204 protein-coding genes and 1 pseudogene are annotated in these 230,686 nt (G+C 64.8%); 78 read left to right on the top strand and 127 right to left on the bottom strand.

The features are described from left to right. Positions 1-21: 21 nt before the first annotated feature. The 15 genes from QRQ56_RS18880 to QRQ56_RS18810 form a co-directional block, all read right to left on the bottom strand. On the bottom strand, positions 22-1,026 hold the full coding sequence (locus tag QRQ56_RS18880) for a quinone oxidoreductase family protein (RefSeq protein WP_438742138.1): 1,005 nt from the start codon (positions 1,024-1,026) through the stop codon (positions 22-24). Positions 1,027-1,112: 86 nt separating this feature from the next. Next, positions 1,113-2,441, bottom strand: coding sequence for a phenylacetate--CoA ligase PaaK (gene paaK, locus QRQ56_RS18875; protein WP_438742136.1), 1,329 nt, complete (start codon positions 2,439-2,441; stop codon positions 1,113-1,115). A gap of 42 nt (positions 2,442-2,483) precedes the next feature. Continuing rightward, a complete protein-coding gene (gene paaI, locus QRQ56_RS18870; RefSeq protein WP_438742135.1) occupies positions 2,484-2,933 on the bottom strand; it encodes a hydroxyphenylacetyl-CoA thioesterase PaaI in 450 nt (149 codons plus the stop codon). A gap of 98 nt (positions 2,934-3,031) precedes the next feature. Then, positions 3,032-4,114: a 1,2-phenylacetyl-CoA epoxidase subunit PaaE gene (gene paaE, locus QRQ56_RS18865; protein ID WP_438742134.1), complete on the bottom strand. Its 1,083-nt coding sequence runs from the start codon at positions 4,112-4,114 to the stop codon at positions 3,032-3,034. 127 nt (positions 4,115-4,241) lie between these two features. Further along, positions 4,242-4,745, bottom strand: coding sequence for a 1,2-phenylacetyl-CoA epoxidase subunit PaaD (gene paaD / locus QRQ56_RS18860; RefSeq protein WP_438742132.1), 504 nt, complete (start codon positions 4,743-4,745; stop codon positions 4,242-4,244). Then, positions 4,739-5,515 (bottom strand): 1,2-phenylacetyl-CoA epoxidase subunit PaaC, encoded by a 777-nt coding sequence (gene paaC, locus QRQ56_RS18855; protein ID WP_438742131.1) that lies wholly within the window; start codon positions 5,513-5,515, stop codon positions 4,739-4,741. The genes paaD and paaC overlap by 7 nt, the downstream gene beginning before the upstream one ends. Then, on the bottom strand, positions 5,515-5,802 hold the full coding sequence (gene paaB, locus QRQ56_RS18850; protein ID WP_097659450.1) for a 1,2-phenylacetyl-CoA epoxidase subunit PaaB: 288 nt from the start codon (positions 5,800-5,802) through the stop codon (positions 5,515-5,517). The genes paaC and paaB overlap by 1 nt, the downstream gene beginning before the upstream one ends. Positions 5,803-5,812: 10 nt before the next feature. Next, the gene (gene paaA, locus QRQ56_RS18845) at positions 5,813-6,805 is read right to left on the bottom strand and encodes a 1,2-phenylacetyl-CoA epoxidase subunit PaaA (protein WP_438742129.1); all 993 of its coding nucleotides are present in this window, start codon (positions 6,803-6,805) and stop codon (positions 5,813-5,815) included. A gap of 77 nt (positions 6,806-6,882) precedes the next feature. Beyond that, entirely contained in the window at positions 6,883-7,749 is an 867-nt protein-coding gene (gene paaX / locus QRQ56_RS18840) for a phenylacetic acid degradation operon negative regulatory protein PaaX (RefSeq protein WP_438742127.1), read from the bottom strand. A gap of 210 nt (positions 7,750-7,959) precedes the next feature. After that, the gene (locus tag QRQ56_RS18835; RefSeq protein ID WP_438742124.1) at positions 7,960-8,730 is read right to left on the bottom strand and encodes an esterase/lipase family protein; all 771 of its coding nucleotides are present in this window, start codon (positions 8,728-8,730) and stop codon (positions 7,960-7,962) included. Between the two features lie 190 nt (positions 8,731-8,920). Then, positions 8,921-10,207, bottom strand: coding sequence for a DUF445 domain-containing protein (locus tag QRQ56_RS18830; protein WP_438742122.1), 1,287 nt, complete (start codon positions 10,205-10,207; stop codon positions 8,921-8,923). A gap of 189 nt (positions 10,208-10,396) precedes the next feature. After that, entirely contained in the window at positions 10,397-10,852 is a 456-nt protein-coding gene (locus QRQ56_RS18825) for a phasin (protein WP_438742120.1), read from the bottom strand. 226 nt (positions 10,853-11,078) lie between these two features. Continuing rightward, a complete protein-coding gene (locus QRQ56_RS18820; RefSeq protein WP_438742119.1) occupies positions 11,079-11,672 on the bottom strand; it encodes a GNAT family N-acetyltransferase in 594 nt (197 codons plus the stop codon). Further along, the gene (locus tag QRQ56_RS18815) at positions 11,669-12,751 is read right to left on the bottom strand and encodes a PHA/PHB synthase family protein (RefSeq protein ID WP_438742117.1); all 1,083 of its coding nucleotides are present in this window, start codon (positions 12,749-12,751) and stop codon (positions 11,669-11,671) included. Before QRQ56_RS18815 ends, QRQ56_RS18820 begins: the two co-directional genes overlap by 4 nt. Beyond that, complete coding sequence (locus QRQ56_RS18810; RefSeq protein ID WP_438742116.1) at positions 12,748-13,131, bottom strand: hypothetical protein; 384 nt, start codon at positions 13,129-13,131, stop codon at positions 12,748-12,750. The genes QRQ56_RS18815 and QRQ56_RS18810 overlap by 4 nt, the downstream gene beginning before the upstream one ends. Positions 13,132-13,299: 168 nt before the next feature. On the opposite strand from QRQ56_RS18810, the gene QRQ56_RS18805 reads away from it, so the two are divergent. Continuing rightward, positions 13,300-14,214 (top strand): alpha/beta fold hydrolase, encoded by a 915-nt coding sequence (locus tag QRQ56_RS18805; protein ID WP_438742114.1) that lies wholly within the window; start codon positions 13,300-13,302, stop codon positions 14,212-14,214. A gap of 9 nt (positions 14,215-14,223) precedes the next feature. On the opposite strand, the gene QRQ56_RS18800 is transcribed toward QRQ56_RS18805, so the two are convergent. From QRQ56_RS18800 to QRQ56_RS18775, 6 genes are all read right to left on the bottom strand, one after another. Then, a complete protein-coding gene (locus QRQ56_RS18800) occupies positions 14,224-14,898 on the bottom strand; it encodes a spermidine synthase (RefSeq protein ID WP_438742113.1) in 675 nt (224 codons plus the stop codon). A 120-nt stretch (positions 14,899-15,018) separates the two neighbouring features. Continuing rightward, complete coding sequence (locus QRQ56_RS18795; RefSeq protein ID WP_438742111.1) at positions 15,019-18,255, bottom strand: bifunctional cytochrome P450/NADPH--P450 reductase; 3,237 nt, start codon at positions 18,253-18,255, stop codon at positions 15,019-15,021. Between the two features lie 131 nt (positions 18,256-18,386). Then, complete coding sequence (locus QRQ56_RS18790) at positions 18,387-19,382, bottom strand: alpha/beta fold hydrolase (RefSeq protein ID WP_438742109.1); 996 nt, start codon at positions 19,380-19,382, stop codon at positions 18,387-18,389. Between the two features lie 10 nt (positions 19,383-19,392). Then, entirely contained in the window at positions 19,393-20,943 is a 1,551-nt protein-coding gene (locus QRQ56_RS18785) for a wax ester/triacylglycerol synthase family O-acyltransferase (RefSeq protein WP_438742107.1), read from the bottom strand. 48 nt (positions 20,944-20,991) lie between these two features. Continuing rightward, entirely contained in the window at positions 20,992-21,792 is an 801-nt protein-coding gene (locus tag QRQ56_RS18780) for an esterase/lipase family protein (RefSeq protein WP_438742106.1), read from the bottom strand. Positions 21,793-21,794: 2 nt separating this feature from the next. After that, positions 21,795-22,052, bottom strand: a complete 258-nt coding sequence (locus tag QRQ56_RS18775; RefSeq protein WP_028135213.1) for a DUF6489 family protein — start codon at positions 22,050-22,052, stop codon at positions 21,795-21,797. Positions 22,053-22,355: 303 nt separating this feature from the next. On the opposite strand from QRQ56_RS18775, the gene QRQ56_RS18770 reads away from it, so the two are divergent. The 12 genes from QRQ56_RS18770 (at position 22,356) to QRQ56_RS18715 (ending at position 36,430) form a co-directional block, all read left to right on the top strand. Then, positions 22,356-23,951, top strand: a complete 1,596-nt coding sequence (locus QRQ56_RS18770) for an ABC transporter substrate-binding protein (RefSeq protein WP_438742103.1) — start codon at positions 22,356-22,358, stop codon at positions 23,949-23,951. A 105-nt stretch (positions 23,952-24,056) separates the two neighbouring features. Continuing rightward, on the top strand, positions 24,057-25,037 hold the full coding sequence (locus QRQ56_RS18765) for an ABC transporter permease (protein WP_438742101.1): 981 nt from the start codon (positions 24,057-24,059) through the stop codon (positions 25,035-25,037). A gap of 11 nt (positions 25,038-25,048) precedes the next feature. After that, positions 25,049-26,020 carry an ABC transporter permease gene (locus QRQ56_RS18760; RefSeq protein WP_438742100.1) on the top strand — a complete coding sequence of 324 codons (972 nt, stop codon included), beginning with the start codon at positions 25,049-25,051 and terminating at the stop codon, positions 26,018-26,020. Positions 26,021-26,063: 43 nt separating this feature from the next. Then, positions 26,064-27,050: an ABC transporter ATP-binding protein gene (locus QRQ56_RS18755; protein ID WP_438742098.1), complete on the top strand. Its 987-nt coding sequence runs from the start codon at positions 26,064-26,066 to the stop codon at positions 27,048-27,050. Continuing rightward, a complete protein-coding gene (locus QRQ56_RS18750) occupies positions 27,047-28,036 on the top strand; it encodes an ABC transporter ATP-binding protein (protein ID WP_438742096.1) in 990 nt (329 codons plus the stop codon). Before QRQ56_RS18755 ends, QRQ56_RS18750 begins: the two co-directional genes overlap by 4 nt. Before the next feature lie 81 nt (positions 28,037-28,117). Continuing rightward, on the top strand, positions 28,118-29,923 hold the full coding sequence (locus tag QRQ56_RS18745) for a gamma-glutamyltransferase family protein (protein ID WP_438742094.1): 1,806 nt from the start codon (positions 28,118-28,120) through the stop codon (positions 29,921-29,923). A 10-nt stretch (positions 29,924-29,933) separates the two neighbouring features. After that, a complete protein-coding gene (locus QRQ56_RS18740) occupies positions 29,934-30,644 on the top strand; it encodes a DUF1028 domain-containing protein (RefSeq protein WP_438742093.1) in 711 nt (236 codons plus the stop codon). Further along, positions 30,641-31,630 (top strand): ABC transporter ATP-binding protein, encoded by a 990-nt coding sequence (locus QRQ56_RS18735; RefSeq protein ID WP_438742092.1) that lies wholly within the window; start codon positions 30,641-30,643, stop codon positions 31,628-31,630. The genes QRQ56_RS18740 and QRQ56_RS18735 overlap by 4 nt, the downstream gene beginning before the upstream one ends. Positions 31,631-31,805: 175 nt before the next feature. Beyond that, the gene (locus QRQ56_RS18730; RefSeq protein WP_438742090.1) at positions 31,806-32,915 is read left to right on the top strand and encodes an ABC transporter ATP-binding protein; all 1,110 of its coding nucleotides are present in this window, start codon (positions 31,806-31,808) and stop codon (positions 32,913-32,915) included. Between the two features lie 22 nt (positions 32,916-32,937). After that, positions 32,938-34,446, top strand: coding sequence for an ABC transporter substrate-binding protein (locus QRQ56_RS18725; RefSeq protein WP_438742089.1), 1,509 nt, complete (start codon positions 32,938-32,940; stop codon positions 34,444-34,446). Between the two features lie 154 nt (positions 34,447-34,600). Beyond that, a complete protein-coding gene (locus tag QRQ56_RS18720; RefSeq protein ID WP_438742087.1) occupies positions 34,601-35,542 on the top strand; it encodes an ABC transporter permease in 942 nt (313 codons plus the stop codon). Between the two features lie 3 nt (positions 35,543-35,545). After that, entirely contained in the window at positions 35,546-36,430 is an 885-nt protein-coding gene (locus QRQ56_RS18715; RefSeq protein ID WP_438742085.1) for an ABC transporter permease, read from the top strand. A gap of 57 nt (positions 36,431-36,487) precedes the next feature. Here QRQ56_RS18715 and cnbZ read toward each other — a convergent pair whose 3' ends face one another. The 6 genes from cnbZ to QRQ56_RS18685 form a co-directional block, all read right to left on the bottom strand. Then, positions 36,488-37,234, bottom strand: a complete 747-nt coding sequence (cnbZ, locus tag QRQ56_RS18710; protein WP_438742084.1) for a 2-amino-5-chloromuconate deaminase CnbZ — start codon at positions 37,232-37,234, stop codon at positions 36,488-36,490. A gap of 353 nt (positions 37,235-37,587) precedes the next feature. Next, entirely contained in the window at positions 37,588-40,683 is a 3,096-nt protein-coding gene (locus QRQ56_RS18705) for a MexW/MexI family multidrug efflux RND transporter permease subunit (protein ID WP_438742083.1), read from the bottom strand. A 70-nt stretch (positions 40,684-40,753) separates the two neighbouring features. Next, positions 40,754-41,947: an efflux RND transporter periplasmic adaptor subunit gene (locus QRQ56_RS18700; RefSeq protein ID WP_438742081.1), complete on the bottom strand. Its 1,194-nt coding sequence runs from the start codon at positions 41,945-41,947 to the stop codon at positions 40,754-40,756. Between the two features lies 1 nt (position 41,948). Beyond that, a complete protein-coding gene (locus QRQ56_RS18695) occupies positions 41,949-42,650 on the bottom strand; it encodes a TetR/AcrR family transcriptional regulator (protein ID WP_438742362.1) in 702 nt (233 codons plus the stop codon). A 147-nt stretch (positions 42,651-42,797) separates the two neighbouring features. Further along, a complete protein-coding gene (locus QRQ56_RS18690; protein WP_438742080.1) occupies positions 42,798-43,388 on the bottom strand; it encodes a thiamine pyrophosphate-dependent enzyme in 591 nt (196 codons plus the stop codon). Further along, positions 43,385-43,927 carry a phosphonopyruvate decarboxylase gene (locus tag QRQ56_RS18685; protein ID WP_438742078.1) on the bottom strand — a complete coding sequence of 181 codons (543 nt, stop codon included), beginning with the start codon at positions 43,925-43,927 and terminating at the stop codon, positions 43,385-43,387. The genes QRQ56_RS18690 and QRQ56_RS18685 overlap by 4 nt, the downstream gene beginning before the upstream one ends. A gap of 120 nt (positions 43,928-44,047) precedes the next feature. Here QRQ56_RS18685 and QRQ56_RS18680 point away from each other — a divergent pair, with 120 nt between their 5' ends. After that, positions 44,048-45,268 carry a cytochrome P450 gene (locus QRQ56_RS18680; protein ID WP_438742077.1) on the top strand — a complete coding sequence of 407 codons (1,221 nt, stop codon included), beginning with the start codon at positions 44,048-44,050 and terminating at the stop codon, positions 45,266-45,268. Between the two features lie 100 nt (positions 45,269-45,368). On the opposite strand, the gene QRQ56_RS18675 is transcribed toward QRQ56_RS18680, so the two are convergent. The 9 genes from QRQ56_RS18675 to QRQ56_RS18635 form a co-directional block, all read right to left on the bottom strand. Then, entirely contained in the window at positions 45,369-46,232 is an 864-nt protein-coding gene (locus QRQ56_RS18675) for a sugar phosphate isomerase/epimerase family protein (RefSeq protein WP_438742075.1), read from the bottom strand. Next, positions 46,232-47,422, bottom strand: a complete 1,191-nt coding sequence (locus QRQ56_RS18670; RefSeq protein WP_438742072.1) for a dihydrodipicolinate synthase family protein — start codon at positions 47,420-47,422, stop codon at positions 46,232-46,234. Before QRQ56_RS18670 ends, QRQ56_RS18675 begins: the two co-directional genes overlap by 1 nt. A gap of 136 nt (positions 47,423-47,558) precedes the next feature. Then, the gene (locus QRQ56_RS18665; RefSeq protein WP_438742071.1) at positions 47,559-48,710 is read right to left on the bottom strand and encodes a Gfo/Idh/MocA family protein; all 1,152 of its coding nucleotides are present in this window, start codon (positions 48,708-48,710) and stop codon (positions 47,559-47,561) included. A 5-nt stretch (positions 48,711-48,715) separates the two neighbouring features. Then, complete coding sequence (locus tag QRQ56_RS18660) at positions 48,716-50,104, bottom strand: hypothetical protein (protein ID WP_438742070.1); 1,389 nt, start codon at positions 50,102-50,104, stop codon at positions 48,716-48,718. A gap of 4 nt (positions 50,105-50,108) precedes the next feature. After that, a complete protein-coding gene (locus tag QRQ56_RS18655) occupies positions 50,109-50,954 on the bottom strand; it encodes an ABC transporter ATP-binding protein (RefSeq protein WP_438742068.1) in 846 nt (281 codons plus the stop codon). Positions 50,955-51,123: 169 nt separating this feature from the next. Continuing rightward, complete coding sequence (locus QRQ56_RS18650; RefSeq protein WP_438742066.1) at positions 51,124-52,116, bottom strand: ABC transporter substrate-binding protein; 993 nt, start codon at positions 52,114-52,116, stop codon at positions 51,124-51,126. Positions 52,117-52,168: 52 nt separating this feature from the next. Beyond that, complete coding sequence (locus QRQ56_RS18645; protein ID WP_438742064.1) at positions 52,169-52,978, bottom strand: ABC transporter permease; 810 nt, start codon at positions 52,976-52,978, stop codon at positions 52,169-52,171. A 425-nt stretch (positions 52,979-53,403) separates the two neighbouring features. Further along, entirely contained in the window at positions 53,404-54,111 is a 708-nt protein-coding gene (locus tag QRQ56_RS18640) for a TetR family transcriptional regulator (RefSeq protein ID WP_438742062.1), read from the bottom strand. 177 nt (positions 54,112-54,288) lie between these two features. After that, positions 54,289-55,137: a VOC family protein gene (locus tag QRQ56_RS18635; RefSeq protein WP_438742060.1), complete on the bottom strand. Its 849-nt coding sequence runs from the start codon at positions 55,135-55,137 to the stop codon at positions 54,289-54,291. 221 nt (positions 55,138-55,358) lie between these two features. Here QRQ56_RS18635 and QRQ56_RS18630 point away from each other — a divergent pair, with 221 nt between their 5' ends. Next, complete coding sequence (locus tag QRQ56_RS18630; protein ID WP_438742058.1) at positions 55,359-56,252, top strand: sugar kinase; 894 nt, start codon at positions 55,359-55,361, stop codon at positions 56,250-56,252. Positions 56,253-56,258: 6 nt separating this feature from the next. Then, positions 56,259-57,164 carry a ribokinase gene (gene rbsK, locus QRQ56_RS18625; RefSeq protein ID WP_438742056.1) on the top strand — a complete coding sequence of 302 codons (906 nt, stop codon included), beginning with the start codon at positions 56,259-56,261 and terminating at the stop codon, positions 57,162-57,164. A 47-nt stretch (positions 57,165-57,211) separates the two neighbouring features. Here the strand turns inward: rbsK and QRQ56_RS18620 are convergent, their stop codons facing one another. Continuing rightward, positions 57,212-58,429, bottom strand: coding sequence for an NAD(P)/FAD-dependent oxidoreductase (locus tag QRQ56_RS18620; RefSeq protein ID WP_438742053.1), 1,218 nt, complete (start codon positions 58,427-58,429; stop codon positions 57,212-57,214). Positions 58,430-58,657: 228 nt separating this feature from the next. Here QRQ56_RS18620 and QRQ56_RS18615 point away from each other — a divergent pair, with 228 nt between their 5' ends. Then, complete coding sequence (locus QRQ56_RS18615; RefSeq protein ID WP_438742051.1) at positions 58,658-59,452, top strand: enoyl-CoA hydratase/isomerase family protein; 795 nt, start codon at positions 58,658-58,660, stop codon at positions 59,450-59,452. Then, positions 59,449-60,021, top strand: coding sequence for a histidine phosphatase family protein (locus QRQ56_RS18610; RefSeq protein WP_438742048.1), 573 nt, complete (start codon positions 59,449-59,451; stop codon positions 60,019-60,021). The genes QRQ56_RS18615 and QRQ56_RS18610 overlap by 4 nt, the downstream gene beginning before the upstream one ends. Here the strand turns inward: QRQ56_RS18610 and QRQ56_RS18605 are convergent. From QRQ56_RS18605 to QRQ56_RS18590, 4 genes are all read right to left on the bottom strand, one after another. Beyond that, positions 60,014-61,354: a TRAP transporter large permease gene (locus QRQ56_RS18605; RefSeq protein WP_438742046.1), complete on the bottom strand. Its 1,341-nt coding sequence runs from the start codon at positions 61,352-61,354 to the stop codon at positions 60,014-60,016. The genes QRQ56_RS18610 and QRQ56_RS18605 overlap by 8 nt on opposite strands. Next, entirely contained in the window at positions 61,351-61,929 is a 579-nt protein-coding gene (locus QRQ56_RS18600) for a TRAP transporter small permease (protein WP_438742045.1), read from the bottom strand. Before QRQ56_RS18600 ends, QRQ56_RS18605 begins: the two co-directional genes overlap by 4 nt. Before the next feature lie 157 nt (positions 61,930-62,086). Beyond that, positions 62,087-63,082, bottom strand: a complete 996-nt coding sequence (locus QRQ56_RS18595; protein WP_438742044.1) for a TRAP transporter substrate-binding protein — start codon at positions 63,080-63,082, stop codon at positions 62,087-62,089. 59 nt (positions 63,083-63,141) lie between these two features. Next, entirely contained in the window at positions 63,142-64,857 is a 1,716-nt protein-coding gene (locus QRQ56_RS18590) for an IlvD/Edd family dehydratase (RefSeq protein ID WP_438742361.1), read from the bottom strand. 173 nt (positions 64,858-65,030) lie between these two features. On the opposite strand from QRQ56_RS18590, the gene QRQ56_RS18585 reads away from it, so the two are divergent. Together QRQ56_RS18585 and QRQ56_RS18580 are read left to right on the top strand one after the other, a co-directional pair. After that, on the top strand, positions 65,031-65,711 hold the full coding sequence (locus tag QRQ56_RS18585) for a GntR family transcriptional regulator (RefSeq protein ID WP_438742042.1): 681 nt from the start codon (positions 65,031-65,033) through the stop codon (positions 65,709-65,711). Positions 65,712-65,815: 104 nt separating this feature from the next. Then, a complete protein-coding gene (locus tag QRQ56_RS18580) occupies positions 65,816-66,505 on the top strand; it encodes a nitroreductase (protein ID WP_438742041.1) in 690 nt (229 codons plus the stop codon). Positions 66,506-66,528: 23 nt separating this feature from the next. On the opposite strand, the gene QRQ56_RS18575 is transcribed toward QRQ56_RS18580, so the two are convergent. Both QRQ56_RS18575 and QRQ56_RS18570 read right to left on the bottom strand, forming a co-directional pair. Continuing rightward, positions 66,529-66,942, bottom strand: a complete 414-nt coding sequence (locus QRQ56_RS18575; protein WP_438742039.1) for a hypothetical protein — start codon at positions 66,940-66,942, stop codon at positions 66,529-66,531. A gap of 159 nt (positions 66,943-67,101) precedes the next feature. Beyond that, positions 67,102-67,926, bottom strand: coding sequence for an NAD-dependent epimerase/dehydratase family protein (locus QRQ56_RS18570; RefSeq protein WP_438742037.1), 825 nt, complete (start codon positions 67,924-67,926; stop codon positions 67,102-67,104). A gap of 89 nt (positions 67,927-68,015) precedes the next feature. Here QRQ56_RS18570 and QRQ56_RS18565 point away from each other — a divergent pair, with 89 nt between their 5' ends. Continuing rightward, complete coding sequence (locus QRQ56_RS18565; RefSeq protein WP_438742036.1) at positions 68,016-68,993, top strand: SMP-30/gluconolactonase/LRE family protein; 978 nt, start codon at positions 68,016-68,018, stop codon at positions 68,991-68,993. A 192-nt stretch (positions 68,994-69,185) separates the two neighbouring features. Here QRQ56_RS18565 and QRQ56_RS18560 read toward each other — a convergent pair whose 3' ends face one another. After that, positions 69,186-70,616, bottom strand: a complete 1,431-nt coding sequence (locus tag QRQ56_RS18560) for an aldehyde dehydrogenase family protein (protein ID WP_438742035.1) — start codon at positions 70,614-70,616, stop codon at positions 69,186-69,188. 208 nt (positions 70,617-70,824) lie between these two features. Next, positions 70,825-73,188, bottom strand: coding sequence for a transketolase (locus tag QRQ56_RS18555; RefSeq protein ID WP_438742033.1), 2,364 nt, complete (start codon positions 73,186-73,188; stop codon positions 70,825-70,827). Positions 73,189-73,320: 132 nt separating this feature from the next. Between QRQ56_RS18555 and QRQ56_RS18550 the strand changes: the two genes are divergently transcribed. Continuing rightward, positions 73,321-73,782: an Lrp/AsnC family transcriptional regulator gene (locus QRQ56_RS18550; RefSeq protein WP_438742032.1), complete on the top strand. Its 462-nt coding sequence runs from the start codon at positions 73,321-73,323 to the stop codon at positions 73,780-73,782. Positions 73,783-73,860: 78 nt separating this feature from the next. Here the strand turns inward: QRQ56_RS18550 and QRQ56_RS18545 are convergent, their stop codons facing one another. The 13 genes from QRQ56_RS18545 to QRQ56_RS18485 all read right to left on the bottom strand — a co-directional run bounded on the left by QRQ56_RS18545 (position 73,861) and on the right by QRQ56_RS18485 (position 91,953). Continuing rightward, positions 73,861-75,438: a metallophosphoesterase gene (locus QRQ56_RS18545; RefSeq protein ID WP_438742031.1), complete on the bottom strand. Its 1,578-nt coding sequence runs from the start codon at positions 75,436-75,438 to the stop codon at positions 73,861-73,863. Between the two features lie 15 nt (positions 75,439-75,453). After that, complete coding sequence (locus QRQ56_RS18540; protein ID WP_438742030.1) at positions 75,454-77,298, bottom strand: hypothetical protein; 1,845 nt, start codon at positions 77,296-77,298, stop codon at positions 75,454-75,456. Positions 77,299-78,404: 1,106 nt separating this feature from the next. Continuing rightward, complete coding sequence (locus tag QRQ56_RS18535; protein ID WP_438742029.1) at positions 78,405-79,484, bottom strand: zinc-binding dehydrogenase; 1,080 nt, start codon at positions 79,482-79,484, stop codon at positions 78,405-78,407. A gap of 61 nt (positions 79,485-79,545) precedes the next feature. Further along, a complete protein-coding gene (locus QRQ56_RS18530) occupies positions 79,546-80,487 on the bottom strand; it encodes a DMT family transporter (protein WP_438742359.1) in 942 nt (313 codons plus the stop codon). 187 nt (positions 80,488-80,674) lie between these two features. After that, positions 80,675-81,514, bottom strand: a complete 840-nt coding sequence (locus QRQ56_RS18525) for an aldo/keto reductase (RefSeq protein ID WP_438742028.1) — start codon at positions 81,512-81,514, stop codon at positions 80,675-80,677. A gap of 7 nt (positions 81,515-81,521) precedes the next feature. Continuing rightward, on the bottom strand, positions 81,522-82,418 hold the full coding sequence (locus QRQ56_RS18520) for an SMP-30/gluconolactonase/LRE family protein (protein WP_438742357.1): 897 nt from the start codon (positions 82,416-82,418) through the stop codon (positions 81,522-81,524). A 229-nt stretch (positions 82,419-82,647) separates the two neighbouring features. Further along, positions 82,648-85,350, bottom strand: coding sequence for a nitrate reductase (locus tag QRQ56_RS18515; protein ID WP_438742027.1), 2,703 nt, complete (start codon positions 85,348-85,350; stop codon positions 82,648-82,650). Between the two features lies 1 nt (position 85,351). Then, positions 85,352-86,569, bottom strand: a complete 1,218-nt coding sequence (locus tag QRQ56_RS18510; protein ID WP_438742026.1) for an NAD(P)/FAD-dependent oxidoreductase — start codon at positions 86,567-86,569, stop codon at positions 85,352-85,354. Positions 86,570-86,579: 10 nt separating this feature from the next. After that, the gene (locus QRQ56_RS18505) at positions 86,580-87,008 is read right to left on the bottom strand and encodes a globin family protein (RefSeq protein ID WP_142252769.1); all 429 of its coding nucleotides are present in this window, start codon (positions 87,006-87,008) and stop codon (positions 86,580-86,582) included. 122 nt (positions 87,009-87,130) lie between these two features. Then, positions 87,131-88,522, bottom strand: coding sequence for an MFS transporter (locus QRQ56_RS18500; RefSeq protein WP_438742024.1), 1,392 nt, complete (start codon positions 88,520-88,522; stop codon positions 87,131-87,133). A 339-nt stretch (positions 88,523-88,861) separates the two neighbouring features. Next, positions 88,862-89,656 (bottom strand): ABC transporter ATP-binding protein, encoded by a 795-nt coding sequence (locus QRQ56_RS18495; protein WP_438742022.1) that lies wholly within the window; start codon positions 89,654-89,656, stop codon positions 88,862-88,864. Between the two features lie 14 nt (positions 89,657-89,670). After that, the gene (ntrB, locus tag QRQ56_RS18490; RefSeq protein ID WP_438742021.1) at positions 89,671-90,567 is read right to left on the bottom strand and encodes a nitrate ABC transporter permease; all 897 of its coding nucleotides are present in this window, start codon (positions 90,565-90,567) and stop codon (positions 89,671-89,673) included. 66 nt (positions 90,568-90,633) lie between these two features. Next, a complete protein-coding gene (locus QRQ56_RS18485) occupies positions 90,634-91,953 on the bottom strand; it encodes a CmpA/NrtA family ABC transporter substrate-binding protein (protein WP_438742019.1) in 1,320 nt (439 codons plus the stop codon). A gap of 670 nt (positions 91,954-92,623) precedes the next feature. Between QRQ56_RS18485 and QRQ56_RS18480 the strand changes: the two genes are divergently transcribed. Both QRQ56_RS18480 and QRQ56_RS18475 read left to right on the top strand, forming a co-directional pair. After that, entirely contained in the window at positions 92,624-93,463 is an 840-nt protein-coding gene (locus QRQ56_RS18480) for a formate/nitrite transporter family protein (RefSeq protein WP_438742018.1), read from the top strand. 59 nt (positions 93,464-93,522) lie between these two features. After that, positions 93,523-95,259, top strand: coding sequence for a protein kinase domain-containing protein (locus tag QRQ56_RS18475; RefSeq protein WP_438742016.1), 1,737 nt, complete (start codon positions 93,523-93,525; stop codon positions 95,257-95,259). 67 nt (positions 95,260-95,326) lie between these two features. Here QRQ56_RS18475 and QRQ56_RS18470 read toward each other — a convergent pair whose 3' ends face one another. Then, complete coding sequence (locus QRQ56_RS18470; protein WP_438742013.1) at positions 95,327-96,196, bottom strand: NmrA/HSCARG family protein; 870 nt, start codon at positions 96,194-96,196, stop codon at positions 95,327-95,329. A 101-nt stretch (positions 96,197-96,297) separates the two neighbouring features. Here QRQ56_RS18470 and QRQ56_RS18465 point away from each other — a divergent pair, with 101 nt between their 5' ends. After that, on the top strand, positions 96,298-97,185 hold the full coding sequence (locus QRQ56_RS18465) for a LysR family transcriptional regulator (RefSeq protein WP_438742012.1): 888 nt from the start codon (positions 96,298-96,300) through the stop codon (positions 97,183-97,185). Positions 97,186-97,200: 15 nt separating this feature from the next. Here QRQ56_RS18465 and QRQ56_RS18460 read toward each other — a convergent pair whose 3' ends face one another. Next, positions 97,201-98,118: an intradiol ring-cleavage dioxygenase gene (locus QRQ56_RS18460; RefSeq protein WP_438742010.1), complete on the bottom strand. Its 918-nt coding sequence runs from the start codon at positions 98,116-98,118 to the stop codon at positions 97,201-97,203. Between the two features lie 163 nt (positions 98,119-98,281). On the opposite strand from QRQ56_RS18460, the gene QRQ56_RS18455 reads away from it, so the two are divergent. Then, the gene (locus QRQ56_RS18455) at positions 98,282-99,556 is read left to right on the top strand and encodes a serine hydrolase domain-containing protein (protein ID WP_438742009.1); all 1,275 of its coding nucleotides are present in this window, start codon (positions 98,282-98,284) and stop codon (positions 99,554-99,556) included. Between the two features lie 52 nt (positions 99,557-99,608). Here QRQ56_RS18455 and QRQ56_RS18450 read toward each other — a convergent pair whose 3' ends face one another. The 3 genes from QRQ56_RS18450 to QRQ56_RS18440 all read right to left on the bottom strand — a co-directional run bounded on the left by QRQ56_RS18450 (position 99,609) and on the right by QRQ56_RS18440 (position 102,523). Then, the gene (locus tag QRQ56_RS18450; RefSeq protein ID WP_438742008.1) at positions 99,609-100,928 is read right to left on the bottom strand and encodes a TRAP transporter large permease; all 1,320 of its coding nucleotides are present in this window, start codon (positions 100,926-100,928) and stop codon (positions 99,609-99,611) included. After that, positions 100,925-101,440 (bottom strand): TRAP transporter small permease, encoded by a 516-nt coding sequence (locus QRQ56_RS18445; protein WP_438742355.1) that lies wholly within the window; start codon positions 101,438-101,440, stop codon positions 100,925-100,927. The genes QRQ56_RS18450 and QRQ56_RS18445 overlap by 4 nt, the downstream gene beginning before the upstream one ends. 84 nt (positions 101,441-101,524) lie before the next feature. Continuing rightward, entirely contained in the window at positions 101,525-102,523 is a 999-nt protein-coding gene (locus QRQ56_RS18440; protein ID WP_438742005.1) for a TRAP transporter substrate-binding protein, read from the bottom strand. 528 nt (positions 102,524-103,051) lie between these two features. On the opposite strand from QRQ56_RS18440, the gene QRQ56_RS18435 reads away from it, so the two are divergent. Then, complete coding sequence (locus QRQ56_RS18435) at positions 103,052-104,509, top strand: sensor histidine kinase (RefSeq protein ID WP_438742353.1); 1,458 nt, start codon at positions 103,052-103,054, stop codon at positions 104,507-104,509. A gap of 11 nt (positions 104,510-104,520) precedes the next feature. On the opposite strand, the gene QRQ56_RS18430 is transcribed toward QRQ56_RS18435, so the two are convergent. Beyond that, entirely contained in the window at positions 104,521-105,252 is a 732-nt protein-coding gene (locus tag QRQ56_RS18430) for a cytochrome c biogenesis CcdA family protein (RefSeq protein WP_438742004.1), read from the bottom strand. A gap of 206 nt (positions 105,253-105,458) precedes the next feature. Then, complete coding sequence (locus QRQ56_RS18425) at positions 105,459-105,725, bottom strand: hypothetical protein (protein WP_438742003.1); 267 nt, start codon at positions 105,723-105,725, stop codon at positions 105,459-105,461. 484 nt (positions 105,726-106,209) lie between these two features. On the opposite strand from QRQ56_RS18425, the gene QRQ56_RS18420 reads away from it, so the two are divergent. The 5 genes from QRQ56_RS18420 to QRQ56_RS18400 all read left to right on the top strand — a co-directional run bounded on the left by QRQ56_RS18420 (position 106,210) and on the right by QRQ56_RS18400 (position 110,950). After that, on the top strand, positions 106,210-107,259 hold the full coding sequence (locus QRQ56_RS18420) for a LysR family transcriptional regulator (RefSeq protein WP_438742002.1): 1,050 nt from the start codon (positions 106,210-106,212) through the stop codon (positions 107,257-107,259). Positions 107,260-107,288: 29 nt separating this feature from the next. Then, on the top strand, positions 107,289-107,660 hold the full coding sequence (locus QRQ56_RS18415; protein ID WP_020608151.1) for a helix-turn-helix domain-containing protein: 372 nt from the start codon (positions 107,289-107,291) through the stop codon (positions 107,658-107,660). A 463-nt stretch (positions 107,661-108,123) separates the two neighbouring features. After that, positions 108,124-109,473: a L,D-transpeptidase family protein gene (locus tag QRQ56_RS18410; protein ID WP_438742000.1), complete on the top strand. Its 1,350-nt coding sequence runs from the start codon at positions 108,124-108,126 to the stop codon at positions 109,471-109,473. 120 nt (positions 109,474-109,593) lie between these two features. After that, positions 109,594-110,409 carry an enoyl-CoA hydratase gene (locus QRQ56_RS18405; protein ID WP_438741999.1) on the top strand — a complete coding sequence of 272 codons (816 nt, stop codon included), beginning with the start codon at positions 109,594-109,596 and terminating at the stop codon, positions 110,407-110,409. 253 nt (positions 110,410-110,662) lie between these two features. Beyond that, a complete protein-coding gene (locus QRQ56_RS18400) occupies positions 110,663-110,950 on the top strand; it encodes a hypothetical protein (protein ID WP_438741998.1) in 288 nt (95 codons plus the stop codon). Positions 110,951-110,993: 43 nt separating this feature from the next. Here QRQ56_RS18400 and QRQ56_RS18395 read toward each other — a convergent pair whose 3' ends face one another. From QRQ56_RS18395 to QRQ56_RS18360, 8 genes are all read right to left on the bottom strand, one after another. Further along, complete coding sequence (locus tag QRQ56_RS18395) at positions 110,994-112,073, bottom strand: isocitrate/isopropylmalate dehydrogenase family protein (RefSeq protein ID WP_438741997.1); 1,080 nt, start codon at positions 112,071-112,073, stop codon at positions 110,994-110,996. Between the two features lie 133 nt (positions 112,074-112,206). Further along, positions 112,207-113,274 carry an alcohol dehydrogenase gene (locus QRQ56_RS18390; protein WP_438741996.1) on the bottom strand — a complete coding sequence of 356 codons (1,068 nt, stop codon included), beginning with the start codon at positions 113,272-113,274 and terminating at the stop codon, positions 112,207-112,209. A gap of 75 nt (positions 113,275-113,349) precedes the next feature. Next, positions 113,350-114,321, bottom strand: a complete 972-nt coding sequence (locus tag QRQ56_RS18385) for an ABC transporter ATP-binding protein (protein ID WP_438741994.1) — start codon at positions 114,319-114,321, stop codon at positions 113,350-113,352. Continuing rightward, complete coding sequence (locus QRQ56_RS18380) at positions 114,318-115,310, bottom strand: ABC transporter ATP-binding protein (RefSeq protein ID WP_438741992.1); 993 nt, start codon at positions 115,308-115,310, stop codon at positions 114,318-114,320. The genes QRQ56_RS18385 and QRQ56_RS18380 overlap by 4 nt, the downstream gene beginning before the upstream one ends. Next, positions 115,307-116,179: an ABC transporter permease gene (locus QRQ56_RS18375; protein ID WP_438741990.1), complete on the bottom strand. Its 873-nt coding sequence runs from the start codon at positions 116,177-116,179 to the stop codon at positions 115,307-115,309. Before QRQ56_RS18375 ends, QRQ56_RS18380 begins: the two co-directional genes overlap by 4 nt. Beyond that, on the bottom strand, positions 116,166-117,116 hold the full coding sequence (locus QRQ56_RS18370; protein ID WP_438741989.1) for an ABC transporter permease: 951 nt from the start codon (positions 117,114-117,116) through the stop codon (positions 116,166-116,168). Before QRQ56_RS18370 ends, QRQ56_RS18375 begins: the two co-directional genes overlap by 14 nt. 7 nt (positions 117,117-117,123) lie before the next feature. Next, positions 117,124-118,668 carry an ABC transporter substrate-binding protein gene (locus QRQ56_RS18365; protein WP_438741987.1) on the bottom strand — a complete coding sequence of 515 codons (1,545 nt, stop codon included), beginning with the start codon at positions 118,666-118,668 and terminating at the stop codon, positions 117,124-117,126. A 131-nt stretch (positions 118,669-118,799) separates the two neighbouring features. After that, a complete protein-coding gene (locus tag QRQ56_RS18360) occupies positions 118,800-119,996 on the bottom strand; it encodes a CaiB/BaiF CoA transferase family protein (RefSeq protein WP_438741985.1) in 1,197 nt (398 codons plus the stop codon). A gap of 191 nt (positions 119,997-120,187) precedes the next feature. Here QRQ56_RS18360 and glgA point away from each other — a divergent pair, with 191 nt between their 5' ends. After that, complete coding sequence (gene glgA, locus QRQ56_RS18355; protein WP_438741984.1) at positions 120,188-121,603, top strand: glycogen synthase GlgA; 1,416 nt, start codon at positions 120,188-120,190, stop codon at positions 121,601-121,603. Positions 121,604-121,937: 334 nt separating this feature from the next. On the opposite strand, the gene QRQ56_RS18350 is transcribed toward glgA, so the two are convergent. From QRQ56_RS18350 to QRQ56_RS18340, 3 genes are all read right to left on the bottom strand, one after another. Beyond that, positions 121,938-122,888: an oxygenase MpaB family protein gene (locus QRQ56_RS18350; protein WP_438742351.1), complete on the bottom strand. Its 951-nt coding sequence runs from the start codon at positions 122,886-122,888 to the stop codon at positions 121,938-121,940. A 74-nt stretch (positions 122,889-122,962) separates the two neighbouring features. Further along, positions 122,963-124,111, bottom strand: a complete 1,149-nt coding sequence (locus QRQ56_RS18345; protein ID WP_438741983.1) for a DUF3734 domain-containing protein — start codon at positions 124,109-124,111, stop codon at positions 122,963-122,965. 49 nt (positions 124,112-124,160) lie between these two features. Then, the gene (locus tag QRQ56_RS18340) at positions 124,161-124,985 is read right to left on the bottom strand and encodes a 3-hydroxybutyrate dehydrogenase (protein ID WP_438741981.1); all 825 of its coding nucleotides are present in this window, start codon (positions 124,983-124,985) and stop codon (positions 124,161-124,163) included. A 177-nt stretch (positions 124,986-125,162) separates the two neighbouring features. Between QRQ56_RS18340 and QRQ56_RS18335 the strand changes: the two genes are divergently transcribed. Next, the gene (locus tag QRQ56_RS18335) at positions 125,163-126,044 is read left to right on the top strand and encodes a LysR family transcriptional regulator (RefSeq protein ID WP_438741979.1); all 882 of its coding nucleotides are present in this window, start codon (positions 125,163-125,165) and stop codon (positions 126,042-126,044) included. 172 nt (positions 126,045-126,216) lie between these two features. Here the strand turns inward: QRQ56_RS18335 and QRQ56_RS18330 are convergent, their stop codons facing one another. Together QRQ56_RS18330 and QRQ56_RS18325 are read right to left on the bottom strand one after the other, a co-directional pair. Beyond that, positions 126,217-126,933, bottom strand: a complete 717-nt coding sequence (locus QRQ56_RS18330; RefSeq protein WP_438741977.1) for a peroxiredoxin-like family protein — start codon at positions 126,931-126,933, stop codon at positions 126,217-126,219. Between the two features lie 82 nt (positions 126,934-127,015). Then, positions 127,016-127,300, bottom strand: coding sequence for a hypothetical protein (locus tag QRQ56_RS18325; RefSeq protein ID WP_438741975.1), 285 nt, complete (start codon positions 127,298-127,300; stop codon positions 127,016-127,018). Positions 127,301-127,538: 238 nt separating this feature from the next. Between QRQ56_RS18325 and QRQ56_RS18320 the strand changes: the two genes are divergently transcribed. Together QRQ56_RS18320 and QRQ56_RS18315 are read left to right on the top strand one after the other, a co-directional pair. Then, entirely contained in the window at positions 127,539-128,033 is a 495-nt protein-coding gene (locus QRQ56_RS18320; protein WP_438741974.1) for a cupin domain-containing protein, read from the top strand. Positions 128,034-128,215: 182 nt separating this feature from the next. After that, on the top strand, positions 128,216-129,415 hold the full coding sequence (locus tag QRQ56_RS18315; RefSeq protein WP_438741972.1) for an MFS transporter: 1,200 nt from the start codon (positions 128,216-128,218) through the stop codon (positions 129,413-129,415). On the opposite strand, the gene ccoS is transcribed toward QRQ56_RS18315, so the two are convergent. The 10 genes from ccoS to QRQ56_RS18265 all read right to left on the bottom strand — a co-directional run bounded on the left by ccoS (position 129,412) and on the right by QRQ56_RS18265 (position 138,875). Then, on the bottom strand, positions 129,412-129,579 hold the full coding sequence (gene ccoS / locus QRQ56_RS18310) for a cbb3-type cytochrome oxidase assembly protein CcoS (protein WP_438741971.1): 168 nt from the start codon (positions 129,577-129,579) through the stop codon (positions 129,412-129,414). The two genes, QRQ56_RS18315 and ccoS, sit on opposite strands and share 4 nt — an antisense overlap. Further along, positions 129,579-131,768 carry a cation-translocating P-type ATPase gene (locus QRQ56_RS18305; protein ID WP_438741969.1) on the bottom strand — a complete coding sequence of 730 codons (2,190 nt, stop codon included), beginning with the start codon at positions 131,766-131,768 and terminating at the stop codon, positions 129,579-129,581. The genes ccoS and QRQ56_RS18305 overlap by 1 nt, the downstream gene beginning before the upstream one ends. Positions 131,769-131,779: 11 nt before the next feature. Next, complete coding sequence (locus tag QRQ56_RS18300; RefSeq protein ID WP_438741967.1) at positions 131,780-132,265, bottom strand: FixH family protein; 486 nt, start codon at positions 132,263-132,265, stop codon at positions 131,780-131,782. 15 nt (positions 132,266-132,280) lie between these two features. Beyond that, the gene (gene ccoG / locus QRQ56_RS18295) at positions 132,281-133,747 is read right to left on the bottom strand and encodes a cytochrome c oxidase accessory protein CcoG (protein ID WP_438741966.1); all 1,467 of its coding nucleotides are present in this window, start codon (positions 133,745-133,747) and stop codon (positions 132,281-132,283) included. A gap of 123 nt (positions 133,748-133,870) precedes the next feature. Then, positions 133,871-134,746 carry a cytochrome-c oxidase, cbb3-type subunit III gene (ccoP, locus tag QRQ56_RS18290; protein WP_438741965.1) on the bottom strand — a complete coding sequence of 292 codons (876 nt, stop codon included), beginning with the start codon at positions 134,744-134,746 and terminating at the stop codon, positions 133,871-133,873. A gap of 6 nt (positions 134,747-134,752) precedes the next feature. Next, on the bottom strand, positions 134,753-134,917 hold the full coding sequence (locus QRQ56_RS18285) for a CcoQ/FixQ family Cbb3-type cytochrome c oxidase assembly chaperone (RefSeq protein ID WP_015687703.1): 165 nt from the start codon (positions 134,915-134,917) through the stop codon (positions 134,753-134,755). A 13-nt stretch (positions 134,918-134,930) separates the two neighbouring features. Next, entirely contained in the window at positions 134,931-135,665 is a 735-nt protein-coding gene (gene ccoO / locus QRQ56_RS18280; RefSeq protein ID WP_438741963.1) for a cytochrome-c oxidase, cbb3-type subunit II, read from the bottom strand. 10 nt (positions 135,666-135,675) lie between these two features. After that, complete coding sequence (gene ccoN / locus QRQ56_RS18275) at positions 135,676-137,325, bottom strand: cytochrome-c oxidase, cbb3-type subunit I (protein ID WP_438741961.1); 1,650 nt, start codon at positions 137,323-137,325, stop codon at positions 135,676-135,678. 256 nt (positions 137,326-137,581) lie between these two features. Further along, positions 137,582-138,007, bottom strand: a complete 426-nt coding sequence (locus QRQ56_RS18270) for a CBS domain-containing protein (protein WP_438741960.1) — start codon at positions 138,005-138,007, stop codon at positions 137,582-137,584. Positions 138,008-138,041: 34 nt separating this feature from the next. Further along, complete coding sequence (locus tag QRQ56_RS18265) at positions 138,042-138,875, bottom strand: universal stress protein (RefSeq protein ID WP_438741959.1); 834 nt, start codon at positions 138,873-138,875, stop codon at positions 138,042-138,044. A 198-nt stretch (positions 138,876-139,073) separates the two neighbouring features. On the opposite strand from QRQ56_RS18265, the gene fixL reads away from it, so the two are divergent. From fixL to QRQ56_RS18245, 4 genes are all read left to right on the top strand, one after another. Beyond that, positions 139,074-140,591 carry a sensor protein FixL gene (gene fixL, locus QRQ56_RS18260; RefSeq protein ID WP_438741958.1) on the top strand — a complete coding sequence of 506 codons (1,518 nt, stop codon included), beginning with the start codon at positions 139,074-139,076 and terminating at the stop codon, positions 140,589-140,591. 17 nt (positions 140,592-140,608) lie between these two features. Further along, positions 140,609-141,223: a response regulator FixJ gene (fixJ, locus tag QRQ56_RS18255; protein WP_438741956.1), complete on the top strand. Its 615-nt coding sequence runs from the start codon at positions 140,609-140,611 to the stop codon at positions 141,221-141,223. A gap of 73 nt (positions 141,224-141,296) precedes the next feature. After that, on the top strand, positions 141,297-141,710 hold the full coding sequence (locus QRQ56_RS18250) for a response regulator (RefSeq protein ID WP_438741955.1): 414 nt from the start codon (positions 141,297-141,299) through the stop codon (positions 141,708-141,710). Positions 141,711-141,884: 174 nt separating this feature from the next. Continuing rightward, a complete protein-coding gene (locus QRQ56_RS18245; protein WP_438741954.1) occupies positions 141,885-142,583 on the top strand; it encodes a helix-turn-helix domain-containing protein in 699 nt (232 codons plus the stop codon). Positions 142,584-142,660: 77 nt separating this feature from the next. On the opposite strand, the gene QRQ56_RS18240 is transcribed toward QRQ56_RS18245, so the two are convergent. Genes QRQ56_RS18240 through QRQ56_RS18225 form a run of 4 tightly spaced genes read right to left on the bottom strand, consistent with a single transcriptional unit; the run spans position 142,661 to position 148,539 of the window. After that, positions 142,661-143,947, bottom strand: a complete 1,287-nt coding sequence (locus tag QRQ56_RS18240; protein ID WP_438741953.1) for an MFS transporter — start codon at positions 143,945-143,947, stop codon at positions 142,661-142,663. 23 nt (positions 143,948-143,970) lie between these two features. Then, a complete protein-coding gene (locus QRQ56_RS18235; RefSeq protein WP_438741950.1) occupies positions 143,971-144,492 on the bottom strand; it encodes a PRC-barrel domain-containing protein in 522 nt (173 codons plus the stop codon). Between the two features lie 20 nt (positions 144,493-144,512). Continuing rightward, positions 144,513-146,717 (bottom strand): amylo-alpha-1,6-glucosidase, encoded by a 2,205-nt coding sequence (locus QRQ56_RS18230; RefSeq protein WP_438741949.1) that lies wholly within the window; start codon positions 146,715-146,717, stop codon positions 144,513-144,515. A 58-nt stretch (positions 146,718-146,775) separates the two neighbouring features. Beyond that, positions 146,776-148,539: an ABC transporter ATP-binding protein gene (locus tag QRQ56_RS18225; RefSeq protein ID WP_438741947.1), complete on the bottom strand. Its 1,764-nt coding sequence runs from the start codon at positions 148,537-148,539 to the stop codon at positions 146,776-146,778. A gap of 275 nt (positions 148,540-148,814) precedes the next feature. On the opposite strand from QRQ56_RS18225, the gene QRQ56_RS18220 reads away from it, so the two are divergent. Beyond that, positions 148,815-149,885 carry a glycosyltransferase family 4 protein gene (locus QRQ56_RS18220; protein WP_438741946.1) on the top strand — a complete coding sequence of 357 codons (1,071 nt, stop codon included), beginning with the start codon at positions 148,815-148,817 and terminating at the stop codon, positions 149,883-149,885. A 153-nt stretch (positions 149,886-150,038) separates the two neighbouring features. On the opposite strand, the gene QRQ56_RS18215 is transcribed toward QRQ56_RS18220, so the two are convergent. The 6 genes and pseudogenes from QRQ56_RS18215 to QRQ56_RS18190 all read right to left on the bottom strand — a co-directional run bounded on the left by QRQ56_RS18215 (position 150,039) and on the right by QRQ56_RS18190 (position 157,480). Beyond that, complete coding sequence (locus tag QRQ56_RS18215; RefSeq protein WP_438741944.1) at positions 150,039-151,997, bottom strand: alkyl/aryl-sulfatase; 1,959 nt, start codon at positions 151,995-151,997, stop codon at positions 150,039-150,041. 105 nt (positions 151,998-152,102) lie between these two features. Continuing rightward, a complete protein-coding gene (locus QRQ56_RS18210; protein WP_438741942.1) occupies positions 152,103-153,251 on the bottom strand; it encodes a diguanylate cyclase domain-containing protein in 1,149 nt (382 codons plus the stop codon). Between the two features lie 127 nt (positions 153,252-153,378). Beyond that, positions 153,379-154,671, bottom strand: a complete 1,293-nt coding sequence (locus tag QRQ56_RS18205; protein ID WP_438742349.1) for a TRAP transporter large permease — start codon at positions 154,669-154,671, stop codon at positions 153,379-153,381. 207 nt (positions 154,672-154,878) lie between these two features. Next, positions 154,879-155,355 (bottom strand): annotated as a pseudogene (locus tag QRQ56_RS18200) (TRAP transporter small permease); the annotation flags it as partial. A 154-nt stretch (positions 155,356-155,509) separates the two neighbouring features. Then, on the bottom strand, positions 155,510-156,511 hold the full coding sequence (locus tag QRQ56_RS18195; RefSeq protein WP_438741941.1) for a DctP family TRAP transporter solute-binding subunit: 1,002 nt from the start codon (positions 156,509-156,511) through the stop codon (positions 155,510-155,512). Between the two features lie 198 nt (positions 156,512-156,709). Further along, positions 156,710-157,480, bottom strand: coding sequence for a methyltransferase domain-containing protein (locus QRQ56_RS18190; RefSeq protein WP_438741939.1), 771 nt, complete (start codon positions 157,478-157,480; stop codon positions 156,710-156,712). A 162-nt stretch (positions 157,481-157,642) separates the two neighbouring features. Here QRQ56_RS18190 and QRQ56_RS18185 point away from each other — a divergent pair, with 162 nt between their 5' ends. Next, positions 157,643-158,386 carry an SDR family NAD(P)-dependent oxidoreductase gene (locus QRQ56_RS18185; RefSeq protein WP_438741938.1) on the top strand — a complete coding sequence of 248 codons (744 nt, stop codon included), beginning with the start codon at positions 157,643-157,645 and terminating at the stop codon, positions 158,384-158,386. Between the two features lie 12 nt (positions 158,387-158,398). On the opposite strand, the gene QRQ56_RS18180 is transcribed toward QRQ56_RS18185, so the two are convergent. Then, entirely contained in the window at positions 158,399-159,328 is a 930-nt protein-coding gene (locus tag QRQ56_RS18180) for a helix-turn-helix domain-containing protein (RefSeq protein ID WP_438742347.1), read from the bottom strand. A 470-nt stretch (positions 159,329-159,798) separates the two neighbouring features. On the opposite strand from QRQ56_RS18180, the gene QRQ56_RS18175 reads away from it, so the two are divergent. The 7 genes from QRQ56_RS18175 to QRQ56_RS18145 all read left to right on the top strand — a co-directional run bounded on the left by QRQ56_RS18175 (position 159,799) and on the right by QRQ56_RS18145 (position 165,364). Continuing rightward, positions 159,799-160,749 (top strand): helix-turn-helix domain-containing protein, encoded by a 951-nt coding sequence (locus QRQ56_RS18175; RefSeq protein WP_438741937.1) that lies wholly within the window; start codon positions 159,799-159,801, stop codon positions 160,747-160,749. Between the two features lie 99 nt (positions 160,750-160,848). Continuing rightward, positions 160,849-161,838, top strand: a complete 990-nt coding sequence (locus QRQ56_RS18170; protein ID WP_438741934.1) for an alpha/beta fold hydrolase — start codon at positions 160,849-160,851, stop codon at positions 161,836-161,838. Between the two features lie 42 nt (positions 161,839-161,880). Then, positions 161,881-163,086: an NAD(P)/FAD-dependent oxidoreductase gene (locus QRQ56_RS18165; RefSeq protein WP_438741933.1), complete on the top strand. Its 1,206-nt coding sequence runs from the start codon at positions 161,881-161,883 to the stop codon at positions 163,084-163,086. Positions 163,087-163,126: 40 nt separating this feature from the next. After that, positions 163,127-164,038: an MBL fold metallo-hydrolase gene (locus tag QRQ56_RS18160; protein WP_438741931.1), complete on the top strand. Its 912-nt coding sequence runs from the start codon at positions 163,127-163,129 to the stop codon at positions 164,036-164,038. A gap of 233 nt (positions 164,039-164,271) precedes the next feature. Continuing rightward, positions 164,272-164,448, top strand: a complete 177-nt coding sequence (locus QRQ56_RS18155; RefSeq protein ID WP_018322718.1) for a hypothetical protein — start codon at positions 164,272-164,274, stop codon at positions 164,446-164,448. A gap of 194 nt (positions 164,449-164,642) precedes the next feature. Then, positions 164,643-165,074 carry a pyridoxamine 5'-phosphate oxidase family protein gene (locus tag QRQ56_RS18150; protein WP_438741929.1) on the top strand — a complete coding sequence of 144 codons (432 nt, stop codon included), beginning with the start codon at positions 164,643-164,645 and terminating at the stop codon, positions 165,072-165,074. 5 nt (positions 165,075-165,079) lie between these two features. Next, the gene (locus QRQ56_RS18145) at positions 165,080-165,364 is read left to right on the top strand and encodes a hypothetical protein (protein ID WP_438742346.1); all 285 of its coding nucleotides are present in this window, start codon (positions 165,080-165,082) and stop codon (positions 165,362-165,364) included. A gap of 40 nt (positions 165,365-165,404) precedes the next feature. On the opposite strand, the gene QRQ56_RS18140 is transcribed toward QRQ56_RS18145, so the two are convergent. Further along, positions 165,405-166,160, bottom strand: coding sequence for an SDR family oxidoreductase (locus tag QRQ56_RS18140; protein WP_438741928.1), 756 nt, complete (start codon positions 166,158-166,160; stop codon positions 165,405-165,407). A gap of 144 nt (positions 166,161-166,304) precedes the next feature. On the opposite strand from QRQ56_RS18140, the gene QRQ56_RS18135 reads away from it, so the two are divergent. Continuing rightward, the gene (locus QRQ56_RS18135; protein ID WP_438741926.1) at positions 166,305-167,645 is read left to right on the top strand and encodes a hypothetical protein; all 1,341 of its coding nucleotides are present in this window, start codon (positions 166,305-166,307) and stop codon (positions 167,643-167,645) included. 401 nt (positions 167,646-168,046) lie between these two features. Here the strand turns inward: QRQ56_RS18135 and cax are convergent, their stop codons facing one another. Continuing rightward, positions 168,047-169,150: a calcium/proton exchanger gene (cax, locus tag QRQ56_RS18130; RefSeq protein WP_438742343.1), complete on the bottom strand. Its 1,104-nt coding sequence runs from the start codon at positions 169,148-169,150 to the stop codon at positions 168,047-168,049. 320 nt (positions 169,151-169,470) lie between these two features. Continuing rightward, positions 169,471-170,532 (bottom strand): isocitrate/isopropylmalate dehydrogenase family protein, encoded by a 1,062-nt coding sequence (locus QRQ56_RS18125; RefSeq protein WP_438741925.1) that lies wholly within the window; start codon positions 170,530-170,532, stop codon positions 169,471-169,473. Positions 170,533-170,706: 174 nt separating this feature from the next. Between QRQ56_RS18125 and QRQ56_RS18120 the strand changes: the two genes are divergently transcribed. Next, positions 170,707-172,095: an MFS transporter gene (locus QRQ56_RS18120; RefSeq protein WP_438741924.1), complete on the top strand. Its 1,389-nt coding sequence runs from the start codon at positions 170,707-170,709 to the stop codon at positions 172,093-172,095. 5 nt (positions 172,096-172,100) lie between these two features. Here QRQ56_RS18120 and QRQ56_RS18115 read toward each other — a convergent pair whose 3' ends face one another. After that, on the bottom strand, positions 172,101-173,720 hold the full coding sequence (locus tag QRQ56_RS18115) for a B12-binding domain-containing radical SAM protein (RefSeq protein WP_438741922.1): 1,620 nt from the start codon (positions 173,718-173,720) through the stop codon (positions 172,101-172,103). A 313-nt stretch (positions 173,721-174,033) separates the two neighbouring features. On the opposite strand from QRQ56_RS18115, the gene QRQ56_RS18110 reads away from it, so the two are divergent. The 7 genes from QRQ56_RS18110 (at position 174,034) to soxA (ending at position 180,213) form a co-directional block, all read left to right on the top strand. Continuing rightward, the gene (locus tag QRQ56_RS18110) at positions 174,034-174,483 is read left to right on the top strand and encodes a (2Fe-2S)-binding protein (protein WP_438741921.1); all 450 of its coding nucleotides are present in this window, start codon (positions 174,034-174,036) and stop codon (positions 174,481-174,483) included. A 12-nt stretch (positions 174,484-174,495) separates the two neighbouring features. Next, positions 174,496-176,682: a molybdopterin cofactor-binding domain-containing protein gene (locus QRQ56_RS18105; RefSeq protein ID WP_438741920.1), complete on the top strand. Its 2,187-nt coding sequence runs from the start codon at positions 174,496-174,498 to the stop codon at positions 176,680-176,682. 46 nt (positions 176,683-176,728) lie between these two features. Next, positions 176,729-178,012: an FCSD flavin-binding domain-containing protein gene (locus QRQ56_RS18100; protein ID WP_438741919.1), complete on the top strand. Its 1,284-nt coding sequence runs from the start codon at positions 176,729-176,731 to the stop codon at positions 178,010-178,012. 192 nt (positions 178,013-178,204) lie between these two features. Beyond that, on the top strand, positions 178,205-178,648 hold the full coding sequence (gene soxX, locus QRQ56_RS18095; RefSeq protein ID WP_438742342.1) for a sulfur oxidation c-type cytochrome SoxX: 444 nt from the start codon (positions 178,205-178,207) through the stop codon (positions 178,646-178,648). 4 nt (positions 178,649-178,652) lie between these two features. After that, positions 178,653-179,120: a SoxY-related AACIE arm protein gene (locus tag QRQ56_RS18090; RefSeq protein ID WP_438741918.1), complete on the top strand. Its 468-nt coding sequence runs from the start codon at positions 178,653-178,655 to the stop codon at positions 179,118-179,120. Further along, entirely contained in the window at positions 179,120-179,437 is a 318-nt protein-coding gene (gene soxZ / locus QRQ56_RS18085; protein ID WP_438741917.1) for a thiosulfate oxidation carrier complex protein SoxZ, read from the top strand. The genes QRQ56_RS18090 and soxZ overlap by 1 nt, the downstream gene beginning before the upstream one ends. Next, a complete protein-coding gene (soxA, locus tag QRQ56_RS18080; RefSeq protein WP_438741916.1) occupies positions 179,434-180,213 on the top strand; it encodes a sulfur oxidation c-type cytochrome SoxA in 780 nt (259 codons plus the stop codon). Before soxZ ends, soxA begins: the two co-directional genes overlap by 4 nt. Positions 180,214-180,265: 52 nt before the next feature. Here soxA and QRQ56_RS18075 read toward each other — a convergent pair whose 3' ends face one another. The 3 genes from QRQ56_RS18075 to QRQ56_RS18065 all read right to left on the bottom strand — a co-directional run bounded on the left by QRQ56_RS18075 (position 180,266) and on the right by QRQ56_RS18065 (position 183,925). Further along, positions 180,266-181,918: a regulator gene (locus tag QRQ56_RS18075; RefSeq protein WP_438741915.1), complete on the bottom strand. Its 1,653-nt coding sequence runs from the start codon at positions 181,916-181,918 to the stop codon at positions 180,266-180,268. Beyond that, entirely contained in the window at positions 181,915-182,628 is a 714-nt protein-coding gene (locus QRQ56_RS18070) for a cysteine hydrolase family protein (RefSeq protein ID WP_438741914.1), read from the bottom strand. The genes QRQ56_RS18075 and QRQ56_RS18070 overlap by 4 nt, the downstream gene beginning before the upstream one ends. 349 nt (positions 182,629-182,977) lie before the next feature. After that, positions 182,978-183,925, bottom strand: a complete 948-nt coding sequence (locus QRQ56_RS18065) for a hypothetical protein (protein ID WP_438741913.1) — start codon at positions 183,923-183,925, stop codon at positions 182,978-182,980. Positions 183,926-184,087: 162 nt separating this feature from the next. Between QRQ56_RS18065 and QRQ56_RS18060 the strand changes: the two genes are divergently transcribed. Next, positions 184,088-187,564 (top strand): indolepyruvate ferredoxin oxidoreductase family protein, encoded by a 3,477-nt coding sequence (locus tag QRQ56_RS18060; RefSeq protein ID WP_438741911.1) that lies wholly within the window; start codon positions 184,088-184,090, stop codon positions 187,562-187,564. Positions 187,565-188,174: 610 nt separating this feature from the next. Here QRQ56_RS18060 and QRQ56_RS18055 read toward each other — a convergent pair. The 4 genes from QRQ56_RS18055 to QRQ56_RS18040 all read right to left on the bottom strand — a co-directional run bounded on the left by QRQ56_RS18055 (position 188,175) and on the right by QRQ56_RS18040 (position 193,133). After that, positions 188,175-189,908 (bottom strand): FAD-dependent oxidoreductase, encoded by a 1,734-nt coding sequence (locus QRQ56_RS18055; RefSeq protein WP_438741909.1) that lies wholly within the window; start codon positions 189,906-189,908, stop codon positions 188,175-188,177. 58 nt (positions 189,909-189,966) lie between these two features. Next, positions 189,967-190,986 carry a S1C family serine protease gene (locus QRQ56_RS18050; protein WP_438741907.1) on the bottom strand — a complete coding sequence of 340 codons (1,020 nt, stop codon included), beginning with the start codon at positions 190,984-190,986 and terminating at the stop codon, positions 189,967-189,969. Between the two features lie 93 nt (positions 190,987-191,079). Further along, on the bottom strand, positions 191,080-191,526 hold the full coding sequence (locus QRQ56_RS18045) for a hypothetical protein (protein WP_438741906.1): 447 nt from the start codon (positions 191,524-191,526) through the stop codon (positions 191,080-191,082). Between the two features lie 8 nt (positions 191,527-191,534). Next, positions 191,535-193,133: a GMC family oxidoreductase gene (locus tag QRQ56_RS18040; RefSeq protein ID WP_438741905.1), complete on the bottom strand. Its 1,599-nt coding sequence runs from the start codon at positions 193,131-193,133 to the stop codon at positions 191,535-191,537. A gap of 200 nt (positions 193,134-193,333) precedes the next feature. Between QRQ56_RS18040 and QRQ56_RS18035 the strand changes: the two genes are divergently transcribed. After that, on the top strand, positions 193,334-194,122 hold the full coding sequence (locus QRQ56_RS18035; RefSeq protein ID WP_438741904.1) for a thermonuclease family protein: 789 nt from the start codon (positions 193,334-193,336) through the stop codon (positions 194,120-194,122). 284 nt (positions 194,123-194,406) lie between these two features. Here the strand turns inward: QRQ56_RS18035 and cyoD are convergent, their stop codons facing one another. From cyoD to QRQ56_RS18015, 4 genes are read right to left on the bottom strand one after another with little or no spacing between them, the layout of a single operon-like run. After that, the gene (cyoD, locus tag QRQ56_RS18030; protein WP_438741903.1) at positions 194,407-194,787 is read right to left on the bottom strand and encodes a cytochrome o ubiquinol oxidase subunit IV; all 381 of its coding nucleotides are present in this window, start codon (positions 194,785-194,787) and stop codon (positions 194,407-194,409) included. Then, positions 194,784-195,425 carry a cytochrome (ubi)quinol oxidase subunit III gene (locus tag QRQ56_RS18025; RefSeq protein WP_438741902.1) on the bottom strand — a complete coding sequence of 214 codons (642 nt, stop codon included), beginning with the start codon at positions 195,423-195,425 and terminating at the stop codon, positions 194,784-194,786. The genes cyoD and QRQ56_RS18025 overlap by 4 nt, the downstream gene beginning before the upstream one ends. Beyond that, positions 195,425-197,425, bottom strand: a complete 2,001-nt coding sequence (gene cyoB / locus QRQ56_RS18020) for a cytochrome o ubiquinol oxidase subunit I (protein WP_438741901.1) — start codon at positions 197,423-197,425, stop codon at positions 195,425-195,427. Before cyoB ends, QRQ56_RS18025 begins: the two co-directional genes overlap by 1 nt. Further along, the gene (locus tag QRQ56_RS18015; protein ID WP_438741900.1) at positions 197,415-198,248 is read right to left on the bottom strand and encodes a cytochrome ubiquinol oxidase subunit II; all 834 of its coding nucleotides are present in this window, start codon (positions 198,246-198,248) and stop codon (positions 197,415-197,417) included. The genes cyoB and QRQ56_RS18015 overlap by 11 nt, the downstream gene beginning before the upstream one ends. 233 nt (positions 198,249-198,481) lie before the next feature. On the opposite strand from QRQ56_RS18015, the gene QRQ56_RS18010 reads away from it, so the two are divergent. Genes QRQ56_RS18010 through QRQ56_RS18000 form a run of 3 tightly spaced genes read left to right on the top strand, consistent with a single transcriptional unit; the run spans position 198,482 to position 200,664 of the window. Continuing rightward, positions 198,482-199,294 carry an SDR family NAD(P)-dependent oxidoreductase gene (locus QRQ56_RS18010; RefSeq protein WP_438741898.1) on the top strand — a complete coding sequence of 271 codons (813 nt, stop codon included), beginning with the start codon at positions 198,482-198,484 and terminating at the stop codon, positions 199,292-199,294. Positions 199,295-199,307: 13 nt separating this feature from the next. Beyond that, on the top strand, positions 199,308-199,862 hold the full coding sequence (locus QRQ56_RS18005; protein ID WP_438741897.1) for a carboxymuconolactone decarboxylase family protein: 555 nt from the start codon (positions 199,308-199,310) through the stop codon (positions 199,860-199,862). Between the two features lies 1 nt (position 199,863). Continuing rightward, on the top strand, positions 199,864-200,664 hold the full coding sequence (locus QRQ56_RS18000) for an SDR family NAD(P)-dependent oxidoreductase (RefSeq protein WP_438741896.1): 801 nt from the start codon (positions 199,864-199,866) through the stop codon (positions 200,662-200,664). A 176-nt stretch (positions 200,665-200,840) separates the two neighbouring features. Here the strand turns inward: QRQ56_RS18000 and QRQ56_RS17995 are convergent, their stop codons facing one another. Further along, entirely contained in the window at positions 200,841-202,175 is a 1,335-nt protein-coding gene (locus QRQ56_RS17995; protein WP_438741895.1) for a PQQ-dependent sugar dehydrogenase, read from the bottom strand. Between the two features lie 160 nt (positions 202,176-202,335). On the opposite strand from QRQ56_RS17995, the gene QRQ56_RS17990 reads away from it, so the two are divergent. The 3 genes from QRQ56_RS17990 (at position 202,336) to QRQ56_RS17980 (ending at position 204,875) form a co-directional block, all read left to right on the top strand. Then, a complete protein-coding gene (locus QRQ56_RS17990; RefSeq protein ID WP_438741893.1) occupies positions 202,336-203,526 on the top strand; it encodes a urate hydroxylase PuuD in 1,191 nt (396 codons plus the stop codon). 138 nt (positions 203,527-203,664) lie between these two features. Further along, positions 203,665-204,522 carry a VOC family protein gene (locus QRQ56_RS17985; protein ID WP_438741892.1) on the top strand — a complete coding sequence of 286 codons (858 nt, stop codon included), beginning with the start codon at positions 203,665-203,667 and terminating at the stop codon, positions 204,520-204,522. Positions 204,523-204,599: 77 nt separating this feature from the next. Further along, positions 204,600-204,875, top strand: coding sequence for a hypothetical protein (locus tag QRQ56_RS17980; RefSeq protein ID WP_438741891.1), 276 nt, complete (start codon positions 204,600-204,602; stop codon positions 204,873-204,875). 21 nt (positions 204,876-204,896) lie between these two features. Here QRQ56_RS17980 and QRQ56_RS17975 read toward each other — a convergent pair whose 3' ends face one another. Beyond that, complete coding sequence (locus QRQ56_RS17975; protein WP_438741890.1) at positions 204,897-205,931, bottom strand: L,D-transpeptidase family protein; 1,035 nt, start codon at positions 205,929-205,931, stop codon at positions 204,897-204,899. Between the two features lie 180 nt (positions 205,932-206,111). Between QRQ56_RS17975 and QRQ56_RS17970 the strand changes: the two genes are divergently transcribed. After that, positions 206,112-207,074 (top strand): lytic transglycosylase domain-containing protein, encoded by a 963-nt coding sequence (locus tag QRQ56_RS17970; protein ID WP_438741889.1) that lies wholly within the window; start codon positions 206,112-206,114, stop codon positions 207,072-207,074. Positions 207,075-207,136: 62 nt separating this feature from the next. Continuing rightward, positions 207,137-207,598 carry an NUDIX domain-containing protein gene (locus QRQ56_RS17965; protein WP_438741888.1) on the top strand — a complete coding sequence of 154 codons (462 nt, stop codon included), beginning with the start codon at positions 207,137-207,139 and terminating at the stop codon, positions 207,596-207,598. A gap of 19 nt (positions 207,599-207,617) precedes the next feature. Here the strand turns inward: QRQ56_RS17965 and QRQ56_RS17960 are convergent, their stop codons facing one another. Genes QRQ56_RS17960 through QRQ56_RS17950 form a run of 3 tightly spaced genes read right to left on the bottom strand, consistent with a single transcriptional unit; the run spans position 207,618 to position 210,574 of the window. Then, a complete protein-coding gene (locus QRQ56_RS17960; RefSeq protein WP_438741886.1) occupies positions 207,618-207,998 on the bottom strand; it encodes a cupin domain-containing protein in 381 nt (126 codons plus the stop codon). Between the two features lie 20 nt (positions 207,999-208,018). Beyond that, positions 208,019-208,723 carry an SDR family oxidoreductase gene (locus QRQ56_RS17955; protein ID WP_438741885.1) on the bottom strand — a complete coding sequence of 235 codons (705 nt, stop codon included), beginning with the start codon at positions 208,721-208,723 and terminating at the stop codon, positions 208,019-208,021. Positions 208,724-208,774: 51 nt separating this feature from the next. Next, positions 208,775-210,574: a thiamine pyrophosphate-binding protein gene (locus QRQ56_RS17950; RefSeq protein ID WP_438741884.1), complete on the bottom strand. Its 1,800-nt coding sequence runs from the start codon at positions 210,572-210,574 to the stop codon at positions 208,775-208,777. A 225-nt stretch (positions 210,575-210,799) separates the two neighbouring features. Here QRQ56_RS17950 and QRQ56_RS17945 point away from each other — a divergent pair, with 225 nt between their 5' ends. The 4 genes from QRQ56_RS17945 to QRQ56_RS17930 all read left to right on the top strand — a co-directional run bounded on the left by QRQ56_RS17945 (position 210,800) and on the right by QRQ56_RS17930 (position 216,528). Then, positions 210,800-211,711, top strand: coding sequence for an IclR family transcriptional regulator (locus QRQ56_RS17945; protein WP_438741882.1), 912 nt, complete (start codon positions 210,800-210,802; stop codon positions 211,709-211,711). Positions 211,712-211,851: 140 nt separating this feature from the next. Continuing rightward, complete coding sequence (locus tag QRQ56_RS17940) at positions 211,852-213,096, top strand: ABC transporter substrate-binding protein (protein WP_438741880.1); 1,245 nt, start codon at positions 211,852-211,854, stop codon at positions 213,094-213,096. 19 nt (positions 213,097-213,115) lie between these two features. Next, positions 213,116-213,991 carry a branched-chain amino acid ABC transporter permease gene (locus tag QRQ56_RS17935; RefSeq protein ID WP_438741879.1) on the top strand — a complete coding sequence of 292 codons (876 nt, stop codon included), beginning with the start codon at positions 213,116-213,118 and terminating at the stop codon, positions 213,989-213,991. Next, positions 213,988-216,528 (top strand): branched-chain amino acid ABC transporter ATP-binding protein/permease, encoded by a 2,541-nt coding sequence (locus tag QRQ56_RS17930; protein WP_438741877.1) that lies wholly within the window; start codon positions 213,988-213,990, stop codon positions 216,526-216,528. The genes QRQ56_RS17935 and QRQ56_RS17930 overlap by 4 nt, the downstream gene beginning before the upstream one ends. A gap of 99 nt (positions 216,529-216,627) precedes the next feature. Here the strand turns inward: QRQ56_RS17930 and QRQ56_RS17925 are convergent, their stop codons facing one another. After that, a complete protein-coding gene (locus QRQ56_RS17925; RefSeq protein ID WP_438741876.1) occupies positions 216,628-217,611 on the bottom strand; it encodes a Bug family tripartite tricarboxylate transporter substrate binding protein in 984 nt (327 codons plus the stop codon). Positions 217,612-218,061: 450 nt separating this feature from the next. Between QRQ56_RS17925 and QRQ56_RS17920 the strand changes: the two genes are divergently transcribed. After that, a complete protein-coding gene (locus tag QRQ56_RS17920; RefSeq protein WP_438741875.1) occupies positions 218,062-218,718 on the top strand; it encodes a hypothetical protein in 657 nt (218 codons plus the stop codon). Between the two features lie 29 nt (positions 218,719-218,747). Next, the gene (locus tag QRQ56_RS17915; protein ID WP_438742339.1) at positions 218,748-219,017 is read left to right on the top strand and encodes an HGGxSTG domain-containing protein; all 270 of its coding nucleotides are present in this window, start codon (positions 218,748-218,750) and stop codon (positions 219,015-219,017) included. Positions 219,018-219,061: 44 nt separating this feature from the next. Here QRQ56_RS17915 and QRQ56_RS17910 read toward each other — a convergent pair whose 3' ends face one another. Genes QRQ56_RS17910 through QRQ56_RS17895 form a run of 4 tightly spaced genes read right to left on the bottom strand, consistent with a single transcriptional unit; the run spans position 219,062 to position 221,380 of the window. Beyond that, entirely contained in the window at positions 219,062-219,793 is a 732-nt protein-coding gene (locus QRQ56_RS17910) for a hypothetical protein (RefSeq protein WP_438741874.1), read from the bottom strand. Further along, positions 219,790-220,287 (bottom strand): hypothetical protein, encoded by a 498-nt coding sequence (locus QRQ56_RS17905; RefSeq protein ID WP_438741873.1) that lies wholly within the window; start codon positions 220,285-220,287, stop codon positions 219,790-219,792. Before QRQ56_RS17905 ends, QRQ56_RS17910 begins: the two co-directional genes overlap by 4 nt. Positions 220,288-220,306: 19 nt before the next feature. Then, positions 220,307-220,636 carry a hypothetical protein gene (locus QRQ56_RS17900; RefSeq protein WP_438741872.1) on the bottom strand — a complete coding sequence of 110 codons (330 nt, stop codon included), beginning with the start codon at positions 220,634-220,636 and terminating at the stop codon, positions 220,307-220,309. Between the two features lie 15 nt (positions 220,637-220,651). Next, on the bottom strand, positions 220,652-221,380 hold the full coding sequence (locus tag QRQ56_RS17895) for a hypothetical protein (protein WP_438741871.1): 729 nt from the start codon (positions 221,378-221,380) through the stop codon (positions 220,652-220,654). Positions 221,381-221,688: 308 nt separating this feature from the next. On the opposite strand from QRQ56_RS17895, the gene QRQ56_RS17890 reads away from it, so the two are divergent. After that, on the top strand, positions 221,689-222,945 hold the full coding sequence (locus QRQ56_RS17890) for an MFS transporter (RefSeq protein WP_438741870.1): 1,257 nt from the start codon (positions 221,689-221,691) through the stop codon (positions 222,943-222,945). A 44-nt stretch (positions 222,946-222,989) separates the two neighbouring features. Here the strand turns inward: QRQ56_RS17890 and QRQ56_RS17885 are convergent, their stop codons facing one another. Continuing rightward, entirely contained in the window at positions 222,990-223,865 is an 876-nt protein-coding gene (locus QRQ56_RS17885) for an outer membrane protein (protein WP_438741869.1), read from the bottom strand. A gap of 294 nt (positions 223,866-224,159) precedes the next feature. On the opposite strand from QRQ56_RS17885, the gene QRQ56_RS17880 reads away from it, so the two are divergent. The 3 genes from QRQ56_RS17880 to QRQ56_RS17870 all read left to right on the top strand — a co-directional run bounded on the left by QRQ56_RS17880 (position 224,160) and on the right by QRQ56_RS17870 (position 227,854). Next, entirely contained in the window at positions 224,160-225,365 is a 1,206-nt protein-coding gene (locus QRQ56_RS17880) for a M20/M25/M40 family metallo-hydrolase (RefSeq protein WP_438741868.1), read from the top strand. A 128-nt stretch (positions 225,366-225,493) separates the two neighbouring features. Next, positions 225,494-226,582, top strand: coding sequence for a mandelate racemase/muconate lactonizing enzyme family protein (locus tag QRQ56_RS17875; protein ID WP_438741867.1), 1,089 nt, complete (start codon positions 225,494-225,496; stop codon positions 226,580-226,582). Between the two features lie 123 nt (positions 226,583-226,705). Continuing rightward, positions 226,706-227,854 carry an amidohydrolase gene (locus QRQ56_RS17870; protein ID WP_438742337.1) on the top strand — a complete coding sequence of 383 codons (1,149 nt, stop codon included), beginning with the start codon at positions 226,706-226,708 and terminating at the stop codon, positions 227,852-227,854. Here QRQ56_RS17870 and QRQ56_RS17865 read toward each other — a convergent pair. Both QRQ56_RS17865 and QRQ56_RS17860 read right to left on the bottom strand, forming a co-directional pair. Then, the gene (locus tag QRQ56_RS17865) at positions 227,851-229,038 is read right to left on the bottom strand and encodes a CaiB/BaiF CoA transferase family protein (protein ID WP_438741866.1); all 1,188 of its coding nucleotides are present in this window, start codon (positions 229,036-229,038) and stop codon (positions 227,851-227,853) included. The genes QRQ56_RS17870 and QRQ56_RS17865 overlap by 4 nt on opposite strands. A 73-nt stretch (positions 229,039-229,111) precedes the next feature. Then, the gene (locus QRQ56_RS17860) at positions 229,112-230,461 is read right to left on the bottom strand and encodes a ferredoxin reductase family protein (protein WP_438741865.1); all 1,350 of its coding nucleotides are present in this window, start codon (positions 230,459-230,461) and stop codon (positions 229,112-229,114) included. Between the last annotated feature and the right edge of the window lie 225 nt (positions 230,462-230,686).

The raw sequence follows: 230,686 nt of genomic DNA, 5'->3' as shown, positions 1-230,686 counted from the left end.
TACGCTCGCAATGACGGTGTGTTACGGCTTCAAGATCACCCGATCGCGCGAGGAGCCGGCGACCGCGACATAGGCTTCCTTCGCGCGCTCGAGCGAGTAGATGGCGTTCGCCTTGATCGGGAATGGTTTCAGGTGTCCGCTCGCAAAGCCCGGGCCGAGGTCGCGCAGCACCGCGCCTGTCGCCGTCGAGGACAGGCCGAGCGTGTCGATGCCGACATAGGTGTGCTGTCCCCGGTAGAACTCGAGGATGTTGAACTGCACGATGCGGTCGATCGCGGCAATCAGGATCTGGCGTCCGCGCAAGGCGAGCGACTTGTGCGCGGCCTGGAAATAGGGATCCCCCACGGTGTTGAAGACGATGTCGGCGCCCTTGCCGGCGGTCACTTCGCGCACGCGGGTAGCAACGTCCGTGGCGGAGGCGTCGATCACCTCGATCGGCGCGTTGCTGTGGCCTTCATAGGCTTCCGCCTTGCGCACCACGCCGATGACGCGCGCGCCCTGCCATGTCGCGATCTGCACCGCGGCCTGGCCGACCTTGCCGTTGACGCCGAACACCAGCACGGTGTCGCCGGCCTTCGGCAAACCCGCGCGGCGAAAGCCTTCCATCGCGGTGACGAAGGGCACGCCGATGCCGGCAGCCTCCTCCCACGACACCGTGTTCGGCTTCTCCACCACCGCATCGGCCTCGACCACGAGATGGCTGGCGTGGGTGCCGTCGCGGCGGATGCCGAGATCCCCGGAGGAGCCGAACACCTCGCGGCAGACCGTGCCGGCCGGCCCGTCGATGACGATGCCGGCGTAATCACGGCCCGGCGTGCGCGGGAACACGGCATAGGGCATCAGCCCGGTCGCGGCCTTGACGTCGGAAGGGTTGACGGCCGCGGCCCTCACCTCGATCAGGAGATCGTTCGGACCGCGCGCCAGCGTATGACGCTCGACCACCGGCGCAAGCGCGGCGGCGTTTTCGGCCTTGGCGTTGAGGCGCACGCAGCGCGCTTCGACGGATTTGGCATCGGCTGGCGACATGAAAAGACCCGCGATTTCTCGCGGGCCTTGTCGCCTCTGGGGCCGGTCAAGTCAACCGCCTCGCCCCCTCACCATGGGGCTAAAGGCTAATCCTTGGGCCGCTTGTCGTACAGCCGCTTGGCCTTGCCGAGCGAGCGTTCCAGCGTGTCGGGGGGCACGATCTGAACCTTCGAGCTGATCCCGATCGTGTTCTTGACGTGGGTTGAGATCCGGTCGGCATGGTCGATCAGGCCCCTGCCGTCCCAGCTCTCCGATCGCGCCTCGGCGATGATGGTCAGCTCGTCCATGCGGCCTTCGCGGGTCAGCTCCAGGATGAAGTGCCCGCCGCACCATTCGGTCGCGAGCAGCACCTCCTCGATCTGGGTCGGGAACAGGTTGACGCCGCGCAGGATGATCATGTCGTCCGAGCGGCCCGTCACCTTCTCCATACGACGCATGCCCGGCCGGGCCGTGCCCGGCAACAGCCGCGTCAGGTCGCGGGTGCGATAGCGGATCACCGGAAAGGCTTCCTTGGTCAGCGAGGTGAAGACCAGCTCGCCCTTCTCGCCATCCGGCAGCACCGCGCCGGTCTCGGGGTCGATCACTTCAGGATAGAAATGGTCCTCCCAGATGTGCAGGCCGTCCTTGGTCTCGATGCATTCCTGTGCGACACCAGGGCCGATCACCTCAGACAGGCCGTAGATGTCGGTCGCATCCATGTCGAAGGCGTCCTCGATCTCGCCGCGCATCGCATTGGTCCAGGGCTCGGCGCCGAAGATGCCGACCTTGAGCGAGCACTGGCGGGGATCGAGCCTCTGGCGCCTGAACTCGTCGAGGATCGCCAGCATGTAGCTCGGCGTCACCGTGATGATATCGGGGCGGAAATCGTTGATGAGCTGGACCTGCCGCTCGGTCATGCCGCCGGAGATCGGGACCACCGTGCAGCCCAGCTTCTCGGCGCCGTAGTGCACCCCCAGGCCGCCCGTGAAAAGGCCATAGCCGTAAGCGTTATGGATGATCATGCCGGTGCGGCCGCCGGCGGCGCGGATCGAGCGCGCCATCACCTCGGACCAGGTGTCGATGTCGGCTCGTGTGTACCCGACGACGATCGGCTTGCCGGTCGTGCCGGAGGAGGCATGCACGCGCACCAGCTTTTCGCGCGGCACCGCGAACATGTTGAAGGGATAGTTGTCGCGCAGATCCGTCTTCACGGTGAACGGAAATCTCGCAAGATCGGACAAGTCGCGAAAGTCGGACGGATGCACGCCGGCCTTGTCGAACGCCTTGCGATAATGCGCGACATTGTCATAGGCATGCTTCAGCGACCAGGCCAGCCGCTGCTTCTGCAGCGTCATGATCTCGTCGCGCGAGGCGCGCTCATGCGCGTCCATCTCGGCGCTATAGCCGCTGCCTTCCTTGAGCCTCGTCAAAGCCATCCTCGCTTCCCCACAACATTGATTTGTTCTTTTCCTGGTTCGTTATTCGTCTTGCGTCGGCAGCCAGGTGCCGGGAATGACGCGTGAGTGCCCGCGGAATTCCGCGATCACGACATCGCCCGCGGTGACGCGCACGTCATAGATGCCGGAGCGTCCGCCGCGCGTGATCTCGCGCGCCTTCGCAACGAGGCGGTCTCCGAGCTTGCCCGGCTTGATGAAGGTGATCTGGCCCTGCGCGGCAACGACGCGGTCATTGTGCGAGTTGCACGCGAACGCGAAAGCGGAATCGGCCAGCGTGAAGATGAAGCCGCCATGAGCGATGCGCTGGCCGTTGACCATGTCGGGCCGCACCGTCATCGCAAGCGTCGCATAGCCCGGGCCGATCTCGACGATCTCCATGCCGAGCCCCTTGGACGCATCGTCCTCCGCCCACATCGCGTCAGCGCAGGCGCGGGCAATCGTCTCAGGCGACAAAGCGGCTTTGAGGTTCACGCGCCTCTCCCGGTCAAATGCTTCATGATGTTCTGCTGGTTGGCCAAGACTGTCAAATAATGCGACGCATTCGCATGTTCGGGCACTGATACGCCCGATCAGACATGGTCATAATCGACCACGACACGCTCCGACGACGGCTTGGCCTGGCAGGTCAGGACGAAGCCCGCCTTCAGCTCCCACGGCTCCAGCGAGTAGTTGATGTCCATGGGCGCTTCGCCCTCGACCAGCTTGGCGCGACAGGTCGAGCACATGCCGCCCTTGCAGGCGAAGGGCAGATCGACGCCGGCGCGCAGCGCGGCATCGAGGATGGCTTCGTCCTCGGCGACCGGAACGTCGCGGCGCTTGCCGTCGATGATCAACGAGGCGATCGCTTTCGGCGGCGCATCGGGCGCAACCGCCTTCTTCGGCCGCGGCTTGCCGCCGAATTCGGAGACGAAACGTTCGACATGGATGCGGTCTTCCGCGATGCCGAGCCCGCGGCAGGTGGTCTCGATATCCTCGCTCATGCCGAGCGGGCCGCAGATGTAGAGATGATCGACGCTTCCCGCTGGAACCAGCGAGCGCAGCAGCACCTTCACCTTGTCGCCGTCCAGCCGGCCATAGAGGATCGGGATGTCCTGGTCCTCGCCGGAGATGACGTGGAAGATCGAGAGTCGATCGATGAAGCGGTCCTTGAGCTCCTCAAGCGCTTCGAGGAACATGATGTTGTCGGTGGTGCGGTTGCCGTAGAACAGGAAGAAACGGCTGTCGGGCTCGCGCGCGAGCACGCCCTTCACGATCGACAGGATCGGCGTGATGCCGGAGCCGGCGGCAAAGCCGACATGAATGCGGGCGCGCTCGTCCGGCGGGACCACGCCGAACCGGCCGGTCGGCGTCATCACGTCGAGCTCGTCGCCGCATTTGAGATCTTCCGCTGCCCAGCTCGAAAATGCGCCGCCGTCGACCTTCTTCACGGCGATGCGGATCTCGCCATCGTCGGGACCGGAACAGATCGAATAGGAGCGTCGCACCTCCTCTCCGTCCAGCGTGGTGCGGAGCGTGAGGTACTGGCCGGGCGTGAAGGCGTAATCGCGCGCGAGCTCGCCGGGAATGGCGAAAGTCATCGACACGGCGTCGGACGCCTCGCGGCGGAGATCGTTGACGGCCAGGCGATGGAAGCGCGGTGTAGCTGCGGACATTTGGAAAGACCCTACGTCGCCGTCATTGCGAGGAGCGAAGCGACGAAGCGATCCAGACTGTCTCCGCGGAGGCAGTCTGGATTGCTTCGCTTCGCTCGCAATGACGATGGGGTTGGCATTTCTGCGCTCAATGACACTTGAAATAATCGAAGGGTTCGCGGCAGGACTTGCACCGCCACAGCGCCTTGCAGGAGGTCGAGCCAAATTCGGAGAGCAGCTCGGTGTTTTCGGAGCCGCATTGCGGGCACGCCACGGCCTGTTCGCCAAACAGCGCACGGCGCGAGTTTGATGCCTGCGGCGGCGCGATGCCGTACGCGCGCAGCTTTTGCCGGCCCTCATCGCTCATCCAGTCCGTGGTCCAGGCCGGCGACAGCACCGTGCGCACCTTGGGCTGGCGGAAACCGGCGCGCTCCAGCGCCAGCTCGATCTCGAGCGCGATCATGTTCATCGCCGGGCAGCCGGAATAGGTCGGCGTGATCGCGACCTCGACGTGGTCGCCGTCGAGGGCAACGTCTCGGAGCACGCCGAGATCGGCGATGGTCAGGACCGGTATCTCCGGATCGACGACGCTCGCCGCGGCGTCCCAGGCACGCTGGCGCAACTCACTGTCGCGACCCGGCGCCATTACCATGCCTGCCCCGGAAAGGTGCGCTGCATCGATTGCAGCTCGGACAGGAGATGGCCGAGATGCTCGCTGTGCCGGCCCGAGCGGCCGCCCTGCTGCATCCAGTCGTTCTCAGGCAGAACCAGCGTGGCTTCACGGGCGACATCGGAAAGCGTCTGCAACCAGCGACCGCGCAAGGGGCCGGGATCGACGGCGATGCCGGCATGGATCAGCGCGCGCTCGCCATCGTCGACGGCAAACATCTCGCCGGTGAAGGCCCAGAGATGATCGATCGCGGCTTGTGCGCGCATATGGCTCTCATCGGTGCCGTCGCCGAGCCGGATCAGCCACTCCGAGGCGTGGCGCAGATGATAGGCGCTCTCCTTCTCCGACTTGGCGGCGATCGCCGCCAGCGTCGCATCGCGCGAAGTCATCATCGCGCGCCAGTAGAGGTCGGCGAAGGCGGAATAGAAGAACTGCCGCACCAGGGTCTGGGCGAAATCGCCGTTGGGCTGCTCGACCAAGAGCAGATTGCGGTACTGCCTGACGTCGCGCAAATAGGCTAGCTTGTCCTCGTCGTTATCCCGGCCTTCGGCCTTGGCGGCATAGCTATAGAGCTCACGCGCCTGGCCGATCAGGTCGAGCGCGATGTTGGAGAGCGCCATGTCCTCTTCGAGCATCGGCGCATGACCGCACCATTCCGACAGCCTGTGGCCGAGGATCAGCGCGTCGTCGGCACGGCGCAGCGCGTACAGCACCAGCGGCGTTTCGGAGACCTCGATATTCGCGGTCGCCATCACATGTGCCCCACTTCCTCGGGGACTTCGTAGAACGTCGGATGCCGGTAGATCTTCGATTCCGCCGGCTCGAACATCATGGCCTTCTCGGCGGGATCGCTCGCCGTGATGGCGCTGGACGGCACGACCCAGATCGACAGGCCCTCGCCGCGGCGGGTGTAGATGTCGCGGGCGGCTTGCAGGGCCATGGTGGCGTCGCTGGCATGCAGCGATCCCACATGCTTGTGCGCAAGCCCGTTACGGCTGCGAATGAAGACTTCCCACAGCGGCGTGTTCGGCGTCGACATGCTCATCTCCCTATTCCGCGGCTTGGGCGGTCTGGCGCTGCGCGCGCTTCGCCGCATAGGCTGCGGCCGCCTCGCGCACCCAGGCACCCTCATCATGGGCCTTGCGGCGCGCCGCCATGCGCTCGCGGTTGCACGGGCCGTTGCCGGCGAGCACCTGCTTGAACTCGGTCCAGTCGATTTCGCTGTAGCGCCAGTGCCCGTCCTGATCCTGCGTCATGCCGGGATCGGGAATGGTGAGGCCAAGATATTGCGCCTGCGGCACGGTGGCATCGACGAACTTCTGGCGCAGCTCGTCGTTGGAGAAGCGCTTGATCTTCCACCTCGTCGACGTGTCGCTGTGCTGACTGGTCGCATCGGGGGGACCGAACATCATCAGCACCGGCCACCACCAGCGGTTCAGCGCGTCCTGCGCCATCGCCTTCTGCTCCTCGGAGCCGCGGCACAGCATCAGCATGATCTCGTAGCCCTGACGCTGGTGGAACGACTCTTCCTTGCAGACGCGGATCATCGCGCGCGCATAGGGACCATAGGAGCAGCGGCACAGCGGGATCTGGTTCATGATCGCAGCGCCATCGACCAGCCAGCCGATGGTGCCGATATCGGCCCAGGTCAGCGTCGGATAATTGAAGATCGAGGAATACTTCGCCTTGCCTGCAAGCATGGCATCGACCAGCTCCTCGCGCGAGGAGCCGAGAGTCTCGGCGGCGGCGTAGAGATAGAGGCCATGGCCGCACTCGTCCTGCACCTTGGCGAGCAGCGCGGCCTTGCGGCGCAGCGTCGGCGCGCGCGTGATCCAGTTGCCTTCGGGCAGCATGCCGACGATTTCCGAATGGGCGTGCTGGGAGATCTGGCGCGTGAGCGTCTTGCGATAGGCCGCCGGCATCCAATCATTCGGCTCGATGCGCTCCTCGGCATCGATACGGGCCTGGAACTGCGCAGCCTTGGCGGCATCCTCGAGACCGCGATCGTCGGTCTCGGCCGTATTCAGCGCCTGGGTATACATGCGCATCCCTCCCGATTTATTGGGAGGCAATATATAACAAAAATTACTTCATGCAAGATATTTCTGTAACATAAAGATCAGGCGCCGAACCTCCGTTCCAGCAGCTTCCGCGCGGGCGGCAACGGCCCTTTCTCATTGGTTCCGTGACCATCGAGCCATTGCTCGGACGGAGCGAGCAGCGCGCGATAGATTTCGCCGCAAAGCTCACGGGCCGCCCTGCCCGGCCAGTCCGCCGGCAACAGGCCTTCGGGCAGCAACGGATCGCGCAGTACGACGCGGCGGTAGTGATGGATCAGGAGGATGCGCGCGGTGAAGGCGTCGGCCTCGGACAGATTCGCGCCACGCGCGATCGCGGCGCGCAGCGGCTCGAACGTCTTCATGAATTTGAGATAGGCATCCGCGGTGCGCTGCAGCGGCCAGCTTGCGCTGAGCAAACGGCGGCCGCTGTCGTCTTCCGCCGAGACTTCGAGACGGATCGCGCCTGCGGCTTCATCCGGCACCGGCACCCCCGACGGCGCGACCCAGACGCCCGGCAGCGGACTGCCGAAGCCGGCATTGCGCAGCGCCTCGCGCGAGGCATCGCGGTCCTCGCCGTTACCGATCAGGAGCAGCTCGAAGCGCCCTGTCCAGTCGGACGGCGGCGGATCGTAAATGTGGCGCGTCGCGGCCTCGAAGGTCTGACGCCCCTTGTCGGCGAGCCGATAGAAACTGTTGCGGCCGACTTTCTCACGCGTCAGCCAGCCGTCGGCGGCAAGGCGCGACATCGCGGTGCGCACCACGCCGCTGTCGATCGCGAGGCTTTCGAAGAATTCCAGCAGCGTGCCGAGCCACACCACGCCGCCGCGCGGCACGATGGCGTCACCGAACACGGTGATGACGATGGAGCCGGTTCGCGAGGGCTCGCGCTTGAGCTGGTCGATGATGCGGGAGAGCGGGTGCGCCATGCGGCATGGCTTAGCGCGTTTGGTGCGGGCGCGACAATGGACGGGAACGACGGTCGTCTCTTCTCCTTCTCCCCGCTTGCGGGGAGAAGGCCGGGATGAGGGGGAGCCTCCGCGCATTCGGTGAGAGTTGGACTCGCGGAGAGCCCCCCTCACCCGCCACGCTTCGCGTGTCGGCCTCTCCCCGCACGCGGGGAGAGGCGAAGGAAGAGCTTACCGATGCGGATCGGGGTACACCACGCTGCGCCAGCCGCTGCGATCGAACGGACGCCACTGGCCTTCCTTCTGCGCGAGGCGATCGGCGACCGCATAGACCACGGCGGGATGATGACCCATGCCGCAATGGCTGCTCTCGACCTCGATGCTCTCGGTCTCGGCGCCGGTCTTTTCCATGCAGCCCTGCCAGGCGCAGACGCCGTCGGTGCGGCTGAAGACGGCGGTGGTCGGCACCGGCGGCGGAGCGGCGAGATCACCGCCGAACTGAGGATCGACCTCGTCGGACTTCCGTCCGCTCGCCCATTCATAGACGCGCCAGGCATTGGTCGAATGGGGATCGCCGGCAAAAGGGCTGCCGAGCGTGATCACCTGCCGCACGCGCTCGGGCATCATCTTGGCGAGCTGCCGGGCGTAGAGGCCACCCAAGCTCCAGCCCACCAGGCTTATCTTGCGACTGTGGGCGTCGCTGAGCTCCTGAACCAAATCGACCATCGCATGCTGCACGCCGTCGCGCAGGCCGTAATTGCGGCCCTGGCGCCAGCCGCTCACCGCATAGCCCTTGCTGGTCAGGAACGTGCGCAACGCGCGCGTGGACGCATCGGAGGCCACGAGACCCGGCAGCACCAGCACCGGATGCCCGTCGCCGCGCGGCGCGAGGCTCAGCAGCGGCAGCGCGCCGAGGAAGGCACCGAACTCATGGATCGCGCGCCCTTCCAGAAACATCAGGGTACGGGACGGCGGACGCAGCGTCTGGGCAGTAGCGGTCATCAATTTTTCCCCTGGGAAGAAGACACCGGCGGCGATGCCGGAAACGGGTATGAATTCCAATACGCCGGCTTCGTGATCGTTCCGCAGCGCAACATGAATCAGCTAGGCGGCCGGTTCCCGACATTCAAGCGGGAGAGTTGCCGGGCGACAATAGGCCCGCGCGTTAATGCTAAAGGCCGTGACGCAAAAGTCACAGCAATCGGAGCAGGAATTCTACGGAGTAGAGCGCGAGCCCGGCGAGCCCGCCGATCAACGAGCCGTTGAATCGGATGTATTGCAGGTCGCGTCCGATGTTGATTTCGATCAGCGAAATCAGCTGCGCCATGTCCCACGCCTTGACCTGGTCGGAGATGAAGATCGAAACCCCGCTCTTCTGGTCGGCGACGAAGCTGCGCAGCACCGCGACGAGGCCCTTGTTGATCTCACCGCGCAGCTCGGCATCGCCGGCGAGCGCTTCCCCCGCCGCAACGAACATGCCGGCGAGATGATGCTGCAGCACCTGCGTCTCGCCGCTCGCGCTGCGCTCGATGAACGAGCGTGTGTTGGCCCAGACGGTGCGGGCGAGATCGGCAAGCTCGGGCCGCGCCAGCAGATCGCGCTTCAAGCCGTCGATGCGATCGATATAGGCCTGATCGGTGCCGAGCCGATCGACGAAGCTCAGCACCATGCGATCGAACTCGCCGCGAAACGGATGCTTGGGATCGCTGCGCACTTCGTTGAAGAAGGCGGTCGCGGACGCCACGATCTTGTTCACCAGAAACTTGTCGGCCCGGTAGAGCCGCAGCAGGGTCGGCAATTCCGCGCGCACCTTCTCGCGGATCATGCCCATCGTCTCCTGCTGGTTCAGCGTCTCGTGCATCACGCGCAGGAGATCGTCGAACAGGATCTGGTGACGCCCCTCCGCCACGAAGCCGCGCAAGGTGCCGGCCGCGAGCGGCGCAAGGTCGATCGCCTGGAGCTGCGAGGACATGCGGCGGATGATGAAGGTCATCAGGCCCGAGCTTTCCGTTGCGGAGACGGCCTCCGGCAACAGCCGCAGCGCGAAGCGCGCGAGATCGTCGCTGCGCTTGCGGTCGCGCAGCCAGTCGGCGACGAAAGAGCCGAAATCGATCTCTCTCAGCTTGGCCTCGACGGGACCGGCCTCGAGGAAATGCACCTGTATGAACTCGCCGAGCTTGTCGGCGATGCGGGCCTGGTTACTCTGGATGATCGCGGTGTGCGGGATCGGCAGGCCGAGCGGCCGCTTGAATAGCGCAACCACGGCATACCAGTCGGCGAGCCCACCGATGGTCGCGGCTTCCGCGAAGGCGGCGATGAAGCCGAACACGGGGTGCACTGGCAGCAGCCATTTCGCGACGACGAACAGCGCCAGCGTGGAAGCCAACACCAGCGTCGCCAGCGCTTTCACGCGGCGCAGCTCGGCCGCGCGTTCGGCATCGCCGGGGGTATCGAAGGAGAAGGTGGCTGATGAGTCCATGACTGCATCACAGTACTCGTCATTGCGAGCGAAGCGAAGCAATCCAGAATCTTTCCGCGGAGGGATTCTGGATTGCTTCGTCGCGAGGGCTCCTCGCAATGACGGCGGAGTCGGTGGCGGCTGCGGCGCAAAAACAAAAGGCCCGCCGAAGCGGGCCTCAAATTTCAGTTTGAACTCAGGATCGCCGGATCAGGCGGTCTTGTTGTAGACCTTGGCGAAGTTGTCCTGAGCGGACTTGGCACCGTTGGCGGCGAGCTGGCCGAAATAGTCCGCGGTCGCCTTGGCGCGCGAGACGAACACTTCGCCGCGGGCGCGGAGCAGGCTCGACTGGATCTCGACGGCTTCGCTGACCGACTTGGCGGAGGCGAGCTTGTCGATACCGGCGAAGAACGCCTGGGCGTCGTCGTAAATCGCCTGCTGGATGTTGCGGCTGATCTTGCCGGCTTCAGTGACGGACTCGGTCACCGCGTTTTCGACGGCGGCGGTCACGCGCTCGGAACCAGCGAACACCTCGGCAGCACGGTCCTTGGCGGTGTTGGCGGACTTCTTGACGAACTCGCGGGCAGCTTCGGGAACTTCCAGGTTCTGGATGTTCTTGAATGCGTCCTTGAAGCCTTCGAAAGCGGTGTTGGTTTCGGTGGTCATGGGGTTCTCTCCATCCTCATTGTTTTGAGCTATGGGCTCACCCCGTCCGCATTGGCCCGGGGCACGTCTTATATGGCATAGTTAATGGTGCGATGCAATATTCATATTGCACTGCGATATCACGAAATCGTGAGGATGGTTAAAAGACAGCCACCCGGTGCCTTATTACCCCCTCGCCTACTGTGCATGGGGTTGAGTTCCATTTTTTGAAATTCGCGGGGCGCCGCTAGTGCTGCACCGCCCCCGGCAGCCCATAGGCCTCCATCTGGGCCTGGACTTGCGCGATGTTGTGGCCGAGCACGACGATGTCATGGGTCTTGCCATCGACGTCGCGGACATGATCCCGCAACAGCGCCTCAGCCTTGAAACCGAGGCTCTCGAACAGGGCGATGGCCGATTGCTGGTCGACCGTCATCTGCACCGAGAGCTTTTCCAAGCCCGCGCCCAGCGCGAGCGCGAAGGTCTCCTGCGACAGCGCCCGCCCCACCCCCTTCCCGCGGACATCCAGCGAGACCACCATGCGGATCTCGCCGACATGGGGTGACCAGGAGTGGGGATCGCGCACCAGCGTGCCACAGCCCACGACCTTGCCGTCCCTGACCGCGAGCAGGCTCGTGATCGCGCCGCGCTCGATTTCCTTGACCCAGGCCGACAGCACTTTGGGCTCGCTGATATTGCGCGGCAGGAACAGCAAATCGTGGGTCGGCAGGCCCTTGCCGAAGGCGAGCACCGCGGCTTCGTCCGCGGGGGCCATCACGCGGATCTCGATGTCGCCGGCGTCGGTCTTGACGTGACGCGGATAGGAACGCTGCTCGCTCATGTCGATCTCTTCCCCAGCCAGGAATCCAGTTTCGGCCACAGCCGCTTGACGGCATTGGCGCCGGCGACCAGCGAGACGTGACCGCCCTTCAGCATCACTTCTTCCTTGTCCGTGGACCCGATCTTCGCGATCAGGTGCTTGGCGGCTTCATACGGCACGATGTGGTCGTGCTCGGCGACCGCATGCAGGATCGGCACCTTGATGTCCTCGAGCCTGGCCGCACGGCCGCCGACCGACATGGTGTCGTTGAACAGCTTGTTGTCCCACATCAGGTCCTTGGTGATACCGCGGAAATATTCGCCCGCGAGCGGCAGCGTGTCGGTCGCCCAGCGGTCGAACATCCGGTAGGACTTGACGAACTCGTCGTTCCAGATGTTTTCCCAGAGCTGGATCTGGCTCGCCGTGCGCGAGGCCGGGCGCAGCATCTCGAACGAGGACAGGATCATCTCCGGCGGCACGTTGCCGACGCTGTCGACGAGACGGTCGACGTCGAAATAACGGCGGTCGGAGAAATTCGAAAACAGTTTCATCTCGCGGAAGTCGATCGGCGTGGTGAAGCAGATCAGGTTCTTCATCGGCCCGTCCTTGTGGATCGAGCCATAGAGCAGCGACAGCACGCCCCCGAAGCAATAGCCGATGACGGAGACGTCCTGCTCGCCGGAATCGGCCTGCACGCGGCGGACGCAATCCGGAATGAAGTCGAGGACGTAGTCCTCCATCCGCAGACTCTTCTCCTCCGGCCGCGGCGCGCTCCAGTCGAGCATGTAGACGTCGTAACCGCGCTTGAGCAGGAACTCGATGAAGCTCTGGCCAGGGACGAGATCGAGGATGTAGCCGCGATTGGTGGTCGCCATCACGATCAGCACCGGCACGCGGTAGATCTCGTCCGACATCGGCCGGTAATGATAGAGACTCATCGTGCCGCGCGAATGCAGCACGTCCTTCGGCGTCGAGCCGAGCGAAGGACCCGAGGTCGAGAAATACTCGACACCCTTGATGCTACGCTGGATGGCGCGCTGCACCTCGGTCTGGATGCGCTCCGGAATGGAGGCGAGATCAAGTCCTGCCGGCGCGTTCATGTCTGCCCGCCGTTCTCGGAGGGCGGCTGCTTGGTCCGTGGCGGCCGCGGCGTCCCGTCGAAACCCTGCGAGATGCCTGAATGCGCCGCCATCTGGCTCAGCATCGACTTCATCTCGCCGATCTGGGCTTCGATCGACTGCAACCGCTCGGCCAGACTTGTGATCTGCTCGCGGCTCGGCAGGTTCATGGAGACCAGATACTTCTCCATGAGTTCGCCGAGCTGCTTCTGAGCACCTGCAGCAACTCCGCCCGCGCGGTTCATCGCTTGCGAAAACTGGGGCGACGACATCGCCTGGTTGGCGAAGGAGTTGAACCCCTTCTCCATCTCGCCCACCATCTTCTGCCACATGGCGACGGGGTCGTTGATCTTGTCGGTCATCGGCGTCCTCCTGCTATCGAGAGCTTCGATGCCCATTCTTTTCCCTCATACGACACCGTTGCGAGGGAGCGGTCAACCGGGAAGCGGCGGCTCGGTCTCGCGCACGGTTTCATTGCGAGGGGAAACCGTGCGATACAGTCTTCAGCCAAACGCTCAGGGAACACATCCGTGACCACCCATCAGCCGCCCCAGACCATCCGCGCCAACGGCATCGACATCTGCTACGAGATCTTCGGCAACGACAACGCCGAGCCGCTGCTGCTGATCATGGGGCTCGGGGCGCAGATGATCCACTGGGACGATGCGTTCTGCGAGCAGCTTGCCGCGCGCGGCTTCCGCGTGATCCGCTTCGACAACCGCGACATCGGCAAGTCCAGCCATCTGACAGGCGGCAAGCGCCTGACGCCGCTCGAGCTGCTGAAGTTGCGCTTCTTCAGGATTCCGGTCGCTGCGACCTACAAGCTGATCGACATGGCCAAGGACACGGTCGGGCTGATGGATGCGCTCGGCATCAAGTCGGCGCATCTCGTCGGGGCGTCCATGGGCGGCATGATCGCGCAGGAGGTGACGCTGTCGTTTCCGCACCGCGTCCGTTCGCTGACATCGATCATGTCGACCACAGGCAATCCGCGCGTTCCGCCGCCGACCCGCGAGGCCGCTGCGATGCTGATGGCCCCGCCGCCGCGCAGCAAAGAGGAGTACATCGTCCGTTACGGCCAGACCTGGAAGGTGCTGCGCGCCGGACATTTTCCGGAGGAAGAAGCGCTCGATCCCGAGCGCGCCGAGCGGGTGTTCGCGCGCGGCCTCAATCCCGCCGGCGTCGGCCGCCAGCTTCGCGCCGTGCTGGCCTCCGGCAGCCGCAAGGAGCGGCTGCACGCCGTGAAGGCGCCGACACTGGTCATACACGGCACCGTCGATCCGCTGGTGCGCCCCGAAGGCGGCAAGGACACGGCAGCGTCGATCCCGAACGCGAAGCTAATGATGATCGAGGGCATGGGCCACGCACTGCCGATGCGCTTCTGGCCGGAGATCATCGACGCCATCGATAAGCACGCGCATGGCGCGGCGGCCAAGGCCGCTTAAGAGTGCGGCCTAGGCCTTCTTCGCGAGCCAGATCACATGGCGCGCGCCGCCGCCTCTGCCGGTAGCGCGCACCGCGACTTCATTGACGTTGAGACCGGTGCGCTTGAGGCGCTTGGTGAAGGCATCATTAGGTCCCGATGACCAGACCGCAAGCACCCCGCCCGCCCGCAGCGCCGTCTTCGCTGCCTGCAACCCGCTCGCGCTGTAGAGCGCATCATTGCCCTTGCGGGTCAGCCCTTCCGGCCCATTGTCGACATCGAGGAGAATGGCGTCGAAGGCCGAGCTCTTGGCACGGATGACCTCGCCGACATCGACTTCCCGGATCTTCACCCTGACATCATCGAGGCTGTCGCCGAAAACCTCGGCCATCGGCCCGCGCGCCCAGGCGACCACGGCGGGCACCAATTCAGACACCACGATCTTCGCCTTGGGCCCCAGCACCGTGAGCGCAGCACGCAACGTAAAGCCCATGCCGAGGCCGCCGATCAGCATGATAGGCTTTGCAACCTTTTCGATCTGCTTCGCCGCCAGCGTCGCAAGCGCGGCCTCCGAGCCCGACAGGCGGTTGTTCATCAGCTCGTTGGTGCCGAGCTTGATGGAAAACTCCTTGCCCCGCCGCATCAGGCGGAGCTCTTCATCGGAGCCGGGTATCTTGGCGGTGTCGAGCTTTTCCCAGGGAATCATGGGGGGACGTTTAGCACGAATAATTCGTAGCCCGGGTGAGCGCAGCGACACCCGGGGCCCCTCGTACCGCGAATCCCGGATGTCGCTGCGCTCATCCGGGCTACGGGCGCGCGCCTTCGTCTACCCACCCGCCCAGACGTCGAGCACGTAGCGGTTCGTCGTGCCCATCTCCTCGATCCACCGCGCGCTGGCGGCGGCATCGCTGCCGCTTTTCTCGCGGTGGATGGCAACCAGCGCCGCCTTCACGTCTGGCTCCATCTTGCCGCCGTCGCCGCAGACATAGACGATCGCGCCCTGCTCGATCAGCGGCCAGACCTTGTCCTTCTGCGCGGCGAGGACGTGCTGCACGTAGGTCTTTGGTCCGTCGGCGCGCGAGAACGCCGTGAACAGCTCGGTGATGCCGCTTGCCGCCAGCGCCTTCAGCTCCTCCGCATAGAGAAAATCCTGGTCGGGATGGCGGCAGCCGAAAAACAGCATGGCCGGGCCGAGCGCGGCGCCCTTCGCCTTGCGTGCGGCGCGCTCCTGCAGGAAGCCGCGGAACGGGGCGAGGCCCGTGCCCGGGCCGATCATGATGATCGGCACCGAGGGATCGTCGGGAAGCCGGAAGCCGGCCTTGGTCTCGCGCACGGTGGCATAGACCGCATCGCCCACGCGCCGGTTGGCGAGATAATTCGAGCAGATGCCCTTGTAGGTGCCACGTCCGGAAGCGGCCGGCCCTTCGACCACGCCGACCGTGATGCTGCAGCGTGCAGGATCGACCGACGGCGAAGACGAGATCGAGTAATAGCGCGGTGCCAGCAGCGAGAGCATCTCCAGATAGACATGGAACGGCAGTTCGCAGGCGGGATATTCGAGCAGCAGGTCGAACACCGATTTGCGTCTGGCGAGAATCTCGCTGCGGTAACGTTCGAGCGGCTCCGTCTCCTCGCCGACATAGGCCAGCAGCTTCGGCTTGGTGACGGGGCAGCGAGTGTGCTCGGCCATGATCTGGATCTGCTTGCGCGTCGCGACCTGCTGCAGCTCGACGAACTCGCTGAGCAGACGGCCGACCGAGACGGCATCTCCCACCGGCAATTGCGCGCGGCGGCCTTCCGTGACCCGAAGCCTGATCTGGTCAGCCGGCAGGAAGCCGAAGCGGCGGGCGACCGAATCCACCAGCGTCGGATCGTTGCGTGGAACGACGCTGAGGTGATCGCCGACGCGATAGCTGACATTGGCCGGCAGCTGCACCTCGATATGGCGCGTCGAGCGGTCCGACGGATTGGGTCCCGCCTTGTTCTGGAGCTCGTCGTTGGCCAGCACCTTCATCGCCACCGCGCCGCCCTGGGCCACGATGGTGTTGACCGCGGTCACCGCGACCGGCTCGATCGCGTAGAGCGGATCGTCCTCGGCGGTGCGGGTGAAATTCCAGTCGACACCGAATTCCTTGGTCGCGACTTGCGCTGCGGCCGGGAACCATTTCTGGAACTGGCCGTCGAGATCGCTGCGCGCATCGCCCTCGCCGCGCGGATAAACCGCGCGCGCGCCATGGGCCGACAATTGCTCGTCGATCAGGCGCGGCACCGATTGATAGGTCGCGGCCCAGTCGCTGTTGCCGCAGCCGAACACGGCATAGCGCACCCCGGCAAAGGCATCCTTCGGCAACTCGCCGCCGAGCCATTTGACGAACTGCGTCGCGTTGTCGGGCGGCGCGCCGTTATAGGAGGCGCAGATGATCAGCACGCCGCCCTCCTGCGGCAGCTTGCCGACGTAATCGTCGAGCGGGCCGAGATGCACGGCAAAGCCGTTGATCTCTGCAAGGTCCGCCATGCGCGTCGCGAGCTCTTCCGCCGTGCCGAGATTGGAGCCGTACAGCACCAGCATCGGCGTGTTGTGGCCGGGCCGCGCCGTCGGTTGGCGCGGCGCCTTCGGCGACGAAGCCACGGCCGCGGTCGGGCCGCCATAGGCACCCCGCTCGCGATCGGCGCGCGGACGCACCCTGATCTTGAAGCCCTCCGGCTTCATCGTCAGCGTCTCCTTCAGGTGCATCTGGTAGCGCTGGTGGTCGATCAGCTTGAAGCGCTGCAGGATCATGCCGAGCGCGAGCGCGGCCTCATGCATGGCAAAGCCGCGGCCGATGCAGGCGCGCTGGCCGTTGCCGAACGGCTTCCAGGCATTGATCGGCCGCTTGGCCTCGGCTTCCTTGCTGAAATTCTCGGGATCGAACGCGTCGGGGTTAGGTCCCCACACCGAGGGATCGCGGTGCAGCGCCGTCACCAGGATGGTGATGAAGGTGCCCTTCCGGAGCTTGTACTTGCCGCCACCGATGGTCTCGTCGGCAAGCGGCGAGATGCCATAGGCCGGCGCCGGCGGCCACAGCCGCAGCGCCTCTTTCAAGATCTGCGTGATGTAGGTGAGCTGCGTCACCTGCTGGTAGGTCGGCTTGGCGTTGACGTCGGGCCCGAAGACGCGATCGACCTCCTCATAGGCCTTCTTCAGGATCTCCGGGTGCTTGAGCAGCGCATAAAGCGTGTAGGACAACAGGCCGCTGGTGGTCTCGTGGCCCGCGATCAGGAAGGTGTTGATCTGGTAACGGATGTTGACGTCGTCGAGCTGCTCGCCTGTCGAGCGGTCGACGCCGGTCATCATCGCGGCCAGCATGTCCTTCTTGTCGTCGATCGCGTCCGCATTCTTGCGGCGCTCGGCGATGATCTCGTCGACCATCTTGTTCATGAAGGCGACGTCTTCGCCCATGGTCTTGCGCCGCTTCTGCATCCAGACCTGCTCGAACGGCAGGCCGCGCGTCATCATGATGGTTTCGAGCGAGCGCACCAGCGACTCGACGAAGGGATGGTAGTCGCGCCGGTAGAACGAATTGAAGCGGTATTCGAAGCCGCACAGGCCGATCGTGTCCAGCGTCAGCGCGGTCATGTCATGGACGACGTCGATCTCGTCGTCGGCGTTGAGCCGCTCCCATTTCTGGACGAGCTGCTCGGCGATGTCGACCATGCTCGGATGGTAGGACTGCATCGCGCGGTTGCCGAACGGCTGCAGCAGGATGTTGTGCGCCTTGCTCCAGTTCGGCTCGCGTGTGTCAGCCGTGAACAGCCCGTCGCCGCCGACCGCACGCACGCGCCGCAGCGCGCCGCGCACCGTCTTGTCGAAGCGCTTCTCGTCGGACAGCTCGTCGACGAGGTCGTGGCCGGAAACGACCACGATCGGCGAACCCATCATGTCGAGCCAGAAGATCGGACCGAGCTCCTTGGCAAGCCGCGTCAGATGCTGCACGGGAGCGGCCGAATCCAGCGATAGCATGTTGCCGACCACAGGCTTGGTCGGCGGTTGCGGGATCGGGTCCAGTCGGTTCTTGGATGACATCGAAAGTGCTTCCCCCTGATCGCGTCATTCCGGGGCGATGCGCAGCATCGAACCCGGAATCTCGAGGTTCCGGGTCTGGTCCTTTGGACCATCCCGGAACGACGTCTAAACTCACATCGCCGACTGAGCCGTCAGCCAAACCGCCTTCTACGCCATTCGATCAGCTTGGCGCTGACCTCTTCCGGCTTCTCCTGCTGCGTCCAATGGCCGCTATCCTTCACCAGGTATTTCTCGAGATCTTCGATCAGCTTCTCCATGCCGTCGGCCGCCGAGGGCGGCAGCACCGCATCGTTCTCCGCCATGATCATCAGCGACGGCACATGGATGTGATGATCCAGCCCCTTCGCGCGCTCCCAATTGCGGGTGAAGTTGCGGTACCAGTTGATGCCGCCGGTGAAGCCGGTCTTGCTGAACGTGTCGACGAACACTTTCTTCTCGTCGGCCGACAGGATCGGCGTGCGCGGATCGACCTTGGCATCGTAGGCCGCGATCATCTGCGGGAACGCCAGATTGGTTTTCGACGAAGCGCCGACACCTGCGATCGGCGGCTCCTCCGCCTTTGCCGGCGGCCGCGCCAGCGGCTTGCGCATGAAGGCATCAAATGTCTGCTCGACCCGGCTGCCGAATATCCTGTCGGGCTCGCGCGCGGGATCCTGGAACTGGACGATGTACATCTGGTCGCCGTAGCGCTGGCGGAACAGCGCGATGGGGTCAATCGGCGCGCGGTCCCAATGCGGGGTGTTGACGCCAACAACGCCGGCGACGCGCGTGGGATGCCGCAGCGGCATCTGCCAGACGACGAAACCACCCCAATCGTGACCGACGAAGATCGCCTTGTCGATTTTCAGATGATCGAGCAGACCGACGAGATCACCGGTCAGATGCTCCATGTCGTAGGCTTCGACCGGCTCCGGCCGGTCGGTTGCGCCATAGCCGCGCTGGTCCGGGGCAATGACCCGGATGCCGGCCTCGCTCAGCGCCTTGATCTGATGGCGCCAGGAGAAGGCGAGCTCCGGCCAGCCATGGCACAGCACCACCGGCGGCTTGTCGGTGACCGGGCCCGCCTCGTAATAGCCCATGCGGATTCCGTTCGTCTGCGCGAACTCGAGCGGCGGCATTTCAATCATTGCAATAGTCCTATTCGGCGGCGCCCTTGATGTCGGCCGCCGGTGGCGCATAGGCCGCTTCCAGTGCGGCGAACTCTTCCGGCAGCATGTCGCACATCACCTGCACATGCGGAATGATGTTGGCGCCGACGATGAAGCCGAAATCGAGCTGGTCGCGATAGCTCTGCACGGTGATATTGAGCGCCTGCCCGTGCGTCGAGATCGAGACCGGGAAGATGTGCAACAATTCGGCACCGGCGGCGTAGAGCGTCTGCCGCGGCCCGGGCACGTTGGACACCGTGATGTTCGCGGCCGGAGGCAGCACGTCCGAGAGGTTCGAGCGGCTGTAGAGCAAGGCCAGGATCTGCACCATGATCGGCGCGCCCAGCATCGAGATGTTGGAGACCTGGGGCATCAGCGCGCGCAAGGGATGCGACATCTCCTTGGACTTGGTCGATTGCGCGATGATGGCCTCCAGCCGCGCCTTGGGATCGTCGATGTTGGTCGCGATCGCGCAGATCATGCCGAACACCTGGTTGTTGGCCTCGGTGTTGCCTTCCTCGCGAAGCGAGATCGGCACGGCCGCAGTCAGCGATTTCGCCGGCAGCGTGCTATATTGCTGCAGGTAGCGCCGAACCACGCCGGAGGCGAGCGCCAGCACGACGTCGTTGAGCTTGCCGCCGGCGAGCTTCGCCAGCGCCTTCGCGCGCGACAGCGAGATCGACACGCCGGCGAAGCTGCGTTCCGACGATATGGTCTTGTTGAGCATGGTCGGCGGCGACACCATGCTGGCGAGGCTCTCGCGCGACTTGGGATCGGAGACCTTGCCGAGCACCTCCGACACGCTCTTGACCATGGTCGGGATATTGCCCGCGAAGCGCACCGCACTCTCGATCTGGTACATCGCGTTGTCGAACAGGATCGAGCCGATGTCGCTCTTGCCGGTGCGCGGCAGCTGCAGGTTCTGCGCGGCCTTGCCGGCGTCGAGCGGCTGGTTGAACAGCTGCTGGTAGGAATCCAGCAGGTTCGCGGCGATGTCGCGCGGCTCCTGTCCGGGCTTGCTGCCTGCCGCCGGCGGATCGACCTTCCGCGGGATCGGCGAGATATCGTAGATCATGTTGGTCAGCGCCGCGCCGGCACCGCCGTCGATGGCGGCATGGTGCATCTTGGAATAGAGCCCGACCTCGTTGTCCTTCATGCCCTCGAACACGTAGAATTCCCAGAGCGGGCGGGCGCGGTTCAACAGCTTGGCGTGCATCCAGCCGACGATGCGCTCGAGCGTGGCGCGGTCGCGCGGCTGCGGCAGGCTGGCGCGGAAGATGTGGCGGTCGATGTCGAACTGATCGTCCTCGACCCAGGAGGGATGATCGATGTCGAGCGGCGCCTTCTCCAGCCGCGCTTTCAGGATCGGCGCGATATGCAGGCGCGAGACGATCATCGCCTTGAAGTCTTCGAAGAAGTCGCCCTTGTAGTCGTCGGGCAGGCGAAAGATCGCCATGCTGCCGACATGCATCGGCATCTCCGGCGTTTCCAGATAGAGAAATGATGCGTCCAGCGACGACAGCTTCTTACCGTCAGCCATAGTTCCCTCCGCTACTTATTTGACGGGCGCCTTTGCCGGCGCTTCTCGTCAGGCCGATATTGCCTGCTCCGGCGGGGCATATGCAATGGCAAACGGCCCTGCCCGGTCAAATGGCGAGAACTCCCCTTCCGGTTGCGCCAGCCGGTCCGCAACGGCCCATAGCGCCGCGGGGTTCACCCCGAGCCCGATATGGCTCGCCAGGAGCACCTCGATGTTCTCGGCCCGATCGGAGGGACGGAGCAGGCAGGTCCGCCAGTTCACGACGCCGTCGGCACGCGAGTAGATCGACGTCGCCGGCACGGGCAGATCGCCGGCGATTGCCTCGCGCGCCTCTGCGAGATCCTCGACCCGCTCGCCGGACAGCGCCTCGTAGAGCCGCGTGGCGTTGGTCGCTCGCACGTCGTTGGCAAACGGGCTGCCGAGCGTGATGACATAGCGAACCATATCGGGCGCCCAAAGCGCGAGATCGCGGGCATAGACGCCGCCGAGGCTCCATCCGACGAGGCTGACCTTGCGCCCGCTTGCGCGATGGATCTCGGCAAGACGGGTGCGCAGGGCGTCCCGCATCCGCCCAAGCCCGCCGAGATTGCGGCCCATCCGCCAGGCCTGCGCCTCATAACCGAGTTCGCTGAGATAGCGGCGCATCGGCGCCATCGAGAGGTCGCTGGCGAGGAAGCCCGGCAGCGCAAGTACCGGATGGCCGTCGCCCCTCGGCGCCCGCATCAGGATAGGCGATAGCAGCAGGCTCGCATTGAGCTCGAACAAGCCGCGGGCCTCGGCGAGCAGCATGCCGAGCCCCGGCGGACGAAGCCGGCCTGCCTCCTCGGTGCCATCCGGCCCGGGCGACACTGTTATTTCTTCTTGTCGCTGCTGCGTGTGCCGCCGAGGCCGGCCATGGTGACGAACATGTCCTGGAAGCGCTCGGCGATCTTCGGGTCGAAGGTAAACCAGCTCTGGATCAACGATTCCGGCGAGACCTTCTCGATGTTGCTCAGCACCTGCTGCTGCAACTTGTCCATCACCGCCGTTTGCATCGGTCCCACGTCGGGCAGACCGAAGAACTGGCGGGCCTCGAGAGGGGTGCAGTCGATTTCGATATTAACTTTCATGTCCCCTCCGGATGAGATTCGAGCGGCCCGGCTGAGTATCGCCGCGAGTTGTGGTGCGACGCAAGCGACCTGATGCGGGCGCGATGCGGGCCGTCCCGCAATCGGCCGATATGGTCAACCAAAGTCGAAAGGGGCGTTCTTCCCATGCCGGGCGGCACGGTCAGCATTGCTGCACAGCGGCGCAACTTGGCGCGTTCCTTGCTGGAATGGCGCTTGCACCGGTCGAGAACTCTGGGCAACATGGATCAATCAGCTCGCCGAACAAGCAAAAATCATCGGCAGGGCACGTGGAGAGGGTCAAGAATGTCAGTCGGTCGAAGTCTGTTTGCGGCGACGCTCGCCGGTACGCTTGCGTTGACGATCACGCCGGCGTCCAGCCAGACGCTACGTTATGCCAACCAGGGTGACCTTAAGTCCCTCGACCCCTATACGCTCAACGAGAGCACGACCCACGCCCATCTCGGTCACGTCTATCAAGGCCTCACCGCGCGCGACAAGGACCTCAAGATCATTCCGGCGCTGGCAGAAAGCTGGGAAACTCCGGAGCCGACGCGCTGGCGCTTCCATTTGCGCAAGGGCGTGAAATTCCACAACGGCGACCCCTTCACCGCGGACGACGTGCTGTTTTCGGCCGATCGCGTCCGCAAGAAGGGGTCCAATATGCAGACCCGCCTCGCGCCCGACATCAAGGTCGTAAAGGTCGACGACTACACCGTCGACTTCGTGCTGCCCTCGCCTAATCCCATCCTGCATAACTCGTGGGATGTCTGGTACATCATGGACAAGAAGTGGGCCGAGGCGAACAACGTCGTCGATCCGACGCCGGTTGCGGCGACAACGCCGAGCTATGCCTCGCTCCACGAGAACGGCACCGGTCCCTTCATCATCGAAAGCCATCAGCCTGGCGTGAAGACGGTGTTCAAGGCCAACCCCGATTACTGGGGCAAGATGGAAGGCAATCTGAAGGAGATCGTGTTCACCCCGATCGCCTCCGACGCCACCCGCGTCGCCGCGCTGCTTTCGGGCGAAGTCGATGTCATCGAGCCGGTGCCGATCCAGGACATCTCCCGCGTCGATTCCAGCCCGAACGCCCAGGTGCTGAAGGGGGCGGAGCTGCGCACCATCTTCATCGGCTTCGACCAGACCCGCGACGAGCTGCTCTATTCCAACATCAAGGGCAAGAACCCGTTCAAGGACGCCCGTGTCCGCGAGGCCTTCTACAAGGCGATCGACATCGAGCTGATCAAGACGCGCGTGATGCGCGGGCTGTCGACGCCCTCCGCCCTGATGATCGCGCCGGAACTGTTCGCCCTCTCCAAGGAGTTCACGCGGCCGAAATTCGATCCTGACGGCGCCAAGAAGCTGCTGACCGAGGCGGGCTACCCCGAAGGCTTCGAAGTCACGATGGATTGCCCGAACGATCGTTACGTCAACGACGCCGCGATCTGCCAGGCTGTCGTCGGCATGCTTGCCCGCATCGGCGTCAAGATCAATCTTCTGGCGCAGCCGAAGGCGCAGTACTTCGCCAAGGTGCTCAAGCAAGGCGGCTACCAGACCTCGTTCTACCTCCTGGGCTGGACGCCGAGCACGATGGACTCCCACAACGTGCTCTATGACATCATGGGCTGCCGCGACGATGCGAAATCCTCACGCGGCGAAGCCAATCTCGGCGGCTATTGCAACAAGGAGTTCGACGCCATCACCGACAAGGTGCTGGTCGAAACCGACACCGCCAAGCGCAACCAGCTGATCAAGCAGGCTTACGACGTCAGCATCAAGGACTGGGCCTACATTCCGCTGCACCAGCAGGCGCTGGCCTGGGGCGTATCGAAGAAGGTCAACCTGCCGCAGCGCGCGGACAACCTGGTCATGTTCCACTGGGCGACCAAGAAGGAATAGCGTCAGTTGAACACGAGGTCCCGGCAGCGTAAGGCTTCCGGGACCTTTCCTTTTTCCGGCTGACAAAGTCGTCGGCCGCACGCACACCCAAGGATAGTGGAAGGCATGCTCGCTTTCACTCTTCGCCGCGCCGTTCAGGCCATCGGCGTCATGTTCGCCGTCGGCATCATCGCCTTCTCGATGTTCCGTTTCGCCGGCGATCCCGTCAATCAGATCGTCTCGATCGACACGTCGGCGGCCGAGCGCGAAATCGTGCGCAAGTCGCTCGGCCTCGACGACCCCGTGCCGGTGCAGTTCATGCGCTATTTCGCCGATGCCGCGCAGTTCAAGTTCGGCGTCTCCTACCAGTTCCGCCAGCCGGTCTCGACGCTGTTGATGGAGCGCATGCCCGCCACGCTGGAGCTGGCGATCTGCGCCACCGTATTCGCGATGGTGTTCGGCATCCTGATGGGCGTCTATTCGGCGCTCAGGCGCGACACCATGCTGACCAAGTTATTGCAAGCGGTATCTCTTGTCGGCATCTCGCTGCCGACTTTCCTGATCGGCATCCTGCTGATCTATCTGTTCGCCGTGACCCTGGGCTGGTTGCCCTCGTTCGGCCGTGGCGAGGTCGTCAAGCTCGGCTGGTGGAGCACCGGCCTGCTCACGCTGTCGGGACTGAAGGCGTTGATCATGCCCTCGATCACGCTCGGCCTGTTCCAGATGACCCTGATCATGCGGCTGGTGCGCGCCGAGATGCTGGAAGTGCTGCGAACCGACTACATCCGCTTTGCCCGGGCCCGCGGGCTCACCACGCGCGCCATCCATTTCGGGCACGCACTGAAGAACACCTTGATTCCCGTCATTACGGTGGCCGGACTGCAGTTTGGCTCGGTTATTGCATTTTCGATCATCACCGAGACCGTGTTCCAATGGCCGGGCATGGGACTTCTGTTCGTGCAGGCGGTGCAAAACGTCGATATCCCGATCATGGCCGCCTATTTGCTGATGGTTTCGCTGATCTTCGTCACCATCAATCTGGTGGTCGACATCCTCTACACCGTGGTCGATCCGCGCCTGCGCGCGACCGTCGGCCGCGCCACATAAGGCAATTCTGCATGTCCGACGCAGTCGCCTCCAATCCCGAGAAGCCGAGCACGCCGCCCGCGCATGCCGGCCGCAGCTGGCTGAGCCGCGCGCTCGACAGCGACATCTTCTATTCGTTCCGCCGCTCCAAGCTGACCATGGTGGCGGCGGCCATCACTGTGCTGTTCTTCCTGCTCGCGATCTTTGCGTCCGCGCTCGCGGTGCAGAACCCGTTCGATCCCGCACAGCTGCAGTTGATGAACTCGCGCATCTCGCCGCTATGGACCGCCGACGGCCAGAGCCCGTTCCTGCTCGGCACCGACGAGCAGGGCCGCGATGTGTTCTCCGCCATCCTCTACGGCATGCGCATCTCGCTCGCCGTCGGCGTCGCGGGCGTGATCTTCGCCGGTGCGCTCGGCATCGCACTCGGCCTGATCGCCGGCTATTTCGGCGGCGCGGTCGATGGCGTCATCATGCGGATCGCCGACGTCCAGCTCACCTTCCCCGCCATTCTGATCGCGCTGCTGGTCAACGGCATCGCCAAGTCGATCTTCGGCAACCGGCTGGACGCCACCAGCATGCTGGTGGTGCTGGTGATCTCGATCGGCCTGAGTTTCTGGGTCGGCTATGCCCGCACGGTGCGCGGCTCCGTGATGGTCGAGAAGAACAAGGACTACGTGGCCGCCGCCCAGTTGATCGGCCTGCCCGCGCCCAAGATCATGCTGCGGCACGTGCTGCCCAACACGATGGGTCCGATCCTGGTGATCGCCACCATCAACCTTGCGCTCGCCATCATCACCGAGGCGACGCTGTCCTTCCTCGGCGTCGGCCTGCCCGACACGATGCCCTCGCTGGGCACCTTGATCCGCATCGGCAACAACTATCTGTTCGCCGGCGAATGGTGGATCGTCGCCTTCCCCGGCTTGGCGCTCGCCGGCTTGATCCTGTCGATCAATCTGCTCGGCGACTGGCTGCGCGACGCGCTCAACCCGAAACTCCGATAAGCAGCATTTCGATGAGCAATCCCTTGATGAATACGCCTCGCTCATGACCGACCCCATCCTCTCCGTTCGCAACCTTCAGGTGGAGTTCGCCTCCCGCCGCGGCACGCTGCGCGCCATCGACGGCGTCTCGTTCGACATCGCCAAGGGCGAGGTGCTGGGTGTGGTCGGCGAATCCGGCGCCGGCAAGTCCGTCACCGGCCTTGCCGTGATCGGCCTGATTGATCCGCCCGGCCGCATCGCCGGTGGCGAGATCCGTCTCGCCGGCCAGCGCATCGACAATCTGCCGCCCGAGGAGATGCGCCGCATCCGTGGCAAGCGCATCGGAATGATCTTCCAGGACCCTCTCACCTCGCTCAATCCGCTCTATCGGGTCGGCGACCAGATCGTCGAGACCATCAGGACCCACCTGGACCTCTCCGAATCCGCCGCCCGCCGCCGTGCCATCGACCTGCTCGCCGAGGTCGGCATTCCCGCACCGGAAAAGCGCATCGACGGCTATCCGCACGAGTTCTCCGGCGGCATGCGCCAGCGCGTCGTGATCGCGCTCGCGATCTGCGCCGAACCCGAGCTGATCATCGCGGACGAGCCGACCACCGCGCTCGACGTCTCCGTGCAGGCGCAGATCATCTCGCTGATCAAGCGGCTCGGCCGCGACCATGGCACCGCCGTGATGCTGGTGACGCACGACATGGGCGTGATCGCGGAGACCTCGGACCGGGTCGCGGTGATGTATGCCGGCCGTGTCGCCGAGATCGGTCCGGTCCAGGATGTCGTCAGAAATCCGCTGCATCCCTACGCCAAGGGCCTGATGGGCGCGATCCCGACTCTGGCCGGCGAGGACAAGCGCCTCCAGCAGATTCCCGGCTCCATGCCGCGTCTCTCGGCGATCCCGCGCGGCTGCTCGTTCAATCCGCGCTGCGCTCTCGCCTTCGACCGCTGCCGGGTCGAGCGGCCGGAGCCCCTGCCCCGCGGCGCACAATCGGTCGCCTGCCATCTCTATGACAACGTGACGGCGGAGAGTGCGGCATGAGCACGCCCTTCGTCCAGGCGACCAATCTGCGCCGCGTGTTCGACGTCTCGAAGCCCTGGCTGAACCGTGTGCTCGAGGGCGGGCACCTCGAATATCTCAAGGCCGTCGACCACGTTACGTTCGACATCAGGAAGGGCGAGACGTTCGCGCTCGTCGGAGAGTCCGGCTCCGGCAAGACCACGGTCGCGCGAATGGTCGTGGGGCTGCTGCCGCCGAGCGCCGGCGACGTCTTGATCGACGGCGTCTCGATGACCGATCCGCGGCAGGCGCCGGCGCGCCGCAGACTGCGCCGCCGCATCCAGATGATCTTCCAGGATCCCTATGCGAGCCTGAACCCGCGCTTCCGCGTCGATGCCATCATCTCCGAGCCGATCCGCGCGTTCGACCTGATCCAGGGTGAACGCGACATCCAGGCCCGCGTCGGCGAGCTGCTCAGCCTGGTCGGCCTGCATCCTGACGACCGCCTGAAGTTTCCGCACGAATTCTCGGGCGGCCAGCGCCAGCGCATCGCGATCGCCCGGGCGCTCGCCTCGGATGCCGAGTTCATCGTCTGCGACGAGCCGACCTCGGCGCTCGACGTCTCGGTGCAGGCGCAGATCCTGAACCTGATGCGCGACCTCCAGGACAAGTTCGGCCTGACCTACATGTTCATCAGCCACAACCTCGCCGTGGTCCGTCACATGGCGAGCCGCGTCGGCGTGATGTATCTCGGCCGCATCGTCGAGATCGCGGAGGGACGCGAGCTGTTCGCCAATCCGCGCATGCCCTACACCAAGATGCTGCTGGGCGCCGTGCCTGATCTCGCCATGAGCGGCCGCCAGCGCATCCCGGTGAAGGGCGAGATCCCGAATCCGATCAATCCGCCCCCCGGCTGCGCCTTCAATCCGCGCTGTCCGTTGGCGTTCGATCTCTGCCGCAAGGAAACTCCGGAATTGATCGACGGCGTCGCCTGCCACGCAGTTAACACCGCGCCGGTCCCGGCGTGACGCGCGCGTGCCATGCAGCCTGCGCATTTGGCGGCGGCCGGCCGCTGTGATCAATTGCGCGCGCCGCAAGTGAGGTAACCCATGGCCAGCAACGTCAATCCCGATCCGTTCACGACGCGTCCCGAGATCGAGGGCACCTTCGGGGTCGTCGCCACCACGCACTGGATCGCGACCGCCGTCGGCATGGCCATCCTGGAAAAGGGCGGCAACGCCTTCGACGCCGGCGTCGCCACCGCCTTCACGCTCCAGGTGGTCGAGCCGCATCTGAACGGCCCCGGCGGCGACGTGCCCGTCATCGTCCATGACGTAAAGCGCGGCCGCACCGAGGTGATCTGCGGCCAGGGCCCGGCCCCGGCGCGCGCCACCATCGCGCATTACAAGAGCGAAGGCCTCGACATGGTGCCCGGCACCGGCCTGCTCGCGGCCTGCGTGCCCGGCACCTTCGAATCCTGGATGATGCTGCTGCGCGATTACGGCACCATGCGCGTGCGCGACGTGCTGGAGCCCGCGATCTCCTACGCCCGCGACGGCTACCCGCTGGTCGAGCGCGCCTGCGCGACGATCCAGACCGTCGAGCAATTGTTCCGCAAGCACTGGCCGACCTCCGCGGCCGTCTACCTGCCGAACGGCGAGGTGCCGAAGCCAGGCACGCTCTTCACCAACAAGACGCTGGCTGCGACCTACACCCGCATCCTGAACGAGGCAGAGAGCGGTGGCGGCGGCCGCGATGCCGAGATCGAGCGTGCACGAAAGGCCTGGTCGCAAGGCTTCGTCGCGGAAGCCATCGACAAGTTCTGCCGGACCCAGGAGGTGATGGACGTCAGCGGCTCGCCGCATCGCGGCGTGCTCTCCGCCGACGACATGGCGCGCTGGCAGCCGACGATCGAGGCGCCGCTCACCTACGATTATGGTCGCTATACCGTCTGCAAGGCCGGCGTATGGAGCCAGGGCCCAGTGACGCTGCAGCAACTGGCGCTGCTGAAGGGCTTTGCGCTCGACGGACTCGACCCGACCGGGCCGGAGTTCATCCATCTCCAGATCGAATGCGCCAAGCTCGCCTTCGCCGATCGCGAGAAGTTCTACGGCGATCCAAAATTCAGCGAGATCCCGATCGCGACGCTGCTGTCGGATACCTATAATGACGAGCGCCGCAAGCTCGTCACCGACAAGGCCTCGCTCGATCTCCGACCGGGCACGGTCGAGGGCCTCGGCGGCGTGGTCAAGCTTCGCCGAGCGGAAGGCCAACGCGAGGCCGTTGGCGCCCTCGGCGCCGGTGAACCAACCGTGGGGCGCTTCGGCGAGGTGCGCGGCGACACCGTGCATTTCGACATCATCGACAAGGCCGGCAACATGGTGTCGTCGACGCCATCAGGAGGCTGGCTGCAATCTTCGCCTGTTATTCCCGAGCTGGGTTTCTGCCTCGGCAGCCGGGCACAGATGTTCGATCTGGAGGAGAACCAGCCGAGCTCGCTCGCGCCCGGCAAACGCCCGCGCACGACGCTGTCGCCGACCATGGCGCTGCGCGACGGCGAACCTTACCTCGCCTGGGGCTCGCCCGGCGGCGATCAGCAGGACCAGTGGATCACGCAGTTCTTCCTGCGCCACGTCCATTGCAATCTCAATCTCCAGGAAGCGATCGACGCGCCAGCCTGGCACTCCGAGCATTTCCCGATCTCGTTTTGGCCGCGCACCGCGCGGCCCGGCGTGCTCGTGGTCGAGAACCGCGTGCCCAAGGCGACGATTGAGAATCTGCGCGAGCGCGGGCACATCGTCGAAATCGGCCCCGACTGGTCGGAGGGCCGCCTCACCGCGGCCTCACGCGTCGGTGTCCGCCGCCGCGCGGCCGCCAATCCGCGCGGCATGCAGGGCTACGCCGCGGGACGGTGATAGGCAGCACATGACCTGGTCGATCATCGCGCGAGATCCTGCCACCGGCCAGTTCGGCATCGCGGTCGCGACCCGGTTCTTCGCCGTCGGCGCGCGCGTGCCCTATATCGCCGCCGGTCTCGGCGCCATCGCGACGCAGGCTTTCGTCAATCCCTATTACGGCATCGACGGGGTCAAGCTTCTGCGCGAGGGTCTCAACGCGCACGACGTGCTCGCCGCGCTGCTCGCTACTGACGACGGCCGCGAGAGCCGGCAGCTCCACATCATGGATGCGAGCGGCGAGATCGCCGCCCATACCGGGCGCGACTGCGTCGACTGGTGCGGGCACATGGCGGGCAGCGGCTTTTCGATTGCAGGCAACATGCTTGCCGGCGCCGACGTCCTCGACGAGACCGCAAAAACCTATATCGCCAACGACAGCCTGCCCTTCCCGCGCCGCCTGCTCGCGGCGATGCGCGCAGGGGAAGCTGCCGGCGGCGACAAGCGTGGCAAGCAGTCCGCGGCGCTGCTGATCCATGGCGAGGAGGAATGGCCGGCGCTGGACATTCGCGCCGACGATCATCCCGATCCGCTCGGTGAGCTCGAACGGCTCGAACAGGTCAGCCAGGAGCTCTGGGTTCACTTCCGGCCCTCCATGCCGACGCGGCAGAACCCGGCCGGCAACACCGATCGCAGTGTCATCGACGCCAGCATTCAAGCAGCGCGCGCAAGGCGGTCATGAGCGCGAGCCCCCTCATCGAGATCAGGGGCCTGCGCATCCGTTTCCACGGTGACGACGGCCGCATCACCCACGCGGTCGACAGCGTCGATCTCAGCGTCGCCAATGGGGCGACGCTCGGCCTCGTCGGCGAATCCGGCTGCGGCAAGAGCGTGACCTCGCTGGCCATCATGGGCTTGTTGCCGAAACAAAGCGCGGAGATTTCGGGGGCGATCCGCTTCGACGGGCTCGATCTCCTGCAGACCCCGGACCAGACCCTGCGCGACCTCCGCGGTAACCGGCTCGCCATGATCTTCCAGGAGCCGATGACCTCGCTCAATCCGAGCTTCACGATCGGCGACCAGATCATCGAGACGATCCTGCGCCATCGCGGCGGCGCGCGCAAACGCGCGCGCGACCGGGCGATCGAGCTGCTGCGCCGCGTACATATCCCCTCCCCCGAGCGGCGCATCGACGAATATCCGCACAAGCTCTCCGGCGGCATGCGCCAGCGCGTGATGATCGCGATGGCGCTGGCTTGCGACCCGCGCCTCTTGATCGCGGACGAGCCGACCACGGCGCTCGACGTCACCCTGCAGGCGCAGATCCTGGAATTGATGCGCGAGCTGAAGGCCGCGAGCGGCGCCGCCATCATCCTGATCACCCACGATCTCGGCGTCGTCGCCGAGGTCTGCGACGAGGTCGCGGTGATGTATGCCGGCGAGATCGTCGAGCGTGCAGCCGTCGACGAGCTGTTCTCCGCCCCGCAGCACCCCTACACGGTCGGCCTGCTCGGCTCGATCCCGCGGCTCGACCACCGCGCCGAACAACTCGCGACGATCGAAGGCATGGTGCCGAACATGGCTCAGCCGCCGGCCGGCTGCCGCTTCGCGGCGCGCTGCCCGTTCGTGCTGGATGCCTGCACCAAAGCGCCACCGCCATTGGCCGAAGTCATTCCCGGCCACCTCTCGCGCTGCATCCGCGCCCCGCTCGAACGCCTGGTGTCGTGATGGCCACGCTCTCTCCTCTCGTGCCCCGGGCGCGGTGCAGCACAAGCGAAGCGCCGTGGTGCTCCGCTGAACCGGGGCCGATGTGGCGGCAGTCTGGATCCCGGTTCAGCAGCGCAACACTTCGTGTTGCGCCGCGCCCGGGACACGAGGCCGGTATGCTTGGAGACGGCCAACAATGACCGCGCTCCTCAAGGTCGATGGCCTGGTCAAGCATTTCGTCGCCGAGCGCTCGCTGTTCGGCCGACCGCTGGCCCATGTGAAGGCGGTCGATGGCGTTTCCTTCTCGCTCGACGCCGGCAAGACGCTGGCGCTGGTGGGAGAATCCGGCTGCGGCAAGTCCACAATCAGCCGCCTGGTGCTACGCCTGATCGAGCCGGACGCCGGCACGGTGCGCTTCGAAGGCCGCGACTTGCTCGCGCTGGATGCCCTCAGCCTGCGAAAATTCCGCCGCGAGGCGCAGATCATCTTTCAGGACCCCTACGCCTCGCTCAATCCGCGCATGACGGTCGGCCAGATCCTGACCGAGCCGCTGGCCCTGCATGATCTGGTGCCGCCGGCCCAGCGACGCGCCCGCGTTGCGGAAATCCTGCGACTGGTCGGGCTGGAGCCGCGGCTGGCGCGGCGCTACCCGCATGAATTCTCCGGCGGCCAGCGCCAGCGCATTGCCATAGCCCGCGCACTCGCGGTCGAGCCGAAGCTGATCATCTGCGACGAGCCGGTCTCGGCGCTCGACGTCTCGATCCGCGCGCAGATCCTCAATCTGCTGCGCGAGCTGCAAGACCGGCTCGGCCTCGCCTACATCTTCGTCTCGCACGACCTCGCCGTGGTCAAGCACATCGCCGACCACGTCGCGGTGATGAATCTCGGCCAGATCGTCGAGACGGCGGAGGCGGATGCGCTGTTCGCTTCACCGCGTCACCCCTATAGCCGCGCGCTGTTGTCGGCGATCCCGTTGCCGCAACCCAAGGCAAAACGAACGACCGTCCTGCTCGAGGGCGAAATCCCGAGCGCGCTCAATCCGCCCGCCGGCTGCCGCTTCCATACCCGTTGCCCGTTCGTGATCGAGCGCTGCCGCAACGAGGCACCCGCGCTCCTGGCCGACGGCACCGGCCACGCCACCGCCTGTCATCGCACGGCCGAACTGCCGTCCGCCGACGCCATTCTACCGACCGCCGGCGGGTTCTCGCCGGTGCTCGCAAAATTGGTCGCGGCCTTCAGCCGAAAGACGGAAGGCGGGAGCCCCGCCGGGGTTGGTATACTGGGCAACGCGTCCACAACGAAATAGCCGAAGCAATGGGGATTGTCCGATGAAGATGTTTCGCCTGGCCGCAACGGTCGCCGCCGTCCTGTTGTCGATCGGAGCCGCGCAAGGCCAGACCACCTTGCGCATCGGCCTCGCCGAGGATCCCGACATCCTCGATCCCACGATGGCCCGCACCTATGTCGGCCGCATCGTGTTCTCGGCCTTCTGCGACAAGCTGTTCGACATCGACGAGAAGCTCAACATCGTGCCGCAGCTCGCGCTGGGAAGCGAGACCGCCGACGACGGCAAGGCCCTGGTCATCAAGCTGCGGCCCGGCGTAAAATTCCACGACGGCGAGCCGTTCGATGCCGAAGCCGCAAAGTTCTCTCTGGAGCGGCACCTCACCTTCCCCGGCTCCTTCCGAAAGCCGGAGCTCGCCTCGGTCGATCACATCGAGGTCGTCGATCCCCTCACAGTCAAGCTGGTGCTGAAATCGCCGTTCTCGCCGCTCTTGGCTCAGCTCACCGACCGCGCCGGTATGATGGTTTCGCCGAAAGCGGCAAAGGAAGCCGGCGACAAGTTCGGACTGCGCCCGGTCTGCGCCGGCCCCTACAAATTCGTCGAGCGCGTGCAGCAGGACCGCATCGTGTTCGAGAAGTTCGCCGACTATTGGAACAAGGACAACGTCTTCATCGACAAGATCGTGTTCCAGCCGATCGTCGACGCCACCGTGCGGCTCGCCAATCTGAAGTCCGGCGGCCTAGACCTGATCGAGCGCGTGCTCGCCACAGATCTGAAGGACGTGCGTGCCGACTCGCGGCTGAAGGTCGCAACCGCCATCGAGCTCGGCTATCAGGGCATCACCCTCAACATCGGCAAGGACAAGGCCAAGGGCCCGCTGAGCCAGTCTGCCAAGGTCCGGCAGGCGCTCGACCTCGCCATCGACCGCGAGGCCCTCAACCAGGTCGTGTTCAACGGCGAGTTCCAGGTCGGCAATCAATGGGTCAATCCTGACCATCCCTACTATCAGAAATCGCTTCCGGTCCGTCCCCGCGACGTGGCCAAGGCCAAGGCTCTGTTGAAGGAGGCCGGCGTGACGCCGCCGGTCAGCGTTGACTTCCTTGTACCCAAGGGCGCGGAGACCGAAACGCCGGCGCAGGTGATCCAGTCGATGGCAGCGGAAGCCGGCTTCGACATGAAGATCCGCGTCACCGAATTCGCAACCGGACTGAAGCAGGCCGAAGCCGGGGACTACCAGGCCTACATGCTCGCCTGGAGCGGCCGCGTCGACCCCGACGGCAACACCTTCGTGTTCCTGCATAGCGGCGCGCCGCAGAACTACGGCGCTTGGAACAACCCGCAGGCCGACAAGGCGCTGGAGGATGCCCGGCTGGTGACCGATCCCGCCAAGCGCAAGGCCAGCTATGAGACGCTCGCCAAGCTGGTCCAGGAAGAGGAGCCGCTGCTCTACCTCTATCACCGCCGCATCATCATCGCTCACACGACCAAGCTCGAAGGCTACAAGCAGATGCCCGACGGCCTCGTCCGCGTGATCGGGCTAAAGCTGAAGTGAGGAGCCCGGCGATGCACGCGTGTCCCGGACGCGGCGCAGCGCGCGAGCGCTGCACCGCAGAGCCGGGACCCAGAGCCGCACATGGGACTCCATGGGTCCCGGTTCAGCAGCGCAACATTGCATGTTGCGCTGCGCCCGGGACACGGGAGCTCCCATGCTGAACTTCCTCGCCCGCCGTCTTGTGCAGATCGTGCCGACGCTGTTCTTCGTCTCGGTCCTGATCTTCTCGCTGCAGCAATTGCTGCCGGGCGATCCCGCGCTGGTGATGGCGGGCGAAGAGCGCGATCCGGCCGTGATCGAGCAGATCCGGCACCAGTACCGGCTCGATCAACCCGTGCCGGTGCAATACGCCTACTGGATCAAGGGCGTGCTCTCGGGCGATTTCGGCGAGTCGCTGCGCAACAAGATGCCGGTGCGCGAGTTGATCGCGCAGAAGCTGCCGGTGACGCTGCAGCTCGGCTCGATGGCGATCGTGATCGCGTTCCTGATCGGCATCCCCGCCGGCATCGTCGCTGCCGTGAAGAAAGGCTCTGCCTGGGACTATGGCGCGAACCTGTTTGCGCTGTGGGGCATCTCGACGCCGAACTTCTGGCTCGGGATCATGCTGATCTTCCTGTTCTCGATCGAGCTCGGCTGGCTGCCGGCGTCAGGCTACGTGCCGCTCACCGAGAACTGGCGCGCGAGCCTGGCTGCCACCATCATGCCGGCTTTCGTGCTCGGCAATGCGATTGCCGCGGTGCTGATGCGGCACACGCGCAGCGCCATGCTGCAGGTGCTGGAAAGCGACTATGTCCGCACCGCGCGCGCCAAGGGGCTGCTGGAGCGCTCCGTGATCCTCAAGCACGCCATGCGCAATGCGCTGACACCGGTGATCACGCTCGGCGCGCTCGAGCTCGGCACGCTGTTGTCCGGCGCCGTCCTAACCGAGCAGATCTTCTCCATTCCCGGCTTCGGCAAGCTGATCGTGGATGCCGTGTTCAACCGCGATTATGCCGTAGTTCAGGGCGTAGTCCTGGTGACGGCCACGGTCTACATCACGCTGAATCTCGTGGCCGACATTGCCTATATCCTCGTCAATCCCAGGCTTCGGGGCTGATCCATGACCGACGCCGCGCTGCCGAGCCCCCTCACGCAAGCCGACGAGCTGGACAGCCCGGCCCGCCGTGCGCGCCGGCGGCTATTCAAGCGCAAGGCGGCGGTGTTCGGGCTCATCGTGCTCACGCTGTTCATCGTTCTTGCCGTGCTCGCCCCGCTCATCGTGCCCTATGATCCCATCGCGACGAGCTGGAGCCTGGTGCGCAAGCCGCCGACCTCGGCACATTGGCTCGGCACCGACGAGCTCGGCCGCGACATTCTCAGCCGGGTCGTCTACGGCGCGCGCGCCTCGCTGCTCGCGGGCCTCATCTCGGTTGCGATCGCGCTCGGCATCGGCGTGCCGCTCGGTCTTCTCGCCGGCTATCGCGGAGGCTTCGTCGATGCGCTGATCAGCCGGATCACGGACGCGATGCTGGCTTGCCCGTTCCTGATCCTGGCGATCGCGCTGGCGGCGTTCCTGGGCCCAAGCCTCGGCAACGCCATGATCGCGATCGGCATCTCGGCAACGCCGATCTTCATCCGCCTGACCCGCGGCCAGGTGCTCGTCGTCAAGGCCGAGGACTACGTCGAGGCGGCGCGCGCGCTTGGCAATCCGCCGTGGCGGATCGCACTCTCGCATATCCTGCCGAACATCCTGCCCGCGCTGCTGGTGCAGGCGACACTCTCGATCGCGGCCGCCATTATCGCCGAGGCGGCATTGTCTTTCCTCGGCCTCGGCCAGCAGCCGCCGGCACCATCCTGGGGCAGCATGCTCAACGCCGCGCAACGCTTCCTGACGCAGGCCCCCTGGATGGCGATCTGGCCGGGCTTAGCGATCTTCCTCGTGGTGCTGTCGCTGAACCTGCTCGGTGACGGCCTGCGCGACGCGCTCGACCCGAGGCAGCGGTAAAGTAAACCGTGGCAGCCACCTTCACCGCTCCCCGTCGGGGAGAGATGAAGGACCGCTCTAGATCACCGCTTCCCGCATCACGCGGCGGCAATCCATTTCATATTCGAGATCGACCACCGGCGGCCGGGCGAAATGCCAGGTCAGGCCGGAGCGCAGGGCGCCGCGGCGGACCAACTCGTCGACCAGCGCATGGTGGAAGTCGTGCACGGAATAGGCCTGTACGCCGGTCGTGTCCTTCCAGCCGAAGCCGAAGGCGGCCAGACGGCTTTCCATCTGCGAGGTGGTCGTGAAACGCACCTTCTCGCGCAGCCCTTCCGGGCTGAGATCGCGGTAGCGCACGGTTCGCTCGACATAGGTGCCGCTGCCCTCGCGCGCCTCGGCGCCGCCTGCGATGACGAAGCTCGGCGCCTTCGACCGCGTCGGGCGCGTAAACGAGAAGGCGTAGAACGACGGCTCGGACGGCGGTTCGATCTCGGGACAGACATTGCTGCGCGCGACCGGATTTGTGGTGCCGTCGAAGATGCCCCATTCGGACAGGGTCTTCACATAGTGCAGATTGAACGCGCGAAAGCCTTCCTCGCTGAACGCCGCAGGCGAACGCAGCTCGCATGCGCAGAACGCCGTCAGCGGGCGGCCCGCCTCCTGAATGAACCTTGCAGCGAGCGCAAAGCCTTCCGCCAGCGGCACCAGACGGTCGAAACGGACCCGTTCGATCTCGTAGCCGTCATCCGCGGCGGCACCCGCCGAGTATTGAAATACAGAGGGAATGAACCGGTAATTGCCGGCAGAGAACTCACGGATCATGACGAACTCCTATTCAAGCTGCATGCGGATGCCTTTGGCGCCGTTGAGCAGGCGCTTCCGGCCACGAACAGCGCGACATATCTGGTGAACAGCCGGGTCCTGATCCCCCGCCCCGCAGCCACGCCGGAGGCAGCGTCGGCCGGAGCCGGGCTCGGCAGCGTGCTTGCTTGCGGAGTGTCGGGATGGAGGGAAAGGCTCATCTCGCGGAACCTAGCAAGAAGACCCGGCCTTGTCTCTCGCAAGCGCAGGACGCCCTGCACCTGCCTCGGCGCCGAATCGCCACGCGGCGGCAAAACGAAAAAGGGCGGCACCGGACCCGCCGCTGCCGCCCTTTGGTTCGTTTACGAGCCGCCTCAGGTCGGCCGCAGGGCCTTGGCGCCGAGATCGATCTCGTTGACCTGCTTGTTCCGCTCGGAATCGGCGGCAGCGCGGTGGTCGGTCGCCAGCACGACATACACCGCCGGCAACACGAACAGCGTGAACAGCGTGCCGATCGACATGCCGGCGACGACGACCAGGCCGATCGAGAAGCGGCTGGCCGCGCCCGCGCCGGTCGCGGTCAACAGCGGGATCAGGCCGGTCACCATCGCGGCCGTGGTCATCAGGATCGGCCGCAGGCGGATGCGGGCCGACATCTCGATGGCCGAACGGCGGTCGAGCCGCTCGTTGACCTGGAGCTCGTTGGCGAACTCCACCATCAGGATGCCGTGCTTGGTGATCAGGCCGACCAGGGTCAGCAGACCGACCTGGGTGTAGATGTTCATGGTCGCCACACCGAAGAACAGCGGGATCAGCGCGCCGACGATCGCCATCGGCACCGAGATCATGATCACGAGCGGATCACGCAAGCTCTCGAACTGCGCCGCCAGCACCAGGAAGATGATGATCAGCGCGAAGCCGAAGGTGATCGCGAGCTGATTGCCTTCCTGCACATATTGGCGGCTGTCGGCCAGATAGTCGTGGCTGAAGCCCGCGGGCAGCTTCTTGGCTTCACCCTCGAGGAAGTCCACTGCCGCACCCACCGTCACACCCGGCATCGGCACGGCCGAGAACGTGGCCGAATTGAGCTGGTTATAGTGGGTCAACGAGTTCGGATCGGTCTTGGTCTTGATCGACACCACGGTCGACAGCGGGAGCTGCTGGCCGGTGTTGGTCGTCACATAATAGCCGCCGAGCGATTCCGGCGAGAGCCGTTGGCCGCGCGGCACCTGCGGGATCACCTGGTAGGACCGGCCTTCGAGATTGAAGCGGTTGATGTAGTTGCCGCCGAGCAGCACCGCGAGCGTAGAGCCGAGGTTCTGCATGTTGACGCCGAGATCCTGCGCCTTGCTACGGTCGATCGTAATCTGGACGTTCGGCTGGTTGTAGGCGAGGTCGCTGTCGGAGACGATGAACATGCCGCTCTTGCGCGCAGCATCCTTCAGCTTCTCCATCTGCTCATAGACAGTCTGGTAGCCAGCGGTCGAGTTGATGACCATCTGCACCGGCAGACCGCCCGGACCGCCCGGCAACGGCGGCAGGTTGAACGCAAAGGCCTGCACGCCCTCGATCTTCGAGAGTTCGGCCTGCACCAGCGGCTTCAAGGCGATCGACGAGCGCTTGCGCTCATCCCAAGGCTTGAGCAGCAAACCCGCGATGCCGCCCTGCGGGCCGTTGATGCCGTTCAGCACGAAGCGGAAATCGGTTTCGGGGAACTTCTGGAATTCCTTGTCGAGCTTGTCGCCGTAGAAATCGACATAGTCGATGTTGGCGTATTTCGGCGCCTTGGTCACCGCAAACACGATGCCCTGGTCTTCCTCGGGCGCCAGCTCCTTCGACGTGTGCATGTAGAGGAAGCCGACGAGGCCGAGGATCGTCACCGCGAACAGGCCGGTGATCGCCTTGTAGTCGAGCGAGCGGTCGAGCCTGCGGCCATACCAGCGCGTCAGCGCGCCGAACACACGGTTCACCAGCTTGGCGAAACGACCCTCTTCGGTGTTCTTCAGCAGCACCGAGCACATCATCGGCGACAGCGTCAGCGCGATCACGCCGGATACGATCACGGAGCCCGCGAGCGTGAAGGCGAACTCGCGGAACAGCGAACCGGTGAGGCCCCCGAGGAAACCGATCGGCGCGTACACCGCCGCGAGCGTGATGGTCATCGAGATAATGGGACCGACGATTTCACGCGCGCCTTCCAGCGACGCCTGGACCGGCGTTTTCCCTTCCTCCAGATGGCGGTGGATGTTCTCCACCACCACGATGGCGTCATCGACCACCAGGCCGATCGCGAGCACCATCGCGAGCAGGGTCAAGAGGTTGAAGCTGAAGCCGAGCGACAGCATCAAAGTGCAGACGCCGATCATCGACAGCGGAATCGTGACGACGGGAATGATGACCGAGCGCAGCGAGGCCAGGAACAGGAAGATCACCACGATCACGATGATCACGGCTTCGCCCAGCGTCTTCTCCACCTCGTCGATCGAGGACTGAATGAACTTGGTCGAATCGTAAGCGACCTTCATCTTCATCGAGGGCGGCAGGTTGCGTTCGAGTTCCGGGAACAGTGCCCGCACGCCCTTGACCAGCGTCAGCGGATTGCCTTGCGGCGTTGCGTTCACGCCGATGAAGATCGCACGCTCGCCGTTAAAAGCGACGCTCGCATCGGTGCTCTGCGCGGCGAGCTCGACGGTGGCGATGTCCTCCATCCGGACGAAGCCGCCGTCCTTGGCCTTCACGATCATCTTCCTGAACTGGTTGACGTCGGTGAGGCTGGTATTGGTCGAGATGTTGGAGACGATCAGATAGCCCTTGGTCTGGCCCGCCGCGGACTGGAAGTTGTTGGCCGTGATCGCGGCCGCGACGTCGGCCGGCGACACGTTGCGGCCGGCCATCTTCATTGGATCAAGCCACAGCCGCATCGCAAAGGTTTGGCCGCCCAGGATATCGGCCGAGGCAACGCCGTCGACAGTCGACAGCACCGGCTGCACCACGCGCGTCAGATAGTCCGAGATCGCCGAGCCTGACAGCTCCTCGGAGGAGAAGCCGAGATACATCACGGCCGTGGTCTGGCCCGTGGTCTTGGTGACGATCGGGTCGTTGGATTCCTTCGGGATCAAATATTTGACCGAATTCGTCTTGGCCAGCACCTCGGTGAGCGCCTGGTTCGGATCGAAGTTCAGCTTGATGTAGACCTGGATCGTCGAGGTGCCGAGCACCGAGGACGAGGTCATGTAGTCCACGCCCTCGGCGGAGGCGACCGCCTGCTCGATCGGCGTCGTGATGAAGCCCTGGATCAGGTCCGCGGACGCGCCGGGATAGACGGTCGTGATGTTGATGACCGTGTTCGACAGCTTCGGATATTGCCGGATCGGCAGCACCATCGCCGCGCGCAGGCCGATCAGCAGGATCAGCAGGCTGACCACGACCGACAGAACCGGGCGTTTGATGAAAATATCGGTAAAGCGCATCGCGGCGATCTCGATTTCTTTGTCTCAAGAAAAGTGATCCGGCCGGGCCGGATCACTTGGATGTATTGGATCAGTAGCGCGGCGGCTGCGCCGGGATCTGCGGAGCCGGGTCGGTCGAGATCGACACCGCCGCACCCGATTGCAGCTTGAGCTGGCCGACGGCGACGACCTTGTCGCCCGGCTTGAGACCCTTGACGATCTCGACGCGGCCCTCGACACGGCTGCCGGTCTGCACGAAGGTGCGCACCGCGGAAAGGCTGGTCTTGCCGTCGTCACCTTTCTTCTCGGTGATTACGAACACGGAGTCGCCGTACAGCGTATAGTCGACCGCGGTCTCCGGAACGGTGATCACGGCCGGCTTGTCCGGCAAGACCACCGTGGTGGTCACGAACATGCCGGGCTTCAGGATCTTCTCCGGATTGGCGATCGTCGCCTGCACGCGAATGTTGCGGGTGTCGGCCGCGATCTGTGGCTCGATCGTGGTGATCTTGCCCTCGAAGGTACGGCCTGGATAGGCGTCGACCTTCAGCCGAACGGTCTGGCCGACCTTGAGGTTGCCGGAATCCTTTTCGGTGACGGTGAAGTTGGCCCACAGCTCCGACAGGTCGGTCAGCGACACGATCGCCGTACCCGCCGTCAGATATTGGCCGACCTCGACCTTGCGGACGCCGAGATCGCCGGAGAACGGTGCGCGCACCAGCTTCTGCGAGATCAGTGCCTCGGTCTTGGCGATGCCGGCCTGCGCCTGATCATAGGCAGCCTGCGCGGTATCGACGGTGGCCTGCGGTCCGAACTGGCGCGAGGCGAGCTGCTTGGCGCGATCGAGCGAGAGCTGCGCGACAGTGGCCTGGGCCTTGTAATTGGCAAGGTCGCCCTGCTCCGGCGCGTCGAACAGCTGCACCAGCGGCGTGCCGGCCTCGATACGCGTGCCCGGCTCGAACTTGATCTCGGTGACGCGGCCGTTGACGTCGGCGCTGACGTCGACCTGGTGCACGGCGGCGAGGCCGCCGACCGCGGTCAGCAGGTTCGGCACCACCTCGGACTTCGCCTCTGCCGCGCTGACGGCGGTCGGCGGCGGCTTGTTGCCGGCGAAGAACTGCTTGATCATCTGGCCGCGGAAATAATTGAACCAGACGAGGCCGCCGACGAGCGCGGCCAGCAGCGTGCCGACGATGATGAACCATAGCACCGGCCGGGCCGGACGCTTGGGAGCCTTGTTGTCGATCGGTTCGCCCGAAATCTTGTGTTCGGTTACGATGTTCATGTCATGCACTCTCTGCAATCGCCGTCATGCCGACATCCGCGGCCTGATCGTGGCCCAGATGCGAAGCAATTGCGGCGTCGTTAAGTCCGATACCCCTCAGGAGAAACTCACACAGCTGCCGCTCGAGGTCGTCAGCCTTGCCGTAGACGAGACAAGGCGTGGCCGGCAGCCTGGTCAGCGCGGCGGTCATCACCGTGTGATGCGCAAACCAGAACAGGTTGAGCGGCTCGCCGCTGCATGCCCGCGCGTCCCCGGCAGCGACAGCACGTTCGAGCGAGGCGAGGAAGATCGCCCCGATCAAGGTTTCGATCTTGGCATACAGCAATTGGGCGAATTCGCCATCATCCAAATGGCTGGTGGCCATCAGTCGCAGGCGCTGGGCCTCTTCCTGATCGGGGCCGTCGGCGATGTGCAGGAAATGCTGCACCATGCCGCGGATCACCTCGACCAGCGTGGCGGTCGAAGGCTCGCGCTCCAGCAGCTCGGTGAGCGCCGGATCGGCCTCGCATTCATCGCTGAGGATTTCGGCGTAGAGGGCCGCCTTGGACGGGAAATGCTTGAACAGCAGCCCCTCGGAAATGGCAGCGGCGGCCGCCACGCTTTTCGTCGTGGTGCCGGTATAGCCATGTCGGGCAAAGCAGCGTTTCGCGGCACCGAGGATCAATTGACGCCTCAGGTCGCTCGTCATACGCAATGAGCTCATGCTAGTGAGTAAGCACTCACCCACGTAAAAGTCAAGCACTATGTTGCATCGCAACCTAAGTGCGTTGCGAATTCAGGGGAAATTGGCTCGGCCTGCGCGGGGCGCGTGCAGGACCTGAGCGCCGCCGCATGGATTGGGCCGCCTCTCCTAGATGGGCTGAAAGCCGAGGTCGCCCCGGATCCGATTGAGGATGTAGGTGCCGTCCCGGGTCGGCAGGATCCGCTCCAGGCTGGCGTTGTCGATCTTCACGTTGGCAAAGCGCGGGCCTGCCGAAACGTCCTGGACGGCTTTGGCGAAGGCCTCGACCTCGGCCATGGTCGAGATCGCCTGGCTGTCCTTGATACCGCAGGCCTTGGCGACGCCGACGAGGTCGGCGGCGGCAGAGGTATGGCTGGTCTGGCCGCCCGTCTCGCCATAGGCCTCGTTGTCGAGCACGACGATCGAGAGGTTGGCCGGCTTCTGCAGCCCGATGGTGGCAAAGCTGCCCAGGCCCATCAGCATCTCGCCGTCGCCGGTGATGACAAGCACCGGCAGCTTCGGCTGCGCCAAAGCGAGGCCAAGGCCGATCATGGCAGCGCCGCCCATGCCGCCCCAGAGATAAAAATTGCGGGCATGGTCGCCGGCCGCGCACATGTCGTTGGTGGAGGCCCCGAGGCCGCCGATTGCGACAACGTCCTTGCGGTTCGCCAGCAGCGTGGAGACGACCTGACGGCGGTCGAGGAGATTGGCCTTGCTCATTTGGTGAAAACCTTGGCGCCGATCAGGCGCTGCGACAGGAGGACGGCGGTGGGGGTGAGCGCGTTGTAGGCTTGCCCTGCAGCGGCCTCCAACACAGCGGGCACTTCGGCCGCGTTCGAGGCGCGAAGCACCTGCACGCCCGAGAGTTCAAACACGCCCTGCGTGGTCGAGCCCATCGGCACCTGCCACGGATTGAACTCGCCCCACTCGCCTCGCATGGTCACGAGCGTCAGGAAGGGAAAGCGCAGGATCGGGATCAGCGACAGCATGTTGATGCAATTGCCGACGCCGCTCGACTGCATCAGCAAGACGCCGCGCTGTCCACCCGCCCAGGCGCCGGCGAGAAGCGCCACGCCCTCCTCCTCCGTCGTCAACGGAATGCCGCGCATCGTGGACGATGCCAGCACGCGCTGGATCAGCTTCGAATGGCCGGCATCCGGTACGTAAGGCACCTGCCGGACGTCGAAACGTTGCAGGGTCGCGAATATATCGTCGGGCCAATTCGGCGCCGTGTCGGCAGCCTCGGCGTGGGCGTGCATTTTCCTGTCCAGTCGGCTAGCAAGGTGGCAAGACTTGAGATGCCAGGACTGTAGACGCATGCATGCGCCGATCAGAACAACAAAAACGGCATAACGGCTTTAACCGGCGAGTATAGCGGGATGAACGCAAACGCGAAGGAGCTGGCGGCAAGCTTCGACCTCGAGAAGCTGACGCCCGAGTTCTACGACGACCCCTACCCGACCTATCGTGCACTGCGGGAGAACGAGCCGGTCAAGCGGCTGCGCAGCGGCACCGTGTTCCTGACCCGTTATGACGACCTCGTCACTACCTACAAGAACACGAAGTCCTTCAGCTCCGACAAGAAGCGCGAGTTCGCACCGAAATACGGCGACACCCCGCTCTACGAGCACCACACCACCAGCCTCGTCTTCAATGATCCGCCCGCACACACCCGCGTCCGCCGCCTGATCATGGGCGCGCTGTCGCCTCGTGCGATCGCAGGCATGGAGGGCGATCTCGTCAGGCTGGTCGACGGCCTGCTCGACGCCATCGCTGCCAAGGGGACTTGCGAGCTGATCGAGGATTTCGCCGCGTCCATTCCCATCGAGGTGATCGGCAATCTGCTCGATGTGCCCCATGACGAGCGTGGGCCGCTGCGCGACTGGTCGCTGGCGATCCTCGGCGCGCTCGAACCCGTGGTGTCGTCCGACGCTGCCGCGCGCGGCAACAAGGCCGTAAAAGATTTCCTGGCTTATCTCGAGACCCTGGTCGCGCGCCGGCGTGAGAAGCCCGGCAATCCCGAGCGCGACGTGCTGACGCGCCTGATCCAGGGCGAAGAGAACGGCGAGCGGCTGACCGAGAAGGAGCTGCTGCACAATTGCATCTTCCTGCTCAATGCCGGGCACGAGACCACGACGAACCTGATCGGTAACGGCCTCGTCGCGCTGGACCGTCACCCCGACCAGAAGCAACGGCTGATCGACAATCCCGACCTGATCAAGACCGCGGTCGAGGAGATGCTGCGTTTCGAGAGCTCGAACCAGCTCGGCAATCGCATGACCACCGAGAAGGTCGAGCTCGGCGGCGTCACGCTGGAAGCCGGCACGTCGGTGACGCTATGCATTGGCGCGGCCAACCGCGATCCCGCGCAGTTTCCCGACCCCGAAAGCTTCGACATCGCGCGGACGCCGAACCGGCATCTCGCCTTTGCCACCGGCGCGCATCAATGCGCCGGCATGGCGCTGGCGCGGCTGGAAGGCGCGATTGCGATCTCGCGCTTTCTGGCGCGCTTCCCGAATTACGCGGTGAGCGGAAAGCCGGTGCGGGGCGGACGGGTGCGGTTTCGGGGATTCTTGAGTGTGCCCTGCTCGATCCTCTGAGGCTCTACCCCAAAAAGTGCGAAAACAACCCCATGCACAGTAGCCAAGCCTTTGACGTCTACTAACAATCTGGAAGGACGCGCACAGGGTGCCCTAATACCTAAACCACTGTCTTATGCCTGGTAACGCAGGTGCGCAGAACCTCGTCCATCGGTTTTCCCCACCAGTCGTTGGAGAAGATCTCGATCTCGGAATAGCCGGCAAAGCCTTGCGCCTCGACCGCAGCTCGCACGGATTTAATGTCGATGACGCCGTCGCCCATCATGCCGCGGTCGTTGAGGATATCCTTGGTCGGCACCAGCCAGTCGCAGACATGGAAGGCGAGCAACCGATCCTGGCCGGCGCGCGCGATCTGCTCCATCAACTCCGGGTCCCACCAGATGTGATAGACGTCGAGCGCGACGCCGAGCATGCCGCTGCGGTTGGGATCGAGCCGGTCGCAGATATCCAGCGCCTGCCTGGTGGTGTTCACGCAGGCGCGGTCGGCCGCATAGGCCGGATGCAAGGGTTCAATGGCCAGCGGCAGCTTTGCCTGCCTGGCGTAGTCAAGCATGTCGGCCAGCGCCTCCTCGACCTGCCCGCGTGCCGCGACGAGATCTTTCGACGCCCCGCTGCCCGGCCGCGAATATTGCGGCAGACCGCCGACGACCAGCACGATGCAGGGCGCCCCCAGTGCCTTGGCCTCATCGACGCAGCGGCGGTTGTCGTCGCGCACCTCGCCCCGCCGCGAGGCATCCGAGGTGAACATGCCGCCGCGGCAATACCCTGACAATTCTAGGCCGGCCTCGCGCACCGCACGAGCGGCCCGGTCGAGACCGACGGCGGCGACCTGGTCGCGCCAGGGATCGATGGCGCGAATGCCGCGCTTCGCACAGGCATCGACGATCTGAACAAGGTCACCCTGCTTGCGGACGGTCGCCGTGTTCAGCGACAGCCAGCGGTGGTCGGACGAGAAATCGCGCATCAGGGTTCGATGCCGTGGGTGGCGAGCACGGTCTTCATCCGCTGCGTCGCGATTTCGGGATTGGCGAGCAGGCCGGCCTTGTCGGCCAGACGGAACAGCTCGGCGAGATGAAGCGTGGACCGCGTACTCTCCTGCCCCCCGACCATGGTGAAGTGATCCTGATGGCCGTTGAGATAGGCCATGAAGACGACGCCGGTCTTGTAGAAGCGTGTTGGCGCCTTGAAGATGTGGCGCGACAACGGCACCGTCGGCCCCAGCACGTCGTGGAAGCCGGCCTCGTCGCCAGCGGCTAGCCGCGACAGCGCGTAGGACGCCGCCGGCGCGATCGCGTCAAAGATGCCGAGCAGCGCATGCGAAAAGCCCTGCTCGTCACCAGCGATCAGCTCGGCGTAATTGAAATCGTCGCCGGTATACATCCTGATGCGCTTGTCGAGGCGGCGGCGCATGTCGATCTCACGCTGCTTGTCGAGCAGCGAGACTTTCACGCCGTCGACCTTGGCGGCGTTGCCGTTGATGATGGCGACCGCCGTGTCCATGGCCTTGTCGAGATCACCGGTGCCCCAATAGCCTGATAGCGCTGGATCGAACATGTCGCCGAGCCAGTGGATGATGACGGGCTCGCGGACCTGCGACAGCACGCGGTCATAGACTTTCGCGTAATCGTCGGCGTTGCGGCCGAGCTTTGCCAGCGCGCGCGACGCCATCAGGATGATGCGGCCGCCGACCTTCTCCACGGCCGAGATCTGCTCCTCATAGGCGCGGATCACGTCGTCGAGGCTCCTGGCGTCCTCCACCGCGAGGTGATCCGTACCGGCGCCGGAGAATACAAGCGCGTTGCGTCGCTTGGCGGCGCCGACGGAGCGCGTGATCAGCTCGAGCGAGGTCGGCCAGTCCAGCCCCATGCCGCGCTGCGCGGTGTCCATGGCTTCGGCCACGCCGAGGCCGAGGTCCCAGACGTGCTCGCGGAAGGCGATGGTCTTGTCCCAATCGACGGCGACCGACAGCCAGGGATCGTTGTCGGCGAACGGATCGGCCACGGTGTGCACGGCCGAGAAGGCAATGCGGTTTAGCGGTCCCTCGAGCTTTGCGGGGAACGTGCGCGAGGCCGCGAGACGGTAGGTCTCGATCGAGCGATCGGACTTGGGCAGCTTGAGCGACAATGATGACATGGGAAGAACGGGCTTGTTCATGGTCTCAGACCTCTCCCCGTCATTGCGAGGAGCGAAGCGACGAAGCAATCCAGACTGCCTCTGCGGAAATATTCTGGATTGCTTCGCTTCGCTCGCAATGACGGCGTGGTAGACATCGGGGCTTAATTACCGGACATCACGCCTTGATCGGGGCGACGTCGATCCAGCGCCGCTCCTTCCAGCTCTTCAGCGCACATTCGGCGAGCTGCACGCCCTTGACGCCTTCGAGCAGCGTGAACTTGTAGGGGGCATCCTCGTAGACGTGGCAGATGAACATCTCCCACTGCTCCTTGAAGCCGTTGTCGTAGGTGACGTTGTCAGGGACCTTCTGCCAGTCGCCGTAGAAATCGTGCAGCCGCTTCTCGTCGGGATTCCAGACCGGACGCGGCGTTGCCTGCCGCGCCTGGATCATGCAGTCAGTGAGGCCTGCGACCGCCGAGCCGTGGGTGCCGTCGACCTGGAAGGTGACGAGGTCGTCGCGATAGACGCGCGTCACCCAGGACATGTTGATGTGGGCGATGACGCCGCCTTCGAGCTGGAAAGTCGCGTAGGCGGAATCATCCGCGGTCGCCTTGTATTTCTTGCCCTGCTCGTCAAAGCGCTCGGGGATGTCGGTGTTGCCGATGCAGACCACGCTCTGGACATTGCCGAAGAGGTTGTCGAGCACGTAGCGCCAGTGGCAGACCATGTCCAAAATGATGCCGCCGCCGTCCTCGTCGCGGTAGTTCCAGGACGGCCGCTGCGCCTCCTGCCAACCGCCTTCGAACACCCAATAGCCGAACTCGCCGCGCACCGAGAGGATGCGGCCGAAGAAGCCGGAGTCGCGCAGGAAGGCGATCTTCTTCAGGCCGGGCAGGAACAGCTTGTCCTGCACCGTGCCGTGCTTGACGCCCTTGGCATTGGCGAGCTTCACGACTTCGAGCGCCTCTTCGAAATTCGTCGCGATCGGCTTCTCGCAATAGACGTGCTTGCCGGCGTTGATGGCCTGGGTCAGCAGGCCGGGGCGGGCCTGCGTGGTCGCAGCGTCGAAGAACATGGTGTCGTTCTTGTCGGCAAGCGCTGCATCGAGGTCGGTGGTCCAGCGCGTGATGTTGAAGCGCTTGGCGAGCGCTTCGATCTTCTCGGCGCTGCGGCCGACCAGAATCGGGTCGGGCATGATGCGGTCGCCGTTCTTCAGGCGGACACCGCCCTGGTCGCGGATCGCGACGATCGAGCGGATCAGATGCTGGTTGAGCCCCATGCGGCCGGTGACGCCATTCATGATGAGGCCGAGGCGTTGGGTGGTCATGCCGATTACTCCTGAAGTGATGTTGGCTGTTCGAGCGGGCGGAGCGCCGACCAGTCCGGATGGACCGACGTCGCAAAGCCCACTGTGTTGAGCGATCCCGTCAGGAGATCGCCGTCGTGAATGGAAAGCCGGATGCCCTGCCCGGCATCGGAATAGAGATCGGGATGCGCGGCTGCAAAGGCCTCGGCTTCAGCTGCGGGCGTCTCACCGAAACCGTCGACATAGTGATGGCCGTTGCGCTCGGCATGGGTGACGCCCAGGAAGGCACCGAGCGCGAGATCCTGCTGCACGGCGAGGCCCGCCTGGCACGTCAGGTCCTCGCCGGTGACGAAGAAGGTTTCAGCGCCGGTCGTCCATTGTGCCGCGCGGGTCGCGTTGAGGATCGATTTGTAGAGACCCTTGCACGATTTCGAGGAGATACCGCGATACCCGAGCGGCCTCATCGCCAGAAACGCATCGTAGGCATCGTCGGCTTCGTCGATGATGAAGTCGCGCGTGGCGAGCTCACCAAGGGCGGTCTCCCGGGTCATGTCGCGTGGCATTGGCTGCTCGATGTAAAGAAGCCGGGCCGAGATTGGTTGCAGTGCCACGTCTCTATCAAGGCGACCGGTCAATGCACGCAACGCAACAAGGTCAGCATATTGTTCGTTGGCGTCGAGCGAGACCCTGTAGTCACGATCCAGTGTGTCGAGCTCTTTACCGATGCACACAAGCCGTGTCGCGTCCGCTTCCGGATCGCCCGACAGCTTGAGTTTGAAATAGCTAGCGCCAGCGTTTTCACACACGTCGGCTACACCACCTTCGCCCTCGATCTTGTCGTCAAGGCCGACCGTATGCCGGACGGCAACTCGTGGCAGGGGCGTGCGGCTCTTCAGAAACCCTGCGATCTCGGCGCCAGTCAGGTCGAGCGACATCCGCCCGTCGACGCCCGCGATGTTGTCGGCCATTCCCTCGAAGAAGCTGGCGCCAACCTCACGCAGAAGCGCATCGAGGATCGCCTTGTCAATTTCCGCCGGACCATAGCCCGCCGCAAGTGGTGGAATATTCTCTTCCGCGCACGCTTTGACTTGGGCGCTGATACACGACGCATGCAGGCCGAACGCTGGCCGAAAACCGGTCTCCGCCAAATAGAGCCGGCGCGCGATCTGCAGCGAGCGGCGCAAGCCGTCGACCGTCTGTGCCGGCGACAGCTCCGGCCGCTTGTCGAACCATTTCGGCACCAGCAGCTCGGCGCTGGCGCCGACGGCGACGCCCCTGCCCTCGACCTCGATCTCCACCCGCACGAACAGCTGCGGCGTCGCATTGATGGTGATCGCACCAAAGCGGAACGGCCGCGCAAACTGCACGGGACGTTCGAAAAAGGCGATGTCTCGCAGCTTCAGGCGCGGCGCCATGGTTTCAGTCCAGCGAACCTTGCGAGAAGAAGTGTTTGCGGATGCGTTGCACGAGCTCGGTAAAGACAGGGTCAGCCATCACGTCGAGCGAGCGCGGGCGCGGCAGCGGCACGTCGTAGATCGCCGCAATCGCGCCGGGCCGCTCGGTCATGACCAGCACGCGGTCGGCCAGAAATACGGCTTCGGGAATCGAATGCGTGATCAGCAGCACCGTCTTCCTGGTCTCGCGCTGGATCCGCATCAGCTCGACGTTCATGCGCTCGCGCGTCAGCGCATCGAGCGCGCCAAACGGCTCGTCCATCAGCATGATCTTGGGATCGTGCACCAGCGCGCGGCAGATCGAGGCGCGCTGCTGCATGCCGCCGGAGAGCTGCCAGGGCAGCTTCTTCTCGAAACCTTCGAGCCCGACCATCTTCAAGAGCGACTTGGCGCGGTCGAGATATTCCGGCCGCGGCAGCCGCTTCATGTCGATCGGCAGCATCACGTTGCCTAGGATGTTCCGCCAGGGCAGCAGCAGTGCGTTCTGGAAAACGATGCCGACATTTCCGTGCGGCGTCGTCACCTTCTCGCCCTCGACCAGGATCTCGCCCGCGGTCGGCGGCAACAGGCCCGAGATCAGCTTCAGCAGCGTGGACTTGCCGCAACCGCTTGGGCCGACCACGACGAAGAACTCGCCGTCATTGATGTGAAAGTCGAGCGGCCGCAGCGACGGCACGTCGCCGTCGCGCGTCCGGTAGGTTTTCGATACGCCGGACAGCTTGATGCCGGAGGCATCGCCGGCGCGGTCCGACACCAGGCGCAGATGTGCGCCCGGCTGCAGATCAACTGGCTTGGTTGCAGGGTTCGTCACAGCCCTCTCCACCCGTCGTCCCTGCGAACGCAGGGACCCATACGCCGTGTCCGCGCGGTTGGGCACGCGGCGAGAGACCTTCCGTAACCACCAAAGCCGGTGGTTATGGGTCCCTGCGCCCCGTGCGCAAGTTGCGCACTAGGCAGGGACGACAGCGGAGATTGATCGCTCACGAGCCGCTCTTCGGCAGATAGTCGTTGGTGTAGAAAGCCTTCGGATTGTCCTTGGCCTTGGCGTCGAGGCCGCCATATTCGACCAAGAGGTTGACGGTCTCGGTCATGTTCTGGTCGGTGACCTGGAACGGCCGCTTGCTCTTGGTGTCCGCAGTCCGGTAGAGCGGAATGGTCAGCTCAAAACCTTGCGTCAACGTGTCGATCTTGCCGCCCTTGGGGTTGGCGTCGAGGATCGACTGCGCGGCCGCCTTCGGCTCCTTCTCGGCGGCTTCGACCGCCTTGGTGGTCGCCGACATGAAGCGGCGGACGAGGTCGGCATTGGCCTTCACATAGTCGGCGTTGGCGATGATGCCCGAGGAGACCATGTTGATGCCGTAGTCGGCGAACTTGATCGGGTAGACGTCCTTGCCGGTGGCGTCCTTGATCTTCATGGACTGGTCCATGACGTAGCCGAGGAGCAGATCAGCCTGACCGTTGATGACGGCGTTGAGCTTGGTCTGGCCGTCGCCGGCCACCGTCTGGAAGTCGCTTTCCTTGAGCCCCGTCTTCTTCAGGAACAGCGGCCAGATCTGGGTCATGGAATCGGCCGGCGTGATCGCCACCGTCTTGCCCTTGATGTCCTCGGGCTTCCTGATGTTCTTGTCGACAAAGCCCATCGCGGACATCGGCGAGGTCTGCAGCAGCACACCGGTCGCGACCACGGGGGCGCCCTTGATGGCGGCGCGCATCATGGTGGGGACGTCGACGTAACCGAAATCGGCGGTCTTGGCGGCGACGGCCTGCGTAGTCGCAGCCGATCCGCGCCCCTCCTGGATTTCGAGGTCGATGCCCTCGGCGGCGTAGATGCCCTTGGCCTTGCCGTAATAGAACGGCGCGTGCTCGCCATAGACGTACCAGTTCAGCATCAGCACGACCTTGTCGGCTGCCTGCGCCGGCATGGCCGTCAACGCCATCAGCGCCACGGATGCAGCCCCAATCCACCGCTTCATCGTCACTCTCCCTTGCCGTTATGTTTCGGCCGTTGGTGGCCGTTGCTTGAAATTACGATGCGAAAATCACGTCCTCGCGCTGGCTGACGTGCCAGGGAATGACCAGCTTCTCGATCCGGTCGACGATCCAGAACAGGATCACGCCGAGCAGTGCGAGGATCACCAGCGCTGCGAACATCGTCGGCAGGTCGAATGTGCCGATCGAACGCTGCATGACGTAGCCGATGCCGGAATTGGAGCCGACGAACTCACCGACGACGGCGCCGACCACGGCCAGCGTCACCGACACTTTCAGGCCTGAGAAGATCGCCGGCAGCGCGTGCGGCAGGTTCACCGCGCGAAACACCTGGAAGCGGCTGCCCTGCATGGCGCGGGCGAGATCGACCATGTCAGGATCGACCGACTTGAAACCCTGCACGGCCGAGACCACCACGGGGAAGAAGCCGAGCAGGAAGGCCGAGATCACCTTGGGAATGATGCCGAAGCCGAACCACACCACGAACAGCGGCGCGATCGCGATCTTCGGCACGGATTGGGAGAACACCAGCAGCGGATAGACATAGCTCTCCACCGTCTTCGAGCCCGCGATCAGCATGGCGACGGGAATGCCGAACAGCGCAGACAGCAGGAAGCCGCAGACGGTCGCATAAGTGGTCGGCCAGGACTGCCGCAGCAACTCCGACCATTCGGTGCGCAGCACGGCGATGACATCGCCCGGCGACGGGATCTGGTAGGCGGGGATCCTGAACAGCCGGATCGACAGATCCCAGGCGACGACGATGAAGACGAGGAACAAGAACGGCCGAACCCAGGCCGCATTCAGCATCTTGGAGACCGCATGCTGCGGCTTCGGCTCGGCCAATTTTCACTCCCGGCATTCTTCTTCGTTATGGAGAGAAATTAACCCGTTGGATAAATACTGTCCAGAGCTTTCCCTGTGACGTTTTGCACCGGGTTCCGGGACCGTCGGACGGGACTATCGCCTCCGTGTCCCGGACGCGCTGCAGCGTGCAACGCTGCTGCGCAGAGCCGGGACCCAGAGGCCGCGCGCTTGAACGCTGGCATGGGCCCCGGCTCTGCAGCGCACCGCAAGAGCGCTGCGCTGCGTCCGGGGCACGGGAGCGTCCCACCCGTAGTGTCATTCCCCGCGAAGGCGGGGAATCCAGTACGCCGCGGCTTCTCGGCTCATTCACAGCCGTCTCTGGAATACTGGATCGCCCGATCAAGTCGGGCGATGACAGCGGATAACTTGGAAAGAGCGGTCCGATCGTCGACCAGCGAGGAGCGCTAAACCGTCTGCGCCACCACAGCCCGCGGCTTCGGGCCTTTCGCGATCTCGAACAACGCGACCGACTGTCCAGTCAGCGCGGCCAGCACCAGGCCGACCATGTGCGCGAGCCGCTCGTCCTTGGCCTTCTTGTCCAGGAGATCGCGGCCGAAGATCACGCTCAGCGTCGCCGAGTTCGACAGGTAGAAGAAGCACAGGCCCGCGATCGAGATGTAGAGCTGCACCGGATCGACCGCGACCTGGAAGTCGCCGCTGTCGACGCCGCGCCGCACCACGGTGCGGATCATCTCGACGAAGGGCGAATGCATCGACTTGACCTTGGTCGACTTCTTGAGGTGCTTTGCCCGCGCCAGGTTCTCGGTCTGGAGCAGCGACAGGAATTCCGGATTGCGCAGGAAATAATTCCAGGTGAACTCGATCAGGCGCCGGATCGCCTCGGGCGGATCGAGATGTTCGAGATCGAGCCCGCGCTCCTCGCTGCGGATCTTGTCATAGGCACCTTCGAGCACGGCGAGATACAGCTCGTCCTTGTTGCCAACGTGGTAGTACAGCATGCGCTTGTTGGCGCCGGCCTTGGCCGCAATGCGATCGACGCGCGCACCGGCAAGGCCATGGGCGGAAAACTCCTGCTTGGCGGCTTCCAGAATGCGCAGCCGCATCCCCTCGGGATCGCGCTGCCATTTCAGAGTTCGCTTTGCCTTTGCCAAACCGGTTGCTCGCTGGGTGATGTCAGATACGCGTGTAACACGGGAGCGCGCATTTGAGAAACGTCGTCATTCCGGGGCGCGCCCTCTTGGGCGCGAGCCCGGAATCCATCGTGCAGCAGAGCAAGTGGATGGATGGATTCCGGGCTCGTCGCTTCGCGACGCCCCGGAATGACAACATCACGCCACCGGCTTCGGCGAACGCTCCAGCAGCACGGTCTGGATGCCGCAGGTGCCGCTTCGCACCGTCATGATCCGTGTGCCCGGCTTGCGGCCGTTGCGCACCTCGGTGACGTCGAGGCCGGCGGCGATCAGGCGGGCGCGGGTGGCGTCGATGTCGGCGACACGCCAGCTCAGGCCCCAGAGACGATCATGCGCGACGTCGCCCCCGGCGACGGGACGGCGCACCACCTCGACGACGAGATCGCCGCAGCGGAAGAACATCAGCTGGCCCCAATCCTGGTGCGAACGGTCGAGCGCGAGATCAAGCCCGAGTCGCGCGCCGTAAAGCGCGGCGGCACGCTCGGAATCCTCGGTGGTGACCACGACGTGGTCGAGCCCGTCGATCGGCGCGACGTCTGTCGCAGCGGAGACCGGCCGCTCGTCGGCAAGCTCGAGGAAGAACATGCGCACGCCGCGCGTGAGTTCCGTGGCGGCGCGCGTGCGTTTCCAGTGCAGGACGGCACCCGCCTCGGCGTCGCTGCTTTCCACCTCGGTGACGGGATCTGGCTTCAAGGCCACCCGCTCCAGCCGCCGATGCATCCGGCTCATATCCGCGACACGAAAGCACAGGCTGGCGAGCATGCCCTCCTGGTCGTCGAGCAGCACACGCATCCGGTCCGCAGTCGCAGTGAAACCGCTCGGCGCCATCAATTCGATCGTCATGTTGTCGAGCGTGAACAGGACCCGGTCCGCGCCTTCGCCGGAATTCTGCCAGGCCGGCGCACGGGCAAGCAGCGTCTGATAGGCCGCCTTGGCCGCGCCGATATCCCTGACCAGGACGACGATGTGATCGAGGCCCGTGATCATTTCTCCCCCATTCGATCGACCTGCTTTGCCCTGGAACCCACGGGCGGAAATACGGCGTTTGTCCGGGCTTGGCATTGCCCGGTGATGGTCGTATTCCGGCCGCATGCTGACCTCAAGCGCTGCGGGCGGCAGTTTTGCGAATAATTTCAGCGATCCCTCGGCGGAACCGGTGTTAAAGTACGCGCGCCGCCCGGGACCACAAAGCGCATGACGGACAAGCAATGCAGGCTCTCTTCATCGGACAGACCTATATCGACGTCGTCTTCATCACCGACCACATGCCGACCGGCGACGAAAAGCATGTGGCCTCGGACTACGCGGTTTCCTTCGGCGGCAACGCGGTGACGGCAGCGTTCTGCTGCGCCAAGCTCGGCATCGTGCCGGATCTGATCGCGACCGCCGCCAATGACTGGCTGGGGCGCATGTTCCAGGACATGTGCGCGAAATACGCGATCTCGCTGCACGGGCGAAAGGTGAACCAGTCCTCGCTGTCCTTCATCATGCCCAAGGACGGCAAGCGCGCCATCGTCCGCTGCCGCGACGACGAGCACATCCACCCCTTTCCGATGCTCAATCTCGGCGGCTGCCGCGCGCTGCATGTCGATGGCCATCAGCCAGATGCCGCGATCCATTACGCCAAGGTGTGCCGCGAGGCCGGCATCCTGACTTCGCTGGACGGTGGCGGCCTGCGCACCAACACGCATGAACTCCTGGAATTCATCGACGTCGCCATCGTCGCCGAGCGCCTGTGCGAGCAGATGGACCTGACGCCGGAGAAGATGCTCGACTACCTCAAGGGACGCGGCTGCAAGATCGGCGGCATCACCATGGGCGAAAAGGGCCTGCTCTGGTACGACGAAACCGGGACGGTGCAGGTGATGCCGGCGATGCCGATCCCGCGCGAGCGCGTGATCGACACCAACGGCGCCGGCGACGTCTTCCACGGCGCATACGTCTATTCCTACCTCGCGCATCCCGGAAAAAGCTGGCGCGAGCATTTTGATTTCGCCAGGGCCGCCTCGACGTTCAAGATCCAACGCCTCGGCAACGAAGCCGGCCTGCCGACACTGGTCGACATCGCCAAGGTCCGGCACGAGTTCGAGGTCAGGGTTTAGATCGAGATGGGGCGCGTCTTCGTCGCCGGCAGCATCAACATGGACGTGGTGGCGACGGCCGATCGCCACCCGCGCGTCGGCGAGACCGTCGCCGGGCGGCAGGTGCTGTATTTTCCGGGTGGCAAGGGAGCGAACCAGGCGGTCGCGGCGTCCCGCCTGGGCGCACGGACGACGCTGATCGGACGATTGGGCAGGGATGCCTTCGGCGCCGAGTTGCGCACTTTCCTGGGCGCGCAAGGCATCGATCTCGACTCCGTCCGCGACGCCGACACCCACACCGGCACCGCGATCATCACGGTGGCGGCCTCCGACAACACCATCGTCGTCATTCCCGGCAGTAACGCACTGGTCAGCGCGGACGATGTCGCGGCCGTGCCTATGGCGAAGGGCGATGTCGCGGTCAGCCAGTTCGAGATTCCGCTGCCGACGATTGCCGCGTTCTTTGCGCGGGCCCGCGCGGCTGGTGCCGTAACCGTGCTCAACCCGGCGCCGGCGCAGACGATGTCGCGCGAGCTGCTCGCGCTCGTCGACATCCTCGTGCTGAACGAAACAGAGCTCGGCTTCCTCGCCGGCGCGGAATTGTCCGAAAGCGACGAGGCCGTAGAGATCATCGGCGTCGCACGAAAGCTTCAGGCGCGCGCGGACCAGACCATTTGCGTCACGCTAGGCAGGCGCGGCGTGCTGGCGCTTGCGGCCAGCGAGGAGCTTGCCGTGCCGGGCCGCACGGTGAAAGCGGTCGACACGACAGGCGCCGGCGACTGCTTCGTCGGCGCGCTCGCCGCGCAACTGGCCGACGGTATGCCCCTGCGCGCCGCCCTCACCTTCGCCAACATCGCCGCCTCGATCAGCGTTCAGCGCATGGGCGCGGGGCCGTCGATGCCGACGGCCGCGGAGGTGACGGCTGTTTTATAGATCGCAGCGTTCGCCTCTCCCCGCAAGCGGGGCGAGGGAGAAGATCTTCACGCCAGCGCACCCTTCAGGTCAAAGCTTTCGTCGGCGGCCTGCTCCGGCGTGATCGAACGGTCCATCGCCTGCAGGCGACGGCCGAACATGTGGTCGCCGGCGCGGTTGATGGACTCGATGCCCAGCAGCTTATCGCCCTTGTAGCAGAACGCCGAGAACGCTTTCCTGGCGGGATCGCCGCGCAGCACGACGCGGTCGTAGCCGGTGGTGAGCCCTGCAATCTGAAGCTTGTCGTCACCCTGGTCGCTCCAGAACCAGGGATGACCGTCATATGGCTTCTTGTCGCCGGTCAGCCGCGCCGCGAGGCAGCGGGCGTGATCGGTGGCGTTCTGCACCGATTCCAGCCGCAGCGAGCCGCCGAAGCGCGGGCTCGCGAACAGCGCGCAATCGCCGATCGCGGAAATGTCGGGATCCGCGGTTGCAAGATATTCGTCGACGATGATGCCGGCGGCGACCGGCAAGCCCGCCTCCGCCGCGAGCTCGATGTTCGGCAGCACGCCGACGCCGACCACGACGAGGTCGGCGGGCAGATGCCGTCCGTCGCTCAGGGAGACGCCGGTGACCTTGCCGTTCTCGGCTTCGATCGAGGTAGCCTGCACACCGAGATGGATGCGAATGCCGGCATCGCGATGCCGGGCCTGAAAATACTCCGAGACCTCCGCCGTCACCGCACGTGCCATCACGCGCGGAGCGAGCTCGAGCACATCGACCTCGAGACCCTTGATCCGCGCCGTGGCGGCGAATTCGAGGCCGATGAAGCCGGCGCCGATGACCACGACCCGTGTCTTCGACGGCATGATCGCACGCAGCGCCTCGCTCTCGTCGAGAATGCGCAAATATTTCACGTCCGCCAGATTGGCATTGGGCAGATCGAGCAGCCGGTTGCGCGCGCCGGTCGCCAGCACGAGGTGGCCATAATCGAGCACCTCGCCCGAGGCGAGGTGCAGCTTGCGCTTCGAGCGATCGATCGACACCGCGCGGCCGGCGATGAGCTCGATCTTCTGGTCCTGGTAGAATTTTTCGGGCCGGAACATCAGGCTCTCGGGCCCCGCGGAGCCCTTGATGTAAGCCTTGGACAAAGGCGGCCGCTGATAGGGCAGATGCGCTTCGTCATTGATCAAGCAGACGCGGCCTGCAAAGCCCGCCTGGCGCAGCGATGCCGCGACCTGATAGCCGCCATGGCCGGCACCGACGATGATCACCGGGCCAGTCATCGAACAGCCCATTTCCGGAAGACACGAGCGTAACCCATGTCGTCTCCTCTCTCGCTGATTTTGGTTTGCGGGCCTTAGGAGGAGCCGGCGCTCGTGTCCGTCCCTTGGAAAAGGCGTGCCCATATGAGCCTATCGTTCCCTCCAGTGCAAGGGTGCACCGCGGGGATTGTCACCCCTCGCCTTCTGCGATTTAGTCGCACAAACCACCTCATGCCGGGGATATTCCAAATGCCAGCACCAGTCTCCCAGCCCGACGATCCCGCCCTGCTCAAGGTCGATGGCCCGATCGCGACCATCACGCTCAACCGTCCCGCCGCCTTCAACTCGATCAACCTTGCGATCGCGCAAAAGCTCGAGCAGCTCGCAGCCGCGATCGAAGGCGACGACGCCATCAAGGTCCTGGTGATCGAGGGCGAAGGCCGCGCCTTCTCGGCCGGCGGCGATCTGCAGACCATCGGCGCCGCGGCCGAGGCCAATACGGTGACGCCGGTCGTCGGCGAGCTTCTGAGGCACTATCATGCCTTCATCGAGATCGTCAGGCGCATGCCGAAAATCTCGCTGTCGAGCGTGCACGGCTCGGCGGCCGGCGCCGGCATGGGCCTCGCCTTCGTCACCGATCTCTGCATCGCCGCGGAGGATGCCAAGTTCACGCCAGCCTATGCCAAGATCGGCGTTTCGCCGGACGGCGGCTCGACGGTCGGCATCGTCGGCACGGTCGGCTCCCGCCGCGCGCTGCAGATCTTTCTCTCCGAAGACAATTTTACCGCGCAGCAGGCCTGTGAATGGGGTCTCGTTGCGAAGGTCGTTCCCGCCGCGGAATTGAAGGCGGCCACGCGACAGCTCGCCGAACGGCTGGCGCAGAATCCCCCGGCGGCGATCGCCGGGACCAAATCGCTGGTCTACCAGGCCGCTACCACGCCGGTGAAGCAGCAGCTCGATGCCGAGGAGCACAAGATCATCATGGCGATGAACACGGAGGAATTCCGTGTCGCCGTGAAGAAGTTCACGAGCAAGTCGAAGTGACGCCCGCGCGCAGCTTCTACGGTCTCCGCCACGGCGCCACCGACTGGAATCGCGAGGGGCTGTTCCAGGGCCGAACCGACAACCCGCTGAACGACGACGGCCTGCGGCAGGCGCATGAGGCCGGAGACTTGCTGCGCGGGGCCGGCATCAGCCGCATCGTTGCGAGCCCCCTCGTCCGCGCGGCGCGAACGGCCGAGATCATCGCGGCCGCGATCTCGGTGCCGCTCGCGATCGACGGCGGCATCATCGAGTTCGACTTCGGCAGCCTGGAGGGCCTGCCTGTCCGCGACACCATGATCAGGCACGGCGCCAAGTCGGCGACAGATCTCGTCTCGATCCTGCCCGCCGACGGGGAGAGCTGGGACGCCATGACTGAACGGTCGCTGCGTTGCGTCTCCGCCTGGCTCGAGCGTCACCCCGGCGACAATCTGCTGTTCGTCTGCCATGACGCGGTGATGCAGGGTATGGCAAACGCGCTGTGCGGCAGCTACTTCAGGAATAGCCACGCCACCCCGTTCCGCTACGCGCGCGAGAATGCGCAATGGCGGATCGAGCAAGTCGTTACTTAGGACAGATATAGCCCGTCCCCGCCGGCGACTTGAAGCAGCCGACCGATTCCGGCAACACCTTCTGCGGCAGCCACAGCACCACGCTCGGGAAGTAGATCGCGAATGCGATGGTCCCGAGGAAGACCAGATAGATCGGCAAGGCCGCGCGTAACGCCTTGGCAAAGCTGACGCCCACGAATTTCGAGGCCATTAGCAGCACGAGACCGTAAGGTGGTGTGATCAGGCCGAACGCGAGCGTCGCGATCAGCACCACGCCCATATGCACGGCATTGATATCGCCGGCTTCCGTCAGCGTGTTGACCAGCGGCATGAAGATGATGATGGTCGGCACCGGCTCGATGAAGTCACCGACCACGGTGAACAACAGCACCATCAACAGCATGATCAGATGTGGATCGTTACCTGCCATCGAGGTGATCACGTCCGCGATGTAGCTCGCGCCCCGCAGATAAGCCAGCATCCAGCCGAAAGCATTGGCCGCGCCGATGGTGACCAGCGGCAGCGAGAAGATCAGGCCGGCAAGGCAAAAATCGTAAGGGATCTTCCTGATATGCCCGCGGTTGAGCGCCGGGATCACGACGAGCACGATCCAGACGACGGCAACGACGCCAGCCTCGGTCGGCGTAAACCAACCGGTCAAAATGCCCCCTAACAGGATCACCGGAATCATCAGCGGCAGGGCGGCATCGCCGGCCGCGAACATCACCTGCCGCAGCGGCGCGCGCGGTTTGCGCAGGCCGGACGGGCCGAAGAAATAGCAATAGATCATCAGGCCGAAGCCGATCATCAGTCCGGGCACGACGCCCGCCATGAACAGGCCGGCGATCGAGACGTTGCCGACCGCGCCATAGACCACCGCCGTGATGCTCGGCGGCACCAGCGCGGCAATGGTCGAGGCCGAGGCGATGATGGCGGCGATGAAGGCGGGCTCGTAGCCCTCGCGTTTCATCGGCCCGCCCAGCGCCCGGCTCATCACGGCGACGTCGGCGGTCGTCGAGCCCGACATCTCCGAGAAGAACATGCTGAAGACGACGACGACCTGCGACAGCCCGCCCCTGATGTGCCCGACCAGCGACACCGAGAGGTTGGCTATTCGCACCACCACATTGGCCGAGCTCATGAGCTCGCCGACCAGGAGGAAGAACGGGATCGCCAGCAGAGCCTCGGAATCGACGCCGTCGAAGATCTTCTGGATGATCGCGGCCAGCGAAACGTCGGACAGCAACGCGCCGATGAAGACCCCGGCCATCAGCGAGAACGGTACGGGCACTCCAAGATAGCCGAACGACAGGAAGCAGATCGTCATCAACGCCAGGACAACGGGTGCGCTCACGGCTGCGTCCTCATCTGTGCGTCGGTGACGACAGGAGTTCCGTCCTCCTCGGGCGGCTCCGGATGATCGAAACCGTTGCGCAGGCCGTTGACGAGCTGCTCGATGGTGAACAGGCCGATCAGCACACCCGACGCCGGGATGATCGCATAGAGCGAGGCAATCGGCGTGCCCGACGGCAGGCGGAAGCTGCCAAAGCCGCGCAGATAATTCTGATAGCCGTACCAGACCAGGCAGAAGGCGACGCCGAGGACGACGATACGGATGATGACCTCGACGACCAGCCGCGAGGTGCCGTGCATCGCCTCGGAGATCGCGGTGAGATAGAGGTGATCGTTGCGCCGCGTCGCCGCGGCCGTGCCGACGAAGATGGCATAGATGAACAGCGTCGACGTCACTTCCTGAAGCCACAGCCAGGGATGGCCGATGGTGCGGGTGACGATGTCTGCGGTGACCGACAGCGAGAAGCCGAAGCAAAGCACGCCGCACAGGATCATGAGCGCAAGCTCGAGCCAGTCGAGCCAGCGCCATTTCAGGTGGCGCTGGCGCTGAACGAGCAGTTTGTCGGCAATGGCCATTGAATTCCGTCCCGGCTGCAGCTTTCCGTCATGGCCGGGCTTGTCCCGGCCATCCACGCACTTGGCGCGAGCTCGAAGGAAGAACGTGGATGCCCGGGACACCTGGCGCGAAGACGCGCTTCGCGCTTCTGCCCGGGCATGACGACCTCGTCGACGGTCAGTTGATCGACCGGATCAGATTCTTGATCTTCTCGGCATGCGGGCCGAGCTCCTTGGCGAGCTTGTCGAGATAGGGATCGGCGACCGCCGTGAAGCTCTTCTTGTCGACGTTGTCGACGATCTTCACGCCCATCTTCTTCAGCTTCTCGGCCGCGCTGCGCTCGAGGTCGAAGGCCTTCTGCGGCTCCTTGGTGCTGATCTCGTTGGCGGCGGTCTGAACCCACCCCTTCTGCTCGGCCGATAGGCTCTGCCAGAGCTTGTCCGAGATGAACACCAATGCGTTGTTGGCCTCGTGCTCGGTGATGTTGAGGACCGGCGCCACCTCGTAATGCTTGTTGACGAGATAGACGTTGATGCTGTTCTCGGCGACGTCGACGACGCCGGTCTGCAAGGAGGTGTAGACGCTGCCGAACGGCATGTGCACGGTCTGGGCACCGTAGGCCGGGAACATGGTGTCCTCGGTCGCAGTCGCCTGCACGCGGACCTTCGCGCCCTTGATGTCACCGACGTTGTGGATTTCCCGCTTTGCGTACATGTGGCGCACGCCCTGCGAGCCCGTCGCGATCACATGCAGACCCTGTGTGGTCTCGTCGATCATGGTCTTGAGCGCTTCGAACACGCGGGGATCGGCCAGACCCTTGACGACGTGGTTCTCGTCGCGGAACAGGTAATGCAGCGACATCACACCGGCCTGCGGCGAGATCGTCGCGGTGTTGGCGGAGGAGATGATCGAGAACTCGACATCACCGGCCTTCACGAGCTGGAGCACCTGCGGCTCCTGCCCGAGCTGGGCGCCGGGATACTGGTCGATGAGCATGGTGCCTTTGCTCAGTTCCTTGAGCTTTTCGGCAAAGATGTCACCCGCGATGGAATAGCCGGTGTTGCGCGGCTGGTCGTAGGCGAAGCGATAATGCTTCACCTCCTGTGCCCCGGCTCCGGTGACGAAAAGCATGGCGGCCGCGGCCGTCAACCCACGTATGGATCGTGCAATCATCGTTTCCCCCTGTTTATCGCCCGCCGCTTGTGCGGTCTGGACGTTCGTTCGCCTAGTTGTCAGCCCTTCTCGGTCTTCCCAGTCCTCTGCATGAAATCGAAATCGCAGCCCTCGTCGGCCTGCATGATGGTCTCGTTGAACAGCCAGGCGTAGCCGCGCCGTGCTTCCGCTGGCGCGGCCGTCGGCTTCAATGCGGCACGGCGGCGCTCCAGCTCGGCCGCATCGACCAGCAACTCGATGCTGCGCTTGGCCACATCCAGGCTGATCATGTCGCCGTTCTGCACCAGCGCCAGCGGCCCGCCGACGGCGGATTCCGGCGTGATGTGCAGCACGATGGTGCCGAACGCCGTGCCGCTCATGCGCGCGTCCGAAATGCGCACCATGTCCTTGGTGCCGCCGCGCGCGAGCTTCTTCGGGATCGGCAGATAGCCCGCCTCGGGCATACCGGGCGCTCCCTTCGGGCCGGCATTGCGCAGCACCAGCACGTCGTCGGCGGTGACATCGAGATCGGGATCGTCGACGCGCAAGGTCATGTCCTCGACGGATTCGAACACGACGGCACGCCCGGTGTGCTTCAACAGCTTCGGGCTCGCGGCCGATTGCTTGATGACCGCGCCGCGCGGGGCAAGATTGCCGTGCAGGACGGCAAGGCCGCCTTCCTTCTTGATCGGATTGTCGCGCGATCGGATCGCATCCTGGCCGGGCACGTCTTCAGCATTGGCGACGACATCGCGCAGCGTCTGGCCAGCGATGGTCCTGGCATCGAGATCGACGAGGTCGCCGAGCTGCGCCAGCAGCTTCGGCACGCCGCCGGCGTGATGGAAATGCTCCATATAGTGCTCGCCGGATGGCTTGAGATCGACCAGCACCGGCACTTCGCGACCGATCTGGTCGAACACCTCGAGATCGAGCCGGTGCGGCGAGCGATGCGCCATCGCGGTCAAATGGATCAGGCCGTTGGTCGAGCCGCCGATCGCCTGCAGCACGACCTGCGCGTTCCTGAACGAGGCCGGCGTCAGGAACTCGCTCGGCTTCGGCCCCTTGGTCTTCGCCATCTCGGCGGCGACCTTGCCGCTGGCCTCGGCCAGACGAAAACGCTCGGCATGCGGCGCCGGAATCGTCGCGCTCATCGGCAGCGACAGGCCCATGGCCTCGATCATGCAGGCCATGGTCGAGGCCGTGCCCATCACCATGCAGGTGCCGACCGATGGCGCCAAACGCCCGTTCACCGCCTCGATCTCGGCATCGTCGATCTCGCCGGCGCGGTACTTGCCCCAGAGCCGGCGGCAGTCGGTGCAGGCGCCCAGCACCTCGCCCTTGTGATGGCCAACCACCATGGGACCGACCGGAATGACCACGGTCGGCAGATCGGCGCTGATCGCCGCCATCACCTGCGCCGGCAGCGTCTTGTCGCAGCCGCCGATCACGATCACCGAATCCATCGGCTGGGCCCGGATCATCTCCTCGGTGTCCATCGCCATCAGATTGCGCAGGTACATCGAGGTCGGATGCGCAAAGCTCTCGGCGATCGAGATGGTCGGGAACACGAACGGCATCGCGCCCGACAGCATCACGCCGCGCTTGGCGGCTTCGATGATCTGCGGAACGTTGCCGTGGCACGGATTGTAGTCGCTATAGGTGTTGGTGATGCCGACGATCGGACGCTCCAGCGCGTCGTCGGAATAGCCCATGGCCTTGATGAACGCCTTGCGCAGGAACAGCGAGAAGCCGGCATCGCCATAGCTCGTCAGACCCTTGCGCAAACCACTCGTCATCATGCCACTCCTTAAGTCGCCATTGTGGTACAGCCTGCCCCCTGATTGTCAATAAGATTGGTCCATACTGTCGCACTTTATGGATATTCGGTACTCAAAGGACGCCAATTATTGACAATCTACCCCTACCTGCTCCACAGAACAGGGCCCGGCCCTAGCCGGAGGACGAGGGGATGTCCGACATTCGCACCGCAGACAGCATGACGGTCCGGCAAGACGATCCGGACGACGTCGTCGCGCGCCTGGAGGAGGACATCATCTTCGGTCGCCTGCCGCCCGGCGCGCGCCTCACCGAGGATGCGCTGATGTCGCGCTACGGCACCTCAAGGCACTTCGTGCGCCAAGCCTTGGTAGACGCCGAGCGGCGCGGCATTGTCCGCCGCGAGAAGAATGTCGGCGCCACCGTGCGGTTCTACTCCGCCGAGGAGGTCCGGCAGATCTACGAGGTCCGGGAGATGCTGACGCGGCAAGCCGCGCTGATGATCCCCCTGCCCGCGCCGCAAGGCCTGATCGACAATCTCTCCGCCCTGCAACGGCAATATTGCGCGAAGGCCGATGCGCAGGATCTGCGCGGCATCCACGAGGCCAACGACGCCTTCCACCTCGCGCTGTTCTCCGCCTGTGGCAATCCCTATCTGGTCCGCTCGCTGCAGGACTACATGAACCTGACCTTGCCGATGCGCGCGAAAAACCTCGCCGACCGCGACGGCCTCGCGCAATCGCGGCGCCAGCATGACATGATGATCGAGCTGTTGCGGGGCCGCGACAGCTGGGCGCTGGCGCAGCTGTGCGTGGATCACATGCAGTTCAGCAAGAAGGATTATCTGGGCAGGATTGCGGGGGAGAACCGCTAATTCGCACGGGACAAGGCCTGGCTGTCCGCGCTTCACAAAGCGATGGACATTATCAAGCTTGCGAGGGAGAACGCAGCCTCAGGCCAATTTCAGGATGCCGCAAGATGGAATTTGATGATGTCATTCTCGGCCGGCGAAGCATTCGCGGTTACAAGCCCGCCCCTGTCCCGCCGGAATTGATCAAGGAAATCCTGGCGCTGGCGATGCGCGCGCCGTCGTCCATGAACACCCAGCCGTGGAATTTCTACGTCATCACCGGGGCGCCACTCGATCGTATTCGTCAGGGCAATACCGAGCGCAATCTGGCGGGCGTGCCGCACTCGCGCGAGTTTCGGACCGGCCAGGCATTCGAGGGCGTGCATCGCGAACGCCAGATTGGCGTGGCCAAGCAGTTGTTCAGCGCCATGGGAATTGCGCGAGACGACAAGCAGCAGCGGCAAGACTGGGTCCTGCGCGGCTTTCGCCAGTTCGACGCGCCTGTGTGCGTGATCATCACCTACGATCGCGAACTGGCCTCCAGTGACGATACCGCCTTCGACTGTGGCGCCGTGGCGACCGCGCTCGTCAACGCGGCCTGGTCGAGGGGGCTTGGCGCCGTGATCAACAGCCAGGGCATCATGCAATCCCCCGTCGTGCGCGAGCATGCCGGGATCGCGGATGATCAGGTGATCATGAAGAGCATCGCGCTCGGCTGGCCGGATGATAGTTTTCCTGCCAACGCCGTCGTGTCCGAGCGCAAGTCGGTCGGCGAAGCGACGACTTTCGTAGGATTTGAGAGCGGAGCCTCGAAGTAGCCTGAAGATTTTTCGGGACCCGTTCAGTACCGCCTCAGCAGCCCGCGATCCATGCTCGCCTCGCCATAGTCGGCGCATGCTCTCTTCGGGTTTCTGATCAGATCGGTCCGGACGCGCCTGAATGTCTTGCTGGCCGCATCCGACACCTCGGGGCGGAATTTGCCGGGATCATAGCTGTCGCCGTCACGAGCTTTGATGGCGGCAGCATAGGCGTCGATCATCGCCATCGCGGCATCGGGACTGCCGAGCAGCCGCGCGCCGAGCTGGACACTGCCGCTGCCGTCGATCTCATAACCGTCGCATCGCTGTTCGAGCACCACGGAGGCGACGACCATCTGGTCGAGGAACGTCGCCTCGGCTTCGGTGAGCGCTGCCGCTTGTGCGGGTCCGGACGCGAGCGTCGCCAGCATCGCGACGGCTGACAATTTGATTTTCATTGTCATGGCTCTCGATTGCGATCGCGCATATCGAAAGCCGCGGTGTCCGTAGGATATTGACCTAGATCAACGGGAGCGCCACGAGCCATCTGCTCCCTTGCGCGGCGGAGCTCCCTCAACACGTCATTGCGACGACAGCCTGGGCTACAGCACCAAGCGTTACCGCTTCGTCCAATCGATGACCCGGCCCGGATCGGCATCGAACTCCATGCTGCAGAACGCGCCGCCCTGGAAATAATCGCCGACCGGATCCGGCTTCAGCTTGGCCTGCTCGGCCATCGCATGCTCTCGGAAATCTTCGGCGCGGCCGGTGGGACGATAGCCGAACTCGTAGGCGCGGTGGTTGTCCCACCAGGCCCGCTCGTTGAGGGAGGCGCCGTAGAAGACTTCGAAATGGATGTCGGGATGCTCGAGCCCGATGCGGCAGAGCTGCACGAGGTCGTCGGGCTTGAGCCAGATCGAGAGCCGACGCTGGTCGAGCGGCATGTCGCCAAAATTACCAATGCGCAGGCACGTCACCTTCAGCCCGTGCTTGTCGGCATAGAGCGCGCCGACCGCCTCGCCGAACACCTTGCTGACGCCGTAGCGGCCGTCGGGACGCGGGGTGACGTCGGTGCCGATCTTGTGGTGGCGCGGATAGAAGCCGACGGCGTGGTTCGACGAGGCGAACACCACGCGCTTGACACCCTTGCGGTACGCAGCCTCGAACAGATTGTAGCCGCCGATGATGTTGGCCTGGAGGATCTGATCCCAGGTACCTTCGACCGAGTAGCCGCCGAAATGGATGATGCCGTCGACGCCCTCGCAAATCGCCTCGCATTGCGCGAGATCCGCGAGGTCGGCCGCCTTGAATTTTTCGTTCGCACCGAGATCGGCCGGCGGCTTGATGTCGGACAGCAGAAGATCCGGATAGATCAGCGGCAGCAGCTTTCGCAGGCTCGTGCCAATTCCGCCCGCAGCTCCCGTCATCAAGATACGCGCCATGTTGTCCCTCGCCGTTGGTGACCGATTTGCGGCCACGTGTCTCTAATGATAGCAGGAATGTCCAGAGGGAACGAAACGAGAGAACCGACATGAATGAGGCATCGTCCCACCCCCAGGAGCGGCCAGGCTGGCGGCCGGCGAGCTACTATCCCGATCCGGCCATTAGGGCACTGGACCCCCGCTTCGAAAAATACTGGCTGAAACTGTCGGCGGTGGAGCGGCTGGCGACCGGCCTGCGCTGGGCCGAGGGTCCGGTCTGGTTCGGCGACGGGCGCTATCTCCTGTGCAGCGACATCCCGAACCAGCGCATCATCAAATGGGAGGAAGAGACCGGCGCGGTTTCGAACTTCCGGAAGCCCTCCAATTTCGCCAACGGCAACACGCGCGACCGGCAGGGCCGGCTCGTCACCTGCGAGCATGGCGGGCGCCGTGTGACCCGCACCGAATATGACGGCAGCATCACGGTGCTGATGGATCAATTCAACGGCAAGCGTTTGAACTCGCCGAACGATGTCGTTGTTAAATCGGACGGCTCGATCTGGTTCACCGATCCCATCTTCGGCCTGCTCGGCAATTACGAGGGTTACAAGGCCGAGCCCGAGATCGACATGAACGTCTACAGGCTCGACCCCGAGACACGCAAAGCCACCGTCGTCGCCGAGGGCGTGCTCGGACCGAACGGTCTCGCCTTCTCGCCGGACGAAAAAATCCTCTACGTCATCGAATCCCGCGGCGTGCCGACCCGCAAAATTCTCGCCTATGACGTTTCGGCCTCGGGTGACAAGCTTTCGAACAAGCGCGTCTTCGTCGATGCTGGCCCCGGCACGCCGGACGGATTCCGTGTCGACATCGACGGCAATCTCTGGTGCGGCTGGGGCATGGGCGATCCCGAGCTCGACGGCGTCGTGGTGTTCGCGCCCGACGGCGTGATGATCGGCCGCATCGCCCTGCCCGAGCGCTGCGCGAACGTCTGCTTCGGCGGCGTCAAGCGCAACCGCCTGTTCATGGCGGCCAGCCAGTCAATCTACGCGCTGTATGTGAACACGCAGGGCGCGTTGGGGGGATAGACGCTCCTCTCTCCATCGTCATTCCGGGGCGCGCCGTCTTCGGCGCGAACCCGGAATCCATCGTGCGACGGAGTCGGTGGGCAAATGGATTCCGGGCTCGTCGCTTCGCGACGCCCCGGAATGACAGCGGAGCAAAACAAAAACGCCGGAGCGGTTGCCCGCTCCGGCGTCATTCTGTTCAGGCGATGAAACTCACGCCGCGTTGAAGCCGGCGACAGCCTTCACTTCGAGGAAGTCCTCGAGGCCGTACTTGCCCCACTCGCGGCCGTTGCCCGACTGCTTGTAGCCGCCGAACGGCGCGGTGCGGTCGTTCGGCACGCCCTGCAGGTTGACGTTGCCGGCGCGGATCTGGCGGCCGACGCGCTTGGCGTCCTCGACCGTCGCACCCGTGACATAGCCGGCGAGGCCATAGGGCGTGTCGTTGGCGATCTGCACCGCTTCGGCTTCGTCCTTGGAACCGATGATGGTGAGCACCGGCCCGAAGATTTCTTCGCGGGCGATCGTCATGTCGGGGGTGACGTCGGCGAAGATCGTCGGACGGACATAGAAGCCCTTGTTGACGCCTTCTGGCAGGCCCGGACCACCGGCGACGAGCGTTGCGCCCTCGTCGATGCCCTTCTTGATCAGGCCCTGGATCTTGTCCCACTGGCCGCGGTTGACGACGGGGCCGATCGTGGTGCCTTCAGCGCGGGGATCACCGGCCTTGGTCTTGTCGGCGACGGCCTTCGCGATCGCGGCGACTTCCTTCATCTTGGACAACGGCACGATCATGCGCGAGGGCGCGTTGCAGGACTGGCCCGAGTTGTTGAACATGTGCATCACGCCGCCGGTGACCGCCTTGGTGAGGTCGGCGCCTTCGAGGATGACGTTCGGCGACTTGCCGCCCAGCTCCTGGCTGACGCGCTTCACGGTCGGCGCCGCGCGCTTCGCCACGTCGATGCCGGCGCGGGTCGAGCCGGTGAAGGAGATCATGTCGATGTCAGGGTGCTCGCTCATGGCGGCGCCGACCTCGGGACCGAGGCCGTTGACGAGGTTGAACACGCCCTTCGGCACGCCGGCTTCATGGAGGATTTCCGCGAAGATCAACGCCGAGGTCGGAGTGAACTCGCTGGGCTTCAGGATCATGGTGCAGCCGGCGGCGAGCGCGGGCGCGACCTTGCAGGCGATCTGGTTGAGCGGCCAGTTCCAGGGCGTGATCATCCCGACCACACCGATCGGCTCGCGCAGCACCATGGCGGTGCCGACCGGCTCCTCGAAATGATAATTCTTGAGCACGTCGAGCGTGGTCATGAGATGACCGAGGCCGGCGCCGGCCTGCAGCTTCTCCGCCATCGGCAGCGGGGCGCCCATCTCGTCGGAGACGGCGGCACCGATCTCCTTGAGGCGGCCCTTGTAGACCTCGATGACCTTGGTGAGCAGCGCGACGCGCTCCTCGCGGCTGGTCTGGGAGAAGGTCGCGAAGGCGCGCTTGGCGGCGGCAACCGCCTTGTCCACGTCGGCCTTGGAGCCCAGCGCAACCTCGTACATCGCCTCTTCCGTCGCGGGGTTGACCACGGCGGTGGACTTCTTGACGGCGGGATCGACCCAGGCGCCGTCGATGTAGAATTGCATGCGATTGACCATCGTTAACCTCTTCTTGGGGGCATGGTGGGGGCGTTTCGGCAGGCATCCTTGCACGAAAGCGCCGGCAATTGAACCCGCCATATGCGGAGCCAGCGTTGCGGCAGACGGAGGTTATATGAGCCGATGGCGGGAACGTGGCAAGGTGGCGCAGCCGTCATTCCGGGGCGCGCAATAGCGCGAGCCCGGAATGACAGGATGGTTACCTCGACTACACCGCCATCTTCCGATGCAGCACTGGCGCACCGGTGGTGAGGCTTTCCGCCGCATCGATGATCGCATTCGCGTCGATGCCGTAGTGGCGATAAAGGTCGGCGATGCTGCCGGTCTGGCCGAACTGCTCGACGCCGAGCGCCTCGACGCGGTGGCCGCGGACGCTGCCGAGCCAGCCGAGCGCCGACGGATGGCCATCGATCACGGTCACGATGCCGCAGTCGCGCGGCAGCGGCGCAAGCAGCTTTTCGATGTGGCTGAGATGCTGCACGCCGCGCCGATCCCGCCGCAACTTTCGCGCGGCGGTCCACCCCGCATGGAGGCGATCCGCCGAGGTGATCGCGAGCAGGCCGATGTCGCGCCGGCTTTCGCCGATGAAGCCGGTGGCCTCGATCGCTTCGGGCGCGACCGCGCCGGTATAGGCGATCACGACTTCGGCATTCGGGCCCGGCTTGCGCAGCCAATAGGCGCCGTCGGTGATGCCCTGCGCAAGCTCAGGTGTCATGATCCGCTGCGCCTGGTCGATGCTGCGCGTCGAGAGGCGCAGGTAAACCGAGCCGCCCTCGCCCGGATCGCGCTGCATATGCTCGAAGCCCCAACCCATGATCACGGCGAGCTCGTCGACGAAGGCCGGCTCGAACGAGGCGAGCCCGTCCTGCGCCATGCCGATCAGCGGCGTCGCGATCGACTGGTGCGCGCCGCCTTCGGGCGCGAGCGTGATGCCCGATGGCGTCGCCGCAACCATGAAACGCGCATCCTGGTAGCAGGCATAGTTCAGCGCATCGAGGCCGCGCTCAATGAAGGGATCGTAGAGCGTGCCGACCGGCAGCAACCGCTCACCGTTGATCTGGTGTGACAGGCCGAGCGCGGAGAGCATGATGAACAGGTTCATCTCGGCGATGCCGAGCTCGAGGTGCTGACCCTTGGGCGAGAAGTCCCAGTTGAAGGTGGACGGAATTTTCTCGCTGCGGAATAAGTCAGCCTTCTCGGCACGCGCGAACAGGCCTCGGCGGTTCACCCACGGCCCGAGATTGGTCGAGACGGTGACGTCGGGCGAGGTCGTGACGATGCGTTGTGCCAGCTCGCTGTCGCCGCGCGCAATCTCGTTCAGCACAAGGCCAAAACCCTGTTGCGTGGACATCTGCGCCGACGGCTTGAAGGCGAGCTGGGCCGGCACCTCGACCACAGGCGCGGTCAACCGGCGGCCGTCCTGGTTGAACGGCACGCGGGCGAGGAAGGCGTCGAGTTCGGCAGCCGATTGCGTGAGGCCCTCGTACTTGTCCCACTCGTGGCCGGGACGGATGTTCTGGCTCTCGCGATATTTCTCCATCTGCGCGACCGTCATCAGGCCGGCATGGTTGTCCTTGTGGCCCTGGAACGGCAGGCCGACGCCCTTGATGGTGTAGGCGATGAAGCAGACCGGGCGATCGTGATCGATGGACTCGAAGGCGTCCAGCATGCTGGCCATGTCGTGGCCGCCAAGGTTCGACATCAGCGCCAGCAGCTCCTCGTCGCTGCGCTTGTCGATCAGCTTTGTGATCGGCCCCTGATCGCCGATCTCGTCGTGTAGATATTTGCGGAACGCGGCACCGCCCTGAAAACAGAGCGCGGCGTAGAGCGCGTTCGGGCAATTGTCGATCCAGCGCTTCAGCGCCTCGCCGCCAGGCTCGGCAAAGGCTTCCCGCATCAGGCGGCCGTATTTGACGATGACGACGTCCCAGCCGAAATTGCGGAACATGGTCTCGAACTTTTCCCAGAGCCCTTCGCGCACGACGGCATCGAGCGACTGGCGGTTATAGTCCACCACCCACCAGGTGTTGCGCAGGCCGTGCTTCCAGCCCTCGGCGAGCGCCTCCCATATATTGCCTTCGTCCATCTCGGCGTCACCGACGAGCGCGATCATCCGCCCTTCGCGGCGATCCTTCGCCCAGCCGTGCGCCTTGACGTAGTCTTGCACAAGCGACGAGAACAGCGTCTGCGCGACGCCGAGGCCGACCGAGCCGGTGGAGAAATCGACGTCGTCGACATCCTTGGTACGCGACGGATAGGATTGCGCGCCCTTGAAGCCGCGAAAGTTTTCCAGCTTCTCGCGGCTCTGTCGGCCGAACAGATATTGGATGGCGTGAAACACCGGGCTCGCATGCGGCTTCACGGCAACGCGGTCCTCGGGCCTCAACACGCTGAAGTACAGCGCCGACATGATGGTGGCGAGCGAGGCGGACGAGGCCTGATGGCCCCCGACCTTGAGTCCATCCGCATTGGGGCGGATGTGGTTGGCGTGATGGATGGTCCATGACGACAGCCAGAGCGCTTTGCGGCTGAGGGCGGTCAAGGTGTCGAGGCGCGCGGGGTCAACGGGCATGACGATGCTCCGGAATCTGATCCACCGATCATACGCCCGTGGGCATGGCCAAATATCTCAATTTCTTGCAACATACCTGACCGAATTGGGATAATTTACCAATCGGTCCACGAAAATCCAGGTTTCATCCCAATGCCCGAGCTCGACGCCATCGACCGCAAGATCCTCAGTCATCTCCAGGCCGACAGCCGCATGACCATGCAGGAGCTCGCCGACAAAGTCGGGTTGTCGGTCTCGCCCTGCCATCGCCGGGTCAAGCTCCTGGAGGAGCGCGGCGTGATCTCGCGCTACGTCGCGACCGTGGACCAGAAAGCGCTGGGGCTGCATGTCAGCGTCTTCATCTCGATCAAGCTGGCACGGCAGAAGGAGGAGGATCTCAACCGCTTCGCGCGCGCGATCTCGAAATGGGACGAGGTGCTGGAGTGCTATCTGATGACCGGCAACCGCGATTATCTCTTGCGCGTCGTCGCAGCCGACCTCGCCTCCTACGAGACATTCCTGAAGACCAAGTTGACCCGGCTCGACGGCATCGCCTCGATCGAATCCAGTTTTGCGCTGAGCCAGGTCAAATATTCGATCGCGCTGCCGGTGTGACGGCATCTCGAACACCGACGCAACCAACCGTTCAGGACCGGCGGCACTGCGGCAATCAAGCCCTGCCGCGGCGGCCGCTCAACGGCACTTGGGATCGTCAGGCGTCGTGAAACCGCCCGTGCCGCCTTCCGGCATGTGCCAGGCCACAGTCTTGGGAACGGGAAGCTGCCCCGACGCAGGAGCCGCCACGACAACGGCCGTATAGCAGGGCGGCAGTTCTTCAAGGCTCATCGAACGCAACGCTTCTTCCGGCGCGCGGCCGCCGAGACGCCTGAGGAACCCTGCGTCATCGATCAATCGCTGGAATGCGCCGGTGTTGGCGATCGTCATCGTGACAGGCGAGCCTTCTACGTCGACACGCCAGGGCTCCTCGAACTGGTGAGTATGGCCATAAATGAAGACGCGCATCGACCTGTGGTCAGCCTGACGGGCGGCGAGATGCTTCGCCATCACCTTGCTCTTTGACGAGAGGAAATGCTCGGCGAGGCTTCCAAGCTGCATGTCCCAGCAGATCTGGTCCTTCTCGTTCGCAGCGATCATGTCGCAGAGCTGCTGAACTTCCGCGTCGGGAAGCTGCTCCTTGTCGTTCGCCAGCCTTGTCAGCTCGGATTTGATGGCCTTGGCATCGTCGTCGTCCCGCGACAATTGCTGCCTGAGCGGATCCTCCTTCGGCAGCGCATAGAGAAACAGCATTGCGCCCTTCGCGCGCGCGATCCCGATATCCCAATTGACCTTGCCAGCAGGAGGCTTTCCGAGCATGACGGATTTCTGTCTCAACGACGTCTCGAGCAGGTTGAAGCTCAACAACCGCGCGACATCGGAAGCCGAGCCCCAGAGCCCTCGGTCCGCGGCGCGATAACGGGCCCCCGCGGTCTCCGGACTGAGATTGTCGATGATCGAATAGGTCTTCTCCTGGTCGTTGAACAGCCGCTGAACGAACAGCTCGCCCCATGGTCGAACGATATAGTCTTTCCCTTCGACGTGACGCGATATCGTTGGCCATGTTGCGTATTTGTTGACGTCCTGGCCGATCTGGTTGCCGTGCTCTGCGAGGATGCGGCCGTCAGCGGAAACCCACACGCCTTCGGTGACGAGATTGATGCGGCCGCTGCCGGCATTCAACGCGGTTCCGAGCGCATTCCAGACGGCGGCATAGCGCAGTGTCGAATCGTGATTTCCGACGATGATGTGCAGCCGATTGTCGCCGCGCTCGGCAAAATTCCGCAAGATGCCGAGATCGCCCGCATGTTCTGCCGCCACCTTTCCGACCAGCGCGGCCATCTCGTCGATCGTGCAGCCGAGATCCGCGCCCGCGCCGCCGCATTTGATCTCGGCCGGCGGCTGCCAGAGCTCGAGAAAGTCGCCGACGATGACGAGATCGACGCGTTGCTGGCCATCCTCCGTGATCTGGTTCAGGAAACCTTCCAACGCCTTCGGCCAGCGGAAGTCTTCCGTCGGGTCCCAAGCGCCGCCTGCCTGCTTGCCGACACCAAAATGCAGATCGCTGATGAACACGCTGTGTCGGGGCGAGGCGGCCGGTGCCTGATAGGGCACTGTCGCGACGGCGGGCGCGTTTGCATCGTCGGCCCCAACCGCGGCAAACGGCGCAGCCAGGATCATCGCAACCACGAACGCTGCCGTCTGACGAAGTTTCATGCCGCACCTTGCTGGTTAGGGCTGGACACAGAGCTTGATCGCGGGGTTGCCAAGCAGGACATATTCGAGGCCGAGCTCGCTGTAGTCGGCGTCGGCCTTGTCCTTGAACTTCTGCGCCGTTCGCGCGACCGTCTTGTCGAACAGATCGAGGATGGTGGGCGCCGGCTTTTCCGACGCGACCTCGGCCATGATCTCCGCAAACGTGCTGGCGAAGACGACACCGTATCCTGCGTCGATCGTGAACGGTGAGGCGATCAGCGTGTCGAATCCCTGCTCGTTCAGCCGCTGCAGCAACTCGGCGTTCCGGCCCTTGGCGGACGCGGCGGAACAGGCGGCGAAAATGCCGACGCTCCCGGACGGAAACTTCTTTTCGATATCTTGCGGAATGATGTGATCCGTCGACTCCGCAAACCACATCGCCCCCTCATCCTGGTGAGCGAGCACGACGAAGCCGACCGCGGAAGCAGATGCCAGGGACAGCAGCGGCGCCACCGTGCCCGTCGTCGCGCCAAGATATTGCCTGAGCTTGTCGATCTCGGAAATTCGCGTTCCCGGGACCTTGGCGGGGAAGAAGCCTGGAGGCATCACCGCGCCTGGGACGTTTTCCAGCCCGTCCGGAACTGCAAACATCCAGTCGCCGATGCATTTGTCGCGGGATGGATATCGCTCGATCGCCATCGGCTGCACCACGATGATCGGCTTATCGAGCACAGGATCCGGTCCCTTGGCGCCGAGGATTCCGAGCGGAACGTAGATGCTGCGGTTCTGGCCGCTGGTCACGTCCGAGGCGACGCGCACCACCACCACCGGAGATCCCGTGCTTTCGCGGACGATGGCCCTGAAAGCCGCCCAGGCGTTCTTGGCATCGTCCTCCGTCGAATTTCCGGATTTCGTGGAGAACAGGATCTTTGCAAGCTCCTTGGCCGCGGGGAGATAGCTGCCCGGCTTCTTGTCAGCGGAGTCCTTGCGCGCTTTCAGAATCATGTTCTGGAAGCGATCGGTCCTCAGGAAGTCGACGACGCTGGACGCCGTCTGCCAACCGTAGACCAGCGTCTTCCCGGGGCGCCCATCGACGAACACCGCCATGCTGTAGGCTTCGAAATCGAAGATATGAAGCGCGGCGGCCGCGGTCGCGTCGGCGCCTGAGCCTTCCACCCCGAGCGACACTTCGCGCAAGGAGTTGAGGCCTCCCGAAAGCGCGTCGGCCTGCGCCGGATCGGCGCTGTCGCAGACAGGAGCGGACGTATTGGTGTCGCCGATGGACACGCGCTGCACGAGATGATCGAGCGGCTGGAGGCCCCTGAAGATCGCGAAGGCGATCGTGGCACAGCCCTCGGATTCCGCGGTCAAGCCAATCTGGATGCTGCCGGCGCTAGCCTGCTGCGACAGTTCGGTGATCGACATCGAACCGTCGGCATATTTCTTCGCCGCATCCGCGTTCGGATGTCGGATCTTGTCCAGGTCGATCTTCAACGTATAGGAGTGCCGGTCGTCCCCCAGCCTGAGGCCGGAGCCCTCGGGAACGAGCGGCTTGATGGTCAGGACAACGTCACGCGTCTTGGACTCAGCGATCATCGCAGCAAACCCCGGGTCCACTTGCGCGCCGGAAGACTGCGAGGCCCGTCGCAGCAATGCGTAATTGAACGCCGCCACATCGAGCGTGTACGTGTAGGTGTTGTTGGCAATCAGGATGTTTGCCGCCGGCCCGCCTCCGTCGACGAACCACCCATTCCAATAGGCAGAGGTGTTGACCGGTTCGGGCGTTGGCGACCCCGCGTTGGGAACCGGCGTCGGGCTTGGCGTTGGCGAGGGCGTGACCTGCCCGTCGCCGGCGACTTCACCCGCGGGTCTCGGCCCCATCGGCGCCATTCGCCCCGAAGGCCGCACGTCGGCAGTTACCCTGCCGTCGAAATCAATGGGGGGCGCTGCCCGGCCCACGAAGTTTCCAAAGTTGCCGTCAATCCGAGGACGCCCCGTGCCGGGCGCGATAGGCCTCGGCGCAGGTGGCGCCGCGGAGCCGACCGGTGGTGCTGCGGAGGCAACAGGCGGGGGTGCAGGGCTCGGCGCCGCGGAGGCGACCGGCGGCGGGGGGGCCACCGGCGCCGACATTGGCGGTGGTGGTTCGCGGATGGGCGCGGCCCGCGGACCCAATCGCGGTGACGGCTCGGCCCCACCATCGATTGTGGCGACTCTGCCGTGTTTGGGAGCCGGCATCTTCTCGCGAGCCGCCGTCTGGACGTCGGCGCCCGGCGTCGGCGGAGCCGGGTTAGGCTCGGGGACAACTTGTGGCACCGCCTGCGGCAGCGGTTGCGTCACATCGTCTGTTCTGGCGACCTTGCTATCGATGCGAGCGGGAGCCTGCTTGACGATCGGCGCTGTGTCGACCGATGGCGGCGCAGTCGTGGTCGGAGCCTTCGGCAGGTCCGGCGGCAATTGCGGCGACGCCGGCGGATCCTGGCCCCTGGCGTCGATGCTCGGCGGAGCCGGAAACGTCACATGCGCCTCCTGCACCGTGGTCAGAGCCGCCGATTGCAGCAGCAGGAACAGCCCCGCAACGGCCGCCAACCCCGCCGCGCTACCCGCAACGAGCCATCGCGGCGCGAACCAATGAGAGCGGACAGCGACGAACGCCAGAAATCCGATATTGGCTGCGAGGAATACCGCGAACCAGAGCTCAGGCCGATCTACGCCGGCGGCCTGCAGCCCGTACGCCTCGAACCCCGCAACCGCCACGCAGACGAGAGTGCCGAACGCCCCCAGAAACACTGTTCTGAAAGGGGACACCAGCGTGCGCGCTTCTGCGGCTTGAATATCTGCCACGGCGAACCCGCAAAAAATGAATTGCAAGAAATAATCGCCGAGACTGTCACAAGAACTCCAGCGCGTCTACCCTTACGTGCAAGCATTCCAGGGAACCCGCTGGCCGCTTGCGCGCAAATGCAGCGGTGGTCGCCCCCGTCCCGGCCTCACCGCCATGGCTGCACGATGATCTTGGTGTGCGCCTCGGGATTGGCGAGATCTGCGAAGGCTTTTGCGACGCCGTCGATGCCGACCTCAGCCGTCACCATGGCCGCGGCATCCACCTGCCCGTCCGCGATGAGGCGGAGTGACGCGGCGAACTCCTCCGGCGTGTAGCCGAGCACGTATTGGACGTTGAGCTCCTTCATGATGCCGAGCATGGGCTCGTTTCGGTCGCTCTCCATGCAGACGCCGACCACGACGATCCTGGCATCGCGAGGCGCGCCCTCGAACACCTGCTGCAGCAGGCCGGGCACGCCGACGCATTCGAAGATCACCGCAGGCTTCAGCGCCGGCAGTATCGCCTGGAACGGCGGCCGCGCGGCCTTCTCGGCATCAGACATCTGCGCATGCTCGGCCCAGGTCGCGTAGGGCTGCGACACCCTGGGATCAACGACGATATCGGCGCCGAGCCTGGCCGCGAGCGCGCGTCGTGTCGGCGAATAGTCGGCGGCGACGATGGGATGCAGGCCCTTCAGCTTCAGCGCAGCGATCACCGCAAGCCCGACCGGGCCGCAGCCGATCACGAGCGGCACCTCGCCGCCGCGGATGTTCGCTTTCGCCACGGCGTGGACGCCGACAGCGAGCGGCTCGGTCAGCGCCGCGTGTGCCGGAGCAAGGCCGTTCGGCACCTCGAGCAGCAGGGGTTCGCTGAGCAGCATCTGCTCCGCATAGCCGCCGACGAAATCGTTGGAATAGCCGATCCCCTTGATTCCCTCGGGCGTCACCAGCGCCGGCAATGAGCAGACATGCGTCCCCGGCTTGAGCCGGCGTTCGGTGCCCGGGCCGTAGTCGAGGATCTCGCAGCAGAATTCGTGACCGAACACGACGTCACGCGACAGGTCCATCGGCGTCCGGCCGGTCTTCTTTGCCATGTCCACCATGCGATCGGCGTGCTGGCGCGCATGCAGGTCGGAGCCGCAGATGCCGCAGGCGAGCGTCTTGACCAGCACCTGGCCGGGGCCGGGCTTGGGCTCGGCCATCCGGTCAACGACAATCTTACCGTTCCTGAAGATCGCAGCGCGCATCCGGCTCCTCCCTTTATCGTTGGAGCCGTTGATAGCACGAAGCGCGACGCGGCGACTTGCGTCAGGGGTTCGGGGAACGCTCTTCGAGCACCAGCAACTGGGCCCGCCGCACACGCTCGCGATGAGCGATGTAGAGGCCGCTGGCGACGATGAAGGCGGCGCCGACGACGGTCCAGACATCGGGCACTTCACCGAAGATGAAGTAGCCCAAAATGCTGACCCAGAGCAGCTGCGTGTAGGAGAACGGCGCCAGCACCGAGGCGTCGCCGTAGCGATAGGCCAGCACGATGATCCACTGGCCGACGGTCGAGGCGACGCCGATCACGATGCCGAGCCCGATCGCGGTCCAGCTCGGCGTGACCCAGACGAACGGCACCATCAGAGAAAGGATGGCAACACCCGTCAACGCGGAATAGGCCATGGTGGTGAGCACGGCCTCGCGACCGCTCATCATGCGCGTCAGGATCAGCGCGGCAGCCCAGCAGAACGCCGAGATGATCGGGAAGAACGCGGCGGCGTGGAACGCACTCGTGCCCGGCCGCAGGATGATCAGCACGCCCGTCAGGCCGATCGCGGTGGCGATCCAGCGCCGCATGCCGACCTTCTCGCTCAGGAAAATGATCGACAGCGCGGTGACGAACAGCGGCGAGACGAAGCCGGTGGCGGATGCTTCCGCAATCGGCAGGAAGCTCAAGCCGGTGATGAAGAACAGCGAGGAGCCGAGCAGCGCGGCACCGCGCATCAGCTGCAGGCCGAGCCGCTCGGTTCGCATCGCATGGAGCGGCGAACCCGGCAGCATCACCGGCGTGAACATCAGCGCGAAGGTGACGAAGCGAATCCAGGTGATCTCGATCGACGGCAGGCTGGTCGAGAGATATTTCGCAGTGGTGTCGGAGGTGCCGAGAAACACCGTCGACAACAGCACCAGCGCAATGCCCTTGAAGGGATGATCGACGCGCGCGGGAGCGCGGCGAGCCTTCTGCTTCTTCTCCGGCATGGGCATGGAAATGTTGTCGAGCCTTGCGGCTGCGGCGGGCGGCGGTGTCACTGTGGGAACCCGGCAAAATGCGAATCGAGAACAGTCTTTAAAAACGACAAATGCGCCGCTTTCACAACTTCCGAAAACAGGATGCCGATATGCGCGAGCCGCCGCGCGCGTCAATACTCCATTAATAATGGGCGTTTGTGCACTACAACATGGGCAGGCTGCGCGGCTTCGGACCGCGCGGAAACGCCGCATCGAGCGCCGAAATCTCCTCTTTCGTCAGCACGAGATCACCGGCCGCCGCATTCTCGCCGGCATGTTCGGCCGACGACGCTTTCGGGATCGCGAACACCGTAGTCGCACGGGTGAGGAAGCTCAGCGCGACCTGACGCGGCGTCGCACGACGCGCTTCGGCAATGCGGACAAGCACGGCCCCACCCTTGCTGCGCGCATCCGGGAAATCGTCGTGGCCAAATGGCGAATAAGCGACGACGGCGACGCCATGCTTCTCGCACCACGGTATGACAGCGTGCTCAATCGCACGCTCCTTGAGATGATAGAGCACCTGGTTGCAGGCGATGCGGCCTTCGCCGGACACCTCGAAGATCTCGTCGAGATCGTCGGCGTCGAAATTGGAGACGCCCCATGATTTGATCTTGCCAGCCTTCACCAGCTCCTCGAATGCGGCAACCGTGTCCTCGAGCGGATAGGAACCGCGCCAATGCAGGAGATAGCAATCGAGACGATCGGTCTTCAGCCGCTTCAGCGAGCGCTCGCATGCGGCGATCGTCCCGCGGCGCGAGGCGTTGCTCGGCAGCACCTTGGAGACCAGGAATACTTCATCACGCCGGCCCGCAATGGCGTCGGCGATGACGAGCTCGGCGTCGCCATACATCTCGGCGGTGTCGATATGCGTCATGCCAAGATCAAGCCCGCGCTGAAGCGCAGCGATCGCGCGCTTGCGGTCGCCATGGTCGAGATACCAGGTGCCCTGCCCGATCACGGAGGTCTCAGTACCGGTTCTGCCGAAAGGGTTTGTGTTCATGTAAAGCTCACAGTCCGCTGATGTCCGCCACCAGCACGCTGCCGGTCGCGGACTCCGTGATATAGAGACGATCCTTGTTGGCGCCACCGATCGCGACATTGGTGCAGTTCGGCCCCGCGCACGACTTGATCCGCGCGATCAATTCGCCGTTCGGCGCGAACACGAAGACGTGGCCGAGCGAGGCGTGGCCGACGAAAAGCCGCCCCTTCGCATCCATCGTCATTCCGTCGGGGCCGCTGGTGCCGAACAATGAGCAGAAGCGACCGACCTTGGACACGCTGCCGTCTTTCATGAAAGGCAGCCGCCATACCGCGTTGTCGCGGGTCATCGCGACGAACAGCACGGTCTCGGTTGGGTCGAGCACAAGGCCATTCGGGCTGATGCCGGTGTCAATCAGGCAATCGAGCCGGCCATTCGATGCCAGCCGATAGACCCGGCCAGTCGGATCATGCAGGCCGGTCTGGCCCTGATCGGTGAAATAGATGTCGCCGTTGGACGCAAGATGCAGATCATTGCAGCCGCGAAACGATTCCGAATTGCGCGCGGTCAGCACCGGCGTGATACGGCCGGCCTTCGCATCGAGCTGCATGATGACGTGCATGTAGTCGGCGACCAGGATGCGGCCGTCGGATGCGATCTTCAGGCCGTTCGGCCATCCCTCATATTCGACAACCTGCGACCACTCACCCTCAGGCGAAATGCGGAAGACGCGGCCGAACGGAATATCGACGATGTAGAGATTGCCGTCCCTGTCGAAGGACGGCCCCTCGATGAAGCTGTCGGTCGGCACATTCGGCCGGTTGGCATCAGCCCAATCCGTCCGCACGCCCTTGCGGCGGAACTTGTCGGGCATGGCGGAGAAGAGCTTGGCTTCGATCAGGCGCGGCGGCGTTTCCAGGTACATCATTGTTGTTGTGATTGTTGAGGGGAGCGCGGCAGCATAGGGCACAATCGAGGGCGCGTCGATTGGGCGGAGGGCGTGGCGCCCCACCCTCACTGTCATTCCCCGCGAAGGCGGGGAATCCAGTACGCGGCGACTTCACCGCTTACTTACAGGTGTCTCAGCGTACTGGATCGCCCGGTCAAGCCGGGCGATGACGGCGGAGTCTACGCGGCGACCGAAAACGTCGCCCCTACCCCACCGCGCCCGCGAGCTTGGCCTCTTTCACCGGCATGTCCGTCGTCGCGATCAGCCGCTTCAGCTCCGGAATGCAGGAGCCGCAATTGGTGCCGGCCTTGAGCTTGGCGCCGATCTCGGCGGCGGTGCGCGCGCCGGCGGCGATGGTGTCGCAGATGGTGCCGCGGCCGACGCCGAAGCAGGCGCAGACGATCGGGCCTGTTGCTGCGGCCCCCTCGCTGGATTTACCCGACAGCAGCATGCGTCGCTCGTCATCGGAGACATGGTCGGCGACGAACAGGCTTTTCACCACCTCCCAATCGCCGGCGTCATGCGCGGGACCGACGAACAGACACGTCTCGATGCGATCGCCTGCGAACGAGGCGGCGCGATAGACACCGCCGCCGAAGTCGCGATAGTCGGCAACGTCCTCCCCGGCGACGGTCTCGAGCCAGGCCGGCCAGCGCGAAAGGTCCGCATTGTCGGCGAAGAGATAGCCGAAGCCGCCGGCCACGGTCACGCGGGTCCACAACAGGTTCGACGGCAGCTCGAGCGGCTTGCGCGACAGCGCAAAGCCGCGGAAGACGAATTCGTAAGGTGCGATCGCGGCCGGTGTCGCCTTGGACTCCGGCTGTCCGGAAAACGGATCGGTGAAGGATTGCACCAGCGCGCCGACGCGGCCGTGCGAGGCATTCATCGCGCTCCAGTGGATCGGCACGAACAGCGTGCCGCGCTGCTGGCCCTCGCTGACGACGGCCTTCAGGATGCATTGGCCGTAATCGGTGGTGATGCGGGCATAGCCGTCATGGGCGATGCCGTACTTGCCGGCGTCGTCGGGATGGATCTCGACGAAGGGCTCCGGCAGATGCGCGCCGAGGCGCTGGCTGAGACCGGTGCGCGTCATGGTGTGCCACTGGTCGCGGATGCGGCCGGTGTTGAGCCGCAGGGGGCGCGACGGCCCGATCTCGCCGCGCAATGCCGGCATCTCCGGCGCGACGAAGCGGCCCTTGCGGTCGTTGGTGAAGAAGCCGCCCTGCGCGAAAAAGCGATCGACCGGCACGCCGCCTTCGCGCACCGGCCACTGCACCGGTTTCAAGGCATCGAAGCCCTCGTCGGAGAGCGAGGTCAGCGCACCGATGTCGAAATCGCGGTTGCCGTCGTTCTCGAAGGCCGAGAGCGCGGCATGCTCGCGGAATATCTCGGCGGCCGATTTGTAGTTGAAGCTGTCGCCGAAGCCGAGGCGCTTGGCGGTCTCGCTGAGGATCCACCAATCGGGGCGTGCCTCGCCCGGTGCCGGCAGGAAAGAACGCTGGCGCGAGATACGACGCTCGGAGTTGGTCACGGTGCCGGACTTCTCGCCCCAGGCGAGCGCGGGCAGCAGCACGTGCGGGCCGGCTTCGACCGTGTCGTTGGAGAGCACGTTCTCGGAGACCACGAACAGCTCGAGCTTCTTCAGGGCCTCGCGGACCATGTCCGCGTCGGGCAACGACACCGCGGGGTTGGTGCCCATCACCCACAGCGCCTTGACCTCGCCGCGGTTGATCGCCTCGAACAGCTGCACCGCCTTCAATCCCTCATGGGTGGCGATGTGCGGCGCCTTCCAGAACCGCCTGACACGGTCGATGTCGGGCGGCGTGAAGCCCATATGGGCGGCCAGCATGTTGGCGAGGCCGCCGACCTCGCGGCCGCCCATCGCATTGGGTTGACCGGTCAGCGAGAACGGCGAAGCGCCTGGCTTGCCGATGCGCCCCGTGGCGAGATGGCAGTTCAGGATGGCATTGACCTTGTCGGTGCCCTGCGCCGACTGGTTGACGCCCTGCGAATACAGCGTGACGACCTTCTCGGTGTCACGGAACATCTGGAAGAAAGTGGCAACATCCTGCTCGGACAGGCCCGTGGCCAGCGCCGTCGCCGGGACGCTGCCGGCAATATTGCGCGCACGCGCCAGCGCGTCATCGAAACCGCTCGTGTTTTGCGCAATGTAATCCCGGTCCAGCGCGCCGTTGTCGGCGAGATGCACGAACAGGCCGGAAAACAACGCGGTGTCGGTGCCGGGCTTCAGACCGAGGAACAGATCGACATCGCTCGCGGTGTCGGTGCGGCGCGGATCGATCACGATCATGCGCGCGCCACGCTCCGCGCGATTCCTGAGCATGCGCTGGAACAGCACGGGATGGCACCAGGCCGCATTCGAACCGACGAAGACGAGCAGATCAGCCTGGTCGAGATCCTCGTAGCACCCAGGCACGGTGTCAGCGCCGAAGGCGCGGCGATGACCGGCGACCGAGGACGACATGCAGAGCCGGGAGTTGGTGTCGACGTTCGCCGTGCCGACGAAGCCCTTCATCAGCTTGTTGGCGACGTAATAGTCCTCGGTCAGCAATTGGCCGGAGAGATAGAACGCGACCGCGTCGGCGCCGTCGCGCGCCACGATGTGCTGCATGCGATGGGCGACATGATCCAGCGCATCGCTCCAGGCGACGCGCTCCAGCACGCCCTTGCAGCGGATCATCGGATATAGCAGGCGGCCTTCGAGGCCAACGGTCTCGCCGAGCGCAGAGCCCTTCGAGCACAGCCGACCGAAATTGGCGGGGTGATCGGGGTCGCCCGCAATCGCGGCTCCGCCAGCGCCGTCGGGCGTCGCCAGCACGCCGCAGCCGACGCCGCAATAAGGACAGGTCGTCTTGGTCGCGCGGAGCGTCGGATCGATCGCCGTCATGTCAAGCTGCTTTCGGAGGAAGCGCGAGCGCGCGGCCGAACATCATGTCGGTGCGGATCGCCGCCACCTTGTCGCGGTTACGGATCAGCTCGAGATACCAGAGCGCATCGAGGGTATCGCCGATCAGCACCGCGCCGGTGAGCCGGCCGTCCGCGATCACGAGCTTCTTGTAGGTACCGCGCCTGCGGTCGGTCAGCACCAGGCTCTCGCTGCCCTTCCCGCCCATGAAATCGCCGGCGGAGAACACGCTGACACCCGATACTTTCAGATTGGTCGAGACCACGCTGCCCTGATAGGCGGCGGGCCTGCCGGCCAGATGCCGCGCCAGCACGCGCGCCTGCTCATAGGCCGGCTCGACCAGGCCATAGCAGGTGCCGCGATGCTCTGCACATTCGCCGAGCGCGAACATGTCGGGGGAGGAGGTTTGCATCACGTCGTTGACGACGACGCCGCGGTTGACCGCAACCCCTGCCTCTTTCGCCAGCGCAACATTCGGCCTGATGCCGGCGGCGAAGATCACCGCATCGGCCCCGATGCGGCTGCCGTCGGCGAGTTCGACGGCCTCCACGTGGCCATCGCCATGGATGCGGGCGGTCGAGGCGTTGAGCAGGATACGGATGCCCTTGCGTTCGACCAGCGTCTTGAGGAGATCGGCGGCCGGCCCATCGAGCTGGCGCTCCATCAGCCGATCCATCAGATGCAACAGCGTCACTGGCGCGCCGGCCTTGGCCAGACCATAGGCTGCTTCCAGTCCGAGCAGGCCGCCGCCGACCACGACGACGCGCTTCTTCGCCGCCGCAAGCGTCAGCAAGAGGTCGACGTCGCGGGTGTCGCGGAAGGTGTGAACGCCGGCGAGATCGGCGCCCGGCACGTTGAGCCGCAGCGGCGTCGAACCCGTCGCGAGCACGAGCTTGGAATATTCCATGCTCTCTTCGCCGGCGATCTTCAGCTCGCGGCGGCCGGTGTCGATCTCCGTGACGCGATAGCCGTAGCGCACGGTGACGCCCCGATGGCGCCACCAGTCCGCCGGCCGCAGCTCGATCTCATGCGAGCCGGTCTCGCCGGCCAGCACGGATGAGAGCAGCACGCGATTGTAAGCAAGCCGCGGCTCCTCGCCGATGACAGCGACCGCGTAGCGGCCGAGCGCGGTCTTGGCGAGCTCGTCGACGAGACGAGCGGCCGCCATGCCGTTACCGACGATGACCAGCGGTTCACTCACAAGGCATCTCCTATTCAGCCGCCTGCGGCCGTGCGCCGTAGGCTTCGGACATCATGTAGCCGGACAGCACGCCGTAGGCGTCGGTCCAGGCCTTTGCCAGTTCGGGCGTCCATGCTTCGCCGAGGCCCTTCTCCAGGGTCCACAGCAGGGTCGCACCGACCACGGGATAGTGCTCGGCCATTGCGCCGTAAGCGACGTGACGCTTGGCGAGCGCGGAGGCCGCGGGAAGAATCGTATCGAGGTTCGACAGGCCGCCGACGACCGCGGCGAGCATGCCCATCAGCTTCTTGCGCTGCTCGGTCATGTCTTCGGGAAACATCGCGCGCACGGACGGCGCCACCTCGAACAGACGATCGTAGAACAGCACCGCGGCCTGCTCCGATATCGGTGCGACCTTGGCGAAGCTCTGCTGGATGAGGGTAATCTGTTCGGGCGTCATGATGTTCTCCTGTCTGTTTCGGTTTGCCTTGGTGCGCTCCGTTGCGAACAAGGTTCATGGGTCAAACGTCATCAGAGAGACTTCTCCCCGCGTACGGGGAGAAGCGACATTCGTGCCAAGTATCAGACCCTTGCTTCAGCAAGGCTTGAGGCGCCTTCGCCCTGCGGACTGCGACGCAGATAGAACCACCAGGTCAGAGCGAGGCAGGAGGCGTAGAAGCCGAGATAGATCACGAGCGCGAGCTGCGGGCCGCCGGTCAAGGCGATCGACTTGCCGAAGCCGGTCGGGATCAGATAACCGCCGACGGCTCCGATCGCGCCGATGAAGCCAACCGCCGCACCGCTCTCGATGCTTGCCGTCTTGAGCGCCACCGCGCGTGCCGCATCGCCCTTGCCGCGCACCTTGAACAGGTTCTCCTCGCGGAAGATCGAGGGGATCATGCGATAGGTGGAGCCGTTGCCGATGCCCGTGGTCACGAACAGGACCAGGAACATCGACAGGAAGCCCATGAAATCCTTCTGTCCGACGAAGTAGAGCACGCCGACCGTTGCGCCCGCCATCGCGATGAAATTCCAGAAGGTCAGGACTGAGCCGCCGATCTTGTCGGCGAGCCAGCCGCCGAGCGGACGCGACAGCGAACCGACCAGCGGCCCCAGGAACGCGATCGCAATCGTGACTTGCGGAAATTGCGTCTTGATCAGCAGCGGAAACGCCGCGGAGTAGCCGATGAAGGAGCCGAACGTGCCGATATAAAGGTACGCCATGATCCAGGTGTGCTTGCGCTTGACGATCGCAAGCTGGTTCTTCACCGACGACTTCGCGGTGGTGAGGTTGTTCATGAAGAACACCGCGCCGAACACCGCGATCGCGATCGGCAGCACCCACATCAAGCCGGCATTCTGCAGGAAGATGCCGTCGACCGGCGTTGCCTGGAACAGATTGAAGACGGCGAGCGTCATCAGGATCGGGGTCAACAGTTGCACGCTGGAGACGCCGATATTGCCGCCGGCGGCATTCAGCCCCAACGCCCAGCCCTTCATCCGGTCGGGGAAGAAGAAGGAGATGTTGGTCATGCTGGAGGCGAAATTGCCGCCGCCGAGGCCGGCGGTCGAGGCGACCAGCAGCATCAGCCAGAACGGGGTGTCAGGCTGGCTCACGAAATAAGCGAGCGACAAGGTCGGGATGAACAGGATCGCCGCGCTGAAGATGGTCCAGTTGCGGCCGCCGAAGGTGGTGACCGCGAAGGTGTAGGGAAAGCGGATCAGCGCGCCGATCAGGCCAGGCACGGCGATCAGCTGGAACAGCTGGTCGGTCGTGTAGTGGAAGCCAGCCTGCGGCAGCTTGGTGGTGACGATGCTCCAGATCAGCCAGACCGAGAAGCCGATATGCTCGGCCACGATCGACCAGATCAGGTTGCGTCGCGCGACAGTCTTGCCAGTCGCATTCCAGAACGCCTCATCTTCGGGGCGCCAGTCTGAAATCCAAGTCTCATTTGGAGTCGGATTCTTCGTCATTGAGTATCCCTTCCAGGCTCACCGCTGCGTCGTTGCAGGCTCGGCCTCCAGGCATGGAGGCGTGCTCCGAGGCTTCACCCCGGTGGCGAGATCACGATGCTGATTGATGATGTTGAGGGACGTCGTCGTTGGCGTCGCGCAAAGACATTTCAATTTCCGTGCCAACTGCGCGCACGCGGGAAATTCAGGGATTTCAGGGCGTTATTCGCATTGCCCGAAATTTCTGCAGGGCTGCTTCGCACGCTTAATTTGCGATTCGCTCAATCCTTGTGCGGCGCACAAGGATTGAGCGGGATGTCGATTATTTAAGCGCAGTCATTCTTCGCGTTAACTTCTGGTTTACGCGGCCTCGACGAAGCGATGACGCTCGTAGAGGAATTCGAGCACGCGCTGCCGGCACTTCAGGTAAGTGGCGTTGGTGGCAAGCTCGAGCCGCTTGCGCGGGCGCGCGAGCGGCACGTCTAGCACCTCGCCGATGCGCGCGCTCGGCCCGTTCGTCATCATCACGATACGGTCCGACAGAAGCACGGCCTCGTCGACGTCATGGGTAATCATCAGAATGGTATTGCCGAGCTTCTGATGCAGCGCCATCACGGAGTCCTGCAAATGCGCGCGCGTCAATGCGTCGAGCGCGCCGAACGGCTCGTCCAGCAGTAGAACCTTCGGCTCCATCGCCAGCGCCCGGGCGATGCCGACACGCTGCTTCATGCCGCCGGAGATTTCGGAGGGACGCTTGTCGCGAGCGTGAGCCATCTGCACGAGGTTGAGATTGTGCATCACCCAGGCATCGCGCTCGGCGCGGGACTTGGTCCTGGCAAAGACCTTGTCGACGCCCAGCCTGACGTTCTCGTAGACGGTCAGCCACGGCAGCAGGCTGTGGTTCTGGAACACCACGGCGCGGTCTGGCCCCGGCGAGTTGACCTCCCGGTTCTCCAGCAGCACGCCGCCGGTGGTGGCGTTGGTCAGCCCTGCGATGATGTTGAGCAGGGTCGACTTGCCGCAGCCGGAATGGCCGATGATCGAGACGTATTCGCCCTTGTCGATCGTGAGATTGATCTCTTTCAACACCTCCGTGGTGGCGGCGCCGCGGGTGAAGACCTTGTCGATGTGGTCGAGCTTCAGATAGGCGGTCATGTGGCCCTCTCCTCTCAGTTCTGCGCGGTGCCGCGGGTGACGACCTGGCCGAGCCCCGCGATCAGGCGGTCCAGCACGAAGCCGACAATGCCGACATAGAACAGCGCCAGGATGATCTCGCTGATATGCGAGGAGTTCCAGGCGTCCCAAATGAAGAAGCCGATGCCGACACCGCCGATCAGCATTTCGGCCGCGACGATCGCGAGCCACGACAGGCCGATGCCGATGCGAAGGCCGGTGAAGATGTAGGGCGCGGCCGCCGGGATCATGATCTTGGAGAAGAACTCGAGCGGATTGAGCTGCACCACCGCGGCGACGTTGCGATAGTCCTGCGGGATGTTGCGGATGCCGACCGCGGTGTTGATGATGATCGGCCAGATCGAGGTGATGAAGATGACGAAGATCGCCGAGGGCTGGCCGTCGCGGAAGGCCGCGAGCGACAGCGGCAGCCAGGCGAGCGGCGGGATCGTGCGCAACACCTGGAACAGCGGATCGAGCCCGCGCATCGCCCAGACCGACTGCCCAACCAGCACGCCAAGCGCGATGCCGGCGATGGCGGACAGCGAATAGCCCAAGGCGACGCGCTGGAGACTGGCGGACAGATGCCAGAACAGGCCCTTGTCGATCCCGCCATGATCGAAGAACGGATCGAGGATCAGCTCCTTGGTGTCCTTGAACACCTTCGACGGCGGCGGCAGCGCCGAGCCGGCGCGGCGGCAGACCAGCTCCCACACCAGGGTCAAGAGCGCGATCACGACCAGCGGCGGGATTACGCGCACCGCGGTCTCCCTTGCCATGCGCGCGTAGGCCTCGCGCCGTGGCGGGCGCTTCGGTGTCATCGCAACGACCGGCGCGGCAACGGCCGCGGGCGCCGCGGTCTCAAGCTCAATCTTCGTGGCAGGCATGTTCATCGAAAATCCCTTTTCCGGCTTGGCCAAGACGATGCGGCCGCCCGGAGGGACGGCCGCAGGGCTCCATCAGACTTCGACGCGCTTGATCGCGAGCGACTTCAGATAGGCTGCCGGATTTTCGGGATCGAACACCTTGCCGTCGAAGAAGGTCTCCTTGCCGCGCGAGGTCGATGTCGGAATCTCGGCTGCGGCAACGCCAAGCGTCTTGGCCGCATCGCGCCACATGTCCTCGCGATTGACCTTGGCGATCAGCGCCTTGGTGTCGAAGCCGGGCTCGTACTTGCCCCAGCGGATGTCCTCGGTCAGGAACCAGAGATCGTGGCTCTGGAACGGATAGGAGGCATGATCGCGCCAGTACTTCATGATGTGCGGCGAGTTCTCGACCACCTTGCCGGGGATGCCGTAATCGAACTTGCCGGCGCTGCGATCGAGCACGTCCTCGACCGGGCAGTTCATCCACTGCCGCTTGCCCATGATGGCGGCAAGCTCCGCCTTGTTCTCGGCCTTGTCCGACCATTGCTGGGCTTCCATCACCGCCATCAGCAGCGCCTTGGCGGCCTTCGGATATTTGTCGACGAAGGCGGCGCGCATGCCGAAGGACTTTTCCGGATGCTTGTTCCAGAGCTCGCCGGTCGTGACGGCGGTATAGCCGATCTTCTGATTGATTAGCTGCAGGTTCCAGGGCTCGCCGACGCAGAAGCAGTCCATGGTGCCGACCTTCATGTTGGCCACCATCTGCGGCGGCGGCACCACGATGGTCTCGATGTCCTTGTCGGGATCGATGCCGCCGGCGGCGAGCCAGTAGCGGAGCCAGAGGTCGTGGGTGCCGCCGGGGAAGGTCATGGCGGCCTTCACGGCCTTGCCGGAGGCCTTCTTCTTCTCCAGCGCCGCCTTGAAGGGAGAGGCGTCGACGCCGAGCTTGAGGTCGGCATATTCATTGGCGACGGAGATGCACTGGCTGTCGAGATTGAGCCGCGCCAGAATGTACATCGGCGTCGGCTGATTGTTCTGCGTCACCTTGCCGGCCGAGATCAGATACGGCATCGGGGTGAGGATATGCGCGCCGTCGATGCCGTTGCCTTCGGAGCCGAGCACGAGATTGTCGCGCGTCGTGCCCCAGGATGCCTGCTTCTGCACGTCGACATCAGGCATGCCGTATTTGGCGAACAGGCCCTTGTCCTTGGCAACGAAAAGCGGGCCGGCGTCGGAGAGCGCGATGAAGCCGAGCTTGGCGCCCTTGACCTCGGGGCCTGCATCCTGAGCGAAGGCGCCGGCGGGGAAATTCAGTTTGGCGGCGGCGAGAAGTGCGGCGGTGGAGCCTGCAGCCTTCAACAATTGGCGGCGGCTGAGCCCATTGTCCGAGGGCCGGCGGGTGCGCTTGGTCATGTCAGTCCTTTGCGTCGTTGCAGAATTGATGGCGTCTGTGCACACGAGCAGCCCGTCCGTCCGGCGGCGCCGTCTTTGGCGCATGCGAACGCACGACGGGGGAAACCCCCGCCTGGTGGCGTCGGCAAGTCGGATGAGAAGTCTCGCGGGACGGCTTCAATGGCGTCGGCCTGGAACTATTCAAGCTTCATGCCAAGCGTTTCATCACGAAAAGTAACATGAAATGAATGGGTTACGGCATCTAAGCCAAGCTGGCGCGGTCTTGCTCCGCACGCGAAATTTGCGCCCTGCCCAATCCTTGTGCGGCGCACAAGACTTGTGCAACAGCTCAGGGAAAAAGCTCGAGGGCACCCCGACCGCTACCCCGACCGCGATCTATCATATTGATATCACTTCGCCTTTTCGGATCGCTCGAACGGCACGCGACTTGCATTTCCTTCCCAGTCAACGAAGACTGCGGCTCGCCGCATTGTTGCAGCCTCTGGCGGCTGCATCCGGAAGCTCACCTGCTTCGCGGCCCTCCCCGGCTCAGTCCTCGTGACGCGATTCCCAAGGCTTCCAGACTTTCCATAGCTCTCGTGCGGCAGGCCAGCCCGCACGGCCAACGATGTTCAGCCGCGCTCTCCCAAAAGGGTGTGTCGATCTCACTTACGAAGCAAAGGAACCATTGATGTCGTATCTCGCGCCTTCGGAATTCGTCACCAAGATGGTGGATGCGGGCGAGTCCAAGATCTTCATGTCCACCCGGGATACCATCATCCGCGCCTACATGGCCGGCGCCATTCTCACGCTTGCCGCCTGGTTCGCCGTCACGATCAACGTCAACACCGGCCAGCCGCTGATCGGCGCGCTGCTGTTTCCGGTCGGCTTCGTCATGCTGTACCTCCTGGGCTTCGACCTCCTGACCGGCGTGTTCGTGCTGTCGCCGCTTGCCCTGATCGACAAGCGCCCGGGCGTCACGCTCGGCGGCGTGCTGCGCAACTGGGGCCTCGTCTTCATCGGCAACTTCGCCGGCGCCTTCACCGTGGCCTTCATGATGGCTTTCGTCACGACCTTCGGCTTCACGCAGCCGCCGGACAAGGTCGGCACCGCCATCGGAATCATCGGCGAAAGCCGCACCCTCGGTTACGCCGCACATGGTGCGGCCGGCATGGCGACGCTTTTCATGCGCGGCATGCTCTGCAACTGGATGGTCTCGACCGGTGTCGTCGGCGCCATGATCTCGACTTCGGTCTCCGGCAAGGTCATCGCGATGTGGATGCCGATCCTGGTATTCTTCTACATGGTGTTCGAGCATTCCGTCGTGAACATGTTCCTGTTTCCGTCCGGCCTGCTGCTGGGCGCCAAGTTCTCCATCCTGGATTATTTGATCTGGAACGAGATTCCGACCGTGCTCGGCAACCTCGTCGGTGGCCTCGCCTTCACCGGCATGACCCTCTACACCACGCATGTCATGACCCTGCCGAAGCGCCAGGCCGACAAGGCTGCGAAGCCCCGCGTCGCTGCCTGATCGAAACGTCTCGACAGGGGAGCCTCGCCCGAGCAGGGTGAGGCTCCCCTCTCCCGGTGATGATGATGACCCCCGGACTTCTGATTTCGGTCGGCCAGCACTCCGACAAGGGTCGCAAGCCCGTCAACCAGGATTTCCACGGCGTCCTCATTCCCGAGGAGCCGCTGCTCGGCCTGAAGGGCATCGCCGCGGTCCTCGCCGACGGCATCTCGAGCAGCAGCGTGAGCCAGATCGCCAGCGAGTCGGCGGTCAAGAGCTTCCTGATGGACTACTATTGCACGTCGGAATCCTGGACGGTGAAGACGTCCGCCCGCCGCGTGCTCGATGCCACCAACTCCTGGCTGCACGCGCAGACGCGCAAAAGCCAATACGCCTATGACCGCGACAAGGGCTATGTCTGCACCCTCAGCGCCATGGTCATCAAGGCGACCACCGCGCACGTCTTCCATGTCGGTGACTGCCGCATCTACCGCGTCGCCGGCAAGGCGCTCGAGCAGCTGACCGACGACCACCGCATCATCGTGTCGTCCGAGCAGACCTATCTCGGCCGCGCGCTCGGCATCAATCCGCAGCTCGAGATCGACTACCAGGCGTTCGAGGTCGAGGCCGGCGACACCTTCCTGCTGGCCACCGACGGCGCCTATGAATTCGTCGACGCACGTTTCATCACGAGCGCGCTGAACGAGCATGCAGCCGAGCTCGACGGCGCGGCCAAGGCGATCGTCGAGGAGGCCTACCGTCGCGGTAGCGACGACAACATCACGGTCCAGATCATCCGCATTGATGCCGTGCCGCAGCGCGAGCCGGCCGGCATCTTCAATCAGACTTCAGAGTTGCCGCTCCCCGCGCTGCCGGAGCCGCGGGCGCTGCTCGATGGCTACCGGATCGTCCGCGAGATTCACGGCAGCAGCCGCAGTCATATCTACCTTGCGGTCGACACCGAGACCGAGCAGCCGGTCGCACTCAAGCTGCCATCGATCGATCTGCGCGACAACGCAGCCTATCTCAAGCGCTTCCTGATGGAAGAGTGGATCGCGCGCCGGATCGACAGCCCGCATGTGCTCAAGCCGCTGTCGCAGTCGCGGCGGCGCGGCTATCTCTACGTCGCCACTGAATTCGTGGAGGGGCAAACCCTGAAGCAGTGGATGACCGACAATCCGCGCCCCGATCTCGAAACCGTGCGCGGCCTCATCGAGCAGATCGCCGCGGGCCTGCGCGCCTTCCACCGCATGGAGATGCTGCACCAGGACCTCAGGCCCGACAACATCCTGATCGACAAGACCGGCACTGCAAAGATCATCGACTTCGGATCGGTCAGGGTCGCCGGCGTCGCGGAGGCCGCGCCGCTTGAGGAAGCCGACGAAATTCTGGGCACGGTCCAGTATACGGCGCCGGAATATTTCCTCGGACAGGGCGGCTCACCGCGCTCCGACATGTTTTCGCTGGCCGTGATCTGCTACCAGATGCTGACGGGGAAGCTGCCCTACGGCACTCAAGTCGCCAGGATCCGTCGCAACGCGGATGTGCGAAGGCTGAAATATCGCTCCGCAGACGACGACCGCAACGTGCCGGCCTGGGTCGACGGCGCGCTCAGGCGCGCGCTGCATCCCGATCCCTACAAGCGACATGAGGATATCTCCGAGTTCATCTTCGAGCTTCGCACCCCCAATCCGGCCTATCTCGACACGCGGATCACGCCGCTGCTGGAGCGCAGCCCGCTGATGTTCTGGAAGCTGACCTCGGCCGCGCTCGCCTGCGCAGTCGTCGTGCTGCTGGCGCTGCTGCACGCGCGATAACTGAAGCGGCACCGCTCACCATCGGTCAATGGCGAGCGATGCAGCCACGCGTCCTCACGCGCCGCTGTCAGGCCGAGGTCGTGATCTCGGCGACGAAGTCGCGATAGGAGCGCAAGGAGCGGCCCAGGATGTCGGTCAGACGCTTGACGTCACCGGCTTCTGGGATCATCCCCTCCGTGACGAAGCGCTCGCTCATCACCCGCATGTCGAAAGCCATCCAGCCGGGCATGAACTGCCGAAGGTTCTTTTCGAATGCCGCGGCGTCGTCGCCGCCATAGACGATCGGGCGGCCGAGCACGTCCGACCAGATTGCGGCAGCCTTGGCGCCGGTGATCGTATCGGGGCCAACGAGATTGATGCGCTCGAGCGGAAGCGCCGTGGCGGATGTCTCGCGACGGATCAATTCGATCGCCGCGATCTCGCCGATATCGCGCGCGTCGATCATCGCCAGTCCTTTGCTGCCGATCGGCATGGGGTAGACGCCATATCCGGTGACGGCGTCCTTGATCATGAGTTCGTTGTTCATGAAGTAGGCGGGGCGCAGGATGGTCGCCTTGACGCTCATCTGCTCGATCATGCGCTCGACGCCGAACTTGCCGGCAAAGTGCGGCACGTTCACGTAGCGGTCGCTGTGAATGACCGACAGATAGACGAACCGCTCGATGCCGGCCTCGCGGGCCAAGTTGAGCGCCGTCAGCGCCTGGGTGAATTCATCCGGCACCACGGCGTTGAGCAGAAACAGCGTCGAGACGCCTGAGAACGCGACACGCAGGGAATCGACGTCCAGCAAGTCGCCTTTCGCGACCGCGACGCCCGCCGGAAAATTGGCCTTCGCGGGATCTCGGACGAGCGCGCGCACGTCGGCGCCGCGCCTGACGAGTTGTTCGACGACCTGGCGGCCGATCGTGCCGGTTGCGCCGGTAACGAGGATAGTCATGGGATCACTCCGGTTGGGTTGTTGAGACACCCGGAAATTAGTGATCCACAGACGGGCCGATAGCCGCTATATCTAGACAGACTGTCTCATTGGTGGAACAGATGGATCTGCTTGCCCTCGCCGACTTCAATCTCGTCGCCCGCCACGGAGGGTTTGGAAAGGCCGCGCGCGCAGCGGGACGTCCGAAGGCGACCTTGTCCCGGCGCGTGTCCGAACTCGAGAGCAGCCTCGACTTGCGTCTCTTCGAGCGCGGCGGGCGCACTCTCAAACTGACGCAGGAAGGACGGGCACTCTTTGAGCGGACGGGCGCGCTTCTCACCGAGCTCGACGAGACGGCAGCGGCGATCGCCTCGGGCGGGGACAAGCCAAAGGGCAGATTGCGGATCAGTGCTCCCCTGCTCTTTTCACAAACGGCCATGGGCCGGCTCGCGGCCGGCTTCGCGCTCAGGCATCCGCAAGTCCGGCTCGAGGTCACGACGGATGATCGACACGTCGACATGATCGAGGAAGGTTTTGACCTCGTGATCCGGGTCAATCCCGATCCGGATGACAGCCTGGTCGGCCGCATCTTCCTGCGCGACCGACTGGTGATCGTGGCCAGCCCCAATCTGAAGCGACCGAAGGGCAATCTCGCCGTTCCCGTCGTCGTGCGCGGGACGGAAAACGAGGCTGCGGCCTGGGATGTCAGGCGACCGAGCGGCACCTCGCGTATCCCCGTCGATCCCGTGCTGCGCCTGTCATCGCTGATGATGGTTCGCGATGCTATTCGAGCCGGCGTCGGCGCTGCACGGCTGCCCTTGTCGCTCGTCAGTCACGATCTGGCCGCTGGCAGGCTGGTGCGCTGGGGCGATGTCGAGGGATCCGACATCGCTCTGTGGACACTCTATCCTTCGCGGCGATTGCTCAGCGCGCGCGTTTCCGCCTTCCTCGATCATCTGAAGGACGCTTTCCCGAAGGGGACGCCCGACGAGCTGGCAGCTTATGTCTAGCAGAAATGGCGAGCCTCACGCGGGCTCCCCGGCCTTCACCCCCAGCGGTTTCGGCGCCATGCCGCCGCCCGGCTTGAGGTGAAATTCATAGGTCATCAGGTGCCATTGCCCGTTCGCCTTGGTGCCGTCGGGCATCGTGGAGTCATTGCGCGGTTCGACCTTGGCGACGAGATCGTCCTTCACGCCGAACACCACATCGGAATCGAGATATTTGTCACCGTCCATGAAGACGTGGGTGATCAGCGGCTCATAGCCCTTCGCGTTGACCAGGAAGTGCACATGCGCGGGGCGCATCGGATGGCGGCCCGTCTGCACGATCATCTCGCCGACGGGACCGTCGGTCGGGATCGGATAGCTGCACGGCAGGATGGTGCGGAAGAAGAAGCGGCCGTCATCGTCGGTGATAAAGCGCGCCCGGGCTGAGGCCCCGACCTCGTCATAATTGGCCTTCTGGGAGTCGTAGAAGCCGTCGTCATCGGCATGCCAGACGTCGACGGGGACGCCCGCGAGCGGCTTGCCCTTCAAATCCGTGACACGGCTCTGCACGAACATCCGCTCGCCGGTCTGGTTGTTCGGCGAGATGTCGGTGCCATGCGCGGTCACCTTGTGCTCGCCGACATAGAACGGGCCGAGCACGGTGGTCTGGGTGGCGCCCTCCCGGTCGCGATGGTTGACCGCGTCGACCAGCATGGAAACGCCGAGCACGTCGGACAGGAGAATGAACTCCTGGCGGGTGTCGGTGCATTTCTGCCCGGTGCGGGTCAGGAAATCGATGGCGTAGTCCCATTCCTCGAAGGTCAGGCCGGTCTTGCTCACGTAATCGTGCAGCGACTTCACCAATTCCTGGAGCAGGAATTTCGCGCGGGGGTTGGGCGTGCTGTCGAAGCTGCTGACGACGGCTTCGGTGAGATCCGTCTCGTTGAACTGGGTCATGATGGGTTCTGCCCTGTGTTTTTCTCGTTCGCCCCCGGGGGCTCCTTGGAGGCTTTCCAGGGACAGCCTACACCAGCCGGCCCCCCTGCGTTAAGCGCGAGCGGCTTGGAATGGCGCTGTCATTTGGCTATCAACGGAGCCATAAACCTGCCCGGAGGAACTGATGCTCGCGCCCACCCCCGCCTCGCCCGAATCCGTCGGCATGTCCAAGGCCGCGCTCGACCGCATCGATGCGCATCTGAAGAACCGGTACATCGATGCCGGCCGCTTCCCGGGCACGCAGCTTCTGGTCTACCGCCGCGGCAAGATCGCGCACAGCTCCGTCCAGGGCCTTGCCGATGTCGAGCGCAAGCTGCCGGTCAAAGACGACACCATCTACCGCATCTATTCCATGACCAAGCCGCTCACCACCATCGCCTTCATGATGCTGGTCGAGCAGGGCCTCGTTGCGATCGACGAGCCGGTCGCCAAGTACATTCCGGAATGGAAGGACCTCGGCGTCTTCGTTGCCGGCACCTACCCGGCCTTCCTGACCCGGCCGCCGTCCCGGCCGATGCTGATCGTCGATCTGCTGCGCCACACCTCCGGCCTGACTTACGGCTTTCAGCAGCGCTCCAATGTCGATGCAGCCTATCGCAGCGAAAAGATCGGCGAGGTCGAGAAGTCGGGCACGCTCCAGACCATGATCGAGGGCCTGGCCAAAATTCCGCTGGAGTTCTCGCCGGGCGAAGCCTGGAACTACTCGGTCTCGACCGACGTGGTCGGCTATCTCGTCGGCAAGATTTCCGGCATGCCGTTTGAGCAGTTCCTGAAGCAGCGAATCCTCGATCCGCTCGGCATGACCGATACCGATTTTCACGTGCCGGCCTCCAAGGCGCACCGCTTCGCCGCCTGTTACTCGGCGGATCCCGGCGGCGGCATGACCTTCCACGCGGGTCAGCGCCGCGAGGGCATGACGCTCCAGGACGATCCGACAACCAGCTCGTTCCTGTCGCCGCCTTCCTTCATCTCGGGCGGCGGCGGCCTCTGCTCGACGACCGCCGACTACCTCACCTTCTGTCGCGCCCTGCTCAATGGCGGCGAGCTCGGCGGCGTCAGGCTGATCGGACCGAAGACACTGGCGCTGATGACGAGCAATCACATCCCCGGCGGCCGTGCGCTGCCGGAAGTGTCGCGCTCGATGTTTGCCGAGGCCGCCTATAACGGCATCGGCTTCGGTCTCGGCTTTGCCGTGACGATGCGGCCTGCGGAGACGCTGATTGCCGGCAGCCCCGGCGAATACAATTGGGGCGGCGCGGCGACGACCTCGTTCTGGATCGATCCGGCCGAAGAGCTGATCGCGATCTTCATGACGCAGGTGCTGCCGTCGAGCGCCTACCCGATCCGTCGCGAGCTCCGCAGCATGGTCTACGCTGCAATCACCGAGAGCAATCTGTAGCCGATTGTCTCGATCCCGCGGTCACTGGCCGCGGGATCGCACTTTCGGAAGCTCATTTGAGCATCTCCGGCACGATCAGGCGCGGCAGGAACAGCGACACGCTGGGCCAGACGATGAGGGCTGCCAGCACGAGCAGCATCGGGATCAGCATGATCACCGTGTCCTTCAGCGCATAGCGCAGCCGCACCCCCGCGATCGAACAGGCAATCATCAGGCACAGTCCGTAAGGCGGCGTCACCAGTCCGAACGCCAGTGACACGATGGAAATGATCGCGAACTGGACGGGATGGAGATCGACGGATTTGGCCAGTGGCTCCAGCACGGTGCCGACGATGATGATGGCCGGAATGGCGTCGAGGAAGCAGCCCACCACCAGAAAGCAGAACGAGATGAAGAAGCCGGCCGTCACGGCGCCCATCCCCCATGTCGAGACGTTGGCCAGCAGCTCCTGCGGAATCTTGTAATAGGCGAGCAGCCAGCCGAACGCGCTCGCGGTGCCGACGCAGAACAGCGCGACGCCGGCGAGGCGCCCGGTATCGAGCAAGGCCTTGTACAGCTCGCGTATGCCCGTCTCGCGGTAGAAGAACGCCGACAGCGCTACGGAATAGAGCACCGCGACGCAGGCGGACTCGGTCGCAGTGAACCAGCCGAGCAGAATGCCGCCGACGATGATGAAAGGCGTCATCAGCGCCGGGATCGACTTCCAGATCGCGCACCGCATCTCGACCCAGCTCGCCTTCGGATAGGTCGGATAGCCGCGGCGCACCGCGTAGATGTGCACCGTCGCCATCTGCGCGCCCGCGATCAAGAGGCCCGGCACGATGCCGGCCAGATACATCGCCGCAATCGAAGTCGAGATCAGCCCGCCCCACACGATCATGAGGATCGACGGCGGGATGATCACCGCCAGGACCGCCGAGACCGCCGTGATGGCGATGGAAAACGAGAGGTCGTAGCCCTCCTTGGTCTGTGCATCGATGAAGATCTTGGACTGGCTCGCCGCATCGGCGGTGGAGGAACCGGAGATGCCGGCGAAGAACACCGAGAGCACGACGTTGATCTGCGCGAGAGACCCCGGCCAGTGCCCGACCATGGAGCGCGACAGCTCCACCAGTCGATCGGTGATGCCGCCGATGCTCATCAGGTTCGCCGTCAGGAGGAAGAACGGCACCGCGAGCAGGATGAACGAATTGTACGCATTGAAGGTCTCCTGCGCGAGCGTCATCAGCGACAAATGCGGCTCGATCAGCAGGATCGGAACACAGGCAAGGCCGAGGGCGAAAGCGACCGGCACGCGCACGATGAGCAGACCGACGAAAACTCCGAACAGCACCATCGCGGCCTGTCCGGCGGAAAGTACGTTGCCGCTCATTGCCGTGCCCCGACCAAAATGCGCATTTCATCGACGATCTGTTCGCCTGCGAAGACGATCCAGGTCACGCCCGCAACGGGCCAGGCGACGTGAATCAGCCAAAGCGGTAGATCGGCCAACTCAGACGTTCTGTTCCAGGCAAAGCGCGTGAACTCGAGGCCGGCCACGACGAACACCATCGCCAGCGCCAGCACGCCGAGACGCGCGAGGATCCGCACTGCGGCCTCCGACCGCCGCGACAGATCGGGCCAGACGTCGACCTCGAAATGCTGGGCTTCGCGCACGCCGACCATGGCGCCGATCATGATCGTCCAGATGAACAGGAAGCGCGCCATCTCCTCCGTCCAAATGTAGGACGGAATGAGGGGCGTGTAGCGTGAGATGATTTGCAGCGTGACAGGAATGATCAGGACGCCGACGCAAGCAGCCAGCAGGAATTCCAGCAGCTTCGCATAGGCGGCCGATACGCGGCGCCACAGCGACGGTGTGGACGGGACGGGTATTTCGGACATAGGGGCTCCGTGCGGCAGAACATCCGCCACGTCCGGGCAAGAAGCGGGGCTTGCCCGGAGATGCTGTCGGCGGACGCAAAGACCTCAGACGACGTTGATCTTCTCGAAAATACCTTCCGCACCGATTTCCTTGGCGTAGGTGGCCATCACGGGGTCGGCGAGCTTCTTCATGGCGTCGCGCTCCTCGAACGGAACGCGCTTGAGCTTGCCGGCCTTCTCCAGCGTGTCGAGCTTGACGACCTCCTCGCTCGACTCGAGCTGGCGACCATAGTCGCCGGCCTCCTTGCCGGCCTTCATGATCGCGTCCTGCAGGTCCTTCGGCAGGGTCTTCAGCGTCTTCACCGAGAAGCAGATCGGCCGGATCGACACGGCGTGCTGGGTCAGGTTGAGATGCGGAGCGACTTCGTAGAACTTCATCGCCTCGACGCCGGCCGCTTCGTTCTCGCCGGCCGATATCACGCCGTTCTGAATCGCGTTGTAGATCTCGTTATAGGCGATCACCGTCGGGCTCATGCCGACCGCCGCAAAGGTCTTCGACCAGATCGGCGCACCCTGCACGCGAACCTTGAGCCCCTTGAGATCGGCGAGGTTCTTGAGCTGCTTGTTGGCGAAGATGTTGCGGATGCCGCCGCCGGAATAGCCGATCAGGACGACCTCGGCTTTCGCCGCGACTTCATCGGCGATCGGCGCCAGGATATTGGCCTCAACGACCTTGTTCATGTGCTCGATACCCTTGAACACGAAGGGCGCATCGATGAACGGGGCCGCCTTTGCGAAGGTCGACATGTGGGCCGGCGAGACGATGCCGTAATCGACCGCCTTGCCTTGCGACATATATTCGAAATACTGCTTCTCGAGACCGAGCGAGGAGTTTCTGTGAAGCGTGAAGTTGACGGGCTTGCCGTAATATTTCTTCACCAGCTCTTCGAACCGCAATAGCGCCCGGTTGAAAGCGTGATCGTCGTTGAACTGCACGGCGCCGTTGAGCGTGATCGGCGCTTGCGCCCTGAGGATCGAGGGCATGCCGATCGCGGCCGCAGCAGTGGTCGCACCGAGCCCAGCGAGAAATGACCTTCGCTTCATCGTCTCCCCTCCCTTTGATGCTCCGCCCCTGTCGCCGGGGCGTGAGCGCGCAGCCGGTATGCGGCTTGCGGGAGCAAGCGTATGGAAAACCCCGGCGGGACGAAAGTCATTTCGCCTGCGCTGAAGCGTCTCCTTCGTCGCAGGTCGCCTCGCTGCTGCACTGCAACTCGAACTCATGCCGGCGCGAGGTTCGGCCGTTCCGGCAGAAACCCGAAGACTTGCGGACCTCGTGGATCGCGAGCGCCGATGCAGCAAGCATCGGCGCGACCGGGCTCGGGTTGGCGGCCGTTACGCCATGTGTCCACTATTGACCGCAGCCGGCATGAGCCGAAGCCAGGGGTGCCGGACGGCGCTCCCAAAATGCCGATCCGGGCCACTCGCCCGTTGCGAAAATCATGGCGCCCGGCAAGTCCCGCCCCTATGGTCTGCCCAAAATCATAGTCCGGCGCCGCTGCGCTGGAACCGGGACGCCCGCGTTTGTCAAAGCTCACCCTGCCGGTCCGGCTCGCTCTTCTGGTCACGGGAACGATGTTGCCGCTGATCGTCTTCGCGGTCGGTATCGCCGTTTACAATTACAGGCAGGACCGCAGCGACGCGACGCGCCGGGTGCTCGAGAACGTGCGCAGCATGCGCCTCGTCATGGACTCCGAGGTTCAGCGCATGGCGGGCGGCCTGCAGGTGCTCGCGTTGACCAATTCTCTGCGCAACGACGACTTCCAGAACTTCCGCCGCATCGCGCTCGGTTTCGTCGAGCAATATGGCAAGGGCGGACTGGTGCTGATCTCCGACCGCAAGGGCCGGCTGTTGTTTTCCTCCGCGACGGAGGACACCGCCAGCCTGCCGCCGCGCGGCAATCTCGCGATCGTCGAAAGGGTGTTTGCGACCAGGTCGCCGCAATATTCGGACCTTTTCATCGGCGCAATCAACGGGCGGCAGGTCATCACCGTCGAGGTTCCGGTGTTTCGCGATGGCGAGGTGATCTACGATCTCTGCTTCAGCCCGCCGATCAGCATCTTTCAGGAGCTCGTGGAAAAGCAACGGCCCGACCAGCTCTGGACCGTGTCCCTGGTCGACACCAAGGCCACCGTCTTCGCCCGCGTGCCGAACCCGAGCGCGACGATCGGCAAGCAGGCGTCCGGCGCGATTTACGACGCGATGTCGCGCACCTCGGAGGAGACCCTGTCGACGGTGTCGCTCGACGGGGTGCCGCTGTCCTCAGCCTTCACCACCTCACGCCTGACCGGCTGGAGGGTCGTGGCCGGCGTCGCCGAGAGCTCGCTGATCGCGCCGCTCTGGCGCAACATCGCGATCACCAGCCTGATCGGCGGCATCCTGCTGCTGACCGGCCTCACCTTCGCGGTCAGGATGGCGACTACGATCGCGCGCGGCGAGATGCTGCACAATCTCCTGATCGACGAGCTCAACCATCGCGTCAAGAATACGCTGGCCTTGATGCAGGCGATCGCGGTGCAGACCTTCCGCAGCGCCAGCCGGGACGAGCGGACCAAGTTCGAGGGCCGGCTCGGCGCACTCGCCGAAGCGCATAACCTCCTGAGCCAGGAGAAATGGGCGGGCTCCGAGCTTCGCGACGTGATCGCCCGCGCTCTTCAGCCTTTCCTGCTGAATAATCCGGACCGCATCCGCATGGCGGGTCCCGCCGTGCCGTTGTCACCGCGACTCGCCGTGGTGCTGTCGATGATCGTGCACGAGATCGCCACCAACGCCGCGAAATACGGTGCGCTGTCCAACGAGAGCGGCCGGGTGACGCTGGACTGGGAGGTCATCACCGATGCGTCGAAGCCGCGGCTCCGGCTGGTCTGGACCGAGCTCGGCGGACCGCCCGTGACGGCACCGGTGCGGCGCGGCTTCGGCTCCCGCCTGATCGAGCGCAGCGCACGCGATCAGCTCGGCGGCGAGGCGACCGTCGACTTCCTGCCACGCGGCGTGGTCTGCACGGTGGTCTGCACGCTTGATGAGACGCGTTAACGGAAGACGCGCTACCCGATCGTCTGCAGCGCCGGGAACGTCTCCAGCAGCCAGATGCTCACATTGGAAACAGCGCCGGTGAGGAAGCCGATGCCGGTGATCACCATCAGCACGCCCATGGCGCGCTCGACATTGACGAGATGGCCTTTCATGCGCGCGAACAGCGCGGAGAACTGCTCGATCATCAGGGCGGCGATCAGGAAGGGAATGCCGAGGCCCGCGGAATAGACCGCGAGCAGGCCGGCGCCTTTCGCCACCGTCGCTTCAGCCGCGGCGATCGAGAGGATCGCGGCGAGGATCGGGCCGATGCAGGGCGTCCAGCCGAAGGCGAAGGCGAGCCCCATGATATAGGCGCCCCAGAGGCCGACGGGCTTGGGGATCGGCAGCCGTCCCTCGCGCATCAAGAAGCCGATGCGCGTCAGCCCGAGGAAGTGCAGGCCCATGATGATGATGACGACACCGGCGAGGATCGACAGCTCCGCCGACCAGGCCCGGATCAATCCGCCGACAAGGGAGGCGCTGGCGCCGAGCGCGACGAACACCGTGGAGAAGCCGAGCACGAACAGCAGTGCCGACATCATGATCGCGCGCTTGGAGGCCGACGACGGTTCGTCGCTCTCGACATGCTCGATCGTCGCACCCGTCAGGTAGATCAGATAGGGCGGGACCAGCGGCAGGACGCAAGGCGACAGGAAGCTGACGAGGCCGGCAATCAGCGCCGCCGGGATCGAAACATTTTGCATGATGCCGTCTGAGCCATCTCAGGTGCCGGTACGGCGCGCGGGGAGTGCGCCCGGCCCGGAGCCGAACCGGCTCTGGTGTAGCCGATGCCGGAGAATGCGCAACAGAGGCGCACGAAACCAGGGCTCCTCCCGATGCCGCCTGCGATCACAGGTGCGGCATCGGGACGCGCACAAATCTCGCCAAAAAGCGAGGTTCGGCGGCGCGGCTACTTCACCACGCGGAGCAGCGGACGCCGGGGCTGGTCCTGCGTCTGCTTGGAAGGGGATGGCGGCTCGCTCGCGGCGCCCCGCAACATTTCGTCGCACAGCGCCTTGAGATCGGCACTGTCAATTCCTTTGAGTTTCATCCTGACGTCGAGGATGACGATGGACAGCAGCTCGGCCGACTCACGGCTGTTGCAAGCGTTGAGATGCCTGCGGCACTCCTCGAGCGTTTCCAGCACCGACTGCAACTGTTCGTCTGAATGCGACACCGGCGTTCTTTCCGTTAATTCGGCCTGCGAGACGTGATTGCGACGACCCCTTCGGCCCCCATGGAGCCCCGAGGATAGCACGAGGCTACAACGCCTCCGAACCTGATTTCAGTGTGTTTCTGCGGTGGAACCGCTGCTCCGGCTGACATCGCGGCGCCGCGCCATTGCCCGTTGTCGAAGCGATCGACAAGCAAACGCCGGGCGCGCTGCGATTGATCCATCGGAGATGGCGACGCGGGCCTTCGCGCAACAAACTTCATTGCGGACAGCGCCTGCAATCCCGCAGCCATTTCACGGCTCGCAACGGAACTCACGCCACAACCCCTCATACAGGCGAATAATCCGCCCGATTCCCAGCCCATGGAGCATCCAAATACCACCCACCGGGTAGTAAGGATGATGGTTCAAAACTCATCATCCCCCAACCCGCCGTGGTTGTGGTTTGCGCCAGATTCTGCCAGTTTAGCGGCCCGAAGGGACTTGTATGCACTCCTTAGCGGAAAGGGGCGTTCTCCTGGCGGAACGCCCAAAGACAAATCTCAGCGGCCTCTCGGATTGGGATGCGGCCCGGATATTTCTCGAAGTCGTCCGAAGCGGAAGTTTCCGGTCGGCGGCCGAGCGTCTGTCGCTGTCCATCAACGCCGTGCGTCGGCGAATCGACGATTTCGAGCGCCAGACCGGCACCACGCTGTTCACCCGCGACGTCCACGGCACTCATCTGACCGATGAGGGCGCGCTGGTGGTCTCCGCCGTCGAGCGCATGGAGGCCGCCACCTTCGACGTGCTGCGTGCCAGTGATTCGACCGCCAACGCGTTGTCCGGCGAGGTCCGGGTCGCCGTCACCGAGGGGCTGGGCACGTTCTGGCTCGCCCCGCGCCTGGTTGAATTCCAGCAGGCCTATCCGAAGATCCTGGTCGACCTGCATTGCGCGATGCGCTCGGCCGACGTCTCGCGCCACGAGGCCGACGTCGCCATCCATCTGTCGCGTCCCTCGGCGCTCGACATCAAGCTGGTGCGGCTCGGCCGCATGCACCTGATGTTCTGGGCCTCCGAAAAATACATCGAAAAACACGGCGCGCCGCGCACGGCGGCGGAATTGATCAAGCATCGCCTGGTGCTGCAATTCGCCGACCAGCTCGCCGCCAAGGAATCCTTCGAGAGCGTCTTCCCGGGCGTCTCGGAACGTGACCTCCTGGTCATGAAGACCAACGTCTCGAGCGCCAACTATTGGGCGGTCGCGAACGGCGCCGGCATCGGCGTCTTCCCGAGCTATGCCATTGCGCTTGGCGGGAAACTAATTCCACTGGAGGTCGAGCTGAACCGACCGCTGGATATCTGGCTGTCCTACCACCCCGGTAGCGGCCGTATTCCGCGCGTGCGGCACATGATCGACTGGCTGATCGAAGCTTTCAGTCCAGCTCGTTTCCCGTGGTTTAAGGAAGAGTTCGTGCATCCGCATGAATTCAAGGACTCCTATATGGGCGAACCCCTGACCCAGCTCTTCGGGGGATTTTCAACCGAAGAACAAAGGTGAGAACAGAGATGAAAGCAGCGGCGAAAAGAATGAAGCAGCGTAGTGCCGGCAAGCCGGACATCGAGCTCGGCAAGCGGATTCGTCTGCGGCGCGTCGAGATGAAGATCTCGCAGGCCGAGCTCGGCGAGAAGCTCGGCGTCAGCTTCCAGCAGGTTCAGAAGTACGAGAAGGGCGTCAATCGCGTGGGCGCGGCCCGGCTGCAGCAGATCGCCTCCGCCCTCGACGTGCCCGTGACCTTCTTCTACGACGGCGACAACAAGGCGCGCGAAGTCGAAAGCCTGCTGTTCCTCGATTCGGCCTTCAGCCTCCGCCTGCTGCGCGCTTACAGCAAGATCAAGGATCAGACGGTGCAGCGTCAGCTCGTCTCGCTGATGGAATCGATCGCGGCGAACGAAAGCTGAGATCGATCGACGCTCTGGTCTTCCAGGCCGATCTTCAATCCGCCGCGTCACGGGGGCGCGGCCGGATTGAACGACCGGCAGGAGCAGGTCTCCAAGACTAGGTCTCAAGGATTAGATCTCCAAGACTAGGTCTCAAGACCAGGCCTCTCGGATCAGATCTGGCCCGCGCGCCTGCCGCGCGTGGCCTTGTTGGGGCGGCTTGGCCGCCCCTTTTCTTTTGCCTTTTCTCGCCCTTATCCCCGCCCCGCCCGCGTTTTCGCGAACCCATCCCGACCTTGCCGCGACCCAATCGAGAGACCCCGCGCCGGACGCGCGGAGCTTTCGGTTGCCGTGCTTAATGGGACCTCAACACCGAGGGCCTAATTTCCCGCCGATTTCACGAATCGGCGCCCGCAGCGCGGCGGCCGGCCATTGCCAATGCGAGGACCCGCCCGGGCCTCGTGCTCTCAGGAGAAGATGGGACATGTCGAAACGCCTTGCGTTGATCCTTGCCGTCGGCATGCTCGCCAGTGCCTCCGCACTGGCGCAAACCGAGACCATTGGGCAGGCGACGCAGAGGCCGGCGACGGCCGGCACCGTACCGGCGGCCGCCACCCCCGCGCATGCAGCCGCGCCGAAGACTGCCACGGCGCCCGCCTCGACGCCGGAAAGCCGCTCCGCTGCAGCGCTCGCGATGACGCACGAGCCGACCTATGACGAGGGCTCCGCGCAGCGCATCAAGGATGCCGCGCTGAGCTATTCCGATCTCGCGGTGCGTGGCGGCTGGCCGGCCATCCCGACGGACGCCAAATTCGCTCCCGGCGTCCAGGGCGCCAGCGACGATTTGCTGCGCAAGCGGCTGATTCTCTCGGGCGATCTCGCCGCCGAGAAGGCCAGCGGCGCCTTCGACCAGGACCTCGTCGACGCGGTGAAGCGCTTCCAGGCGCGGCACGGACTGGCACCGACCGGCACGATGACGCCGCGCACGATCGCGGCGATGAACGTCTCCGTGCAGAAGCGCATCCGGCAGCTCGAGGCTTCGCTGCAGCGGCTCGAGAACATGAATTTCAGCTTCGGCCAGCGCTATGTCGTGGTCAATATTCCCGCCGCCTTTGCCGAGGCGGTCGAGAACGACGTCGTGGTGCGGCGCTATCGCGTCATCGTCGGCAAGACCGAAAAGCCTTCGCCGACGCTGACGGCCCAGATCACGAGCGTCGTCCTCAACCCGACCTGGACGGTGCCGGCCTCGATCGCGAAGACCGAGATCTCCGCGCATATGCGCAAGGATCCCACCTACCTGTCGCGCATGCACATGGAGGTGCTCGATGCCCACGACAATCCGATCGATCCGCATTCGATCGACTGGTCGGGCACGCGCACGCCGAACTTCACGGTGCGGCAACACAACGGCACCTTCAACGCGCTCGGCGCCGTGAAGATCGACATGCCGAACAGCTACTCGGTCTACATGCACGATACTAACCAGCGCAGCCTGTTCAGCGACGAATACCGCTTCGATTCCCACGGCTGCTCGCGCGTCGACAATGTGCGCGATCTCGCCGCCTGGCTGCTCAAGGACCAGCCGAAATGGAGCCGGGCCGCGATCGACGCGGAGATCGCGAGCGAGCAGCATCTGGAGGTGGCCATGGCCCGGAAGGTACCGGTGGCCTGGATCTATCTCACGGCGTGGATGACCAAGGACCAGACCGTCCAGTTCCGCAACGACGTCTATAACCAGGACGAGCAATTGCTGGAGGCGACCGCCGAAGAGGCGGCGTTCTTCGGCAAGGCCGCCGACCATCCGTTGACCGCGCATATGCATGTGACGCGGTAGGCACGTCTCGCGCCATGCAATCGCGGCACAGGCGGGTGCGAAGCCCCTCGCCCTGCCGCGGTTGACCCCGGCCCTGCCGGGGCCGCACATTGCGTTCCTTCTACGACAAGCGAGCGCGCGATGCCCGACATCTCCAGTGAAAAATCCTACGCCGACGGCAAGATCCTTCAGCACGTCACCGACGGCGTCGGTGTCGTCACCTTCAACAATCCAGCCAAGCGCAATGCGATGTCGCTGGAGATGTGGGAGGGATTCGGCGAGGCATTGACGGCCTTGCGCGACGACGAGACGGTGCGCGTCGTGATCATGCGCGGCGCGGGCGGCCAGGCGTTCGTGTCAGGCGCCGATATCAGCCAGTTCGAGAAGACGCGGCATAACGCGGCCGCATCCGAGGAATATGCCAAACGCAGCGCGGCCCAGCGCGCGCTGCTCGCCGACTATCCCAAGCCGACCATCGCCTGCATCGAGGGCTTCTGCCTCGGCGGCGGCATGCAGGTCGCCATGCTCGCCGACATCCGCCTCGCCGCAGCGGGCAGCCAGTTCGGCATTCCCGCGGCAAGGCTTGGCATCGCCTATGGCTATGACGGCCTGCGGCATCTGGTATCGCTGGTCGGCCCGTCCTGGGCCCGGCTTCTGATGTACACGGGCATGCGCATCGATTCCGCCGAGGCGCTGCGCATCGGCCTCGTCGAGCGCGTCTTCCCGGCCGACTTGCTCTGGGGCGAGACCATGGCGGTTGCCGAAACGATCTCGCAGAACGCGCCGCTCGCAATCAAGGCCGCCAAGATCACCATCGCAGAGGTGCTGAAGGACGAAAGCCGGCGCGACATGAGCGCGATCAAGGCGATCGGCACCGCCTGCATGGACAGCGCCGATTTCCGCGAAGGGCGTCAGGCCTTCATGGAGAAGCGCAAGCCGCAGTTTACTGGGAAGTAATCCGCTCGCAATTGCGAGCGCCCCTCACTCACCACGTCATTGCGAGGAGCGCAGCGACGAAGCAATCCAGAATCTCTCCGTGGAAAGATTCTGGATTGCTTCGCTGCGCTCGCAATAACGGTGTGGAGAGCGCGGAACTGTCGGCGAATCTGAACCTTCATTCAGGAAGATTAAATCCCATCGCCAGTCGGGTCGCGATAGCAACCAACTGATCTGCCGCAAGTTCTTCCGCCATCACAAGAGGGAGATTGCGATGAAACTGAAATACGCTGTTCTTGGTCTGGCTGCCCTCGGCAGCGCGGCGCTGGCTTCTAGCCCTTCGCTCGCAGCAATGCCGAACGGCATTCCGCAGGCCGATCGCGTCGCAGGCGGTCCGGCCGGGAATATCGATCAGGTCCGCATGGTCTGTAACCGCTGGGGCCGCTGCTGGTGGCGTCCGAACTATTACGGCGGTGCTTACGGCTATTACGGCGGCCCTCGCCGCTTCTACGGCCCACGCCCGTACGGCTATTATGGCCACCGCCACTGGCGTCGCTGGTGAACGACAAAGGGGCCGCAAGGCCCCTTCTCTTTTGGTGTTCTGACTACAATGCCCCCAGCACCGCCTTGGTGATGTCGGCGGTGCCGTTGCTGCCGCCGAACTCCATCGGCTTGATGCCGCCGGCATAGACTTGATCGACCGCGCGTTCGATCGTCTCGCCGGCTTCCGCTGCGTTCTCGATGCCGTGCTTGTCGGCGAGCCAGTCCAGCATCATCGCCGCCGACAGGATCATGCCGGTGGGATTGGCCTTGCCCTGCCCCATGATGTCAGGCGCGGTGCCATGACACGGCTGGAACACCGCGTATTTGTCGCCGATGTCGGCCGACGGGGCCATGCCGAGGCCGCCGATCAGGCTCGCGGTGATGTCGGAGACGATGTCGCCGAACATGTTCTCCATCACCATCACGTCGAAATCCCAGGGGCGCTTGACCAGCATCGCCGAGCAGGCATCCACATAGAGCCGGTCGGTCTTCACATCAGGATGCTTCTTCTCGATCTCGTCGAAGATGCCGCGGAAGAACGCAAAGGCCTTGAACACATTCGCCTTGTCGACGCAGGTCAATGCACCCGGCTTGCCGCGCGCCTTGCGCCGCTCGGCCAGGCGAAACGAGAACTCGAACAGGCGCTCGGACGTCTTGCGCGTGATCACCATGGTCTCGCGCGCGTCCTCATGGGTGACGACGCCCTTGCCCATCGAGGCGAACAGCCCTTCCGTGGATTCGCGGATGACGACGAGATCGATGCCGCGCTTGTCCGCGCCCACAATCGGGCTCGGCACGCCGGGAATGAGCCGCGCGGGCCGCACGCCGGCATAGAGATCGAAGATGAAGCGCAGCTCGATCTGCGGCGCGATCTCGGTATTGTCGGGGTAGCGCACCGACGGCAGGCCGCAGGCCCCGAGCAGGATCGCGTCCGCCTCCTCGCACAGCTTGATGGTCGTATCCGGCATCGACTTGCCCGTCGCAAGGTAATTGGTGGCGCCGGCCGGCGCCTCCGTGAACCGGAAGCTGAGGCCGGATTTTTCGCCGACCTTGCGCAGCACCTCGAGCGCCGGCGCCATGACTTCGGGACCGATGCCGTCGCCGGCGAGCACGGCAATGTGGAAGGCGTTGTTTGCGGACATGAGGTTTCCTGCGCGAAGGTCAAAGTGATGTCGTCATTGCGAGGAGCGAAGCGACGAAGCAATCCAGACTGCCTCCGCGGAAAGATTCTGGATTGCTTCGCTACGCTCGCAATGACGGTGGAGAGAGCCGTGCTTATGGCGTCAGCACCGTGCGGCCGACCACCGCGCCCTGCTGCAATTGCACCAGCGCGTCATTGGCCTTGGCGAGCGGGGCCGTCGTCACCGGGATCGGCGGCACCTTCTTGGTGCGGACAAGGTCGAGCAGCTCCTGCGTCTCGCGCAAATTGCCGACATAGCTGCCCTGGATCGTCACGGCCTTGATCGGAATCAGCGGCAATGCCCAGGTCGCGCCGCCGCCGAACAGGCCGACGATGATGAGCTTTCCGCCCTTGGTGAGGCAGTCGAAGCCGAGCTGCGTCGTCGCGGCGTTGCCGACGAGGTCGATCACGGCGCGGATCGGGCCGCCCGCTTTCTTGGCCAGTTGCTCCAGCGCATCCGGCGCCTTGGGATCGACGGTCGCGAGCGCACCGGCTTTTTCGGCCGCCTCGCGCTTCTTCGCGTCGATATCGACCATGATCGCGCCCTTGCCGCCCATGGCCTTGAGCAGCGACAGCGCCATCAGGCCGAGACCGCCGGCGCCGAACATCACGATCGGCGTGTCGAAATGCTGCTCGACCTTCTTCAGCGCGCTGTAGGTGGTGACGCCCGAGCAGGCATAGGGCGCTGCCGATGCCGGATCGAGGCCTTTCAGGTTGAGCAGGTAGCGCGGATGCGGCACCAGCATGTGGTCGGAATAACCGCCGTCGCAATAGACGCCGAGCGAGCGCGGCGTCAGGCACATGTTCTCGTCGCCGGCAAGGCAGGTGGCGCACTTGCCGCAGCCGATCCAGGGATAGACGAGGCCAACGTCGCCGAGCTTGAGGTCACCCTGGTCGGTCGGCTTGACGTCGGGACCGAACGCCAGGATTTCACCGACCGTCTCGTGACCCATGGTCAGCGGCAGGTTGATGCCGCGATCCTTGAGCGACAGCGGCTTGCGGCCATGGCCGAGATCGTAGCCGCCTTCCCAGATGTGGAGGTCGCTATGGCAAACGCCGGCCGCCTTGACCCTGATCAGCACCTGCGTGCCGGACGGCTGCGGCGTCGCCTCGTCGAACTCCTGCAGCGGCGCCTTGAAATCGGCTACCTTGAAACTCTTCATCGGCGTCCTCCCGCATGCTTCTTGTCGCCGTGCCACCATGCCATGGCCGACAGGGCGAGACAAACCGGTCTTAATTCAGGCCAGCGGATGATGGCAAGCCGCGAACTGGCCGGGTGCGACCTCGCGCAACTCCGGTATCTCCGCGCTGCATCGCTGGTCGGCCCGCGGGCAACGGGTGCGGAAGCGGCAGCCGGACGGCGGCGCAATCGGCGATGGCGGCTCGCCGCCCGCCACACTCTCTGCGGGACGCACGTCCGGATCCGGCACCGGGATCGCCTGCAGCAGCAGCGCCGTATAGGGATGCGCCGGCCTCGCGAACAATTGCTCCGATGGCCCGACCTCGCAGAGCCGGCCGAGATACATCACCGCGACACGGTCGCTGACCGCTTTGACCACCGCCAGGTCATGCGCGATGAACAGCAGCGTCAGGCCGAAGCGCGCCTTCATCTCCTCGAGCAGATTGAGGATCTGCGCGCGGATGGAGACGTCCAGCGCCGAGACCGGCTCGTCGCAGACGATGAATTCCGGGTTGAGCACCAGCGAGCGCGCGATGCAGATGCGCTGGCATTGCCCGCCGGAGAATTCATGCGGCAGGCGGCCCGCCACGAGGTCAGGATCGAGCCCGACCGCGGACAGCACCTCGTGAACCCTGCGCTTGCGCTCGGCGGCGTCCTTGACGCCGGCGATGATCAGCGGCTCGGCCACGATGTCGCCGATCCGTCGGCGCGGGTTGAGCGAGGCGATCGGGTCCTGGAAGATCAGTTGAACGCGGCGGCGCATCTTGCGCAGCGCCTCGCCCTCCATCGCGGTGAGGTCCTCGCCATCGAACAGCACGCGGCCGGACCTGGCGCGGCGCAATTGCAGCACCGCACGCCCCAGCGTCGACTTGCCGCAGCCGGATTCGCCGACCAGCCCCAGCGTCTCGCCGCGCGCAACCTGAAGGCTGACGCCGGAGACGGCATGCACCGTCTTGTTGCCGAGACCATATTCGACGACGAGATTGTCGACGTCCAGAAGCGGCTCGGCACGCGCGGCAAGCTGCATCATGCCCCAACTCCCTCCGCCATCTGGATCGGGTGGAAGCACGCGTAGAGGTGTCCCGCCGTCTCGGCGCTCGTCAGCTCGGGCTTGGCGTCGTGACATCGACTTGCGGCATAGCGGCAGCGCGGCGCGAAGGAGCATCCGCGCAGCGGCCGTGTCGGATCGGGCGGACGGCCGGAGATTGCGGGCAGCGGCGCATGCGGCGCGGCATCCAGCTTCGGGATCGCAGCCAGCAGCGCCTCGGTGTAGGGCATGTGCATGCGCTTGAACAGAGCTTGCGTCGGCGCGCGCTCCACCACCCTGCCCGCATACATCACCGCGACCTCGTCGGCCCGGCCGGCGACGACGCCGAGATCGTGGGTGATGATGATCATCGCCATGTGGCGGCGGCGCTGCTCGCGCGCGAGCAGGTCGAGGATCTGCGCCTGGATGGTGACGTCGAGCGCCGTGGTCGGCTCGTCCGCGATCAGGAGCTTCGGCTCGCAGGACAGCGCGATCGCAATCGCGATGCGCTGACGCATGCCGCCGGAACATTGATGCGGATATTGCGCGAGCCGCTGCTCCGGCGCGGGAATGCCGACCGCCGCCAGCAGCTCGATGCTGCGCTTGCGCGCCGCCGCGGCATCGAGCTCGAGATGCTCCTGGATCGTCTCCGTCAACTGGGTGCCGATGGTGAGAACGGGATTGAGCGAGGTCATGGGGTCCTGGAATACGACCGCAAGGTCGCGCCCGCGCAGCCGCCGCAAGCGCTCCGCGGGAAGCCGCACCAGATCCTGGCCGTCGAACGTCACGCGCCCCGACAGCTTCGCCTTCTTCGGCAGCAGTTGCAGCACGGCGCGCGACAGCATGGTCTTGCCGCAACCGGATTCGCCGACAATGCCGAGCGTGCGCCCGGCCTCCAGCGACAGGTCGACATGATCGACGGCGCGTAAATTGCCACGGGGCGTCGGCAGCTCGACCGCGACGTCCGCGATGGTCAGCAGCGGCGCGCTCACAAGGCCCCCTGACGCGGGTCGGTCAGCGCCCGCATGGTGTCGCCGACGAGATTGAACGCCAGCACGGTCAGGAACAGCCCGGCGGCCGGCAGGAAGGCGAGCCGCGGTGCGACGTCGAGGCTGTCGCGCCCTTCACCGATCATGCTGCCCCAGCTCGCCATCGGCGGCGGCACGCCAAGCCCGAGGAACGACAGCGCGCCCTCGACCACGATGGTGACGGCAACGCCGAGCAGGAAGAAGGCGAGCAGCGGAAGGATCACATTCGGCAACAGCTCGCGCAGCAGGATCCGCGCATGGCTCGCACCGAGCGCCTCGGCCGCGATCACGAATTCCCGCCGTGCCAGCGTCAGCGTCGACGCCCGCGCCACGCGCATGAAAGCGGGAATGCCGAGCACGCCGAGGATCACGGTGAGGTTGGGCACAGATTGTCCGAGATAGGCCGTCACTGCGAGCGCGAAGATCAGCGGCGGAAAGGCGAGCAGCACGTCCATGCTGCCGACCACAAACGTCTCGAACCGGCCGCGGAAATAGCCGGCAAGCAGACCAAGCGCACCGCCGAGCGTCAGGCCGATCATCGGTGCGATCAGCCCCACCGTCAGCGACGTCCGCGCGCCAAAGATCAGGCGGGCGAACTCGTCGCGGCCGAGCCCGTCGGTGCCGAGCCAGTGGTCGCTGGAGAACGGCGCGCGGCGCTCCAGCATGTCCATATCTACAGGGTTCTGCAACGGCAACACCGGCGCCAGGATCGCGAGCGTCAGGATGATCGCGAGCCATGCACTCGCGAGCCAGAACAACACGCCGAACTTGCGCTTGCGCCTGCCAGGTGCAGCCGTCGCCTCGTCCTGCATCGAGAGCTCAAGCGTGGCCATGGCGGATCCTGGGGTCGAGCACGGCGTAGAGCATGTCGACGATGAAATTCACGATGACGAAGCCGCAGGCGACCAGCAGCACCACGCCCTGGAGGATGACGAGATCGCGGGTGTAGATCGCGCCGACCAGGAGCCGGCCGATGCCCGGCAGCGCGAAGATCGATTCCACGATCAGCGTGCCGCCGAGCAGGCGGCCGATATTGATGCCCGTGACCGTCACCAGGGTCAGCGACGACGGCTTCAGCGCATGCACGAACAGGATACGCGACGGCTTGAGGCCCTTCGCCTTCGCGAGCGCGATATAGTCCTCCTGCAGGGTCGCGATCATGTCGGAGCGCAGCACCCGCATGATGCCCGGCCATTCGGCGAGCGCCAGCGTCAGCGCCGGCAGCACGAAGAAGCGCAGATTGGCCAGCGGCGCCTCGGTAAAGGGGACATAGCCGGTCGCCGGCAGCCAATGCAGCTCCACCGCGAACAGATAGATCAGCAGGATCGCCACCAGGAAAGACGGCATCGACAGCATCGCGAACGCGCTGCCGGTCATGAAGCGGTCGAACGCGCCGCCGGCACGCGCAGCACAGGCGATCGCGACGGGAACGCCGATCAGGAGGCCGATGAATTCGGCCATCAGCATCAATTGAAGCGAGACGGGAATGCGCTCGGCGACGGCCTGCAACACCGTCTGCCCGGTGCGGTACGAGCGGCCGAGATCGCCCTGCAGGACGTGGCCGAGCCAGCTCAGATAGCGCCACCACAGCGGCTGATCGAGCCCCATGTCGCGGCGCAGCGCCGCGACATTTTCCGGCGTCGCCTGATCGCCGAGGATGACCAGCGCGAGATCGCCGGGCAGCAGCGAGGCGATCAGGAACGTCAGCAGCGAGACGGCGAGCAGCACAGGCAGCATGGCAAGCAGCCGCCGAACAACGAAGTTCAGCATCACGCCATCATTCCAGCCAGGTCATCGAGACGTCGATCACGCTGTTGTAGATTTTCGGGAAGCCTTTCAGCTTGGCGCTCGACAGCGCGTAATAGGTGTTCTGGAAGGTCCAGAACCAGATCGCCTCCTTGTTGATCAGGCGGCTGATCGCGCAGTAGTCCTCGGTGCGTTGGCCGAGGTCGGCGGTGACGCGCGCGTGGTCGAGCAGCTTGTCGAGCTCGGGACTCGCGAATCCGGCCAGCGCCAGCGGGCTGCCGCTGCGAAAATTCGCGTACATCTGCGGATCGGGATCGGCGAGATCGACGATGCGCCATGGCGTCATCTGAAACTGGCGGGTGAAGGCGCGCGAGGGAATCGTGGCCTGGTCGACCTGCTCGATCTCCATGTTGGCGCCGACGCGCTTCCAGAACTGCTGCAGCACCTGGCCGACCATGCGGCCGCGCGGCGTCGCGGTCACCAGCACCTTGAACTCGACGGGCTTGCCGTAATCCTTGATCAGGGCCTTGGCTTTCTCGACGTCGTAAGGCAGCGCGCCGTCGTCCTTGCACTTGACCCAGGAGCCGTCGCCGTAGGGATTGCTTGCAGGCCGGCTCAGGCCGCTGCTGATCGCTTGCGACATCTTCGGACGGTCGAGCGCCATCACCAGTGCCTGACGTACGCGAACGTCGTCGAACGGCGCCACCTTGGTATTGAAGGCGTAGACCTGCGCGCCCGAGCCCTTGTAGGTGTGCACGGTGAGCTTGGGGTCCTTCTGCGCCTTCAGGATATTGTCGGCGTCGGCCTCGTCATCCCAGATGATGTCGGCCTCGCCCGACTGCAGCGAAGCAAAGCGCGACTGCGCATCGGGCAGCGGCTTCAAGACGATGCGGTCGAGATAGGGACGGCCCTTGTCCCAGTAATTGGGATTCTTCTCCAGCACCATGCGGTCGCCGGCGGTCCAGGATTTCAGGATGTAGGGACCGGTGCCGACCGGATTGCGATTGTAGTCGTCGCCCTTGGTCTTCCAGGCCGTCGGTGAATGAATGACGTTGTTGGAGCTCTGGATGGTGTTCGTCGCCGGCAGGTTCACCGAGGGGTCGGTGAGCTTGTAAATGATGGTGTATTCGTCTGGCGCCTGCACCTCCTTGACGTTGGTGATGTAGAAGGCGCAGCGGCACTTGTTGGCGGGATCCTTCTGCCGATCGAAATTCTCCTTGAAGGCCTGCGCATTGAACGGCGTGCCGTCGTGGAATTTCACGCCCTCGCGCAGCTTGAAGGTCCAGGTCATGTAATCGTCGGAATGGGTCCAGGACACCGCGAGCTTCGGCGCGGCCTCGCCCTTGTCGTCCAGCGTCGTCAGCGTATCGAAGATGGCGGCGGCCGCGGTGAAGGTCGAGGTGTCGTAGACGCCGACCTTGAGCGGGTCGAAACCGGCGATCTCCAGCTCTTGGCCGACGGTGATGCTGCCGCCGGACTTCTGCGCTTGCGCGGGCTCAGCCAGCGGAAGGAGGGCAAATGCCGCAGCAAGGAAAATAGGCGCGCGCTTGCGCGCCGCAGCAGCAGAGTTCGTCATGGTTCCTCCCGGGATCCCTCGTCCGATGTTTCGGATCGCTGAATGACTGGAGGCGAGATTGGCGACAAATGCACGCGACGGCAAGAGGCACGCGCGACAGATCGAACGCCGCCTGTGCGGCGTAATGTTGCTCAGCGTGTCGCGGCTGTTTTGCCTGTCGGAATTGGCGCGTCATCAGCAAGGCCGATCTCGTCGCGCAGCGCATCATTATGCTCGCCGAGCACGGCCATCGTTTTGGCAGGCGCGGTGTCGGCGCCCGACATCCGGAACGGCAGGTTGAGCACCTGGAAGGAGCCGCCCTCGTCCTGCACGGACGTGAGCGCCTGCCGATGCGCGAGCTGCGGATCGGCCAGCGCCTCCGACACCGTGCGATAGGCCGAAGCCGGCACGCCGGCTGCACCCAGAGCTACGAGACACGCCTGTGTCGTGAGCTGCAGCGACCAGGCCTCGACGCCATCCATCACCTCCGCCCAGTTGTCGCGGCGCGGGGCATAGGTCGCAAAGCGTGGATCGGTGATCCATTCGGGACGGCCGATCACGCCCATCAGTGCCTGAAACGTCTTCTCGCTGGCGACCGTGATCATGACGTAGCCATCGGCCGTCTCGGTCGGGCCGAACATCGGGCGCGGCGGCGGCTTCACGGCGAATTGCGCGCTCTGCAATTCGGTCAGCGTCAGTGACAGCATCGATTCCAGCATGGAGACGTCGATGTGCTGGCCGAGCCCGGCCACGCTGCGCTGATAAAGCGCGGACGCGATCGCGCCGAAGCCGTAAGTGCCGGTGACGACGTCGGCGTGATAGATGCCGCAATAGTCGGGGCGGCTGCGGCCGGGCTGATAGGCCAGATGCGCCATGTCGTAGCCGGAGGCGGCATGGATCACCGGTGCATAGGCCGGCAGTTCGGCCGAGGGGCCGCTCTGGCCGTAACCGGAGATCGAGCAATAGATCAGCCTGGGATTGACGCTGCGCAGGCTGGAATAGTCGAGCCGCAGCCGGTGCATCACGCCGGGGCGGAAGTTCTCGACCAGGATGTCGGCGGTCGCGGCCAGCCGGCGGATCGCCTCCCGGCCGTCCTCGGATTTCAGGTCGAGCACCAGACTCTTCTTGCCGACATTGAGCTGGCCGAAGGCGGTGCTGCAGCCGTTGCGCAGCGGCGGCCGGGTCCGCATCGTCTCCCCACCGTCGGTCTCGATCTTGATGACCTCGGCACCCATATCGGCAAGCATCCGCGCGCAGTGAGGGCCGGCGATGGTGGTCGAAAAATCCAGGACCCTGAGGCCGGCGAAGGCCTTTGTCGTCGTCCCCTCATGCTTATCTGCTAGCTGCATACGTGCCGCGTCCCCGGATCTTTGGAACTCTGGAAGTTCTCTCTTGTTGGTGCGGCGACCCTAGAGGGCGGCGGCTGAGTAGGAAAGTGTTTACCGAACAGGCGCACCGCGTGGGCGGGCTATAGGAATTCGTGGGCAACTGGACCCGTTCTTGCATAGCAGCAAACGGGATCGGAAGAGGGCAGTCGTTCTTGAGGGTCTTGTTCGTCACTACCGAGATGGACGACTTCGTCCGCGTTGGCGGACTCGGCGCCGTGTCCGCGGCCCTGCCGCGCGCCCTTCGCCCCTTCGCCGATATCCGCATCATGCTGCCGGGCTATCGCGACATCATCGAACAACTCACGCATATTCAGATCGTTGGCCGCTGCCCGGCCTTCGCGGAAATGCCCGCCTGCTCGCTCGGCCGGGCCGCAACCAAGGACGGAATGCCGGTCTACGTGCTGTTGTGCTCGCAACTCTACGACCGGCCCGGCAACCCCTATGGCGACGAGTCCGGGCGCGACTGGCCCGACAACGACATCCGCTTCGCGCGCTTCGCCTCGGCCGCCGCTGAGCTGGCCATGGGCAAGCTGGACAAGAATTGGGCAGCAGACCTGATCCATGCCAATGACTGGCAGGCCTCGCTCGTGCCGGCCTATCTCGCCTGGCGCGGCGCCAAGCTGCCGTCGATCCTGACCATTCACAACCTCGCCTATCAGGGCCTCTTCCCGAAGGACGCGCTGCGGCGGATCGGCGCACCGGAAAGCTCCTTTCATATCGACGGCATCGAGTTCTACGACCAGCTCTCCTTCCTCAAGGCCGGCCTCGTCTACGCCTCGCACCTCACCACGGTCAGCGGCACCTATGCGCGCGAGATCACGACGCCCGAATTCGGTTGCGGTCTGGAGGGCCTGCTCCAGCTGCGCTCCGATGCCGCCGAGCTCACCGGCATCCTCAACGGCATCGACGAGAGCTGGGACCCGCGCTCCTGCGCCCAGCTCGCCCAGCAATTCGGCGCCGGCGACTGGGTCGGCAAGCGAGCCAATGCGGATTACGTCCGCAAGCAGTTCGGCCTCGCGGTCTCGCGCGGCCCGATGTTCGGCATCGTCGCGCGCCTCGTGCACCAGAAGGGCATCGATCTCGTTCTGTCCGCGGCCGACGAGATCGTCGATGCCGGCGGGCAGATCGTCGTCACCGGCTCCGGCGAGCCGGCGCTCGAGCAGGCCTTGATCGACGCCCACCGCCGTCGCCCCGACGCCATCGGCGTCGTGATCGGCTTCAACGACGCGCAGGCGCGCCGCATCTTCGCGGGCAGCGACTTCACCCTGATGCCCTCGCGCTTCGAGCCCTGCGGCCTGAGCCAGATGTACGCCCAGCGCTTCGGCTCGCTGCCGATCGGCCACCAGACCGGCGGCCTTGCCGAAACCATCACCGACGGCGAGACCGGATTCCTGTTCTCGAAACCCTCGCGCGATTCCTTCCTCGGCGGCGTCCGCCGGGCCTTCTCCGCCTTCAGGGCGCAAGACCAGCTCGACACCATGCGCCGCAGCGCCATGGGCCGGTCGTTCTCCTGGAGCATCTCGGCCGGCAGCTACAACGCGCTGTATCGGAAGCTGGCGTCGGTGTGAGGCCGAGGACGCTTCGTCGTTCTCCGTCATTGCGATGCACACCGCTCTCGCCACGTCATTGCGAGGAGCCCTTGCGACGAAGCAATCCAGAGTCCCTCAGCGGAAAGATTCTGGATTGCTTCGCTGCGCTCGCAATGACGATGTGGGAGCCTGCCCGCGCCTCACCCCAAGCTCTCTTGCCCCGGACGCAGCGCAGCGCGTCGCCCTCGCGACGTGGTGCGCTGCTGAGCCGGGGCCCATGTCACACCGGAGCCTTTGCCTCTGGGTCCCGGCTCTGCGCAGCAGCGTTGCACGCTGCAGCGCTTCCGGGACACGGATGGTGGGTTTGGGGCCATCACCCCTTCCCGCGCACATCCATCTGCGACCGGCCAATCCACGCCCTGTTGAGGCACCGTGTCATCCAGTCCGGCTGTGCCTCACCGCGCAAGCGCGCCTGCGCTTCCTGATAAGGGCCGACATAGCGCAGCCGGTCCGGCAGCTTCGGATAGACACGCCTGATCCAGCGCAGCGCATTGTCGGCCGCCCTCTCGTCACGTGCATCGAGCTCAAAACCGAAACCGGCGCGCAAGCGCTCCGGCAACATCCGCGCCGTCAGCGCCCGATACCAGCGCGGCGGCCGGAGCCACGGACGCGCGCCGCCGAAGATCTGCGCGGCGATTTCACGCGCAGCAGGACTGACGGTCAGCGTGTCGGATTGCGTCATGGCGCTGGTGTAATCCGCAAAGCCGGCCCAGTCCGCCGGCAGGTCATCGCCGGTCAATCCGAACAGCGCGCCAAAAGTCCGGCTCTCGGCCCAGTAGCGCTCGCGCTCCTCCTCGGACAACGGCGGCAGAACCAGATCGTGCGCCATCAGCGCGGTCTCGACCAGCGTTGCATGAACCCATCGCAGCGACGGGATGTCATTGGCACAATAGCGCGAACCCGCCGCGAAAGGCCCGACGGTCTCGGGCATCGCTCCGACGATCATGCCATGGCGCCGGTGCAATTGCCGCGACGACAGCAAGGCCCGGTCGAGCGAGCCGAACACCATGGCAAAGACGATGTCGAAGGTGCGATGGAAACGGCCGATCGGATCGGACAGGGTTTTGGAATGCTCGGCGATCGCGGCCGCGACCCAGGGATGGGTCAATTGCAACAACAGCGCGCGGCCGGCGCCGAGGAAAATGACGGCCTCCCGGTCGATCCGCCAGGTGATCGAAGACGGCCCGAACACGCCGGCCACCGGCCCCGCGGCGCTAGAACGGACCTGATCGAGGGCGGCCTCAAGATCGCTCGCGGACACCACTTGCAAGGGCCTTTCGTTGAGGGATCGCCGACGATCCGCAAGGCCTGTGGCAATTCGATGATGCGCGAGCAGCTCTATTCCGCTGCCATCGGCATCTCGTCCGTATGCTCGTGCAGCACCACGCCGGCGAGTGGATCGAATTCCCCGATCCACGGCTTGCGCGCCAGGACCGATCGTGTGTGCGCATAACCGGCATGCCAGCGCCGCGTGATCCCCGACGGGCTGAAGTCGATGTCCTTGGTATGGGTCTCATGCTCGAGCTGCGGCGCGAGCAGCCGCACCACATGCATGCGGGTCGGACAACCGTAGCTCATCAACTCCCGGACCGCGGGATCGGCGCGCTCGCCCGCTGGGAGCCGCGCAGCGAGTTGGTTGATGACATGGCGCAAGCGATGGGCCTGCTGCTGGCGTGCAATGTGGCTCGAAATGCGGCTGGAATACTGCACGTCCTTGTGCCGATTCAGCACCTCCGCCATCGTGGTCGGCTCGGATCCGACGGGATTCCACAAATGCACGGAGAAGATCAGCGAGTCCCGTCGTGGATTGTCGTCGAACACCGCCTCGGTCGGCGTGTTCGACAGGATGCCTCCGTCCCAATAAAGCTCGCCGTCGATGCGCATCGCCGGAAACGCCGGCGGTAGCGCGCCCGACGCCATCACATGCTTCACCGTCAGCTGGCCGTCACGGCTGTCGAAATAGCGCATTTCGCTGGTGCCGACGTGGGCAGCACCGACCGTCAGGCGCGGCGCGCAACGATTGGCGAGATCGAAATCGACCAGCTCGCTCAGCGTCTTCTCCAGCGGCACGGTCGAATAATAGCCCGCATTGTCGGCACCGAGCGGATAGGAATCGCCGGCATGCGCCAGCGGATTGGGTCGGAAGAAACCGGAAATGCCGTGGGTGACGGTCGACCAATAGGCCAGCTTCTCGTTGAAACCGGGAAAGGCGGCTCGCCAGTCCCAGACCGGCTTCTGCTCCATCCGCTTCCAGAATTCCCTCAAGCGCTCCAGTCGATGCTCGCGCGCGTTGCCGGCAATCAGGCTCGCATTGATGGCACCGATCGAGGTGCCGATGACCCAGTCCGGCTCGATCCCGGCCTCGTGCAGAGCTTGATAGACGCCCGCCTGATAGGAGCCGAGCGCGCCGCCGCCCTGGAGCACGAGAACGACCTGACCCGGCAGGTCGTGACCCTTGCCTAGAGTATTGTCGTGAGTGCCGTTCATATCACGCTCCTTCATCGATCGAATATTCGACTTCTTGCGCCGAGCCATGTCAATGCGCGGTCCAGCCGCCGTCGACCGGAAGCGCGATGCCGGTGATCGAAGCTGCCGCGTCTGTCGACAGGAACACTGTCAGCGCACCGAGCTCCTCGACCGTGGCAAAGCGCTTGTTCGGCTGCTGCGCCAGCAGCACGTCGCGAACGACCTGCTCGCGGGAGATTCCGTGCGCCTTGGCCTGTCCGTCGATCTGCGCTTCGACCAGAGGCGTATAGACATAGCCGGGACACACCGCGTTGCACGTGATGCCCTCCTCCGCAGTCTCCAGCGCCGTGACTTTTGTCAGGCCGACGATGCCGTGCTTGGCGGCGACATAGGCCGCCTTGAACGGCGAGCCGACCAGACCGTGCGCCGAAGCGATGTTGATGATCCGGCCAAAGCCGTTCTGGCGCATCGCCGGCAGTGCGAGCCGCGTCGTGTGGAAGGCCGAGGTCAGATTGATCGCGAGGATCTGGTCCCATTTCTCGACCGGAAACTGCTCGAGTGGCGCGACATGCTGGATGCCGGCATTGTTGACGAGGATGTCGAGCCGGCCGGACTCGGCGACGGTCGCCGCGATCATCTCGGCGATCGACTTTGGCCGCGTCATGTCGGCCGGCGAGTAGCTCGCCTTGACGCCGAACTCGGCGGCGATCTGCTCTCGCGTCCGGCCGATCTCGGCGGCGACGCCGAGCCCGTTCAGCACCACGTCGGCGCCGGCCGCGGCCAGCGCACGTGCGATTCCGAGACCGATGCCGCTGGTCGAACCCGTGACGAGCGCCACCTTGCCGGCCAGCGCGCGGGCCGGCTGAGATGTCTGCGACTTCAGCGGTATGTTCATGACGCGGTCTCCGTTGGTGATGTCCGGGCTTGCAACCTTCGCAAAACCTGCAGGACCGGCTGGCCAAACGGAAATACCGGCTGGCTTCCGAATCCATAGGCGCGCGCTATTGCGGGCGGGATGTCATTCCCTGACCTGATCGGATAAGGTCCGGGCAATCTTGCTGGGAGCCGATCCATGGAAATGCACCAGGTCCGCTATTTCCTCGCGGTCGCGCAGCTGCTCAATTTCACGCGCGCGGCGGAGGAGTGCAACGTCACGCAGCCTTCGCTGACGCGCGCGATCAAGCAGCTCGAGGCCGAGCTGGGCGGCGACCTGTTTCGCCGCGAGCGCCCGGCGGCGCAACTCACCGAGCTCGGCCAGCGCATGCATCCGCTGCTGAAGCAGTGCTATGACGCCGCCGCCGGCGCGCGCTCGCTCGCCTCCTCGTTCAAGAGCGGAGAGGTCGGCGCGCTCCGGATCGCGCTCACGCATTCGATCGATCTGGCATTGCTGATTCCCCACCTCAACGAGATCAGGCGGCAGTTCAACCGGCTCGAGCTGCGCTTCCTGCGCGGGACGGCCCGCGAGGTCGGCGATCTCCTCAAGAAGGGGGAGGCCGAGCTCGGCATCGCCGCCGAGATCGACGAGGCCTGGGACCGGCTCGACGTCTGGCCGCTGTTCACCGAAAGTTTCGAGCTCGTCGTTGGCGACGGACATCGGCTGGCCGGCCGCAGCAGCATCGATCTGGAGGATCTGCGCGCCGAGCAATTGTTGAGCCGAACCTACTGCGAGCACGCACGCCGCATCTCCGCGAGCCTGCACGAGCACGGCATCGAGCATGGCCACGAGATTTCGAGCGAGCGCGACCTGATCGAGCTGGTCGAAGCCGACATCGGCGTCGCCATGGTGCCGCACACCTCGCCCCTGCCGGACACGCTGACGCGCGCCACCGTCGCCGGCCTCGACGCCCGCCGCACCGTCAGCCTTTACGGCGTGGCCGGCCGGCAGCGCACGACCGTCGCCAACACCGTCATGCGCATGCTGCGCGGCGCGGACTGGCGGGAGATCGCGGGATAGCAGGCTTTTCCTTCTCCCCTTGTGGGAGAAGGTGGCGCGAAGCGCCGGATGAGGGGTTCGATCCGCGTACTCGACGCAAGAGACTTACGCGCGGAGAGAACCCCTCACCCGTCTCGCCGCTCCGCGGCGAGCCACCCTCTCCCACAAGGGGAGAGGGCAAGAAGGTCGAACCTCAGTTCTCCCGGCTCGCGCTCTCCAGCGCCGCGAGCAGGTCGTCGATCTCCATGCGCTTTCGGAAATCGGGGTCGACGAAGCGCGCCTTCACGATGCCGTCGCGGCCGACCACGAACACGGCCGGGATCGGCAGCATCCAGCCGTCATTGCCGTGGAATTTCGCCATATCCTGGTAGGACAACAGGCGCTGGATCTCGGCGCCGAGCCAGATCGCGAGATTGAGCGACAGCGCATAGCCGTTGTCGAGATCGGTCAGGATCGGAAACGGCGCGCCGGATTCGGCCTTGAGCCGCGCGGTGTATTCCTGAGTCTCCGGCATCACCGCGACGACCTGCGCCCCCATCGCCTTGATGCGATCGAGCGCCTGGACCACGGCGCGGACATTGAGCCGGCAATACGGACACCAATGGCCGCGGAAGAACATCACGGCGAGCGGACCGCGCTCCAGCAGCGCTGGCAGCGTGACCAGACGCCCGCCCTCGTCCGGCAGCATGAACGGCGGCATCACATCGCCCGGGCGCGGCGCGGACTCGCCGCCGCCATTCCCGCCCAGTCTCGCCACCAGGCGATCGACCGCCTCGCCATAGGCCGGGAAGACCGTGCGGCTGGCATCGGCATAGGCGCGAAGCTGCTCGTTCAGCGTGCCGTCCATGTCGCGACAGCGCTGGAAGGCAAGCCTGAGCTGTTCGGCATCGGCTGGCGAGAGAGATGTCATCGTCTGCTCCGGCGTTGCTTTCGGCGAATATTAGTTTCCCGGTTCGGCCGCCCGCAAGGGCGGCCGCGATGCCAGGGCCCGTTCAGTTCACGTAGAAATTGCCGGTCGGATCGAGCCGCCCCGAGGTCGAGTACAGCGATCCGTTGCTCATGAAGAAGACGGTGTTGTCGGGCACCTTCTTGGCATTCTTCATCATCGCCTCGTGGTTCTTCTCGGCCGGGGCCATGGCCATCGCCGACATCTTGCCAGGGCCGCCATAGACATAGGCCATACCGGCCTTGAAGTCCCAGGTGGCCTCCGAGAAGGCCGAGGTGGCGATGACCGCAAACGCGGCGGCGGCGAGCAGGGTCTTGGACAATTTCGGCATGGGGGGCTCCTCCGGATTGACGTGAACGCCCGCCAATCGGGCGCCCCGTCATCGGACGCCGAATGAAGCGAAAGCGGAAATGCCGTTGCCCAATCGGATCGATAGCCGCCGCGCATCAACATAGCACGCCGCTATCGCATCGAGAGCAACCCGGCATTTCAGCAGGGACGCGATCTCGATGAATCTCACGTCATAGCCGGCGACCAGCGGGGTTGCGGCCAACACAGGAGACCTCCCCATGTCCAAAAGCCATTCCAGAAACCATGTCTTGTCGCGCCTGATCTGGCCCGGCCTTGCCATCGCCGGCGCGCTCACGCTCTCGGCGCAGCCCGTCATTGCCGGCGAATGTCCGGCCGGCAAGACCAAGCCCAATGCCCAGCAGATGGTCGACTACAAGCCCGTCGGCGTTACCGACGTCACGCTCGGAGCGATCGATCTCGGCAAGCAGCCGGCGCATATCGAAGGACGCGAGCTGCGCTTCCGCAAGCTCACCATCGAGCCCGGCGGCATCGTGCCCTGGCACAGCCATGACGACCGTCCCGCGCTGATCTTCGTGCAACAGGGCGAGATCGTCGAATACGCATCCAATTGCATCGACCCGATCGTGCACAAGGCCGGCGACATCCGCCCCGAGGTCTCCGGCACCTCGCATTGGTGGAAGAACCTCGGCAAGGACACCGTCGTTCTCTATGTCGGCGACGTCCGGAGGGATCCCAACGACCACCACATGTAATTCGCTGCGGCCATCCTTCGAGGCGCCCGCTTCATGCGGGCCCCTCAGGATGAGGACGAAGTGCGCGGTAGCAGCCTCAACAGCCACCGATGTCGCTTAGCCTCATCCTGAAGACACCGCGAAGCGGTCGCCTCGAAGGACGAGGCGCCCGGAACGACGTGAGCATGAGGAGACGCAGCGCCATGACCGATCTTTCCACGCCGCTCGGGCCGGCGATGACGATGGAGGCGCATTCGCCGGGCCTGGCGCTGCGCTCGCTCGTGATCGGCCTGACGGCTTTCCTGACCGTCGTCGACCTCTTCGCGACGCAGGCGATCCTGCCCGCGTTGACGCGGCACTACGGCGTGACGCCGGCGGCGATGGGCTTTGCCGTCAACGCCAGCACCTTCGGCATGGCCACGGCCAGCCTCGTCGTCGGCTTCTTCAGCCCGCACATCAACCGGCGGGCCGGGATCCTGCTCAGCCTGGCGCTGCTGGCGTTCCCGACCAGCCTGCTCGCCTCGGCGCCGAATCTCGCCGTCTTCACTACCTTGCGGGTCGCGCAGGGCCTGTGCATGGCGTCCGCCTTCGCGCTCACCCTCGCCTATCTCGGCGAGCAGTGCAGCGCGATGGATGCCGGCGGCGCCTTTGCCGCCTACATCACCGGCAATGTCGCGAGCAATCTCGTCGGCCGGCTGATCTCGGCCGCCATTGCCGACGGACTCGGCCTCGCCTGGAATTTCTATCTGTTCGCAGCGCTCAACCTGGCCGGTGCGGTGCTGGTCTATTTCACGATTCAACGCGTACAGCCGATGCATGCGATGATGCCGTCAGCTTCGCCGCTTGCCGCCATGATCGCGCATTGGCGCAATCCGCCCTTGCGAGCGGCCTTCGGCATCGGCTTCTGCATCCTGTTCGCCTTCATCGGCACCTTCACCTTCGTCAATTTCGTGCTGGTCCGGCCGCCGCTGTCACTGGGCATGATGGACCTCGGCCTCGTCTATTTCGTCTTCCTGCCGTCGATCGTGACGACGCCTCTGGCCGGCAGGGTGGCAGCAAAGCTCGGAACGCGGCCGACGATCTGGGCCGCGCTCGCCATTGCCGGGCTCGGCCTGCCCTTGATGCTGATGCCGCATCTGAGCGAAGTCGTTGCCGGCATGGTTCTGGTCGGCGTCGGCACATTCTTCGCGCAGGCCGCCACGACGGGATTCGTCGGGCAGGCAGCAACCGACAACCGCGGCATCGCCAGCGGGACGTATCTTGCGTGTTATTTTGGCGGCGGGCTGATCGGCACGGCCGTGCTCGGCCGGCTTTTCGACAGCTTCGGCTGGCAGGCTTGCGTCATCGGCGTCGGCGGGGCTCTTGCAGCCGCAGCGTGGCTTACTCTGGCGCTTCGGCGCTAGCGCTTGGCGGGCGCTTCCTGCGGCGGATCGTCGTCGGCGATGGCGCGCCAGGCGGCACCGTCGAGATCGTCGTACTGGCCGCTCCTGAGCGACCAAAGGAAGGCGACGAGACCTGCGCCTCCAAGCATCAGAGCCAGCGGGACCAGGATGACCAGAATCTCCATCACACGATCTCCCGCGAGCTGCTGCGGGCGCGCAGCGAATTCAGCATGACAAGGATCGAGGATCCGCTCATGGCAGCCGCAGCGATCAAGGGCGTCACGACGCCGCTGATTGCGACCGGCACGGCAAGGACGTTGTAGCCGATGGCAAGCCAGAGGTTCTGCCGCATCAAATGCAGCGCCTTGCGCGAGGCGTCGATGGCGGCAATCACCGGCGCCAATGGCCGGCCGAGGAAGACGAGATCGGCGGTGGCCTGGCTCAGATGCGCGGCCGAGATCGGCGACATCGAGACATGGGCCGCCGCAAGCGACGGCGCGTCGTTCATGCCGTCGCCGACCATCAGCACCTTGGCGCCGCGCTGCTTCAATTCCTCGATCCGCGCGATTTTGTCGGCCGGCGTGACGCCGGCGCGCCATTCGGGAATTCCAAGCGCATGGGCCGCCGCCTTCACGGCCGGCTCGCGGTCGCCCGAAAGAATCTCGATGCCGACGTTGCGCGCCTTCAGCGCCGCGATCACGGCCTGGGCATCCGGACGCAGGCCCTGACGGACCGAAAGGACGAAGCGCTCGCTGCCCTTGCTGAACGCGACGATGGAGGCTTCGGGATCGAAGGCGGCGCTGGCGATCAGCGTCTCCGCTCCGCAGAAAGAGGGGCGGCCAAGGCGAAGCTCGACGCCGTCCACGGTCGCACGGACGCCCTGCCCGGCCTCCTCGACCGCGCCGACGACTGGCGATTTGGCGCCGGCGGCCTGCGCCACGGCGGCGGCGACCGGATGATGGCTCGACAGCCCAAGCCGGCCGGCGAGCTCGAAGATGTCGGAAGGGATATCGGCGACATTCATCACTTCGAGATCGGGCAGCGTCAGCGTGCCGGTCTTGTCGAAGATGACGTGGTCCGCCTCGGCCAGCCGCTCGATCGCGTCGCCGGAATTGAGCAGCACGCCGGACTTGAACATCGCGCCGGAGGCGATGGTCTGCACGGTCGGGATGGCAAGGCCCAGCGCACAGGGACAGGTGATGATCAGCACGGCAACGCCGGTCACGATCGCATCGTGCCAGGCCGCGCCGGCGATGACCCAGCCCAGGATAGTCAGCAGCGCGGTCGCATGCACCACCGGCGCATACAGCCGCGAGGCGCGATCGGCGAGGCGCATATAGCGCGAGCGCGCGGCAAGCGCGTTGTCGAGCAGCCGCGTGATCTCCGCGAGCAGCGTCGCCTCGGACGCGGCCGAAACCCGCACCCGCAAGCTGCCGGAGATGTTCATCGATCCCGCATAGACCGGCGTGCCTTGCTCGGCCGTGACATAGAGCGTCTCGCCGGTGATCAGGCTCTGGTCGATCTCGGAGCGGCCCTCGATCACGGTGCCGTCGACGGCGCAGCGCTCGCCGGGCCTGAGCAGCACGATGTCGCCGGGATTGATCGCGGCCACCGGCACCTGCGAGATTTCGTCGGTGCCGACGAACTTGGCGGCCGTCTCCGCCTTCAGCGCCGCGAGATTGCCCGCGACCGCGCGGGTCCGCCGCCTCATGTTCTGGTCGAGGAAGCGGCCGACCAGGAGGAAGGTCAGCAGCATGATCGCCGCGTCGAAATAGGCATGCTCGGCGTGGTGAAGGGTCTCGACCACGGACATGCCGAGCGCGAGAATCACGCCGATCGAGATCGGCACGTCCATGTTGGTCGTCTTCGCCGACAGCGCGCGCCAGGCCGAGCGGAAGAACGGCTGGCCGGCATAAGCCGCCGCCGGCAGCGCGATCAGCGCCGACAGCCAGTGGAAGAAGTCACGCTGCTCGGGCAGCATGTCCGAGACGTTGCCCGACCACACCGGGATCGACAGCATCATCACGTTCATGGTGGCGAAGGCGGCGACGCCGAGGCAGCGCAGCAGGAAGCGCGATTCGGCGACCTCCGCCACTTCCGCGCTTTCGGTCTCGAACGGATAGGCCTTGTAGCCGAGCTCCTCGAGCCGGTCGATGAAGCGGCCGGGGTCGAGCGTCCCCGCCTTCCATTCCAGCGCGACGCGGCGGTCGGTGAGGTTGACGCGCGCCAGCGTGACGTCGGGGATGGCGGAGAGACCACGTTCGATCTTGGCCATGCAGCCGGCGCAGTGAACGCCTTCGACCGCGAGGTCGATATGCTGGACCCCTTCGCCCGCGTCGCGAACATAGTGGGAGAAATCGCGGGTGACCTGCATGACAAAATCCTTCAGTTCAGGATCACGCGATTGCGCGACATGAACACGCGCGTGCCCCGCGCCTCGCCTTCGATCACCAGGTCCCACTGGCCCGGCGCGACGGAGGTGGCATCGCCGCGATAGAGGCCGATGCCGGCTTCGGTGAGCTCGACGGCGAGATCGGCGCGCTTGTCGGTCGGCCGCTCCAGGCGCCCGCCGAACTTGAGCCCGGAGATCGGCTGGCCGCCGGCATCGCGCGCTTCGACCTGGACGACGGCGCCGCCGTCGTTGCGGCGCTCGATATGGGCGTTGACCTTCCATTTGCGCGCGGCCTGGTCGTGCGCCGCAGAGATCTCGCGCTCGTAGGTCAGGCCGGCCGCATAGGGGCTGTCGACGTCGGTGCCGGGCAGCGTCGCGATCGCGAGCTTCATCATGGTGACGTTGACGCCGATCACGAGGCCGAAGAAAGCGACCAGCATCATGAAAACCTTGGTTCCGGTCAGCGGCTTGGATGACATGACGCTCTCCTGAACTTACGGCGCGACGAAATTGTCGGTGGCGCTCGCGGCGACGCCGAGGCCGATGTCCATGACGTGGAAGCGGACCGGTATGGACTTCTCCGGATTGTTCTCGGCCGGCGCAGTGACCAGCAGCCGCAGCTCGCTGGTGGAGTCGCGCGGGATCACGATGATCGGACGGTCCGGCGTCACCGAGTCGGCGCCGACGACGTGCATCGTGGGATTAGCCGGCCCCTCTACGTCGATGGCTATGGCACGATCGTAACCGCTCTTGTTCAGCAGCCGCACGGTGTAGGCGTTGCGGATCGAGCCGTCGCTGAGCTTGACCGCGACCGGATTGCGATCATGCAGCACGTTGACGTCGAGCAGGCTGCGGGTCGCGAGCATGTAGACCATGAAGCCGCCGATCGCCGCGATGATCGCACTGTAGACGACGGTGCGGGCCCGGACGATCCGGTAGATCGGCGGCTTGCCTTCCTGGCGGCGGGCGATGTTGACGTCGTTGTCGTAGCCGATCAGCCGCTTCGGCCGGCCGATCTTGGTCATCACGGTGTCGCAGGCGTCGATGCAGAGGCCGCACTGGATGCATTCCATCTGCGACCCATCGCGAATGTCGATGCCGGTCGGGCAGACCGCGACGCACTGGTAGCAATCGACGCAGTCGCCGACCTGCTGTCCGAGCGCGCGCAGCTCGGCGGCCTTCTTGACCGAGGTACGCTTCTCGCCGCGGTCATAGCGATAGGTGACGTTGAGCGCCCATTCGTCGGTGAGCGCGGCCTGGATGCGCGGCCACGGGCACATATAGGTGCAGACCTGCTCGCGCATGTAGCAGGCGAGGATGTAGGTCGAGGCCGTGAGGATGCCGATCCAGATATAGGCGATCATCGGTCCCTGGAAGGTGACGAGCTCCTTCACCAGGGTCGGCGCGTCGTTGAAGTAGAGCACCCAGGCGCCGCCGGTCCACCAGGCGATCATGAGCCAGATCGAGTGCTTGAGCACGATCTCGGAGATCCGCTCGAGCTTCATGGGATCGGACGATTTGTCCTTCTTCATCCGCTCGCGCCGGTCACCCTCGATCAGGCGCTCGACGGCATAGAACAGATCGGTCCAGACGGTTTGCGGACAGAGATAGCCGCACCAGATGCGGCCGCCGACCGAGTTCATCAGGAACAGCGCCACCGCGGCCACGATCAAGAGGCCGGTGAAGTAGTAGACCTCCTGCGGCCACAGCTCGATGAAGAAGAAATAGAAGCGGCTGTTGGGCAGGTCGATCAGCACCGCCTGGCTGGGGGCGCCGAGTCCGCGGTTCCAGCGCACGAACGGCAGGAAATAATAGACCCCGAGGCAGATCGCCATCAGGCCCCATTTGATCCGGCGGAAGGTGCCGGAGACGCTCTGGGGATAGACCTTCTTGCGCGCCGCGTAGAGCGGCCCGACGTCGTCCGCGGGCTTGAGTTCGTTCGGGTTGACGGTCTTGTTCATCGCCTGGAACTTCTAAAAAGAGGTGCGATTAAACCTAGACCCGACATCGCCGCGGCAGTTGATCCAGCTCAAACGGGGGCACTTTTGTTCACCCCCGTCTGAATTCTTTGAGCCGCCGATCCGCTATTTTCCGCCGCCCAGCGAGTGGACGTAGACCGCCATCGCCTTGATGGTGGCGGGATCGAGTCGCCCTTCCCAGGCCGGCATCACGCCGGCGCGCCCTTGGCTGATGGTCTCGATCAGAGCCGCTTCGTCGGAGCCATAAAGCCAGATCTTGTCGGTCAGGTTCGGTGCGCCCATCTCCTGGTTACCCTTGCCGCCGTCTCCGTGGCAGGCGACGCAGTTCTCCGCGAAGATCTTCTCGCCCTTGGCGGCATCGAAGCCGTTGCGGGTCGACAGGCCCGACAGCGACCGCACGTAATTGGCGACCGTGACGATCTCCTCCGGCTTCAGCACGCCGTCCTTGCCGAAGGCCAGCATCTGGCCCTCATGCGTCTTGGCATGACCGGAACGCGCGCCGAACTGGATGGTCTGCATGATCTGGTCGAGCGTGCCGCCCCACAGCCAGTCGTCGTCGTTCAGGTTCGGATAGCCCTTGGCGCCGGCGGCGCCGGAGCCGTGGCAAGGCGCGCAATTGTCGCCGAACACGGTCTTGCCCTTGGCGCGGGCGAGCGCCAGCAAGGCCGGGTCCTTTTCGATGTCGGCAAGCGAGGCCGCGCCCAGCGCCACCATCTTGTCACCGCGGATCTTCTCGAGGTTGGCGAGTTCGACCGCGACGTCGGCGCGCGAGGAGTAGCCGAACATGCCCGTGGTATTGCTGGAGATCAGCGGCCAGGCCGGATAGACGACCCAGTAGCCGACCGCCCAGACGATGGTGAGGTAGAAGCAGATCACCCACCAGCGCGGCAGCGGTGTGTTGAGCTCCTTGATGCCGTCCCACTCGTGCCCGGTCGTGGACTTGCCCGAGACGGAATCGATGTCGCTATGATGGTCGGTCATGGTCTCTCACTCCTCCCGCAACGGCAGGTGCGCTGCTTCGTCGAACGCAGCCTTGTTACGGGGCCAAAAAGCGTAGGCGATAATCGCGAGAAAGATCGCGACGAACACCGGCGTCCAGATCGTGGTCACGAGACCGGACGCAAGATTGTCGAGTGTCAGGATGGCTTTCATCGTTGATGCCTTCTCAGCGAAGATTGGCTTTCTCGTTGTAGATCTTGAAGTCGACCAGGGTGCCGAGCATCTGCAGATACGCGATCAACGCATCCATCTCGGTCGGCGTGCCGGTCTTGCCGTCGAAATTGCGCACGACGGCCTTGCCATAGCGCTTGCTGAAGGCGTCGGCGCCGGCGTTCTCCGGGTCGGCCTGGGCCTTCAAATCGGCACTGGCGCTGGCGATCTGGTCGTCCGTGTAGGGCACACCGACGGTCCGGAGCGTGCGCATGTGGTCGGCGATCGTGCCCGGATCGACCTCGGTTTGGCTGAGGAACGGATAACCCGGCATCACCGACTGCGGCACGATCGCGCGCGGGTTGGTCAGATGGGTCACATGCCAGTCGTCGGAGTACTTGGCGCCGACGCGAGCAAGGTCCGGACCGGTGCGCTTGGAGCCCCACTGGAACGGGTGGTCGAACATGCTCTCGGCGGCGAGCGAGAAGTGGCCGTAACGCTCGACCTCGTCACGCAGCGGCCGGATCATCTGCGAGTGGCAGAGATAGCAGCCCTCGCGGACGTAGATGTTGCGTCCGGCGAGCTCCAGCGGCGTGTAGGGCCTCACTCCGTCGACCTTCTCGATCGTGCTCTTGAGGTAGAACAACGGAGTGATCTCGACGAGGCCGCCGATCGCAATCACGAGGAGGATGCCGACGATCAGGATGATCGAGTTCTTTTCGAAGACTTGGTGGCGTGTCCAGAATGACATTGTGTGCTCCTCATTCCGCCGGCTGAAGAGCGACGGGCATCTGGACTTCCGCCTCGCCGACGCGAACGGTCATCCAGAGATTGTAGGCCATGATCAGCGCGCCGATCAGGAACAGGCCGCCGCCGGCCGCGCGGATGATGTAGAAGGGATGCATCGCCTCGACGGTCTCGATGAAGGAATATTCGAGGAAGCCGAGCGAGGTGTAGGCGCGCCACATCAGGCCCTGAAGGATGCCGGACACCCACATCGCCGAGATGTAGAGGACGATGCCGAGGGTCGCGACCCAGAAGTGCCAGTTGACGAGCTTCAGGCTGTAGAGGCCCTTGCGATTCCAGGCCCACGGCACCAGGCAGTACAGCGCGCCGAAGGAGACGAAGCCGACCCAGCCGAGTGCGCCGGAATGCACGTGGCCGATGGTCCAGTCGGTGTAGTGGCTGAGCGAGTTGACCACCTTGATGGACATCATCGGGCCTTCGAAGGTCGACATGCCGTAGAAGGCGACGGAGACCACGAGCATGCGCAGCACGGGATCGGTGCGCAGCTTGTCCCAGGCGCCCGACAGCGTCATCAGGCCGTTGATCATGCCGCCCCAGGAGGGCATCCACAGCATGATCGAGAAGGTCATGCCGAGCGTCTGGGTCCAGTCAGGCAGCGCCGTGTAGTGCAGATGGTGCGGGCCGGCCCAGATGTAGAGGAAGATCAGCGCCCAGAAGTGGATGATCGACAGCCGGTAGGAATAGATCGGCCGCTCGGCGCGCTTGGGGATGAAGTAGTACATGATGGCGAGGAAGCCGGCGGTCAGGAAGAAGCCGACCGCGTTGTGGCCGTACCACCACTGGAACATGGCGTCCTGGATGCCGCCCCAGGCGATGTAGGACTTGGAGCCGAACACCGAGACCGGAAGCGCCGGATTGTTGCCGAGATGCAGGACCGCGATCGTCACGATGAAGGCGAGATAGAACCAGTTCGCGACGAAGATGTGCGGCTCCTTGCGCTTGATGACGGTGGCAAGGAAGACGAGCAGATAGGCGACCCAGACGATGGTCAGCCACAAATCGGCGTACCATTCCGGCTCGGCATATTCCTTCGACTGGGTGACGCCGAGCAGATAGCCGGTGCCCGCGATCAGAATGAAGAAATTGTAGCCGACCACGACGAACCACGGCGCGAGGTCGCCGGCGAGGCGCGCGCGGCAGGACTTCTGCACCACGTAGAACGAGGTCGCGATCAGCACGTTGCCGCCGAAGGCGAAGATCACCGCCGAGGTGTGCAGCGGCCGCAGGCGGCCGAAGCTGGTCCAGGGCAGATCGAAGTTCAGCGCGGGCCAGGCCAGCTGCGAGGCGATGATGAGGCCGACGAGGAAGCCCGCAATGCCCCAGAACATCGCCATGAACGAGGAGAACTTGATCGGCCCCATGTTGTAATTGGGGCGCCCGTTGATCTCCTGCGGCGGCAGCGCCGCCGGGCGATCGAGGTAGCGGTTGACGATGACGAACACCGCCGCCAGGCTCGCCGCCGCGCTGAGCGCGGCATGGAAGGCGAAGGGCGCGTCGAGCGCCTTGGCCGAAGCGATCACGCAGAGGAAGGCGGTGACTGCGAACACGACAGCCAGGCCGCTTTCACCGATGGTCATGGATTTGGAAATGGAGGGCTGGCTCATGCGGATTCTCTCTGAAAGAACACAGCGCCAGAAACCACATCCCCCCTCACTCGGAATTGATTGAAATCAAGAGCGGCACTTAAGTTCGTCGCAGCCGGCGAAGATCGTGCTGTTTCCCTGCAGATTTCCGCGCCACGTCAGGCGAAGTGCCCGTTCCGCTCGCGAGGCGGAGAAAAAGGTCTTCGCGGCGCGCGAACGAAAACAGCCTCCGTAGAATCACGGAGGCTGCTTTCGATTATCGATCCGGGCCGGTCCGTCAGTCGCGCGCCGTCGCCTTGAGTGCCGCGATGACGTCCTCGCGGGCGATGATTCCGACCAGCTTCTGCGCGCTGTCGAGCACGATGATGCTCCTGATGCGGTGCTCGACCATGATCTGGAGCACCCGCGTCAGCCGCGTGTCGGGGCTGACATAGATGAACTCCGGCGTCATGACGTCGCCGATCTTGCGGCTCATCAGGTCGTGATAGCGGGGCAGCATCTGGCTCGGCGAAAAGGCGAAGCACTTCAGGATGTCGAACTTGGTGACGATGCCGACCACCTGCCCGTCGTCCTCGACCGGATAGGAGTTAAAATCGTCGGTTTCGAACATTTCGCTGAGCTCGAGCAAGTCACGGTCTCGCTTCACGGCCTTGACGTTGCGCGTCATGTAGCCATCGACGGTCTGTTCAAGAAATTTGTACACGGCGCGTCCTCCTCGATTCGATTCCGGCCGGCCGTCAGTGCGACAGCAGCACGCTGCGGGCGGTCTGCGTGACCAGATATTGGGTGACGCCTCCCAGGATCAGCTCACGAAACCTCGAATGGCCGTAAGCGCCCGCGACGATCAGGCCGGCATCGACGTCGCCGGCGACTTTCTCCAATTGCGCGGCGGCGGTTTCGTTCCGGGCGCCTTCGCAGATGCGCGCCGTCGCGGTGACGCCGTGGCGGGCCAGCCAGGCGACGACGTCGGTGACGCCCGCCGTCACGACCGAACGGTCGTCGTCGCGCTCCGGGACTGTGGCGATGGTGACGTCCTTCGCCTTGCGCAGCATCGGCAGCGCATCGGCCACCGCCCGCCGCGCCTCCGGCGTGTCCTTCCACGCCACCAGCACGCTGCGCAGATCGAGCCAGTTGACCTTGTCGGGGACGGCGAGAAGCGGCCGGCCGGCCTGCATCACCAGATCCTTGGGGCTTGCGAGCGCGAACGCGTCGGAAAAGGCCGGGCTCTGCCCGCCGCTGACGACGATGTCGGCGCAGCGTGCCTGGGCCAGGGCGAATCGCGCCGGGAAGTCCATGGCACTGCGCCACTCCGCGTGTCCGCCGCGATTACTGGTGGCGGCGCGGAATTGCGCCTCGAGGCCGGCCAGCCGCCGCTTGACCGAGGCTTCGCCCTCGTCGATCAGCGCTTGCGCCTCGGCGCCGTCGGTGAAATAGAGCGGCGGAGCGAACTGTGCCGCGGCGACCCCGACGATGGCCGCCTCGAATCGTTCGGCGAGCTCACCGGCCACCTGGAGACGCGCCTCGTTCGACTGATCGAGCGCCAGGCTGACCATCACCGTCGCGTACGTCATCGGAATTCTCCACTGCAAAAGCTTTGGCGAAATCTACGCCTGCCTCCGCACATGGGGATGAGATAGATCAAGGAGGCCGCCGGCGTTCGGCTCGCCGACGTCCGGCGAACGACAGAACTTGCCTCCGGCCCGGCCTTGGGCGACATTAGGGAGCGGTAACCGCGTCCGGAGCCGCCGCATCAGGATGAGGAGCATCATTTGTCGCCGACCCGCGTGACGTATTCGCAAGACGATGGTCGGGGCGAGCGTTTTCGCGTTCGGATCGAGGGGTTTGGCGTGGGCACCTGGGATCTCGACCTCGCGACCCGGGAGCTGGATTGGTCCGACACCGCCAGGGCCCTGCTCGGCATCGAGCCTGGTCAGCCTGCGAGCTACGAGCTCTTCCTGTCGCGCCTTCAGCCCGCGGACAGGGAGCGGGTCGAGAGCGCGGTGAAGCGCGTCTCCGAGCGCGGCGGCAGCTTCGACGTGTCGTTCAGGGCGGCGAACGCCTCCGGCAGCGGGCACTGGATTCGCGCCCGGGCCGGACTGATCCGGGACGAAGCCGGCGCGGCCCGTCATCTCAGCGGCATCTTTCTCGACATCGACGAGGAAAAGCAGGTCGAGGAGGCGCTGCGCACCCGCGAGACCCACCTCCGCTCGATTCTCCACACCATCCCCGACGCCATGATCGTCATCGACGGCCTCGGCATCATGCAGCTGTTCAGCACGGCCGCGGAGCGCCTGTTCGGCTGGTCGGAGCACGAGGCGGTCGGCCAGAACGTCAGCATCCTGATGCCCGAGCCCGATCGCACCCGCCATGACGGCTACCTCGCCCGCTACCGCAGCACGAACGATCCGCACATCATCGGCATCGGCCGCATCGTGACCGGCAAGCGGCGCGACGGCACGACGTTTCCGATGCACCTGTCGATCGGCGAGATGGAATCCGGCGGCGAGCCCTATTTCACCGGCTTCGTCCGCGATCTCACCGAACACCAGCAGACCCAGGCCCGGCTCCAGGAATTGCAGTCCGAGCTCGTTCATGTCTCGCGGCTCACTGCGATGGGGGAAATGGCTTCCGCGCTCGCCCACGAGCTCAACCAGCCGCTGGCTGCGATCAGCAATTACATGAAGGGCTCGCGGCGCCTGCTCGCCGGCAGCACCGACGCCAACACGCCGAAGATCGAAAGCGCGCTGGATCGCGCGGCGGAGCAGGCCTTGCGGGCCGGCCAGATCATCCGGCGCCTGCGCGATTTCGTCTCCCGCGGCGAGTCGGAGAAGCGGGTCGAGAGCCTGTCCAAGCTGATCGAGGAGGCCGGCGCGCTCGGGCTCGCCGGCGCGCGCGAGCAGAACGTGCAGCTCCGTTTCAGCCTCGATCCCGACGCCGATCTCGTGCTCGCCGACCGGGTGCAGATCCAGCAGGTGCTGGTCAATCTGTTCCGCAACGCGCTGGAGGCGATGGCGCAGTCGCCGCGCCGCGAGCTCGTCGTCGCCAACACCCGTGTCACCGACGACATGATCGAGGTGGAGGTCTCCGACACCGGATCCGGCTTCCAGGACGACGTCATTCCAAACCTGTTTCAGACCTTCTTCACCACCAAGGAAACCGGCATGGGCGTGGGACTGTCCATCAGTCGCTCGATCATCGAGGCGCATGGCGGCCGCATGTGGGCCGAGAACAATGCCTCGGGCGGCGCGACATTCCGCTTCACCTTGCCGGCAACCGCCGAGAACTGACTGACGAGAACCAATTCATGACCAAGGGACATGTCTACGTCATCGACGACGACGCGGCGATGCGGGACTCTTTGAACTTCCTGCTGGATTCGACCGGCTTCGACGTCACGCTGTTCGACAATGCGCAGAGCTTCATCGACGCACTGCCCGGCCTCGGTTTCGGCTGCGTCGTCTCCGACGTGCGCATGCCGGGGCTGGACGGAATCGAGCTGCTCAAGCGGATGAAGGCGCAGCAGAGCCCCTTTCCGATCCTGATCATGACCGGTCATGGCGACGTGCCGCTCGCGGTCGAGGCGATGAAGCTCGGGGCGGTCGATTTCCTGGAAAAGCCGTTCGACGACGACCGCCTCACCACCATGATCGAATCTGCGATCCGACAGGCCGAGCCCGCCGCCAAGAGCGAGGCCGTCTCTCAGGACATCGCCGGTCGCGTGGCCTCCTTGAGCCCCCGGGAGCGTCAGGTCATGGAAGGGCTGATCGCGGGCCTGTCCAACAAGCTGATCGCCCGCGAATACGACATCAGCCCGAGGACTATCGAGGTCTACCGCGCCAACGTCATGACCAAGATGCAGGCCAACAGCCTGTCGGAGCTGGTTCGGCTGGCCATGCGCGCCGGCATGCTCAACGATTAGGGTTTATCGGATTTGGGCAAATCGGATTGAGGCAAGTCAAGGCCCCTCCCCGGCGCTGTGCTAGCCAAGCAGGATGATCGAGGTCGGTTCACATCATGAACGGGCGTCGTCCTCAGCGCTCCCCACCGTCTACGTGGTCGATGATGATGCCGCCGTTCTGGGCTCTCTGCGGTTCCTGCTGGAAACCGACGGCTTTGCCGTGCGGACTTTCAGGAGCGGCACCGCGCTGCTCAATGCGGGCGGTGCGGGTGGAGCGGACTGCTACGTCATCGACTACAAGATGCCCGACATCAACGGCATCGAGCTGGCCGGCCGCCTGCGCCAGGCCGACGACGGCACGCCCGTCATCCTGATCACCGGCTATCCCGACGAGAACATTTCGACCCGGGCGGCGGCGGCAGGCGTCAAGGACGTGGTTCTGAAGCCGCTTCTGGACGAGAATCTGGTCAAGCGCATCCGCCGGGCCATCCAGGACCGCACCCGCTAACTATTTATTCAGCATATGCTTTTTCGAGGATCGCGGAGCGCGCTGGCAAGCGGATTCGGGTCACGCTCCGACCTCCGGAATTCTACGTAAGGGACCCCCCCTAAGATATCGCTCGAAATTTTCGAAGCCCCCGATACCGCGTACCAAGGCGTCATCACAACGGAGATGGCGCAGATGCTCACCCAGAACCTCAACACCCAGGCGATCAACACCCAGGTCGTCGGCAAGATCGCCCCTGCCCATCCCGTCACCGACCAGTTCGGCGCCATCACCGGCCATGTCGGTCTGGTCGCCACCGAGTTCTCCTACCGCAAGGACGAAGAGATCTACGGCGAGGACGAGCCGGCCGAATACGTCTACCAGGTCGTCTCCGGCGCAGTCAGCAGCTACAAGCTGCTGTCCGACGGCCGCCGCCAGATCGGCGCCTTCCATCTTCCCGGCGACGTGTTCGGCCTCGAATCCGGCCCCGCGCACCGCCTTGCCGCCGAAGCCATCATCGACACCACTGTGCGTCTCGTGAAGCGCGCCAGCCTCGAGAAGGCCGCGGGCACCGACGTCCAGGTCGCTCGCAAGCTCTGGGCGATGACCGCCGGCGAGCTGCGCCATGCCGAAGACCACATGCTGCTGCTGGGCCGCAAGACCGCGATGGAGCGCGTTGCGACCTTCCTGCTCGAAATGGACCGCCGCCTCGCCGTTGCCGGCATGATGGCGCTGCCGATGTGCCGTCGCGACATCGGCGACTATCTCGGCCTCACCCTCGAAACCGTGTCGCGCGCGCTGTCGCAGCTTCACACCCAGGGCATCCTGGGCTTCTCCGGCGCTCGCCAGATCGTGCTGCGCAACCGCCAGCGCCTGCAACATCTCGACGCCTGATCTTCGCCGATTTTCCTCCTCCCTACTGACTTGGCCGGCCGAACGCGTTTCGGCCGGCCTTTTTCTTTTGGCGACGATCATGCCGTGCGCCGCGTCTCCGGCATCACGAAGAGAATCAGCAGCAGCCCCGTGGCGGCAACGCCCGAGAGCCCGATGAACGCCGTGGCATTGCCGAACTTGTCGCTGACATAGCCGCCGAGCACCGTGCTCAGCGACGCGCCGATGCCCGTTGCGGTGCCGACGATCCCCTGCGCCAGATTGAAATGCCCGCTGCCGAAGGCGACGTCCGCCACGATCAGCGGAATCATCACCGCGAACACCGCAGCCGTGATGCCGTCGAACAGTTGGACCGCGACCAGCAGATACGGATCGCGCACGGTCGCGAACAACAGGCCGCGAATCGCAAGTGCGCCGAAGCCGATCAGCAGCAGCGGCCGCCGGCCCCACGCTTGCGCCTTGCGCCCGACCGTCGGCGACAGCAGCGCCACGATCGCCTGCGGAACGACGATGCAGAAGGCGACGAGCACCGTCGCCCATTGGGCCGACCGCGCCGTCACCGCGCTCGCCATCAACGGCATCATCGAGGCGTTGGCGAGCTGCAGCAACAGCACGCTGAGCGCGAAGATGATCAGCGGACGCTGCCGGATTAGGTGCCATATATTGGTGTCGCCGCGCTCGGCGGCGTCGGGCGGCATCTCGCCGTGACAACGCCTGATGTCGACCTCGTTCTCGCGGATGCGCGAGAGCGCGATCAGGGTCGGAATCGCGAGCAGGAAGGTGACCAGGAAGACCGAGCGGCTCGACAGCAGATAGCCCGCGGTGCCCATCACCGCTGCCGCGACGCCGTTGCCGAGCGAGGCGAAGCGCGCGTTGCGGCCGAGCCGCTCGCCGATCGCGAACGGGCCGACGAGACCGAGGCTGATCGCCGCGATCGCCGGCCCCAGCACGCAGCTCGCCGCCGCATGCAAGGTGGCGGCGGCCACCACGACGGGGAAGATCGGCATGGCCGCATAGGCCAGCGCACAGGCGCCGATGGTCGCGATCGCAAGGCCCGCGACCAGTCGCTCCGATTTCGCGGCATCGATGATCGCCCCGCCCGGCATCTGCCCGATCAGGGCAACGATGCCGCCGATCGACAGCACGAGGCCGATCTCGACCTGCGTCCATTTCTGGGTGGTCAGATAGACCGCGATAAAGGGGCCAAATCCGGTCTGCACGTCGGCGAGGAAGAAGATGAACCAGTCGAGGCCGCGCAGGCTCTGGCGCGACGGCGCCGGAATGCTGGCGGCCGCCGGCGCGACGACGTTGTCCTGTTCAACGCGGCCCTCGCGATCTGCAGGGTTCGGCTTCCTCGACAACAGCACAGGCGGTCAACCCTCCCTGCACCTCACTGGATCGATTGCAGCGGTTGAAGGCTGCCGGACGCGCCGAGCACGACGATCGGCGTGTCCTCCTTGTATTCCGGCGCGGCCGCGACCTGCGCCTTGGTCAATTCCAGCGTAATGCTGTCCTTCTTGTTGGCGATCTTGCCGAAGCGCAGTGCGTTCCAGTCCACCACGATCTTGCGGCTGCCGACGCCGAGAAACCCGCCGAAATCGATCGCCGCGGCGCGGACATGGCCGGTGCGATCGACGATGACGTCGACGATGCGGCCCATGTCCTCGCCGGCCGCGCTGCGCACGTCGCGGCCGAGTACGCCATGGGCCTCGCTCGCGCCGATGATGGTCACCGACGGCGGCGGGGCGGCGTCCTTCGGCGTGACCGCCACGGTCGAAGCCGGCGGCTGCCCTGCCGCCGGCGCGGTCGCTTCGGTCTGGCCCGCGGGCTGATCCTCCGCGGCACGTGATGGCGCGCCCGCAAGGCTCGCGACGAGGGTCACTCCCAGTAGCAATGCTCGGATCGCACGCATGACGTCCTCCTTGCGCGCCGCTAGCGCGCCAGCACGATCGAGACCTGAATCTGGCCACGCGTGCGCAACACCTCCAGCGCCACGTCGTCACCGTGGCGGCTGACGCGAAGATCGACGCTGGACTCGCCGAGGCGCAGGTCGCGCAGGATCACCTCGTTGAGGAACGCCGGCAGATGCGGGTTGCGCAGGCGAATCTCGCCGCGCGCTACGTCGAACTCGAGGCCGAGCGCCGCCTCCAGCAGCGTGAACGGCGTCGCGCTGGCCCAGGCCTGCGGCGCGCATGCGACCGGATAGAGCGTCGGGCCGCGCCGCTTCTCGCGCCGGAAGCCGCAGAACAGCTCGGGCAGCCGGCGCAAATCCATGTAGGTCGCCGCGTCGAACAATCCCCTGAAGACGTGCGCGACCGAGTGCTTCAGGCCGTAGCGCGCAAGCCCGAGAGCGATCAGCGCGTTGTCGTGCGGCCAGATCGAGCCGTCATGATAGGACATCGGGTTGTAGCGCACCTCGCCCCGCGCGACGGTGCGGATGCCCCAACCAGAGAAGAAATGGGGCCGCATCAGATCGGCGGCGACGAGCCGGGCGCGATCCTCGCGGATCATGCCGCTGAACAGCACCTGACCGGCGTTCGAGGTGCGTACCTTGCACGGCCGTTTCTTGCCGTCGAGGGCGAGCGCATAGGTGCCGAGCTCCTCGCACCAGAACGCCTTCTCGAACCGCTCCGCCAGCGCCCTGGCGTCGGCCTCGAGCTTGCGCGCACGATCCGGCTTGCCGAGCCGCAGCGCGCAGCGCGCAGCGAGCTGCTTGGCGGCGTAGACGTAACCCTGAACTTCGGCGAGCGCGATGTTGCCCTCTGCGAGCTTGCCGTCGGCGTGGAAGATCGCGTCGTACGAATCCTTCCAGCCCTGGTTGGCGAGGCCCTTCTCGGTCGCGCGCTGGTATTCGACGAAGCCGTCCTGATCGGGGTCGCCGGGACCGTCGATCCAGGCCAGTCCCGCCTCGATTGCCGGCCACAGCTCGATCAGCGTGGCCTCGTCGCCGGTGCGCTCGAAATAGCTGCCCGCGAGCAGGACGAACAGCGCGGTCGAATCGACGCTGCCGTAATATTGCGAGAATGGCACCTCGCCGAGCGCCGCCATCTCGCCGCCGCGCATCTCGTGCAGGATCTTGCCGGGCGCAGCGTCCGCGACCGGATCGACCGTCTTGGCCTGAAAATGCGCAAGGCGCCTGAGTACGCCCTTGGCGACGCGCGGATCGACCCAGAGCATCTGCAGCGCCGTGATCAGGCCGTCGCGGCCGAACGTCGTCGAGTACCAGGGAATGCCGGCATAGGGATAGCGCCCCTGCGGCGTCTCCGTCATCAGCATGTTGAGGTCGGCCATGGCTTGGCACAGCACCTCATTGAAGATGTTGTTGGAGGTCTCGATGCTCGCGGCGCCCATGGTGGACTGCCGCATCTCGCGGCGGTGCGCGAGCAGGCCGCGGAAGAAGCGCGCCGGCTTCTCCGCGAGCGGCCGGTTGCAGGACACGGCGACGAACAGCGATTTCGATTCATGCGGGTCCAGCTCGATCTGCCAGCTCGCGGCATTGACTGACAGCCGCGTCGGGCGCGGATCGAAATGCAGGCCCGTGGTACGCTCGGCGTCGTCGAGCCCGCGATACTCGAACAGCACGTCGGTCGGCCCGAGCAATTTGCTCGTGCCGGTGCCGCGGCGCGGACGCCGCTCGCCGCGCACCTCGAACAGGTCGGCAAAGTCGTTGTCGAACAGCAGGGTCAGCTCGAAGCTGGCCCGCGCGTCGCCATGATTCTGCACGCCGATGCGCTGATAGGCGGTGCCGCGCCACAGGAAGATCGTGCGCACGATGTGCAACAGATCCTTCTGAAACACCAGGCGGCCCTGACGGTAGATGTCCGGATTGGTCAGATCGACGGACAGCGCCGAATTGTCGTCGCGCAGATTGGAGCCGAGCAGCAGCGGCTGGAGATCGTCGAGCACGAGCTCCAGCCGCGCCAGATAGCGCGTGTCATGGTGGAATAGGCCGTCCGGCCCGCCGGCCGAGGCGCCGATGTCGCCGTGGCTGTCGAGCACGATGAACATGTCGTCGTGCTTGAGGGACCGCCGCGGCCGGGCCGCAGGCCCGGTCATCGGGATGTAGAAAGTCTGCTCCGCGACGGCGTCCACCGTCTGCGATACGGAGATGATCTGGGTTACGGCTTCGGCTGCCATGAGCTGCTCCCCTGCGCCTTGTTTGGAAACGCAACCAACGCGAACGCGACTGTTGAGTTTACGCGGCGAACTTCGCGAGCCGGCTCATTTCCTGCGTCACCAGCTCCCGGTAAGGACCGTGGCCCTGCATCAGGCGGTCGGGCGCGCCGTCCTCGATGATCTTGCCGTTCCTCAGCACCAGCACGCGGTCGAAATTGCGCAGCGTCGCCAGGCGATGCGCAATCGCAATCACGGTGCGGCCGCGCATCAGGCGCGACAGAGCCTCGCGGATCGCCTCCTCCGATTCGCTGTCGAGCGCCGCGGTGGCCTCGTCCAGCAGCAGGATCGGCGCGTCCTTCAGGAAGGCGCGCGCGATCGCGATGCGCTGGCGCTGGCCGCCGGACATCTTGACGCCGCGGTCGCCGACCATGGTGTCGAGCCCCTCGGGCAGGGTCTCGACGAAATCGCAGCGCGCCGCGATCGCCGCGCGCAGCACCTCGTCGTCGGTGGCGTTCGGCCGGCCATAGCGGATGTTCTCGCGAATCGAGCGATGAAACAGCGAAATGTCCTGCGGCACGACTGAGATCGCCTCACGCAGGCTCTGCTGCGTGACCATCGAAATCTCCTGGCCGTCGACGGTGATGCTGCCCTCGTCGGTATCGTAGAAGCGCTGCAGAAGCGTGAACAGCGTGGACTTGCCGCCACCGGATTGGCCGACCAGGCCGACGCGCTGGCCGGGCTGAAGGCGCAGGCTGAACCGCTCGAAGATCTTGTCGCCGCCGGGATAACCAAAGGTAACGTTGTTGAACGCGATCGCCGCGCCGCTTTTCACCAGCGGCTCGGCCTCGGGATGATCGCGCAGCTCGTGCGGCACCAGCAGCGTGGCGATCGCCTCGGTCAGGCGCGCGACGTGCTGGGTGACGTCGACCAGAGCCACCGCGAGATCGCGCGTGGCGCTCAGGATGGAGATGCCGAGCGTGCAGACCAGCACGACGTCGCCGGTGGTGGCCTCGCCCTTCTGCCAGAGCGTGACGGCCCAGGCCATCAGCGCAACCGTCAGGAGCACGGTCACGCCCGCATGCAACAATCGCAGCTTTTCCAGATAGCGCAGGCTGCGGCTTCGTGCGGTCAGTTCCCGGTTCACAGTGGCGTCGAACCGCTCGTGCTCGTGGCCGATGCCGCAGAAGGCACGGACCAGCGGCATGTTGCTGATGACGTCGATCATCTCGCCGTCAACAGCGGCGGCCTTGTCGGCGAAATCGTCGTGAAGCGGCTTGCCGGCGGCGGCGAGGCGGAACATCGCGAGCACCATGCCGCCCGCAACGACGGTCAGGCCGAGCGCCATATAGGGGCTGACGGTTCCAATCAGCGCGATTGCCGCAATTGTGGCGATGCATGGCGGCAACACATTCCAAACGAACATGTTCTCGACCGTGAACACCGCGTTCGACGTCGCCGTGATTCGGCTCGTCAGCATCCCCGGCATCCGATCCGAGAAATAGCTCGGCGCGTGGCCGGTCAGATGACGAAATATGTCACGTCGTAAATCACCCGTGACCCGGACAAAGGTGAAGCTCGCTGTCCAGCTTGCGATCCGCCAGAGAAAGTTGTCCGCAGCGATCAGCGACATGAGCAAAATGAATGCGAGCCATACCGCGCCGCCTTGCGAGGGACCCGCAGACAAGGCGTCGACAAGGGATTTGACTCCGTACTGAGTGCCTACGGAGCAGGCAACCGCTGCAACGACCGCGGTCAGGATCACGACATGCGATGCCATTCGCATCCGAAGATAGCGCAAGACAAAGGCAAATGGCCTGCGCGCGTATCCAGAGAGATGATCCATATGGCTATCGCCCCATTATGCTGATGTTCGTTTTGTTTCTGATCGACTGAACATCGACCAGTTCGCCTCGGTTCCCGGGCAACGTCATCACGACATGCGGATGCGGACGATGTGCGAAGATGTGATGGCAGCATCGCGACGAACGCCGCACGTGGCGAATAAGTAACGTTCGAAGGGAGGAACTTCGCAACTGCGGGAACGTTCCCTTGGCTGGCATTGCCGGTGCCGGCACTCGGGGGCTTCTACGATCATGATCGCACAAAGGAGATGGTGAGATGCGCATCGCGCAGGTTGCTCCGTTGACGGAGGCTGTTCCACCCAAGCTGTATGGCGGCACCGAGCGGGTGGTGCATTGGTTGACGGAAGAGCTGGTGGCCCTTGGACACGACGTGACGCTGTTTGCCAGCGGCGACTCGCAGACATCGGGCAAGCTGGAAGCATTGTGGCCGAAGGCGCTTCGCCTCGACGGTTCCGTACGCGACCCCAACGCGCTGCATATGGTGCTGCTGGAGCGCGTGCGGCAGAAATGTGACGACGAGGAATTCGACTTCCTCCACTTCCATCTCGATTATTATCCGTGGTCGCTGTTCTACCGCCAGCCGACGCCGTTCCTGACCACGCTGCACGGCCGGCTCGATCTGCCGGAGCACCAGCCTGTCTTCAACACCTTCTCCAAGATGCCCGTCATCTCGATCTCCAATGCACAGCGGCGTCCGGTGCCGCAGGCGAATTGGGTACAGACGATCTACCACGGCTTGCCGGAGAAGCTGCTGACGCCGAAGCCGGCAAAACAGGAATACCTCGCGGTGCTCGGCCGCATCGCGCCCGAGAAAGGCGTCGACCGCGCCATCAAGATCGCGACCCATTGCGGCATTCCGCTGAAGATCGCGGCGAAGGTCGATCGCGCCGATCAGGATTACTACGACGAGTTGATCCGTCCGATGATCGAGAACAATCCGCTGGTGGATTTCATCGGCGAGATCAGCGACCACGAGAAGTCTGATTTCCTCAGCGGCGCGCTCGGACTTCTGCTGCCGATCGACTGGCCGGAGCCTTTTGGCCTCGTGATGATCGAGGCCATGGCGTGCGGCACGCCGGTCGTCGCCTTCAACCGCGGCTCGGTGCCTGAGATCATCGACGAGGGGCTGACCGGCTTCGTCGTCGAGGACGTGCTCAGCGCAGCCGGTGTCGTCGGTCGCCTCGCGCAACTCGACCGCACCGCGATCCGTAAGCAGTTCGAGACGCGCTTCACCGCGCGGCGCATGGCACTGGACTATCTCGCCGCCTACCGAACTCTCGCCGAGGAAACGGCGCCGCGGATCAAGCTGGTGAGCAGCGCGGAGTAAGGGTTGCTCTCACCACAAGGCACACTGTCATGCCCCGCGAAGGCGGGGCATCCAGTACGCCGCGGCCGTCGTTGCTCCACAACTACCGCCGCGGAGTACTGGATCGCCCGGTCAAGCCGGGCGATGACAGAGAGCTTGTAGAAGCCGTTCGCGCTACTTCACCACCGTCCGCTTCGGCTCCACGATCTCGAACATCCGCGGAAACTCGTCCATCAGGCCCATCAGCTCGGCGAGCTTCATCGGATTGCCCGACAGCTTGACCTTACCGGCGGCGACGGCTTCCGGAAAGCTCGTCAGCTTCGCGATCACCTCGTCGAGCGTCGAGCGGGCCAGCGTGAAGCTGGCGTCCGCGTCGTCCGCCTGCGCGCTCTCGGTGTAAGTGAGCGCACAGTTCTCCAGATTGAGGACGAAGGTCTCGCCGGTATCCGAGAAGGTCCAGTTCAGCACGATGTGCTTGCCTTCCGCCTTCGGGCCGTTGAGCCGAATCCCCAGGACGTCCCAGAGCTGCGCGGTGCGCAGCGCGGCCAGCGTCTCGCGGGGCATCGGCGGGCGGGCCGGCACCTTCGGCATGCCCTGCCGCAATTCCTGCGCGCCGAACAAATAGGCGTTGCGCCAGGTTGCGCTTTCGGCGGCGTAGCCGAGCTGCTCCAGCGTGTCGGCGAGCAAGGCGCGCGCGGCCGCGTTGTCCGGCTCGGCGAAGACCAGGTGACTGAGCGCCTGCGCGACGAAGCGAAACTCTCCCTTGTCAAAATCGGCGCGCGCCCGTGCCAGGATCGCGTCCGCCCCACCCATGTACTCGACATACTTCTTGCCCGACTCGACCGGCGGCAACGGATCGAGATTGACCGGGTTGGCGTCGTACCAGCCGAGATATTTCTGGTAGATCGCCTTCACATTGTGCCGGATGTGGCCGTAATAGCCGCGGCCATGCCAGGCGCCCTCGAGACTGTCCGGCAGCTGGATGGTCTCGGCGATCTCGGCGGCCGTGAGGCCGTGGTTCATCAGGCGGATGGTCTGGTCATGGGCGAATTTGTAGAGGTCGCGCTGCTGGCGGATCATCGTGCCGATGCGCTCGCGTCCCCACACCGGCCAGTGATGCTGGCCGCACATCGCCTCCGCCTTGCCGTCCCAGAGCTGCAACGCCTCGCCGAGATATTTCGACCAGGCCAGCGCATCACGCACGTCGGCGCCGCGGAACGGCAGCAGATTGTGGAAATTGTGCGTGCAGTTTTCGGCGAGGTTCAACAGCTTGTAGCGCGGGATGAAGAAGTGCATCTCCGCCGGCGCTTCGCTGTTCGGCGCCATCTGGAATTCGAACTCCACACCGTCGATCACGCGCCGGTCGCCGGTCGCCATGATCAGGTCGGTGGGACGCAACAGCGCAACCGATCCCGCCGCCATCGACTTGCCGAGGCCGCAATCGACCTGCCCTCGCGGCCCCTTGGCGAGCAGCGGCCCGAACTGGTACTGCGCCCGGCGCAGCATGGCCGGTCCCGCAATGATGTTCTCGGAGACGGCATGCTCCATGAACAGGTTCGGCGCGATGATCGGCACGCGTCCGGTGGCGAGCGCATCCTCTTCCAGCACGCCGCGCGCGCCGCCCCAATGGTCGGTGTGGGTGTGCGTGAAGATGACGGCCGCAACGGGCTTCAACCCGCGATGCCTGAAATAGAGATCGAGCGCGGCGCGTGCGCCTTCGATCGAGGTCAGGGTGTCGACGACAATGACGCCATTGTCGCCCTCGATCAGGGTCATGTTGGCGATGTCGAGCCCGCGCACCTGGTAGACGCCCGGCACGACCTCGAACAGGCCGTGCTGCATGTTGAGCCGCGACTGCCGCCACAGGCTCGGATTGACCGTGGGCGGCGCCTGCTCGTCGGACAGGAAGCCGTAAGGCTCGAGGCTCCAGACCGTCCGTCCCTGCGGGTTGGTGATCGCCGCGTTCTCGATCGTGCCGAGGAAGCCGCGGGCGGCATCATCGAAATCCCGCCTGTCGGAAAACGGCAGGGCGTCCAGCATCGCCTTCTGCTGTGCGATGACGGAGGGCGTCGCGTCTTTCGGCTCGTTGCTGGCGTCTGTCACGTCTGTGTACTCCCGGCTTGTCGCGGGCATCTAACCGCATCTCGCAGGCGAATGCCATTGCCGGCGAAGGTGAGAGCACAGTGGATTTGTCTTCGTTTTTCCCCTTGTGGAGAAGGCGGCACCGTGTCTGCGCGCTTACGCGGCCATTCCTTCGGCCAAGGTCGTTGCAGCTTCCGCCACCCGCAATTCCCGCGCCAGCACATAGCCGCCGCGATGTTGCTTGGCGCGGTATAGCGCCTTGTCGGAGCGCGACAGCAGCGCCTCCGCCGTGCGCCCGTCGTCCGGCGCGACGGCAACGCCGACACTGACGCCGAGCTCTATCACCTGTCCGTCGACGTCATAGGGCGCGCTGATCGACTGCACGATGCGTCGCGCCATCGCCTCCGCATCAGCCGCCGCAGCCTGGACCAGGACGAATTCGTCGCCGCCCATACGGATCAGGAGGTCATCCTGCATGGCGAGCGCCTTGAGCCGCGCGGCGACCTGTTTCAGCAGCGCGTCACCGGCAGGATGACCGAACCGGTCATTGGCCTCCTTGAAGCGGTCGAGATCGAGCGTATGGACGGCAACCAGCCCGGCTGACAGCATCAGGGGCAGGTCCGTCGCCAGCACCGAGCGATTGGATACGCCGGTCATCGAATCCGAGCGCGCGAGCTGCTCGAATTGGCGCTTCAGCGTGATCTGGCTGATCGAGGCGTTGAAGCTCAGCCGCACCATCTCGAAACTCGCGGCCACATACATCAGAATGAGGAGCCCGAGGCCGAAATGGCGCAGATCCGGCTGCATGAAGGTCACGATCGCGGCGGGCGCGGCGATCGCGACGAGGTCGAGCAGCGCCGCGAAAGGACGCAGCGCGAGCCGTGCCACTACGCCGGCGCCAAAGCCGAATCCGATCCCGATCGCCATCACCGAGCAGAGTGCATCGCCCAGCACGATGCTTCGCGCTGCGAACACGCCGAGCACCAATGCCGTCGCAACGGTGCCGACGATGTAGCGCCGCTCCCAGATCGCGGCCTCGGCCCGAGCAAGCTGCAGCGGCTGCGCGAGGCGGCGGCGGAATGCGATGACTTCGAACAGACGGACGATGGCGATCACGATGCCGGCGATCGTCAGGCCGGCCGTCACCTCGTCGCCCGTCTCGTAAGTCGTGATGCCGCCGACCATCGCCTGGCAGGCCGCCGCGAGAACCGTGGGCATCGTCGTGCCGTGAAGGCCCGTGATGACCTCCAGATGAACGGCGTCGGAGATCGACGCCCGTCCGTTTTCCATTCTGTCGAACAACATGCCTGCCCCATCCGCTGGCATGGTCCTACCGCACATCCGTAAAAATGCGTGCAACGCACAGCAGTGGCATTTGAGCGCGCGGGTTTACCGCGCGTTAGCCACGTTCCGGTCTTCAAGGCAGCCGCAGCTACATCCCCAGCAATCTCGGCAGCCACAACGACAGGCCCGGCCAATAGGTCACCACCACCAAGAATCCCAGCATGGTCAGCAGCCACGGCCACACCGCGACGGTGAGCTCTGTAATTCCCATCTTGGCGATACCCGAGGCGACGTAGAGATTGAGGCCGACAGGCGGGTGGCACAGGCCGACCTCCATGTTGACCGTCATCAGGATGCCGAAATGGATGGGGTCGATGCCGAGCTTGACCGCGACCGGAAACAGGATCGGGGCCATGATCAGGATGATCGAGGACGGCTCCATCACGTTGCCCGCCACCAGCAGCAGGAGGTTGACGAGCAGGAGGAAACCGATCCACCCCAGACCCTGATCGATCATCCATTGCGCCAGCGCTTGCGGCACGTTCTCGTAGGTCATCAGGAACGAGAACAGCACGGCGTTGGTAATGATGTAGAGCAGCATCGCCGACAGGTTCGCCGACGACAGCAGCACCCGCGGCACGTCGCGCAGCTTCAGATCCTTGTAGATGAACACCGCGACGATGAAGGCGTAGACCGCGCTGACGGCGGCAGCTTCAGTCGGCGTGAACAGGCCGCTGTAGATGCCGCCGATCACGATCACGATCAGCAGGATGCCCCAGATCGACTTGCGGAAGGCGTCGAGACGCTCGAGGAAGGTCGCCTTGCGCATCCTGGGATAGTCGTTGCGCCAGGCCCGATAGAACGTCGTGGCGCCGAGCAGCGAGGCCAGCACGAGACCCGGCACGATGCCGGCGATGAACAGCTTGCCCACCGAGCTGTTGGTGGAGACGGCGTAGAGCACCATCGGGATCGAGGGCGGAATGAGAATGCCGAGCGAGCCCGACGTCGTGATCACGCCGGCGCCGAACCGCTTCGGGAAACCCTGCGCGATCATCGCCGGCAGGATCACCGAGCCGATCGCCACCACGGTCGCCGGCGACGAGCCGGAGATCGCGGCGAACAGCGCACAGGCCACCACCCCCGACAGTGCAAGACCGCCGTACCAATGGCCGACCAGCGAGGTCGCGAAAGTGATCATCCGGCGCGCGACGCCGCCATGGGTCAGGAAATTGCCGGCGAGGATGAAGAACGGGATCGCCATGATCTCGAAATTCTCGATGCCGGTAAACAGCTTCAGCGCCACCGATTCGGTTCTCACGTCGGTCAACGTGAACATGAAGCTGAGCACGGTGAGACCGAGCGCGATCGAGATCGGCATGCCCGTCAGCATCAAGGAGAGCAGAAGCGCGAAGACGATGACGACGCGTAGGCCCTGCGGCAGCGTGATGACGTGGCCTGCATGCGCGAAGCAGATTGCGACGATCAGCACCGGCAGCAGCATCAGGATCCAGCCGAGCGGGCTGCGCTCGTCCCGGACCACCTGGGTCGGCGTCACCGGCGCCGGATGCACCGGGTCCACCTCGACGCCTTCGACGCCGGCCATGTCGTGATGCGGCAGCTCGCCGGTGCGATAGAACGACCAGGCGACCTGCAGGAAGCGGAAGCACATCAGGCCGGAGCCGAGCGGAATGGTGAGGTACACCATCCACATCGGCGCTTCCAGATCGTTGGACTGCTGGCCGGTCTGCCACATCTGGCCAACGAACGCGGCCCCGAAATAGGCGACGATGGCGGTGAAGAGCGCGCCGCAGAGCAGCCCGAAGGTGATGACGCGCCGGCGCGACCCGCCGGGAAGGATGTTGACCAGCACGTCGACGCCGACATGGATGCCGGTCCGCACGCCGTAGGCGGCGCCGAACTTGGCCATCCAGATGAACATGTAGATGCAAAGCTCCTGCGCCCAGGACAGGTCGAGCGCGGCAAGCCAGACGAAGGTCGCGCGCGCCGGAACGGCCAGGAAAGCCAGGTTGCGGGCTTCCGCCCATTTGGCGATGTCGATCGACAGTCCGGCGCCGTAACGGTGCAGCACGGCGACGAAGATCAGCGACGTCGCGGCCGCGATCATCGTCGCGATCAGCCATTCCTCGAGATGGTCGAGAAAACGATTCAGCACTCGCAGCAACTTGGTCCCCCCAGCATCGGCTCGTCATTCAAGAGCGAAACGGCCGGGAGTGCGATCACCCCCGACCGTTCGTGTTGTTCTTATTGGGCCGCGGCCGTCAGTTCATCTTGACGTCGAGTTCCTTGGCGACGAGATCGAGCACTTCCTGCCCGACCCGCCCCTTTGCCCATTTATACGTCGGCTGCATCGCCTCTTGCCACGCCTTGCGGTCGGCATCGGTGAGATAATGCAGCGTGGTCTTGCCCGTCTTCTTGATCTCGGCCAGAGCTTCCTCGTTCTCCTGGTGCGCGATCTGGTTGGTGTAGTCGGTCGCGTCCGCCATCGCCTTGTCGAGCTGGGTGCGGATGTCGGGTGGCAGGCCCGACCAGAACTTCGAATTGACGATCACGGCATATTGCAGATGCGCGTGATAGGACACGGTGATGTCCTTCTGCACCTCATAGAACTTCTGCGTCAGATAGTTGGACGCGGTGTTCTCGCAGCCATCGACCACGCCGGTCTGCAGCGCCTGGTAGACTTCGGAGAACGCCATGATCTGCGGGATCGTCCCGAGCAGACGGAAATACTGGTCGGCGACCTTCGATCCGGAGATGCGGAACTTGAGGCCCTGGAAATCGGTCGGCTTCACCAGGGGACGGTTGGCGGAAAGCATATGGAAGCCATTGTCCCAGTAAGCGAGGCCCGTGATGCCCTTGGCCTCGAGCTTCTGGAACAGCCACTTGCCGACCGTGCCCTTCATCGCGTTGGAATAGGTCGCGTCGTCCTTGAACAACCAGGGCAGGTCCAGCGCCTCGAACTCCTTGATGCCGAGGGGCGCGAATTTCGCGGTCGAGGGCGCGAGCATCTGCACCGAGCCGAGCTGCAGCGCCTCGATCTCCTCCTTGTCCTTGTAGAGCGTGGAGTTCGGATAGACTTCGACCTTGACCTTGCCGTCGGTGTATTTCTCCGCGAGCTCCTTGAACTTCAGCGCGCCCTTGCCCTTGGGGGTGTCGTTGGCGACGACGTGGCTGAACTTGATGACGATCGGAGTCTGGGCCTGCCCGACGGCAGGAGCAAGAACGAGCGCGGCCGCCGCGACCGCGAGAAGCAGTTTGCGCATCAAGACCTCCCCAACAACCTCGAATAACCGAGTTCTTTTTTGTTTTCCGGTTTGAGTAGTGGCAGCAATCCGCAAGCCGAACAACTAGACCTAAGCCCAATTTGCCGCAGCCAAGCTATCTTGACGAACGAGGTCGACGCAACCCGGCTCCCGCGCCCGTCCCTCGGACGAGCGCTTATGTCGCATTGCGGCAGTGCATCAGCCCTTGCGCTGGGCGACCATGAACAGACGGCGGAACGGGAACAGGGTCTGCCCGGCCGCATTCTTCGGATAGGCCTTCGCAACGCGCGCCCCATAGGCGGCTTCGAACGCGATCTTCTCCTCGCCCTGGAGCACGTCGAGATAGCGCGTCAGCCAGGTCCCCTTGGTCCATTCCTTAACGGGGTTCTCGCCTTCGAGAACCTGCAGATATTCGGTCTCCCAGATGTCGATATTATCCGACATCGGCGCGAGCAGATCGTGGTAATAGGCCGGCCCCTCGACCGGCGGCGGGGTGACCAGATGCTCGACCTTGGATCGCCACGGGCCATCGAGCGCGGTCTCGCCGATCAGTACATGCGACGGCGCCAGGAAGTTGCGCGGCATCTGCACTGCAAGCATGCCGCCAGGCTTCACCTTCTCCATCACCGACGGAAACAGTGCCGCATGATTGGGCAGCCAGTGCAGTGCGGCATTGGAATAGATCAAGTCGTATTGCCTGTCGGGGCGCCAATGGCCGAGATCTTCATGCGACCATTCCACATCGGGCGCGGCCTTGCGCCCGGCCGCGACCATCTCGGCCGAGCCTTCGACGCCGGTCACGCTCGCCTCCGGCCAGCGCTCCCTGATCAGCTTCGTCACGTTGCCGGCGCCCGCGCCGAGATCGGCGATCGTGCGCGGAGCGAAATCGGGAATCCGCATCAAGAGGTCGACGGCTGGCCGGAGCCGGTGGCCGGAGAATTTCAGATATTGCTGCGGATCCCAGACCATCCTTCGACGCCTTTTCTTTTTGCTGTTTCCTCGCCAAGGCTCTTGTCCTCGGTCAAGGCTCTTGGTTACCACTGCTCGTCCCGGTCGGGCAAATCATGCGGACCGGGACGGGATTGGAAACGAACGGCAACAAGCAAAAAACAACCAAGAGAGCGTACGACCATGGACCTCGGGCTCAAATCGAAAACCGCTGTCGTCACCGGCGCGAGCATCGGCATCGGCCGCGCCATCGCCAAGGGCCTTGCGGCCGAGGGCGTGCGAATCGTCGGCGTGGCGCGGCGCACCGACCTGCTCGCGGAGCTCGTGAAGGAAGTCGGTGGCGGGTTGATCACGCCGCTTGAGCAGGACGTGATGGCCAAAGACGCGGCGGAGCGGATCGCGGCCTTCGCGATCAAGGAGCTCGGCCATGTCGACATCCTCATCAACAATGCCGGCGGCAGCCGCCCGCTGCCGGTCGATGCGCCCGACAGCAAATGGGACGAGGCGATCGCGCTGAATTTCACCAGCTACCGCCGCATCGCGCATGCGTTGCTGCCGCAGATGATCGAACGCAAATGGGGTCGCATCGTCAACATCACCGGCAAGTCCGAGCCGGAAGGCCTCAACGCCGCCTTCGCCGCCAAGGCTGCCGTGCATGCCTGGGCCAAGGGCCTGTCGCGCGAGATCGGCGAGCACGGCATCACCATCAACTGCATCCCGCCCGGCCGCATCATGAGCGAGCAGATCCGCCGCAACTACGCGCCCGACTATCGCGAGCGTTTTGCGGAGGAGGAAATCCCGGTCGGCTATTGGGGCGAGCCGGAAGACCTCGCCGCGCTCGCTGTGTTCCTGGCCTCGCCGGTGGCGCGGTACATCACGGGCACGGTGATCCCGGTGGACGGCGGCCTGCGGCGGTATCAGTTCTAGCGCAATCGCGGATCACCGCTCGCGGCTTGCTGCCCCCATTGCATCGCGCCGCCATGCGCCCGGGCTGACGCCGGCGATCGCGGAGAAGACCCGCGTGAAATGGCTCTGGTTGGCAAAACCGGCCGAAATCGCGACCTCGGACAGCGATGCGCTGCGCGCGCTCATCAGACGCTTGGCAGTTGCCACGCGGTGATGCAGAAGCCAGCGATAAGGCGGCAGGCCGGTCGCAGCGCGGAACGCGCGCGAGAAATGACTGACTGACAGGCCGAGTTCGGCCGCAATGGCCGGCAGCGGAAGCTTGCCGCCGAGATCGGATTCCAGCTTGTCGCAAGCGCGCGCCAGCTGCCATGGCGCGAGCCCACCGCTTCTGGCCTCCGCCTTGTGCCGAAAGCCGCCATAGGCCTGCGCGACATGGGCGGTGAGCCCCAGCATCATGTGGTCGATGAAGAGCTGATTGGCTTCGTCAGGCCGCCGCAATCCCTCGCGCAGCGAAGCGCCGATATGCCGAACAATGGCATCGTCATGCCCGACGGGTTGGCAATCGAGCACATCGATGCGCCGCGATCCCGACTGATCGGCGAGACCATCCAGAGCCGACCGCGGTACGTAGAAATGGAGCGAGTGCAGCGGCTTGTCGATCACGTAGCGGGGGTCGGCCTTGAGATCGTAGAGATAGGTCGTGCCAGCGTGCACATCCGCCTTCGTGAGGTGACGGCCCTGCTCCCAGATCTCACACTCCGGATAGTCGCGCAGCTTCAGACTGACGAGGTAGGCATCTTCCGCGGCAAACGAGCCGGAAAGTCCCAATACCGGATTGTCGTTCCGCGTTTCCGTGACTGCAATCTCGGTGCTTCGCAGCGAACGGGTCATCAGCGTCGGCGGCGCTTCCTCGAGGCGGAGAAACTCCCCGAGCCGTTCGCCGTAAGCGCCTGTCCTGATCATCTGATGTCTCTTCTGTGATGTCGGGGAGCAGGCCACAGCATCCTGCCATTCCAGGAGCGGTATATCCGCCATCCGCCCGGTGCTGTCCACGATCGGCAACGCCGCACCCGACAGGGCCTGCCCGCATGGCCTGCGCAAAGATTCGGTAGTCATTTCAGGACGATCGGACTCACGCCAGAGGGCGCCGAGCTCATACGGAACATCACGGGTTTTCACAAACGCACGCAAGCCGCCCCCTGAAGGCGTCCGCTAAGCAGGATCAGGCAACGCAGGGCAGCATCAGGAAAGACGCGAATTTTTGCGCCGCCTAGAACCCGCAAATCACCGGTCCTGGAACCTCGACGGATCACCTTCGAACCCGATCGATCCGCTGAGTAGAGATCACCGGACCGGCCGTTCAACCGCCATGCGGCGGCCGACATCTTGATCACGACGCCGCGCACCAGCGTCGCCCCACACGAGCGAAATCCATGAGCAAGGCCATCTTGCGCGACTCCCCGAACGAATTGCCCGCTGCGTCGCAGCCACCGCGCAACCCCGCGCCGGCTGGCGAGCGGCCCGCGGCCGACGTGGAGATGGCCCGCGTGCTCGGCACGGCGCCCTTTCGCATGGCCCTGGATTCGTCCGGCGCCGGCATTGCGCACTGGAAGCACGAACCATTGCACGACGTCGTCGCGCCGATGAGCAGCCACGTCATCATGGCCTACAACGGCTCGGTCCAGCGCGTGGAACGGCGATCCGGTCAATCGGTCGCGATCGGGACGTTTCGTCCGGGTGTCGTCATCGTCATTCCCGAGGGATCGACCTCGCGATGGGACATTCCGAAACCCGTCGATGTCGTTCAGCTCTATCTTCCGCAGACGACGCTGAGCCGCGTCGCGGACGAAGCGGAAGCCGGCTCACCGGCCGAACTCCTCGAGCGAACCGCGCATCCCGATCCCGTGACGTCCCGGCTGCTACTGAGTGCGGCGGACGTGCTGGAGGGAAACGAGGCGCTGGATACACTGTTCAGACAGCAACTCATGGACCTCCTGGCGACGCGCCTTCTTGCCGCGCACACCGGCTCACCGAGCGCGAACGCGCCAACCAGGGGTGGGCTCGCACCGAAGACGCTGCTTCGCGCCATCGAACGCCTGCGCTCGGACAGCGACGCCGACGTCTCGCTTGCGGCTCTTGCCACCGAGGCCGGCCTGTCGCGCTTTCACTTCTGCCGCGCGTTCAAGGACAGCACGGGACTGTCGCCCCATGCCTGGCTGCGCCAGCATCGATTTGAGCAAGCCATGGACATGCTGCGCGACTCCGGCGCGTCGGTCGTCTCGATCGCGGCCGCGCTGGGCTATTCCTCGCAGACGGCCTTTGCCGCGGCGTTTCGAAAGATGAGCGGGGAATCGCCGAGCGATTGGCGGCGACACTCACGTTAGCAGCAATCGCGCTGCAATCGCATCAATCGCGCTGGGGCATCACCCGATACGGTTCGTTAGAAATCCATGGTGCCCCCACACCTGGAATGGAAGCAGCCAATGCCCCTGATCACATCCGTCGCGCGACTCGCGAGCACCTCGCGGCGAAACATTCTCGCAACGACCCTTCTGTACGCGGCCTCGTTGACCGTCCGCTCCACCTCGGCAGCAGGCGACGACGTCAAGCTCGCGGCGCTCTCGCCCGGCAAGAACGACGTCGCAACCTCGATCACGACCGGCGACGGCGTGAAGATCTTCTACAAGGACTGGGGACCGAAGTCCGCCCAGCCGATCGTCTTCCATCACGGCTGGCCGCTCAGCGCTGACGACTGGGATGCCCAGATGCTCTTCTTCCTCGGCAAGGGCTTTCGCGTGATCGCCCATGATCGCCGCGGCCACGGCCGCTCGGGCCATGTCAGCGACGGGCATGACATGGATCACTACGCGGCCGACGTCGCGGCCGTCGTCGAGCAGCTCGATCTTCGCAACGCCATTCACATCGGTCACTCCACCGGCGGTGGCGAGGCCACGCGTTACGTCGCGCGTCATGGCCGGGATCGCGTGGCCAAGCTGGTGCTCATCGGCGCCGTGCCGCCCCTGATGCTCAGGACCGAATCCAATCCCGGTGGATTGCCGCTCGAGGTCCTGGACGGTCTGCGCCGGCAGCTCGCTGCCAATCGGGCGCAGTTCTACCTCGAATTCGCGAGCGGCCCCTTCTACGGCTACAATCGTCCGGGCGCCGAGCCTTCGCAGGCCGCGATCTGGAACTGGTGGCGTCAAGGCATGATGGGCAGTGCGAAAGCCCATTACGATGGCATCAAGGCCTTCTCCGAGACCGACTTCAGCGAAGACCTCAGAAGCATCACCGTGCCGACGCTCGTCCTGCACGGCAGCGACGACCAGATCGTCCCCGTCGCCGACTCCGCGCCGCTGTCGGCCCGGCTTCTCAAGCACAGCACGCTGAAGATCTACGACCTTCTTCCGCACGGCCTCTGCACGACCCATCCCGACATCGTCAACGCCGACCTGCTCAAATTCGTGACCGCGTAGCCCGCGCCTCACCTCACGCGCCTCAACCAAGGAGTCTTCGACATGCGCATCGTCATCATCGGCGCCGGCTTCGCCGGCATGTATGCCGCACTTTCCGCAGCTCGCCTGCGCGACATCCAGGGCGTCTCGCCCGAGAAGCTCGAGATCGCGCTCGTCGCGCCCGAACCGACGCTCGTGGTTCGACCGCGGCTCTACGAACCGAAACCGGAAACCCTGACCGCACCATTGCAGGACGTGCTCAAGGCGATCGACGTCGTCTATATCAAGGGCCATGCCGAGGCGATCGATACCAATTCCAAGGTCGTCGACATCGCCGCCCCGCAAGGCGCCCAGAAGAAGCTGTCCTACGACCGGCTGGTGGTCGCCACCGGCAGCCGGCTGTTCCGGCCCAACGTTCCCGGCCTTGCCGAGCACGGCTTCAGCGTCGACCAGCTCGAAGACGCCGTCGCGCTCGACCGCCATTTGCATCATTTGGCGAATCGCCCGGCTACCAAGGGGCGCAATACCGTTGTCGTGGCAGGCGGCGGCTTCACTGGCATCGAGGCCGCGACCGAGGTGCCGTCGCGCCTGCGCAAAATTCTCGGCAAGGACGCTCCGTTGCGCGTGATCATCGTCGACCGCAACGAGGCGATCGCTCCGGACATGGGCACCGGCCCCCGCCCGATCATCGAGGAGGCGCTACGCAAGCTCGGCATCGAGACCTGGCTCGGGGTCGGCGTCGCCGCGCTCGACAAGTCCGGCGTCACGCTGTCCAGCGGTGAGCAGATCGAATCCGAGACGGTGATCTGGGCCGCCGGCATGCGCGCGGCTCCGCTGACCGCGCAGATCCCGGCCGAACGCGACCAGTTCGGCCGGCTGCTCGTCGACCGAAATCTCCGCGTCCCATCGGTGAACGGTGTCTTCGCCACCGGCGATGCCGCGCGGGCCGCCTGCGACGATGTCGGCAATTACGCGCTGATGTCGTGTCAGCACGCGACCCGGATGGGCGCCTTCGCCGGCAACAACGCAGCCGCCGAGCTCCTCGGCGTTTCAACCAGACCCTATCACCAGAAGGCCTATGTCACCTGCCTCGACCTCGGCGAAGCCGGCGCGCTGTTCACGCGCGGCTGGGAACGCACGGTCGAGATGGTCGGCGACGTCGCCAAGAAGACCAAGCAGGAGATCAACACCGTCTGGATCTATCCGCCCAAGGCCGAGCGCGCCGCAGCGCTCGCCTCCGCCGACCCCGAGCGCGTCACCGCACTCTGAAACTCTCGTCATCAGCAACCACTTTCAACAGGAGACCAACATGAATCTGCACAACGCTTCGATTGCCGCGAAACCCGAAGAGCTCGTCCCCTCGCGCTACGCCGTGAATATCGGTGAGATCGAGGTGCTGGTGGTCAGCGACGGCGTGCTGCCGCTCCCGACCACCATGCTGGCGCACAACGCCGACCCCGCCGTCCGGGCCGCCTGGCTCAACGGCATGTTCCTGCCTCAGGATGCCTTCGACTGGGCACTGAATGCGGTGATGGTGCGGAGCGGCGACAAGACGATCCTCATCGACGCGGGCCTGGGATCCGATCCCGACCTGCATCTGCCGCGCGCCGGCCAGTTGATCAAGCGGCTGGACGCCGCCGGGATCGACCTCTCGTCCGTGACCGATCTGGTGCTGACCCACATGCACATGGATCATGTCGGCGGGCTGCTGGTCGACGGCGTGAAGGAGCGTCTGCGCAAGGACCTGCGGATCCACGTGGCGGCCGCCGAGGTCAAGTTCTGGGAGTCGCCCGATTTCACCCACACCAACATGCCGCAAGGATTCCCGGATGCGCTTCGCGCCACCGCCAAGCAGTTCGTGAAGATGTACGGCAGCCAGATACGGCCGTTCGACGAGCAGCACGAGGTTGCGCCCGGCGTCGTCGTCCGCCGCACCGGCGGCCACACGCCCGGACATAGCGTGGTCCGCGTGGCGTCCGGGGGCGAGGCGCTGACGTTTGCCGGCGATGCCGTGTTTGCCGTCGGCTTCGACCAGCCCGACTGGCACAACGGCTTCGAACACGACCCCGAAGAGGCGGCGCGCGTTCGCGTCCGACTACTGCGAGAGATCGCGGAGAGCGGCGAACTGCTGGTAGCCACGCACATGCCGTTCCCGTCGGTCGGCCATGTCGCCGTCGCCGGCGATGCCTTCCGCTGGGTACCGGTGTTCTGGGACTACTGACCGCGATTGGACCAGACCGGACCGGAGCGCGTGCTCGCGAATGTAAGCTCGCGCTCCGGATGAGACCCGTCACGGCGGCAGGGACATCAGCTATCAATTGCGGTGACCGGCAATCTGGTCGTCGACGCGGCGTAACCGAGAGCACAACTTTGTTCCACGCAAATCGGCGCCGTTCTGATGTTGGAACGGTCGCTCCGACAACGCGTTGTCTCCCATATATAAAGGAGAAGATCATGAGCGTTGAAGGCAAGATCAAGGAAGGCGCCGGCTACATCAAGGAAGAGATGAACGAGCACGGCAAGGATCCCGAGAGCCAGCGTAAGGCTCAGGAGGGACGCGATCTTCGCAACGAGGGCCGCATGGAAGACGGCAAGCCGCCGAAGACCACCAAGCCCGGCACCGGCCACTAAGCCGACCTGATTCAAAACCGCTTCCGGCTGATGTCGGGGGCGGTTTTATTTTGAACCAAGACATTTCACGCTCGCGACGTCGGCTTAGCCGTAGACACGTTTAGTGGCCGACCCATACAGAACAGCCCCACTCTATTCATCGAGGAACATGGGCCCTATCCCGCCGTTGCACCAGCTTCACGGGAGAAACATTCATGTCCAGGATATCGCTCGCCGAGATCGCGAAGGAAATGGCCGGCATCGACATCGCCATTCTTTCGACCCACACCGAGAACGGCGAAATCGCCAACCGTCCCATGAGCAACAACGGCGATGTCGGCTACGACGGCACGTCCTATTACTTTGCCTATGAACAGACCCGCACCGTCTCGGACATCCAGCGAAATCCGAAAGTGGCGCTGGGGTTTTCGTCGGAAGCGGGCCTCTTCGCTAAGGGGATCTATGTCGCCGTCGAAGGGACCGCCGAACTGATCCGGGACAAGGCCGCGTTCCAGCAACACTGGACCAGCGATCTCGACAAATGGTTCGACCGCGGCATCGATACGCCGGGCATCGTCCTGATCAAGGTCAAAGCCAGACGCCTCACCTATTGGAAGGGCAACGAAGAGGGCGAGGTCACGCTCTGAACGTGATGGTGAGCGCCCGGCAGGTCCTTCAGTGGTTCTTCCGGAACCGCGAAACCGGTGTCATCACCATCGCGCAGTGGCCTAATCTTCTCCTGTGGATCGTTATAAGTGCGGGCCTTCTGCTCTGGATATGGCCCAACACGAGCAAAATCAGCGTCGGCCTGACGATCATCGTGAAAGGCGGCCTCATCATCTGGGGCGCCGATGAGATTATCCGCGGCGTGAATCCCTGGCGGCGCTGTCTCGGCGCTGCGGTGATCGTCTATGAAATCGCGACCCTCTTGCCGTAAAGTCTGGCCAGTCTCCAAGGGGCGATTGAACAGCTCCGCACTAAACGCGGCGCACCGCGCCGCCATCGACCGGGATCGCGGCTCCATTGATGTAGCGGGCGAGTGGTGAGGCGAGAAACGCGACGAGATGCCCGATGTCGTAAGGCTCCCCGAAATAGCCGGCGGGAATGTTCTGCTTGATGAAATCCGCTCTTGATTGCTCTGTGGGATGCAGTTTCTGAATCTGGGCCGAGTTGATGCGACCAGGTGCGATCGTATTGACCGTGACACCGTATGGACCGAGCTCTGACGACAATGTTCGGGACCAGCTGGCGAGGGCAGCCTTGGCCGGCGCTGCTCCATTGAGTTTTGGCGCCACCAAGGCGCCCGAGATGTTGACAATCCGCCCCCAATTTCGAGCCTTCATGCCCGGCGAGATGAGATCCGTCAGCCGGCGTGCCGCGAGAAAGTTGAGTGTCATGGCCTCGTCCCAAAAGGCATCGTCGACCTCACCCGTCGCCGGCCTTGCCCCGCCTGCGTTGTTGATCAGGATATCGATAGTCCCGCCCAGTGCGCTTGCGGCTTCGGCAGCGATTTGAGCCGGACCGCCTGGGGCGCATACGTCGCCCACCACGATGACAGGGCGGCCACCCGCACGCGAGGCGAGCGAATAGGCCACCTGCTCCAGCGCAGCACGCCCGCGAGCACTGATTGCGACACGCACGCCTGCGTCTGCAAGCGCACCGGCGATCCCGCTGCCAATTCCGCCACTGGCGGCCGTGATCAACGCAGTCCTCCCTTCCAGCCCAAGGTCCATCGGCTCGTCTCCTTACGACCGCGATCCATCACATGTCCGCCGGTCCATCATCTCCGGCTACCGCGAACTCGATTTGGTTGCAACATCCGCCACTTACACGCTAAAATGCGAATATTCGATTTAAGATTCTTAGGATTTTCTACAATGAAATTTTTCCGTTGGACGTGGAAGAACAAGCTTGCATTCAGCCTGTGCCTCGCTTTTCTTCTTTATCATTTCTCCCCATTGTTCTTCAATCGCGCGGAGCTTCCACCCGGCTATCCTCAAAACAAGTGCAACAAGCACCTCTCTGATCCGCTGCATGATCCGGCAAGGATACTCCGCCCGAATCCGGACATTAAAATCATACGGCTCACGAACTCCGGCGAATTTGTCGACCGCTGCGAACTCACTGATGCCCTTGATGAACTCGTTTGGGATCAATCATCGAATTTGCCGCGGGTACCGGACGCCGTGGAAGGACTCCAGAAGCTGGTCGTTCTTTATATCCACGGCTGGAAACACAGCGCAGACGAGTCGGATTCCGATCTGCGCAACTTCACCAAAATGATCAATTCGCTCCGCCAGAGGCGGGGCGAAAAGACCCGCGTGGTCGGAATCTATGTTGGCTGGAACGCGGATGCCGAACTCTGGAACTGGCTCGAGACTCTATCAACTTTCTGGGTCAAGAAAGCGAACGCAGACCGGATAGCGCAAAGCTCATCTGTTACTCACATTGTCGGTGCAATTGGTGCCATAGTCGATAGAGATCCAAGGCACTCGGATCAGTTCATCGCAATCGGACATAGCTTCGGCGCGCGCGTGCTGTTCTCGGCAACGTCGCAGCCTTTGGTGACGTCCATTCAGCAAGCGCATCCCGGCTATCCCGGCGGAACATATAAAACTGTCAAAGGCACTGCCGACGCAATCATTCTTTTGAATCCGGCGTTCGAGGCGTCGCGCTATTCCGCGTTGAACGACTTCATCCGAAACGAAGAACAGTTTGATTCCCTCCAGCCACCACTTCTGATTTCGATTTCATCAACTGGAGATTGGGCGACTCAGACCGCCTTCCCTATCGGGCAATGGTTCGGTCTTGCACGGGGCATCAGAGAGCGACAGACGCTGGGAAATTATAAGCCGTTTTGGACCCATTCTCTGACGCGAGGAGACTGCGACCGACGGCGAAATCCGGATACCGGCCGGCGCTTCGTGACCGGAAAGATGTGTCTGCAGCGTCTAACTCAGTCCTTTGCAGATGACATCGACCAATTCAACACTTCGGTAGCGAGTCCCCATAATCCATTCATCGTGGCTCGCACAACTCCAGACATCATCAAGGATCATAATGACATTTGGAATGACGATTTTCGAGACTGGCTTACTGACTTTGTTGCGTCACTCCGGAAGAACGGCGTCGAAACACCGTCTACTCCGACACCTGATGACCGTTGCCACATTACTCCCAGCATCGATCGCGAATGTTTCAGATCGCGATGGGAGTAGCTCAGTCTCATCTCAGCCAACTGGGGAGCGATGCCGATTTTCCCAAATCGTCGCAACGTCGGCATGTTGCCAGTCTTCTGCGAGACGGGTCAACTTGATTGCAGCCGCGACTAGGTGGTGATGCGGTTCGCAAAGCCCGCGGCCATCCGACCGCAGCGATACATCAAGGGCACGGCGATACCCGGGGGCGATACGGCAATGGCATATGGATTATTTCCCCAGGGGGGCATTCTACGAGAGGTTGGCTCCTGGGATGAGTAAAACGCGTCGGCAGTGAGTATTGCCCACCCTTCGGCAGCTACTGGGCCTACTAGCGAAAACGACATCTCCTCGGCGGAGGATGGCTTTGCGCGAGCCACCACTCTCCCACGAACCAATTCAGGGCGGCGAGCCGGGCCACGTCATCCCTGACCCGCCGGCGGGACGACATAGAGCGTCAACGCGAACACCGCATAGATGAAAACCATCAGTGCGCCGACGAACCACGCCGAGCGTCCGCTTGCCGTGATGAAGGCCGACGTCACCGTCGCAATCATCACCATGGTGACGGCGCCCGGCCAGAACTGCAGGTCCATCGGCTTCGGCCCCACGACATAGCTGAGCAGCACCAGCGCGGGCGCGACGAACAGCGCGATCTGCGAGGCGCTGCCAAGCGCAATGCTGACGGCCATGTCGAGCCGGTCCTTGCGCGCCGCGGCGAAAGCCACTGCAAATTCGGCGGCGGCACCGACCAGCGAGACGACGATGAAGCCAACGAAGGCCGGACTCATTCCGAAGGTTTCCGCAGCCTTCTGCACGGATTCCACGAAGATCTCGCTGACCAGCGCGACCAGCACCGTAACGACGAGTAGCGTGCCCACGGCTACTCCGATCGGCCAATGCGCCTCCTCGCGGTCGCCCCCATGATCGGAGCTAGCGAACAATTCCTTGTGCGTCCCCAGCGAGAACCACAGGCCCAGCCCGTAAGCGACGATGAGAAGGATGGAAATGCCGAGGCTGAGCTTATTGAGGATGTCCCCGCCTTGCGGCAGATGATCGAGATCGGCGACCGCCGAAGGTGCAAGCAACGCGACCGTCGCCATCAACAGCAGGCCGGAAGACAGTCGCGCACCGGCGCGGTTATACTCCTGCACGTGGTAGCGCAGGCCGCCGAGCAGCAGGCAGGCCCCCAGCATGAACACGGCATTGGTGACGATCGCGCCTGCAATCGAGGCCTTCACCAGCATGTACTGACCTGCCCGCAGCGCCGTGATGGCGATGATCAATTCGGTGAGATTGCCGAGCGTGGCATTGAGCAGTCCGCCCACGGCATCGCCGGTCCTCGCGGCGACCGCCTCGGTGGCATGGCTGAGCAGGGCCGCAAGCGGCACGATGGCGAGCACGGCCAGCACGAACAGCAGCGTGTGGGAATGCGGAGCTGCCTTCTCGGCCACCAGCACGATGGGCACAAACACCAGCATCCACAGCAAAGGAGTATTCCGGATTTCCTTGAGCAGGATCTGCATGTCGGCCGCCCCTTCCATAAATGCGCACATGGAAAGGTCCGGCGGGCTAGCTGCGGGAGTGTTGATCTGGCTCAACGTCGGCCGGGGATACGCGCCGTCGCAGGTTTGACGTGGGCGTCTTGGTGACAAGAGCGGACCGTGACCCAGTCCCCGATGCCTAGCCGCGGCTCAGTGTTTTGCCCGACGGGTCAACTTGATCGCGGCCGCGAACGCCTCGCGACACGCTTCGAAAATCCCTTATCAATCAAGGGGCCTTCTACTGTGCATGGGGTTGTTTTTCGATATTTTGGTTTCGGGCCGCAGAAAAAATGCGGCAGCCCTCACCCCGCCTGCAACACCTCCGCGATCGCCGCGCCCGCAGCGATGGTGCCGAGCCTGCCGCCGACATCCCGCGTCGCGCGGCCCTCGCCGATCGATTTGGCCACCGCCGCCTCGATCGCACGCGCGGCCTCTTCATAGCGCACGGCGCCGCTTCTCTCGCCGTGCCAGGCGAGCAGCAAGGCCGTCGAGAGGATCAGCGACACCGGATTGGCGACGTCCTTGCCGGCGATGTCAGGCGCCGAGCCGTGCGCGGCCTGCGCCATCGCATAGCGGTCGCCGACATTGAGCGAGCCGCCGAGGCCGAGGCTGCCGGAGAGCTCGGCGGTGAGATCGGACAGGATGTCGCCGAACATGTTGGTGGACACCACGACGTCGAAACGGTCGGGGCTACGCACCACATGGGCCATCATGGCATCGACCAGGATGTCGTCGACCACGAGCCCGGGATAGTCCTTGGCCGCCGCGCGGCAGATGTCGAGGAACATGCCGTCGCCGATCTTCAGCACATTGGCCTTGTGCACGATGGTGAGGTGCCTGCGCCGCTTCATCGCCAGGCGGCAGGCCGCGTGCGCGATGCGCTCGCAGCAGAGGCGCGTGATCCTTCGCAGCGAGATCACGACGTCGGGCGTGACCAGCATCTCGCCATTGCCCTGCTCCAGATTGCGATCGGCGTAGAAGCCTTCGGTGTTCTCGCGGACCACGACGAGGTCGAATTCACCGAGCCGGCCGGGCCGCCCCGCATAGGTACGCGCGGGCCTGATATTGGCGTAGAGGTCGAGGTTCTTGCGAAAATGCCTGGACGGGTTGATCTCGCCGCGTGCCTCGTCCTTGAAGTCGAAGGTCGCGGTCGGCCCCAGGATCAGGCCGTCCGCGGCGCGGACGATATCGAGAAGCTCTGGCCGCACCGTGGTGCCTGACAGCTTCAGGCTGGCATGCCCGACTGCGTGCTCCTCCAGGCGCAGATTGAGCTGGAAGCGCTCGGAGGCCGCGCGCAGCACGCCCGATGTCGCGGTCGTGATCTCGGGTCCGATGCCGTCACCGGGCAGAACGATGATTTGCATGGCGTTTCCCCTGGATTTGCAATCATGCCGCGATCATACGCCGGTGCGCGGCGACATCGCCTCGCCTTCGCGCATACACAGCATGCAAGCATATGCCTGTGGAAGGCGGCCCCGCCGTAGTACATGCGAAATGACTTCTCTTGAGCCGCGCCGCCGGAGCCACGCGCCAACGCAATGACAATCACGTTACCCGCCGCCGCGCGCGAGCCCGACCACCCCGTCGCCGACGGCCTCCCAGCAGCCCAGCGCCGCTGGGCGGTCGCCGCGATCTTCACCGCGCTGGCGATGGCCTCGCTCGACACCGCGATCGCCAACATCGCCCTGCCCGCCATTGCCGCCGACCTGCATGTCTCGCCGGAGCAATCGGTCTGGGTCGTCAACGTCTACCAGATCGCGCTGGTGGCGACGCTGCTGCCGCTGGGAGCACTCGGCGAGATCGTCGGCCACCAGCGCATCTATCTCGGCGGCCTGATCCTGTTCACCATCGCGTCGCTGTTCTGCGCGGTGGCGTGGTCGCTGGAGAGCCTGTTGCTCGCGCGCACGCTGCAAGGCCTCGGCGCCAGCGGCATCATGAGCGTCAACACGGCGCTGGTGCGCTTCGTTTATCCCGGACGGATGCTCGGCCGCGGCCTGGGCCACAACGCGCTGGTGGTCGCGACCGCCTTCACCTTCGGGCCCACGATCGCATCGGCGATCCTGGCGATCGGCCCGTGGCCGTGGCTGTTCGCCGTCAACATCCCCTTTGGCCTGATCGCGATCGGCATCGGCTTTGCGATGCTGCCCAAGACGCCGCGCGCCGATCACGGCTTTGATTTCCTGGGCGCGATGCTCGCGTCGGCCTGCCTCGGCCTGTTCATCACCGGCATCGGCAGTGCCGCGCATAATCTGTCGCCTGTTGTCGTCGGCATCGAGCTGGTCGCGGCGCTCGCGCTCGGCTTCGTCCTGACGCGCCGTCACGCCGATCATCCCGCCCCGATGCTGCCGATCGACCTGTTCGGCCGGCCGATGTTCGCGTTGTCGGCAGCGACCGCGGTCTGCTCCTTCACCGTGCAGGGCCTCGCCTTCGTCTCACTGCCGTTCTATTTCGAGGATGTGCTGGGACGCTCGCAGGTCGAGACCGGCTTCTTCATGACGCCATGGCCGCTGGTGGTCGGCATCATGGCGCCGATCGCCGGCCGCCTGTCCGACCGGCACGCGGTCGGCCTGCTCGGCGGCATCGGGCTCGTGCTGCTCGGCATCGGCATGGCGCTGCTCGCGACGCTGCCGGCCAATCCCGCCATCGCCGACATCATCTGGCGGATGGTGATCTGCGGCATGGGGTTCGGTTTCTTCCAGGCGCCGAACATGAAGGCGGTGATGTCGAGCGCGCCGCCGCATCGCAGCGGCAGCGCCTCCGGCATCGTCGCCACCGCGCGCCTGACCGGACAGACGACGGGCGCGGCGCTGGCCGCGCTGTGCTTTGCGCTCGCCGGTCACGAGGGCGCGACCGTCGCGCTGGCGCTCGGCGCGGGGTTCGCCGCGCTCGGCAGCGTGATGAGTTTTCTGCGGCTCGCGGTGAAGTAAGCCCCTCAGGCCAGGTGGCGGGCCGCCGTGACGTCGATGGCCGCGGCGGGTATCGCCGGCGCGTCATCGAGCTCGGCGAGCCGCGCATCGATGGCATCGATCACCTTGCGGGAGAACGGCCCGAGATGGGCATAGGCCGCGATCATCTGCACCGCGATCCGCGCCGACGAGGTGTCGCGCTTGGCGCAGTTCATGAAGGTCTGCCACAGCGGCCCGCGCGCCTCGGGAATGGCGGTGATCACACGATGCACGGTCTCCATCGCCCCGACCCGCGAACGGATATCCCCTTCCGCGAGCTCGTGGCGCTGCCTGGAGCGGTCGAGCAGGGTCATGAGGCGATCGACGCGGCTTGCATAGGCGGCCGGACTATAGATGCGCTCCAGCACGGTCCTGTAGTCCGTCAAGATATCCCGCAGCGGCCGCACCGGATCGAAATTGATGCCGCTGGTGCACTGGTCGCCTCCCGTCGTCGATGCCAGATCATGGTCGGCGTGCAGCCGTCCCTCCTTCTCCAGCCGGCGCGTCAGCTGCGTGTTCGGCAACGCATAGAGCAGGCCGACCATGGCGACGGGGATCGCGGCCTCCTCGATGAAGTCGACCATCGCCTCCGCCATCGAGACCTTCTCGTTGTCGAAGCCGACGATGAAGCCGGCGGTGACCAGCATGCCGGCGGCGTAGATCTTGTGGATGCTCTCGGCGATGTTGCGCCGCGTGTTCTGCTTCTTGCGCATCGCGACAAGGGTCGCGGGATCCGGGCTTTCGATGCCGACGAAGATGCCGAAGAAATTGGCCTTGCCCATCAGCTCCAGGAGTTCGGGATCGTCGGCGAGATTGACCGACGCCTCGGTCGACAGCTCGAACGGATAATTGTGGGCGCGCTGCCATTCGGCGAGCTCAGGCAGGAACTGGCGCAGCGACTTCTTGTTGCCGATGAAATTGTCGTCCACGAAGTCGAGATGGCCGCGGTAGCCCATGTCGTAGAGGGTCTGGAGCTCGACGAACATCTGCTTCGTCGTCTTGGTCCTGGGCACGCGGCCGTAGAGCTCGATGATGTCGCAGAACTCGCAGGTGAAGGGGCAGCCGCGCGAATATTGCACACCGAGATAGAGATAGTCCTCGAACCTGAGCAGGTCGAAGCGCGGCACCGGCGTGCTGGTGACGTCGGCCTGGAATTTCGGTGCGGTGAAGACGCCGGAGCGCGCCCCGCCCTCCCAGGCCGCGATGAACTCCTCGATCACGCCCTCGGCCTCGCCGAGCACCCGGAAGTCGGCCTTCTCGTAGACGTGCGGGCTGGAGGTCGGATCGGGACCGCCGACGACGACGGGCTTGCCGGCCGCGCGGCATTCATCGATCAGGCGCAGCGTGTCGGCCTGCTGCGGCAACATGCCGCCGGTGAAGACGACGTCGGCCCAGGCGAGATCGTCATCGCCGAACGCCTGCGTGTTGCAATCGATCAGCCTGACGGTCCAGTCCTTGGGCAACATCGCAGCAACGGTGATCAGGCCGAGGGGAGCTGCCGGGCGCCGAACACCCATCAATTTGCAGGACTCGCCAAAACTCCAGAACGATTCCGCCGTGAACAGCGGATAGAGCATCAGCACGTTGCAGGGGCTCGGCACGATCATGGAACTCCTCTTGCGTCGTCCCAGTGTAGCAAAGCAAAGCCGCGTTGCACCCCGACAATGGTGGCAATGTTCACTGAACGGCGCCGTGCGGAACATGCCGGGCGTCGTCCCAGTCCGCATCCTGGCAGCGAGCGAAGACCTCGAGGCTGGCCGGGCGGGACGTCGGCCGCGACACCGCTCGGCCCATCATCTTCCCACACCGCGAAATTATTCAGCGGCCACCTTTCAGACTGTTGATTTGAACAGTTCCAGTTTGCCGGACACATTGCGCCCCGGAGTTCAATCGGTGGATTGGGCCAATCAGGGGACTGCGATGGCAAACCTAACAATCAACGGAAAAACCTTCACCCTCGACGTCGAGCCGGATACGCCGCTGCTCTGGGCGATCCGCGAGAATGCCGGGCTGACCGGCACCAAATACGGTTGCGGCATTGCACAATGCGGCGCCTGCACGGTTCACATCGACGGCGTCGCCACCCGCTCCTGCGGCGTTTCGGTCGGCGAGGCCGCGGGCAAGCGGATCACGACCATCGAAGGGCTCGCCAGCGGCGGTGCGCTGCACAAGGTGCAGGAGGCCTGGATCGCCCAGGACGTGCCGCAATGCGGCTATTGCCAGAGCGGCATGATCATGGCGGTGGCGGCGCTGCTGAGCGAGAAGCCGAAGCCGACCGACGCCGACATCGACGAGGCCATCACCAATATCTGCCGCTGCGGCACCTTCCAGCAGGTGCGCGAAGCGATCCACACGATCGCAAGCGCTTAAGGGAGCCGCCTCATGAACAAGCATGTTTCTCCCAAGATGAACCGTCGTGCCTTCGTCATCGGCAGCGCTACGCTGGGCGCCGGCCTTGCCATCGGCCTCGACATCCCCTTCGGCGGTCCCGCCGTGGTCCGCGCCGCCGACGGCTCGCCCGAGATCGGCGCCTGGGTGGTGGTCCGACCCGACGACACCGTGGTGATCCGCATCGCCCGCTCCGAGATGGGCCAGGGCTCGCTGACCGGCCTCGCCCAGCTCGTCGCGGAGGAGCTCGAATGCGACTGGACCAAGGTCACGACCGAATATCCGACGCCCGGCCAGAGCGTCGCGCGCAAGCGCGTCTGGGGCGATTTCTCCACCGGCGGCAGCCGCGGCATCCGCTCCTCGCAGGATTATGTCCGCAAGGGTGGCGCCACCGCGCGCGTGATGCTGATCCAGGCCGCGGCCGACGCATGGAAGGTGCCGCCTTCCGAATGCGCCGCCGAGAACAGCGTCATCACCCATAAGCCCTCGGGCCGGACCACGACCTACGGCAAGGTCGCGGAGGCTGCGGCAAAGCTGACGCCGCCGGCCGAGATCAAGCTGAAGGACCCCAAGGACTGGAAGCTGATCGGCAAGGGCGTGAAGCGCCTCGACACCGTCGACAAGACCACGGGCGCCATGATCTACGGCGCCGACGTCAAGCTGCCGGACATGCTGAACGCCGCGATCAAGGATTGCCCGGTCTTCGGCGGCAAGCTGAAGAGCTATGACGAAGCCAAGATCGCCGGCATGAAGGGCGTCCAGAAGGTCGTCAAGGTCGGCGACACCGCGGTTGCGGTCGTTGCCGACACCTGGTGGCACGCCAAGACCGCGCTCGAGGCGCTGCCGATCGTCTGGGACGAAGGCGAAAACGCCAAGGTCTCCAGCGAGTCGATTGCGAAATGGCTGGCCGAGGGCCTCGACGATTCGCAGCCGGCCTATGTCGGCAACAAGAACGGGGACGCCAAGGCGGCCATTGCCAGCGCCGCCAAGAAGGTGGAGGCCGTCTACTCCTATCCCTACCAGAACCACGCCACGATGGAGCCGATGAACGCCACCGCGATCTACACCGCGGACAAATGCGAGGTCTGGTGCGGCACGCAGAATGGCGAAGCGGCGTTCGCGGCGGTGCTGGAAGCCTCCGGCCTCCCCGCCGAGAAGTGCGACGTCCACAAGGTGATGCTGGGCGGCGGCTTCGGCCGGCGCGGCCAGACCGACTATGTCCGCCAGGCCGTGATGATCGCAAAGCAAATGCCGGGCACACCGATCAAGCTGCTGTGGTCGCGCGAAGAGGACATGGCCCACGGCCGCTATCACCCGATCACCCAGTGCAAGATGACCGGCGCGTTCGACGCCAACAACAATTTGGTCGCCCTGCACTACCGCCTGTCCGGGCAATCCATCCTGTTCTCGCTGCGCCCCGAAGCGCTGCAGAACGGCATGGACCCGGCGGCCTTCCAGGGCGTCGCTCAATCAGGCGAAGCCGCGATCGGCTATTCGGTGCCGAACCTGCTGGTCGAGCATGCAATGCGCAATCCGCACGTCCCGCCCGGCTTCTGGCGCGGCGTCAACGTCAATCACAACGCGATCTACATGGAGTGCTTCATGGACGAGCTGGCCCAGGCCGCTAGCCAGGACCCGCTCGAATTCCGCCGCAAGCTGATGGGCAATCACCCCAAACATCTGGCGGTGCTCAATGCCGTCGCCGAGAAGATCGGCTGGGACAAGCCGGCGCCGCAAGGCGTCTATCGCGGCATCGCCCAGGTGATGGGCTATGGCAGCTACGTCGCCGGCGCCGCCGAGATCTCGGTGACCGACGGCAGCAAGATCAAGGTGCATCGCATCGTCGCCTCCACCGATCCCGGCTACGTCGTCAATCCGGCGCAGGTGGAGCGGCAGATCGCGGGCTCCTTCGTCTATGGCCTTTCGGCGCTGTTCTATGGCGGCTGCACCGTAAAGGGTGGCAAGATCGAGCAGACCAATTTCGACAGCTACAATTCGATGCGCATCGGCGAGATGCCGAAGGTGGAATCGGTGATGGTGCCGAGCGGGGGGTTCTGGGGAGGCGTCGGCGAGCCCACCATCGGCGTTGCGGCGCCGGCGGTGCTCAACGCGTATTTCGCCGCGACCGGAAAGCGCATCCGCTCCGTGCCGCTGCGCGACCAGAACATCACCTTCGCCTGAGAAACGCCGCGGCGGCTACGATGGCCGCCGCGGCACTTTGCCTGGAATGATCCCGATGACCAGTCGCCCGATGACACGGCGGAATGCCGTGCTCGGCATCACCGCGGCAGCCGCAACGCTGGCGCGGCCGTCGATCCTGCGTGCGCAATCCACAGGACGAATCGTCGTGGTCGGCGGCGGCTTCGGCGGCGCGGCTTGCGCCCGCGCGCTGAAGCGCGCGCAACGAAATCTGCACGTGATCCTGATCGAGCCGAACGCGGTGTTCACGTCCTGCCCCTTCAGCAATGCGGTGATTGCTGGCCTGCGCGACATCGAGGCGCAGCAGTTCGGCTACGACAAGATCGCCGCCGACGGCATCACCGTGATCGGCCAGGCCGTGGCCGCGATCGACCCGGAGCGCCGCAGCGTCGTGACGAACGACGGCGTCGCACTGCCCTATGACCGTCTCGTGCTTTCGCCCGGCATCGATTTCCATATCGAAGCCCTGCCCGGCTATGACGACGCCGCAGCGGAGAAGATGCCGCATGCCTGGCGAGCCGGCGCGCAGACCTTGCTGCTGCGCCGGCAGCTGGAAGCGATGAAAGACGGCGGCACGGTCGCCATCGCCATTCCTGCCAATCCTTCGCGCTGTCCGCCGGCGCCTTACGAGCGTGCCAGCCTGATCGCGCACTACCTCAAGGCCAACAAGCCCCGCTCGAAAGTCCTAATCCTCGATGCCAAGGACAGCTTCTCCCAGCAGCGCTTGTTCGAAAAGGCGTGGAAGGAGCTCTACGGCGACATGATCGAACGGATCGGCCTGTCGCAAGGCGGCCGCGTCACCTCGGTCGACCCGGCGACCATGACTATCGTCACCGAGTTCGGCAATTACACGCCTGATGTCGCCAACGTCGTCCCGCCGCAGCGTGCGGGCCGCATCGCCGATATCGCGGGCGCGGCCGATGCGACCGGCTGGTGCCCGATCGATCCCGTGAGCTTCGAGTCGAAGCTCGCCCCGAACATCCACGTCATCGGCGATGCCTGCCTCGGCGGCGGCATTCCCAAATCGGCCTCAGCCGCCGGCGCGCAAGGCAGGGCCTGCGCCGCGGCAATCGTGAATCTCCTCGCCGGCCGCGCGCCGGAGACGCCGCGGCTCACCGGCGTGTGCTACAACATCGTTGCCCCCGATTATGGTTTCTCCCTGGCCGGGAATTACCAGCCGAAAGGCGACATCTTCGCGGAGGTCGAGGGCGGTGCGACGAGCCCGGTCGATGCGCCGCGCGAGGTTCGGGCTCGCGAAGCCGCTGAAGCGGACCGCTGGTTTCAAACCATTACGGCGGAGACGTTCGGTTAGCGCATGATGGGACCAATCCGTCTCCACAAAGCCAGTGCGCTCCCTTCCCCGCTTGCGGGGGAGGGTTGGGGAGAGGGTGTCTCCGCCCGCGATAATCCCCAAGAGGAGAAAGCCCTCACCCTCGCCTTCGGCTCGACCTCTCCCGCAAGCGGGAGAGGTAAGTGGAGCTCGCGGCATCGCCGTGCGCACCGTCTGATATCTGCGCTTGCTGCGTTCATTGCTGCAGGCCTTACCCTCAGCTCGCATACCAAAGCGGACGAACTCGCCCCCTACACTATCGTCGGCGATGGCATCCCAATCTCGCTTACCGGCGCGCCGGGCGATGCCGCCCGCGGACGGGCGCTGGTGCTGGCGCGCACGACGACCTGCATCCTCTGCCATTCCGGCCCGTTTCCCGAAACCCGGTTCCAGGGAGACCTCGCGCCCGATCTCACCGGTGCAGGGAACCGCTGGACGGCCAGCCAGTTGCGGCTTCGACTGGTCGATGCGTCGCGATTCAACGCACAGACCATCATGCCGGCCTATTATCGCAACAACGGACTCGTACGGGTGGGCCGCAATTTTGCCGGCAAGCCGATCTTGTCCGCTGCGGAGATCGAGGACATCGTGGCTTTTCTTGCAACGCTTCGGGACTAGGTTCATGCCAACGACACGACGACAATTCCTGAACCTTGCCGGCGGCGCGACAGTCGCCGGAACGATCCCGATCGTCACCCTGCATCCGCTTCAGGCAACGCCGGCGATGCTCAACAGCGCGATCCGCAACGTCGTCGGCGAAGCGCAAATTCGCACCGGCAAGGTGAAGCTCGACATTCCGCCGCTGGTCGAGAACGGCAACACGGTCCCGATGACGGTGAGCGTTGCGAGCCCGATGACGGCAGATGATCACGTCAAGAGCATCCACGTCTTCAACGAGAAGAACCCGCAGCCGAACATCGGCAATTTCTACCTCACCCCCTCCTCAGGCCGGGCCCAGGTCTCGACCCGCATCCGCCTCGCCGACACCCAGAAGGTGGTGGCGATCGCGCGCCTGTCCGACGACAGCTTCTGGCAGGTTGCCGCCGACGTCGTCGTGACGCTGGCCGCCTGCACCGAGGAGATGAACTGATGGCCGCTCTCATCAACGTGCCCGCAAAGGCCAGGCGAGGTGACGTCATCGAGATCCGCGCGCTGACCTCGCACATCATGGAAACAGGCTTTCGCCACACAGCGGACGGCAAGCTGGTGCCGCGGGACATCATCACGAGCTTCTCCTGCCGCTACAACGGCACCGAGATCTTTCGTGCCGATCTGTTTCCAGCGATCGCGGCCAATCCCTATCTGTCGTTCTTCACGGTCGCCAGTGAGAGCGGCAAGGTCGAGTTCTCATGGATCGGCGACAACGGTTATTCCTCCACCGCATCGGCCTCGATCATCGTCGAATGAACCTCTGGCGCGCGATAGCGGCGGCAACATTGCTCGCAGCGGCGCCCGCCCTGCTCGCCGGCGAAATCCCGCGTGATGCGCGCCGATCCGGCTATTCCTTCATGGGGCCCGACACACGGGCGATGCAGGACGACGACACCTCCAACCCCGGCATGCTGTTCGTGCTCGATGGCGAGCAGCTGTGGGGCAAGAAGACGGGCAGCGCGGAGAAGGCGTGCGCGGATTGCCATGGCGATGCGAGCGGCAGCCTGAAGGGCGTTGCCGCACGCTATCCCGCCTTCGACAAGGCGCTCGGCCGCCCGGTCACGCTCGACCAGCGCATCAATCTCTGCCGGGCCAATCATCAGCAAGCGACGCCGCTGCCTTACGAGAGCCGCGACCTGCTGGCGCTCTCCGCCCTGATCGCCCATCAATCTCGCGGCGTCGCGATCACCGCCGGCGACGACCCGGACGTAAAGCCCTTCGTCGAGCAAGGCCGCGACCTCTTCATGCAGCGGGAGGGCCAGCTCAACCTCGCCTGCACGAACTGCCACGACGACAATTTCGACAAGCGCCTCGCGGGCGCGCCGATCACGCAAGGACAGCCCACCGGCTATCCGCTCTACCGGCTGGAATGGCAAACGTTGGGTTCGCTGGAGCGGCGCCTGCGCAGCTGCATGAGCGGCGTGCGGGCCCAGGCCTATGATTATGGCTCGCCCGAGCTGGTCGCACTCGAACTCTATCTGATGTCGCGGGCGCACGGCCTGCCGATGGAGACGCCGGCCGTCCGGCCCTGAAAGGAAAGCGGCCGGCATCGGCCGGCCGCTTCGCAGAATTCTGCGCGATGGCCTACTCCGCCGGTGCCGCCGACATCTCCGGATGGGCCGCATAATGCTCGCTGGCGCCGAGCTTGCTGGCCGCGAACAGGCCGGCGGCCATCACTGCGTAAGCCAGCGCGACCGCGGGCGTCACGCCGAAGCCGCCACCGATGCCAACGGCTTCGCCATGCATGAAGCCGAAATAGGTCAGCACGGCCCCGACCAGCGCGAAGGTTGACGCCTTCTCGAAATCGCGCTCGATGATGAAGACGCCGATCGCACCCAGGATGAGGCCGCCGAGGATGGAGCCGCCGCCCATCACCTCGAGGCCGTGATAGAACACGCCCTGCTGCGGCAGCGCGGCGATTGCGGCGGCCTTGACGGCGTCGGCCTTGTCGGCGGCCATGCCGCCGACACTTGCCGCCGCATTCATGGTCGAGCCCAGCATGGTGTCGATCTGCAGCTTGGCCCAGGCGGCCAGATGCGGGGTCAGCGCCAGCACGATCGCCGGCGCGTGCTTGACCGGCGTGGTCTGGAACGCCTGCGCGCCGATCAGCATGCCGATGTAGAGCAGGATCGGCGAGATCGCGACGACAGGCACGAGCGCCAGCAGCACCGAGATGATGCCGAACCAGGCCAGCACGATCACCATGAGACCGGTTGCCGCGGAGTAGCCGATGCGGCCCCCCATCGCCTTCCAGCCGGGATGGCCGATATAGACCGCGTTGATGAAGGGATTGCCCATCAGGCAGCCGATCAGGCTGACGACGCCGTCGGCGGTGAGCACGCGCGTGGTCGGATATTCGTCGCCGGCCGCCTCCGCGCTCTCGACATTGTCCATGGCTTCGACGAGGTCGTAGATGCCGAACGGAATCGCGGTGACGAGAATGATGCCGAGGAATTCGAAGCCGGAGAAGACGTAGCCCACGGCGGGAATCGGCACCGAGAAGCCGAAATTGGCGAAGGCCGCGCCGACGCCCGCAACGCTGAGGCCGCCGAGGCCGAGCCCGAACAGGTTCGATCCCCATGCGATGATCATGCCGGCGGCGATGGCGACGAGGCCGGCGGGAATGCCGCGCGGATATTTCACGCCGCCGAACCAGCTCACAAGAATGATGGCGAAGCAGATCAGGCCAATCTGCGGCGTCATGTACATTTCCAGCGCCGGGCGCATCGAGATGAAGGTGACGGAGACGCCGGCAAGTGTGCCGAGCAGCGCCGCGCGTGGCGTGACTTTTCGAATGAACGGCGCAATGAAGCCGCCGATCATGAGAATAAAACTCTGGAAGAACACCCAGACGAGGCCGGCCGACCAGCCCTTGAGCGGATCGCCCGTCTTCAGCGTGATCGGCAGCATGATCACGAAGGTGACGATGAACATGTGCGGCACGCTGACGCCCGAGGGCAGCGCGCAGACGTCGTTGCGGCCGGTCTTCTGCGCGAGGCTGTAGGCGAGATAGGCGTAGTAGAAGGTCGAGAGGCACATCATCAGCCCGAGCGCGGGCAGGATCCGGCCGAACACCAGCGAGTCCGGCATCTTCAAGACGAAGCGCAGCAGGCCCGTGAGCACCAGCATGTTGACGAGGATGTTGGTGCCGAAGCCGAAAAACGCGTTCCAGTCGCCCGATGTCCATAGCGCCGGCTTGAATTCGGGTTTGCCGGCCGTCCCCGTCAATGTGCTCATGATCGTCCCCCTGAAGTGGTCGAAGTCTTCATTGCCTCCAAGACTGCGGCTGAGTCCGCGACCCAGCCGAAGATGCCGCCCTGGGCCTTGATCATCTTCAGGCCCATCTCGTGAAATTCGGGGAAGTAGGACGCGCAGCCGTCGGAGATGACGACGCAGCGGTAGCCGCGGTCGTTGGCCTCGCGCACGGTGGTGTTGACGCACACTTCGGTGGTGACGCCGCACACCAGCAAATTCTCGATGCCGTATTTCTCCAGCACGTCGCCGAGCTCGGTGGCGTAGAACGCGCCCTTGCCGGGCTTGTCGATTACGATCTCGCAGTCGAGCGGATAGAGCTCGGGGATGATGTCGTGGCCGGCCGCGCCGCGAATGAGAATGCGGCCCATCGGGCCGGGATCACCGATCCGAAGGCTCGGTGCGCCACGCTCGATCTTTGCAGGCGGCGCGTCGGAGAGATCAGGCAGATGGCCCTCGCGGGTGTGGATCACCAGCATCCCGGTGTCGCGCGCTGCTTTCAGCATCGCGCCGATCGGTTTCACCGCACGCGCGAGCTGGCTGACGTCATTGCCGAGCGTCTCGCCGAAGCCGCCGGGCTCCATGAAGTCGCGCTGCATGTCGATGATGAGAAGCGCGGTGACGGACCAGTCGAGCCTGATCGGCTCGGGCTCGGCGCCAATGACGCCCCATGTCCGCTTGCTCGAGTCCAGCATGACGCCCGCCCCTCGCGAGAACTCTCTGTGTGAGGAGTTCTGCAAGCGCCGTGCCATTGTGTACAATGGCGATGGAGCGCGGGCGGCGATGAAATCGAACGTAAGCTCAGAAGGTTAGGCCGGAGACCGCGGCCTGCTCATTCCCTGTGCGACGGCTTTGCGGCGTGCATCTGCTCAAAGGATAGGCGCCCGCCGCCGTCATTCCGGGGCGACGCGAAGCGTCGAGCCCGGAATCCATCGGGCCGCAGTACGCGACGTGAAATGGATTCTCTGATGCGCAATTGCGCATCCTAGATCGCGCTACGCGCGCCCCGGAATGACGGGGAGAGTGCGTGGCGACGCCCTACCTCTACCGCCCCGCCCCATACAGCCGCCGATACTCGTCCTCATACGGCGCATAGGACTCCTTCAACGTCGCCATGTTGAGCAGCATGGTCGCCACCACAGCGCCGGCCTTGTCGAACACCCGTGTCCTGGCCCAGGCGCTTTCGGTGCGGCGGCTGCCGGAGAGCGCGACCACCTCGCGCTCGACCTCGTACTCCTCGCCCTCGAAGAGCGGCCCCTTCACGAGCCGGATCTCCTGGTCGGCGAACAGGCCGACGGCCGGGCCCTTGGTGGGCAGCGGATCGTCCTTGGAGCGGTACTGGAACAGCACGCTCAGCATCTCCATCGGGATGATGGCCCTGCCCCAGGGATTGTCGGCGCCGGAATAATAGGGCGAGTTCTCGGTGATGACCGCAAGCTTCTGGCGCAGCGAGAAGGGATAGAGGTCGCCCATGATCTGGTCGAACGCCATCCGCACCGTCTGCCGCTTGCTCGTGTGCGCGACCTTCACGTCGCGCAGGATCACGGGGTCAGTGAGCGGCTTGAGCTCACGCAGACGCAGGTCGAGGGCCGTCGGGCCGTCGACGATCGAGGCCGGCCCGCGCAGCACTTCAGTGCCGTCGCGTTTGACCATCTGAATTTGGCACTCCGGTTGCTCATCTGATGAGGCCATCAGGATCGCCTGCACCTCCTCGCCCTCGTAGCAGACGCTGCGATAGTGTGCGGACAGGCAGCCGGTCTCGAACCAGGCCTGCCCCCATTGCCGTTCGCCGAGCGGAGCGAACTGGCTGAAATGAGTGGGGCCTTCGATCGTGCCGCCCTTGAAGCCGAGCTTTTGCGCAGTCGCGTCGTCATGGATAGACGCGTGCGCGTCATAAGTTTGCGCCTGAAGCATCTGCCGCGGCTGCCGCCACGGTCCGACCAAGGCGCCTCCAGTCCGTGTGATCTCAGTCTCGAATGCGTTGGCAGCCATGATGTTCTCCGTAGCAAGCCATGACTAGCAGGAGCGCCACGGATGCGGCTAGCCATATTGACTTCGGCGGCCCATGCTTTTGACTGTCACAATTCGCGTCGCGCGGCCGCGATCCCTCCTGCAGCGCACATCCCACGCCGAACCGAGACGAGGACTTCCGAAATGACGCTGTTGCAGGTCGAGCTGGACGACAAATACCGGCTCGAATCGAAGCGGATCTTCCTGTCCGGCACCCAGGCTCTGGTCCGTCTGCCCATGTTGCAGCGCGAACGAGACCGGCTCCAGGGGCTCAACACCGGCGGCTTCATCTCGGGCTATCGCGGTTCCCCGCTCGGCATGTACGACCACGCGCTGTGGCGCGCGAAATCGCACCTCGCAGAGCACGACATCGCCTTCGTCCCCGGCCTGAACGAGGACCTGGCGGCAACGGCGGTCTGGGGCAGCCAGCAAGTCGGCCTGTTTCCCGGCGCCAAGGTCGATGGCGTGTTCGGCATCTGGTACGGCAAGGGCCCGGGCGTGGACCGCTCGGTCGACGCGCTCAAGCATGCCAACGCCGCCGGCACCTCGCGCAATGGCGGCGTGCTGGCGCTCGCCGGCGACGATCACGGCTGCCAGTCCTCGACGCTGGCGCATCAGAGCGAGCAGGTGTTCGCCGCGGCGCTGATCCCCGTGATCAATCCGGCGACGCTGCAGGATTATCTCGATCTCGGCCTCTACGGCTTCGCGCTGTCGCGCTTCTCCGGCTGCTGGGTCGGCTTCAAGGCGATCAGCGAGACCGTCGAGAGCTCGGCCTCGATCGACAGCGATCCCGAACGCATCAAGATCGTCCTCCCCGAGGATTTCGAGATGCCGCCCGGCGGCCTCAACATCCGCTGGCCAGATCCGCCGCTGGACGCGGAGAGGCGCCTGTTCGGGCCGAAGATGGCCGCTGTGCAGGCCTTTGCCCGCGCCAACCAGCTCGACCGCATCGTGCTCGATTCAAAGCCGGCCCGCCTCGGCATCGTCGCCACCGGCAAGGCGTATCTCGATCTGCGCCAGGCACTGGCCGATTTGGGGATCACCGACAAGGACGCCCAGGATCTCGGCCTGCGCATCTACAAGGTCGCGCTGACCTGGCCGCTGGAAGAAAGCGGCGCCAGGCGTTTCGCCGAAGGCCTTCAGGACATTCTCGTGGTCGAGGAGAAGCGCGGCTTCATCGAAGACCAGTTGATGCGGATCCTCTACAATATCGATGCCTCCCGGCGCCCGACGATCACGGGCAAGCGCGACGAGCGCGGCGCGCCGCTCTTGCCGAGCGAAGGCGAGCTGACGCCGACCATCGTCGCCGGCGCACTGGTGGCGCGCTTGCGCAAGCTCGGCCATCACAGCCCGGTGCTGGAGCAGCGCCTCGCCCGGCTCGAGGCCTTCGACAATCCCGTCACCACGACCTCGCAGATCAAGCTCGCACGCACGCCGTTTTTCTGCTCGGGCTGCCCGCACAACACCTCGACCCGCGTGCCCGAGGGCAGCCGCGCCATGGCCGGCATCGGCTGCCACGGCATGGCCCTGAGCATGCCGACCCGCCGCACCGATTTGATCTCGCATATGGGCGCGGAGGGCGTGAACTGGATCGGCCAGTCGCCCTTCACCACCGAGAAGCACATCTTCCAGAATCTCGGCGATGGCACCTACACCCATTCCGGCCTTCTCGCCCTTCGCGCGGCGTCGGCCGCCGGCATCAACATCACCTACAAGATCCTCTACAACGACGCCGTTGCGATGACCGGCGGACAACCGGCCGAAGGCGCCTTCAATGTCGCGCAGATCGCGCATCAGGTCTGGGCCGAGGGCGTCAAGCGCCTCGCGATCGTCTCGGACGATCCCACCAAATATCCTGATGGCAACTACTTCCCGCAAGGCGCGACCATCCATCATCGCCGCGAGCTCGATGCCGTGCAGCGCGAGCTGCGCGACGTCAGCGGCCTCAGCGTCATCATCTACGACCAGACCTGCGCCGCGGAAAAGCGCCGCCGCCGCAAGCGCGGGCTCTATCCCGATCCCGCCAAGCGCGCCTTCATCAACGAGCTGGTGTGCGAGGGTTGCGGCGATTGCTCGCAAGCCTCCAATTGCGTGTCGGTGCAGCCGCTGGAGACCGAGTTCGGCCGCAAGCGGCAGATCGACCAGTCGAACTGCAACAAGGACTTTTCCTGCGTCGAAGGCTTCTGCCCGAGCTTCGTCACGGTGCATGGCGGCACGCTCAAGCGGATGAAGACGTCGGCGGTCGATTCCAGCCAGCTGTTCGCCGACCTGCCGCTGCCGCCCGCGCGTGAGCTCGACGGCCCCTACAACATCCTCGTCACCGGCATCGGCGGCACCGGTGTCATCACCATCGGCGCGCTGCTCGGCATGGCCGCCCATGTCGACGGCCGCGGCTGCTCGGCGCTCGACTTCACCGGCCTGTCGCAGAAGAACGGCGCGGTGATGAGCCATGTCCGCATCGCACCGAAGCCGGAGGATATCTCCGCCGTTCGCATCACCACCGGCGGCGCCGACGTCATCCTCGGCTGCGACATGATCGTTTCGGCCGGCCCAGCCGCGCTCAGCCGCGCCGAGCGCGGCGTGACCAAAGCCTACATCAACGCAGACCTGCAGCCGACCGCGAGCTTCGTGCAAAACCCCGATCTCGATTTCGAGATGGGCACGATGCAGACCGTGCTGCGTGACGCCGTCGGCGACAAGAACCTCGACATCATCGACGCCACGGGCATCGCCTCGGCGCTGATGGGCGATAGCATCGCCACCAACCCCTTCATGCTCGGCTTCGCCTTCCAGAGGGGCGCGATCCCGCTGTCGCTGGAGGCCCTGCTCCGCGCCATCGAGATCAACGGCGCCGCGATCGAGATGAACAAGCTCGCCTTCACCTGGGGCCGCCTTGCCGCCCACGACATGTCGCGGGTACGCAGCGTGCTGCAGTTCAGAAGCCGCGCGGCCGCGCCGACCAAGTCGCTCGACGACATCATCGCAACCCGCGCCGAGTTCCTGACCTCCTATCAGGACAAGGCCTATGCCGACCGCTATCTCGAGGCCGTCGCCAAGGTGCGCAAGGCCGAGAGTGCGGCTTCGCCGACGTCCACGGAGCTGACCGAGGCGGTGGCGAAGAACCTTTTCAAGCTGATGTCCTACAAGGACGAATACGAGGTCGCGCGGCTCTACACCGACGGCAGCTTTGCCAACAAAGTGTCGGAGAAGTTCGACGGCGACTTCACGCTGAAGTACCACCTCGCACCGCCGATCTTCGCCAAGCGCGACAAGACGAGCGGACATCTGCAGAAGCAGGAGTTCGGCGGCTGGATGCTCCACGCCTTCCGCGTGCTGGCCAAGCTGAAGTTCCTGCGCGGCGGCGCGTTCGATCCGTTCGGCCGCACCGAGGAGCGCCGCGCCGAGCGCAAGCTGGTTGCGGATTATCTCGGCATGATCGACCAGCGGATGAGCGGATTGAAGGCCGAGCAGATTCCGCTGCTGACGCGGCTGGCGAAGGTGCCGGAGACGATCCGCGGGTTCGGCCATGTCAAGGAGGCCAACGTCAAGCTGGCGGCGGCCGAGAAGGCACGGCTGGAAGCGGAGCTGGAGAACAGCCGCTTTGCGGCGGCTGCGGAGTAGCGCGCGGACGCACACTCTCTCCACGTCATTGCGAGGAGCCGGCGACAAAATTGCGAAGCAATTTTGCGCTGGCGACGAAGCAATCCAGACTGCCTCCGCGGAAAGATTCCTGGATTGCTTCGCTGCGCTCGCAATGACGGAGATTGTGGGACGCGCTCGCCCAGCACTCGCTGTCATCGCCCGCGAAGGCGGGCGATCCAGTACTCCGAGACGGTTGTGGTTGAGCCGAGAGGCCGCGGCGTACTGGATGCCCCGCCTTCGCGGGGCATGACAGTGGTGGGGGTGGCGGAGAAGAGCCGGCTGGAAGCGGAGCTGGAGAACAGCCGCATTGCGGCGGCGGCGGAGCAATCGCTGGGGACGCGAAGCCCCTCGCCATCCGTCATTGCGAGGAGCGTAGCGACGAAGCAATCCAGGCTGCCTCCGCGGAAGGATTCTGGATTGCTTCGCTACGCTCGCAATGACGGAGATTGCGGGACGCGCTCGCCCAGCACTCGCTGTCATCGCCCGCGAAGGCGGGCGATCTAGTACTCCGAGACGGTTGTGGTTGAGCCGAGAGGCCGCGGCGTACTGGATGCCCCGCCTTCGCGGGGCATGACGGCGGTGGGGGTGGCTAGACTCGAGTTCCCACGGCAGCAGGCATCGCTGCCATCGTCACCGCGCCCTCCGCCAGATGCCTCCCCGCGATGTACCCGAACGTCAGCGCGGGCCCCAGCGTGATGCCCGGCCCGGGATAATTCCCATTCATGATCGAGCCCATGTCGTTGCCGCAGGCATAGAGGCCGGCGATCGGCGTGCCGTCCTCGCGCAGCACGCGCGCCTGCGCATCCACTTTCAGACCGATGGCCGTGCCGAGATCGGCCGGGTAGATCCGCATCGCGAAGAACGGCGCGTGGAGGATCGGCGCGACGCAGGGGTTGGGCTTGTGTCCGGCATCGCCGAGGTGGCGCTGATAGATGGTGCTGCCACGGCCAAACTCTGGATCGCGGCCCTCCTTCGCGCCATCGTTGTAGCTCGCAAGCGTCGCCGTGAGCACCGACGGCTTGATTCCGGTCTTCGCCGCCAGCTGCGCGACATCGGCCGCCTCGATCAATTCGCCACTCGCCACATAACGCCGCACATTGCGCGTGAACGGCTTGATGCGGCCGAGGCCGTAGGCCCAGAGGAACGGGCGGTCGCAGATCAAATAGAACGGCCGGTCCGGCTCGCCCTTGCCGTCGCGCAGCATGCCGAGCACGAACTCATGATACGACAGCGCCTCGTTGACGAAGCGCCGGCCGGCGGCGTTGACGGCAATCACGCCGGGCTTGGCGCGATCGGTCACCGTATGCGGGAACACGCCACGACTGCCGTCGGCGCGAGTGAATAGCGAGGCCGGCACCCAATAGGCCGGGCTGGTCGCATCCGTATTGAGCGCGGCACCAATCGTCGCCGCGAGGCGAAGCCCGTCGCCGGTGCCCGAACTATTCGTCGCTGAAACCTGTCCGGCCGCAGGCGGGAAGAAGCGCTTGCGCAGCGCCGGATCGTGCGAGAAGCCGCCGGTCGCCAGCACCACACCGCGGCGCGCAGCGATCAGCCGGTCGCGCGCGCCATGGCGGATGACGAGGCCGGCGACGCGATCGCCCTGCATCGAGAGATCCTCGACATCCGCGCTGAAGAGGATCTCGACCCGACGCGCCAGCAGCGAAGCATAGAGCCGGGCGGCGAGCGCATTGCCGAGATGCAGCGTGGTTCCGCGCGGGCTGCGCAGACGCTGCAAGGCGTACGCAGCCACCAGCCGCGCCGCGCGCAGGGTCGAGCGCAGCGATTTCCCGACACGCCGCAAATGCGGGATGTCTTGACGATTGACCATCATCCCGCCGAACAGCGTGAATTCCGGCAACGGCGCGCGCAGCCGCGCAAAGCCCTCGCCCAGCCGCTTGCCGTCGAACGCCACCGGCTCCAGCACGCGTCCGCCCGATGTCGCGCCCAGCCGCTCCGGATAATAATCCGGATAGACCTTCACCGGCTGGAGCCGCAGCTCGGTGTTGGCCTCGAGCCAGGAGATTGCTTCCGGCCCGCGCGCGAGGAACGCGGCCCGCAGACCCGCATTCGCAGGCTCCGGCACCGTGCTCGACAGATACTGCACGGCGTCGGTGACGCTGTCCGAGAGCCCCGCCTCCTTCATCTTGCTGTTGGCGGGGATCCAAACCATGCCCCCGGACCACGCCGTGGTGCCCCCGACGAAGGCGGTCTTCTCGATGACCAGCACGCGCAAGCCTTCAGCAGCGGCGACCGCCGCGGCCGTCATGCCGCCGGCGCCCGCGCCGATGACAATGACGTCGTAGGTCTCGTGTGCCGGCATCATGCGGCTGGGGTCCGAAGGCGAGGCATGACACCGTCATACCCCGCCCGTGGCCTCGCAGCTAGCGCGCCTTCTTCCGCTCGATCGGGTCGATATCGATCGCCCGCAGCCGGCCGAGCCGCAGCACGTCCATCGCGAGCCGCCGGCCGATACGGTCGCGGTCGAGCACGCGGATCAGATCGTCGACGCCGTTGATCTCGACGCCGTCGAGCCTGATCACGACGTCGCCGGGCAGCAAGCCCGCCTTCGCCGCCGGGCCATCGGGCTCGATCTGCATCAACAGCGCGCCCATCTTGTTCTCGACGCCGGCGAGCACCGCGTGCCGCCGCGGCACCGGCGCGGTCTGGCCGGCAACGCCGACATAGGCGCGGCGGACATAACCGTGACGGATGATCTCCGACAGCACGAATTGCGCGGTGTTGCTGGCAACCGCAAAGCAGATGCCTTGCGCGCCGTTGATGATGGCCGTGTTGATGCCGATCACCTCGGCGTTCGACGACACCAGCGGACCGCCGGAATTGCCGGGATTGAGAGCGGCATCGGTCTGGATGACGTCCTCGATGGTGCGTCCGCTGACCGAGCGGATCGAGCGGCCCAGCGCTGAGACCACGCCGGCCGTGACGGTCGATTCGAAGCCGAGCGGATTGCCGATCGCGACCACGAGCTGGCCGCGCCGCAACGTCTTGGAATTGCCGAGCGCGGCATAGGGCAAGTGCCGCGCGCCGTTGGCGCGCAGCAGCGCAAGATCGGTGTCGGGATCTGCACCCAACACCTGGGCCTCGCCGACATGGCCCTCGACGTCGCGCAGCCGGATCTCCTTCGAGGTCCCGACGACGTGGCTGTTGGTGAGGACGAGGCCATCGGGCGAGATCACGATGCCCGAGCCGAGCCCGCCGCGCTCGCGTCCATCAGGCACTTTCGGCCCGGTCTCGACGCGCACGACGGCGGGACCGACCCGGTCGGTCACATCGATCACGGCGTTTGAATACGCGTCCAGCAGCGCCCGGTCATCGACCGGCGCAGCCGCTTCTGTTCGCGATGACGGTGCGTCATCGACGATATCCGAGGTGAAATCCAGCATGGCAAGAGTCCTTGAAGGCTCACACAGATGGTGGCCTGTGCCATCTGGCGCAAGGTGCCCGCCGAAGGGCGCAGGGCTGGACTGCCCAGATGGCTAGGGCACCCGCCTGAGCGTACCGGCCCTCGCCTTCACCGGATCGAGCAGTGTCCAGTCGCCGTCCGGGAGCACATGCCCCTTGGGAAACGGCGCGCGCTGCTCGATCCCGAGCGAGCGCAGTACGCGGTCGTCCCGGTAGTAGCATTGCAGCACGACGCGGACGAGCGTTGCCGCGGCTGCGCCGCCCGTCTTGCGAAACTCCTGCGCCACCGCATCGCGCCTGCCGGCGTCGAGCTCGCCGATCGGCTGACCAGCAAGCCGCGCCAGATGATCCAGCGCCGCCGTCACCAGCTTGCTGTCGCGGCCGAGCGTGGCAAGAATATCCGCCTGGATCGCGGCATCGTCGGCGCCGGGCACCTTGTACGCCTCGCTGGCGGGCACGATCATCCCCGCAACGGTGCGAAGGTCGTCGCGCTGGATACGCGTGAGATTGTCTGCGGACATGACGGACCTCAATCGAACAAATTGGCGAGGCGCTGCTTCATCTGGTCGGCGATGTACAGCGCGAGGGCCTGGATGGTGGAGGTCGGGTTCACCCCGCCCGAGGTGACGAAGATGCTGCCGTCGACGATGAAGAGGTTCTTCACATCATGCGTGCGGCCCCATTCGTTGACGACGGATCGCTTGGGATCGGTGCCCATCCGCGCTGTGCCGAGCAGGTGCCAGCCGCCCCAGGGGATCGGCGAGTTGATGCAGATGTCGGTCGCACCGGCCGTTTCCAGGAACTCGCGGCCACGATTCAGCGCATGCTCCATCATCTTCCGGCTGTTCTCGGAGATCGTGTAGTCAATTTTCGGCGCGGGAATGCCGTGGCCGTCCTTCAGGACGGGATCGAGCGTGACCTGGTTGTGCTCCTCCGGCAGATCCTCGCAGATCGCGGAGAAACCGAGCCGATGGCCGTTGAGCTTGCGGAAGACGCGGTGGTGATCCTCGCCCCAGGGCAGAATGCCCTTCTGCTCGCTGACGACCGCCTCGAACACCGGCCCCGCGCCGCGCACGAACTGCACGCCATAGCCGCGCACGAAGCCGCGCGACAGGTCCGTGTCGTACCACTCCTTGCTCCACAGGCAGGTCGGCGGCGCGCGGTTGCTGTCGGTCGGCTCCTTCACATAGCCGTAGATCTGCGCGTAGGGATGGAACATCAAATTCTTGCCGACGAGGCCCGAAGAATTGGCAAGGCCGTTGGGAAAGCGGTCGGATTTCGAGTTCAGCAGCAGCCGCGGCGTGCCGACGCCGTTGCAGGCGATGATGACGACATGCGCGGGCTGGAATTGCTCGACGCCGTCCTTGTCGTAATAGACCACGCCCGACGCCATGCCGTTCTCGTCGGTGGTGATCTCGCGCACCCGGCAATGGGTGCGCAGCTCGACCCCGGCGCGGACCGCATGCGGCCAGTAGGTGATGTCGGTGGACGACTTTGCGCCTTGCGCGCAAGCCGGCGTGCAATGGCCGAGATTGATGCAGCGGGCACGGCCCTCATAGTCGGTGGTCGCGACCGTCGTGTCCGACGGCCACCAGTGCCAGCCGCGCTCGTTCATGGCCTTGCCGATGATGGCACCCGACAATCCCATCGGCTGCTGCGGCATCGGCGGATGCGTCAGCGGCGAGAGCGGATCGCCCGACAAACCGGACGTGCCCATCATCCGGTCGTTCTCTTCGAAGAACGGGGTCAGCGCGTCGTAATCGATCGGCCAGTCGTCGGCGACACCGTCGAGCGTCTTCACCTTGAAATCGGAAGGATGCAGCCGCGGCCAATGCGCGGTGTACATCACGGTCGAGCCGCCGACCGCATTATAGTTCACGACCTTGATCGGCGAATTGTCATCGTTGATCGGGTAGTCCTCGGGCCGGCCGCGCACATTCGGGCTCGACGACCACTCGCCGTAGAACTTGGCCTCCCAGTCCCGGCCCGTGCTCGGATATTCCGCCGGGTTCATCCAGCCGCCCTGCTCCAGGCAGAGAATGTGCATCTTGGTCTCGGCCAGCGACCACGCCACCGCCGCGCCTGACGCGCCGGCACCGATGATCAGGACGTCCACGGGCTCTTTCATCGCAACCTTTTCCTCCCGCCCTCGCCGCTTTCCGGGCGATTCGGCCTGCACTGTCGGCAAGGCCCGCGAACGATAGGATCAGAGCGGGCGGGGAGTAAAGCCGCGAGGCCGGAATGTCGCACTTCGCAGGGTGCAGACCATTGGTATCGCCACATCCGGATGCTAGGAACAGGCGACCGAGCAATCGATAGCGAGACCGTATGTCCTTCCGAAATGCTTTTGCCGCCGCCCGCGCGTTTGCGCTTGTTTGTTTCTTTGCCTTGTCCGGAGTTCTGGCGACGTCGGAGTCCACCTCCGCGCTGACGGCTGCCGCGACGGTCCGCGACGGCAACTCCATCCAGCTCAACGACATCACCTACCGGCTCGATGGCGTCGACGCCCCCGAACTGGACCAGGTCTGCATCGACGATCACGCCGACCCTTGGACCTGCGGCATCGACGCGCGCGACCAGCTGGCGAAGCTGATCAACAAGCGCTCCGTACGGTGTGACGATGTCGGGCCGGAAAAGAGCTTCGGCAAACGCCATCGCGCCATCTGCACGGCCGAGGGCGACAAAACGACCCTGAACGAGCAACTGGTCAAGCTGGGATTTGCCGTCGCGCGGGAGCCGATCAAGGCAAACGTCAAGCCGGCGGCGGGCGAAGCCAAGACGGCCTCGGCCGGAATCTGGAAGGGCTGCTTTGTTGCACCGCAAGACTTCCGGAGCGGCAAGAAGGACGGCGCCCTCCTGGGCGCGGCCTGCCGCCAGGACCGCGACAAGGAAATTCGCGCCGTGCTGTTCCCGGAGGAGCTGACCATGCCGCCGAGCTGCAGCATCAAGGGCAAGCTCGCGGTCCGCGCGCGCGTCACCGGCAATATCGGCATCTATCATCTGCGGGGGTGCCCGAGCTACCCGGCGACCACCAAGCCGGACCGCTGGTTCTGCTCGGAGGACGACGCCCAGGCGGCCGGATTCCGGAAGGCCTATAACTGCCGTCGGCCAAAGTGAACAAAGCCCTTCACGCATCCGTGAGTGGTAGTTCGGGACCGTATTGATCCGGAATTGAACAAAGTCGGAAGTTGCTGCATTTCTATGCGTACGCAAGCGCTTGCGCGAGCGTTTCCTCGGCAGCAATCCGGCTTCGGCCGATTGCCTTGCTTGGGCGTTTCCTCCCTAGACTTGGGCCGCTTGTCACAACAAGCGGCTCTTCTTTTTTGGGCGGTGCTGTGCACCAAGTCCGTCATGCCCGGGCTTGTCCCGGCCATGACGACGAAGATCGCGAACGCCGCGCGCTACTGGCGCATCATGATCTGGTCCATCGGCGGCATGTTCGCGTTCAGATGCGCCATGATCCAGACCGTGCCTCCGACCACAAGGAACACCACCAGCAGCCCGAAGGCCAAGGCCAATACGTTGTTGGTGTTGTCGGGGCCGGTCGTGATGTGCAGGAAGAACACCAGATGCACCCCCATCTGCGCGATCGCGAGCACGATCAGCGCCACGGGGATCGAGGGCTGCCAGACCAGATCGGTGCCGGCGATGAAGAACGACGTCGCCGTGAGCAGCAGCGCCAGAACAAGACCGACGACGTAACCCAGGATCCGCCCGCCGACGCTGTGTTGCTCTTCCTCGCCCGGTGCGAGGTCTTGTCCGATATGGGCCTGATCGCTCATGCGCCACCTCCCAGCAGATAAACGACGGAGAAGACCCCGACCCAGATGATGTCGAGCGCATGCCAGAACAGCGCAAAGCAAATCATCCGGCGCAGGACGTCGGGCCGAAAGCCCTTGGCGAACACCTGGGCCATCATGGTGAGCAGCCACAACACGCCGGCGGTGACATGCAGACCGTGGCAGCCGACCAGCGAGAAGAACGCGGTCAGGAACGCGCTGCGCGATGGACCGTAGCCGCGCGCGATCAGGTCGGTGAATTCCTTGAATTCGATGACGAGGAATATCATCCCGAGCAGGCAGGTCACGGCCATGCCGAGATAGAACCAGAAGCGGTTGCGTACGTCGGCTGCGATGCTTGCCATGCCGCAAGTGAAGCTCGACAGCAGCAGACAGACCGTCTCGATCGCGACGTTTTTTTGCTCGAAGATCTCCGAGCCCCTGGGACCGCCGGCAGTCTGATCGACCAGCACCGCATAGGCCGCGAAGAAGCAGGAAAACATCACGATGTCGGAGAGCAGGAAGATCCAGAAGCCGTAGGCCGTGACGATCCGCTTCGGCGCGGGCCCGGCATGCTCGATGACGACGCCGATATGATGGGGATCGGCGTTCGCGTGGCCGGCGGTCGCGGTCATCGCCATCAGACTGCCCCCGCCATGCTGACGAGGTTGCGCCGCTCCTCGAGATTCACACGGTCGATTGCTGCGACTTCCTCGGCCGGGATGACGTATTCGTCATGGTCGCGCCAGGCGAACACGACGAAAGTCGCCCACGCGCCGAGGCCGCCCAAAATCACCATCCACCAGATATGCCAGATCAGCGCAAAGCCCATGATGGTGGCGAAGAACGCGCAGACGAAACCGGTCGGGGAGTTCCGGGGCATCTCGATGTCACGATATTCGGGCGCTTCGTGCTCGAGCGATTGCTGCCGGGCGCGGGCCTTCATGTCCCAATAGGCGTCTTCGCCACGCACGTCGGGATTGAAGGCGAAATTGAACACCGGCGGCGGCGACGACGTCGCCCATTCCAGCGAACGGCCGTCCCAGGGATCGCCGGTGCGATCGCGCAACGCCTCGCGATTGCGGATGCTGACCACGAGCTGCACGATCTGGCAGACCACGCCGACCGTCAGCACTGCCATGCCGATGACTGCGACGATCATCCAGGGCCGCCACGCCGCGACATCGTAATGCTGCATCCGTCGCGTCATGCCGAGCATGCCGGCGATATAGAGCGGGACAAAGGTGATGAAGAAGCCGAGGAAGGTGAACCAGAACGCCGCCTTGCCCCAGCGCTCGTCGAGCCGGAAGCCGAACGCCTTCGGAAACCAGTATTCGAAGCCGGCGAAGGCACCGAACAGGACGCCGCCGATGATGACGTTGTGGAAATGCGCCACCAGGAACATGCTGTTGTGGAGCATGAAGTCCGCCGGCGGCACCGCGAGCAGGACACCCGTCAATCCCCCGACGATGAACGTGACCATGAATCCGACGGCCCACAGCATCGGCGTCGCGAAGCGGATGCGGCCGCCATACATCGTGAACAGCCAATTGTAGATCTTCACGCCCGTCGGCACCGCGATGATCATGCTGGCGATGCCGAAAATGGCGTTGACGTCGGGCCCCGCCCCCATCGTGAAGAAATGATGCAGCCAGACCATGAAGGAGATGACGCAGATCGCCATGGTCGCCAGCACCATGGAACGATAGCCGAACAGCGCCTTGCCGGAGAACGTCGAGACCACCTCGGAGAAGATGCCGAAGGCCGGCAGCACCAGGATGTAGACCTCCGGATGACCCCAGGCCCAGATCAGGTTCATGAACATCATGACGTTGCCGCCGGCTTCATTGGTGAAGAAATGGAAGCCGAGATAGCGGTCGAGCAACAGCATCGCGAGCGTCGCGGTGAGGATCGGGAAGGCCGCGACGATCAGCAGGTTCGAGGCCAGCGTGGTCCAGCAGAACATCGGCATGCGCAGATAGTTCATGCCCTTTGTGCGCAGCTTCAGCACCGTCGTGACGAGATTGATGCCGGCGACCAGCGTGCCGATACCCGAGATCTGCAGCGACCAGGCGTAATAATCGACGCCGACGCCGGGCGAATAGGACAATTCCGACAGCGGCGGAAAGGCGAGCCAACCGGTGCGCGCGAACTCCCCGACCACGAGCGAGAGATTGACCAGCAGCGCGCCGGTCGCGGTCAGCCAGAAGCCGACCGAATTGAGCGTCGGGAACGCGACGTCGCGTACGCCGAGCTGGAGCGGCACGACGAGGTTCATCAGGCCGATCACGAACGGCATCGCCACGAAGAAGATCATGATGGTGCCGTGCGCCGAGAAGATCTGGTTGTAGTGCTCGGGCGGCAGATAGCCCTGCGATTGATAGGCGACCGCCTGCTGGATCCGCATCATGATGGCGTCGCTGCCGCCGCGCAGCAGCATCACCGAGGCCAGCAGGATGTACATCACGCCGATCCGCTTGTGATCGACGCTGGTGATCCATTCGTGCCACAGATACGGCAGATGCCCTTTCGCCACGACCCAGATCAGCACGGCAAGGATCGCGACCAGCACGATGGCGCCCGCGATCAGCGGAATGGGCTGGTCGAGCGGAATTGCGGACCAGTCGAGCTTACCGAGCATCAACGCCTCCACTGTGCGGACGACCGGCGTCGGAGATCAGCTCCGGGCCCGGTCCCGGCGGAATGTGCTGGTTCGCAATCAGATCGAACAGCCTGGGGTCTTCGAGCCGATAGGCCGGCCTGCCCTTTTCGATCCCCTGCTGCATCAGCTTGGTGTAGCCGGCCTCGTTCAGCACGGCGTCCGTTTTGGCCGTGGTCGCCACCCAGTCGGGAAAGGCGAGCGGCGAGATCACGTTGACGTCGAACATCATGTCGGGAAAGCCGTCGCCGGAGAAATGCGCCGACAATCCCCGCAGCTTGCCCTCGTTGTCGGCGCGGAGGTTCAGCTTCGTCACCATGCCGTTCATGGTGTAGATCATGCTGCCGAGCTGCGGGATGAAGAACGTGTTCATCACGCTCGACGACGTCAGCTGGAAGTTCAGCTCGGCGCCGGCCGGCACCGTCAGCGTGTTGACGGTGGCGATACGCTGGTCGGGATAGATGAAAAGCCATTTCCAGTCGAGCGAAACCGCCTGAATGCGAACCGGGCTGCCGGTGCCGGGCACCGGTGCTGCGGGATCAAGCTGGTGCGAGCCGATCCAGGCGACGCCGCCGAGCAGGATGACGGTGAGCGCGGGGATCGCCCACACCACCATCTCGACGCGGCCGGAATAGACGAAGTCCGGCTGGTAGCGCGCTTTTGGATTCGAGGCGCGAAACCAGAATGCAAAGGCCAGGATCGCGATGATGGTCGGCACCACGATCGCGAGCATGATGAAGACGGAATCGACCAGAATGGTTCGGTTGGCCGCGGCCACGGGCCCTTGCGGATCGAGCAGATTCATCGGCAAGCCACTGGCGGTTGGGGAAGCCCCGGGAGAAAGCGCGAGCGACAAACGCCCCCGCAACAAACGCGTTTGAGCGACGACGGTTCCGGAAATCGTCGGTAGCACCAACCCGATCCCGCGCGGCGGCATGCAATTCCGTGCGATGTCAATGACATCCGCGCTGGCCCATCGGCCTTCTCTCTCCTGCATCCCGTTGCTATCGTCGGCAAAAAGCAGCGGGATGAAACGGGATGCAGGGCCCTGAGGACGATGCCGGCCTCGCCGGCAAGGTGGCGCTGATCAGCGGCGGCGGCGCCGCCGGCGACGGCATTGGCAACGGCCGCGCTGCAGCAATATTGCTGGCCCGGGCCGGAGCAAGAGTGCTCGTTGCCGATCGCGACCTCAAGCTCGCCGAACGCACCGTGGAGATGATTGCCGCCGAGGGCGGCACGGCGGCGGCGCACGGCGGTGACGTCACAAGCGAGGGCGATTGCAAGGCGCTGGTGGAAGCCGCGCTCGACCGCTGGGGCCGGCTCGATCTCCTCGACAACAATGTCGGCATCGGCAGCCGCGGCAGCGTGGTGGACGAGCCGCCGGAGCAATATCGCCGCGTCATGCAGGTCAATGTCGAGACCATGTTCCTGCTGTCCAAGCACGCAATCCCCGCCATGATCAGGACCGCCGGCGGCGGCGCGATCGTCAACATCTCCTCGATCTCGGCGTTGCGGCCGCGCGGACTCACGACCTACACGACATCCAAGGCCGCCATCATCGGCCTGACACGTGCCATGGCGGTGGATCACGGCCGCGACAACATCCGCGTCAACTGCATCTGCCCCGGCCCCATGTACACGCCGATGGTCTACGCCCGCGGCATGAGCGAGCAGGCCCGCGCCAACCGCGCCAAGGCCTCGCTGCTCAAGACCGAAGGCACCGGCTGGGACGTCGGCCACGCCGTCAAATTCCTGCTCGGCAATTTTGCGCGCTACATCACCGGCCAGGTGCTGGTGGTCGATGGCGGCGTGACTCTGCAGGCCCCCGAACGCGAGTCACAGGAACACTAGAGGAAGCATAGAAATGGCCCGCCTGCCCTATCTCGAGGCCGACCAGGTCGCGCCCGAATATCGCGACATGCTCAAGCGCAACACCAACCTGCACAAGCTGCTGGTCAACTCGCCGGAGATGGCGCGCGCCTTCAACGGCATCGGCGGTTACATCCGCTTCAAGAGCAAGCTCGACCCGCGGCTTCGCGAGCTCGCCATCCTCCAGGTCGGCTGGATGGAGCGGTCGGAATACGAATTCACCCACCATGTGAAGATCGGCAAGGAGTTCGGCGTCACCGACGAGGACATCGCCGGCATGATGGCGGAGACCGAGGGCAAGCCCTCGAAGCTGGAGCCGCCGGCAAAAGCGATCCTGAAAGGCGCCCGCGAGATGGTGCGCGAGCTCGCCATGTCGGAGGCGACCTTCGCCGAGATCAAGAAGGACCTCTCCGACGAGCACATGACCGATCTCGTTCTCACCATCGCCTTCTATTGCGGCGTGGTCCGCGTGCTCGCGACCATGAAGATCGACAACGAGCCGTATTACAAAGAGGTACTCCAGCAGTACCCGATCCCGGGAGTGAACTGACATGCGCTTGAAGGACAAGGTTGCGATCGTGGTTGGCGCCGGGCAAAGCCCTGGCGAGGGCATGGGCAACGGCCGCGCCACCGCGCTGACCTTCGCGCGCGAGGGTGCCAGGGTGCTGTGCGTCGACCATCATCTGGAATCAGCACAGGAAACGGTCGCGATGATCGCGGCCGCGCAGGGCACGGCCGCGGCCTTCAAGGCCGACGTGACCAAGGCCGCTGACATCAAGGCGATGGTGAAGGACGCGCAGACCCGCTGGGGCCGGATCGACGTGCTGCACAACAATGTCGGCGTCAGCCTGTCCGGCGGCGATGCCGAGCTGCTGGAGATCACCGAAGAGGCCTTCGACCGGGTCGTCGCCATCAACCTGAAGAGCTGCATTCTCGCCGCGAAAGAGGTGATCCCCATCATGCGCGCGCAAGAGAGCGGCGCCATCATCAACATCTCCTCGATGGCCGCGATCACGACCTATCCCTACGTCGCCTACAAGGCGACGAAGTCGGCGATGATTGCCTTCACCGAGCAGCTCGCCTACCAGAACGCGGAGTATGGCATCCGCGCCAATGTCATCCTGCCCGGCCTGATGAACACGCCGATGGCCGTCGACACCCGCGCCCGCGAATGGCACAAGACCCGCGCCGAGGTCGAAGCCGAGCGCGACAGCAAGGTGCCGCTGCGCAAGAAGATGGGCACGGGCTGGGACGTCGCGAACGCAGCGCTGTTCCTGGCCTCGGACGAAGCGAACTTCATCACCGGCGTGACGCTGCCGGTGGATGGCGGCGCGAGCGTGAGGCGAGGGTAGAAGCCGCGCGCACGGTGCCGCTTCCCTTCTCCCCTTGTGGGAGAAGGTGGCGCGAAGCGCCGGATGAGGGGTCTCTCTCCGCGCGCTCAAATGAGCATTGGACTCGTGGAGAGAACCCCTCACCCGTCTCGCCGCCATGCGAGCCACCCTCTCCCACAAGGGGAGAGGGTGCACCGTCACTGCGGCTGCCGGCTCACCCGCCAGATCGTCCCGTTGCCATCCTCCGACACCAGCAGCGCCCCGTCCTTCGCCACGGCGACACCCACCGGCCGACCCCACACCTCGGTGTCACTGACCACGAAGCCCGTGACGAAATCCTCGTACTCGCCCGTCGGCTTGCCGTCCTTCATCCGGATGCGGATCACCTTGTAGCCGGTGCGCTTCGACCGGTTCCAGGAGCCGTGCTCGGCGGCAAAGCCATCGCCCTGATACTCGGCGGGAAACTGCGAGCCCTGGTAGAACGTCATGCCGAGCGAGGCCGAATGCGGCTGGATCAGCACGTCGGGCGCCGTCACCTTGTCCTTCAGGTCAGGCCGCGCGCCGGCATGACGCGGGTCTTCATTGTTGCCGATGTAGAACCACGGCCAGCCGTAGAACGCGCCCTCCTTCACGCTGGTGACATAGTCGGGCACGAGATCGTCGCCAAGACCGTCGCGCTCGTTGGTCGAGCACCAGGGCAGACCGGTCTGCGGCTGGATCGCAAGACCGACGCAATTGCGGATGCCGGTGGCGTAGATCTTCCGCTCCTTGCCATCGGGCGTGAACGCCAGCACCGCCGCACGCTCGGTCTCGCTGGCCCAGGCCGCGCCGAGCGGCTGCGCTTTCGACCACGCCTCCAACCCGCCCGGCGGCGTGCCCAGACCTTCCGCGACATTGCTGAGCGAGCCGACCGAGACCAGCATGCGCTTGCTGTCGGGCGTGAAGACGATGTCGCGCGTGGAATGGCCGCCGTCATGCGGCAGGCTCGGCACGATCGTCTCCGCCTTGGCGCGCGCCTTGACGTCGCCGGCCTGATAGGGGAAGCGGACCACGCTGTCGGTATTGGCGACATAGACCCATTGCGGATTGTCGCCATTCGGGAAGAAGGCGATGCCGAAGGGCTGGCGCAAGCCGCTGGCAAAGACCTCGTTGCTCGCGACCTTGCCGCCGTCGCCGGCGCGCAGCACGCGGATGGTGCCGGTCCGCGTCTCCGCGACGAACACGTCGCCGTTCGGCGCCACCCGCACGATGCGCGGGGCGCGCAAGCCTTCGGCGAACAGCTCGATCTTGAAGCCCGCGGGCACCAGAAGCGTGGCCTCAGGCGGACGCGGCACCACGCGCGACGAGCTCGCGACGGACCGCGTGGCGCCGGGCCTGACCAGATCCTGCGGCCGGATCAGCCTGACCGTGCCGGGCTTGTCGGACTGCCAATCGCCATAAGCGTCCTTGCCCTGCAGCACCGGCTCGGCCTGCGCGCCGGCCGCAACCAGCACCAGCACCGACATCGCCGCAATCGAAATCAAGTTCTTCACGTCGTTGCTCTCCCGACCTGCGCATGCCCGAACGATGTGCGTCAACAGCAGCCTATCGTACTGGAAAACACCACCGATAGATGCGACACATTGTAGGGGCACGGCCGCGATTTGCGGTCATCAAAGGTGCGGCATCCCTGCCGCGCCTGACGGGGTGATCATGTGGGGATCCATCATATCGGAATGGGCGAGCCTGCTGCTCCGATGGCTGCACGTGGTCGCCGCGATCGCCTGGATCGGCAGTTCCTTCTACTTCATCGCCCTCGACCTCAGCCTGAAACCAAGGACTGACCTGCCCGATGGCGTGCAGGGCGAAGCCTGGCAGGTCCATGGCGGCGGCTTCTACCGGATCATGAAATACATGGTGGCGCCGAGCCAGATGCCGGACGAGCTGACCTGGTTCAAATGGGAGGCCTACACCACCTGGCTGTCCGGCTTCGCGCTGATGGTGGTGGTGTATTATCTCGAGGCCGACCTGTTCCTGGTCGACAAGTCGATCCTCGACCTCACACCGTTCCAGGCCGGCCTGTTCAGCTTCTTCAGCCTCGCGCTGGCGTGGCTGCTCTATGAAGCCGCCTGCCGCACCGGGCTTGCCCAACGCGAGCTGCCCTTCGCCATCGGCGGCTATCTGTTCCTGGTCGCGCTGACCTATGCCTTCACCCACGTATTGAGCGGCCGGGGCGCCTTCAACCAGATCGGCGCGATCATCGGCACCATCATGGTCGCGAACGTCTTCACACTGATCATCCCGAACCAGAAGAAGATCGTGACGGCGCTGATCGCGGGAAAGGCGCCGGATCCGAAGCTCGGCAAAACCAGCAAGGAGCGCTCGGTCCACAACAACTATCTGACGCTTCCCGTCGTCGTGCTGATGATCAGCAACCACTATCCGCTGCTCTATGCCACGCGCTTCAACTGGATCATCGTCGCGATCATCCTGGCGCTCGGCCCTGTGATCCGCCACTTCTTCAACGAGCGGCACGCGGGCCGCAAATCGCCGTGGTGGGTGTGGGGCGTGGCCGCGGCAGGCGTGATCGCGATCCTCTTCCTCTCCGCGGCCGGCCCGCGCGAGGTGAAGACCGGCGCGCTGCCGGCACCGGCTACGCTTGCCAATGTCGAGGACATCGTGATGTCCCGCTGCAGCATGTGCCATGCAGCCGAGCCGGTCTGGGCCGGGATCGTCACCGCGCCGAAGGGCATCCTGCTCGATGCGCCCGAGCACATCCGCCGCAACATCCGCCTGATCGGGCGCGTCGCGGCCTGGTCCAGCGCGATGCCGCCCGGCAACATCACCGAGATGACGAGCGAGGAGCGCGCTATTGTTGCCGCCTATCTCGAACAGGCCCGTTGATCACGCGGCGCCAGATCGTTTCGCGGAATGAAATTCCGCATCTCGCGCCGAATTGAAAATGACTTGATCGCCTATCCGGCGTAGACATGACCCGCAGCCGCCGTCGCGGCTCGAAATGATTGCAATCGGGGAAGAACAGTGGCCCTCAAAAACGTCATCGGTATCGACCACGCCGTGGTCATGGTGAAAGACCTCGACCAGGCCGCCGAGAACTACCGGCGCCTCGGCTTCACAGTCTCCCCGCGCGGCACCCACAGCACGCATATGGGCACCGGCAACTACACCATCATGTTCGACCCTGATTATATGGAGCTGCTCGGCGTGCTCGCCGCGACGGAGCACAATGCGCCGGCCCGCGCCTTCCTCGACAAGCGCGGCGAAGGCATCGAGCGCATCGCCTTCACTGCGGTGGATTCCACCGCCGGCGCGGAAGAGATCCGCGCCCGCGGCCTGACGCCGATCGGGCCGACCGATTTCGAGCGGCCGGTGACGCTGCCTGACGGCACGATCTCGGCGGCAAAATTCCGCACCTTCATGTGGGCGACCGCCGAAGCGCCCGGCGGCGTCCGCATCTTCGCCTGCCAGCACAAGACGCGCGAGACCGTGTGGATCCCCGAACTGATGAAGCACGCCAACGCGGCCAAGCGGATCAAGCAGACGCTGATCGCAACGCCCGAACCGGCGCAGGAAGCCGCGCATCTCGGCCGGCTGATCGACCGCGAACCGAAGGCGGAAGCCGACGGCGCCGTGACCGTGCCCTCCGGCGGCGATCGCGCCGACTTCGTCTATCTGACCCTGGAGCAGCTCGCAAAGCGCTATCCCGGCGTGCCGCTCGCCGGCCTGTCCGAGCGCGGCGGCGCCGCGCTGGTGCTCGTCAGCGGGGATCTTGCGGCGACGGAAAAGGCGCTGGGGTCGGCCGCCGTGCGCAGCGGAGCCGCGGTCTGCGTGCCGCCGGCCAAGGCCAACGGCACCTTGCTCGCCTTTATTGCCGGCTGATTTGAACGAATTCTTTAACGCATGTTTACCCGGCGGCTCTAGGATTCCCTGCAATCCAAGCCACCGGGGCCAAACGCATGTTCAAAGAGGGATCGCCGATCGCCTATGACGCGCCGGCCGAGCTGAAGAAGTGGCCGTCGCTCAAGGGCGAGCGGCAGAAGCACCGAGGTCCGCCCTATCTCATCTACAACGGCACGCTCGCCGACTGCGTCCGCGAGCTCATGGGCAAGCCGATCAAGGGCATCTCGCTCTACGACATCATGACGAAACCGCAGGCCGCCTTCGAGCAGACCGTGCTGTCGCCCGGCGATGCCGCCGAGATCGCGATGCGCAAGGACTTCCCCAAGGACTGATCCAAGGGATTAATTCGAGGATCAGTTCGCCGCGCGCTTGCCGGCCGTCGAGGCCCGCTGCTTCGAAGAAGACTCAGTCGGCGCATCGAGGAAGACGACGGGCGTGCCGCGCTTCACGTTTTCACCGAGCACGCGCGCATCCCAATTGGTGAGCCTGACGCAGCCGTGCGACGCCGACTTGCTGACCCGGTCGGGCTCCGCCGTTCCGTGGATGCCATAGCCCTGCGCCGACAACCCGATCCAGTACGACCCCACGGGATTGTTGGGCCCCGGTTTGACCTCGAACGGCTTTTTGGATTTTACGCTCTTGAATTTGTACTCGGGATTGTAGTGATAGGTGGGGCGCTCGTCAGTGGCGGTGACCTTCAGCGTTCCCGTCGGCGTAGGTCGATCCGGACTGCCGATTGACGCCGGATAGAACGCGACCAGACGACCCGAGGCCTCGAAAGCCTTCAGCGCCGCGTGCGGCTTGTCGATCTCGATGCGAACAATACGCGGAAGCTCTCGCCGCGCCGGCACGTTCGCGACGACGATCGTCTCGCCGCTCTTGTCAAACGACTTTCCGGGATTGAGCGTCCTCAGCAGCTCCTCGCTCATGTGGAATTTTTCCGAGAGCCCTTCGAGCGGACTGGTGAAGCTCAACGCCTCCAGCGACTTCATGTCGTCGAGCTTGGCCGGCAGCTTTTTGAGGAACGGCCCCTTCACGTCTGCATCGGTGATCTCATAGTCGACGAGGACTGGGCCTTCGCTTGCAGCGTTCAACTTGTCCCAGAGTTCTGGAGCAATGGTCTTGTCGACGCTGAGACCATTTTGCTCCGCGAACGCCTTCAGCGCCTTCTGCGCGTTTTCGCCGAGCTTGCCGTCGATCTGGCCGGGAGAGAATTGCGCGCGATCGAGCAGGATCTGAAGCTTCGTGGCCGGCGCGCTGGTCTTGTCGGCGGCCACCGGCTTTTCGGGGCGCGCGGCCTCATTCACCGCTTTTGCATCGAGATGACCCGCAACCGCCGGACAGACGAACCACAGCGACATCGCAGCGCCAAGCATCCATCGCGTCATGACTGCTCATCCCGTTCGCGAAAGGCCCGCAAGATCGCGGGGAGTTTCCCTTTGGGAACACCGTAGTAACACCGTAGCCGCCGTCGAAATCGCAGCTTTGCCGCAATCGGACGGTTAAGAACTCCTTATCGCCGGCGCAGCGCTGGCCCGTTCATCCCACAGTTCGAGGTTGCCCCAGCAATGCGATTTGTCGTCGCGGCTTGCGCCGCGTTCATGATTCTGATGTGCGACCTCGATCCGTCGGCGTCCCGGCAAGCATCAACTTTCGATCACGCCGCTCTTCAGAACGATCGGGCCTCCCCACTTGTTCCTGTGGTCGAACTCTTCCTTGCAAGCGTGCAGGCGATCGAGCTCGCCAATGCGCGCGCCGCCTATGAGCCGGTGATCGAGCCACCGCCTGTGGTCGAGCCAGCCCTGCAGGCGCCGGTTTCGTCCACCGAACGATTCTGCCATGCGCTTCGCGAGGCCGCGGAAGCCAGCGGCATTCCCGTGCCGTTCTTTGCCCGCCTGCTCTGGCAGGAGAGCCGTTTCAAGTCCGACGAGGTCAGCCAGGCCGGCGCACAAGGCGTCGCGCAGTTCATGCCGGAGACGGCTGCCGAAGTTGGGCTCGACGATCCCTTTGATCCCATGAAGGCGCTGCCGGCATCGGCGAAGTTCCTGCGCAAGCTGCGCGATGATTTCGGCAATCTCGGCCTCGCCGCCGCCGCCTACAATGCCGGCCCGGGCCGCATTCAGAAGTGGCTCGCCAAGGAAAGCGAGCTGCCGCGCGAGACGCGTGACTATGTCCGCATCATCACCGGCACCAAGGCCGAGGACTGGACCGAGCGCTCGGAAGCCATTGCGATCCGCATCGACCTGCCGCGCGAGGCGCCCTGCGAAGGCGTCGGCAGCCTGTCGAAGACGAAGGATGTCGCTTGGGTTCCCGTCAATTTGACGCCGTCCGCCAATGCGTTCATTCGCAAGGCCGAACAGCTCGCCGCGCGGCTGGCGACGAGCCGTGCCCGCAAGCGCTTCGCAACCCTGCTGCGGAAGAGCGCGACGGCCCACGGCAAGGCGCGCAGCATGATTGTCGCGCGTGCCGCCGGAAAGGGTGTAAAATCCCGCGCCATCCGTCTCGCTTTGCGCGAGCGGCCGTCTGGCTAGAATTCGGAGCCGCCCGCCTAGGCGGTTCCGACCTGGACCGCTGCGTCCGCACGAAACCTGCGATGCCATCGAAGAGTGCCGGGATCATCGCCTATCGGAAGCGCCGAGTGATCGAGGTTCTCCTGGTTCATCCCGGCGGGCCATTCTGGCGGAACAAGGATGTCGGTGCCTGGTCGATCCCCAAGGGCGAATATGCCGACGACGAAGATCCGGAAGTCGCGGCGCGGCGGGAATTTGCCGAAGAGCTCGGGCTGGAGCTGTCCGGGCCGCTGACCACTCTCGGTGAGGTCAGGCAGCGCGGAGGCAAGCTCGTCACCGCCTTTGCAGCCGAGTTCGATCTCGACATTGGCAATATCAGCAGCAACACTTTCGAGATGGAATGGCCGCCCCGGAGCGGCAAGCGACAGAGCTTCCCCGAGGTCGATCGCGCCGAATGGTTTTCGCTCGACAAGGCGAGCGAAAAGATCAACCCAGGACAACGCCCCCTGCTCGATCGCGTGGCCCGGCTGGCCGGCGGCGAATAGACGCGCTACGCGACGCCACTCAAACCGGCTTGTCGTCGTCCGTCACCGGCGACGTCACCACCAGGAAGACGAGATCGGTGAGGCCCGAATTCGCGATTGCGTGCTCGACGCCCGGCGGCAGGAAGATCACATCGTGCTTGCGCACCACATGGTTCTTGCCCGCGATCTCCATCAGCCCCTCGCCTTCGAGCACGTGATAGACCTGCTCCTGCACCTTGTGATGGTGCCGCGCGACATGGGCCATCGGCTGATACATCGAGATACGGTAGTCGATGTGGCGCGAGCCCGCAGTCTCCGGCATCACCAGCGGCTTCGACAGCGCCCCGCCAAAGTGATTGGGGAACTCGCGCCAGGGCACTTCGGCGATGTTGCGGATGAAGGCGCCAGTCTTCTCGGCCATGATCGTGCTCCTTTCGCGTCTCAGTTCACCAGCGCCCCGCCGTCGATGTAGACGATCGAGCCCGTGGCAAAGCCGTTCGCCATGAAGCTCGCGATCTGCCGGGCGATATCATCGGCCATGCCGACGCGGCCGACCGGCAACGCCGCCGCCGTCTTGGCCAGCATCTCCTTGCGCGCCGCCTCCGGCATCGCGGCCCGGATCGGCGTATCGATCACGCCGGGCGACACCGCATTGACGCGAACCGGCGCCAGCTCGAGCGCGAGCGCTCGAGCCAGCGATTCCAGCGCGCCATTCGCCGCGCTGATGATCGCCGAATTCGGCCGCGGGCGGACGCTGAGAAACCCGGTGACCAACGTCAGCGAGCCGCCGGCGCGGATATCGGCTTCGCGCGCGACACGCCAGGCGCCCCAGAACTTGCCTTCCATGGTGGCGCGGACGTCTTCCATCGCGACCGTCTTGAACGGTCCGGTGCGAAGCTGGGCCGCCGTCAGCACGACGTGATCGACGGGGCCGGTGCGGCGGAACAACTCGGCGACGCTCTCGTCGCTGGTGACGTCGGCAGGGATCGCCGTCACCTTCAACCGCTCCGCAACGGGTTCGAGTTTCGCGGCGCTGCGCGAGGCGATGACGACGTCAGCCCCATCTCTGCTGGCGAGCTCTGCCGTGGCGAGGCCGATGCCTGAGGAGCCGCCGATCACGACGACCTTCTTGCCTGCGAGCGTCATTTCCGTCTCCCGTCATCGTCTTGCTTGCTTTGGTGATTGAGCGCCGCGCGATCAGCCCGGCTGGAAGCGCGTGCCGATGCCGGCCTTGCTCTGGCCGAGACCAGGCAGCTCCCAGACGCCGGCGCCGGATGGATTGACGTCAGCGGCGATGTCGACGTCGATCAGATAGGGCTTGTTAGCAGCGATGCCCTTGCGAATGGCCTCGCCGATGTCGGCCGCACGATCGACCCGCACGCCCTCGACGCCACAGGCGCGCGCCATCGCCGCGAAGTCCGGATTGTAGCGCTCACCGGTCTCGGGATGCCTGAAGTCGGTCGCAAGCTCGCGGCCGCCGAGATAGCCACGCTGGAGCCCGCGGATCGAGGCATAGGCGTAATTGTTCCAGACCACCCACACCACCGGGAGATTGTACTCGACCGCGGTACCGAGCACGTTCGCATGCATGAAGAAGGCGCCGTCGCCGCACACCGATACGCAGGGACGATCGGGCGCCGCGAATTTCGCGCCCATCACGCCGGCGACGCCAAAGCCCATCGGACCAAAGCCCATCGAACCGATCAGCGAATCCGGTCGCTTCGGCTTGCAGAAGCCGAGCAGCCAATTGTGGTGCACGCCGATGTCGGAGACCAGGATCGCATCCTCCGGCAGCGCCTTGTCGATCTCGGCGGCGGCGCGCTGCGGATTGATCGGCGTGGTGTCATCGGAGAAACCGGGCGCGACGAACTTGTCCCATTCCTTGCGGTAGCCGTCGATCTGCGCCAGCCATTTCTTGCGTGCATCCGACTTCTTGAAGAGGTTGTCGCGGCGATCGAGCTCGGCGTGAACCTGCCGCAGGAAGGTGCGGACGTCGGCCATCAATCCGAGCGCGACGGGATAGTTGCGGCCGATCTCCTCGGGGTCGATATCGACGTGGATCAGGCGCGTCGGCGGGATGGTGAAGGAATAGCCGGGGATCCACGAACTCGAGGTGCGGTCGTCGAAGCGGACGCCGAGCGCGAGCAACACGTCGGCCTGACGCGTGGCGTGATTGGCCTGGTAGTGCCCGGCGCGTGCGACGAGGCCGAGCGCCAGCGGATGATTGACATCAAGCGCACCGAGCCCGCTCGCGGAGGCCGCCACGGGAATCTGGAGCCGCTCGGCGAGCTTGCGCAGCTCGTCCGCTGCGCCACCATAGCGCACGCCCTGTCCGACCAGCATCACCGGCCGCTCCGCCGAGAGCAGCATGTCGACCGCCTTCTCGACGCCTTCAGGATCGGCGCCGCAGCGGCTGGAAATGTTGGCGCTCCATTCGGCCGCCTTCGGTGCTTCCTCGGCCGCAGATTCCATGAAGACGTCGAAGGGCACATCGACCACCACGGGGCCGGGCCGCCCCGTGACCATCGTCTTCCAGGCCTGCCGCACCGCGAGCGGCACCATCTCGCCGCGGGTCGGCTGAAACACCTTCTTGCACATGGTGCGCACGGTGGAGGGGAAGTCGGCCTGATAGTGCCGGTACATCTCCTGGAATGCGCCGCGGTTGAACTGGCTGGTCGGCACGTTGCCGGTGATCGCCATGAACGGCACGGAATCGAGGTAGGCGTTGGCGAGCGAGATCGGCAAATTCGCCGAGCCAGGACCGCACGAGGTGAAGGTCGCCGTCGGCCTCCCCGAGACACGGTAATAGACGTCGGCCATGAAACCGGCGACGCTCTCGTGATGCACGGAGATCGTCTTGATCTCCTCGGAACGCTCGTACAGCGCGTCGATGAACTGAATGTTGCCGTGGCCGCAAAGCCCGAACACCTGCGGCACCTTTTCCTGGATCAGATAATCGACAATGACCTGGGCGCCATTCAGCATGTTCTTCGACATCAACCGTCTCCCTTTCGGCCCACGACTTCTTGTGGACCGAGGCGGAGAACACGGCGCGGTCGTCGCTGAGCCGCGGGCACCCTATTTCTCATAATGCTGTACGTCAATTTATATTGTGGTAGGCTGCCTTGAGCGAAATTGCGGGCTCCACTCCGACGGTCGCAACGTTGCGTGCTACTGTCACAGCATCGAGTCACGACGGATTTGCCAAAGGGGGCCTCGGCCTTGAGATCGCGTACCAAGCCTACGACCGGCGAGAAGCCCGCAAGCCCGCGCAAGGCCACGATTGCCAAGCTGGTCGCCGCTCCCAAAGCCGATGGCGACGATGAGGCCGAGGACAAGCAGCGCGGCGGCGGCGTTCAATCGCTCGGCCGCGCCTTCTCGATCCTCGAAGAAGTGGCGCGCCATCGCGAAGGCATCGGACTGGCTGAGCTGAGCAAGCTGGTCGGCCTGCACAACTCGACCACCTTTCATCTCGCCAAGACCCTGGTCTCGCTCGGCTACCTCCGTCAGGAGAAGGACAGCAAGCGCTACCGCATCGGTCGCCCCCTGTTTGCGCTCGCAGCAAGCGCGCTCGACGAGATCGAGATGGTCAATGTCGCGACGCCGGTGCTGGAAGATCTGTCGCGCGAAACCAGCGAAAGCAGCCATTTTGCCGTGCGAATGGGCGATGCCGTCATCGTCATCGCCCGCACCAGCGGCCCCGGCGCGTTCCAACTGACCGACCGCGTCGGCGTGGTGCGTCCCGCCCATTGCACCGCGCTCGGCAAGATCATCCTGGCCTCGCTGCGCCCCGAACAGTTCAAGCGGTTTCTCGATCGCGCGGAGCTGAAGCCCTCGACGCCGAAATCCATCACCGATGCCGGCGTGCTCACGCGCGAGATCGCCGAGGTGCAGCGCACCGGGGTCGCGTTCGACGACGGCGAGTTCAATCCGGAGGTGCGCTGCGTCGCCGTCCCCGTGACGGATTTCACCGGACAGGTGATCGGCGCGCTCGGCATTTCCGGGCCGATCTGGCGGCTCTCCAACCAGGCGCTGCACGAGGGCGCACAGATCGTCCAGGCCGCCGCCGACCGCCTGTCGGCGGAATTCGGCGCCAAGGACCGCGCCCACAAGGCGTTCAAGCAGAAGGTCTGAACGCGTCCAGGCGCGATTTTGCCGGTTGACACCGGCGATGTCGTTCGGGATTATCCTCCCGCATTAGAAAAACGTCTCTCACAATATCGGATAGCCGATCTTGAAGAAGGGACAGCCGATGCACCCGGGAGGAGACAGACATGATCCGCTATCCGCGACGGACGGTGTTACGCGCGGGCGCAGCCTTCGTTGGCGCGTCCGCACTGGGATTTCCGGCAATCGTCAGGGCGCAGGCCGACAAGATCCGGATCGGCCATTTGACGCCGCTGACCGGCTTTCTCGGGGTGATCGGCAGCTACGCCCAACTCGGGGTCAAGCTCGCGGCCGAGGAGATCAATGCCTCCGGCGGCGTGCTCGGCAAGCAGATCGACCTGCTCTCGGAAGATTCGATCAATCCAGCCACCGCCGCCACCAAGGCGCAGCGCATGCTGGAGCAGGACGGCGCGGTGGTGCTGCTGGGCGAGATCTCGTCGGCGTCCTCGCTCACCATCATGCAGGTCGCCGAGCGCAACAAGAAGATGTTCTTTTCGACCGGCGCGCGCTCGGACGCGCTGCGCGGCAAGAACTGCAACAAATATTCCTTCCATTGCGACATCCCGAACACGGTGATGGTCAACGCGGTCGGCACCGCGCTGTCGCAGAAGGGCATGGTGAAGGGCAAGAAGTTCTTCACGCTCACGGCCGACTACATCTTCGGCCATGATCTCTTGAAGGCCGCGAAGGCCTTCTTCGGCACGCATGACGCCAACCTGATCGGCGACGAGCTGATCGCGACCGATGCCACCGATTTCAGCCCCTATCTTCTCAAAGTGCGCCAGGCCAAGCCCGACGTGGTCTGCTGCAACCTCGCCGGCAACCAGGTCACCAATCTCGTCAAGCAATATGCCGAGTTCGGCCTGCCCTATCCCCTGGTCGGCTTCAACCTCAACACCGGCGATGCCTGGGCCGCGGGCGCCGGCAATCTCAGCGGCACATGGCCGACGGTCTGGTACCACACGCTGGACAATCCGGCTTCGAAGGCTTTCGTCGCCGCCTTCACCAAGAAGTACGGCAAGCCGCCGGAGAACCATGCCTGGATCGACTACGTCACGCTGAAGCTGCTCGCGGAGGCGATCAACACGACGAAGTCGACCGAGAGCGCGGAGCTGATCGCCTATTTCGAGAAGCAGACCCAGTTCGACATCATGAAGACGCGCAAGGCCTATTTCCGCAGCTGGGACCACCAGCTCGTGCAGGAGGCCTATCCCTTCACCGTGAAACCGAAGGACCAGATGAAGGACCAGTGGGACATGCTGGTGCTTGGCGAAGCCGTGCCCGCGGCGAACGACCCGCTGGAGGCGATCTATCCGACCAAGGAGCAGAACCCTTGCGAGATGAAGGCCTGACACGCGGCCTGGACGCGACATGCAGTTCGAGTTCTTAGCGGAACAGGTGGTGAATGGCCTCGTGCTCGGAGGCTATTACCTGCTCATCGCGCTCGGACTGTCGCTGATCTTCTCCGTGGGCGGCATCGTCAATCTCGCCCATGGTGCCTTCTATGCGCTCGGCGCCTATGTCTGCGTCGAGCTGACGCGGCGTTTCGGCTTCGGGCCTTCGGTGGTGATCTCGCCGTTCGCGGTGGCCCTGCTCGGCATCCTGTTCGAACGCTTCATCCTGCGCCGGTTCTATACCGCTGATCCGATCCTGAGCCTGCTCGTCACCTTCGGCCTTGCGATGGTCGCCGAGCAGGCGATCCGCATGATCTGGGGCGCGGCGCCGGTCTCGACCGAGATCCCGCAGAGCTTTCGCGGCTCGGTCATCGTCGGCGATTTCCTGTTCTCGCGCTATCGCCTGCTGATCCTGGCCGTCGTCGCGGCGATCCTGCTCGGCATCTGGCTGCTGCTGCAAAGGACCTCGTTCGGACGCGTGGTGCGCGCCGGCATCCAGCGGCCGGACATGGTGGCGGCGCTCGGTATTCGCCTGCAGCCCTACATGACTGGGATCGTGATGCTCGGCGTCGGCATGGCCGCTCTCGGCGGCGCCTTCTTCGCGCCGATCACGACGGTGCACCCGGCGATGGGCGCCGAGATCATGACCATCGCCTTCGTCGTGGTCGTGATCGGCGGCCTCGGCAGCTTCTGGGGCGTCGTCATCGCAGCGCTCCTCGTCGGGGTGGTGCGCGGCATCGCCATCCATTTCGAGCCAGCAGCCGGCGAAGCCTCGATCTACATCCTGATGTTCCTGGTGCTGCTGGTGCGTCCGCGCGGCCTGCTCGGCGAACGCATCGAGAAGTTCGAATGAGACATGCCTCCGCCATCGACAGGCTGAAGCCGCTTCTGATCGCGACCCTTGCGGTGATCGCGCTGCCGTTCCTGCTCAAAGGGTTCGGGCTGTCGCTGAACACCGGCACCTGGATCGTCGGTCTTGCGATCGCGACGATGGGGCTCAATCTGTGCATCGGCTATACCGGCCTCGTCTCGTTCGGCCACAGCGCCTGGTTCGGCGTCGGCGCCTATGCGGCCGGCCTGATCCAGCTGCGCTATTTCCCGGGCGAGATCTGGCTGCCGCTGATGGGATCGATGGTCGTCGTCGCCATCGCTTCGACGATCATCGGCATGCTGATCCTGCGCCGGCGCGGCGTCTATTTCTCGCTGCTGACGCTAGCGCTCGCCGCACTCGTCTACACCACCGCCTTCCGCTGGACCAGCCTGACCGGCGGCGAGGACGGGCTCGGCGGATTGAAGCGCGGCAGCATCGGCGCCACCAGCCTCGACGTCGCGCTCAACTACTATGTCGTGGTCGCGCTGATCGGGCTCGCCGTGCTCTACGTGCTGATGCGCCTGGTACGCTCGCCGTTCGGCCATGTGCTGGTCGCGATCCGCGAGAACCAGTTGCGCGCGAGCTTCCAGGGCTATCCGGTCGAGCGCTACAAGCTCGCGGTGTTCGTGATCTCGGCCGTCGTCACCGGGCTCGCCGGCGCGCTGATCGGCTTTCTCAACTATCTCGTCTCGGCCGAAGCGGTCTCCGTGCCGTTCGCCGGCGAGCTGCTGGCCATGGTCGTGATCGGAGGCATGCGCAGCCTGCTCGGGCCCGCACTGGGAGCGCTGTTCTTCATCCTGTTCCGCGAGCTGTTCTCGATCTGGACGTCGGACTGGCTGTTCTGGTTCGGTCTCACCTTCGTGGCCTTCGTGATGTATTCTCCGGGCGGCCTCGTCGGCATCGGTTCGCTGGTCATGCGCCGCTTGCGTCCGCCGGCGGAAGAGACCGCCGCGATGAGCCGCCGCAAGATCTATGACGGCCTGCCGCTCCCCGAATTTCTACGACCGCAGGCGTTGCAAGGCACCGTGCTGGAGGTCAGCGGCGTCTTTCGAAATTTCGGCGGCATCCGTGCCGTCGAGGACGCGAGCATCAAGGTCGCCGCCGGCGAGATCCACGCGCTGATCGGGCCGAACGGCGCCGGCAAGACCACGCTGTTCAACCTGATCTCCGGCCTTTACGCGCCCGACCGCGGCACCATCCGCCTGAACGGCCGCGACATCGCCGGCGTTCCGGCCGACCTGATCTGCCACCAGGGGCTGGCGCGCTCGTTCCAGATCACCAATCTGTTTCGCGGGTTGACGATCTACGAGAACCTCCGCCTGTCGCTGCAGGCGCGCCGGCCCATGCGCTTCAACATCTGGAACGACATCGATTCGTATCCGGACATCCACGCCGAGACCGCCGCGCTCGTCAAATTCCTCGGGCTCGAGGGCATCGAAGAGATCGAGGGCGGCGAGCTCTCCTATGGCGGGCAGCGGCTGGTCGATCTCGGCATCGCGCTTGGCAGTAAACCGCAGGTGCTGCTGCTGGACGAGCCTCTCGCCGGCCTTGCCGCGGCGGAACGCGAGCGCGTGTCGAACCTCGTCAGGAACATCGCCAGCAACATTCCCGTTCTGATCGTCGAGCACGATATCGACCGCGTGCTCGGCTTCTCGCAAATCGTGACCGTGATGAACCAGGGCGCCGTGCTGATGTCCGACTGCCCGAAGGCGGTGCGCGCCGACCTGCGGGTGCAGGAGATCTACACCGGCAAGGGCATTCCCGCGGTCGTGCATCAGCACAGCGTCGAGGACGCCGGCACCCGCGCGACTGTCTTGCAGCTCGAGGGCGTCAACACGTTCTACGGCAAGAGCCACATCCTCAACGACGCCGCGCTCGACGTGCGCGAAGGCGAGATCGTGGCGCTGCTCGGCCGCAACGGTGCCGGCAAATCGACGCTGCTCAAGTCCATCGCCGGCCTCGTTCCGGCGGCATCAGGCCGCATCGCCTATCATGGCGCAGACATCGCGCGCCTTGCCGCACCCGACATTGCCCGCCGCGGCGTCGGCTACGTGCCGCAAGGCCGCGGCCTGTTTGCCGGCATGACCGTGCGCGAAAACCTGGCGCTCGGACGCCTCGCCCGCAAGACCGACGGCAGCGACGGAGTGGTCTGGAACGAGGAGCAGATCCTGCATTACTTCCCGCGCCTGAAGCAGCGGATGAACGTCGCCGCCGATTATCTCTCCGGCGGCGAGCAGCAGATGGTGGCGGTGGCCCGCGCGATGTCGGGTAACGTGCGCCTGCTGCTGCTCGACGAGCCGTTCGAGGGGCTCGCCCCGGCCGTGACGCTGGAGCTGTTTAGGGTGTTCGACCAGCTCCGCACGCAGATGTCGATCGTGATCGTCGAGCACAATCTCGACCTCGTGCTGGCGCTCGCCGACCGCGTCTTCGCGCTGGAGCGCGGCGCGGTCTTCCATCAGGGCCCCGCGGCGCCGCTGCGCGACGATCTCGCCTACCGCAAGCAGATCCTGTGGCTGTGAGGGGCTGCGTGAGCTTCACAAGAGGCCGTCATGCCCGGGCTTGTCCCGGCCATGACGTCGTGGAGGCTTTGACCCGCACAACAATGAAGACCCGAGACCTTACTCCGCCTTGATGTTCGCGGCCGTCACGACCTCGGCAAGCTCCCTGGTCTCCTTCGCGATCTTGGCGGCGTAGTCGGCGGGGCTCAGCACGCTGACGACGCCTTGCGAGCCGAGCTTCTCCGCAATCGCCGGATCCCTGGCCGCAGCGACGATCTCCCGGTGCAGCGTTTCCAGGATCGGCGCCGGCGTCGATTTCGGCATGAAGAAGCCGACCCAGAACGAGATGTCGAAGCCAGGATAGCCGGCTTCCGCAACGGTCGGCACATCGGGCAGTGACGGCAGCCGCTCGGCCGAGGACACCGCGAGCGCGCGCAGTTTGCCGGCCTTGACCAGCGGCACGGCGGAGAGCGGATCGAACACCGCCAGCACCTCCTGCGCGAGGATGCCGACCTCGGACGCCGAGCCGCCGCGATAAGGCACGTGGATCAGCTTGATGCCGGCCTTCTGGCTCAGCAGCTCCATGGCGAGATGGGCAAGGTTGCCATTGCCGCCCGAGCCATAAGCGAGCTCGCCCGGCTTCGCCTTCGCCGCCGCGACGAGATCGGCGACGGTCTTGATGTCAGCCGTCTTGGGATTCTCCGGATTGACCACCAGCACCAGCGGCGCCGAGACGACGGTGGTGAGCGGCGCAAAATCCTTTTCCGGGTCGTAGCGGATATCCTTGAACAGGGTCTTGTTGAGCGTGATGGTGGAGGAGTTGCAGGCGAGCATCGCGTAGCCGTCACCGTCCGCGTGCGCGACGCCTTCTGCGGCGATCATGCCGTTGGCGCCGGCGCGGTTCTCGACGACGAAGGGCTGGCCGAGCTTGTTGCCGAGGCGATCGCCGATGATGCGTGCGACGACATCGACCGGACCGCCCGCGCTGAAGCCGACCATGATTTTGACCGGCCGCACCGGATATTTCTGCGCCATGGCTCCCGTCGGCAGCGCAGCGGCGCACAATCCGGCGATGACGGCCAGCAGGCGGGCGGTTCGTTGCATTGGTTCTCTCCCCAGACCTCGCGGCGCCGCTTGTGCAGTCTTGTTGGCGCGGCGCATCGGACGACATGAATAGCGGTCACGCCGGATTTCGCAATCGCGTTCGGGCGCCGGCATTCCGCCGCGCGGCAGGTCCGCACCGCTTCCAAACAAAAAATGCGAAAACAACCCCATGCACAGTAGACGGCCCGTGTGGAAACAACGACTTACAACGGAGCCGCGAGCTTCGGATGACACGAAATCGATTTTGACTCGTCGGGCAAAACAGGGGCATACTGGCATCATCGCGATCCGCGTAAGCATCGGCCTCCACGGCCATGGGGGTTTCACCTCGGTCGCGCACAAGCCCTGCATCGACATCTGACAACGCAACCGCCGCACAGCAGCTGCGCGCGCCGGCTTCGCATCAGCGGAGCCTGCCGGCGCGTGCCGTGGGCCCAAGGAGATATCGACATGACGACAGCCCTGACACGCAACGGCACGACGCCCATCGCCAGGTATAACAGCAGCCGGACGAGCCCACGGATCAAGCTCAACCGACGGGACATCGTGATCCAGCATTCCGACGCGCAAACCGGCGAACGATTGATGGGAGAAGCGCTCGGCGCCGTCGATCGCGACGCGCTGCACGGCATCCTCAAGCAATTGATGAAAGCCAGCGTGATCCTGCAGAAGCCCGACGAGGACAATCTCGCCTTCATGATCTCGATGGTGAAGGACATCGCGCCCCGGGATTCGCTCGAGGCCATGTTGACGGCGCAGATGGTGTCCGTTCACGTCGCGACAATGCGCTCCGCCTCCCGCCTCGCCTTCACCGAGGGCCTCTCGCAGCAGGAAGGCATCTCGCGCACATTGACCCGGCTGGCGCGCACCTTCGCGGCGCAGATGGAGGCCCTCAACCGCCACCGCGGCAACGGCGAACGTCCGATCACGGTGCAGAATCTGTCGGTGCAGGACGGCGGCAGCGCGATCGTGGGGAATGTCGCGCAGCACGCGCATCTGATCGCGGCCGAGCCGGGCACTGCGACGGACGCGGGACTGGTCACGCCTCGCGGAACCGGCGAACGCGAACCCGACCGGGCCGCAGCCAAGCAAGGCGCCGCCGCGTGAGCGTCAGCCACATCCGCAACACGCGCGCAATGGCGGCGAGCCCGCGCTGCGGTGCCAAGACCCGGAGCGGTGTCGCCTGCCGCGCGCCGGCCATGTGCGGCAAGCTCCGCTGCCGCATGCACGGCGGCGCGCCCAGATCGGGCGCGCCATGGAGAAACCACAACGCGCGCAAGCATGGCGCCTTCACGCAAGCGCGGATCGCGGAGCGAACGGCGATCGGGGAGCTACTCGACGAGGCGGGGAAGCTGCTGGGAGAGATGGCGTCGGGCCGCCTACCAAAGAGGGATCAAGCCGGATAGCACAAAGTCTCGTCCATGCGCGACCACGATCCGCTCGCCCGGCGTCATCTAAGAACGAAGCGATAGCTCTTCTCGGACAGAGCATCGATGCTCGAATAGAGTTCGAGCCGAACTTCCGTCAGGTCTTTTCCATAGCCCACCTCGAACGGAATCGGAGTGCTGGAGTTGGCCGGAAAACGGATCATATAATTGGTCTGTTGCCCCTTGCTGAAATCGAAGGCACCGGTCTGCCAGAACGCCGCCGGATCCGTCGAAGGCAAGGTCTTGTCGACATCCGCGTAAGCGTGAAACGGCTGGCCAAGCTTGCTCGACATCGCCTCGGGAGCGGCCCCGGACATGTGGGCTTCGTTCCATTGGGACACGCTCCCTTTGAACGGCCGGTCTTTCATCTGAAGCGGGGACATGAAATCCGGCTTCGCAGACGTCGATCTTTCGGTATGCCACCCTCCTCCGCGGCTCATCTTGACCTTGTCCTGCGTCGGCTTGGAAAACGTCCGATAGGATTTGATCAAGACATAGGCAGGACCAGCATCGGTCGACGCCGGCGGAAACAGATAGAACTGGATTATTCCGCTGAAGCGTCCGTCGTGATCAAGACGGCTGCACCCTTCGTCGATGGAAGCCGGCCCAAGGCTCGATCTCAGGGCCAGGATATTGGTCTGGACCTGGTTCAAAGCAGCCACCGGCGTGGGACGCGGGCAAACGTCCTGGGCCACCGCGGTCCCGGCGATCGTGCAGAGCGCAAGGCTCACTGCCAACGAGACGAGCTCATTCACGAGCCGGCACCAGCATTGGCAGGTCGATTTGCAGCGGGGCCGACTGGCTCGCCAGGGCTGTCCGGCTTGGAGACATCATTGGGCGGCGCTTGTTGGTCCAGCGCGGCAACCGAAATCTGCGTGACGAGATAAGTCCACAAGATGGGAAGCACGATGGCTACCGCTCGGATCACAGGTTGGGGAATTGTGTCCTTGAAGTATGCCTCGAATTCTACATTGGCGATCGAAATGGCGAAAACCGCGAACGAAGCGGTCAGAAAGAATGTGTGGAACGCTGACTTGGCCTTAGTCACGAACCAGAAGTAGAACGGACAAAGAAAAAGCACTACGACGAATGTCCAAAAGACATACGGAGCTGCCTTGTCGTTCGCTTGAGCAACCAGCGCCACTTTAGCGCTGAGAAACGCGGCGGTAACATCGCCGGGCAGGAGCTTTGCGAGACGGTCTTGCGGCGTGTCGCCGCTCTTGGGTGCTTCGGGTGGCTGATTTGGCACAATTGTCTCCGAGGAAAACCTAGAGAAGAGCAATGGGAAGCTTGGCGTTGATCGCGTCCTTCAGGGTCTGCATCACACCGTCGATGAACTTTTGCACTTCGAACAGCACCACCTGAGAGCTGAACGCGAAGCCCTGAATCAACAAAAGTTTGGCAGTTTGGGCATGGGCCTCGCCGTCGGCAGCGGACATCTCTCCGGATTGGACAGCCTCTGCAATATCGACGAGACTCTGGGCATACGCTTTCGTGTACAAAGGCGCGCCGCTCTTTATCTTGTCCCAGGTTTCTCCACCGCGCTGCGACGCGGCATCCAATATCTGTTTGATGATCGAATTGACATCGCTCGCCATCTTGCTCCCCCCTGACTATTTGCTCGGCTTGTTGATCAAGAAAACCTGAATGGCTCCAAGAATTGCTCTTTGGAGCTGCCCTCCCGATATCTTGGCCTCTGCTCGTGAAAGAGCACCGCCGCTCTTGTGGTCCGCCTCCAATTGGCGAACGAAACTGCGGACGATGTAGAGCTGGACCTCCCTGCAATCGTACTTCTCGAACCCTGCCGGAAGCGTCGCCGGATCGGCTATCGTCGCCTTGAGAGCCTCGTTGGCAGGACATGAAACGCTGGCGCGCGAGAGCTGCGCTCTCGCATCGAGGCGATCGAGCAGGTTGTAAGCGCTCGCATAATACGCCGTGGCTTCCTTGGACCCATATGATTGCTCGGCCGCGCCAGTTGACGCCGACGCAAGAAGCTTGGCCGTATCATCCGAAAATTTGTTCAGACCCTGATCGAACGTGTCGTCATAAGGCGCAATGAGCGTGCCGCAGGCAGCGAGCGTTAGAAAAAGGAACGCAGCAATAGTCGAACGCAATAATGCAACAGACATACTCCCCCCGAAGTTGCCCGGATGACAAATGGTCTTTTTCTTGGAGAACGACCCCGAGGCAAAGTATGCACAACCCCTGAGGGAAGAGCAACTGTTGTAGGCGGATGCCGAACGCGCGCGAACGAGCCGCCCTGATTGGCGCGGTGCGGTCCGGCGGAAGGCGCTTGGGAACGGCTCGCCGAGCGCAGCAAGACGCTTGATGAGCTGCTGCAAGTTCGGGTTCCGGCCGGGCTCGGGTCCCTGGCCGAAACCCGCCGGGACGAGCTACGCCGCCCTCATCGATCCGCGGAAATGATCGACCTCTTGGCAAGGCAGATCGGCTGGCTCCGAAAGGCCTGCCCGGCACAGCACGTTCTTCGATACACGGCCGGTCTCGACCACGGCCTCGGCCGAATGCTCCACGGTCCGATCATTTCATGCGATCGCGCCCGCAGCCGGTCACGCAGCCATGCCTTTCGTCGCCTTGGCACCATCCCTTCGATCGTGTAACGCGACACGAAAGTTGCGGGGACGGGACGCTCATGGAAACTGCTGCTGCCGACGACGCGGGAAGTGCGACCCGCGCGCTGATCCTTGCGCTCGTAGCGCTCGCCTGCGGCCACATGCTCTCGACCCTGCTGCGCACCATTCCCGCGATCAGCCTCGACCTCATGGCGGCGGATTTTTATCTCGAGCCGCAAGCGCTGGCGAGCCTCACCTCGGTCTATCATTTCGCCTTTGCGGCTTCGCAGATCCCGGTCGGCGCAGCGATGGATCGCTTCGGCGTGCGACCGGTATCGCTGAGCCTGCTTGCGGGAACCGTGGTCGGTGCAATCGCGTCGGGCTTCGCGACCGGGCCATCGAGCTTTGCTTTCGGCCAGTTGCTGCTCGGCATTGCGACCTCGGGGATGCTGATGTGCCCGATGACGCTGGCAGCCAAGCAATTGTCGGCAGGCCGCTTCGGGCTGTGGTCCGGCGCGATCCTCTCGATCGGCAATATCGGCATGCTGCTGTCGGCGAGCCCGCTCGCCTTCGTGGTCGATCAATATGGCTGGCGCGCCGGGTTCTGGATCTCGGCGCTCGGCGGCGTCGCGGTGGCGCTGGCAGTGTTCGTGCTGGTGCCGCACCAGCCGGCCGAGCACAAGGACGATTCCTCGCCGCTGTCGCAGATGATCGAGGTGCTCAGGCTCGGCCTGTCGCGGCCGCTGCGCGGACTGATTGCGCTCGCGATGGTGTCGCTGGCGACCTCGCTGGTGCTGCGCGGCCTGTGGGGCGGGCCATGGCTGATGGAGATCAAGGGCCTGTCGCGGATCGAGGCCGGCAACCAGCTCGGCGCGTTCACGCTGGCGATGATCGCGGGCCCGCTGCTGATGGGCATGATCGACCGCAAGGTCGGCCGCCGCCGCGACCTCGTCGCCGGCACACATGCGGTCGCGGCCGTGCTGGTTGCGCTGATGGCGCTGGGCGCACCGCATTATGCTGTGGCATGGCTGTTCGGGGTGCCGGTCATGCCGCCGCAATATGATCTCGTGCTGTTCGTGCTGATCGGGCTTGCGATCTCCGCGCAGCCGCTGCTGTTCGGCATGTGCCGGCAATTGGTGGACGCGCAGACCGCGGGCAAGGCGCTGGCCGCGGTGAACCTCGCCTTTTTCCTCGGCACCGCGCTGATGCAGTCGATCACCGGCGCAGTGGCCGCCTTCGCGGGACTGCCGGCCGTGCTGCTGTTCATGGCGATTGCGCTGATCGTAGGCGTGCTGGTCTTCCTGGCCTATACATCGCCGCTGCGCGCGACGGGCTGAGCACTTCGCTCACGCCATCCTCACGCTTCGAGGCCGTCGCCCGATCAGTACTTCGCGACCACCGGTCCGCCGAAGCGGTAATTGACCCTGACGGTGGCCTGCTCGACTGTCAGCCGCGAGCTCGACGTCCCCGTCGTGAGCACGCCGCCAAACCCGTCGGGAACGGTGAAGGTGACGCTGCGACTGCCCAGGTCGGTGTAGCGGTATTCGCCGGCCAGGCTCCAGTTTGGGTTGAACGCCCATTCGACGCCGCCGCCGACGGTCCAGCCCCAGCGCGTGGTCGAGCCGCCGTTCGTCGCCGTGAACGTCCCCGCCGGAATCGCGATGCCCGCGCCATTGACGACCGTGGTCCTGGAACCGCCGATCTCGGCAACCGCGGCGCCGCCGGTCACGTAGAACAAGGCCCGGTCCACCGTGACGCCGGCACGGCCGCGGAAGCTGGCCATCCAGTCGACATGACCGAAATCGACCGTCACCGTCTGTGTCACCGCCGGAGCAAACAGCGGGGCGCCGAAGGTGCGCGAAGCGCTGGCGCTGCCGCCCTTCAATCCGGTGCCGACCGCGTCGGCCTCTACGCCGAGCACGAACTGCTGGACCTGCCAGTTGTAGCCGATCTGGCCGCCACCAACGACGCCGCTGCGGCGGCCATCACCGGCAAGGGTGCCGGTCTGTCCTGGAACGAGCGTGATGACGCCTGCGACCGGGGGCAAAACGATGAAACCGGGGAACAGCAATCCGCCATCACTGCTGCCGCTGCTGGGAGTCCAGGCGCCGCCGACATTGGCGCCTACGTAGAATCCGGTCCAGCTGAAGACCTGTGCAGCAACCGGCAAGGGTCTCGCCTTGACGGCCATATCGGCGGCATTCGCGGCCCCGATACCAAAGAGCAAGGCACTTCCCGCAATGACTGCGATCCGCATCTTCGTCCCCAATATCTTCGGCATCTTTCGGCGTGCCGCCCGCCAAAAACAACCGAAGGTTAGAGCCGAATCGCAGCCAAGGCTGTCACCGGACAGCAACATCCGGACACATTATGGCGGCGCAAAGCAGCCTTCCCCGGCCCCCTCGCCGCGGTCTCGTGCGCCGGCATGACCATGCGCGCCCGGCAACGCAGCGCCGCCGTTCATGCGTCGAGGCCGCCTTGCACAACGCGATGCCGCGGGGGATGCTGATACGGGATGCTGGCAAGCATCGCGCATCAAGGGAATGAACTCATGCCTGTCGACACCAAAGCCGCCACCGACCGCCTCATGCGCTTCCTCGCCGTGGAAGGCGTCACCGGGCAGGAGGCGGCGATCGGGCGTGAGCTCATGGCCGCGCTGAAGGAGAGCGGCGTGCCGGCCGGGGCGATCCGCCTCGACGATGCCAACACGCGCATTCCCGTACCGACCGAGACCGGCAACCTCATCGTCGAGCTGTCCGGCCGCGGCGCGCTGCACAACCAGCCGCGCATCATGTTCATGACCCACATGGACACCGTGCCGCTCTGCGCCGGTGCCAAGCCGAAGAAATCCGGCCGCAAGATCGTCAACGAGGCCAAGACCGCGCTCGGCGGCGACAATCGTTGCGGCTGCGGCGTGCTGGTGACGCTGGCGGCCGAGCTGGAGAAGCAGAAACTCGATCATCCGCCGATCACGCTGCTGTTCTGCGTGCGCGAAGAGAGCGGGCTCTATGGTGCGCGGCACGTCAAGCTGGACGAGCTCGGCTCGCCCGTGATGGCCTTCAACTACGACGGCGGCTCCGCTTCCAACGTCGTGATCGGCGCGGTCGGTGCCGACCGCTGGACCGTCGAGATCTTCGGCCGCGCCTCGCATGCCGGCGTCGCGCCGGAGCGCGGCATCTCCTCGACCATGATCATGGCGCTCGCGCTCGCCGACGTGAAGGCCGGGGGCTGGTTCGGCAAGGTGGTGAAAGGCAAGGGCGCGAACGCGCGGATGGGCACCAGCAATGTCGGCCCCGTCACCGGCGGCGAGGGTCGCCCCGCCGGGGACGCCACCAACGTCGTCACCGACTACGTTCATGTGCGCGGCGAATGCCGCAGCCACGACGGAAAGTTCTTCAAGGAGATCACCAAGGCCTACAAGGCCGCGTTCGAGAAAGCGGCCAAGACCGTGACGAACGCGCAAGGCAAGTCCGGCAAGGTCAAGTTCAAGGCCGAGACCGACTATTATCCGTTCCGCATGAAGGACAGCCAGCCCGTCATCAAGCGCGCGGTCGAGGCGGTGTCCGCGGTCGGCGGCACGCCGAACGTCCGCACTGCCAATGGCGGGCTCGATGCCAATTGGATGGTGCGCCACGGCATTCCGACCGTGACCTTCGGCGCCGGCCAGAACGAGGCGCACACGATCGACGAGTGGATCAATCTCGACGAATACGACCGCGCCTGCGCACTGGCCGTGCAACTCGCGACGACGCGGTGAGACGTTTGCTGTCGTAGGATGGGTAGAGCGCAAGCGAAACCCCTCGCGACTTGCGACGTTGAAGATGGGTTTCGCTACGCTCTACCCATCCTACGAACCACAAGCAAAAAGAAAAATCGGGAGGCCCCGTGCCGCGCATCGCAAACATCGAATCCGCCCTGTACCGGATCCCCCTCCCCGTCACGCTGTCCGACTCCACCCATGGCGAGATCGCGGCGTTCGAGCTGATCACCTGCCGCATCCGCGATGCCGACGGCGCCGAGGGCGTCGGCTACACCTATACGGTCGGGCGCAATGGCGGCGCGACCGCGGACATCCTCAAGCGCGAGATCCCGCCGCTGATCGAAGGCCGCGAAGCCGACGATACCGAAGCGATCTGGCAGCACGTCTGGTGGGCGCTGCATTACGGCGGACGCGGCGGGCCGGCCGTGCTGGCGCTCTCCGCGCTCGACATCGCGCTGTGGGACCTGAAGGCGCGGCGCGCGGGCTTGCCGCTGTATCGATTGCTCGGCGGCTTCGACGCGCGCGTGCCGTGCTATGCCGGCGGCATCGACCTCGATCTTTCCGTGGACGCGCTGCTGGCGCAGACCGATGGCAACCTCGCCAAGGGCTTTCGCGCCATCAAGATGAAGGTCGGCCGGCCGGACCTGAAATCCGACGTCGCGAAGGTCGCCGCGATGCGGCAGCATCTCGGCGACGGCTTTCCGCTGATGGTGGATGCCAACATGAAATGGACCGTCGAGGAGGCGATCCGTGCCGCGCGTGCATTCGTCCCCTACGACCTGACCTGGCTCGAGGAGCCGATCATCCCGGACGACGTCGCGGGCCACGTGCGCATCATGCAGGCTGGCGGCGTGCCGATCGCGGCGGGCGAGAATTTGCGCTCGCTGTGGGAGTTCAAGAACTACATCGCGGCGGGCGCGGTGTCCTATCCCGAACCCGACGTTACCAATTGCGGCGGCGTTTCCGCCTTCATGAAGATCGCGCGGCTGGCGGAAGCGTTCAACCTGCCCGTCACCAGCCACGGGGCGCACGACATCACCGTGCATCTGCTCGCCGCCTGCCCGAACCGCTCCTATCTCGAAGCGCACGGCTTCGGGCTGGACAAATACATCGAGCATCCGCTGGTGCTCGAGGACGGCAAGGCGCTGGCGCCGGACCGTCCGGGCCACGGGATCAGCTTCGACTGGAAGGGGCTGGCGACGCTGGCGGCGTAGAACTCACCGTCAAGCCCGGCCATGACGATGTGGCTGCACGCGAGCCATTCCGAGGCGCGGGGTGCATGGCGCGGATAATCCGCTATGGTGACGGCAACCGACATCTTGCGAGAGACCGCCGCCTTGACATCCGAGCTGCACCAGAAATTGACCGCGTGGCGCCGACACCTTCATGCCCATCCGGAGCTGTCGCTCCAGGAGAAGGAGACCGCGGCCTTCGTGCAGGATAAGCTCACCGAGCTAGGTATTCCCTTCGAGGCCGGCATCGGCGGCCACGGCGTCGTCGCGACCTTGACCCGCGGGCACGCGCAAAGACGGGTCGGCCTCCGCGCCGACATGGATGCGCTGCCGATCACCGAGGACACCGGCCTGCCCTACGCGTCCACGACATCAGGCGTGATGCATGCCTGCGGCCATGACGGGCACACCGCGTCGCTGCTCGGCGCCGCCGCGCTGCTCGCCGCCGACAGCAGCTGGAGCGGCACGGTCGATTTCATCTTCCAGCCGGCCGAGGAAGGCTTCGGCGGCTCGCGCGCGATGGTCGAGGCCGGGCTGTTCGACCGCTTTCCGATGGAACGCGTGTTCGGCTTCCACAACTGGCCGGGCCTTGCCGCCGGCACCGTCGCCGTGCACGACGGTGTCGTGATGGCCTCGGGCGGGCGCATCACCATTACCATCGAAGGCCATGCCGGCCACGCCGGCATGCCGCATCTGACGCGCGATCCGGTGGTGGCGGCCGGCCATCTGATCGTGGCCCTGCAATCGGTGGTCTCGCGCAGCGTCGATCCGCTCGACACCGCGGTGCTGTCGCTTTGCACCATCGAAGGCGGCACCGCGCCGAACCAGATCGCCGGACGCGTGACCATCCGCGGCACGCTGCGCTACCACCGCGAGGCGGTGAAGGACGTCATCCTCGACGGCATCGAACGGACCTGCGCCGGGGTCGCGACCAGCTTCGGCGTCAAGGTCACGCCCGGGATCGTCTGGGGCGTGGGCGTCGTGATCAACACGCCCGTCGAGGCGGACCTCGCGCGCATCGCCGCCGAGAAGGTGCAGGCGCCCGTGCGCCGCGACCTCGCGCCCAGCATGGCAGGCGAGGACTTTGCCCATTATCTGCAGCAGCGGCCGGGCGCCTTCGTCTGGATCGGCAATGGCGAGTTGCGCGACGGCGCCGAACTGCATAGCCCGCGCTACGATTTCAACGACGCGATCCTGCCCGTCGCCTCGGGCTGGATGGCGGAAGTCGCCAAGGCGGCGCTGGCATCGAACTAGATGATGCCCCCCTGGCGAAGCGCCGCAATCTCCGCCACGTCATAGCCAAGCTCGGTCAGAACGAGATCGGTGTGCTCGCCGAGCGTCGGCGGACGGTGCGCGATTTCGCCCGGCGTTTCCGAGAGCCGGACCGCAGCGCGCGTCACCGGTGCGGGCTTCGGCAGGCCGGGATAATCGACGTCCTGCATGAAGCCGGCGGCGCGGATGTGCGGATGATCCAGCGCCTGTTGCGGCGAGAGCACGGGCCCCGTGGGAATCATGGCCTGCCCCAGCGTATCGACCGCCTCCTGCGTGGTGCGCTCGGCGCACCAGCGCGCCATCCGCTCGCTGATGACCGCGCCGTTGTTGCCGCGGCTGATATCGTCGGCAAAGCGCGGATCCTTCAGCCAGAGATCCTCTTCGCCCATCAGCCGCGCCCAGCGTTTGAACAGCGGGTGACCCGTGACCTGGCACAGCACCCAGCCATCTTTGGTGCTGTAGATGTCGGCGGGCGCTGCGGTCTGGCCGAGATTGCCCGTCGGCACGCGATTGACGTTGATGACGGCCTGCTCGATCAGCGTCGCGTTGGTGAAGGACAGCGCCGTTGCGAGCAGCGCGCCCTCGACGATCTGCCCGCGCCCGGATTTGCCGCGCTCGATCAGGGCGGCGAGCGTGCCGAACGCGCAATGCAGCGCGGTGCCGAAATCGACCCAATTCACCGCGGCGCGATACGGCGGATCGCCCGCGCCCGTCATGTACACAGATCCCGACATCACCTGTCCGACGCCGTCGAAGCCGACGCGATCGGACCAGGGCCCCGGCCCGCCGAATGCGGTCGCCGTCGTCAGGATGATATCGGGCTTGATCGCCTTCAGGGACTCGTAGTCGAGCTTCATCGCGCGCAGGGTCTGCGGCGGCAGATTGGCGACGACGACGTCAGCGGTCGCGACCAGGCGGCGCATCACCTCCTGCCCTTCCGGCTTCATCGGGTCGAGCGTGACGCACTTCTTGTTGCGGTTGACCTGGAGAAACAGCGCGCCTTCGCCATTCTCGCCGACCGGTGCGACGAAGCGATCCTCACTGCCGTCGCGCTTTTCGACACGGATGACCTCGGCGCCGAATTCGGCCAGCAAGGTCGCACAATAGGGACCTGCGATATAGCGCCCGAAATCGAGCACACGCACGCCCTCCAAAACTCCTCCCATCGAAACCTTCCCTGTTGTTTTGGCCAGATTACAGAGACTGGCGGTCAGGGCAAGTTGGGAAGCGGAATGGACATCATCGCATCGCGAACAGTTCCTGATGAAACCGCTGCTCGACGGGGAAGCCCTGCACCTTGAGATCTCGCCTGAGCGCCTCCCCGAAAGCCGCCGGACCGCAGAACCAGATGCTCGCCTCGCGCCATTGCGGGACGGCATCGCGAATGCGTGCGCCGGTCAGTCGTCCATCACGGGCGTCGACGAGAACGTGGAGGCGGACATTCGCCGAGCGCGCATCTGCGGCAAGCTTGCCGAGGGCTTCCTCATCCACGTCGGCGGTGGTGTGAAAGAGATCAACCGCCTGCGGGACGGCGCAGCCGGGATCATCGGTGATGGCCGCCTGCTTCATGCGCGCAACGAAGGGCGTGATGCCGATGCCGCCGCCGATCCAGATCTGATGCGGGCAATCGTCGTCGAACGTGAAGCAGCCATAGGGCCCCTCCACCTTCACCTCCTGCCCGACACGCAGCTTCTCCCGCAGCCGGCTGGTGTGGTCGCCGAGTTCCTTGGCAATGAAGACGATCCTGGGGTCTGCAGCATTCCAGCACGAGGCGATCGTGTAGGGATGCGCGCCCTCGGAGACATCGGACGTGGCGAATGCGAACTGGCCCGGCCGATGCCCAGGCCAGCCATGAGGCACCTCGATTTCCACCTCGATGGCCCTGACGCCGGGATAATATTTGAGCGACGTGATCCGGCCCTGGACCTGGCGCCGGGCGCCAATGCGTCGCAGCAGCGTAACGGCCGACGCCCATGTCCCGAAAGCGAGCAGCGCCCCGGCGATCCAGCCGAGCGGCGACATCCAGTAGCTGAACTTCATCAGCGCGAGCGCGTGAAAGACCAGGACGAGATACGCGATGGCGAGCAGCCGATGCGTCTTGTAGAAGAGGCGATACGGAAACATTTGAATGAGCGCCAAAGCGATCAGCACCACGGCGCCGTAGAAGGCCCACTCGCCCAGCCCCTCCGCCGGCTCGCGAAGACCGTCGAAGAACGCCTCGATCGGGTTTTCGATGACGGGCCTCGGTCCACGCTGCGGTCGGGTCAGCAAACCCCAGCCGACCGCCCACTTCGGACCATTGGCCCAGAGCCAATGGACAATTGCCGTCACAAGCGCCGCGATCCCGAACCATTTGTGCAAGCGGTACATCTTGTCGAGACCGCCCAGCCAGGCCTCCGGCCAACGCGGCCGCAGCGCGAGCGCCATCGCCATGCTCATGCAACCGATTGCCAGGACGCCGCTCAACTGCACCATTTTCTCGCGCAGCGGGAAGAAGGAACCCGCGCCGAACGGCTGCGGCTCGGCGACCAGCCACAGCAGGACGAGAACCACCAGAGCGCCCCAGAATGCGCGTTTGAGCTTGTGCATGCCGTCCTTCTCTCACGAGGCTGCCTCACAAGCTTGAGCCGATCGAGCCGCGTTGCATTGAGCTGACTCAATCCCGTTCGTGATGAGCTGCGTTCAGTGCGTTGGCCGACGACGGTCTGTGCCTGCCCCCCGACGTATCCTGCGTCGCGGGGCCGCAGCTCGTTCCGCTCGCGACTTTGCTCCAGCGCAAACTCCCGCCTGCCGCTAACCCCCACCTGGAAGCAA

The organism is Bradyrhizobium sp. U531 (assembly GCF_051710265.1).
Taxonomy (GTDB): Bacteria; Pseudomonadota; Alphaproteobacteria; order Rhizobiales; family Xanthobacteraceae; genus Bradyrhizobium.
The sequence above is the reverse complement of the archived record's forward strand: the minus strand, read 5'-3'. Positions and strand labels throughout refer to the sequence as shown.

Bases quoted from the DNA above. Each gene is read 5' to 3' on its own strand.
- QRQ56_RS18375 (WP_438741990.1), bottom strand. From the start codon at position 116,179: ATGGCCACGCTTGAGCTCTCGATGCAGGACGAGGCGACGGCTGCACCT.
- QRQ56_RS18150 (WP_438741929.1), top strand. From the start codon at position 164,643: ATGTCCAGGATATCGCTCGCCGAGATCGCGAAGGAAATGGCCGGCATC.
- QRQ56_RS18440 (WP_438742005.1), bottom strand. From the start codon at position 102,523: ATGAAGCGAAGGTCATTTCTCGCTGGGCTCGGTGCGACCACTGCTGCG.
- QRQ56_RS17860 (WP_438741865.1), bottom strand. From the start codon at position 230,461: ATGCACAAGCTCAAACGCGCATTCTGGGGCGCTCTGGTGGTTCTCGTC.
- QRQ56_RS18720 (WP_438742087.1), top strand. From the start codon at position 34,601: ATGCTGAACTTCCTCGCCCGCCGTCTTGTGCAGATCGTGCCGACGCTG.
- QRQ56_RS18370 (WP_438741989.1), bottom strand. From the start codon at position 117,116: ATGCTGAACTTCGTTGTTCGGCGGCTGCTTGCCATGCTGCCTGTGCTG.
- QRQ56_RS18505 (WP_142252769.1), bottom strand. From the start codon at position 87,008: ATGACGCCCGAACAGATTACCCTCATCCAGCAGAGCTTCGCCAAGGTC.
- QRQ56_RS18815 (WP_438742117.1), bottom strand. From the start codon at position 12,751: ATGAACGCGCCGGCAGGACTTGATCTCGCCTCCATTCCGGAGCGCATC.
- QRQ56_RS18560 (WP_438742035.1), bottom strand. From the start codon at position 70,616: ATGGTCAATCGCATGCAATTCTACATCGACGGCGCCTGGGTCGATCCC.
- QRQ56_RS18460 (WP_438742010.1), bottom strand. From the start codon at position 98,118: ATGACCCAGTTCAACGAGACGGATCTCACCGAAGCCGTCGTCAGCAGC.
- QRQ56_RS18690 (WP_438742080.1), bottom strand. From the start codon at position 43,388: ATGAGCAAGGCCAATCTCCTCGACCGCCGTCAGGTCGTCTCCACGCTG.
- QRQ56_RS18495 (WP_438742022.1), bottom strand. From the start codon at position 89,656: ATGACCGCCTATCTGAAGCTCGACCACATCGACAAGGTCTTCACCCGC.
- QRQ56_RS17865 (WP_438741866.1), bottom strand. From the start codon at position 229,038: ATGGGAGGAGTTTTGGAGGGCGTGCGTGTGCTCGATTTCGGGCGCTAT.
- ccoN (WP_438741961.1), bottom strand. From the start codon at position 137,325: ATGAGCCAGCCCTCCATTTCCAAATCCATGACCATCGGTGAAAGCGGC.
- QRQ56_RS18765 (WP_438742101.1), top strand. From the start codon at position 24,057: ATGCTCGCTTTCACTCTTCGCCGCGCCGTTCAGGCCATCGGCGTCATG.
- QRQ56_RS18580 (WP_438742041.1), top strand. From the start codon at position 65,816: ATGGAATTTGATGATGTCATTCTCGGCCGGCGAAGCATTCGCGGTTAC.
- QRQ56_RS18090 (WP_438741918.1), top strand. From the start codon at position 178,653: ATGCCAACGACACGACGACAATTCCTGAACCTTGCCGGCGGCGCGACA.
- QRQ56_RS18745 (WP_438742094.1), top strand. From the start codon at position 28,118: ATGGCCAGCAACGTCAATCCCGATCCGTTCACGACGCGTCCCGAGATC.
- QRQ56_RS17930 (WP_438741877.1), top strand. From the start codon at position 213,988: ATGAGACATGCCTCCGCCATCGACAGGCTGAAGCCGCTTCTGATCGCG.
- QRQ56_RS18445 (WP_438742355.1), bottom strand. From the start codon at position 101,440: ATGTCCGAAATACCCGTCCCGTCCACACCGTCGCTGTGGCGCCGCGTA.
- QRQ56_RS18035 (WP_438741904.1), top strand. From the start codon at position 193,334: ATGTCCTTCCGAAATGCTTTTGCCGCCGCCCGCGCGTTTGCGCTTGTT.
- QRQ56_RS18025 (WP_438741902.1), bottom strand. From the start codon at position 195,425: ATGGCGATGACCGCGACCGCCGGCCACGCGAACGCCGATCCCCATCAT.
- QRQ56_RS18435 (WP_438742353.1), top strand. From the start codon at position 103,052: ATGTTGCCGCTGATCGTCTTCGCGGTCGGTATCGCCGTTTACAATTAC.
- QRQ56_RS18515 (WP_438742027.1), bottom strand. From the start codon at position 85,350: ATGACGGCGATCGATCCGACGCTCCGCGCGACCAAGACGACCTGTCCT.
- rbsK (WP_438742056.1), top strand. From the start codon at position 56,259: ATGGGGCGCGTCTTCGTCGCCGGCAGCATCAACATGGACGTGGTGGCG.
- QRQ56_RS18410 (WP_438742000.1), top strand. From the start codon at position 108,124: ATGTCGAAACGCCTTGCGTTGATCCTTGCCGTCGGCATGCTCGCCAGT.
- cyoB (WP_438741901.1), bottom strand. From the start codon at position 197,425: ATGCTCGGTAAGCTCGACTGGTCCGCAATTCCGCTCGACCAGCCCATT.
- QRQ56_RS18750 (WP_438742096.1), top strand. From the start codon at position 27,047: ATGAGCACGCCCTTCGTCCAGGCGACCAATCTGCGCCGCGTGTTCGAC.
- QRQ56_RS18485 (WP_438742019.1), bottom strand. From the start codon at position 91,953: ATGACCAAGCGCACCCGCCGGCCCTCGGACAATGGGCTCAGCCGCCGC.
- paaE (WP_438742134.1), bottom strand. From the start codon at position 4,114: ATGTCCGCAGCTACACCGCGCTTCCATCGCCTGGCCGTCAACGATCTC.
- fixJ (WP_438741956.1), top strand. From the start codon at position 140,609: ATGACCAAGGGACATGTCTACGTCATCGACGACGACGCGGCGATGCGG.
- QRQ56_RS18365 (WP_438741987.1), bottom strand. From the start codon at position 118,668: ATGACGAACTCTGCTGCTGCGGCGCGCAAGCGCGCGCCTATTTTCCTT.
- QRQ56_RS18835 (WP_438742124.1), bottom strand. From the start codon at position 8,730: ATGACCGCTACTGCCCAGACGCTGCGTCCGCCGTCCCGTACCCTGATG.
- QRQ56_RS18530 (WP_438742359.1), bottom strand. From the start codon at position 80,487: ATGCCCATGCCGGAGAAGAAGCAGAAGGCTCGCCGCGCTCCCGCGCGC.
- QRQ56_RS18075 (WP_438741915.1), bottom strand. From the start codon at position 181,918: ATGAGCACATTGACGGGGACGGCCGGCAAACCCGAATTCAAGCCGGCG.
- QRQ56_RS18735 (WP_438742092.1), top strand. From the start codon at position 30,641: ATGAGCGCGAGCCCCCTCATCGAGATCAGGGGCCTGCGCATCCGTTTC.
- QRQ56_RS18060 (WP_438741911.1), top strand. From the start codon at position 184,088: ATGACGCTGTTGCAGGTCGAGCTGGACGACAAATACCGGCTCGAATCG.
- QRQ56_RS18550 (WP_438742032.1), top strand. From the start codon at position 73,321: ATGCCCGAGCTCGACGCCATCGACCGCAAGATCCTCAGTCATCTCCAG.
- QRQ56_RS18545 (WP_438742031.1), bottom strand. From the start codon at position 75,438: ATGAAACTTCGTCAGACGGCAGCGTTCGTGGTTGCGATGATCCTGGCT.
- QRQ56_RS18120 (WP_438741924.1), top strand. From the start codon at position 170,707: ATGACAATCACGTTACCCGCCGCCGCGCGCGAGCCCGACCACCCCGTC.
- QRQ56_RS18695 (WP_438742362.1), bottom strand. From the start codon at position 42,650: ATGAGCTCATTGCGTATGACGAGCGACCTGAGGCGTCAATTGATCCTC.
- QRQ56_RS17900 (WP_438741872.1), bottom strand. From the start codon at position 220,636: ATGGCGAGCGATGTCAATTCGATCATCAAACAGATATTGGATGCCGCG.
- QRQ56_RS18155 (WP_018322718.1), top strand. From the start codon at position 164,272: ATGAGCGTTGAAGGCAAGATCAAGGAAGGCGCCGGCTACATCAAGGAA.
- QRQ56_RS18575 (WP_438742039.1), bottom strand. From the start codon at position 66,942: ATGAAAATCAAATTGTCAGCCGTCGCGATGCTGGCGACGCTCGCGTCC.
- ccoO (WP_438741963.1), bottom strand. From the start codon at position 135,665: ATGTCATTCTGGACACGCCACCAAGTCTTCGAAAAGAACTCGATCATC.
- QRQ56_RS18180 (WP_438742347.1), bottom strand. From the start codon at position 159,328: ATGATCAGGACAGGCGCTTACGGCGAACGGCTCGGGGAGTTTCTCCGC.
- QRQ56_RS17885 (WP_438741869.1), bottom strand. From the start codon at position 223,865: ATGCGGATCGCAGTCATTGCGGGAAGTGCCTTGCTCTTTGGTATCGGG.
- QRQ56_RS18055 (WP_438741909.1), bottom strand. From the start codon at position 189,908: ATGATGCCGGCACACGAGACCTACGACGTCATTGTCATCGGCGCGGGC.
- QRQ56_RS18675 (WP_438742075.1), bottom strand. From the start codon at position 46,232: ATGCGCGATTTCTCGTCCGACCACCGCTGGCTGTCGCTGAACACGGCG.
- QRQ56_RS18100 (WP_438741919.1), top strand. From the start codon at position 176,729: ATGATCCCGATGACCAGTCGCCCGATGACACGGCGGAATGCCGTGCTC.
- QRQ56_RS17915 (WP_438742339.1), top strand. From the start codon at position 218,748: ATGGCGGCGAGCCCGCGCTGCGGTGCCAAGACCCGGAGCGGTGTCGCC.
- QRQ56_RS18070 (WP_438741914.1), bottom strand. From the start codon at position 182,628: ATGCTGGACTCGAGCAAGCGGACATGGGGCGTCATTGGCGCCGAGCCC.
- QRQ56_RS17955 (WP_438741885.1), bottom strand. From the start codon at position 208,723: ATGACGCTCGCAGGCAAGAAGGTCGTCGTGATCGGCGGCTCCTCAGGC.
- QRQ56_RS18040 (WP_438741905.1), bottom strand. From the start codon at position 193,133: ATGAAAGAGCCCGTGGACGTCCTGATCATCGGTGCCGGCGCGTCAGGC.
- QRQ56_RS18725 (WP_438742089.1), top strand. From the start codon at position 32,938: ATGAAGATGTTTCGCCTGGCCGCAACGGTCGCCGCCGTCCTGTTGTCG.
- QRQ56_RS18250 (WP_438741955.1), top strand. From the start codon at position 141,297: ATGATCGAGGTCGGTTCACATCATGAACGGGCGTCGTCCTCAGCGCTC.
- QRQ56_RS18215 (WP_438741944.1), bottom strand. From the start codon at position 151,997: ATGCCCGCGACAAGCCGGGAGTACACAGACGTGACAGACGCCAGCAAC.
- QRQ56_RS18615 (WP_438742051.1), top strand. From the start codon at position 58,658: ATGCCAGCACCAGTCTCCCAGCCCGACGATCCCGCCCTGCTCAAGGTC.
- QRQ56_RS18065 (WP_438741913.1), bottom strand. From the start codon at position 183,925: ATGGCTGCCAACGCATTCGAGACTGAGATCACACGGACTGGAGGCGCC.
- QRQ56_RS18015 (WP_438741900.1), bottom strand. From the start codon at position 198,248: ATGAATCTGCTCGATCCGCAAGGGCCCGTGGCCGCGGCCAACCGAACC.
- QRQ56_RS18665 (WP_438742071.1), bottom strand. From the start codon at position 48,710: ATGACCACCCAACGCCTCGGCCTCATCATGAATGGCGTCACCGGCCGC.
- ccoG (WP_438741966.1), bottom strand. From the start codon at position 133,747: ATGAACAAGACCGTCAACCCGAACGAACTCAAGCCCGCGGACGACGTC.
- QRQ56_RS18285 (WP_015687703.1), bottom strand. From the start codon at position 134,917: ATGAAAGCCATCCTGACACTCGACAATCTTGCGTCCGGTCTCGTGACC.
- QRQ56_RS18705 (WP_438742083.1), bottom strand. From the start codon at position 40,683: ATGCGCTTTACCGATATTTTCATCAAACGCCCGGTTCTGTCGGTCGTG.
- QRQ56_RS18320 (WP_438741974.1), top strand. From the start codon at position 127,539: ATGTCCAAAAGCCATTCCAGAAACCATGTCTTGTCGCGCCTGATCTGG.
- QRQ56_RS18450 (WP_438742008.1), bottom strand. From the start codon at position 100,928: ATGAGCGGCAACGTACTTTCCGCCGGACAGGCCGCGATGGTGCTGTTC.
- QRQ56_RS18145 (WP_438742346.1), top strand. From the start codon at position 165,080: ATGGTGAGCGCCCGGCAGGTCCTTCAGTGGTTCTTCCGGAACCGCGAA.
- QRQ56_RS18230 (WP_438741949.1), bottom strand. From the start codon at position 146,717: ATGGCAGCCGAAGCCGTAACCCAGATCATCTCCGTATCGCAGACGGTG.
- QRQ56_RS18465 (WP_438742012.1), top strand. From the start codon at position 96,298: ATGGATCTGCTTGCCCTCGCCGACTTCAATCTCGTCGCCCGCCACGGA.
- QRQ56_RS18265 (WP_438741959.1), bottom strand. From the start codon at position 138,875: ATGACGTACGCGACGGTGATGGTCAGCCTGGCGCTCGATCAGTCGAAC.
- QRQ56_RS18125 (WP_438741925.1), bottom strand. From the start codon at position 170,532: ATGCAAATCATCGTTCTGCCCGGTGACGGCATCGGACCCGAGATCACG.
- QRQ56_RS18470 (WP_438742013.1), bottom strand. From the start codon at position 96,196: ATGACTATCCTCGTTACCGGCGCAACCGGCACGATCGGCCGCCAGGTC.
- QRQ56_RS18360 (WP_438741985.1), bottom strand. From the start codon at position 119,996: ATGCAGCTAGCAGATAAGCATGAGGGGACGACGACAAAGGCCTTCGCC.
- QRQ56_RS18245 (WP_438741954.1), top strand. From the start codon at position 141,885: ATGCTCACCCAGAACCTCAACACCCAGGCGATCAACACCCAGGTCGTC.
- QRQ56_RS18585 (WP_438742042.1), top strand. From the start codon at position 65,031: ATGTCCGACATTCGCACCGCAGACAGCATGACGGTCCGGCAAGACGAT.
- QRQ56_RS17960 (WP_438741886.1), bottom strand. From the start codon at position 207,998: ATGGCCGAGAAGACTGGCGCCTTCATCCGCAACATCGCCGAAGTGCCC.
- QRQ56_RS17965 (WP_438741888.1), top strand. From the start codon at position 207,137: ATGCCATCGAAGAGTGCCGGGATCATCGCCTATCGGAAGCGCCGAGTG.
- QRQ56_RS18570 (WP_438742037.1), bottom strand. From the start codon at position 67,926: ATGGCGCGTATCTTGATGACGGGAGCTGCGGGCGGAATTGGCACGAGC.
- QRQ56_RS17890 (WP_438741870.1), top strand. From the start codon at position 221,689: ATGGAAACTGCTGCTGCCGACGACGCGGGAAGTGCGACCCGCGCGCTG.
- ccoP (WP_438741965.1), bottom strand. From the start codon at position 134,746: ATGACCGACCATCATAGCGACATCGATTCCGTCTCGGGCAAGTCCACG.
- QRQ56_RS18105 (WP_438741920.1), top strand. From the start codon at position 174,496: ATGAACAAGCATGTTTCTCCCAAGATGAACCGTCGTGCCTTCGTCATC.
- QRQ56_RS18730 (WP_438742090.1), top strand. From the start codon at position 31,806: ATGACCGCGCTCCTCAAGGTCGATGGCCTGGTCAAGCATTTCGTCGCC.
- paaD (WP_438742132.1), bottom strand. From the start codon at position 4,745: ATGGTAATGGCGCCGGGTCGCGACAGTGAGTTGCGCCAGCGTGCCTGG.
- QRQ56_RS18415 (WP_020608151.1), top strand. From the start codon at position 107,289: ATGAAGCAGCGTAGTGCCGGCAAGCCGGACATCGAGCTCGGCAAGCGG.
- QRQ56_RS18170 (WP_438741934.1), top strand. From the start codon at position 160,849: ATGCCCCTGATCACATCCGTCGCGCGACTCGCGAGCACCTCGCGGCGA.
- paaC (WP_438742131.1), bottom strand. From the start codon at position 5,515: ATGGCGACCGCGAATATCGAGGTCTCCGAAACGCCGCTGGTGCTGTAC.
- QRQ56_RS18455 (WP_438742009.1), top strand. From the start codon at position 98,282: ATGCTCGCGCCCACCCCCGCCTCGCCCGAATCCGTCGGCATGTCCAAG.
- QRQ56_RS18195 (WP_438741941.1), bottom strand. From the start codon at position 156,511: ATGCGCAAACTGCTTCTCGCGGTCGCGGCGGCCGCGCTCGTTCTTGCT.
- QRQ56_RS18800 (WP_438742113.1), bottom strand. From the start codon at position 14,898: ATGATTCCCTGGGAAAAGCTCGACACCGCCAAGATACCCGGCTCCGAT.
- soxA (WP_438741916.1), top strand. From the start codon at position 179,434: ATGAACCTCTGGCGCGCGATAGCGGCGGCAACATTGCTCGCAGCGGCG.
- paaK (WP_438742136.1), bottom strand. From the start codon at position 2,441: ATGGCTTTGACGAGGCTCAAGGAAGGCAGCGGCTATAGCGCCGAGATG.
- QRQ56_RS18430 (WP_438742004.1), bottom strand. From the start codon at position 105,252: ATGCAAAATGTTTCGATCCCGGCGGCGCTGATTGCCGGCCTCGTCAGC.
- QRQ56_RS18165 (WP_438741933.1), top strand. From the start codon at position 161,881: ATGCGCATCGTCATCATCGGCGCCGGCTTCGCCGGCATGTATGCCGCA.
- QRQ56_RS18790 (WP_438742109.1), bottom strand. From the start codon at position 19,382: ATGATTGAAATGCCGCCGCTCGAGTTCGCGCAGACGAACGGAATCCGC.
- QRQ56_RS18520 (WP_438742357.1), bottom strand. From the start codon at position 82,418: ATGTACCTGGAAACGCCGCCGCGCCTGATCGAAGCCAAGCTCTTCTCC.
- QRQ56_RS17950 (WP_438741884.1), bottom strand. From the start codon at position 210,574: ATGTCGAAGAACATGCTGAATGGCGCCCAGGTCATTGTCGATTATCTG.
- QRQ56_RS18825 (WP_438742120.1), bottom strand. From the start codon at position 10,852: ATGACCACCGAAACCAACACCGCTTTCGAAGGCTTCAAGGACGCATTC.
- QRQ56_RS18540 (WP_438742030.1), bottom strand. From the start codon at position 77,298: ATGGGGCCGAGACCCGCGGGTGAAGTCGCCGGCGACGGGCAGGTCACG.
- QRQ56_RS18635 (WP_438742060.1), bottom strand. From the start codon at position 55,137: ATGATCACGGGCCTCGATCACATCGTCGTCCTGGTCAGGGATATCGGC.
- QRQ56_RS18755 (WP_438742098.1), top strand. From the start codon at position 26,064: ATGACCGACCCCATCCTCTCCGTTCGCAACCTTCAGGTGGAGTTCGCC.
- QRQ56_RS17880 (WP_438741868.1), top strand. From the start codon at position 224,160: ATGCCTGTCGACACCAAAGCCGCCACCGACCGCCTCATGCGCTTCCTC.
- QRQ56_RS18190 (WP_438741939.1), bottom strand. From the start codon at position 157,480: ATGGTCTGGGATCCGCAGCAATATCTGAAATTCTCCGGCCACCGGCTC.
- QRQ56_RS18525 (WP_438742028.1), bottom strand. From the start codon at position 81,514: ATGAACACAAACCCTTTCGGCAGAACCGGTACTGAGACCTCCGTGATC.
- QRQ56_RS18000 (WP_438741896.1), top strand. From the start codon at position 199,864: ATGCGCTTGAAGGACAAGGTTGCGATCGTGGTTGGCGCCGGGCAAAGC.
- QRQ56_RS18650 (WP_438742066.1), bottom strand. From the start codon at position 52,116: ATGAAGCGGTGGATTGGGGCTGCATCCGTGGCGCTGATGGCGTTGACG.
- QRQ56_RS18400 (WP_438741998.1), top strand. From the start codon at position 110,663: ATGAAACTGAAATACGCTGTTCTTGGTCTGGCTGCCCTCGGCAGCGCG.
- QRQ56_RS18010 (WP_438741898.1), top strand. From the start codon at position 198,482: ATGCAGGGCCCTGAGGACGATGCCGGCCTCGCCGGCAAGGTGGCGCTG.
- QRQ56_RS18420 (WP_438742002.1), top strand. From the start codon at position 106,210: ATGCACTCCTTAGCGGAAAGGGGCGTTCTCCTGGCGGAACGCCCAAAG.
- QRQ56_RS18235 (WP_438741950.1), bottom strand. From the start codon at position 144,492: ATGCGTGCGATCCGAGCATTGCTACTGGGAGTGACCCTCGTCGCGAGC.
- QRQ56_RS18385 (WP_438741994.1), bottom strand. From the start codon at position 114,321: ATGATGCAGCTTGCCGCGCGTGCCGAGCCGCTTCTGGACGTCGACAAT.
- QRQ56_RS18225 (WP_438741947.1), bottom strand. From the start codon at position 148,539: ATGGATCATCTCTCTGGATACGCGCGCAGGCCATTTGCCTTTGTCTTG.
- cnbZ (WP_438742084.1), bottom strand. From the start codon at position 37,234: ATGATCCGTGAGTTCTCTGCCGGCAATTACCGGTTCATTCCCTCTGTA.
- QRQ56_RS18565 (WP_438742036.1), top strand. From the start codon at position 68,016: ATGAATGAGGCATCGTCCCACCCCCAGGAGCGGCCAGGCTGGCGGCCG.
- QRQ56_RS18175 (WP_438741937.1), top strand. From the start codon at position 159,799: ATGAGCAAGGCCATCTTGCGCGACTCCCCGAACGAATTGCCCGCTGCG.
- QRQ56_RS18775 (WP_028135213.1), bottom strand. From the start codon at position 22,052: ATGAAAGTTAATATCGAAATCGACTGCACCCCTCTCGAGGCCCGCCAG.
- QRQ56_RS18590 (WP_438742361.1), bottom strand. From the start codon at position 64,857: ATGACGAGTGGTTTGCGCAAGGGTCTGACGAGCTATGGCGATGCCGGC.
- soxZ (WP_438741917.1), top strand. From the start codon at position 179,120: ATGGCCGCTCTCATCAACGTGCCCGCAAAGGCCAGGCGAGGTGACGTC.
- QRQ56_RS18715 (WP_438742085.1), top strand. From the start codon at position 35,546: ATGACCGACGCCGCGCTGCCGAGCCCCCTCACGCAAGCCGACGAGCTG.
- QRQ56_RS18005 (WP_438741897.1), top strand. From the start codon at position 199,308: ATGGCCCGCCTGCCCTATCTCGAGGCCGACCAGGTCGCGCCCGAATAT.
- QRQ56_RS18760 (WP_438742100.1), top strand. From the start codon at position 25,049: ATGTCCGACGCAGTCGCCTCCAATCCCGAGAAGCCGAGCACGCCGCCC.
- QRQ56_RS18325 (WP_438741975.1), bottom strand. From the start codon at position 127,300: ATGCCGAAATTGTCCAAGACCCTGCTCGCCGCCGCCGCGTTTGCGGTC.
- paaX (WP_438742127.1), bottom strand. From the start codon at position 7,749: ATGGCGCACCCGCTCTCCCGCATCATCGACCAGCTCAAGCGCGAGCCC.
- paaA (WP_438742129.1), bottom strand. From the start codon at position 6,805: ATGTATACCCAGGCGCTGAATACGGCCGAGACCGACGATCGCGGTCTC.
- QRQ56_RS18390 (WP_438741996.1), bottom strand. From the start codon at position 113,274: ATGAAGAGTTTCAAGGTAGCCGATTTCAAGGCGCCGCTGCAGGAGTTC.
- QRQ56_RS18475 (WP_438742016.1), top strand. From the start codon at position 93,523: ATGATGATGACCCCCGGACTTCTGATTTCGGTCGGCCAGCACTCCGAC.
- QRQ56_RS18315 (WP_438741972.1), top strand. From the start codon at position 128,216: ATGACCGATCTTTCCACGCCGCTCGGGCCGGCGATGACGATGGAGGCG.
- QRQ56_RS18670 (WP_438742072.1), bottom strand. From the start codon at position 47,422: ATGAACAAGCCCGTTCTTCCCATGTCATCATTGTCGCTCAAGCTGCCC.
- QRQ56_RS18050 (WP_438741907.1), bottom strand. From the start codon at position 190,986: ATGCTGGATTTCACCTCGGATATCGTCGATGACGCACCGTCATCGCGA.
- cax (WP_438742343.1), bottom strand. From the start codon at position 169,150: ATGCAGATCCTGCTCAAGGAAATCCGGAATACTCCTTTGCTGTGGATG.
- QRQ56_RS18685 (WP_438742078.1), bottom strand. From the start codon at position 43,927: ATGCACGCCCACGCCGAGGCTGCCGACACGGCGCCGAATTGGCCCGAC.
- QRQ56_RS18620 (WP_438742053.1), bottom strand. From the start codon at position 58,429: ATGACTGGCCCGGTGATCATCGTCGGTGCCGGCCATGGCGGCTATCAG.
- QRQ56_RS18785 (WP_438742107.1), bottom strand. From the start codon at position 20,943: ATGGCTGACGGTAAGAAGCTGTCGTCGCTGGACGCATCATTTCTCTAT.
- QRQ56_RS18340 (WP_438741981.1), bottom strand. From the start codon at position 124,985: ATGAACATACCGCTGAAGTCGCAGACATCTCAGCCGGCCCGCGCGCTG.
- QRQ56_RS17935 (WP_438741879.1), top strand. From the start codon at position 213,116: ATGCAGTTCGAGTTCTTAGCGGAACAGGTGGTGAATGGCCTCGTGCTC.
- QRQ56_RS18405 (WP_438741999.1), top strand. From the start codon at position 109,594: ATGCCCGACATCTCCAGTGAAAAATCCTACGCCGACGGCAAGATCCTT.
- QRQ56_RS18820 (WP_438742119.1), bottom strand. From the start codon at position 11,672: ATGAGCGAGCAGCGTTCCTATCCGCGTCACGTCAAGACCGACGCCGGC.
- QRQ56_RS18135 (WP_438741926.1), top strand. From the start codon at position 166,305: ATGAAATTTTTCCGTTGGACGTGGAAGAACAAGCTTGCATTCAGCCTG.
- ccoS (WP_438741971.1), bottom strand. From the start codon at position 129,579: ATGGAGATTCTGGTCATCCTGGTCCCGCTGGCTCTGATGCTTGGAGGC.
- QRQ56_RS18330 (WP_438741977.1), bottom strand. From the start codon at position 126,933: ATGACATCTCTCTCGCCAGCCGATGCCGAACAGCTCAGGCTTGCCTTC.
- QRQ56_RS18210 (WP_438741942.1), bottom strand. From the start codon at position 153,251: ATGTTGTTCGACAGAATGGAAAACGGACGGGCGTCGATCTCCGACGCC.
- QRQ56_RS18555 (WP_438742033.1), bottom strand. From the start codon at position 73,188: ATGCCCGTTGACCCCGCGCGCCTCGACACCTTGACCGCCCTCAGCCGC.
- QRQ56_RS18535 (WP_438742029.1), bottom strand. From the start codon at position 79,484: ATGCGCGCTGCGATCTTCAGGAACGGTAAGATTGTCGTTGACCGGATG.
- QRQ56_RS18140 (WP_438741928.1), bottom strand. From the start codon at position 166,160: ATGGACCTTGGGCTGGAAGGGAGGACTGCGTTGATCACGGCCGCCAGT.
- QRQ56_RS17975 (WP_438741890.1), bottom strand. From the start codon at position 205,931: ATGACGCGATGGATGCTTGGCGCTGCGATGTCGCTGTGGTTCGTCTGT.
- QRQ56_RS17920 (WP_438741875.1), top strand. From the start codon at position 218,062: ATGACGACAGCCCTGACACGCAACGGCACGACGCCCATCGCCAGGTAT.
- QRQ56_RS18660 (WP_438742070.1), bottom strand. From the start codon at position 50,104: ATGGCGCCGCGCCTGAAGCTGCGAGACATCGCCTTTTTCGAACGTCCC.
- QRQ56_RS18500 (WP_438742024.1), bottom strand. From the start codon at position 88,522: ATGACGAAGAATCCGACTCCAAATGAGACTTGGATTTCAGACTGGCGC.
- QRQ56_RS17925 (WP_438741876.1), bottom strand. From the start codon at position 217,611: ATGCAACGAACCGCCCGCCTGCTGGCCGTCATCGCCGGATTGTGCGCC.
- cyoD (WP_438741903.1), bottom strand. From the start codon at position 194,787: ATGAGCGATCAGGCCCATATCGGACAAGACCTCGCACCGGGCGAGGAA.
- QRQ56_RS18795 (WP_438742111.1), bottom strand. From the start codon at position 18,255: ATGTCATCCAAGAACCGACTGGACCCGATCCCGCAACCGCCGACCAAG.
- QRQ56_RS18220 (WP_438741946.1), top strand. From the start codon at position 148,815: ATGCGCATCGCGCAGGTTGCTCCGTTGACGGAGGCTGTTCCACCCAAG.
- QRQ56_RS18045 (WP_438741906.1), bottom strand. From the start codon at position 191,526: ATGTCCGCAGACAATCTCACGCGTATCCAGCGCGACGACCTTCGCACC.
- QRQ56_RS18185 (WP_438741938.1), top strand. From the start codon at position 157,643: ATGGACCTCGGGCTCAAATCGAAAACCGCTGTCGTCACCGGCGCGAGC.
- QRQ56_RS18810 (WP_438742116.1), bottom strand. From the start codon at position 13,131: ATGACCGACAAGATCAACGACCCCGTCGCCATGTGGCAGAAGATGGTG.
- QRQ56_RS17990 (WP_438741893.1), top strand. From the start codon at position 202,336: ATGTGGGGATCCATCATATCGGAATGGGCGAGCCTGCTGCTCCGATGG.
- QRQ56_RS18600 (WP_438742045.1), bottom strand. From the start codon at position 61,929: ATGGCCATTGCCGACAAACTGCTCGTTCAGCGCCAGCGCCACCTGAAA.
- QRQ56_RS18345 (WP_438741983.1), bottom strand. From the start codon at position 124,111: ATGAACGGCACTCACGACAATACTCTAGGCAAGGGTCACGACCTGCCG.
- QRQ56_RS18305 (WP_438741969.1), bottom strand. From the start codon at position 131,768: ATGCAGGTCACCCGCGATTTCTCCCACTATGTTCGCGACGCGGGCGAA.
- QRQ56_RS18830 (WP_438742122.1), bottom strand. From the start codon at position 10,207: ATGGACTCATCAGCCACCTTCTCCTTCGATACCCCCGGCGATGCCGAA.
- QRQ56_RS18300 (WP_438741967.1), bottom strand. From the start codon at position 132,265: ATGTCATCCAAGCCGCTGACCGGAACCAAGGTTTTCATGATGCTGGTC.
- QRQ56_RS17940 (WP_438741880.1), top strand. From the start codon at position 211,852: ATGATCCGCTATCCGCGACGGACGGTGTTACGCGCGGGCGCAGCCTTC.
- QRQ56_RS18115 (WP_438741922.1), bottom strand. From the start codon at position 173,720: ATGATCGTGCCGAGCCCCTGCAACGTGCTGATGCTCTATCCGCTGTTC.
- QRQ56_RS18770 (WP_438742103.1), top strand. From the start codon at position 22,356: ATGTCAGTCGGTCGAAGTCTGTTTGCGGCGACGCTCGCCGGTACGCTT.
- QRQ56_RS18160 (WP_438741931.1), top strand. From the start codon at position 163,127: ATGAATCTGCACAACGCTTCGATTGCCGCGAAACCCGAAGAGCTCGTC.
- QRQ56_RS18740 (WP_438742093.1), top strand. From the start codon at position 29,934: ATGACCTGGTCGATCATCGCGCGAGATCCTGCCACCGGCCAGTTCGGC.
- QRQ56_RS17980 (WP_438741891.1), top strand. From the start codon at position 204,600: ATGTTCAAAGAGGGATCGCCGATCGCCTATGACGCGCCGGCCGAGCTG.
- paaB (WP_097659450.1), bottom strand. From the start codon at position 5,802: ATGTCGACGCCGAACACGCCGCTGTGGGAAGTCTTCATTCGCAGCCGT.
- QRQ56_RS18595 (WP_438742044.1), bottom strand. From the start codon at position 63,082: ATGATTGCACGATCCATACGTGGGTTGACGGCCGCGGCCGCCATGCTT.
- QRQ56_RS18110 (WP_438741921.1), top strand. From the start codon at position 174,034: ATGGCAAACCTAACAATCAACGGAAAAACCTTCACCCTCGACGTCGAG.
- QRQ56_RS18480 (WP_438742018.1), top strand. From the start codon at position 92,624: ATGTCGTATCTCGCGCCTTCGGAATTCGTCACCAAGATGGTGGATGCG.
- QRQ56_RS18630 (WP_438742058.1), top strand. From the start codon at position 55,359: ATGCAGGCTCTCTTCATCGGACAGACCTATATCGACGTCGTCTTCATC.
- QRQ56_RS17970 (WP_438741889.1), top strand. From the start codon at position 206,112: ATGCGATTTGTCGTCGCGGCTTGCGCCGCGTTCATGATTCTGATGTGC.
- QRQ56_RS18395 (WP_438741997.1), bottom strand. From the start codon at position 112,073: ATGTCCGCAAACAACGCCTTCCACATTGCCGTGCTCGCCGGCGACGGC.
- QRQ56_RS18700 (WP_438742081.1), bottom strand. From the start codon at position 41,947: ATGAACATCGTAACCGAACACAAGATTTCGGGCGAACCGATCGACAAC.
- QRQ56_RS18880 (WP_438742138.1), bottom strand. From the start codon at position 1,026: ATGTCGCCAGCCGATGCCAAATCCGTCGAAGCGCGCTGCGTGCGCCTC.
- QRQ56_RS18335 (WP_438741979.1), top strand. From the start codon at position 125,163: ATGGAAATGCACCAGGTCCGCTATTTCCTCGCGGTCGCGCAGCTGCTC.
- QRQ56_RS18680 (WP_438742077.1), top strand. From the start codon at position 44,048: ATGAACGCAAACGCGAAGGAGCTGGCGGCAAGCTTCGACCTCGAGAAG.
- ntrB (WP_438742021.1), bottom strand. From the start codon at position 90,567: ATGAACATGCCTGCCACGAAGATTGAGCTTGAGACCGCGGCGCCCGCG.